Annotated in this window: 221 protein-coding genes, 5 tRNA genes and 3 pseudogenes (2 of these 229 cut by a window edge); 157 read left to right on the forward strand and 72 right to left on the reverse strand. The window is 63.3% G+C overall.

What is annotated here, in order from left to right; genetic code table 11:
- On the reverse strand, positions 1 to 142 hold the 5' portion of the coding sequence (locus tag DYST_RS20770; protein WP_275666883.1) for a methyl-accepting chemotaxis protein. The gene continues 1,166 nt to the left of window position 1, outside the view; 142 of the gene's 1,308 nt are visible here — the first part of the coding sequence; its start codon is at positions 140 to 142; the stop codon falls past the left edge of the window.
- Between the two features lie 164 nt (positions 143 to 306).
- Between DYST_RS20770 and DYST_RS20775 the strand changes: the two genes are divergently transcribed.
- The 45 genes and pseudogenes from DYST_RS20775 to DYST_RS20995 all read left to right on the forward strand — a co-directional run bounded on the left by DYST_RS20775 (position 307) and on the right by DYST_RS20995 (position 46,355).
- Positions 307 to 1,236 carry a chemotaxis protein gene (locus DYST_RS20775; RefSeq protein ID WP_239948074.1) on the forward strand — a complete coding sequence of 310 codons (930 nt, stop codon included), beginning with the start codon at positions 307 to 309 and terminating at the stop codon, positions 1,234 to 1,236.
- A gap of 1,173 nt (positions 1,237 to 2,409) precedes the next feature.
- Positions 2,410 to 2,811 (forward strand): flagellar basal body rod protein FlgB, encoded by a 402-nt coding sequence (flgB, locus tag DYST_RS20780; RefSeq protein WP_102301136.1) that lies wholly within the window; start codon positions 2,410 to 2,412, stop codon positions 2,809 to 2,811.
- Entirely contained in the window at positions 2,811 to 3,239 is a 429-nt protein-coding gene (gene flgC, locus DYST_RS20785; protein ID WP_102301135.1) for a flagellar basal body rod protein FlgC, read from the forward strand. The genes flgB and flgC overlap by 1 nt, the downstream gene beginning before the upstream one ends.
- A 16-nt stretch (positions 3,240 to 3,255) precedes the next feature.
- Positions 3,256 to 3,939 carry a flagellar hook assembly protein FlgD gene (locus tag DYST_RS20790; RefSeq protein WP_239948076.1) on the forward strand — a complete coding sequence of 228 codons (684 nt, stop codon included), beginning with the start codon at positions 3,256 to 3,258 and terminating at the stop codon, positions 3,937 to 3,939.
- Between the two features lie 35 nt (positions 3,940 to 3,974).
- A complete protein-coding gene (gene flgE, locus DYST_RS20795; RefSeq protein ID WP_239948078.1) occupies positions 3,975 to 5,192 on the forward strand; it encodes a flagellar hook protein FlgE in 1,218 nt (405 codons plus the stop codon).
- Positions 5,193 to 5,198: 6 nt separating this feature from the next.
- Positions 5,199 to 5,939 carry a flagellar basal-body rod protein FlgF gene (flgF, locus tag DYST_RS20800; protein WP_239948080.1) on the forward strand — a complete coding sequence of 247 codons (741 nt, stop codon included), beginning with the start codon at positions 5,199 to 5,201 and terminating at the stop codon, positions 5,937 to 5,939.
- Positions 5,940 to 5,966: 27 nt separating this feature from the next.
- Positions 5,967 to 6,752 (forward strand): flagellar basal-body rod protein FlgG, encoded by a 786-nt coding sequence (gene flgG / locus DYST_RS20805; RefSeq protein ID WP_102301131.1) that lies wholly within the window; start codon positions 5,967 to 5,969, stop codon positions 6,750 to 6,752.
- Positions 6,753 to 6,760: 8 nt separating this feature from the next.
- Positions 6,761 to 7,445 (forward strand): annotated as a pseudogene (gene flgH, locus DYST_RS24395) (flagellar basal body L-ring protein FlgH).
- On the forward strand, positions 7,445 to 8,614 hold the full coding sequence (locus tag DYST_RS20815; RefSeq protein WP_239948082.1) for a flagellar basal body P-ring protein FlgI: 1,170 nt from the start codon (positions 7,445 to 7,447) through the stop codon (positions 8,612 to 8,614). The pseudogene flgH and the gene DYST_RS20815 overlap by 1 nt, the downstream one beginning before the upstream one ends.
- Positions 8,615 to 8,783: 169 nt before the next feature.
- A complete protein-coding gene (gene flgJ / locus DYST_RS20820; RefSeq protein WP_239948084.1) occupies positions 8,784 to 9,758 on the forward strand; it encodes a flagellar assembly peptidoglycan hydrolase FlgJ in 975 nt (324 codons plus the stop codon).
- Between the two features lie 18 nt (positions 9,759 to 9,776).
- A complete protein-coding gene (gene flgK / locus DYST_RS20825; protein ID WP_239948086.1) occupies positions 9,777 to 11,651 on the forward strand; it encodes a flagellar hook-associated protein FlgK in 1,875 nt (624 codons plus the stop codon).
- A 20-nt stretch (positions 11,652 to 11,671) separates the two neighbouring features.
- Entirely contained in the window at positions 11,672 to 12,898 is a 1,227-nt protein-coding gene (gene flgL, locus DYST_RS20830; RefSeq protein WP_102301128.1) for a flagellar hook-associated protein FlgL, read from the forward strand.
- 270 nt (positions 12,899 to 13,168) lie between these two features.
- Positions 13,169 to 14,572 (forward strand): flagellin, encoded by a 1,404-nt coding sequence (locus tag DYST_RS20835; RefSeq protein ID WP_239948088.1) that lies wholly within the window; start codon positions 13,169 to 13,171, stop codon positions 14,570 to 14,572.
- Positions 14,573 to 14,767: 195 nt separating this feature from the next.
- Entirely contained in the window at positions 14,768 to 16,291 is a 1,524-nt protein-coding gene (fliD, locus tag DYST_RS20840) for a flagellar filament capping protein FliD (RefSeq protein ID WP_239948090.1), read from the forward strand.
- Between the two features lie 16 nt (positions 16,292 to 16,307).
- Positions 16,308 to 16,739 (forward strand): flagellar export chaperone FliS, encoded by a 432-nt coding sequence (fliS, locus tag DYST_RS20845; protein ID WP_102301124.1) that lies wholly within the window; start codon positions 16,308 to 16,310, stop codon positions 16,737 to 16,739.
- A 2-nt stretch (positions 16,740 to 16,741) separates the two neighbouring features.
- Entirely contained in the window at positions 16,742 to 17,035 is a 294-nt protein-coding gene (locus DYST_RS20850; RefSeq protein WP_239948092.1) for a flagellar protein FliT, read from the forward strand.
- A 71-nt stretch (positions 17,036 to 17,106) separates the two neighbouring features.
- Positions 17,107 to 17,415, forward strand: a complete 309-nt coding sequence (locus tag DYST_RS20855) for a hypothetical protein (RefSeq protein WP_239948094.1) — start codon at positions 17,107 to 17,109, stop codon at positions 17,413 to 17,415.
- A gap of 16 nt (positions 17,416 to 17,431) precedes the next feature.
- Positions 17,432 to 17,665, forward strand: coding sequence for a PilZ domain-containing protein (locus DYST_RS20860; RefSeq protein ID WP_239948097.1), 234 nt, complete (start codon positions 17,432 to 17,434; stop codon positions 17,663 to 17,665).
- A gap of 360 nt (positions 17,666 to 18,025) precedes the next feature.
- A complete protein-coding gene (locus DYST_RS20865) occupies positions 18,026 to 19,447 on the forward strand; it encodes a sigma-54 dependent transcriptional regulator (RefSeq protein WP_102301121.1) in 1,422 nt (473 codons plus the stop codon).
- Positions 19,448 to 19,700: 253 nt separating this feature from the next.
- Positions 19,701 to 20,024: a flagellar hook-basal body complex protein FliE gene (gene fliE / locus DYST_RS20870; protein WP_102301120.1), complete on the forward strand. Its 324-nt coding sequence runs from the start codon at positions 19,701 to 19,703 to the stop codon at positions 20,022 to 20,024.
- Between the two features lie 48 nt (positions 20,025 to 20,072).
- Positions 20,073 to 21,779: a flagellar basal-body MS-ring/collar protein FliF gene (gene fliF / locus DYST_RS20875; protein WP_239948099.1), complete on the forward strand. Its 1,707-nt coding sequence runs from the start codon at positions 20,073 to 20,075 to the stop codon at positions 21,777 to 21,779.
- A 147-nt stretch (positions 21,780 to 21,926) separates the two neighbouring features.
- Positions 21,927 to 22,922: a flagellar motor switch protein FliG gene (gene fliG, locus DYST_RS20880; RefSeq protein WP_199178862.1), complete on the forward strand. Its 996-nt coding sequence runs from the start codon at positions 21,927 to 21,929 to the stop codon at positions 22,920 to 22,922.
- The gene (locus DYST_RS20885; RefSeq protein ID WP_239948101.1) at positions 22,919 to 23,569 is read left to right on the forward strand and encodes a flagellar assembly protein FliH; all 651 of its coding nucleotides are present in this window, start codon (positions 22,919 to 22,921) and stop codon (positions 23,567 to 23,569) included. Before fliG ends, DYST_RS20885 begins: the two co-directional genes overlap by 4 nt.
- Positions 23,566 to 24,930 carry a flagellar protein export ATPase FliI gene (fliI, locus tag DYST_RS20890; protein WP_275666884.1) on the forward strand — a complete coding sequence of 455 codons (1,365 nt, stop codon included), beginning with the start codon at positions 23,566 to 23,568 and terminating at the stop codon, positions 24,928 to 24,930. Before DYST_RS20885 ends, fliI begins: the two co-directional genes overlap by 4 nt.
- On the forward strand, positions 24,927 to 25,364 hold the full coding sequence (gene fliJ / locus DYST_RS20895; protein ID WP_102301115.1) for a flagellar export protein FliJ: 438 nt from the start codon (positions 24,927 to 24,929) through the stop codon (positions 25,362 to 25,364). Before fliI ends, fliJ begins: the two co-directional genes overlap by 4 nt.
- Before the next feature lie 98 nt (positions 25,365 to 25,462).
- Positions 25,463 to 26,578, forward strand: coding sequence for a flagellar hook-length control protein FliK (locus tag DYST_RS20900; RefSeq protein WP_239948102.1), 1,116 nt, complete (start codon positions 25,463 to 25,465; stop codon positions 26,576 to 26,578).
- A gap of 1,415 nt (positions 26,579 to 27,993) precedes the next feature.
- Positions 27,994 to 28,494 (forward strand): flagellar basal body-associated FliL family protein, encoded by a 501-nt coding sequence (locus tag DYST_RS20905; protein WP_102303799.1) that lies wholly within the window; start codon positions 27,994 to 27,996, stop codon positions 28,492 to 28,494.
- 13 nt (positions 28,495 to 28,507) lie between these two features.
- Entirely contained in the window at positions 28,508 to 29,524 is a 1,017-nt protein-coding gene (gene fliM, locus DYST_RS20910) for a flagellar motor switch protein FliM (RefSeq protein WP_102303800.1), read from the forward strand.
- Entirely contained in the window at positions 29,521 to 29,862 is a 342-nt protein-coding gene (fliN, locus tag DYST_RS20915; RefSeq protein WP_102303801.1) for a flagellar motor switch protein FliN, read from the forward strand. The genes fliM and fliN overlap by 4 nt, the downstream gene beginning before the upstream one ends.
- Positions 29,863 to 29,867: 5 nt before the next feature.
- Entirely contained in the window at positions 29,868 to 30,236 is a 369-nt protein-coding gene (fliO, locus tag DYST_RS20920) for a flagellar biosynthetic protein FliO (protein WP_239948104.1), read from the forward strand.
- On the forward strand, positions 30,236 to 31,027 hold the full coding sequence (gene fliP, locus DYST_RS20925; protein ID WP_102303802.1) for a flagellar type III secretion system pore protein FliP: 792 nt from the start codon (positions 30,236 to 30,238) through the stop codon (positions 31,025 to 31,027). The genes fliO and fliP overlap by 1 nt, the downstream gene beginning before the upstream one ends.
- Positions 31,028 to 31,200: 173 nt before the next feature.
- A complete protein-coding gene (gene fliQ, locus DYST_RS20930; RefSeq protein WP_019466569.1) occupies positions 31,201 to 31,470 on the forward strand; it encodes a flagellar biosynthesis protein FliQ in 270 nt (89 codons plus the stop codon).
- Entirely contained in the window at positions 31,467 to 32,237 is a 771-nt protein-coding gene (gene fliR, locus DYST_RS20935) for a flagellar biosynthetic protein FliR (RefSeq protein WP_239948106.1), read from the forward strand. The genes fliQ and fliR overlap by 4 nt, the downstream gene beginning before the upstream one ends.
- 10 nt (positions 32,238 to 32,247) lie before the next feature.
- A complete protein-coding gene (gene flhB / locus DYST_RS20940) occupies positions 32,248 to 33,387 on the forward strand; it encodes a flagellar biosynthesis protein FlhB (protein ID WP_239948108.1) in 1,140 nt (379 codons plus the stop codon).
- Between the two features lie 10 nt (positions 33,388 to 33,397).
- Positions 33,398 to 35,491 (forward strand): flagellar biosynthesis protein FlhA, encoded by a 2,094-nt coding sequence (gene flhA, locus DYST_RS20945; protein WP_239948109.1) that lies wholly within the window; start codon positions 33,398 to 33,400, stop codon positions 35,489 to 35,491.
- Between the two features lie 144 nt (positions 35,492 to 35,635).
- Positions 35,636 to 37,054, forward strand: coding sequence for a flagellar biosynthesis protein FlhF (gene flhF / locus DYST_RS20950; protein ID WP_239948111.1), 1,419 nt, complete (start codon positions 35,636 to 35,638; stop codon positions 37,052 to 37,054).
- Positions 37,051 to 37,992, forward strand: coding sequence for a P-loop NTPase (locus DYST_RS20955; protein ID WP_428993933.1), 942 nt, complete (start codon positions 37,051 to 37,053; stop codon positions 37,990 to 37,992). The genes flhF and DYST_RS20955 overlap by 4 nt, the downstream gene beginning before the upstream one ends.
- 1 nt (position 37,993) lies before the next feature.
- The gene (locus DYST_RS20960; RefSeq protein WP_102303808.1) at positions 37,994 to 38,767 is read left to right on the forward strand and encodes an RNA polymerase sigma factor FliA; all 774 of its coding nucleotides are present in this window, start codon (positions 37,994 to 37,996) and stop codon (positions 38,765 to 38,767) included.
- A 129-nt stretch (positions 38,768 to 38,896) separates the two neighbouring features.
- Positions 38,897 to 39,304, forward strand: coding sequence for a chemotaxis response regulator CheY (gene cheY, locus DYST_RS20965; protein ID WP_102303809.1), 408 nt, complete (start codon positions 38,897 to 38,899; stop codon positions 39,302 to 39,304).
- Positions 39,301 to 39,942, forward strand: a complete 642-nt coding sequence (locus tag DYST_RS20970) for a protein phosphatase CheZ (protein WP_199040834.1) — start codon at positions 39,301 to 39,303, stop codon at positions 39,940 to 39,942. Before cheY ends, DYST_RS20970 begins: the two co-directional genes overlap by 4 nt.
- A gap of 3 nt (positions 39,943 to 39,945) precedes the next feature.
- Positions 39,946 to 41,898 carry a chemotaxis protein CheA gene (locus DYST_RS20975; protein WP_239948113.1) on the forward strand — a complete coding sequence of 651 codons (1,953 nt, stop codon included), beginning with the start codon at positions 39,946 to 39,948 and terminating at the stop codon, positions 41,896 to 41,898.
- Position 41,899: 1 nt separating this feature from the next.
- Positions 41,900 to 42,640, forward strand: coding sequence for a flagellar motor protein (locus DYST_RS20980; protein ID WP_102303812.1), 741 nt, complete (start codon positions 41,900 to 41,902; stop codon positions 42,638 to 42,640).
- A 15-nt stretch (positions 42,641 to 42,655) separates the two neighbouring features.
- Positions 42,656 to 43,819 carry a flagellar motor protein MotD gene (motD, locus tag DYST_RS20985; RefSeq protein ID WP_239948115.1) on the forward strand — a complete coding sequence of 388 codons (1,164 nt, stop codon included), beginning with the start codon at positions 42,656 to 42,658 and terminating at the stop codon, positions 43,817 to 43,819.
- Between the two features lie 52 nt (positions 43,820 to 43,871).
- Positions 43,872 to 44,327 carry a chemotaxis protein CheW gene (locus tag DYST_RS20990; protein WP_102303814.1) on the forward strand — a complete coding sequence of 152 codons (456 nt, stop codon included), beginning with the start codon at positions 43,872 to 43,874 and terminating at the stop codon, positions 44,325 to 44,327.
- Between the two features lie 90 nt (positions 44,328 to 44,417).
- Entirely contained in the window at positions 44,418 to 46,355 is a 1,938-nt protein-coding gene (locus DYST_RS20995; protein WP_239948117.1) for an AI-2E family transporter, read from the forward strand.
- A gap of 13 nt (positions 46,356 to 46,368) precedes the next feature.
- On the opposite strand, the gene DYST_RS21000 is transcribed toward DYST_RS20995, so the two are convergent.
- A complete protein-coding gene (locus tag DYST_RS21000) occupies positions 46,369 to 47,166 on the reverse strand; it encodes a hypothetical protein (protein WP_239948126.1) in 798 nt (265 codons plus the stop codon).
- A gap of 186 nt (positions 47,167 to 47,352) precedes the next feature.
- Here DYST_RS21000 and DYST_RS21005 point away from each other — a divergent pair, with 186 nt between their 5' ends.
- On the forward strand, positions 47,353 to 48,297 hold the full coding sequence (locus DYST_RS21005) for a SphA family protein (RefSeq protein WP_239948128.1): 945 nt from the start codon (positions 47,353 to 47,355) through the stop codon (positions 48,295 to 48,297).
- 58 nt (positions 48,298 to 48,355) lie between these two features.
- Here DYST_RS21005 and DYST_RS21010 read toward each other — a convergent pair whose 3' ends face one another.
- The 3 genes from DYST_RS21010 to DYST_RS21020 all read right to left on the reverse strand — a co-directional run bounded on the left by DYST_RS21010 (position 48,356) and on the right by DYST_RS21020 (position 50,307).
- Entirely contained in the window at positions 48,356 to 49,564 is a 1,209-nt protein-coding gene (locus DYST_RS21010; protein WP_239948130.1) for a DUF2252 family protein, read from the reverse strand.
- A gap of 159 nt (positions 49,565 to 49,723) precedes the next feature.
- Complete coding sequence (locus DYST_RS21015; protein ID WP_102303819.1) at positions 49,724 to 49,996, reverse strand: EscU/YscU/HrcU family type III secretion system export apparatus switch protein; 273 nt, start codon at positions 49,994 to 49,996, stop codon at positions 49,724 to 49,726.
- Positions 49,993 to 50,307, reverse strand: a complete 315-nt coding sequence (locus DYST_RS21020; RefSeq protein WP_343214842.1) for a flagellar hook-length control protein FliK — start codon at positions 50,305 to 50,307, stop codon at positions 49,993 to 49,995. Before DYST_RS21020 ends, DYST_RS21015 begins: the two co-directional genes overlap by 4 nt.
- On the opposite strand from DYST_RS21020, the gene DYST_RS24215 reads away from it, so the two are divergent.
- The 13 genes from DYST_RS24215 to DYST_RS21080 all read left to right on the forward strand — a co-directional run bounded on the left by DYST_RS24215 (position 50,300) and on the right by DYST_RS21080 (position 64,706).
- Positions 50,300 to 50,449, forward strand: a complete 150-nt coding sequence (locus tag DYST_RS24215) for a hypothetical protein (RefSeq protein ID WP_343214843.1) — start codon at positions 50,300 to 50,302, stop codon at positions 50,447 to 50,449. The two genes, DYST_RS21020 and DYST_RS24215, sit on opposite strands and share 8 nt — an antisense overlap.
- A gap of 1,089 nt (positions 50,450 to 51,538) precedes the next feature.
- The gene (locus tag DYST_RS21025) at positions 51,539 to 51,910 is read left to right on the forward strand and encodes an STAS domain-containing protein (protein ID WP_239948134.1); all 372 of its coding nucleotides are present in this window, start codon (positions 51,539 to 51,541) and stop codon (positions 51,908 to 51,910) included.
- 14 nt (positions 51,911 to 51,924) lie between these two features.
- Complete coding sequence (locus DYST_RS21030; RefSeq protein WP_019466590.1) at positions 51,925 to 52,287, forward strand: response regulator; 363 nt, start codon at positions 51,925 to 51,927, stop codon at positions 52,285 to 52,287.
- Between the two features lie 154 nt (positions 52,288 to 52,441).
- Positions 52,442 to 54,430: a chemotaxis protein CheA gene (locus DYST_RS21035; protein WP_239948136.1), complete on the forward strand. Its 1,989-nt coding sequence runs from the start codon at positions 52,442 to 52,444 to the stop codon at positions 54,428 to 54,430.
- A 263-nt stretch (positions 54,431 to 54,693) separates the two neighbouring features.
- Entirely contained in the window at positions 54,694 to 56,364 is a 1,671-nt protein-coding gene (locus DYST_RS21040; protein ID WP_239948138.1) for a methyl-accepting chemotaxis protein, read from the forward strand.
- A gap of 124 nt (positions 56,365 to 56,488) precedes the next feature.
- Entirely contained in the window at positions 56,489 to 56,995 is a 507-nt protein-coding gene (locus DYST_RS21045) for a chemotaxis protein CheW (RefSeq protein ID WP_239948140.1), read from the forward strand.
- Positions 56,996 to 57,022: 27 nt separating this feature from the next.
- Positions 57,023 to 58,732: a methyl-accepting chemotaxis protein gene (locus DYST_RS21050; protein WP_239948142.1), complete on the forward strand. Its 1,710-nt coding sequence runs from the start codon at positions 57,023 to 57,025 to the stop codon at positions 58,730 to 58,732.
- Positions 58,733 to 58,734: 2 nt separating this feature from the next.
- Entirely contained in the window at positions 58,735 to 59,616 is an 882-nt protein-coding gene (locus DYST_RS21055; protein WP_239948144.1) for a CheR family methyltransferase, read from the forward strand.
- Positions 59,613 to 60,272, forward strand: a complete 660-nt coding sequence (cheD, locus tag DYST_RS21060) for a chemoreceptor glutamine deamidase CheD (protein ID WP_239948146.1) — start codon at positions 59,613 to 59,615, stop codon at positions 60,270 to 60,272. Before DYST_RS21055 ends, cheD begins: the two co-directional genes overlap by 4 nt.
- Before the next feature lie 106 nt (positions 60,273 to 60,378).
- Entirely contained in the window at positions 60,379 to 61,476 is a 1,098-nt protein-coding gene (locus DYST_RS21065; protein WP_239948148.1) for a protein-glutamate methylesterase/protein-glutamine glutaminase, read from the forward strand.
- A gap of 15 nt (positions 61,477 to 61,491) precedes the next feature.
- On the forward strand, positions 61,492 to 62,676 hold the full coding sequence (locus DYST_RS21070) for a methyl-accepting chemotaxis protein (RefSeq protein ID WP_102303828.1): 1,185 nt from the start codon (positions 61,492 to 61,494) through the stop codon (positions 62,674 to 62,676).
- Positions 62,677 to 62,687: 11 nt separating this feature from the next.
- Positions 62,688 to 62,990: an STAS domain-containing protein gene (locus DYST_RS21075; RefSeq protein WP_199179008.1), complete on the forward strand. Its 303-nt coding sequence runs from the start codon at positions 62,688 to 62,690 to the stop codon at positions 62,988 to 62,990.
- Positions 62,991 to 63,101: 111 nt separating this feature from the next.
- Positions 63,102 to 64,706: a DUF4034 domain-containing protein gene (locus tag DYST_RS21080; protein WP_239948150.1), complete on the forward strand. Its 1,605-nt coding sequence runs from the start codon at positions 63,102 to 63,104 to the stop codon at positions 64,704 to 64,706.
- 95 nt (positions 64,707 to 64,801) lie between these two features.
- Here the strand turns inward: DYST_RS21080 and DYST_RS21085 are convergent, their stop codons facing one another.
- The 8 genes from DYST_RS21085 to cdd all read right to left on the reverse strand — a co-directional run bounded on the left by DYST_RS21085 (position 64,802) and on the right by cdd (position 71,298).
- Positions 64,802 to 65,998, reverse strand: a complete 1,197-nt coding sequence (locus tag DYST_RS21085) for a GGDEF domain-containing protein (protein WP_239948152.1) — start codon at positions 65,996 to 65,998, stop codon at positions 64,802 to 64,804.
- Positions 65,999 to 66,198: 200 nt separating this feature from the next.
- Positions 66,199 to 66,564: a hypothetical protein gene (locus DYST_RS21090; RefSeq protein WP_102303831.1), complete on the reverse strand. Its 366-nt coding sequence runs from the start codon at positions 66,562 to 66,564 to the stop codon at positions 66,199 to 66,201.
- A gap of 94 nt (positions 66,565 to 66,658) precedes the next feature.
- Positions 66,659 to 67,234, reverse strand: a complete 576-nt coding sequence (locus DYST_RS21095) for an NUDIX hydrolase (RefSeq protein ID WP_102303832.1) — start codon at positions 67,232 to 67,234, stop codon at positions 66,659 to 66,661.
- A gap of 75 nt (positions 67,235 to 67,309) precedes the next feature.
- Complete coding sequence (locus tag DYST_RS21100; protein ID WP_239948154.1) at positions 67,310 to 68,272, reverse strand: DMT family transporter; 963 nt, start codon at positions 68,270 to 68,272, stop codon at positions 67,310 to 67,312.
- A gap of 164 nt (positions 68,273 to 68,436) precedes the next feature.
- Positions 68,437 to 69,261: an AraC family transcriptional regulator gene (locus DYST_RS21105; protein ID WP_239948156.1), complete on the reverse strand. Its 825-nt coding sequence runs from the start codon at positions 69,259 to 69,261 to the stop codon at positions 68,437 to 68,439.
- Between the two features lie 62 nt (positions 69,262 to 69,323).
- Complete coding sequence (locus DYST_RS21110) at positions 69,324 to 70,214, reverse strand: 5'-3' exonuclease (RefSeq protein WP_239948158.1); 891 nt, start codon at positions 70,212 to 70,214, stop codon at positions 69,324 to 69,326.
- Complete coding sequence (locus tag DYST_RS21115; protein WP_239948160.1) at positions 70,211 to 70,780, reverse strand: nitroreductase family protein; 570 nt, start codon at positions 70,778 to 70,780, stop codon at positions 70,211 to 70,213. The genes DYST_RS21110 and DYST_RS21115 overlap by 4 nt, the downstream gene beginning before the upstream one ends.
- Positions 70,781 to 70,890: 110 nt before the next feature.
- The gene (gene cdd, locus DYST_RS21120) at positions 70,891 to 71,298 is read right to left on the reverse strand and encodes a cytidine deaminase (protein WP_239948162.1); all 408 of its coding nucleotides are present in this window, start codon (positions 71,296 to 71,298) and stop codon (positions 70,891 to 70,893) included.
- A 161-nt stretch (positions 71,299 to 71,459) separates the two neighbouring features.
- Between cdd and DYST_RS21125 the strand changes: the two genes are divergently transcribed.
- Complete coding sequence (locus DYST_RS21125; protein WP_239948163.1) at positions 71,460 to 72,560, forward strand: NAD(P) transhydrogenase subunit alpha; 1,101 nt, start codon at positions 71,460 to 71,462, stop codon at positions 72,558 to 72,560.
- 60 nt (positions 72,561 to 72,620) lie between these two features.
- Here the strand turns inward: DYST_RS21125 and DYST_RS21130 are convergent, their stop codons facing one another.
- The 3 genes from DYST_RS21130 to DYST_RS21140 form a co-directional block, all read right to left on the reverse strand.
- A complete protein-coding gene (locus tag DYST_RS21130) occupies positions 72,621 to 72,956 on the reverse strand; it encodes a DUF3106 domain-containing protein (RefSeq protein WP_233202523.1) in 336 nt (111 codons plus the stop codon).
- Between the two features lie 219 nt (positions 72,957 to 73,175).
- Positions 73,176 to 73,556, reverse strand: coding sequence for a hypothetical protein (locus DYST_RS21135; RefSeq protein ID WP_102303840.1), 381 nt, complete (start codon positions 73,554 to 73,556; stop codon positions 73,176 to 73,178).
- Positions 73,553 to 74,137 carry an RNA polymerase sigma factor gene (locus DYST_RS21140; RefSeq protein WP_102304009.1) on the reverse strand — a complete coding sequence of 195 codons (585 nt, stop codon included), beginning with the start codon at positions 74,135 to 74,137 and terminating at the stop codon, positions 73,553 to 73,555. Before DYST_RS21140 ends, DYST_RS21135 begins: the two co-directional genes overlap by 4 nt.
- A 138-nt stretch (positions 74,138 to 74,275) precedes the next feature.
- On the opposite strand from DYST_RS21140, the pseudogene DYST_RS21145 reads away from it, so the two are divergent.
- Together DYST_RS21145 and DYST_RS21150 are read left to right on the forward strand one after the other, a co-directional pair.
- A pseudogene (locus tag DYST_RS21145) lies at positions 74,276 to 74,582 on the forward strand (NAD(P) transhydrogenase subunit alpha).
- A complete protein-coding gene (locus tag DYST_RS21150) occupies positions 74,582 to 76,012 on the forward strand; it encodes an NAD(P)(+) transhydrogenase (Re/Si-specific) subunit beta (RefSeq protein WP_239948165.1) in 1,431 nt (476 codons plus the stop codon). Before DYST_RS21145 ends, DYST_RS21150 begins: the two are co-directional and overlap by 1 nt.
- 59 nt (positions 76,013 to 76,071) lie before the next feature.
- Here the strand turns inward: DYST_RS21150 and DYST_RS21155 are convergent, their stop codons facing one another.
- Entirely contained in the window at positions 76,072 to 76,362 is a 291-nt protein-coding gene (locus DYST_RS21155) for a DUF1330 domain-containing protein (RefSeq protein ID WP_102303843.1), read from the reverse strand.
- A gap of 66 nt (positions 76,363 to 76,428) precedes the next feature.
- Between DYST_RS21155 and DYST_RS21160 the strand changes: the two genes are divergently transcribed.
- Positions 76,429 to 76,914, forward strand: a complete 486-nt coding sequence (locus tag DYST_RS21160; protein WP_239948167.1) for a MarR family winged helix-turn-helix transcriptional regulator — start codon at positions 76,429 to 76,431, stop codon at positions 76,912 to 76,914.
- A gap of 83 nt (positions 76,915 to 76,997) precedes the next feature.
- On the opposite strand, the gene DYST_RS21165 is transcribed toward DYST_RS21160, so the two are convergent.
- Positions 76,998 to 77,438: a hypothetical protein gene (locus tag DYST_RS21165; RefSeq protein WP_239948169.1), complete on the reverse strand. Its 441-nt coding sequence runs from the start codon at positions 77,436 to 77,438 to the stop codon at positions 76,998 to 77,000.
- A 237-nt stretch (positions 77,439 to 77,675) separates the two neighbouring features.
- Here DYST_RS21165 and sufT point away from each other — a divergent pair, with 237 nt between their 5' ends.
- From sufT to DYST_RS21190, 5 genes are all read left to right on the forward strand, one after another.
- Positions 77,676 to 78,233 carry a putative Fe-S cluster assembly protein SufT gene (gene sufT, locus DYST_RS21170; protein ID WP_102303846.1) on the forward strand — a complete coding sequence of 186 codons (558 nt, stop codon included), beginning with the start codon at positions 77,676 to 77,678 and terminating at the stop codon, positions 78,231 to 78,233.
- 173 nt (positions 78,234 to 78,406) lie between these two features.
- Positions 78,407 to 78,562: a YdcH family protein gene (locus tag DYST_RS21175; protein ID WP_275666983.1), complete on the forward strand. Its 156-nt coding sequence runs from the start codon at positions 78,407 to 78,409 to the stop codon at positions 78,560 to 78,562.
- A 297-nt stretch (positions 78,563 to 78,859) separates the two neighbouring features.
- Positions 78,860 to 79,216 (forward strand): hypothetical protein, encoded by a 357-nt coding sequence (locus DYST_RS21180; RefSeq protein ID WP_239948173.1) that lies wholly within the window; start codon positions 78,860 to 78,862, stop codon positions 79,214 to 79,216.
- Between the two features lie 728 nt (positions 79,217 to 79,944).
- Positions 79,945 to 81,444 (forward strand): S53 family peptidase, encoded by a 1,500-nt coding sequence (locus DYST_RS21185; RefSeq protein WP_239948175.1) that lies wholly within the window; start codon positions 79,945 to 79,947, stop codon positions 81,442 to 81,444.
- Positions 81,363 to 82,607: a PKD domain-containing protein gene (locus tag DYST_RS21190; protein WP_239948177.1), complete on the forward strand. Its 1,245-nt coding sequence runs from the start codon at positions 81,363 to 81,365 to the stop codon at positions 82,605 to 82,607. The genes DYST_RS21185 and DYST_RS21190 overlap by 82 nt, the downstream gene beginning before the upstream one ends.
- 80 nt (positions 82,608 to 82,687) lie before the next feature.
- On the opposite strand, the gene DYST_RS21195 is transcribed toward DYST_RS21190, so the two are convergent.
- The 3 genes from DYST_RS21195 to DYST_RS21205 all read right to left on the reverse strand — a co-directional run bounded on the left by DYST_RS21195 (position 82,688) and on the right by DYST_RS21205 (position 86,118).
- Positions 82,688 to 83,179, reverse strand: coding sequence for an asparaginase domain-containing protein (locus DYST_RS21195; RefSeq protein ID WP_102303849.1), 492 nt, complete (start codon positions 83,177 to 83,179; stop codon positions 82,688 to 82,690).
- A gap of 189 nt (positions 83,180 to 83,368) precedes the next feature.
- Complete coding sequence (locus tag DYST_RS21200) at positions 83,369 to 85,015, reverse strand: acyl-CoA dehydrogenase family protein (protein ID WP_239948178.1); 1,647 nt, start codon at positions 85,013 to 85,015, stop codon at positions 83,369 to 83,371.
- A 98-nt stretch (positions 85,016 to 85,113) separates the two neighbouring features.
- Positions 85,114 to 86,118, reverse strand: a complete 1,005-nt coding sequence (locus DYST_RS21205; protein WP_239948199.1) for an aldo/keto reductase — start codon at positions 86,116 to 86,118, stop codon at positions 85,114 to 85,116.
- A 133-nt stretch (positions 86,119 to 86,251) separates the two neighbouring features.
- On the opposite strand from DYST_RS21205, the gene DYST_RS21210 reads away from it, so the two are divergent.
- Positions 86,252 to 87,157: a LysR family transcriptional regulator gene (locus tag DYST_RS21210; RefSeq protein WP_239952171.1), complete on the forward strand. Its 906-nt coding sequence runs from the start codon at positions 86,252 to 86,254 to the stop codon at positions 87,155 to 87,157.
- Here the strand turns inward: DYST_RS21210 and DYST_RS21215 are convergent, their stop codons facing one another.
- The gene (locus tag DYST_RS21215) at positions 87,158 to 87,919 is read right to left on the reverse strand and encodes a class I SAM-dependent methyltransferase (RefSeq protein WP_239948201.1); all 762 of its coding nucleotides are present in this window, start codon (positions 87,917 to 87,919) and stop codon (positions 87,158 to 87,160) included. It lies immediately after the preceding gene.
- A gap of 8 nt (positions 87,920 to 87,927) precedes the next feature.
- Positions 87,928 to 88,923, reverse strand: coding sequence for a transporter (locus DYST_RS21220; protein ID WP_239948203.1), 996 nt, complete (start codon positions 88,921 to 88,923; stop codon positions 87,928 to 87,930).
- Positions 88,924 to 89,023: 100 nt separating this feature from the next.
- Here DYST_RS21220 and DYST_RS21225 point away from each other — a divergent pair, with 100 nt between their 5' ends.
- Positions 89,024 to 90,499 (forward strand): PLP-dependent aminotransferase family protein, encoded by a 1,476-nt coding sequence (locus tag DYST_RS21225; RefSeq protein ID WP_239948205.1) that lies wholly within the window; start codon positions 89,024 to 89,026, stop codon positions 90,497 to 90,499.
- 48 nt (positions 90,500 to 90,547) lie between these two features.
- Here the strand turns inward: DYST_RS21225 and DYST_RS21230 are convergent, their stop codons facing one another.
- The 3 genes from DYST_RS21230 to wrbA all read right to left on the reverse strand — a co-directional run bounded on the left by DYST_RS21230 (position 90,548) and on the right by wrbA (position 94,146).
- Positions 90,548 to 93,046: a S9 family peptidase gene (locus DYST_RS21230; protein ID WP_239948207.1), complete on the reverse strand. Its 2,499-nt coding sequence runs from the start codon at positions 93,044 to 93,046 to the stop codon at positions 90,548 to 90,550.
- 144 nt (positions 93,047 to 93,190) lie between these two features.
- Positions 93,191 to 93,547, reverse strand: coding sequence for a DUF2069 domain-containing protein (locus tag DYST_RS21235; RefSeq protein ID WP_239948214.1), 357 nt, complete (start codon positions 93,545 to 93,547; stop codon positions 93,191 to 93,193).
- Complete coding sequence (wrbA, locus tag DYST_RS21240) at positions 93,544 to 94,146, reverse strand: NAD(P)H:quinone oxidoreductase (protein ID WP_102304011.1); 603 nt, start codon at positions 94,144 to 94,146, stop codon at positions 93,544 to 93,546. The genes DYST_RS21235 and wrbA overlap by 4 nt, the downstream gene beginning before the upstream one ends.
- Before the next feature lie 131 nt (positions 94,147 to 94,277).
- Between wrbA and DYST_RS21245 the strand changes: the two genes are divergently transcribed.
- The 3 genes from DYST_RS21245 to DYST_RS21255 are packed head-to-tail and all read left to right on the forward strand — an operon-like array spanning position 94,278 to position 96,297.
- Positions 94,278 to 95,552, forward strand: a complete 1,275-nt coding sequence (locus tag DYST_RS21245) for a YihY family inner membrane protein (protein WP_239952172.1) — start codon at positions 94,278 to 94,280, stop codon at positions 95,550 to 95,552.
- Entirely contained in the window at positions 95,549 to 96,028 is a 480-nt protein-coding gene (locus tag DYST_RS21250; RefSeq protein WP_239948216.1) for a TlpA family protein disulfide reductase, read from the forward strand. The genes DYST_RS21245 and DYST_RS21250 overlap by 4 nt, the downstream gene beginning before the upstream one ends.
- Before the next feature lie 2 nt (positions 96,029 to 96,030).
- Entirely contained in the window at positions 96,031 to 96,297 is a 267-nt protein-coding gene (locus DYST_RS21255) for an acylphosphatase (RefSeq protein ID WP_239948218.1), read from the forward strand.
- Between the two features lies 1 nt (position 96,298).
- Here DYST_RS21255 and DYST_RS21260 read toward each other — a convergent pair whose 3' ends face one another.
- Complete coding sequence (locus DYST_RS21260; RefSeq protein ID WP_239948219.1) at positions 96,299 to 99,133, reverse strand: EAL domain-containing protein; 2,835 nt, start codon at positions 99,131 to 99,133, stop codon at positions 96,299 to 96,301.
- A gap of 214 nt (positions 99,134 to 99,347) precedes the next feature.
- Between DYST_RS21260 and DYST_RS21265 the strand changes: the two genes are divergently transcribed.
- Positions 99,348 to 99,848 (forward strand): VOC family protein, encoded by a 501-nt coding sequence (locus tag DYST_RS21265; protein ID WP_239948221.1) that lies wholly within the window; start codon positions 99,348 to 99,350, stop codon positions 99,846 to 99,848.
- Between the two features lie 9 nt (positions 99,849 to 99,857).
- Here DYST_RS21265 and ppk2 read toward each other — a convergent pair whose 3' ends face one another.
- From ppk2 to hemA, 5 genes are all read right to left on the reverse strand, one after another.
- Entirely contained in the window at positions 99,858 to 100,652 is a 795-nt protein-coding gene (gene ppk2, locus DYST_RS21270; protein ID WP_239948223.1) for a polyphosphate kinase 2, read from the reverse strand.
- Between the two features lie 15 nt (positions 100,653 to 100,667).
- Complete coding sequence (locus tag DYST_RS21275; RefSeq protein WP_239948225.1) at positions 100,668 to 101,258, reverse strand: hypothetical protein; 591 nt, start codon at positions 101,256 to 101,258, stop codon at positions 100,668 to 100,670.
- Positions 101,224 to 102,774, reverse strand: coding sequence for a tetratricopeptide repeat protein (locus DYST_RS21280; protein WP_239948227.1), 1,551 nt, complete (start codon positions 102,772 to 102,774; stop codon positions 101,224 to 101,226). Before DYST_RS21280 ends, DYST_RS21275 begins: the two co-directional genes overlap by 35 nt.
- 68 nt (positions 102,775 to 102,842) lie before the next feature.
- The gene (prfA, locus tag DYST_RS21285; RefSeq protein WP_239948228.1) at positions 102,843 to 103,922 is read right to left on the reverse strand and encodes a peptide chain release factor 1; all 1,080 of its coding nucleotides are present in this window, start codon (positions 103,920 to 103,922) and stop codon (positions 102,843 to 102,845) included.
- 68 nt (positions 103,923 to 103,990) lie between these two features.
- Entirely contained in the window at positions 103,991 to 105,265 is a 1,275-nt protein-coding gene (gene hemA, locus DYST_RS21290; RefSeq protein ID WP_239948230.1) for a glutamyl-tRNA reductase, read from the reverse strand.
- A gap of 107 nt (positions 105,266 to 105,372) precedes the next feature.
- On the opposite strand from hemA, the gene DYST_RS21295 reads away from it, so the two are divergent.
- From DYST_RS21295 to DYST_RS21590, 60 genes are all read left to right on the forward strand, one after another.
- Positions 105,373 to 107,112 (forward strand): tetratricopeptide repeat protein, encoded by a 1,740-nt coding sequence (locus tag DYST_RS21295; protein WP_239948232.1) that lies wholly within the window; start codon positions 105,373 to 105,375, stop codon positions 107,110 to 107,112.
- Positions 107,109 to 107,738, forward strand: a complete 630-nt coding sequence (gene lolB / locus DYST_RS21300) for a lipoprotein insertase outer membrane protein LolB (RefSeq protein WP_102303867.1) — start codon at positions 107,109 to 107,111, stop codon at positions 107,736 to 107,738. Before DYST_RS21295 ends, lolB begins: the two co-directional genes overlap by 4 nt.
- A 126-nt stretch (positions 107,739 to 107,864) precedes the next feature.
- A complete protein-coding gene (ispE, locus tag DYST_RS21305; RefSeq protein ID WP_239948234.1) occupies positions 107,865 to 109,259 on the forward strand; it encodes a 4-(cytidine 5'-diphospho)-2-C-methyl-D-erythritol kinase in 1,395 nt (464 codons plus the stop codon).
- Between the two features lie 17 nt (positions 109,260 to 109,276).
- Positions 109,277 to 109,353 (forward strand) — tRNA-Gln (locus DYST_RS21310).
- A gap of 53 nt (positions 109,354 to 109,406) precedes the next feature.
- Positions 109,407 to 110,345, forward strand: coding sequence for a ribose-phosphate diphosphokinase (locus DYST_RS21315; RefSeq protein WP_102304013.1), 939 nt, complete (start codon positions 109,407 to 109,409; stop codon positions 110,343 to 110,345).
- A 107-nt stretch (positions 110,346 to 110,452) separates the two neighbouring features.
- Positions 110,453 to 111,097 (forward strand): 50S ribosomal protein L25/general stress protein Ctc, encoded by a 645-nt coding sequence (locus tag DYST_RS21320; protein WP_102303868.1) that lies wholly within the window; start codon positions 110,453 to 110,455, stop codon positions 111,095 to 111,097.
- Between the two features lie 45 nt (positions 111,098 to 111,142).
- Positions 111,143 to 111,739, forward strand: a complete 597-nt coding sequence (pth, locus tag DYST_RS21325; RefSeq protein ID WP_102303869.1) for an aminoacyl-tRNA hydrolase — start codon at positions 111,143 to 111,145, stop codon at positions 111,737 to 111,739.
- A gap of 48 nt (positions 111,740 to 111,787) precedes the next feature.
- Positions 111,788 to 112,879 (forward strand): redox-regulated ATPase YchF, encoded by a 1,092-nt coding sequence (gene ychF / locus DYST_RS21330; protein ID WP_102303870.1) that lies wholly within the window; start codon positions 111,788 to 111,790, stop codon positions 112,877 to 112,879.
- 394 nt (positions 112,880 to 113,273) lie between these two features.
- On the forward strand, positions 113,274 to 114,074 hold the full coding sequence (locus tag DYST_RS21335) for a GNAT family N-acetyltransferase (RefSeq protein ID WP_239948236.1): 801 nt from the start codon (positions 113,274 to 113,276) through the stop codon (positions 114,072 to 114,074).
- Positions 114,055 to 114,543, forward strand: a complete 489-nt coding sequence (locus tag DYST_RS21340; protein ID WP_102303872.1) for an acyl-CoA thioesterase — start codon at positions 114,055 to 114,057, stop codon at positions 114,541 to 114,543. The genes DYST_RS21335 and DYST_RS21340 overlap by 20 nt, the downstream gene beginning before the upstream one ends.
- A 104-nt stretch (positions 114,544 to 114,647) precedes the next feature.
- A tRNA-Tyr gene (locus DYST_RS21345) sits at positions 114,648 to 114,733 on the forward strand.
- Between the two features lie 17 nt (positions 114,734 to 114,750).
- Positions 114,751 to 114,824, forward strand: a tRNA-Gly gene (locus DYST_RS21350).
- Between the two features lie 23 nt (positions 114,825 to 114,847).
- Positions 114,848 to 114,923 (forward strand) — tRNA-Thr (locus DYST_RS21355).
- 68 nt (positions 114,924 to 114,991) lie between these two features.
- Positions 114,992 to 116,182, forward strand: a complete 1,191-nt coding sequence (gene tuf / locus DYST_RS21360; protein ID WP_102303873.1) for an elongation factor Tu — start codon at positions 114,992 to 114,994, stop codon at positions 116,180 to 116,182.
- Positions 116,183 to 116,317: 135 nt separating this feature from the next.
- Positions 116,318 to 116,393 (forward strand) — tRNA-Trp (locus DYST_RS21365).
- An 81-nt stretch (positions 116,394 to 116,474) separates the two neighbouring features.
- Complete coding sequence (secE, locus tag DYST_RS21370) at positions 116,475 to 116,870, forward strand: preprotein translocase subunit SecE (protein WP_239948238.1); 396 nt, start codon at positions 116,475 to 116,477, stop codon at positions 116,868 to 116,870.
- 9 nt (positions 116,871 to 116,879) lie between these two features.
- Positions 116,880 to 117,440, forward strand: a complete 561-nt coding sequence (nusG, locus tag DYST_RS21375; protein WP_102305030.1) for a transcription termination/antitermination protein NusG — start codon at positions 116,880 to 116,882, stop codon at positions 117,438 to 117,440.
- A gap of 194 nt (positions 117,441 to 117,634) precedes the next feature.
- Positions 117,635 to 118,063 (forward strand): 50S ribosomal protein L11, encoded by a 429-nt coding sequence (gene rplK, locus DYST_RS21380; RefSeq protein WP_102305031.1) that lies wholly within the window; start codon positions 117,635 to 117,637, stop codon positions 118,061 to 118,063.
- A gap of 3 nt (positions 118,064 to 118,066) precedes the next feature.
- A complete protein-coding gene (gene rplA, locus DYST_RS21385; RefSeq protein WP_102305032.1) occupies positions 118,067 to 118,774 on the forward strand; it encodes a 50S ribosomal protein L1 in 708 nt (235 codons plus the stop codon).
- Positions 118,775 to 119,126: 352 nt separating this feature from the next.
- Positions 119,127 to 119,660, forward strand: coding sequence for a 50S ribosomal protein L10 (gene rplJ / locus DYST_RS21390; protein WP_102305033.1), 534 nt, complete (start codon positions 119,127 to 119,129; stop codon positions 119,658 to 119,660).
- Between the two features lie 46 nt (positions 119,661 to 119,706).
- A complete protein-coding gene (gene rplL / locus DYST_RS21395; protein WP_102305034.1) occupies positions 119,707 to 120,078 on the forward strand; it encodes a 50S ribosomal protein L7/L12 in 372 nt (123 codons plus the stop codon).
- Between the two features lie 208 nt (positions 120,079 to 120,286).
- Positions 120,287 to 124,444 (forward strand): DNA-directed RNA polymerase subunit beta, encoded by a 4,158-nt coding sequence (gene rpoB / locus DYST_RS21400; RefSeq protein WP_102305035.1) that lies wholly within the window; start codon positions 120,287 to 120,289, stop codon positions 124,442 to 124,444.
- An 89-nt stretch (positions 124,445 to 124,533) separates the two neighbouring features.
- On the forward strand, positions 124,534 to 128,748 hold the full coding sequence (gene rpoC, locus DYST_RS21405; protein ID WP_239948239.1) for a DNA-directed RNA polymerase subunit beta': 4,215 nt from the start codon (positions 124,534 to 124,536) through the stop codon (positions 128,746 to 128,748).
- Between the two features lie 178 nt (positions 128,749 to 128,926).
- Positions 128,927 to 129,301, forward strand: coding sequence for a 30S ribosomal protein S12 (rpsL, locus tag DYST_RS21410; RefSeq protein WP_019464011.1), 375 nt, complete (start codon positions 128,927 to 128,929; stop codon positions 129,299 to 129,301).
- 16 nt (positions 129,302 to 129,317) lie between these two features.
- Positions 129,318 to 129,785 carry a 30S ribosomal protein S7 gene (gene rpsG / locus DYST_RS21415; protein ID WP_102305037.1) on the forward strand — a complete coding sequence of 156 codons (468 nt, stop codon included), beginning with the start codon at positions 129,318 to 129,320 and terminating at the stop codon, positions 129,783 to 129,785.
- A gap of 33 nt (positions 129,786 to 129,818) precedes the next feature.
- Entirely contained in the window at positions 129,819 to 131,936 is a 2,118-nt protein-coding gene (gene fusA / locus DYST_RS21420) for an elongation factor G (RefSeq protein WP_102305038.1), read from the forward strand.
- Between the two features lie 47 nt (positions 131,937 to 131,983).
- Positions 131,984 to 133,174, forward strand: coding sequence for an elongation factor Tu (tuf, locus tag DYST_RS21425; protein ID WP_102303873.1), 1,191 nt, complete (start codon positions 131,984 to 131,986; stop codon positions 133,172 to 133,174).
- 463 nt (positions 133,175 to 133,637) lie between these two features.
- Complete coding sequence (rpsJ, locus tag DYST_RS21430; protein ID WP_017461875.1) at positions 133,638 to 133,949, forward strand: 30S ribosomal protein S10; 312 nt, start codon at positions 133,638 to 133,640, stop codon at positions 133,947 to 133,949.
- A 20-nt stretch (positions 133,950 to 133,969) separates the two neighbouring features.
- Positions 133,970 to 134,611, forward strand: a complete 642-nt coding sequence (gene rplC, locus DYST_RS21435) for a 50S ribosomal protein L3 (RefSeq protein WP_102303874.1) — start codon at positions 133,970 to 133,972, stop codon at positions 134,609 to 134,611.
- An 11-nt stretch (positions 134,612 to 134,622) separates the two neighbouring features.
- On the forward strand, positions 134,623 to 135,225 hold the full coding sequence (gene rplD / locus DYST_RS21440; protein WP_102303875.1) for a 50S ribosomal protein L4: 603 nt from the start codon (positions 134,623 to 134,625) through the stop codon (positions 135,223 to 135,225).
- Positions 135,222 to 135,515, forward strand: a complete 294-nt coding sequence (gene rplW, locus DYST_RS21445) for a 50S ribosomal protein L23 (protein WP_046972911.1) — start codon at positions 135,222 to 135,224, stop codon at positions 135,513 to 135,515. The genes rplD and rplW overlap by 4 nt, the downstream gene beginning before the upstream one ends.
- An 18-nt stretch (positions 135,516 to 135,533) precedes the next feature.
- Positions 135,534 to 136,355: a 50S ribosomal protein L2 gene (gene rplB / locus DYST_RS21450; protein ID WP_102303876.1), complete on the forward strand. Its 822-nt coding sequence runs from the start codon at positions 135,534 to 135,536 to the stop codon at positions 136,353 to 136,355.
- Between the two features lie 12 nt (positions 136,356 to 136,367).
- Positions 136,368 to 136,640 (forward strand): 30S ribosomal protein S19, encoded by a 273-nt coding sequence (rpsS, locus tag DYST_RS21455; protein WP_046972909.1) that lies wholly within the window; start codon positions 136,368 to 136,370, stop codon positions 136,638 to 136,640.
- Positions 136,640 to 136,975 carry a 50S ribosomal protein L22 gene (gene rplV, locus DYST_RS21460; RefSeq protein WP_102303877.1) on the forward strand — a complete coding sequence of 112 codons (336 nt, stop codon included), beginning with the start codon at positions 136,640 to 136,642 and terminating at the stop codon, positions 136,973 to 136,975. Before rpsS ends, rplV begins: the two co-directional genes overlap by 1 nt.
- 14 nt (positions 136,976 to 136,989) lie before the next feature.
- Complete coding sequence (gene rpsC / locus DYST_RS21465) at positions 136,990 to 137,739, forward strand: 30S ribosomal protein S3 (protein WP_102303878.1); 750 nt, start codon at positions 136,990 to 136,992, stop codon at positions 137,737 to 137,739.
- 11 nt (positions 137,740 to 137,750) lie between these two features.
- Complete coding sequence (gene rplP, locus DYST_RS21470) at positions 137,751 to 138,164, forward strand: 50S ribosomal protein L16 (RefSeq protein WP_038620428.1); 414 nt, start codon at positions 137,751 to 137,753, stop codon at positions 138,162 to 138,164.
- Between the two features lies 1 nt (position 138,165).
- The gene (rpmC, locus tag DYST_RS21475) at positions 138,166 to 138,351 is read left to right on the forward strand and encodes a 50S ribosomal protein L29 (RefSeq protein WP_019464891.1); all 186 of its coding nucleotides are present in this window, start codon (positions 138,166 to 138,168) and stop codon (positions 138,349 to 138,351) included.
- 12 nt (positions 138,352 to 138,363) lie between these two features.
- Positions 138,364 to 138,624, forward strand: a complete 261-nt coding sequence (rpsQ, locus tag DYST_RS21480) for a 30S ribosomal protein S17 (RefSeq protein WP_102303879.1) — start codon at positions 138,364 to 138,366, stop codon at positions 138,622 to 138,624.
- 14 nt (positions 138,625 to 138,638) lie between these two features.
- A complete protein-coding gene (gene rplN / locus DYST_RS21485) occupies positions 138,639 to 139,007 on the forward strand; it encodes a 50S ribosomal protein L14 (RefSeq protein ID WP_007513359.1) in 369 nt (122 codons plus the stop codon).
- Positions 139,008 to 139,020: 13 nt separating this feature from the next.
- Complete coding sequence (rplX, locus tag DYST_RS21490) at positions 139,021 to 139,335, forward strand: 50S ribosomal protein L24 (protein WP_102303880.1); 315 nt, start codon at positions 139,021 to 139,023, stop codon at positions 139,333 to 139,335.
- A 12-nt stretch (positions 139,336 to 139,347) separates the two neighbouring features.
- A complete protein-coding gene (rplE, locus tag DYST_RS21495) occupies positions 139,348 to 139,890 on the forward strand; it encodes a 50S ribosomal protein L5 (RefSeq protein ID WP_046972904.1) in 543 nt (180 codons plus the stop codon).
- Positions 139,891 to 139,908: 18 nt separating this feature from the next.
- The gene (gene rpsN, locus DYST_RS21500) at positions 139,909 to 140,214 is read left to right on the forward strand and encodes a 30S ribosomal protein S14 (RefSeq protein ID WP_102303881.1); all 306 of its coding nucleotides are present in this window, start codon (positions 139,909 to 139,911) and stop codon (positions 140,212 to 140,214) included.
- 225 nt (positions 140,215 to 140,439) lie between these two features.
- Entirely contained in the window at positions 140,440 to 140,835 is a 396-nt protein-coding gene (gene rpsH / locus DYST_RS21505) for a 30S ribosomal protein S8 (RefSeq protein ID WP_102303882.1), read from the forward strand.
- A 10-nt stretch (positions 140,836 to 140,845) separates the two neighbouring features.
- Complete coding sequence (rplF, locus tag DYST_RS21510) at positions 140,846 to 141,373, forward strand: 50S ribosomal protein L6 (protein WP_239948241.1); 528 nt, start codon at positions 140,846 to 140,848, stop codon at positions 141,371 to 141,373.
- A gap of 29 nt (positions 141,374 to 141,402) precedes the next feature.
- Positions 141,403 to 141,756: a 50S ribosomal protein L18 gene (gene rplR, locus DYST_RS21515; protein ID WP_102303884.1), complete on the forward strand. Its 354-nt coding sequence runs from the start codon at positions 141,403 to 141,405 to the stop codon at positions 141,754 to 141,756.
- Positions 141,757 to 141,876: 120 nt separating this feature from the next.
- Positions 141,877 to 142,386: a 30S ribosomal protein S5 gene (gene rpsE / locus DYST_RS21520; protein ID WP_046972899.1), complete on the forward strand. Its 510-nt coding sequence runs from the start codon at positions 141,877 to 141,879 to the stop codon at positions 142,384 to 142,386.
- Positions 142,379 to 142,576 carry a 50S ribosomal protein L30 gene (gene rpmD, locus DYST_RS21525; RefSeq protein WP_239948243.1) on the forward strand — a complete coding sequence of 66 codons (198 nt, stop codon included), beginning with the start codon at positions 142,379 to 142,381 and terminating at the stop codon, positions 142,574 to 142,576. Before rpsE ends, rpmD begins: the two co-directional genes overlap by 8 nt.
- Entirely contained in the window at positions 142,576 to 143,013 is a 438-nt protein-coding gene (gene rplO, locus DYST_RS21530) for a 50S ribosomal protein L15 (RefSeq protein ID WP_199045596.1), read from the forward strand. Before rpmD ends, rplO begins: the two co-directional genes overlap by 1 nt.
- A 4-nt stretch (positions 143,014 to 143,017) precedes the next feature.
- Entirely contained in the window at positions 143,018 to 144,343 is a 1,326-nt protein-coding gene (secY, locus tag DYST_RS21535) for a preprotein translocase subunit SecY (RefSeq protein WP_239948245.1), read from the forward strand.
- A gap of 137 nt (positions 144,344 to 144,480) precedes the next feature.
- Positions 144,481 to 144,837, forward strand: coding sequence for a 30S ribosomal protein S13 (gene rpsM / locus DYST_RS21540; RefSeq protein ID WP_019464879.1), 357 nt, complete (start codon positions 144,481 to 144,483; stop codon positions 144,835 to 144,837).
- Between the two features lie 12 nt (positions 144,838 to 144,849).
- Positions 144,850 to 145,236 carry a 30S ribosomal protein S11 gene (gene rpsK, locus DYST_RS21545; RefSeq protein ID WP_007513384.1) on the forward strand — a complete coding sequence of 129 codons (387 nt, stop codon included), beginning with the start codon at positions 144,850 to 144,852 and terminating at the stop codon, positions 145,234 to 145,236.
- A gap of 12 nt (positions 145,237 to 145,248) precedes the next feature.
- Positions 145,249 to 145,875 carry a 30S ribosomal protein S4 gene (gene rpsD / locus DYST_RS21550; RefSeq protein ID WP_102303887.1) on the forward strand — a complete coding sequence of 209 codons (627 nt, stop codon included), beginning with the start codon at positions 145,249 to 145,251 and terminating at the stop codon, positions 145,873 to 145,875.
- Positions 145,876 to 145,891: 16 nt separating this feature from the next.
- On the forward strand, positions 145,892 to 146,890 hold the full coding sequence (locus tag DYST_RS21555; RefSeq protein ID WP_239948247.1) for a DNA-directed RNA polymerase subunit alpha: 999 nt from the start codon (positions 145,892 to 145,894) through the stop codon (positions 146,888 to 146,890).
- Between the two features lie 303 nt (positions 146,891 to 147,193).
- A complete protein-coding gene (rplQ, locus tag DYST_RS21560; RefSeq protein ID WP_102303888.1) occupies positions 147,194 to 147,574 on the forward strand; it encodes a 50S ribosomal protein L17 in 381 nt (126 codons plus the stop codon).
- Positions 147,575 to 147,682: 108 nt separating this feature from the next.
- Complete coding sequence (locus DYST_RS21565) at positions 147,683 to 148,150, forward strand: type II toxin-antitoxin system RatA family toxin (RefSeq protein WP_239948249.1); 468 nt, start codon at positions 147,683 to 147,685, stop codon at positions 148,148 to 148,150.
- A gap of 55 nt (positions 148,151 to 148,205) precedes the next feature.
- Complete coding sequence (locus DYST_RS21570) at positions 148,206 to 148,703, forward strand: disulfide bond formation protein B (protein ID WP_239948258.1); 498 nt, start codon at positions 148,206 to 148,208, stop codon at positions 148,701 to 148,703.
- A 15-nt stretch (positions 148,704 to 148,718) separates the two neighbouring features.
- A complete protein-coding gene (locus tag DYST_RS21575; protein WP_239948260.1) occupies positions 148,719 to 150,104 on the forward strand; it encodes a class II 3-deoxy-7-phosphoheptulonate synthase in 1,386 nt (461 codons plus the stop codon).
- Between the two features lie 285 nt (positions 150,105 to 150,389).
- Complete coding sequence (locus DYST_RS21580) at positions 150,390 to 151,982, forward strand: hypothetical protein (RefSeq protein ID WP_239948262.1); 1,593 nt, start codon at positions 150,390 to 150,392, stop codon at positions 151,980 to 151,982.
- Between the two features lie 167 nt (positions 151,983 to 152,149).
- Positions 152,150 to 152,908 carry a c-type cytochrome gene (locus DYST_RS21585; RefSeq protein ID WP_239948270.1) on the forward strand — a complete coding sequence of 253 codons (759 nt, stop codon included), beginning with the start codon at positions 152,150 to 152,152 and terminating at the stop codon, positions 152,906 to 152,908.
- A complete protein-coding gene (locus DYST_RS21590; RefSeq protein ID WP_239948272.1) occupies positions 152,905 to 154,188 on the forward strand; it encodes a cytochrome c in 1,284 nt (427 codons plus the stop codon). The genes DYST_RS21585 and DYST_RS21590 overlap by 4 nt, the downstream gene beginning before the upstream one ends.
- Before the next feature lie 6 nt (positions 154,189 to 154,194).
- On the opposite strand, the gene DYST_RS21595 is transcribed toward DYST_RS21590, so the two are convergent.
- Positions 154,195 to 155,172: an NAD-dependent epimerase/dehydratase family protein gene (locus DYST_RS21595; RefSeq protein ID WP_239948274.1), complete on the reverse strand. Its 978-nt coding sequence runs from the start codon at positions 155,170 to 155,172 to the stop codon at positions 154,195 to 154,197.
- A 91-nt stretch (positions 155,173 to 155,263) separates the two neighbouring features.
- Between DYST_RS21595 and DYST_RS21600 the strand changes: the two genes are divergently transcribed.
- Positions 155,264 to 156,157, forward strand: a complete 894-nt coding sequence (locus DYST_RS21600; RefSeq protein WP_239948276.1) for a LysR family transcriptional regulator — start codon at positions 155,264 to 155,266, stop codon at positions 156,155 to 156,157.
- Here DYST_RS21600 and DYST_RS21605 read toward each other — a convergent pair.
- Positions 156,142 to 156,651 (reverse strand): mismatch-specific DNA-glycosylase, encoded by a 510-nt coding sequence (locus DYST_RS21605; RefSeq protein ID WP_239948278.1) that lies wholly within the window; start codon positions 156,649 to 156,651, stop codon positions 156,142 to 156,144. The genes DYST_RS21600 and DYST_RS21605 overlap by 16 nt on opposite strands.
- Before the next feature lie 181 nt (positions 156,652 to 156,832).
- On the opposite strand from DYST_RS21605, the gene rng reads away from it, so the two are divergent.
- Together rng and DYST_RS21615 are read left to right on the forward strand one after the other, a co-directional pair.
- A complete protein-coding gene (gene rng, locus DYST_RS21610; RefSeq protein ID WP_239948286.1) occupies positions 156,833 to 158,320 on the forward strand; it encodes a ribonuclease G in 1,488 nt (495 codons plus the stop codon).
- A gap of 38 nt (positions 158,321 to 158,358) precedes the next feature.
- Positions 158,359 to 162,267, forward strand: a complete 3,909-nt coding sequence (locus DYST_RS21615; RefSeq protein WP_239948288.1) for a YhdP family protein — start codon at positions 158,359 to 158,361, stop codon at positions 162,265 to 162,267.
- A gap of 49 nt (positions 162,268 to 162,316) precedes the next feature.
- Here DYST_RS21615 and DYST_RS21620 read toward each other — a convergent pair whose 3' ends face one another.
- A complete protein-coding gene (locus DYST_RS21620; RefSeq protein WP_239948290.1) occupies positions 162,317 to 163,498 on the reverse strand; it encodes a sterol desaturase family protein in 1,182 nt (393 codons plus the stop codon).
- Positions 163,499 to 163,665: 167 nt separating this feature from the next.
- Between DYST_RS21620 and tldD the strand changes: the two genes are divergently transcribed.
- The 3 genes from tldD to DYST_RS21635 all read left to right on the forward strand — a co-directional run bounded on the left by tldD (position 163,666) and on the right by DYST_RS21635 (position 167,912).
- The gene (tldD, locus tag DYST_RS21625) at positions 163,666 to 165,105 is read left to right on the forward strand and encodes a metalloprotease TldD (RefSeq protein WP_239948291.1); all 1,440 of its coding nucleotides are present in this window, start codon (positions 163,666 to 163,668) and stop codon (positions 165,103 to 165,105) included.
- 98 nt (positions 165,106 to 165,203) lie between these two features.
- On the forward strand, positions 165,204 to 166,379 hold the full coding sequence (locus tag DYST_RS21630; protein ID WP_239948300.1) for a DUF4034 domain-containing protein: 1,176 nt from the start codon (positions 165,204 to 165,206) through the stop codon (positions 166,377 to 166,379).
- A gap of 114 nt (positions 166,380 to 166,493) precedes the next feature.
- A complete protein-coding gene (locus tag DYST_RS21635; RefSeq protein WP_239948302.1) occupies positions 166,494 to 167,912 on the forward strand; it encodes a YeiH family protein in 1,419 nt (472 codons plus the stop codon).
- A 246-nt stretch (positions 167,913 to 168,158) separates the two neighbouring features.
- On the opposite strand, the pseudogene yjgA reads toward DYST_RS21635, so the two are convergent.
- Positions 168,159 to 168,744, reverse strand: a pseudogene (gene yjgA / locus DYST_RS21640) (ribosome biogenesis factor YjgA).
- A gap of 28 nt (positions 168,745 to 168,772) precedes the next feature.
- Positions 168,773 to 169,021: a DUF1653 domain-containing protein gene (locus DYST_RS21645; protein ID WP_102303905.1), complete on the reverse strand. Its 249-nt coding sequence runs from the start codon at positions 169,019 to 169,021 to the stop codon at positions 168,773 to 168,775.
- A 371-nt stretch (positions 169,022 to 169,392) separates the two neighbouring features.
- On the opposite strand from DYST_RS21645, the gene pmbA reads away from it, so the two are divergent.
- A complete protein-coding gene (pmbA, locus tag DYST_RS21650; RefSeq protein WP_239948304.1) occupies positions 169,393 to 170,745 on the forward strand; it encodes a metalloprotease PmbA in 1,353 nt (450 codons plus the stop codon).
- Positions 170,746 to 170,844: 99 nt separating this feature from the next.
- Positions 170,845 to 171,282 carry a DUF4870 domain-containing protein gene (locus tag DYST_RS21655; RefSeq protein ID WP_239948305.1) on the forward strand — a complete coding sequence of 146 codons (438 nt, stop codon included), beginning with the start codon at positions 170,845 to 170,847 and terminating at the stop codon, positions 171,280 to 171,282.
- Between the two features lie 43 nt (positions 171,283 to 171,325).
- Here the strand turns inward: DYST_RS21655 and DYST_RS21660 are convergent, their stop codons facing one another.
- The 8 genes from DYST_RS21660 to DYST_RS21695 form a co-directional block, all read right to left on the reverse strand.
- On the reverse strand, positions 171,326 to 172,075 hold the full coding sequence (locus DYST_RS21660) for a hypothetical protein (protein ID WP_199179012.1): 750 nt from the start codon (positions 172,073 to 172,075) through the stop codon (positions 171,326 to 171,328).
- Positions 172,076 to 172,188: 113 nt separating this feature from the next.
- Positions 172,189 to 173,088 (reverse strand): polyprenyl synthetase family protein, encoded by a 900-nt coding sequence (locus DYST_RS21665; RefSeq protein WP_102303909.1) that lies wholly within the window; start codon positions 173,086 to 173,088, stop codon positions 172,189 to 172,191.
- On the reverse strand, positions 173,072 to 173,323 hold the full coding sequence (locus tag DYST_RS21670; protein WP_102303910.1) for an exodeoxyribonuclease VII small subunit: 252 nt from the start codon (positions 173,321 to 173,323) through the stop codon (positions 173,072 to 173,074). The genes DYST_RS21665 and DYST_RS21670 overlap by 17 nt, the downstream gene beginning before the upstream one ends.
- 70 nt (positions 173,324 to 173,393) lie before the next feature.
- Positions 173,394 to 174,677, reverse strand: coding sequence for a tRNA lysidine(34) synthetase TilS (tilS, locus tag DYST_RS21675; RefSeq protein WP_239948307.1), 1,284 nt, complete (start codon positions 174,675 to 174,677; stop codon positions 173,394 to 173,396).
- Entirely contained in the window at positions 174,670 to 175,425 is a 756-nt protein-coding gene (locus DYST_RS21680) for an NYN domain-containing protein (RefSeq protein ID WP_102303911.1), read from the reverse strand. The genes tilS and DYST_RS21680 overlap by 8 nt, the downstream gene beginning before the upstream one ends.
- A gap of 121 nt (positions 175,426 to 175,546) precedes the next feature.
- A complete protein-coding gene (locus DYST_RS21685; RefSeq protein WP_102303912.1) occupies positions 175,547 to 176,503 on the reverse strand; it encodes an acetyl-CoA carboxylase carboxyltransferase subunit alpha in 957 nt (318 codons plus the stop codon).
- A 97-nt stretch (positions 176,504 to 176,600) separates the two neighbouring features.
- A complete protein-coding gene (gene dnaE, locus DYST_RS21690; RefSeq protein WP_239948309.1) occupies positions 176,601 to 180,170 on the reverse strand; it encodes a DNA polymerase III subunit alpha in 3,570 nt (1,189 codons plus the stop codon).
- Between the two features lie 92 nt (positions 180,171 to 180,262).
- A complete protein-coding gene (locus tag DYST_RS21695) occupies positions 180,263 to 180,814 on the reverse strand; it encodes a TlpA disulfide reductase family protein (protein ID WP_239948311.1) in 552 nt (183 codons plus the stop codon).
- A gap of 163 nt (positions 180,815 to 180,977) precedes the next feature.
- Here DYST_RS21695 and DYST_RS21700 point away from each other — a divergent pair, with 163 nt between their 5' ends.
- On the forward strand, positions 180,978 to 182,411 hold the full coding sequence (locus DYST_RS21700) for an amino acid permease (RefSeq protein WP_428993999.1): 1,434 nt from the start codon (positions 180,978 to 180,980) through the stop codon (positions 182,409 to 182,411).
- A gap of 50 nt (positions 182,412 to 182,461) precedes the next feature.
- Here the strand turns inward: DYST_RS21700 and DYST_RS21705 are convergent, their stop codons facing one another.
- The 15 genes from DYST_RS21705 to rpsB all read right to left on the reverse strand — a co-directional run bounded on the left by DYST_RS21705 (position 182,462) and on the right by rpsB (position 197,681).
- Positions 182,462 to 182,671, reverse strand: a complete 210-nt coding sequence (locus DYST_RS21705) for a hypothetical protein (RefSeq protein ID WP_102303915.1) — start codon at positions 182,669 to 182,671, stop codon at positions 182,462 to 182,464.
- 324 nt (positions 182,672 to 182,995) lie between these two features.
- Complete coding sequence (gene rnhB, locus DYST_RS21710) at positions 182,996 to 183,634, reverse strand: ribonuclease HII (RefSeq protein WP_239948319.1); 639 nt, start codon at positions 183,632 to 183,634, stop codon at positions 182,996 to 182,998.
- Complete coding sequence (lpxB, locus tag DYST_RS21715; RefSeq protein ID WP_239948320.1) at positions 183,627 to 184,838, reverse strand: lipid-A-disaccharide synthase; 1,212 nt, start codon at positions 184,836 to 184,838, stop codon at positions 183,627 to 183,629. The genes rnhB and lpxB overlap by 8 nt, the downstream gene beginning before the upstream one ends.
- A gap of 64 nt (positions 184,839 to 184,902) precedes the next feature.
- Positions 184,903 to 185,676 (reverse strand): acyl-ACP--UDP-N-acetylglucosamine O-acyltransferase, encoded by a 774-nt coding sequence (lpxA, locus tag DYST_RS21720; RefSeq protein WP_239948321.1) that lies wholly within the window; start codon positions 185,674 to 185,676, stop codon positions 184,903 to 184,905.
- Entirely contained in the window at positions 185,673 to 186,146 is a 474-nt protein-coding gene (fabZ, locus tag DYST_RS21725) for a 3-hydroxyacyl-ACP dehydratase FabZ (RefSeq protein ID WP_083337560.1), read from the reverse strand. The genes lpxA and fabZ overlap by 4 nt, the downstream gene beginning before the upstream one ends.
- The gene (gene lpxD / locus DYST_RS21730; protein ID WP_102303918.1) at positions 186,139 to 187,167 is read right to left on the reverse strand and encodes a UDP-3-O-(3-hydroxymyristoyl)glucosamine N-acyltransferase; all 1,029 of its coding nucleotides are present in this window, start codon (positions 187,165 to 187,167) and stop codon (positions 186,139 to 186,141) included. Before lpxD ends, fabZ begins: the two co-directional genes overlap by 8 nt.
- Positions 187,168 to 187,319: 152 nt before the next feature.
- Positions 187,320 to 189,791, reverse strand: coding sequence for an outer membrane protein assembly factor BamA (gene bamA, locus DYST_RS21735; protein ID WP_239948322.1), 2,472 nt, complete (start codon positions 189,789 to 189,791; stop codon positions 187,320 to 187,322).
- A 218-nt stretch (positions 189,792 to 190,009) separates the two neighbouring features.
- Complete coding sequence (rseP, locus tag DYST_RS21740) at positions 190,010 to 191,356, reverse strand: RIP metalloprotease RseP (RefSeq protein ID WP_239948338.1); 1,347 nt, start codon at positions 191,354 to 191,356, stop codon at positions 190,010 to 190,012.
- Between the two features lie 22 nt (positions 191,357 to 191,378).
- Complete coding sequence (locus tag DYST_RS21745; protein ID WP_239948340.1) at positions 191,379 to 192,566, reverse strand: 1-deoxy-D-xylulose-5-phosphate reductoisomerase; 1,188 nt, start codon at positions 192,564 to 192,566, stop codon at positions 191,379 to 191,381.
- The gene (locus tag DYST_RS21750; RefSeq protein ID WP_239948347.1) at positions 192,563 to 193,381 is read right to left on the reverse strand and encodes a phosphatidate cytidylyltransferase; all 819 of its coding nucleotides are present in this window, start codon (positions 193,379 to 193,381) and stop codon (positions 192,563 to 192,565) included. Before DYST_RS21750 ends, DYST_RS21745 begins: the two co-directional genes overlap by 4 nt.
- A 31-nt stretch (positions 193,382 to 193,412) precedes the next feature.
- The gene (gene uppS, locus DYST_RS21755; RefSeq protein ID WP_102303923.1) at positions 193,413 to 194,153 is read right to left on the reverse strand and encodes a polyprenyl diphosphate synthase; all 741 of its coding nucleotides are present in this window, start codon (positions 194,151 to 194,153) and stop codon (positions 193,413 to 193,415) included.
- A gap of 23 nt (positions 194,154 to 194,176) precedes the next feature.
- On the reverse strand, positions 194,177 to 194,734 hold the full coding sequence (frr, locus tag DYST_RS21760; protein ID WP_102303924.1) for a ribosome recycling factor: 558 nt from the start codon (positions 194,732 to 194,734) through the stop codon (positions 194,177 to 194,179).
- Positions 194,735 to 194,892: 158 nt separating this feature from the next.
- Positions 194,893 to 195,615: a UMP kinase gene (gene pyrH / locus DYST_RS21765; RefSeq protein WP_102303925.1), complete on the reverse strand. Its 723-nt coding sequence runs from the start codon at positions 195,613 to 195,615 to the stop codon at positions 194,893 to 194,895.
- Between the two features lie 235 nt (positions 195,616 to 195,850).
- Positions 195,851 to 196,729 carry a translation elongation factor Ts gene (tsf, locus tag DYST_RS21770; RefSeq protein WP_239948354.1) on the reverse strand — a complete coding sequence of 293 codons (879 nt, stop codon included), beginning with the start codon at positions 196,727 to 196,729 and terminating at the stop codon, positions 195,851 to 195,853.
- Positions 196,730 to 196,787: 58 nt separating this feature from the next.
- Complete coding sequence (gene rpsB / locus DYST_RS21775) at positions 196,788 to 197,681, reverse strand: 30S ribosomal protein S2 (protein ID WP_102303927.1); 894 nt, start codon at positions 197,679 to 197,681, stop codon at positions 196,788 to 196,790.
- A gap of 346 nt (positions 197,682 to 198,027) precedes the next feature.
- Here rpsB and map point away from each other — a divergent pair, with 346 nt between their 5' ends.
- The 8 genes from map (at position 198,028) to DYST_RS21815 (ending at position 208,104) form a co-directional block, all read left to right on the forward strand.
- Entirely contained in the window at positions 198,028 to 198,792 is a 765-nt protein-coding gene (gene map, locus DYST_RS21780) for a type I methionyl aminopeptidase (RefSeq protein WP_102303928.1), read from the forward strand.
- A gap of 144 nt (positions 198,793 to 198,936) precedes the next feature.
- Complete coding sequence (locus tag DYST_RS21785; RefSeq protein ID WP_239948356.1) at positions 198,937 to 199,254, forward strand: hypothetical protein; 318 nt, start codon at positions 198,937 to 198,939, stop codon at positions 199,252 to 199,254.
- Between the two features lie 124 nt (positions 199,255 to 199,378).
- A complete protein-coding gene (gene glnD / locus DYST_RS21790; RefSeq protein ID WP_239948358.1) occupies positions 199,379 to 202,039 on the forward strand; it encodes a [protein-PII] uridylyltransferase in 2,661 nt (886 codons plus the stop codon).
- On the forward strand, positions 201,973 to 202,956 hold the full coding sequence (gene dapD, locus DYST_RS21795; RefSeq protein ID WP_428994000.1) for a 2,3,4,5-tetrahydropyridine-2,6-dicarboxylate N-succinyltransferase: 984 nt from the start codon (positions 201,973 to 201,975) through the stop codon (positions 202,954 to 202,956). The genes glnD and dapD overlap by 67 nt, the downstream gene beginning before the upstream one ends.
- Positions 202,953 to 203,309, forward strand: a complete 357-nt coding sequence (locus tag DYST_RS21800) for a Spx/MgsR family RNA polymerase-binding regulatory protein (protein WP_239948368.1) — start codon at positions 202,953 to 202,955, stop codon at positions 203,307 to 203,309. Before dapD ends, DYST_RS21800 begins: the two co-directional genes overlap by 4 nt.
- 1 nt (position 203,310) lies before the next feature.
- Positions 203,311 to 204,378 (forward strand): VIT1/CCC1 transporter family protein, encoded by a 1,068-nt coding sequence (locus tag DYST_RS21805; RefSeq protein WP_239948370.1) that lies wholly within the window; start codon positions 203,311 to 203,313, stop codon positions 204,376 to 204,378.
- A gap of 452 nt (positions 204,379 to 204,830) precedes the next feature.
- The gene (dapE, locus tag DYST_RS21810; protein WP_239948372.1) at positions 204,831 to 205,964 is read left to right on the forward strand and encodes a succinyl-diaminopimelate desuccinylase; all 1,134 of its coding nucleotides are present in this window, start codon (positions 204,831 to 204,833) and stop codon (positions 205,962 to 205,964) included.
- 103 nt (positions 205,965 to 206,067) lie between these two features.
- Entirely contained in the window at positions 206,068 to 208,104 is a 2,037-nt protein-coding gene (locus DYST_RS21815; RefSeq protein WP_239948373.1) for a S9 family peptidase, read from the forward strand.
- Between the two features lie 56 nt (positions 208,105 to 208,160).
- Here the strand turns inward: DYST_RS21815 and DYST_RS21820 are convergent, their stop codons facing one another.
- Together DYST_RS21820 and DYST_RS21825 are read right to left on the reverse strand one after the other, a co-directional pair.
- Positions 208,161 to 210,581: a penicillin acylase family protein gene (locus DYST_RS21820; protein ID WP_239948375.1), complete on the reverse strand. Its 2,421-nt coding sequence runs from the start codon at positions 210,579 to 210,581 to the stop codon at positions 208,161 to 208,163.
- 52 nt (positions 210,582 to 210,633) lie between these two features.
- Positions 210,634 to 211,449: a phosphodiester glycosidase family protein gene (locus tag DYST_RS21825; RefSeq protein WP_239948377.1), complete on the reverse strand. Its 816-nt coding sequence runs from the start codon at positions 211,447 to 211,449 to the stop codon at positions 210,634 to 210,636.
- Between the two features lie 113 nt (positions 211,450 to 211,562).
- Here DYST_RS21825 and DYST_RS21830 point away from each other — a divergent pair, with 113 nt between their 5' ends.
- Genes DYST_RS21830 through DYST_RS21840 form a run of 3 tightly spaced genes read left to right on the forward strand, consistent with a single transcriptional unit; the run spans position 211,563 to position 212,864 of the window.
- Complete coding sequence (locus tag DYST_RS21830) at positions 211,563 to 211,928, forward strand: VOC family protein (RefSeq protein ID WP_239948379.1); 366 nt, start codon at positions 211,563 to 211,565, stop codon at positions 211,926 to 211,928.
- A 46-nt stretch (positions 211,929 to 211,974) separates the two neighbouring features.
- Positions 211,975 to 212,463, forward strand: coding sequence for an NUDIX hydrolase (locus DYST_RS21835; RefSeq protein ID WP_102303937.1), 489 nt, complete (start codon positions 211,975 to 211,977; stop codon positions 212,461 to 212,463).
- Complete coding sequence (locus DYST_RS21840; RefSeq protein WP_239948380.1) at positions 212,460 to 212,864, forward strand: NUDIX hydrolase; 405 nt, start codon at positions 212,460 to 212,462, stop codon at positions 212,862 to 212,864. The genes DYST_RS21835 and DYST_RS21840 overlap by 4 nt, the downstream gene beginning before the upstream one ends.
- Positions 212,865 to 213,848: 984 nt before the next feature.
- On the opposite strand, the gene DYST_RS21845 is transcribed toward DYST_RS21840, so the two are convergent.
- Positions 213,849 to 215,063, reverse strand: coding sequence for a beta-ketoacyl-[acyl-carrier-protein] synthase family protein (locus DYST_RS21845; protein WP_102303939.1), 1,215 nt, complete (start codon positions 215,061 to 215,063; stop codon positions 213,849 to 213,851).
- A 3-nt stretch (positions 215,064 to 215,066) separates the two neighbouring features.
- Positions 215,067 to 215,318, reverse strand: coding sequence for an acyl carrier protein (locus tag DYST_RS21850; protein ID WP_239948382.1), 252 nt, complete (start codon positions 215,316 to 215,318; stop codon positions 215,067 to 215,069).
- 234 nt (positions 215,319 to 215,552) lie between these two features.
- On the opposite strand from DYST_RS21850, the gene DYST_RS21855 reads away from it, so the two are divergent.
- The 3 genes from DYST_RS21855 (at position 215,553) to DYST_RS21865 (ending at position 218,405) form a co-directional block, all read left to right on the forward strand.
- Positions 215,553 to 216,611: a GNAT family N-acetyltransferase gene (locus DYST_RS21855; protein WP_239948384.1), complete on the forward strand. Its 1,059-nt coding sequence runs from the start codon at positions 215,553 to 215,555 to the stop codon at positions 216,609 to 216,611.
- A complete protein-coding gene (locus DYST_RS21860) occupies positions 216,598 to 217,473 on the forward strand; it encodes an arginase family protein (RefSeq protein WP_239948386.1) in 876 nt (291 codons plus the stop codon). Before DYST_RS21855 ends, DYST_RS21860 begins: the two co-directional genes overlap by 14 nt.
- A gap of 116 nt (positions 217,474 to 217,589) precedes the next feature.
- Positions 217,590 to 218,405, forward strand: coding sequence for a type II CAAX endopeptidase family protein (locus DYST_RS21865; protein ID WP_239948388.1), 816 nt, complete (start codon positions 217,590 to 217,592; stop codon positions 218,403 to 218,405).
- A 9-nt stretch (positions 218,406 to 218,414) separates the two neighbouring features.
- On the opposite strand, the gene DYST_RS21870 is transcribed toward DYST_RS21865, so the two are convergent.
- The 8 genes from DYST_RS21870 to cfa all read right to left on the reverse strand — a co-directional run.
- Positions 218,415 to 219,665 (reverse strand): DegT/DnrJ/EryC1/StrS family aminotransferase, encoded by a 1,251-nt coding sequence (locus DYST_RS21870; protein WP_239948390.1) that lies wholly within the window; start codon positions 219,663 to 219,665, stop codon positions 218,415 to 218,417.
- A complete protein-coding gene (locus DYST_RS21875; RefSeq protein WP_239948391.1) occupies positions 219,616 to 220,059 on the reverse strand; it encodes a DMT family transporter in 444 nt (147 codons plus the stop codon). Before DYST_RS21875 ends, DYST_RS21870 begins: the two co-directional genes overlap by 50 nt.
- A 1-nt stretch (position 220,060) precedes the next feature.
- Complete coding sequence (locus DYST_RS21880; protein WP_102303946.1) at positions 220,061 to 220,426, reverse strand: EamA family transporter; 366 nt, start codon at positions 220,424 to 220,426, stop codon at positions 220,061 to 220,063.
- 9 nt (positions 220,427 to 220,435) lie between these two features.
- Positions 220,436 to 221,275, reverse strand: coding sequence for an alpha/beta hydrolase (locus DYST_RS21885; RefSeq protein WP_239948393.1), 840 nt, complete (start codon positions 221,273 to 221,275; stop codon positions 220,436 to 220,438).
- Positions 221,276 to 221,568: 293 nt separating this feature from the next.
- The gene (locus DYST_RS21890; RefSeq protein ID WP_239948395.1) at positions 221,569 to 222,078 is read right to left on the reverse strand and encodes a hypothetical protein; all 510 of its coding nucleotides are present in this window, start codon (positions 222,076 to 222,078) and stop codon (positions 221,569 to 221,571) included.
- A gap of 144 nt (positions 222,079 to 222,222) precedes the next feature.
- The gene (gene parC / locus DYST_RS21895) at positions 222,223 to 224,460 is read right to left on the reverse strand and encodes a DNA topoisomerase IV subunit A (protein ID WP_239948397.1); all 2,238 of its coding nucleotides are present in this window, start codon (positions 224,458 to 224,460) and stop codon (positions 222,223 to 222,225) included.
- Positions 224,461 to 224,627: 167 nt separating this feature from the next.
- Entirely contained in the window at positions 224,628 to 225,503 is an 876-nt protein-coding gene (locus tag DYST_RS21900; protein WP_239948399.1) for a TraB/GumN family protein, read from the reverse strand.
- Positions 225,504 to 225,607: 104 nt separating this feature from the next.
- A protein-coding gene (gene cfa / locus DYST_RS21905; protein WP_275666984.1) for a cyclopropane fatty acyl phospholipid synthase crosses the window boundary here: on the reverse strand, positions 225,608 to 226,053 show its 3' portion. Its footprint extends 700 nt past the window's final position; 446 of the gene's 1,146 nt are visible here — the last part of the coding sequence; its start codon lies beyond the right edge, outside the window; the stop codon is at positions 225,608 to 225,610.

Genomic DNA, 226,053 nt, shown 5'->3' on the forward strand with positions numbered 1-226,053 from the left:
TAGTGGACACGGCCGCCAACAGCGGGGCCAGGGCCTGCGCTGTGCGGGGGTGCCGGGCCGATAGCTGTGCGACCTGCGCCCGGTCACCCGCAGCGGCGGCGCGGGCGAGATCGGCGAGATGCTGGCTCCAGATCAGACTCATGGGTGGATCGTTCCTTCCTATAAGGGTCGCCCCAGGCATCGGCGGCGAACGTCGGAACTTGAGAAGCAAGCGACGTGCCATGACGGCCCTCCCGTGCTCAAGCCGTGGCTGACCCGGCCGATACGCGGGGAGTAAAGGCGGCTGGGCCGCGGCGAGGAAACCGCATGAGCGCGTGGATGGACAAGGTGGAGCAGCAGACCCGGCTGGCAGGGCATAACCGCGTGGCCATACTGCTGTTTCGCATGGGCGACGAGCAGCTGTTTGGCATCAACGTATTCAAGGTGCGTGAGGTCATGCGTCGCCCGCCGATGGAGCGCATGCCTGACGCCCATCCCCTGATTGCCGGTAGCTGCGATTACCGCGGCACCACTATCCCCATCATCGACCTGGCCGTTGCGCTGGGGTACCCCTCGCTGCGCGACGTCACTTCTGCGCACCTGATGGTCACCGAGTTCAGCCGCAGCGTGCAGGGCTTTCTGGTGGCGGAGCCACAGCGGTTGGTCCAGTGCGACGGCGAGTCGCTCGCCGCGCCGGCGCCCGCGCTGGGCTTCGGCAGCCGCGTCAACGCGGTAACGCGCGTGGACGGTGCGCTGGTGGCGGTAGTGGACGTGGAGCATGTATTGGCATCACTCAACGCCACGCCCACCGAGCTGTCGGCCCCGATGCAGCGCATCGCCCGGGTCCACGACCTGCAGCCGCGCCGTGTGATGGTGGTGGATGACTCGCTGGTTGCCCGCAATCAGCTGGTGAATCTGTTCCGGCAGATGGACGTGGAATGTGTGGTCGCGACGGATGGGCGCGAAGCGCTGGAGCGGCTGCAGGCCATCGCTGAATCGCCCGGCGAGGAGCGTGTGACGCTGGTGGTGTCGGACATCGAGATGCCGCGGCTGGATGGCTATGCGTTGACCCGCGCAATTCGCGAGACGCCCGCGCTGCGAACGTTGAAGGTGGTGTTGCACAGTTCGATCAGTGGAATTTTCAATGAGGCGATGGTGCGCGAGGTGAACGCGGATCGCTTTGTGGCGAAGTTTCAGCCGGATGTGTTGGCGCAGGCGGTGTTGGATTTGATGCCGGAGAGGTTTGGGGAGTTTTGAGTTTTGGGCGCGGCGCTTGGTTCTTTGCTTTTCTCCCTCGCCCCTTTGGGGAGAGGGTTGGGGTGAGGGGTCAATCTAGCCTTACCGTTTCATCTTTAGCCGTCACCCCTGCGCAGGCAGGGGTCCAGTGACTTTGCTTTCGATTGTCGCGTAGTCGCGATCTGGCTCGCCTGCGGCGGGCTTTCGACCTCCTACCGGAGGCCGAGTCACTTTTCTTTGCTTGCCGAAGAAAAGTAACCCGAAGAAAGGGCCTCCCGGATGAGGCGCCTATCGGGCAGAAGCCCGATAGGTACGCGGTCGGGTTCCGGGCTTTTCGACGGGGCTCCTGCCCCGGCGAAAAGTGGCTGGCATCCTTGCCAGCCACACCTGCGGGGCCTTCTCTCCACCCGCCCGCCGCCTCATACGGGGACCTGGTAGCTCAAGAGCTAGAGCCGACGGCTCGTGCCGCTGCGCTGCACATCGCGTCGCGGAGCGTGGCGATGCGACCCAACGTGTTGTTGACGACGTCGCATGTTGGTGTCGGTTAGAAGTAGGGTTCCGTAAGTCTTCCCGGATTCTCGCTGCGCTTCATCCGGGCTACGTTGCGCGTTCGCCGTGAACGCTCCCGCTTTAAGCCCTCTTGGCGACGGCGCGTTGCGAAGCGCATCGGAGTACCCGCTGTGTAGCGGCGGAGGTTGCCAAACCGCACGATTCCTCATCCGTTCGGGCTTATCCCCACGCCATGCAGAGTTCCTCAGCGTATCGGTGCGTTGCGGTGTAGCCGTATCGTCCAATAAGGAGATCGCCCGGTACCGATTACCTCGGGGGCCAAGGCTTGTATTCAACACGACGCTACCGGAGCTCTGGAGGCCATTTTCTTTCGGTTACTTTTCTTTTGGGCCAGCAAAAGAAAAGTGACTCGAGCGTCGGCAGACGATCGAAACGCCCGCTGCGTAAGCGGCCAGGTCGCGGCAACGTAGGAGGCGACAGCTAACCACCGAGGAAACGCCAAACCTCCGTCAGTAACCCGCTACACCCCGCGTCGACTTTCCGACAGCCCCACGTAAAACCCATCTCGCGACACACGCAAAAAACGCCACAAACCCAACAACCACGCGGCTTCGCAGACACCACTCAAACGGTGGCACGCAATTTGCTCAAGTCATCCCGCGGCCCTCGCCGCAGGAGTGAGCGATGAGTTCCATCAACGACAACCTGTTCGGTTTGCACACGCAGGCGCTCGATACGTGGCAGAAGCGCAGCGAAGTGTTGTCCAGCAATCTGGCTAATGCCGACACGCCCGGCTATCTCGCGCGCGATGTCGACTTCAAGAAGGCGCTGGCCAGTGCGAGTGGCACTAGCAACACGCTGGCGATGACCATCACGCAGCCGGGACAGATTGATCCGCAGGCGCAATCCGCGCAGCAACTCGCTTACCGCATGCCCACGCAGCCGTCGATGGATGGCAATACGGTGGATACGCAGGTCGAGCAGGCCAACTTCGCCGCCAACGGCGTGCATTACCAGGCCAGCCTTTCCTTCATCACGGCGCAGATCCACATGCTGCGCACGGCCATCACCGGAGGCCAGGGCTGATGTCCATGTTCAAGATTTTTGATGTCGCGGGTTCGGGCATGGCAGCGCAGTCGCTGCGCCTGAACACCGTGGCCAGCAACCTCGCCAACGCCGACAGCGTGTCGAGCACGCCGGAAGGTGCGTACCGCGCGAAGGAACCGCTGTTCTCTGCTGTGCAGAAAGCGGTGGGTGGCGCAAAGAACTCGCAGGCCGACAGCGCTGTTGGCGTGCAGGTGCAGGGCGTGACCGAAAGCCAGGCCGATGTGCAGACGCGCTACGAGCCGGGTAATCCCATGGCCGATGCCAACGGCTACGTCTACGGCAGCAACGTCAATCCCATTGATGAGCTAGTGAACATGATCACCGCGTCGCGTTCTTACCAGAACAACGTCGAAGCGATGAACACCACCAAGCAATTGATGATCAAGACCCTCGACCTCGGCAAGTGAGCCGGGAGGAGCCCTCGTGTCTACGATACCCAGCACTACCAACAACACGTCCAGCAACAGTTCGAGTTCGGGCAGCACGTCGAGTGCGAACTCGGCGCTGTCGAGCACAATGACGCAGGCCGATTTCCTCAAGCTGATGACGGCCCAGTTGCAGGCGCAGGATCCGACCAACCCGGTCGACAACTCGCAGTTCGTTTCGCAGATGGCGCAGTTCAGCCAGTTGTCGGCGACGCAGCAGTTGGATACCGACCTGCAGTCGCTTGCCACCAACGTCAACACGGCTATGCAGACCTCGCAGGTGCTCAGCTCGTCGAACCTGGTGAATCGCGAGGTGCTCGTGCCGGGCAGCTCGGCCGCATTCGACGGTACCGATGCGGTGAAGGGTGCGGTGAACGTCACCAGCGCAACGACCGTCAACGTGAAGATCGTCGATGGCAGCGGCAACGTGGTGCGCAATATTCCGTTGGGCGCGCAGAACACTGGCCTTGCGCAGTTCAGTTGGGATGGCAAGGACGATAACGGTAATGCCATCGCCGCAGGCACGTACACCATCCAGGCCGGCAGTGGCAGCACCTCGCTGGACACCTACGTCGCCGGCACGGTGACGGCTGTGGGCTACGGCGGCAGTTCGCTGGGTACGTACCTGCAGGTATCGGGCGTGGGCGGCGTGCCGCTCAGCCAGGTGGCACAGATTCTCTGACGCGCTAAGCGTCATCTCATCACGAGGAACCGAACATGGCACTTAATACGGCGCTCAGCGGCATCAACGCTGCCCAGTCCGATCTCAACGTCATCGCCAACAACATCGCCAATGCCAACACCACCGGCTTCAAGGGTTCGCGCGCGGAGTTCGCAGATGTCTTCGCGGTGACTGGCCTGAACCTCAACTCCACCGCGGTGGGCAGCGGCGTGCGTCTGCAGGACGTGGCCCAGCAGTTCAATCAAGGCGATATCCAGACCACCAACAACAGCCTTGACCTCGCCATCAGCGGCAACGGCTTCTTTGTGGTGAACAACGGCAGCGGTGTGCAGTACACGCGTGCCGGTGATTTCCAGAAAGACCCGAGCGGCTACGTCACCACGCCGGACGGTTCGCGCCTGCAGATGTACGCGGCCAATGGCGCGGGTGGTTTTGATACCAGTACGCTGAAGGACTTCAATTGGGTGACGGCGCAGAGCAACGCTACGGCGACCTCGGCCATCACCATGACGTCTAACTTGCCGGCCAGCGCCACCGTGCCGACCAACGCGTTCAGCACGACGGATTCCACCAGCTACAACGCCGCTTCGCCGGTGACCGTGTATGACTCGCAGGGTGGTTCGCACCAGGCGACGATTTACTACGTGAAGTCCGGCACCAACACCTGGAACGCCAATCTGTACGTGGACGGCCAGAACGCCGGCACGCAGCCGATGACCTTTGATTCCACCGGCAAGCTGGCTACGCCGACCAACGGCACGCTGGCCTTCAACACGGTGAATCTGGGCAACGGTTCGTCGCCGATGACGCTGTCGCTCAACGTGAACAACACCACGCAGTACGGGACGGACTATTCGGCCGGCACCATCCAGCAGAATGGTTTCGAAGCAGGCACGTTGTCGAGCATCGACATCAATAGCAAGGGCGTCATCACGGCGTACTACTCGAACAACCAGAGCACGCAGATCGGTCAGGTGGCGATTGCCAACTTTGCCAACGTGCAGGGCCTGCGCCAGATGGGTAATACCACGTGGGCAGCCAGCACCGATTCCGGTCCGGCCGTGATGGGTACGGCGAGCGTGGGGCAGTTCGGCGCGATCCAGTCGGGTGCGCTGGAAAGCTCCAACACGGCCGATACCACGGCGCAGTTGGTGGACATGATCCAGGCGCAGCGTGACTACCAGGCCAATGCGCAGGTGCTGTCGACCGACAACACGCTCGCATCCGCGCTGTTCAACGCTGTCTCGCGCTGATAAGCCATGGACCGTTCCGTCTACGTAGCGATGACCGGGGCGACGCAGATCATGCGCGCCCAGGAGGCAGTGAGCCACAACCTGGCCAACGCCTCCACGGTCGGTTTCAAGAGCCAGCTCTCCGCGTTCCAGAGCGTGCCGGTGCTGGGCGATGGTCAGCCGGCGCGCATCAACGCGGTGGCGCAGGGCATCGGCCAGAGCAGTGGGCAGGGGTCGCCGATCAATACCGGTCGGGCCCTCGACATCTCGGTGCGCGGCGACGGCTTCATCGCAGTGCAGTCGCCGGACGGTTCAGAGGCATACACCCGCGCGGGTGATCTGCAGCTCACCGCGGATGGTGGGCTGACAGACTCGAAAGGCAATCCGGTGATGGGTGGTTCAGGGCCCATCACCATTCCACCAGCCACAGACATCAGCGTCGGCTCTGACGGCACCATTTCCACGGTACCGCAGGGGCAGGGCCCCAATTCCGTATCGCAGATCGACCGCATCAAGCTGGTCAATCCGGACGTGACGCAGATGACGCAGGGCTCGGATGGCCTGATGCACATGGGCGATGGCAGCACCGCTGCCATCGACGACACGGTCACCATCAACTCAGGCGAACTGGAAGGCAGCAACGTCAATCCGTCGTCCGAGCTGGTGAAGATGATCGCGCTTTCGCGCCAGTACGACATGCAGGTGAAGTCCATCAAAACCTCCGAGGACAACGCCGATTCAAGCCTCAAGCTGTTACAGGCGAGCTAAAGCTGCCGCTTAATCAAGGAGCGACTGATGTTTTCTTCCCTCTGGATTGCCAAGACCGGCCTTGACGCGCAGCAGACGCGTATGGACGTGATCTCCAACAACCTGGCCAACGCCAACACCACCGCGTTCAAGAGTTCGCGTGCGTCGTTCCAGGATCTGATGTACCAGAACAAGGGTCAGCCTGGCGGACAGACCACCGAACAGACCGTATCGCCGTCGGGCTTGATGCTCGGCACCGGTGTGAAAGTGGTAGCCAACGAAAAGCTGTTCACCGAAGGCAGCATCACGCAGACCGGCAACTCGCTGGACGTGGCCATCCAGGGTCGCGGCTTCCTGCAGGTGAGCATGCCCGACGGCACCGTGGCTTATACGCGCGATGGTTCGCTGCATACCGATCCCAACGGTCAGTTGGTCACGGCAGATGGCAACCCGCTGGAGCCGGCCATCACCGTGCCGCCGAATGTGCAGAGCCTGACCATCGGTTCCGATGGCACCGTGTCGGCGACCACCACCGCTTCGGCTACGCCGCAGACGCTGGGCACGTTGCAGCTCGCGGATTTCATCAACCCCGCCGGCCTGCAGCCGATGGGCCAGAACCTGTACGTGGAATCCGTGGCCAGCGGCGCGCCGCAGACCGGCCAGCCGGCACTCAACGGCATGGGTTCGCTGCTGCAGGGTTCGCTCGAATCCTCCAACGTCAACGTGGTGGCCGAGATGGTCAACATGATCGAGACGCAGCGCACCTACGAAATGAATTCCAAGGCGATCAGCAGCACCGATCAGATGCTGCAAGACCTGACCGACAAGATGTGAGAACCGTCATGGCGTCCTTCCGTTCCCTTCCTCGAATCGGTGTCGCGCTGGCCTTGGCCGCGCTGGCCGGCTGCGTCATGCAGCCGCCGCGCGACGATCACCAGTGGGCAGCCACCATGCCGGCGGAGCAGCCGGCGTCGCCGCCGACCGATGGCTCGATCTACCACGCCGAGCAGGGCATGGAACTGTTCAACGATGCGCGCGCCCACCGCGTGGGCGACATCCTCACCATCACCTTGGTGGAGAGCACGCAGGCATCCAAGAAGGCCACGACCAACACCAGCAAGAAGGACGTCAGCACCATCTCCGCGCCGAGCATCCTGGGTCATACGCTCAAGGTCGCCGGCCAGACGGCGGACACCAGCCTAAATGGAAACCGCGCCTTCGACGGCAGCGGCGACAGCAGCCAGAGCAACCAATTGTCGGGTTCGATCACGGTGACCGTGGCGCAGCGCCTGTCCAACGGCAACCTGCTGGTACGTGGCGAAAAGATGGTGACGATCAACCAGGGTCAGGAACAGATCCGCATTGCCGGCATCGTGCGCCCGCAGGACATCCTGCAAGACAACAGCGTGCCGTCCACGCGCGTCGCCGACGCGCAGATTGGCTACACCGGCAAGGGGGGCACTGGCCGATGCGAATACGCAGGGCTGGCTGTCGCGCTTCTTCAGCTCGAAGTGGATGCCGTACTGATGAACATCCGTCACCTTTTTACGCATGCCACGCTCATTCGCGCTGGCGAGCGCGCGGCAGCAGCGTTGCGCACCACTGCCATCGTGCTGTGCGCGTGCTTCTCGGTAAATCAGCCCGTGCACGCCGACAAAATTCGCGACCTGGTGCAGGTGGCGGGCGTGCGCAGCAACCAATTGATTGGCTACGGCTTGGTGGTGGGTTTGGACGGCAGCGGTGACCAGACCACGCAGGCACCGTTCACTACGCAGAGTTTGGAAAACATGCTGGTGCAGTTCGGTATTACTGTGCCGGCCAACGTACGTCCGCAGCTAAAGAACGCGGCGGCCGTGACGGTGACGGCACAATTGCCGCCATTCGCCAAACCGGGTCAGGTCATCGACGTGACCGTGGCGTCCATCGGTAACGCCAAGAGCATTCGCGGCGGTGAGCTGCTGATGACGCCGATGCGCGGCGCTGACGGCAACGTCTACGCCATGGCGCAGGGCAGTGTAGTGGTGGGTGGTATCACCGCGTCGGGCAAGAGTGGCTCCAGCGTGCAGGTGAACATTTCCGCGAGCGGCCGTATTCCCAACGGCGCGTCGGTCGAGCGTGCCGTTGCTTCCTCGTTCTCCAACGGCGGCGACCTCGTACTCAACCTCAATACAGCCGACTTCACCACGGCGACGCGCATCGCTGAGGCGGTGAACCGTACGTACGGCGCCGGTACCGCCAGCGCGATGGATGGTGGCTCGGTGAACGTGCGCGGCCCGCTGGATCCCAGCCAACGTGTGGCATGGCTCGGCGCGATCCAGGCGATCGAAGTCACCCCCGGTGATGCACCGGCGCGCGTAGTGGTCAATTCGCGCACCGGCACGGTGGTGATTGGCGCGGATGTGCGAGTGACGCCGGCCGCGGTGGCGCACGGTTCCATCCAGGTGACTATTTCCGAGAATCCGCAGGTCTCCCAGCCCAATCCCTTCAGCAAGGGCGGCCAGACCGTGGTGGTGCCGCAGAGCGACGTGCAGGTCAGCGAAGACGGCGCCCACATGTTCAAGTTCGGCCCGGGCACCAACCTGGACACCATCGTGCGTGCGGTGAACCAGGTGGGCGCGTCGCCGACGGATCTCATCTCTATCCTGCAGGCGCTCAAGCAGGCGGGTGCGCTCCATGCGGAGCTGGTGGTGATCTGATGGCTATGGAGCGTGCTCATGCTCTCACCGTGGCCCGCGCCGGAAGCTGTTTGCGCGCAGGGCAAGGAAGAACGAGGGCGTGTATGTCGATACACAACCGAGTGATGACGCTGCCCTGCGCCTCACTCCCTGGCGGGCGCATGAACTCAACGCGGGTCACGGTGAGAGCATGAGCACGCTCCCGGGAGATGCCGCCAATAGCCTCAATACCTGGACGAATCTGTCCGGGTTCGCCGCGCTGCGCCAGACGGCGCAAAGCGACGCGAAGGCGGCACTGCCAGCGGTAGCCAAGCAGTTCGAGTCGATCTTCACGCAGATGATGCTGAAGTCGATGCGCGACGCCAGCAGTGGCGATGGCCTGTTCGACAGCGATGCCGGCAATCAATGGCGCGACATGTTCGATCAGCAGCTGTCCGTGCAGCTCTCGCAGGGCGGCAACGGCATCGGTATTGCGCAGATGTTGATGAAGCAGTTGGGCGGCGCGCTCGGCGGCTCGTCCGACGGCAGTGCCACCGGTAGTACTGGTACGGCCAACGGCAGCGACAGCTGGCAGCAGCGCCTGAACTCAGTGGCTAGCGCGGCACGCAACACCGGCGAGAAGGTACTCAAGCTGCTGCCTAAGGACGCCACGGATTTCGTCAAACAGCTGGCGCCGTATGCCCAGCAGGCCGCCGAGAAGCTCGGCGTGTCGGTGCGCGCCGTGCTGGCGCAGGCCGCGCTGGAGACGCAGTGGGGTAAGCACCTGCCCACGCACTCCAACGGCAATACCAGCAACAACCTGTTCGGCATGAAAGCCGGCAGCAGTTGGGGCGGCGACAAGGTCAGCGTGCCAACGCTGGAATTTGAGGACGGCGTGGCGGTGCAGAAGCGCGCCCAGTTCCGTTCGTACGACAACCCGGGCCAGTCGTTCGACGACTACGCCCAACTGCTTGCCAACAACCCGCGTTACGCCAAGGCGCTCAACCATGGCGAGGACGTGGTCGGTTTCGCCAAGGGGCTGGTCAATGGCGGTTACGCCACCGATCCGTCCTATGCGCAAAAAATTATTGCGATCGCCAACAGCCCGCAGATGCGTCAAGCACTCGACGCCATCGGGCAGGGCGACCTCAAGAATGTGGCCGCCCCGCCGAACTCCTCCGAGTGACCTGTCCTGGAATGACCTATGTCCAATCTTCTTAGCATCGGTGCCTCCGGGCTCAACGCCGCACAGGTGGCCTTGACCACCGTGGGCAACAATATCTCCAACGTCAACACGACGGGCTACAGCCGCCAGACGGTGCTGCAGACGGAGGCCATCACCACGGGCGGCGGGAACTACACCACGGGTAGCGGCGTGAACGTGCAAGCGGTGCAGCGCGCCTATAGCGACTTCCTGACCTCGGCGCTGTGGACTGCCAACTCCAGCATGCAGGGCGCGACCACCACCAATAGCCTGGCGACGACGCTCAACGGCGCGTTGAGTGCCAGCGGCAACCTGCAGGGTGCGCTGGACACGTTCTACGGCGCCTTCAGCACGGTGGCCAATACGCCGGGCGTGGCGTCCAGCCGCCAGTCGTTGCTGGGCAATGCGGGCCAGATGGTCAGCGTGTTCAACACGCTGGGCCAGCAGTTCGCTGCGCAGCAGAGCCAGGTGAACGCGCAGATCAAGACCACCGTCAACAGCATCAACAACGTGTCGAGCAACCTGGCGGACGTCAACGCCAAGATCCATGCGGCAGGCAATAACGTGCCCAACGATCTGCTCGACCAGCGCGACAATTTGGTGCAGACACTGTCCGGCTACCTTGGCGTATCTGCCTTTACGCAGACCGACGGCACCATCAGCGTGTACGCCTCCAGCGGTCAGGCACTGGTGAGCGGTAATCAGTCGTACGCCTTGCAGACCGGCAATAATCAGTACGACGCATCGCGCACCGAAGTGCTCGATAGCACCGGGACCGTGGTCAGCAGCAAGCTGAGCGGCGGCACGCTGGGCGCGTTGCTGAACTACCGCAGCAATGTGCTGGATGGCGTGCAGAACCAGTTGGGCCAGGCCGCTGTGGCGCTTTCTACTAGCGTCAACACGCAGCAATCGAAGGGTCTGGATCTCAACGGCAAGCAGGGTGGCGCGATGTTCAGCGTGCCGTCGCCTGCGGTGTTGCCGAGCAATCTCAACAAGGGCACGGGGAGCGTATCCGCGAGCATCAGCAACGCATCGCAGCTCACCGGCTCGGATTACGTGCTGAGCTACAACGGCAGCGCGTGGAGCATGGCGACCACAAGCGGACAGAACGTGGCGATGACGGCGAATCCGGACGGCACCTATTCCGCCGCTGGCATGACGCTCTCCCTCTCGGGCGCCGCTCAGGCGGGCGATACCTTCCAGATTCAACCGACACGCCAGGCCTCGACGGGCCTGACGCTGACCATGACCGATCCCAGTGGCATCGCTGCCGCCGCCGCGCTGAACGCCAAGGCGGCGACCACCAATACCGGCACCGGCAGTATCGGCTCGGTGACGGTGACTGACCCCACCAACGCGGCGCTGCTCAACGGCGCTACCGTCAGCTTTCCAACGGGCACCAGCTATCAGGTGACCGACAGCTCGGGCAATGTGCTGTCCAGCGGCAGCTATGCGCCGGGGCAGACCATCAGCGCGAACGGCTGGAGCGTAACGCCTTCCGGTACGCCGGGCGCCAACGACAAGTTCACCGTCGGTGCGAACACCAATGGCCTCAACGACACCAGCAACGCGCTTGCGCTCGCTGGCTTGGCGAACGCCAAGGTGTTGAACGGCGGCACGCAGTCGATCATCGATGCCTACGGCACGCTCACCACCTCCATTGGTACGGTGGGCAGTCAGGCGACGACCAACCTCACTACGCAGACCAGCCTCTACAACCAGGCCATGTCGGCGCAGCAGAGCGTGTCCGGCGTGAACCTCGATGAGGAGGCTGCCAACATGGTCAAGTACCAGCAGGCTTACCAGGCCTCCGCGCAGGTGATCTCCACCGCGCAAAGCATCTTCAGCAGCCTGATCTCGGCGATCCAGGCTTAAGCAAGGAACGGGCTACGACCATGCGTCTCTCAACCAGTTGGATGTACCAGCAGTCGCTCAACACCATGATCAGCCAGCAGAGCGCGCTGGCGGCGACCCAGAATCAGGTGTCCACGGGCAATCGCATCAACGTGGCATCCGACGATCCGTCGGGCGCTGGCCAGGTGGTCAGCCTTAATCACGTTATCGCGGCGAATACGCAGTATTCGAGCACCATCGATTCGGCGACCACGCGCCTCAATACCGAGGCGAGCACGCTGAGCTCGGTGAACAGCGTGCTCGACAACGCGCGTACGCTGGCCTTGCAGGCAGTGAACGGCACGCTGTCGGCCTCTGACCGCCAGAGCGTCGCCAGCCAGCTCAGCCAGATCCACGACCAGCTCGTGCAGTTGGCCAATACCACCGACAGCAACGGCAATGCGCTGTTCGCCGGCACCAGCACGACGAAGACGCCGTTTCAGGCGGGCGTCAATGGTGCGGTGACCTACGGCGGCAACGATGGCCAGCAACTTTCGGCGGTGGGTTCGGGCATGCAGGTGGCGACTAGCGATCCGGGCTCGGGGCTGTTCATGAACATTCCCAACGGCAACGGCTCGTTCGAAGCCAGCGCGGGTGGCGCCAACACCGGCACGCTGATCGTGGGCACCAATAGCGTCACCGATCAGTCGGCATGGAACAGCACCAAAGCCGCCAGTGGCGGTGGTTACACCATCACCTTCGGCACGGGCGGTACGTGGACGGCGACCAATGCCAACGGCAGCGCCGTGCTCGATAGCAGCGGCAACCCGGTGGGCGGCACCTATACGGATGGTGGCTCGATCAGCTTCAACGGCATGAACATCGCCATGAGCGGTACGCCCGCAGCGGGCGACACGGTGTCGGTGAGCACGGGCGGGCAGCAGGACATCTTCAGCACACTCAACAACATGATCAGCGCGCTGCAGAGCGGTTCGAGCGATACGCAGCTCACCAACGTGATGAGCCGGCAGATCGAATCCATCGACCAGGCACAGTCGGCGATCAGTTCGGTGCAGGTGTCCATCGGCGGCCGCTTGAACACGCTGCAACAGCAGCAGGGCGCGTACCAGGATCTCAACGTCACCTACCAGTCTGCCCTGTCGGACGTGCAGGGTGCGGATGCGTACACCGCGATCAGCAATCTGTCGCTGCAGCAGACGGCGTTGCAGGCGTCGCAGCAGATGTTTGCGCAGGTGAAATCGATGAGCCTGTTCAACTATCTGAAGTAATGGCACGCGGAACACAAGACCGACGCCCCTAAGGCGCGATGACGAGAGGAGGTTCTTACGCAAGGTTGACGGTGGTGATGGGCCGGTCGGGAAGGGGCGAAAACCCTTGTCCAGTGCGCTCCATCACGAATTGGCGGGAGAGGCGGCTCAAGTAATTTCTTGACGGGCCGAAAAGCTCCCTGAGGCGGATGGCATCCCACGTATGGAACCTGGCCGCCGGCAAGAACAACGCCAATCCAAACCGATCATCGGTTACGTAGGAGAAATCCAATGTCTCTCGTTATCAACACCAATATTTCGTCGCTGAACGCGCAGAACAACCTGACCAAGTCGCAGAGCGCCCTGTCCCAGGCCACGCAGCGTCTGTCGTCGGGCATGAAGATCAACAGCGCCGCCGACAACGCCGCCGGCTTCGCGATCTCCCAGCGCTACACCACGCAGATCGGCGGCCTGCAGCAGGCCAGCTCCAACGCCAGCGACGCCATCAACCTGGCGCAGACTGCCGGTTCGGCCCTGGACCAGGTCACCGCCAACCTGCAGGCCATTCGCGACCTGGCCGTGCAGTCGGCCAACGGCACCTACACCTCCGCTGACCGTTCCTCGATCGACCAGGAAGTGCAGCAGCGCCTGGCGGAAATCACCCGTATCGCCAACCAGACCACGTTCAACGGTTCGAACGTGCTGGACGGCTCCATGAAGACCAAGAGCTTCCAGATCGGCGCCAACGTCGGCCAGACCATCAGCGTGAGCCTCGGCACCAGCGTGAAGTCGAGCGCCATGGGTCAGGTTTCCGAAGTGACCTCGGGCGACATCGGCACCATCACGCTGAAGGCCGGTGATCTGACCGTCGGCGCAGGCGCGGTGGCCGCAGGTACCTACAACTCCACCACGTTGGCTGCGGCCATCCAGACCGCCGGCGGCGCCGGTGTGACGGCAACCGTCAGCGCGAGTGGCGAAATCAACATCGCCAACTCCGGTGCAACGGCTCTGGCCGTTGGTGGCGCCCAGGCGAGCGCGCTGGGCATGCCGACCACCGTGGCTGCTGCGGGCAATGCCACCACCACGGGCGTTGTCGGTGGCCTGACCGGCCTGCCGAGCCTGGCTGGCGAAGGCTTCAGCATCAACGGTACGTCGATCGACCTCAGCGGCGCCAAGAGCCTGCAGGACGTGTCCGACGCGATCAATGCGGCTGGCATCACCGGTGTCACCGCAGCGGTGAACGGTGCGGGCAATGGCGTCAACTTCTACTCGGCGGGCGCACTGAAGATCGCTGACACGGGCGGCAACATCATCGGTGCCAATGCCAAGGACGTGAACGCGGGTGCGACCTACACGGTGGGCAGCACGGCCTCCTCCGGTGGTTCGCTGTCCGGTGGCAACGTGCAGTCGGTGGACTCGGCCAACGACCTGATCTCCCGCGTCGACGTGGCGCTGAAGACGGTCAGCGATTTCGCCGCCCAGCTGGGTGCCGTGCAGAACCGTTTCCAGTCGACCATCTCCACGGTGGCGGCGCAGACGACCAACCTGCAGGCTTCTCAGTCGACCATCCGCGACGCTGACTTCGCGGCGGAGACGGCCAACCTCAGCAAGGCGAGTGTGCTGCAGCAGGCGGGCATCTCGGTGTTGGCCCAGGCCAACTCCAACCCGCAGCAGGTGCTGAAGCTGTTGCAGTAACGGACGCAGGCCAGGACGCGACTCTCCCGGGTCGCGTCCGCATGCGGCCAGTTTTATCACTCGGCGGGTTGCCTCTCGCAGCCCGCCCGGTGTTTCGGGAGCTTCCGGCAAAGCCTTCGCGAGCGAAGGTTTTGCCGGGGGCTCGAATCTTCCCGCCACGGCGGGGCAACTTCGGGAAACTGACAGGGCAGCGCGATGACCACCACCAGCAGCACTAGCGGCAGCAGCCTGAGCTCTCTGCTCAACCAGTTGGGCACGAGCACGAATTCGGGCAGCGGCACGTCCGGTACCTCCAGCGGCAGTTCCACTAGCGGCAGTTCCACCAGTGGCACGTCGTCGAGCAGCAGCTCCGGCAGCTCCACCATCAGCTCGGCAGGTCTCGCTTCGGGTCTGGACGTCAACGCGATCGTCACCGCGCTGGTGAATGCGCGCAAGGCGGCCTCGCAGCAGCAGATCACCACGCGCACCACGCAGACCAACAGCCTGCTGACCGGCCTGTCCTCACTGAATTCAGCGCTGGGCGGCATCCAGACGGCGCTGGCCACGCTGACCTCGGTCAACACCTTCAGCAGCTACAACGCCACGCTGACGGCGCAAGGTTCCAGCAGCAGCGTCGGCACCGCGAGCACCATGTCGAGCGCCCACCCGGGCTCCTACACCATCGCGGTGAGCCAGCTTGCCACGGCGCAGAAGCGCGCGAGCAGCGCGGTGGCCTCGGGCACGGCGGTGGGGCAGGGCACGCTGAGCATCACGATCGGTTCCAACACGATGAACGTGGCGGTATCCGCCACCAATACGCTGTCGGATATCGCCACCGCGATCAACGGCTCGTCGACCAATCCGGGCGTGACCGCGACCATCGTCAATGGCGTGAACGGCCAGCAGCTAATGCTGAGCTCAAGCAAGACGGGCGTGGCCAATGGCTTCACCGTTTCCGCCAATGCCACCAGCAGCGCCGGTCTTACCAGTCTCGCGACCACGCTGAACACCGCGGGCAGCAACGAGGCGCAGGACGCCAAGCTCACTGTGGATGGCATTGCCGTCTCCAGTGCGACCAACACCGTCACCGGCATGATGGACGGTGTCACGCTCAACCTCACCGGTACCGGCACCAACACGCTGACGGTGGCGCAGGACAACACGGCGGCGACCAACGCCATCCAGGGCCTGGTCGACGCCTACAACAGCTACGCCAGCACGGTGTCTTCGCTGTCCAGCTACGACACCAGCAGCGGCACAGCGGGTGCGTTGCTGGGCGACACCACGCTCACCTCGGTGCAGCGCGGCATCGCTTCCGTGCTGAGTGGCGCGGTGAAGGGCAACAGCATCGGTACGCTGGCCAACCTGGGCATCACGCGCAACCCCGACGGCACACTGAACTTCGACACCGGCAAGCTCGCCACGGCGTTCCAGAACAACCCGTCGGCGGTGAAGAACCTCTTCGTCGGCGCCAACGGCTACGCAACCAATCTCAGCACCACGATCAGCGCGTACACCGCCACGGGCGGCATCATCAGTACGCGGATGAACAGCCTCAACAACACGCTGACGCAGCTGAGCACGCAGCAGACCGCGCTGAACAATCGCATGGCGACCTATCAGACGCAGTTGCAACAGCAGTACACGGCGTTGGACACGCTGATGTCCTCGCTCAACAACACCAGCTCGTACCTGACCACGGCGTTGGCACAGCTGAACAATTCCAGCTCGAAGAACTGAACGCGGGGAAGCGATCATGACCTACGGCTATATGCGCAACGCCAGTGCGCTCTATCAGGACACCAGTGCGCGCGGCAGCGTGGAAGGCGCCGATCGTCACCAACTGACCGGCATGCTGTTCGACGGCGTGATCGACCGCATCACCCAGGCTCGCGGCGCCATCCGGCGTGGCGACGTGCCGGCCAAAGGCACGCACTTCGGCCGCGCGCACGCCATCATCGGCGAACTGCGCGGCAGCCTCGACCACGAGCAGGGCGGCCCTTTGGCGGGGCGGTTGGATGCGCTTTACGACTATGTCAGCCGTCGCCTGTTGCATGCCCAGCTCAACAATGACGAGCGGGCCATCGACGAAGTAGTGGATCTGCTTACGCCGGTGCGCGATGCCTGGCGCCAGATCCGCGACGATTTTCTGGCAGCGCAAAGCCGCGCGCCCAGCGTGGCGGCCTGATCATGGTGGACGCCGTGCACGCGACCCTGCTGGCTATGAGCGAACGCATGCTGGCCGCCGCCCGTGGGGATGACTGGGAGGCCGTAGCAATCCTCGAAGCCGAACGTAGCCAGCAGATCGCCTTGCTCTCCACCACGGAGTCCGAGGTGTTGCCGTTGTTCAAGACGCTGCTGGCCCACACCGAAGAAGTGCGCGAGCTGGCCCGGGGTCAGCGCGATCGCCTGGGTGCCGATCTTCAGGAACATCAGCATCGCCATCGCGCACTCAGCGCGTACCTGCACGCGGGCCACGAGTAAGCGCGGCAGCGTGGTGGAAGCGCGCATAATCCCGGGCGGCCGCGATCCGGACGGCCAGTGACGAGGGCATCATGCAAGACGCTTCCTGGCAGGCATTCTCCGAACGGGTCACCTACGACGACGGCCTTCACGTCAGCTGCACCGCGCTGGCCGAACTTCCCGGCGACCTGCAGCGCGCTGCCATGCGCGACCGCAATCTCAGCGTGCTGGGCACTCTGGCCGTCTTCAGTGAACGTCGCAGCGAGCCAGCGGACGAAGAGAATCCCCTCGCGCAGGACATGCAGCGGCTCGACAGCAAGCTGAACGTGCTGATGGCCATGCTGGATCAGCTTCTCCAGCAAAAGGCCGAATTGCCCCCCCCGTGCCCGTGTCAGCTTTAACGCGATCGGCGCGTTATTGCCCCTATCGATCTGGCCTGCAGGGCAAGACCGCACGATGGTGCGGCTGCACTTCGATGGATGCCTGGCATTGCCGCTCGAACTGGTGGCCCGACACGCACAAGAGTGTGATGAGCATCACATTTTTGCCGTGTTTGAGGCCATGGACGAGGCCACATGTGACGCGATTGAGCGGCTGGTGTTCCGCCATCATCGACGTAAAGTGGCAGAGCGCCGACAGACGGCCTTCTAGAGCCTCGATCGGGATCACAGATCAAATGTGATCGATATCACGCTACTGAAACCCGACACGAAAGTTCTTTGACGCACATCTCGAACAGGTGCCGCACAGGGTCACCTTCCCGAGTATTGCGTAGCGTCATTTTTCCCTAGTGGATTCAGTGGTCTGTGGCCCATCGCTGGGAAGCTTCCTGGCGATGTTCAGCCAAGGTGACGCTCACCGGCAGTCGCACGTTGCAAGTTCGTGTCGAAAATTCATGCCGACTGGCCCTCTTCTTGCTCCTCCCTCCTCGCGGACGCCGACGGAATGTCGTCACGCACGAAGGTGCAATCCAGGGGGTCACCAATGAAGCAGCACGCACGAGAGCATCACATGGGCAAGTTCGACGTACTGGTGATCGAGTCCGATCACCGCAGGGCGGAGTCGGTCGTTTCGGCGCTGGAATTTCTCGGTTATCGCCCGCAGCGTGGCGAAGATTGCGAGATGGTGGACGAGGCGACGCACGCATGGCGTGCCGTGTATGTGGGCAATGTGCGGGATGAAGTAGAAGCCGAGCGACAGTTTTCGCGATTGGGTGAGGCTTCCCACCAGGCCATGGTGTTGATGGCCGCTGATTCGGAATGGTTGTCCCGCCTTGGCGCAGACAAGGCGGCGAACGCGAGCCGCATCGGCATCATTGAATTTCCGCTGCGCTATGAGCAGCTCTCCGAAGCTATGCGCGGGTCGCAGGCCGCGTCGCCGCGTCGCTCCGAAGTCCGGCTGGTAGGCAGCTCGGGTCCGATGGCCCGCGTCAGCGCACTGGTACGCCAGGTGGCGCCGTTCGATTCCAGCGTGTTGGTGCTGGGCGATTCGGGCACCGGCAAGGAAATGGTGGCGCGCAGCATCCACGAATGCTCGTCGCGTCGCGACAAGCCGTTCGTCGCAATCAATTGCGGCGCTATCCCAGCCGAACTGTTGGAAAGCGAACTGTTCGGTCACGAGAAGGGCGCCTTCACCGGCGCGATCAGTACCCGCAAGGGCCGCTTCGAATTGGCCGAGGGCGGCACGCTGTTCCTCGACGAAATCGGTGACATGAGTTTGCCGATGCAGGTGAAGTTGCTGCGCGTGCTGCAAGAACGCGTGTTCGAGCGCGTGGGCAGCAATCGCACACAGCGCTGCGACGTGCGCATCATCGCCGCCACGCACCGCAACCTTGAAGACGCCATCTCTCACGGGCAGTTCCGTGAAGACCTGTTCTATCGCCTCAGCGTGTTCCCGCTGGAGATGCCCGCGCTGCGCGATCATCTGGACGACCTATCGGAGCTGGTGGGCGAGTTCAACCAGCGCCTGTCACGCCGCGGCCTGGCCAACGTGCGCTTCAGCGCCGGTGCGATGAACGCGCTGCACAGCTATGCATGGCCGGGCAATGTGCGCGAGCTGTACAACCTGGTCGAGCGCCTGGCTATTCTCTATCCGCACAGCGAAGTGCGGGTCAGCGACCTGCCGGAAAAATATCGCGGCCAACAGCCGATCGAGGAAGTTCGCGGCGCGGCGCTGCTGTCGCTGATGACGGGCCAGTCTCCGGTGTTGCCGGAGTCCATGACCGTGGTGTCGAGCGAATCGCTGGCCATGCTGCCGGAAGGCGGGTTGGACCTGAAGGACCATTTGGCCGACATCGAGGTGGGCCTGATCCGTCAAGCGCTTGACGTCACCGGCGGCGTGGTCGCACACGCGGCAAAGCTGCTGCGCATGCAGCGCACCACGTTGGTGGAAAAGCTTCGCAAGTACGGGTTGCAGCCGAGCCTGCAGGCATAAGGATGACGTCGGCTCTCCGTCACGGAGAGCCGCGCGCCGACGTTCGGTCGCGTCGTTTCGATCTATCTGCGCACGTGTATAGCCAGCGTCACGCGATGCGTTTGGCGCGCATCGTCTTGTCTTCGTTGAGCAAGATGCTGGTTCTGCACCTTCGCGGGAACGCGTGCTATCACGCCGGCGAACGGCTTTCACGAAGCTGGCACGGGTTGTGCAGTTACACCCTCGGACACTCTTTACGCGTTGGAATTCCGTCATGAGTCAGATCGACGTCAACAACCTGCTGTCGCAGATGCGCCAGCTCACTTTGCAGACCAAGCCGACCGAGCAGGCATTTACTGCGGCGGCACCGGGGCAGACGGATTTCGCCAGCCTGCTGAAGAAGTCGATCTCGTCGGTAGCCGATGCACAGATGGATGCCGGAAACCAGGCAGCAAGTTTCGAGCGTGGCGACGACGGTGCTGATCTCGCCAAGACCATGGTGGCCATCAACAAGGCCGATCTTTCGTTGAACACGTTGACCCAGGTGCGAAACAAAGTGGTCGACGCCTACAACAACATCATGAACATGCCGGTTTGACCGGTCCGATGACGACGTTACTGCGTCCCTTGAGCAAGAGCAGTCTTCATGGCCGATAACGCCCTAGCGACCACCGACGAGCAGCCCGGTTCTCGCCTGGATCTCAAGCAGCTCGTGCGCACGCCGGCATCGCGGCAATTGCTGCTGCTGGTGGGTGTCGCCGCGGCGGTCGCCCTTGGCGTCGCCGTGGTGCTGTGGTCCCGCGGGCCCAACTACGGCTTGCTGTATGCGGGCCTTGAGCAGAAGGATGCCGCCGCCGTCACGCAGGCGTTGCAGGCGTCGAACACGCCGTACACATTGGGTGCGGATGGCACGTCCATCATGGTGCCCGCGTCCGATCTGGCCGCGATCCGCCTCAAGCTTGCGTCGCAGGGCCTGCCGCAGGGCAGTTCGGCGACGACCGCGGTACCCGGTGGCGACTCTCCGTTCGGCATGAGTGATCTGGCCGAACGCACGCGTTACCAGCAGATGTTGGAAACGGATCTGGGTAGCACTATTGCCGGTTTGCAGTCGGTGCGCGCAGCGCGTGTGCATCTGGCGTTGCCCAAGCCCTCGGCCTTTATTCGCGACAACAAGGAAGCGAGTGCCTCGGTACTGGTGACGCTGTATCCCGGCCGTCAGCTCGACGCGAGCCAGGTGGCAGCGATCGTGCATCTTGTCGCTTCCAGCGTGCCCAACCTCGATCCCAAGCAGGTGTCGGTGGTTGATCAGCAGGGTCAACTGCTCACCACCACGGATGCCGGCAGCGCCAGCGCCATCGGCGACACGCGCCTGCGTCTGGCCACGCGCATCGAAAACACCTACGCGCAGCGCATTGAAGAACTGCTGACGCCACTGGTTGGTCCGGGCAAGGTGCGTGCGCAAGTGTATGCGGACCTGGATTTCAGTGAGACTGAAAAGGCGACCGAAACGTTCGATCACGAACATCCCGCGCTGCGCAGCGAACAGACCAACAGCGAAAGCCACGTGGGTCAGGCGAACGATGCGTCGGTGCCGGGCGCGCTGAGCAACCAGCCACCGAACAACGTGGCGCAGCCGACGGCGGCCAAGCCTGCGGCGGGCAAGGGTGCGAATGGCAAAGCGGCGGCGACCACGGCGCAGAGCAACGCCCCGGGCGACACGTCGAGCAGCGCCACGCGCAACTACGAACTCGATCGCACCATCAGCCATGTCAGTGATCCCGCTGGCCGACTTGCGCGCCTTACGGTGGCGGTGGTGCTCGACAACAAGACTGTGGCCAGTGACAAGGGCGCGCCCAAAAGCGTGCCGTTCACGCCACAGGAACTGGAACACCTCACCACACTCACGCGCAACGCCGTTGGCTACAACGAAACACGCGGTGACAACGTGAGCGTGATCAACCAGCCGTTCCATCAAGACCCCAACGCCGACATGGCTACGCCCACGCAGCCGTTCTGGGAGCGGCCCGGCATGCTCGACCTGATCAAGCAGGCCGCCGGCATTCTGGTAGCGCTACTGGTGGCCTTCGGTCTGCTGCGTCCGCTGTTGCGCGGCTTGTCGCGCGCGCCGACGCCGGGTCGTGAACTGGCCCTGGCGGGCGCCGGTCCCGGTGCGCCCACCATTTCGGTGCGCGTGGACGATGAAGACGTAGGCGACGACCTGGTCAAGCTCGGCGGCGTGCCGCCGCAGCTTGCCTATGAACAACGCATTGGTTTGGCGCGCCGCATGGTGAGCGAGAACCCCAAGCAGGTCGCGCAGGTGGTCAAGAGCTGGGTGGGCGAAGATGGCGGCTGATCCCAAGCTCACGCCCTGTCACGGCAGCCGGCCACATGAGTGGACGAAGGCAGCCCATGGGCATGCCGCGTCGCGGAACGCACTTCTTCTGTCGGCTGTGACAGAACAGCTTAGCGGGCGGAACGAATCATGAAGACAGATATGCCAATCGGCGGCGCACAGCGCGCGGCCATCCTCCTGCTTACTTTGGGCGAGCAGGACGCGGCCGAAGTGCTCAAGCACCTCAGCGCGCGCGACGTGCAAGCGGTGGGCACGGCCATGGCCGGCATGTCCAACGTGACGCGCGAGCACGTGGAGCAAGTGCTCGCACGCCTCAACGAAGATATGGGGCGTCATACCTCCCTTGGCGTGGGCACCGAGGAATACATCCGCAAGATCCTGGTCAACGCGCTGGGCGAGAACAAGGCCGGTGGCTTGATCGACCGCATTCTTCTTGGCCGTAGCAGCAAGGGCCTGGAATCGCTCAAGTGGATGGAAAGCCGCGCCATTGCCGAAATGATCGGCCAGGAGCATCCGCAGATCATTGCGCTGGTATTGGCGCATCTCGAACCGGATCAGGCGGCTGAAGTCATCGGTTACTTGCCGCCGCGCACCCGCAGCGATGCGGTGATGCGTATCGCCACGCTCGACGGCGTGCAGCCGCACGCCCTCAACGAGCTCGACGAGATCATGGAGCGCCAGTTCGCTGGCGGAAACACCAAGAAACTCAAGTCCGCCAGCGTCGGTGGACTGAAGGCGGCGGCCAACATCCTCAATGCGATGGAAACTACGCGCGAGAACGAACTGATGGCGGCCATCCGCACCCACGACGTTAGCCTCAGTGGCCGCATCGAGGAGCTGATGTTTGTGTTCGAAGACTTGGCCGAGCTCGACGACCGCAGCATGCAGACGCTGCTGCGCGAAGTGCCGACAGCCCGCCTGGTCACCGCACTCAAGGGCGCAGAGCCCGGCGTGCGCGAAAAGATCTTCGGCAATATGTCCAAGCGCGCCGCCGACATGCTGCGCGACGACTTGGAAGTGTCTGGTCCCGTTCGACTCAGCGAAGTCGACTCGGCGCAGAAGGAAGTGCTCGCCATCGCGCGCAAGCTGGCCGATTCCGGCGCGATCAATCTTTCCGGTACGGGTGACGAGCTGGTGGCATGAGCGCCGTGATGAACAGGGACGATTGGAAAGCATTCGAGCGTTGGCTTCCACCAGAGGTCGGTGAGACGGCTGCGCCGGAACCGGCTCCCGTGGAGACCGTCCAGCAACCGACCGTGCGCGATCTGGAGGCATTGGAAGAACAAGCGCGCGAGGAAGGCTACGCCGCCGGCCATGCCCAGGGCATGGCGGAGGCGCGCGACGTGCTGCAGGAACGCATGCAGCGTCTTGATGCCTTGCTGGAGTCAGCGGCGCGTCCGCTGCGCAGCATGGACGAGCTGGTAGAACTGGAACTGGCGCGCCTGGCCATGACGGTCGCGCGCCAGGTATTGGCGCACGAGTTGCGCACCGCGCCCGATCTGGTGGTGGAAGCCGTGCGGCAGGCTGCACTGGCGCTGCCGTCTGCAACGGGCAACCTGCGTGTACGCCTGCATCCGGACGATCTGGCGCTGCTGCGCTCGCTGGACATGGTGGAGTCGCATTGGCAGTTGCTGCCGGACAACAGCCTCCAGCGCGGCGACTGCCTGCTGGAGAGCGAACGCTCGCGCCTGGACGCGCGCGTCGAAACGCGGCTCGCCGCCGTGGTCGATGCCGTGCTCGGTGCCGAAGCCGAAGAAACCGATGAAGATGCCGACGAGGTGCGCGGATGAACGCGCAGCCGGGCTCGCCGCGTAGCGCGCTGTGGCAGGAACGGCTTGCTCGTCGCCGCCAGCGCGCGATGGGTGCCCGTACATTGACGGTGGAAGGCCGCTTACGTCGCGTGGTGGGCCTCACGCTGGAGGCCGAGGGCTGTGAAGCGCCGCTCGGCGCCCGCTGCATGGTCACCACCGCCGACGGCACCGAACTGGATACCGAAGTCGTCGGTTTCGCCGACGAACGCCTGCTGTTGATGCCCGTGACCGAGATGCACGGCGTGCTGCCCAATGCCCGCGTGCGTCCGTGCGCGCGTACCGGTGGCCTGCCAGTCGGCGAAGCGTTGCTAGGGCGCGTGGTCGGTGCGGATGGCGTGCCGCTCGACGGCCTGGGCCCGCTCGACGTGGACGAGCACGCGTTGCTGAAGAACGCACCGATCAACCCCATGGCGCGCAAGCCCATCGATACGCCGCTCGACACCGGCGTGCGCGCGATCAACTCCCTGCTTACCGTGGGGCGTGGCCAACGTCTGGGCTTGTTCGCCGGTTCGGGCGTGGGTAAATCGACCCTGCTCGGCATGATGACGCGCTACACCGATGCTGACGTAGTGGTCGTGGGCCTGATCGGCGAACGCGGTCGCGAAGTGAAGGAATTTGTCGAACACACGCTGGGTCCGGAAGGCCGGGCCCGCTCGGTGATCGTCGCCGCGCCGGCCGATGCGCCGCCGCTCAAGCGGCTGCGCGGCGCGCAGTACGCCACCGCCATCGCCGAATGGTTCCGCGATCGCGGCCAACGCGTTCTGCTGCTGATGGATTCGATCACCCGCTACGCACAGGCGCAGCGCGAAATCGCACTGGCTATCGGTGAACCGCCGGCCACCAAGGGTTATCCGCCGTCCGTGTTTGCCATGCTGCCCGCGCTGGTGGAGCGTGCCGGCAACGACGCGGAAGGGCGTGGCTCCATCACCGCGTTTTACACCGTGCTCACCGAAGGCGACGACTACCGCCACGATCCCATCGCGGATGCATCGCGTGCGATTCTGGACGGCCACATCGTGCTCTCGCGCGATCTCGCCGAGGCGGGGCACTATCCGGCCATCGACATTGAAGCGTCGATCAGTCGTGTGATGCCTGCCGTGGTACAGCGCGAACACTTGCGCGCCGCGCAGCGTTTCCGCCAGGTCTATTCGGCGTATCGCCAGCAGCGCGACCTGATCGCCGTGGGCGCGTACCAGAAAGGTTCCGACCCCCAAGTGGACCATGCCATCGCCATGTGGCCGAAACTGCGCGACTTCCTGCAGCAGGAAGTGGACGCGCCGACTACGTTGGCCGACGCCATCGGCGGCCTTGAAAGCCTGACTGCCGGAGGCGCGCCGTGAAATCCCGCGCGAACCGCCTGCAGCCCGCTGCCGACCTGGCACACACACGCCAGGAGGAGGCCATGCAACGCCTGGCCGAGCAGCAGCAAAAGCTCGCGAAGGCGGAACAGCAGCTCGAAGAGCTGGAAAAGTACCGGGCCGAGTACGCAGAGACACAAGGTGGCGTGAGCGTGAGTGCCTTGCTCAACCGCCGCCAGTTTGTCGAGCGCATCAATCAGGTCATCGCCCAGCAGGTCAACGAAGTGGCGCGCCAACGCCGATACCTCGACGGTGTCCGCAACCAATGGCGCGAAGCCCACGCGCGCGAACAGGCGCTTGGCACCGTGATCGATCGCTACCGCGAGCAGGAACGAAAGAGCGAGGAACGTCGCGAACAAGCTGAGGTGGACGAGCGCATGCAGCATCGTCGACCGAACCGGGGCTTGTCGCGATGAAAACCCCCAACGTATGCCAAGAGGCCACCGTATGACGCCCCCCCGTTGCCCTGACGGCGAATACGCCGCCGCCCGCCAACACGCCAGCAAGCACGAGCGTGCAGGGCGATACCAGCCAGGATTTCAGCAGGCCGTTGCAGCAGGCGCAGCGGCAATGGGCACGACAGAACGATCCGTCGCCCGCAGCGCCGGCGAAGCAGCCATCGCCGAAAGCGGCATCGTCTCAGGCGCAGCCGCAGGCAAAAGCCAAGGACAAGGCAGGCGCGAAGGACGACGACAAACCAACGTCACCCACACCCGATGCTGCCGCGGCCATGCTCGCCTTGTTGGGTCAGAGCGTGCCGGCATCGGCAGCGCCTACCGCGGTATCCGCGGATGGGGATGACGCCGTGGATGCCACGACCGGTGGAACGGGCGGCTCGACCCTCGGCGCTCTGCCCACAACTCCGGCCGGGCTGTCGTTGCTCGGTGCGATGCAGGCGAACGCCCAGCCGGCGGCCGCCAACACGAATACGTTCACCAAGGCCATGGATGGCATCCAAGACAAGAGCCTGTCCATGCTCGCGCAGGGCGCGAATGACGGCGACGACAGTGCTGACGCCACGACCACCACGGCCACGCAGGGCGCCAAGAGCGACGCATTCACCGCTGCCCTGCAGACCTTAACCACGTCGTCGAAGCAGGACGATGGCAGTGATTCGCTTGATGCCCTGAAGAACCTCGCCGCCATGGCCGCGCCACCGCAGCCTGCCTTGCAGGCCAATGTGGCCACCACGCCTGCAGCGCATGTGTTGACCATGCAGTCCAGCGTGGGCACACCGGCCTTCGGTCAGGAGTTGAGCCAACAGGTCACCTGGCTTGGCGGTCAGGACGTGAAGGAGGCGCGCATTCGCCTGCATCCCGAAGACCTCGGTGAGCTCGACGTCAAGGTGAGTGTGAAGCAGGACCACGTGGATGTGGCTTTCATCGCGCAACATCCACAAGCGGTACATGCGGTGCAGCAGACGCTCGGCCAGTTGGATTCGATGCTGGCCCATCATGGTTTGTCGTTGGGGCAGGCGCAGGTGGGGCAGGGGAATTCGGGGCAGGGGTCGGGGAGTTCTGGTGGGGCGGCGTCGGGAAGTGGGAGTGGGCTTGCCGAGGATGCGGGTGAGTTGGCTTCTGTGGTGGCGCCGGTGGTGAAGGCGGTGGGGTTGGTGGATATGTTTGCCTGACGGTGCGCGCTTTGCTTCCGTTGCTCTTTCTCCCTCGCCCCTTTGGGGAGAGGGTTGGGGATGAGCCCCGAAAAGGGGGTAAAGGTCGGGTGCTCGCCTTACGGTTTCATCTACGCCGTCACCCCTGCGCAGGCAGGGGTCCAGTGACTTTGCGCTTGGTTGTCGCGTAGTCGCGACCTGGCTCGCCTGCGGCGGGCTTTCGACCTCCTGCCGGAGGCCGAGTCACTTTTCTTTGCTTGCCCGAAGAAAAGTAACCCGAAGAAAGGGCACCCCGGAATCGGCGCCTTCCGGGCCTTTGGCCCTCCAGGTACACGGTCGGGTTCCGGGCTTTTCGACGGGGCTCCTGCCCCGGCGAAAGGAATCGGCATCCATGCCGATTCCCCTGCGGGCCTTTTCTCCACCCGCCCGCCGCCTCATACGGGGACCTGGTAGATCAAAAGCCGCAAGCAGACGGCTCGTGCAGCTTCGCTGCACATCGCATTGCGGTAGGTCGCATTGCTCCGGCTCTAAGGCATAAGGCCAAGGTAGAAGAGCAAAGCCATGTCGCTAGATGGCGAGTTCTCCACAGCATTTGGGAAACGTAGCGCGAGCTCTATCTAGCTCCAGCGATCGGAAAGTGTAGCGAAGCCTGCTTCAAGTCCTCTCCGCATCAGCGCGATGTGCAGCTCTGCTGCACGAGCCGTTTGCTTGCAGCCTTTGATCTGCCGGGCCCCCTGTGCGGCGGTGAGGGGTGGACGACAAGGCCCGCAGGGGAATCGGCAGGGATGCCGATTCCTTTTCGCCAGGGCAGGAGGCCCTGTCGAAAAGCCCGGCCGCCCCTCACGAACTGGCCGGCTTCACCGGCCAGCGCCAAGCGGGGGTGCCCTTTCTTTGGGTTACTTTTCTTTACTCCGGGCATCCTGCCCTCCGCCCTTCGGGCCGGCTTCGCCGTTCGCACGCGCTCCTGCGCGTGCGTGGGCAAGCAAAGAAAAGTGACTCGGCCTCCGGCAGGAGGTCGAAAGCCCGCCGCAGGCGAGCCAGGTCGCGACTACGCGACAACCAAGCGAGAGCCAAAGTCACTGGACCCCTGCCTTCGCAGGGGTGACGGTTTCATCGAAACGATAAGGCGAGCACCCGACCTTTACCCCCTTTTCGGGGCTCACCCCAACCCTCTCCCCGAAAGGGAGAGGGAGCAACACCGCGCGCGACAAACCCCCATTGCGAAACCCCGCGACAACCTCCCGTCAACCGCCATCCCCCCCGTCACGCCCAATCTCCGACAGGCGTCAATAAAGCGCCGCCGCCCCACGTCACCCAGCGCAAACCCAGTCACACCAACGCCTCCCATTGATGGCACGCCGCTTGCTATCAACAGGCCATAGGGCGCCCGCGAGCGGGTAGCCAACGTCTGGACACTGATAGGGAAAGAGATTCGCATGGCTCAGAACGAGCAAGCAGAAAGCACGGCAGCGGCGCCGAAGAAAGGAACGAACAAGGTCGTCATCTTCATGGGCGTGGCCATGCTCGCCATGGCCGGCGTCACCGGTTATCTGGTGATGAATTCACGTAACGGCGGCCACGCCGCTGCGCAGGAAGAACCCAAGGTGGTGCTGTCCAAGCAGGAGCAGTACCTCACGATGGATCCGCCGTTTGTCGTCAACTTCAAGGACGACCAGTCCATGCGCTTCCTGCAGGTGGGTGTGAGCCTGATGTCGCATGACGCTGCTGCGCTGGCCGCTGCCAAGGACGCCGACCCGGTGATCCGCAATGCGCTGGTCATGCTGTTCAGCAGCCAGGACTACACCATCCTCAGCGACGCGGCCGGCAAGCAGAAGTTGCAGGCGCAGGCGTTGGACGCGGTGCGCAAGATTCTCGAGAAGCGCCTGGGTCGTCCGGGCGTGGAAGCGTTGTACTTCACCAGCTTCGTGATGCAGTAACGGAACCACGCCGATGAGCGACCTGCTTTCACAAGAAGAAATCGATGCCCTGCTGGACGGCGTGGAAGGTGGTGCCGTCGAAACGGGTAACGACGAGCCGTTGCCTCCCGATGCGGTGATTACGTACGACTTCACGCAGCAGGATCGCATCGTCCGTGGTCGCCTGCCGACGCTGGAGATGGTCAACGACCGTTTCGCGCGTTTCTTCCGCAGTGCGCTGTTCGGCGTGTTGCGCAAGACCTGTGAGGTATCGGTGCTCGGCGTGAAGATGGTCAAATTCGCTGAGTACGTGCACGCACTCACTGTGCCGAGCAACCTTAATCTGGTGCGCATCAAGCCGCTGCGCGGCACGGCGCTGGTGGTGATGGAGCCGCGTCTGGTCTTCACCGTCATCGACAATTTCTTCGGCGGCGATGGTCGCTTCCATGCGCGTATCGAAGGTCGCGATTTCACGCCGACTGAGAACCGCGTGATCCAGATCGTGCTGACCGAGCTGTTCGCTTCCATGGTGGAAGCCTGGGCGCCCGTGTTGCCGCTGAACTTCGAATACCTCAATTCGGAGATCAACCCGCAGTTCGCCAACATCGTCAGCCCCACCGAAACGGTGGTGGTGTCGAAGTTCCACATCGAACTCGATGGCGGTGGCGGTGAAATTCACCTGACCCTTCCGTACGCGATGGTCGAGCCGATCCGCACGCTGCTTGATGCCGGCGTGCAGAGCGACCGCGTCGATCGTGATCACCGTTGGGCCGAAACGCTGCAGGACGAAGTGATCGATGCCGAGGTGGAGCTGAGTTCGCTCTTGCTTGAAACCCGCCTGAGCATCGGCGAGTTCCTACGCCTTCGTCCGGGCGATGTGATTCCCATCCAACTGCCGGAGTTCAGCACGGTCTTCGCCGAGGACGTGCCGATCTTCCGCGGCATCTATGGCCAGAACAACGGCCGCACTGCTGTTCGCTTCCATGCACAGACCGGCCGCCGCGAAGTGCGCCTGTCGACTGAAACCACCCTGGAGATTGACCCCGCATGATCCCGCCCAATGACGCCGTCTTGGCCACCCAGCGCGTCGAGTTCGACCAGCTCAATGCCCCCGTAGGCGATGGTGCCGAAGTCAATCTCGACATGATCCTCGATGTACCGGTCACGCTTGCCATGGAAGTAGGCCGTACGCGCATCAGCATTCGCAACCTGCTGCAGCTCAACCAGGGCTCGGTGGTGGAACTGGATCGTTCCGCTGGCGAACCGCTGGACGTGTTCGTCAACGGCACGCTGGTGGCACACGGTGAAGTGGTGGTGATCAACGAACGTTTCGGTATCCGCCTCACCGACGTGATCAGCCCGGCCGAACGCGTTCGCAAGCTGCGGTGAGTCCGATGTTCCTTGCCATGGTCGTTCCTGTCGCCGCACCGGAGATCAATGTCGGCGGAGAACTGGCGCGCGTGCTGGTGAGCCTGGTCGGCATCATTGCGCTCATCTTTGTTGCCGGCTGGTTCAGTCGCCGGCTGCAGGCGCGCGCGACGCCGGGTGGCCGCCGCATGCGCTGCGTGGAAACCATGGCGGTGGGCGCACGCGATCGCCTGATGCTGGTCGAAGCGGACGGTAAGCGTTTGCTGATCGGCATGGGTCAGGGCGGCATGCGCACGTTGCACGTGTATGAGGGTGCGGCGCCTGCGCCGGAAGCCAATCCGCAACCGCCGATCACGCCGTTCGGCGATGTGCTGGCCCGTTGGAAGCGCAAGTGATGAAGTCGTTCCGCTGGATTCTCGTGGCCATCCTGCTGATGAGCCCGCTGTTGGCCTGGGCTGCCCCGGCCATGCCCACCATGCCTTCCATGCCGCAGATGCCCGCATCGGGCGCCGGCATTCCGGTGTTGACGGTGCAGAACGCGCCGGGCGGCGCGCAGAACTGGACGTTGTCGCTGCAGCTGCTGGCGCTGATGACGGTGCTCACGTTCTTGCCGGCCGTGTTGCTGATGATGACGTCGTTCACGCGCATCATGATCGTGCTGAGCTTTCTGCGTCAGGCGCTGGGCACACAGTCCACGCCGTCGAACCAGATCCTGCTTGGCCTGTCGCTGTTCCTGACGTTGTTCGTGATGTCGCCGGTGCTCAATCACGCCTATGCCGACGGCGTGAAGCCGTACATGGATGGCCAGATGTCCGCTGAGCAGGCCGTGCCGGCTGCGGCCGCGCCGTTCAAGCGCTTTATGTTGGATCAGACGCGCGAGGCGGATCTGCAGTTGTTCACGCACCTTGCCAATGAACAGCCCTATGCCAGCAAGGACGACGTGCCATTCCGCGTGGCGATGCCCGCGTTCGTCACCAGTGAGCTGAAGACCGCCTTCCAAATGGGCTTTCTGCTGTTTATCCCATTCCTGATCATCGACATGGTGGTGGCCAGCGTGCTGATGTCGATGGGCATGATGATGGTGTCGCCCACCATCATCTCGCTGCCGTTCAAGATCATGTTGTTTGTGTTGGTCGACGGCTGGACGTTGCTGTTGGGCACGTTGGCGGGGAGCTTCTACACATGAGCGCGGCATTGTTTCCGAGCACTCGCATGCCACCTCGCCGTCATCCCCGCGAAGGCGGGGATCCAGCGACTTTCATTTTCTATCGGTACACGGCAGTAAGTCACTGGATTCCCGCCTTCGCGGGAATGACGGATCAGGAAAGGTTTTCGCAAAAGCGCAGTGCGAGGCACGCCATGACGCCTGAATCCGTCATCGAGTTCGGCCAGCACGCGCTCTACGTCGCCATGATGGTGGCTGCGCCGCTGCTGCTTACGGCATTGGCGGTGGGCTTGATCATCGGCGTGGTCCAGGCCGCCACGCAGATCAACGAAATGACGCTCAGCTTCATCCCGAAAGTGATCGCCATGGCGGCGGTCGCGCTGATCGCAGGTCCGTGGATGCTGCGCACGCTGGTGCAGTTCACCCGGCAGTTGATCGAAAGCCTGCCCGGGGCGGTGAAATGACCACGGTGCAACTCGCCGAAATACAGGGGTTGATCGGCTCGCTGCTGTGGGCGATGGCCCGCGTCAGTGGCCTGTTCTTGATGGCCCCCGTGTTTGGCGACGCGGTGCTGCCGCAGCGTATTCGTCTCGCGTTGATGGTGATGCTCGCGTTTGTGCTGGCACCGTTGGCGCCGACCAGCATCAACCCGATGACGGCGGATGGCATCGCCACCTTGGTGAGCCAGCTGCTGATGGGTGCCGCCATCGGCTTTGTATTGAAACTCGCTTTCGAGGGCGTGTCGCTGGGCGGCCAGTTGGTGGGGCAGAGTATGAGCCTGGGTTTCGCCGAAACGGTGGACCCACGCGGCGGCGGCAGCTCGCCGGTGCTCAGCCAGTTCTACCTGCTGATGGTGACGCTGCTGTTCCTGGCCATGAACGGCCACCTGCAACTGATCTCGCTGTTGGCGGACAGCTTTCACACCTTGCCGCCGGGTCAGCCGGTGATCGGCACCAACGGCCTCTATGCGGTGGTGGCGTTCGCCACGCATCTGTTCGGTGGCGCCGTGCGCGTGGCGTTGCCGGCCATGACCGCGCTGCTGATGGTGAATATCGGTTTTGCCGCGATCAGTCGCGCGGCGCCGTCCATGAATCTGTTCGCGGTGGGTTTTCCCATCACGGTGACGCTGGGGTTCGTCGCGTTGTGGTTGTCGATGCACAGCGTGCCGGGCGCGTTCGAGTCGTTGCAGAACAGCGCGTGGACGCTGATGCACGAGCTGGCCGGCGGCTGAGGACGACGCCATGGCCGAGAAGGACGACGATCAGGAACGTACCGAACAACCTTCCGAAAAACGCCTGAAGGAATCGCGGGAGAAGGGCGACGTTCCACGATCGAGGGATCTGTCTGGCGCGGTGGTGGTGCTGGCGGGTGTGGCCGCGCTGATGAACGGCGGCGAGAGTTCGATGCTGCACGTGCGCCGCATCTACAGCCTGGGCCTGAGTTACGGGCGCGACGCGCTGTTCAGTGATCAGTTGCCAGGCCGTGTTCTGTCGATGGCCATGCACGAAGCGCTTTCGCTGTTCGCGCCGGTGGCGGTGGCGACAATGCTCGCCGCGCTGGCCGCGCCGCTGCTGCTGGGTGGCCTGAATTTCAGCGGTGAGGCATTGCAACCGAAGTTCGAGCGGCTTGACCCTATCGCCGGTCTTGGCCGCATTTTCGCCATGCGCGGCCTGGTGGAGCTGGCGAAGTCATTGTTGAAGCTGCTGCTGATCGGCGCCGTGTTGGTGATGGTGCTCAAGGGTTGGCAGACCGACCTGATGTCCACGGGTCGCGGCGAAGTGGGCGCGGGCACGCTGAAGGCGATGAGCCTGCTGGGCCACGGTGCGCTGTTGTTCGGTTCCATCCTGGCGCTGATCGGCGGCGCAGATGCGCTGTACCAGAAGTTCGATCACACCAAGCGCTTGCGCATGACGCGCCAGGAGCTGAAGGACGAGTCGAAGGAAAGCGAGGGCAACCCCGAGCTCAAGGCCCGTGTTCGCCAGATGCAGTTCCAGATGGCGCGCAAGCGCATGATGCAAGAGCTACCCAAGGCGGATGTGCTGGTGACTAACCCCAGCCACTTCGCCGTGGCGTTGCGCTACGACGACAGTCGCATGGGCGCGCCGCGCGTGATCGCCAAGGGCATGGACGAGCTGGCGCTGCAGATCCGCCTGGTCGCCGCCAGCCATCGCATTCCCGTGGTGGAGGCGCCGCCGTTGGCACGCGCTTTGTATGCCACCACTCAGCTCGACCGCGAGATTCCCTCCGCGCTCTACGTCGCCGTGGCGCAGGTGCTCGCGTACGTGTTCCAGCTCAAGCAGGCGATGTCGCGCGGCGAACAGCCGCCGACGGCGCCGCAACCCGATGTCGATCCGGACCTGATGGGTCCCTACAAGCTCTGATGGACTAGTGATGGCAAACGCTACCGCCCTTGGCACTCTCAAGACGCTCGGACGCCGGGGACTCGGCGCGCCGGTGATCATGCTCGCCGCGCTGGCGATGATGATGCTGCCGCTGCCGCCCTTCATCCTCGACATGCTCTTCAGCTTCAACATCGCGTTGTCGCTGGTGATCTTGCTGGCGGTGATCTACGTGATGCGTCCGCTGGAGTTCGCGGCGTTCCCGACCGTGGTGCTGATGGCGACGCTGTTGCGCCTGGCGCTCAATATCGCCTCGACCCGTGTGGTGCTGCTGCATGGCCACGACGGCCCCGGCGCGGCGGGCAAGGTGATCGAGGCGTTTGGTGAGTTCGTGATCGGCGGCAATTTCGCGGTGGGCCTGGTGGTGTTCGCCATCCTCACCATCATCAACTTTGTGGTGGTGACCAAGGGTGCCACGCGTGTGTACGAAGTGACCGCGCGCTTCACCTTGGATGCCATGCCCGGCAAGCAGATGGCCATCGACGCCGATCTCAATGCCGGTTTGCTCAACCAGGAGCAGGCACGCGAGCGTCGCCAGGAAGTGCGCGAGGAAGCGGATTTCTACGGCTCGATGGATGGTGCGTCGAAGTTCGTGCGCGGCGATGCCACCGCCGGCATCCTGATCCTGATCATCAATATCGTGGGCGGCTTCTTCGTCGGCGTGCTGCAGCACGGGTTGTCGGCGGGCGAAGCCGCCAAGACGTACACGCTGCTCACCATCGGTGACGGTCTGGTGGCGCAGGTGCCGTCGCTGATGCTGTCGATCGCGACGGCTGTCATCGTGACGCGCGTATCCAAGTCCACCGACATGGGCAAGCAGCTCGTCGGCCAGTTGTTCGGCCAGCCGCGCGCGCTTGCTGTGGCCGGTGTGGTGCTGGGTGTGATGGGCATGATCCCGGGCATGCCCAACATCGCCTTTCTGTTGCTGGGTGGCACCTGCGGTGGTGCGGCCTGGTTGATGGTGAAGCGCGACCGCGAGGCGCAAGAGCGCGTGACCAAGGCCGCCACGGAAGTGGCTGCGCCCGCCGCCGCGCCGACCGAACGCCTCGAGCTGGGTTGGGAAGACGTGGCCAGCGTCGATCCGCTGGGCCTGGAAGTCGGCTACCGCCTGATTCCACTGGTGGATACGCACCAAGGTGGCGAGCTGATGGGGCGCATCAAATCGGTGCGTCGCAAGCTGTCGCAGGAGCTTGGCTTTCTGGTGCCGGCGGTGCATATCCGCGACAACCTGGACCTGGGCCCCAACACGTATCGCATCACCCTGATGGGCGTGCCGATGGGCGAGTCGGAAGTGCACAACGATCGCCTGCTGGCGATCAACCCGGGCCGTGTGCAGGAAGGCCTGCAGGGCATTGCCACGCGCGATCCGGCATTTGGCCTGGAAGCCTTGTGGATCGAGTCCGGTCAGCGCGAGTTGGCGCAGAGCTTGGGCTACACCGTGGTCGATCCGGCGACGGTGATCGCCACGCATCTGTCGCACATCCTGCAGAGCCACGCGCACGAACTGCTCAGCCACCAGGACGTGCAGCAGCTGTTGGACCGTCTCGCCCAGACCGCGCCGAAGCTGGTGGAAGACCTGGTGCCCAAGCGCCTGTCGCTGGGCGTGGTGGTCAAGGTCATGCAGAACCTGCTGGCCGAGCGGGTGCCGATCCGCAACATGCGCTCCATTGTCGAATCCTTGGCGGAGCACGCGGGCCAGAGTCAGGATCCCGGCGCGCTCAGCGCGGCGGTGCGCGTGGCGCTGGGTCGACAGATCGTGCAGGAGATCTCGGGCCTGGGCACGGAGATCCCGGTTATTACGTTGGCGCCGGAGCTGGAGCAGATCCTGCTGGGATCGCTCGCAAACGGCGGCGTGGCGGGCGCTGCGGTGGAACCGGGCCTTGCCGACCGCTTGCAGCAGGGCGTTGCCGACGCCGCGCGCAAGCAGGAAATGAGCGGCGAACCGGCGGTTTTGCTGGTCGCGCCGCAGCTCCGTCCGTGGCTCGCGCGCTTCACCCGCCATGTGGCACAGAACCTGCACGTACTGGCCTACAACGAGGTGCCCGACAACCGCCGCGTGCGATTGGTGCAGGCACTGGGCCGTTAATTTCGAACAGATGAGCGAGGGACGAAGGATGCGTAGCGAGGGTGCAAAGACCGGGCTTTTGATGAGCGCAGCGAGCGTGACGCAAGGCTTGGCCATGCGGTCCCGTCATGCGCACCTCGCCCGCGTCTCGTGGAGCCAGAAGGCATGAAGATCAAGCGTTTCGTGGCCCCGGATATGCGTCAGGCCATGCGCGAAGTACGCGAAGACCAGGGCCCGGATGCGGTGATCCTGTCTACGCGCCGGATGGACGAGGGTATCGAGATTATCGCCGCCGTCGATTACGACGAGGCGTTGGTGCGCGAGGCCGCACGCCACGGCGCGCCGTTGGAAGTGGAGAACCGTGCGCCTGCCGTTGCGCCGGCGCCTGAAGCCCGTGCCGCTGCTACGCGACGTTCCGACGTCGCGCCGCCGCCGCTGCCGACGGCGAACCGTCGCGACGACGGAGGCGTGACGGTGTCGCTCTCTCGTCGTGCTGCTGCAGCGCGCGTGGAGCCGGTGCTGAGCAGCCGTGTCGCTGATGTTTCCGACTTACCGGTAGTCAAAGCTGTCGCGGAGATGTCCGCGCCCGTGGACGCCGCCGTGCCCGCAGCGGCTACCGATGTGCCGGCCACGCTGCATCCACTGCTCGAACGCGCCATGCAAGACACCGCGCGCGTCCGCGCCGAGCTGGGCAGCCTGCGCGACCTGCTGGAGACGCAGTTGTCCAGCCTGATCTGGAACGATATGGAGCGCCGTCAGCCGATGCGCGCTCGCGTGTTGCGCGAAATGACCCGCCTCGGTATTGAGCCGGACGTGGCGCGCCAATTGGTCGACGAACTGCCGGCGGATATCAATGCCGAACAGGCGCGTTACCTGCCGCTGGGCGTGTTGAGCCGCAGCTTGGCCATTGGTCCGCGGGACCATGCCGAGCGTCGCGGTGTCACCGCGCTGGTCGGCTCGACCGGCGTGGGCAAGACCACCACCATCGCCAAGCTGGCCGCACGCGCGGTGATGCGTCACGGCGCATCGCAAGTCGCGCTGGTCAGCACGGATCACTACCGCATCGGCGCGGCGGCGCAGTTGGAGCATTACGGCCGCCTGCTCGGCGTGCGTGTGTATCCCGCCTACGACGCCGACAGCCTGCGCCACGTGCTGGAACTGTTGCGTGGCCATCACACCGTATTGGTGGATACCGCCGGCCTGGCCGGTGGCGATCCGCGACTGGCCGAACAATTGGACGTGCTGCGCAATGGCGGCGACCTGCGCGCCTGCCTGGTACTCGCGGCGAACGCGCATGCATCGTCACTGGACGAGGCCGTACGCGCCTACCTGCCGGTGCAGCCCAACGCCTGCATCCTGACCAAGCTCGATGAGGCGCCGAGCCTCGGCGGTGCGCTGTCGGTGCTGATCCGGCATCGGCTGGCGCTGGACTATGTAACGGATGGCCAGCGTGTGCCGGAAGACATCGCCACGGCCGACGCGCGCGTGCTGGTGTGCCGTGCCGCGCAATCACTCAAGGGTAACGCTCCCGCGGATGACGCGGTGATGGCGGATCGTTTCGGACTGGCGGTGGCGAGCGCATGAACGGTGTTTTCGCAATGAATCAGGCGATGGGGCTGGAGAGCATGCTGCGTGCGCTGACCGAACGACAAGGACGACAGATGCCGGTGCAGGATCAGGCGTACGGACTCAGTGGCGCCGCGCCGCGCAAGCGCTGCCGCGCTATCGCAGTGGCCGGGGGCAAGGGCGGCGTCGGCAAGACCACGGTGTCAGTGAACTTAGGGATGGCGCTGGCGAAGGAGGGTCACAAGGTGATCCTGCTCGACGCGGACATGAGCCTGGCCAACATTGACGTGTTGCTAGGCCTTACGCCCACGCGCCACGTCGGCCACCTGCTCGATGGCACGTGCAGCATCGAAGACCTGCTGATGAACGCGCCGCATGGCTTGAAGGTGGTGCCGGCCGGTTCGGGCACGCGCCGCCTTGCGCAGTTGGGCTCGGGCGAGCACGCCGCGGTGATCCGCGCCTTCGACGACCTCGTGTCGCCGCCGGACTATCTGCTGGTGGATACGGCGGCGGGGCTTTCCGACAACGTGGCGATGTTCGCCGCCGCGGCGGATGACGTGGTGGTGGTGGTCTGCGACGAGCCGGCCTCACTGACCGATGCGTACGCCTTGCTCAAGGTACTGAGCCGGGACTTTGGCGTACGCCGCTTCCGTATGGTCGCGAACATGGTCCGCAACGTCGGCGAAGCCAAGCAGTTGCATCAGAAACTCGCAAGGGTTTGCGATCGCTTCCTCGACGTGGCGTTGGAGTTCATGGGCCATGTCCCGCACGACGAACGGCTCAAGCAGGCCATCAAGCGCCAGAGCGCGGTGGTGGATCTGTGGCCGTCGAGCCGCTCGGGGCTGGCATTCAAGCAATTGGCGGGTGCGGTCGATACATGGGGTGAACCCGAGCGACTGGGCCTGGATCGCATCGCCTTTTTCAGCAGGCAGGCCGCAGTAGCGACGGGGTGGTGACATGAGTGTGGCTTCCGAATATCTGCAACTGCAAAAGCAGAGTGCCGACGAACTGGTTCGCCAGCACGCTCCCCTGGTGCGAAGGATCGCCTATCACTTGATGGGCCGCCTGCCGCCCAGCGTGGACGTCAGCGACCTGATCCAGGCCGGCATGATCGGTTTGCTGGAGGCCGCGCGTAATTTCACCACCGGCAAAAATGCGAGCTTCGAAACGTTTGCGGGTATCCGCATCCGTGGCGCGATGCTCGATGAGTTGCGGCGTACCGACTGGACCCCACGGTCGGTGCATCGAAAAGTGCGCGAAATGGCGGAGGTCGTACGTCAGATTGAAATTGAAACCGGTGCGGATGCCGAGGACGTCGAAGTGATGCGGCGGCTGGGCATGGGCGCCGAGGAATATCACCAGGTGCTGGCGGACGCGGCGAGTGCGCGCTTGCTCAGCCTTTCCGCACCGGACGATGCGGATGGTGGCGCGGCGTTCGACGTGGCCGATGGCGACAGCCTGAGCCCCGCCGATAGCGTCGAGCACGAAGGTATGCGCGAGGCGTTGGTGGAGGCCATCGGTGGCCTGCCCGAACGCGAGCAGTTGGTGATGTCCCTGTATTACGAGGAAGAGCTGAACCTCAAGGAGATCGGCGCGGTGCTCGGGGTAACCGAGTCACGCGTCTGCCAGATCCACGGCCAGGCCATTGTGCGTCTACGGGCGCGCATGACCGGCTGGCATGAGGGGCAGGAAAGACAGGCAGGAAAACGAAAAGGGGCGAAGGGCGGATAACGAGGACGCACATCCCAACGGTCGCTGCGCCGTGAAGGGTCGAGCAAACGCTCGGTTGTTGCGCCCTCGCAACTTGTCCCTCGTCCCTGTTTCAACTCAAGTCATACACACGCGCAGCGGAGAAAGCGTTTGGACAAGAATATGAAGATCCTCGTGGTGGACGACTTCTCCACCATGCGGCGCATCGTTCGCAACCTGCTGGTCGAGCTGGGTTTCAGCAACGGGCTGATCCAGGAAGCCGACGACGGCGAGAACGCGCTCACCATGTTGCGCAACAACGCCTTCGACATGGTGGTGACCGACTGGAACATGCCCAATATGACGGGCATCGACCTGCTGCGCGCCATTCGCGCCGAGCCCGCGCTGAAGGGCCTGCCGGTGCTGATGGTGACCGCTGAGAACAACCGCGACCAGATCATCGCCGCCGCACAGGCAGGCGTGAACGGCTACATCGTCAAGCCGTTCACCGCCGTCACCCTGCAGGAAAAACTCGGCAAGATCTTCGAACGCCTGGCCGCCAGCGGAGCGAGCGCATGAACGCACAAGTTGCTCTGCTAGCCGGCGAAGCGATGCCGAAAGAACTTCACGACCTGCTGAACAGCCCCAATGGGGCCGCTTTCGAGCAGGCGCTCGATGTGCTGGTGCGCGAGCGCGAACAGCGTGTGTTCCGCGCGCTGGGTTTGCTTGCACGTGACCTGCACGATGCCGTGCGCCGCCTTGGCGGCGACCTGGCGCAGGAAGGCGTGCCGGGCAGCGTCGCCGATGCGCGCAAGCATCTGGAAGACGTGCTGGAAATGAGTTCGCAGGCCGCGCATCGGTCGCTCGATTTTGTCGAGCGTATGCGTCCGCAGGCTGAGTCGCTGGCCGAAAACGCGGGCGCAGTGATCGACGGTACGTCTGAAGGCGACGTGGCGCATGTGCTGGCAAAGCAGTCGCAGTCGTTCGCGAATGCGTGCCGCGACGGTCTTGCTGACTTCGTGGTGGCGCAGTCGTGGCAGGATCTTTCGGGCCAGCGCATCAAGAAGGTCGTGAACTTCATCGGCAGCGTCGAGAACTCGCTGCTGGAACTGGTGAGCCTTACCGGCGCGCTGGCGTCCGGCGAAGCGGCGGCGGGCCCGGTCAAGGTCACCAGCCAGGACGAAGCGGATCGCTTGTTGAGCGAATTCGGGTTCTGATCGATGGACCCTTCGTTTGACAGCGAGCTGCGCAACGATTTCCTGGTGGAAGCCGGGGAGCTCGTGCAGCGCCTGGGTGAGCAGTTGATTGGGCTGGAGGCAGCGCCGCGCGATGCCGATCTGTTGAACGCCGTGTTCCGTGCGTTCCACACGGTGAAGGGCGGCGCGGGCTTTCTTGCCATCGAGCCGATGGTGCAGCTGTGCCATCACGCCGAAGACCTGCTCAATGTGGCGCGCAACGGGCAGTTGCTGCTCGACGCCAACCGTATGGACGCGCTGCTGGAAGCGCTGGACCTGCTCAACGACATGATGGCGGCGCTGGCTGGCGGTAGCGCGATGGCGATGCCGCCGCGGGCGCTGCTGCAACGCTTGATGCCTGGCCCGGCCGCTGCGCCGGCAGCACCGCCGCCGAAGCCGGTGGCGCCGCCTCCGGCCGATGGCAGCATCGACGATTCCGAATTTGAAGCGCTACTCGACAGCCTTTACGGCACGGGTGGTGCGCCGGGCGCGCCAGCGGCGTCGCCGACGGCGTCCGGCAGCATCAGTGACGATGAGTTCGAAGCCCTGTTGGACAACCTGCATGGCTCAGGCTCTGCACCGGGCGCAACAGCAGTCGCGTTGCCGGCTGCCGTATCCGGAGCGATTTCTGACGACGAGTTCGAGTCGTTGCTGGACAATCTTCACGGCAAGGGCGGTATTCCCGGGACGAACGTTTCCGTACCGGTTGCTGCGCCAGTAGCCGCGCCCGCGGCTCCGGCGGCAAAGCACGCGGCGCCCGCACCTGAAAACACCGTTCGTGTGGACACGGCGCGCCTTGATGCGCTGGTTCATCGCGCCGGTGAGTTGGTGTTGGTGCGCAACCGATTGTTGAGCCTGGCGGCAAAGACCGGCGACGAAACGCTGGAGCTGGCTGCCAGCGAACTCGATCGCGTCGCCGATGCCTTGCAGAACGCCGTACTCGGCATGCGTATGCAGCCGGTGAGTCGACTGTTTCAGCGCTTTCCCCGCATCGTGCGCGACCTGTCGCGTCAGTTGGGCAAGGAAGTGGAACTGGTGCAGGAAGGTGAGGGCACCGACCTCGACCGCAGTCTGGTCGAAGCGTTGGCCGATCCCATGGTGCACCTGATCCGCAACGCGCTTGATCATGGCCTGGAAATGCCGGACGAGCGCGAGCGCGCCGGCAAGTCGCGCAAGGGTACGGTAACGCTGGGTGCGAGCCAGCGCGGTGAGCGCATCATCATCACCGTGTCCGACGACGGGCGCGGCATGAACCCCGAGATCCTGCGCCGCAAGGCGGTGGAAAAGGGTGTAATCGACGAGGCGCAGGCATCGCGCCTGTCCGAGAACGAATGCTACGAATTGATTTTCCGCCCCGGCTTCAGCACGGCGGCTACGGTCTCCGACATCTCCGGTCGCGGCGTGGGCATGGACGTGGTGAAGACGCGCGTGGTCGAGCTGGGCGGCACGCTGTCGGTGCGCTCGCAGCTTGGCAAGGGCAGCGCGCTGGAACTGGCCGTGCCGCTGACGCTGGCGATCCAGCGCGTGCTGATGGTGCGCGTGGGCGCGCGCCTGCTGGCGCTGCCGTTGAGCAACGTGGACGAAGTGTTCGAACTCGCCGCGGGTCAGCAACAACAACTCGATGGCCGCGCCGTGGCCTCGCACCGTGGTCGCGCGCTGGCGCTGGCGGATCTCGGCGGCTGGATCGGTGTGGATGGGCCTGCGGGACGCCACGTGGTGGTGCTGCATATCGGCCATATGCGTCTGGGCTGCCTGGTGCATGAGGTGCTGGGCCGTGAAGACGTGATGGTGAAACCGCTTGGCCCCCTGTTCGAAGGCGTGCCTGCTGTAGCAGGTGCGACCGTTACCGGCGATGGCCGTCTGGCGCTGGTGATGGATCTTGCCGGTTTGTCCGGCAGCGACGGCCAACTCCTCCCCAATCTTCGTGTAGCGACCTGACATGGACCTGGTAAGTCTCATCGGTACGATCCTGGCCTTCGTGGTCGTGATCGTCGGCACCATCCTCAAGGGTTCCAGCGTGGAAGCGCTGTGGAATCCCGCCGCGTTCGTCATCGTGTTTCTCGGCACCATCGCGGCGTTGCTGGTGCAGAACTCCGGCAAGGTGCTCAAACACGCCATTGCGATGTTCCCGCTGGTGTACAAGCCACCGCAGCACCAGCCATCGGACCTGATCAGCCGCATTGTCGGCTGGAGCGAAATCTCCCGCCGCCAAGGCTTGCTGGGCCTGGAGCCGCAGATCGATTCGGAAAACGACACCTTTACGCGCAAGGGCCTGCAGTTGCTGGTCGACGGCAGCGAGCCGGACGCCATCCGCGGTGTGCTGGAAGTGGAAGTGGGTGCGCGCGAACACCATGACCTTGTCGCCGCCAAGGTGTTCGAGAGTGCCGGCATCTTCTCGCCCACCATGGGCATCATCGGCGCCGTGATGGGCCTGATGGCGGTGATGCAGAACCTTGCCGACCCCAGCAAGCTCGGTCACGGCATCGCCGCCGCCTTCGTCGCCACCATCTACGGCGTGGCTCTGGCCAACTTGTGGATGTTGCCGATGGCTGCCCGCTTGAAGAGTTTGATCCATAAGCAGACGCAGATGCGCGAAATCCTGATCGAGGGACTGGTGTCGATCGCCGAAGGCGCGAACCCGCGCCAGATCGAAGCCAAGCTTCAGGGCTACCTCGCGTAACCGGGACGACGCATCGTGGCCAGGAAGAAAAAACATCACGAAGACCACGTCAATCATGAGGCATGGGCTATTCCCTACGCCGACCTGATGACGTTGCTGCTCGCCTTTTTCGTGGTGATGTACGCGGTGTCGGTGGTGAACGAAGGCAAGTACCGCGTGATGTCCAACTCCATCATCGAGGCGTTCAACGGCTCCAGCCACGTGATTGCTCCGATGCCGCAGACGCGCGCGCAGCCGCACAACGTCGATCCGGCTATCGCCTCGCCACAAACGCAGCCCGGCGCGGCGACCACGCCGGTGAGCGTGCCGATTCCTGCGCGCCCGCAGCTCGTCCGCGCGAGCGATATGCGTTCGGCGTCGCAGAGCGATGAAAGGCGCAACCTGGAAGTGATCCGAGATCAGGTGCAGCGCGCGTTGCAGCCGCTGATCGACAAGAAGATGGTAATCGTGCGCAAGACCACGTCGTGGTTGGAGATAGAGCTGCGCACCGACATCCTGTTCCAGAGCGGCGCCGCCAAGCTTTCACCGGAGGCGATGGATGCGCTGGACAACATGGCATCCATCCTCAAGCCGTTTCCCAATCCGGTGCGTGTCGAGGGCTACACGGACGATCGTCCGATCAACACCTCGCTGTATCCGTCGAACTGGAAGCTGTCCGCTGCGCGTGCAGCAAGCGTGGCGCGCTTGTTTTCGGAGCAGGGCGTGGAGCCTTCGCGCCTGGGCATCATGGGCTGGGGCGAATTCCGTCCTACTGCCGACAATGGAACCGAAGACGGCCGTAACCACAATCGACGCGTGCTTATCGTGGTGCTGAGCGAAGACAACGCGCCGAAGCGCTTCTACAACGATGCGCAGAACGCGGGTCAGTTGACGGTCGACAATGCCGCCGCACCGGCATCCGCCGCATCGGTTGCTGCGGCGGTGACGGCGCCTGTGCTGACGAGTGCGGCGCCCGCCGCGAACGTCCCTGGGGCGGTGCCAACCATCGAAGTGGTCGCGCCTCGGCCGATCGATGCTGTGCCGGTGAACAAGGTGATCCTGGCCCGACCCACGCACACCGCCCAACAGGACGGCGACGCCAAACCGGACCTGGCGCCGCAGGCCCCCATGCCCGATGTGGCTGCGGGCGCCATCACTGTCGGCGCCGCCCGCGTGACCTCGCCGGAACATGGTCCATGAATTGCATGCTTGAAGTACCGACCGTCAAGGTCACCACAGGGGAGTCGCTGCCATGACCCGGAACACTCAAGACTGGCTGTCTTTCCGCATCGGTGGGCAGATGTATGCCGCGCCCCTGACACAGGTAAGCGAAGTGCTCCGCGATGGCGAGCTGACGCCTGTGCCGGGTTCAGCTTCCGACCTGCTGGGTATCCGGCACCTGCGTGGCCGCATCGTGCCCGTACTGGATGGCCGTCGCCGCCTTGGCTTGTCCGAGGAAGGACGTGCCGATCCGTTCCAGGTGCGCCAGGTGATGCTTTCGTACGGCGTGCATCTGGTGGGCATCCGCGTGGACGCCATCGGGGACCTGTTGTCGGCCGCCGCCAATGACATCGCGCCGCCGCTGCCTGGCGGTTCAGCGCGCGATGACGATCCCGTGAACGGCGTATTGCCCTCGCAGGGCGGCTTTGTGGCACTTCTTGACGTACGCCGTCTATGTCGCCTGCCGCTGGAGCACGAAGCGGCCTGACCTTTCCGGCGCCGGTCGCGGCTATCCTTGCGACACCGGGGGCAACATGGTTGCCCCCGGTCCAGTCCATGGTGGAGAGGAGACCGGCCCATGTCGTCGCAAGACCCTGTATTGCCGGTTGCGTCGGCGAGTCAACGCGCGGTCGTCATCATCGCCGCGGCCTGCGTGCTGGCGCTGTTGTACTTCGGGCGAGAGGTGTTGGTCCCGATCGTTCTCGCACTGTTCCTCAGCCTGCTGATGGCGCCTTGGGTGCGCTTGTACCGGCGCATCGGTTTGGGACACACCACGTCAGTGCTTATCGCCGTGGTGGCGTTGGTCGTCGTGGTCAGCGGCCTGGCCACGATGATGGGTACGCAGGTGGTCCACGTGGCACGCAGCCTGCCGCAGTACGAGGTGACTATCCGCACCAAGGTGCAATCGCTGCGCGAAGAAACGCTTGGCCGATTGGATCTGCTGCAGGGTGAGTTGGGCAAGGTGATGGACAACACGGGGCAGGGCACGGCGCCTGCGCAGGCTGGCACGGCCGCATCGCCTTTCGTTGCGCCGCCTTACCTCACCAATGCCCCAGCCGAATCAAAGGCTGCCCAGTCATCCACCAAGGTTCCATCCACGCCGATCGGACTCGTCACTCGTTTGTTGTCCACTGCGTGGGTGCCGGTGGAAACCGCGGGCATCGTGCTGGTGGTGCTGATTTTTGTGCTGCTGGAGCACGAATCCTTACGTGATCGCTTCATCCGTTTGGCGGGTGGCACCGATCTGCGCGCGACGACGGCCGCTATCAACGATGCGGGTGAGCGATTGTCGCGTTTCTTCATTTCCACCTTCTCGGTCAATTTCAGCGTTGGCGTGGCGATCTGGCTCGGCCTGACGGTGATCGGCGTTCCTAGTGCGCCGCTGTGGGGAGCGCTAACGGCAGCGTTGCGTTTCGTGCCTTACATCGGCGTGTGGATGGTGGCGGCGCTGGTCTGCCTGTTCGCGGCAGCGGTGTCGCCCGGCTGGTCGCTGCTGGTGATGACGGTGGTGCTCTATCTCGTGGTGGAGATCGTGGTATCCCAGCTCATCGAGCCGTTTCTCTACGGACACACGACGGGTCTTTCGCCGCTGGCGGTGGTGGTGGCGGCCATCTTCTGGAGCTGGCTGTGGGGTCCGGTGGGTTTGCTGATGTCCACGCCGCTCACGCTGTGCCTGGTGGTGGCGGGACGCCACGTGAAAGCGCTGGACCTGCTCAACATTCTGCTGGGCGACGCGCCGGCGCTCACCATGCCGCAGCGCGTGTACCAGCGCGCATTGTCTGGCGACGCCGGGGAAATCATCAGCGAGGCACGCGAGTTACTGAAACGCAAAAGCTTCGCCGCTTACTGCGATGCCGTGTTGCTGCCAGCGCTGCAGCTGGCCCGTGTCGACCTTACCGCTGGCGCCATCAACGCCGCGCAGCAGACATCGGTGAAGCGGACCATCGTGACGGTGGTGGAAGCACTCGATAGTCACGAGAGCAAATGGACGCGGTGGCGCCGACGCGCCTCCGTGCTCGACGGCACAAGCATCGGTCGCAGCTTGCGACAGCACCGCGAAGATGCCTTTGGTCGCTGGCAAGGGCCATTGACCGTTCCTGCTGGCTCCGTGGTGTTGTGCCTGGGCCTGGGCTCGGTCGCCGACGATCTTGCCACCGAGCTGCTGACGCGCATTCTGCGCGACCTGCACATCGATGCCCGCCATCTGTCCATCGAGGATTTCACGTCGTTCGATGACGAGCCGCATCCCGATGCCACACCGGATGCCGTCTCGATGGTCTATCTGGTGAGCACCCTTCCCATCGTTGAGCGGGGTGTTTTCGGCGACGCCGTCGGCACGGTGCGCAGCAGCATTCCCGAGGCATGCATCGTCGGTGTGTTGTTCTCGGAGCCGTTGGTGACGACCGAAGCGGAGTTGCCCGTCAACGCTGACGTCAATGAGGTGGTCCGGTCACTGGAGCAGGCTGCGCAACAGGCGATTGCGCGCTTCCCCTCGGGAAGTGCCGCTGCAGCGTGAGCGCCAGGGCCTTTTAACGCTTGATCGGGAACTGCATGTTCAGACCGAAAAAGAGCTGGAAGTGCGGCACCGCGACACCTTCGCGCGCTACGGTGAACTGCGGTTCGGCAAAGAAGTTGTACGTGGTACCGGCGCTGTCGCGCCACACCTTGCCGGTACCGATGCCGATGGGAAGGTAGTGGGTGCCTGCGTGCAGATCCCAGTTCCATGTCGCCGTGCTTCGCAGATACCAGCCGCGCGGCAAGTTGTAGATGAAGAACGGTTGCGCTTGCAGGTTGTTCTGCGTGGGCCGGTTGCTTGAGCCGGCAAAGGAGTGTTGCCATGTCACCAGTCCGCCGACGAGCCCCCACGGCTGCGGTGATATGGCCAGCACCGCAAGTCCCCCCTGCCATTTACCCGTACCGGTGAGATCAGAGCCTGCGGTGGGCGCAGTCAATTGCGGACCTACACCCATCTCGAATGGCCCGGCCTTGAACAAGGCCACGTCGAAGACATTCAGGTCGCCCACGTTGGTGGTGCGGCCATTGGGTTGGATGCTCGGCGTGGTCGCCACCGGCAGGGTGGCGCGCAATAGTTGGGGCAAGCCGAACAGCTTGAGCGGCAGCGCGCCGCGCAGCAGGAACGCGTTGGCATCGGCTCCATTGGTGTTGTAGTAGCTGCCGGTGTAGTCGTCTTGCAGGTTCAGGGCTACGGAGGGTTGCAACGGGTTGTTGGCGGCGTTCATTTCGTCGCTGGACTGGGCATGTGCGAGCGGCGCGCTCAGCAGCATCGGCCATGCAAGGAAGGTCATGGTCTTTCTTGATATACGCATGGTCTCGATCCTTGGTATCCCACTCCATGATGGGTGCCTCGTCGAAGACATGTCATGCGTATTTCTACTTGCCTCTGCTGCGTAGATCTTCGCTTGTCCGTACGGGTACGGGAAGCCACGCTTTACCTCGCCAAAGCGCCCGCGCGGGCGGCTTTAGCCCTTTCCCTCCGTCTTAGCAGCTATCTTATGAAACGACTTCTATCCACATTTCTTTTGTTGGCTGCCACGGCGGCGGTACCTGCCTTCGCCACCGAGGGTGGTGTGGGTAAAGCGATTACCGGGCTTCAGGCAACCTCCTATGCGGGTCTGGTGCCACCAACGCCCGGCTGGAACTGGGAGGTTGGCTACGGCTACTACAGCGGCAGCATCGGTGCGTCGAAGGAAGTCCCGATTGCGGGTGGTGGTTCGGCATTAGGCGTCAAGGCCGAATTCCAGCTGGCGTCGTTCGTTGGCATGTACATCTGGAACACCAAGCCGTCATCGTGGAATTTCGCCTCGATGGTGGACGTGCCTTTCGCTTATGTGAACGTCAATGCCAACGCGCGCCTCGGGCCGTTTTCCGCCAGCAAGACCGACAGCGCGACAGGCCTTTACGACGCAAGCTTCGCACCGGTGATTGCTAGCCACCATTTCAGTCAGACGCAGCACATGTCGCTGGCGCTGTACATCGAAGCGCCCACGGGAAGCTATACCAAGGGTGCGCTCGCCAATGACAGCCTCAACGTTTGGGTGTTCTCCCCCACGATCGGCTATACGCAGTTGTTCGATAAGGGCTCGTTGGAGTGGAGCACGACCAGTGCGGTGGACTTCTACACGAAGGACAACGCGACGAACTATCAGAACGGCGCGGTCTTCCGCATCGACTCACTGTTGGTGAAGCGTTTTCCAACGGGCTGGGGTGTCGGCGCCGTGGGTGGATGGATCTACCAGTTGGAGAAGGATTCCGGCCCGCTGGCCGACCGCTTGGATGGCTTCAAAGGGCATTCACTGGCCATTGGCCCCATGGTGAATTATCTGAAGAAGTGGCAGGGCGGCCAGGTCGAGTTCTCTCTGCGCTGGCTGCACGAGTTCGATGTCCAGAATCGTACTCAGGGCAATCCGGCGATGCTCTCGGCAACCATTTCACTCTAACGTGTCAGATATGAAAGTTGACGAAGGCCGCCTTGGGGCGGCCTTCGTCGTTTTCGGCTCAGGCATGGCCGCCGACGTAGCGTCGGCAATGATCCAGATAGTCGCGCTCGTGCATCGAGAGTAGACCGGTGACGGCTTGCCACAACCATGATGGGGCATCGAGCGTGCGTGAATGATTGCGCTTTAGCTCCTGGCACCACGATTTGCGCGCGGCGGCATCCATTTGCCGTGCATGCGCGCGACCGACAACATGCGCGAGAAAGGCTGCCACGCGTCGCGCCTGCTTCTGTCGCAAGCGCGCGATGTCGATCTTCAGGTCCTGCGGTAGCAGCTCGCGGACGAATACGGGCTTGTCGAGCAGGCGCGCTGGCCGCATGCGATTTCCCAGTGCAGGAGAGAGGTGTTGCGCGGCAAGCACGACGCGCTCGGCGGGATCGCGCGGCATGCGCACATTCGTTGCGCGCGGTGCGATAGATGCCGTCGCCTCCTTGATATCGATCAGGCAAAGGTCGTCGCCTTCCACCACATTACCGTCCACATCAAGTAATACGGCGTAGCGTAGTTTTCCGAGCGAGCTGCAGCCTTTACGCCAGTACGCGGCATCGAGCACGTTCACCTTGCCCTGGGGTTCGCGATGGCGAAGTTGCGTGGCGAGTTCGTCGAGCTGTTGTTCGCGGAAGATCGACTGAATCGCTTTGCGTTCTTTGAGCGTGAGGGGCCAGAACTCCTTGCCCAACGGGAGCTCGAGTTGCATGCCGGCCAGGCGTTCACGCGCCAGCGATTTCCAGTTGCGCTGCACGGCCTGCTTCATCACCAGCTTGATCACGCCGGGCATCGTTGGTTCGTCATCATCCGTTTCCGGGAAGGCTGCCTCATAGCCGTCGAGCATGGCTTCCATCATGTTGGCGGTGATGATGCCCGGCAGGTCCGAGCCGCGTGCGGACATGGCGAGTGAAAGCGCAAGACGCACGAGGTCGTGCGCTGGATTGCCGATCACGCTCTGGTCGAAGTCGCGAATCTGGATCTTCACCTTGCCGCGATCGTCAGCGACGGGGCCGATATTGCCGATATGGCAGTCGCCGCAGATCCAGATGGCGGGTCCCGCGGGAAGATGGGGCGCCGCGCGCGAATCAAGCCATTCGTAGAACTGCGCCGTGTTGCCGCGCACATAGGCGTGGGCGGACCGCGCCATCTTGGTGTTGCGGCGCTCGATCAGCGCGCCTTGTCGTTTCGAGGGCGATACAGCGGCATTCTTTGGACGGGCCATAAGCAGCTCCGTAGGGACGAAAACCACTCTCGCGGATCAAGGATGAAGGACATGTCATGTTCTTCGCGCGGGTAGCGCCGCGAAAAACGGGCGTTCAGCGTCGGTGCTCGATCGCAGGCTGCGCGACGATGCGTTATCCGTGCAGGGATGACAGGCCGATCAGTGCGGGTCCGCCGCGTCGTAGATGCAAGAGAGGACGGCAGCGGCAGCGGCGTAGAGCGTGGCAGGCACCTCCTGCTTTAGTCGCAGTGAGGCCAGCAGTGCGGCCATCTGTGGATCCTGGTGCAACGGGATGCCCAGTGCGCGTGCACGTGCGAGGAGTGTTTCCAGCGACTCGGGCGGAAGGGTCACCGGCGTGGCCGGCGCATCGTTCGGGCCGCCGGAAAGGCGCAGTGTGACGCGTCGCCGTGCGGGAGGCAGGGTGTTGCTCATGCCGTGGTCCTCAGCAGGATGGCACTGTGTTGGCCGCTCAATTGCGGCATGCCTTGCTGGCAGGTGAGCTGGTCAAGGGTCAGGCCACTCGACGACAGCGTCTGACGCAGCGTGCCGAACTGCTGCTCCAGTCGCTGCACGGTGTCGGCGCGTTCCGCCCACAGGCGCACCGACAGGCGAAGTGCCCGCAGTTGCAGCTCGCCTTGGATCGGACCTGAGCGACGGCAAGTCGATAGCGAAGCCGAGCGTCCACGATGAGCCGCTGTCGGCATCGCCCTGCTGCAGGTGTACCTGCAGGATGTCGTGCCCATCCTCACCCTGCAGCGGAATCTCGATCATCCAGGCGGATGTCGTGGTCGCTTCCAACTGTGCGACTTCCACGCGTGCGAGCGCCGCATGCACTTCGCCATGCAGGCGGCTGAGCAGGGCGTCGACGTCGTCGTCCAGCAATGACAGCGGCAGGGGCGCGCGAGGCTGCGCCTGCACACCGCGTTGCTGCAGGGGTGGCGGCGTTTCGCTGGACGTGGGTGCGGGGCGGCGCGCGGGTAGGTAGTCGTCGAGCAGGCTGGCCAGGCGAAGCAGCGCACCCTTCCAGTCTTCCTGGCTCAGCCCAGCCATGTCGAGGTGTGGTTCCGCCAACTCGGATTCCAGGAACAGGCCGCTGCGCTTGATGGCCTCCTCCAGGCCTTCGCCACGGGTGATCTCGGCTGGCGTGCGCACGCCATGTTCCAGCATGGCCAGCGCCGGCCGCAGATAGGCGGGCAACTGGCGCAGCGCGGGGCGCTGGGACAAGGCGTCGAGCGTGGCCAATAGCGGGGCGTAGCCGTTCTGTTGGGGCAAGCGCTCGCGCATGGCCTGTTGCGTGGCGGGCTCGGGCGTCTGCGCGCTGATCACCTCCAGCATCGGCTGCGCGCCCAAAGTGAGTACACGCACCTGGAACTGGGAGGGCAACTGGCCTTTGGGCGCCTCGGTCTCGACGGCGAGGGCGCCAATCTGCAGCACCATCATCCCGTCGGGATTGATCCCCAGCGGGCGCGCGGAAAGCACGGTACCGATGCGCCAGCTCTCGGCGGCGCTGCCAGAGGCGGCGCCGGCCCAGGCAAGGGCTGCGAGGCTGGTGGGTTGAATGATCAATCGTGGCTCCTTGCGCGCATGGCGTCGTGCGCGCGCCCTTCCGTGCCATGAAGATCGGCCGGCCTCGGAAAAACTTGAGGACCATTTTGCCCAGGGCCTGTTAGCGCCATTGGCGTGGCCCGCGCTGGGATCTTTTTGCCCGCCAGACAAGGAAGAACGAGGGAGTGTACGTCCGTACACGACTGAGTGATGACGCGGTATGGCGGGCAAAAAGACCCAGCCCGAAGGGTTGCTTGTCCGTAGCCACTCGGCGGCAGCGCGCGGCTTGACCTGGCAGCCAGCCAGGCCTGCGCCACGCCCCACCGCCCAGCGGCTACGGACAAGCAACGCGGGCTACGCCAATGGCGTTAACAGGCCCTAGCCCAAATCCGGCGGTATGGGGCCGGGATCGCTAAAGCGGATAGGCGTATGGCCGATAAACCACCCGTAGACGCCCGCAGGGTGGGCGAAAGGACCAGCACGATGGGCAGCAAGACGACGGGTGGGGGCAAGGGCGGGGTGCGCGTGATCGCGTTGCCTGCCGACTTCCGGCTCGGCAGCGTGGCCGACGTCAAGGCAGCGCTGATCGAGGCGTTCGACGCGCCCGGCGCGCAGTTGGACGGTGCCGCCGTGGAACGCGTGGACACCGCCGCACTGCAGTTGCTGGTGGCGTTCCGTCGCGAGGCGACGGCACGCGGCCAGTCGCCCGCGTGGCTGGGAGTGAGCGATGTCATGCGCGAGGCCGCCGGTGTGCTCGGCCTGGCGCAGGTTCTGGAATTGCCGGCGGCGATGTCGGCCTGAAACTGAGGTGGAAGATGGCAAAGATTCTTGCGGTGGACGATTCGGCTTCGATGCGCGGCATGGTGGCCTTCACCTTGCGCAATGCGGGTCACGATGTGAGCGAGGCGGAGAACGGCCAGCTGGCACTCGATGCGGCCAAGGGTGGCAGCTTTGATCTGGTGCTGGCCGACGTGAACATGCCGGTGATGGACGGCATCAGCATGGTGCGCGAATTGCGCACGCTGCCGGCCTACAAGGGCGTGCCCATCCTGATGCTGACTACCGAGTCGCATACGGATAAGAAGATGGAAGGCAAGGCTGCCGGTGCTACCGGTTGGCTGGTGAAGCCGTTCGACCCTGAGCAGTTGCTGGCAACCGTCAAGCGCGTGCTGGGTTGATCTTTTGCTCGTCATTCCCGCGAAAGCGGGAATCCAGTGCCTTTTGCCGGCTAAAGCAAAGGCGCTGGATCTCTGCCCTTGCCCCCTTCTCGGGGTTCGCAGGGATGACGGGTAGGCAGGTCACCGCGAAGCTATCCCTAGAGTAGAGATCATCATGAGCAATGCCGGTCTGGCGCAGTTCCAACAGGTATTCATCGAAGAGAGCCTGGAAGGGCTCGATACGATGGAGTCGTCGCTGCTCGCGCTGGATGAAGGCGGCGATGGGGAGCTGGTGCACACCATCTTCCGTGCCGCGCACTCGATCAAAGGTGGCGCGGCTACCTTCGGATTCCCCGAGATGTCCTCGTTCACCCACGAGGCCGAGTCGCTGCTCGATGAAGTGCGCAGCGGCAAGCGTGCGATCGACGGCACCATCATCGAATTGCTGTTGCGCACGGTGGATTGCCTGCGCGGCATGTTCGCCCGCGCCCAGGCCGGCGAACCGCTCAATGATGCCGTGGCCGAAGGGCTGCGCAACGAATTGGCGGCCGCCATGGGTCGCGGTGTTCCCGCAGCCGCTGTGCAGGCGCGTCGCAATGCGGACCAGGCCGACGCCTGGACCATCCAATTCCGTCCGCACGCCAGCATGCTGGCGGGTGGCAACGAGCCGTTGCGCCTCATCCGCGAACTGGCGGGGCTGGGCGAGCTGGAGGTGACGGCATCGTTCGATCGCCTGCCGCCGTTCGCTGCGCTGGAACCCACCGAGTGCCATCTCGGCTGGACCATCGAACTGAAGGGGCCGGCCAAGCGAGCCGACATCACGAGCGTGTTCGATTGGGTGGAAGGCGAGTGCGATCTGGAGATCGAGGCGAAGCATGTCGTGGCGGACGTGGCACCGACGCCCGTCGTTGCTCCGTCCGCGACGCCCGCGCCGAACGTCGCGGACGCCGGCGCCGCACGCTCCCAGCGCGAAGCAAGCGCCGAATCCAGTTCGGTGCGCGTGTCCATCGACAAGATCGACGGGCTGATCAACCTGGTGGGCGAGCTGGTGATTACCCAGTCCATGCTCGACACCTTCCGCGAGGGCGATATCGATGCCTCGCGGCTGGCCATCCTCGAACAAGGGTTGGCTCAGCTGGCGCGTCACACGCGTGAGCTGCAGGAAAGCGTCATGGGCATCCGCATGTTGCCCATTGCTTCGGTGTTCAATCGTTTTCCGCGCATGGTGCGCGACATCAGTCAGAAGCTCGGCAAGCAGGTGAAGCTGGAGCTGATTGGTGAACAGACCGAGCTGGACAAGACCGTGCTCGAGAAGATTGGCGACCCGATGGTGCACCTGGTGCGCAACGCCATCGACCACGGCCTGGAAACGCCAGACAAGCGCCGCGCCTCGGGCAAGGGCGATACCGGCACGCTCACCCTGCAGGCGTCGCATCGCGGCGGCAGCATCGTGGTGGAAGTGTCAGACGATGGCGCTGGCCTCAACCGCGAGGCGATCGTCGCCAAGGCTATCCAGCGCGGCCTGATTGCTACCGGGGAAGGCATGACCGACGAGGCCGTGGCGGACCTGATTTTCCAGCCGGGTTTCTCCACCGCGGCGGTCACCACCGATCTGTCCGGCCGTGGCGTGGGCATGGACGTGGTCCGCCGCAACGTGGGCGACCTCGGCGGCACCGTCACCATCCGCAGCACGCAGGGCAAGGGCAGTGTATTCACCATCACCTTGCCGCTGACGCTGGCGATCATCGACGGCCTCACTGCCGCCGTGGGTGACGAGCGCTACATCGTGCCGCTGGTTTCCATCGTGGAATCCGTGCAGCTCAAGGCTGACGCCGTGCGCAGTGTCGCTGGTGGCGGCGAGCTGTTCCGTTTCCGTGGCGAATACCTGCCGGTGGTGCGCTTGCATGAAGCCTTCCATTGCGAGAACGCCATCCACGCTATCGACGAAGGTTTGATGGTGGTGGTGGAAGGCGATGGTGCGCGCGTGGGCTTGTTCGTCGACGGCCTGATCGGACAGCAGCAGGCCGTGGTGAAGTCATTGGAAGCCAATTACCGGCGCGTGCAGGGCGTATCCGGCGCGACCATCCTCGCGGATGGCTCCGTCGCGCTGATTGTCGACATCTCCGGGTTGGTGCGTATGCAGGGGCGCCGAAAGGCGGCGTGAGGTCGCGGCAAAGGCGCCGCGGAGTAAACAAATAACGGTCAGGCGATGTGCGGGAAGGCGCATCGCCAGCCGACACATCGCCGGTTCCCGGCACAACGGCTCGGCAGCCCCCTTCTCGGGCGGTCGGCGCCGTCCCTCTGAATGTTGTTGAACAACCGCGACAGGAAGCCGCGGTGCGTTGGCCTGCGGCCCGCGTAAGAGCAGTGCAGGGAATGAATCACGGCTATCGCAACTGGCCTATTTTCATTCTGAAGGTCCTTTTTATGAAGTCTCCCCTGACCACCATTGATCGCCTGAGCCTTTCGGCCAAGGTATGGCTCGTCATTGCTTTCGTCGTGGCCGGTCTATTCGCGCTCACCATCATCTCTGCCGTGGACAGTCGACGCTTGCAGATGCAGGCGCGCGTGCATGCGTTGTCGGATGAAGTGAGCACCGCGATCTCCATCCTCGATGCGTTTCACGCGCGCGCCGCAGCGGGTGAGCTCAGCGACGAGGAGGCCCGCAAGCAAGCGCTGGCGGCGCTGACCGCGTTGCGCTGGGGTGATGGAAAGGGCTACGTGTTCGGCTTCGACTCGAACTATGTGTTGCACCTGCACGGCGTCATGCATAACCGCGTGGGTTCGAATATCAAAGAGGACAAAGACGCCAACGGTAAGCGCTTCTATCAGGACATGATGGCCGCCGACCAGCGCGATGGGCACGGCGAGACCGAGTACACCTGGCCCATGCCGGGCTCGAAAGAGCTCAAGCCCAAGATCAGCTACACGGCCTGGTACAAACCGTGGGATCTGCACATCGGTGCCGGCGCTTACTTCGTCGACATCGACGCCCAGTTCCGCCAGATGCTCGAAGGCAGCCTGCTGCGCGCGTTCCTGGTCGGCTTGCTGGTCATCGTGGTGGTGTGGCGCTCTATGCGCAGCATCCGGCAGAGCATCGGCGGTGAGCCGTCCTATGCCTTGGCGATGGCGGGCCGCATTGCCGACGGTGACCTCTCCGGCGGAGACGCCAAGCAGGTGTTTGCGCCCGGCAGCACGCTCGATGCGCTGCAGCGCATGCGCGCCAAGCTGGTGGAGATCGTGCGCGAAGTGCAGCAAGGTTCGCAGGTGGTATCCACCGCCTCGCAGCAGATCTCACGGGGCAACGACGACCTATCGCATCGCACGCAGGAGCAGGCCTCAAGCCTGGAGGAAACCGCCGCGTCGATGGAGGAGATGACCTCCATCGTGCGCCAGAGCGCCGACAACGCCAGCCACGCCGATCAGCTTGCCCGTACGGCGCGCTCCCAGGCGGAGCGTGGTGGCGAGGTGGCCGTGCGCACCAGCGGCGCCATGCGCGAGATCGAAGCAGCCAGCCGCCAGATCACCGACATCGTGCAGTTGATCGATGAGATCGCCTTCCAGACCAACCTGCTCGCGCTCAATGCTGCGGTGGAAGCCGCGCGCGCCGGCGAGCAGGGCCGGGGGTTCGCAGTGGTGGCCGGTGAAGTACGCAACCTCGCCCAGCGCAGCGCAAGCGCCGCGAAGGAGATCAAGGCCTTGATCGGCGACACGGTGGATAAGGTGCAGGCCGGCTCTGCCCTGGTGGAGGAATCCGGCGCCGTGCTGGCGAGCATCGTCGACAGCGTCAAGCGTGTCACCGACATCGTGGCGGAGATGTCGGCCGCGGCGCAGGAGCAGTCGTCGGGTATTGATCAGGTCAACCGCGCCGTGATGCAGATGGACGAGGTGACCCAGCAGAACGCCGCCCTGGTGGAAGAGGCGGCGGCCGCCGCCCGCGCCATGCAGGAACAGGCGGACGAGCTGGCTGTGCAGGTGCGGTTCTTCCGGCTGGATCAGGCGGCCGCGAAGCCCGTGCCGAGAGCCGCACCGGTTGTCAGGCCCGCAGTCGCCAAGCGGCCCGAGCCCGCCGTGGCAGGTGGGTGGAGCGAGTTCTGACCCGTCACGGGGCCTCCCTGCAAGGGCGGTACCGAAAACCCGCGTTTCCCTCAAGTTTCCCGGCCTTCCGCCGATCCAGAACCCGATAGGGGGCCTTGCATGCGGCCCCGACCACGAGGCGAACATGTCCGATAACACCCGGAGCGAGGCGCTCCAGTCGCAGTACCTCACCGTCAACCTTGCCCACGAGGAATACGGCATCGACATCCTGGCGGTCCGCGAGATTCGTGGCTGGACCCCGGTTACACGCATTCCCCAGGCGCCGCACTACGTGCTGGGCGTGCTCAATCTGCGCGGCGCCATCGTGCCGGTGATCGACATGCGCTTGCGCTTCGGTCTGGAGCGCGAGGCCTACGGCGTCACCACTGTCACCGTGATCATCACGGTGGCTGGCCGCAATTTCGGCGTGGTGGTCGATGCGGTATCCGACGTGCTCGACGTAACGCCTGACGCGATCCGCCCGGTGCCGGACATGGGCACCACCGTGGATACCGAATACCTCAAGGGGCTGACGTCCGCTGGCGAGCGCATGGTGCTGCTGCTGGATGTGGACAAGCTGCTGCAGCCCCAGGACGCACAAATGCTTGAGGCGGCGCTGCCAGCCGTCTCCGATGTGAAAGCCGTGGCCTGAACGACATACGCAGGAAGTGTAATCATCATGAAGAAGTTCGCACTGAAAGCCCCGGAACTGAACGTCCGCAACCGTATGCGCGTGGTGTTGGGCCTGCTCGGCCTGATGCTGATCGCCGGTGCGGTGATCGGTATCGGCGGCATGCAACAGCAGAACGATGGCATGGGCAAGATCTATGACGAAGAGATCGTGCCGGCCCAGCTTGTGTCCCAGATCACCGAGCAACACCTGATGTCGTTCATCCTGCTGGGCGAGTCCTCCTCGCTGGTGGGCAAGGCCGATCAGGTGAAGGCCAAGCTGGCCGAATTCCAGAAGCTTCGCGACAGCATGACGGAGCTCAAGAAGGAGCTGTCGGCCGCGCCGATGAGCGCCGCCGTCAAGAAGCAGTACGACGACTGGAAGTCCACCGATGCGGACTACGACGATGCGCTCAATTCGATGGTCGATGCGCTCAATCAGGGCGATACCGGTGCCAACGAGCTGCTGGAAATGCAGGTTCGTCCGCTGATGATCCAGCGCGAAGACGCGCTGAGCAAACTGGTGGAAGCGCAGCGCGCCGATGCCAAGCAGATCTATGACGCGCAGGTCGTCCGTTACCACGTCGTGCGTACGATCAGCATCGTTTCGCTGCTGGTTGGCCTGCTGGTCGCCGCCATCATGGCCACGCTGCTGATTCGCTCCATCCTCAGCACGCTGGGCGTTGCGGTGAAGGTGGCCAATGCCATCGCCGACGGCAAGCTTGGCCACAAGATCGAAACTCGCCGCAAGGACGAATTGGGCGAACTGCTCGAAGCGCTGCGCACGATGGATGAGCGCCTGGGTGCCATCGTCGGCGAAGTACGTCACGGTGCGGGCTCCGTCAGTTCGGCCGCGCAGCAGATTGCGCGCGGCAATGACGACCTGAGCCAGCGCACACAGGAGCAGGCATCAAGCCTGGAGGAAACCGCGTCCTCGATGGAGGAAATGACCTCCACCGTGAAGCAGAACGCCGAGAACGCCAGCCACGCCAACCAGCTCGCCAGCGCCACGCGTCGCCAGGCCGAGCACGGCGGCGAAGTGGCCGCGCAGGCCAGCTCCGCCATGCGTGAGATCAACGACTCCAGCCGCAAGATCTCCGACATCGTCAGCCTCATCGACGAAATCGCCTTCCAGACCAACCTGCTGGCGCTCAATGCCGCGGTGGAAGCAGCTCGCGCCGGTGAGCAGGGCCGTGGCTTTGCGGTGGTGGCGACCGAAGTGCGTAATCTCGCGCAGCGCAGCGCCGGTGCCGCGAAGGAAATCAAGGGCCTCATCAACGACAGCGCGGAGAAAGTGCGCGTGGGTTCGTCGCTGGTGGACCAGTCCGGCAAGGCGCTGGCCGACATTGTCGACAGCGTGAAAAAGGTTACCGATATCGTGGCCGAGATCGCTGCGGCCTCGCAGGAGCAGTCGGCCGGCATCGATCAGGTCAACCACGCCGTGCTGCAGATGGACGAGATGACCCAGCAGAACGCAGCGCTGGTCGAAGAGGCCGCCGCTGCCGCCCGTGCCATGCAAGAGCAGGCCGGTGAGCTGGCTCGTCAGGTTGGCTTCTTCCAGATGGTGGAAGGTGGCGAAGTCGCCACCGAGAAGGCTCGTTCGCAGTCGGTGATGGCCGAAGCCGAAGCCGTCTTCGCCGCCGTGCGCAGTTCGAACGCACCGGCCCAGCGTGCGACACGCACCGAGGCCGCCGATGCCGGCTCCTGGAAGGAGTTCTGAGCATGACCATGGCTGCCACGATGGACAATAGTGCTGGCGTGGCGGCCATGGGCGGCCCGTCACTGGGCACTGCCGAATTCGAGTTCCTGCGCGCCTTTGTCTACGAGCAATGCGGCATCTCGCTGGGCGAGCACAAGCGGCAACTGGTGCAGGGTCGTCTGGTGCGCCGCCTGCGCGCACTGAAACTGCAGGATTTTCAGGCCTATTGCGAGCTGTTGCGGCGCGATCCGCAGCAGGAGCTCGGCGAGCTGGCGAGTGCGATCAGCACCAACGTCACCGCGTTCTTCCGCGAGTCGCATCACTTCGATCTGCTCGCCGACGAACTGTTTCCGCGCTGGATCAACGAAAAGAAGAACGGTGGTCGCCTGCGCATCTGGTCAGCCGGTTGCGCTACGGGCGAAGAGCCTTACACCCTGGCGATGGTGCTGGCGGAAGCGCTGGAAAAGCACGGCGCGACTCAGCTCGATGCCAAGATCCTGGCCACAGATCTCTCGCCGCAGGCGTTGGAAACCGCGCGCAAGGGTGTCTATGCGCTCGAACGTCTTGAAGGCGTGAGTGCGGAGCGGCGCCGCCGCTGGTTCCTGCGCGGCGAAGGCGAATACGCGGACTACGCCTGCGTCAATCCGCGCCTGCGCGAGCTGGTGAGCATCCTGCCGCTCAACCTGTTGCACGACTGGCCCATGCAGGGGCCGTTCGACGCCATCTTCTGCCGCAACGTCGTCATCTATTTCGATAAGCCCACCAAGCAGCGATTGTTCCAACGCTACGCCGGCCTGTTGCCGGACGGCGGCTACCTGTTCCTTGGCCATTCCGAGTCCATGTACGGACTCAACGACAGCTTTGACCTGATCGGACGGACGGTCTACCGGAAACGAAGTGCATGAACGTCGCAGCAGTCAACGTCCCCGTGGGTGCGAGTTACGACCCGGCCCGCATCGTGCCCGGCTTCGAGCACCTGCGTCGCTTCTGGGATCCGACGCATGCCTGCATGACGGTGAAGGTACTGCCGGGCGAGTACTACGTGAGCACGCAGCAGGAAATGATCTCCACCGTGCTCGGCTCCTGCGTGTCGGCCTGCGTCTTCGACCGCGTACGCGCTATTGGTGGCATGAACCATTTCATGTTGCCTGAGCCACTGGGCGGTGAGCGTGGTAGCTGGGCCGATACCGTGGGCCGCGCGGCACGCTACGGCAACGACGCGATGGAACAGCTGATCAACGCCATCCTCAAGGCCGGCGGACAGCGCGCGAACCTGATGGTGAAGGTCTTCGGCGGCGGGCGTGTATTGGCCACCATGACCGACATCGGGCAACGCAACATCGCCTTCGTACGACGCTACCTCGAGGCCGAGCGCCTGGAAGTGGCGGCAGAAGACCTGGGCGACGTGCATCCGCGCCACGTGCAGTTTTTCCCGGCCACCGGCAAGGCCCGCGTGCGTCAGCTGCGTGGCCGCACGGATACCGTGCTGGTGGATGGCGAGCGCCAATATCTCAAGCGTTTGGCAAACGATCCGATAAAGGGAGAGGTGGAACTGTTCTGACGCAGCGCGCGTTACGACGGTTTCCTCAAGGCATCTGGCGCCGACACGGGCCGGCGGACGTAGACGCAAGTACTACGCCGCACCACGAAGGCGAGATGAATTCACGATGGAAAGAGTACGTGTCCTGGTGGTCGATGATTCCGCACTGGTGCGGAAGCTGCTGTCGACCATGCTTTCGTGCGATCCGGGCATCGAGGTGGTGGGAACCGCCGCCGATCCGTTGATCGCGCGTGAAAAGATCAAGCAGCTCAATCCCGACGTGCTCACCCTCGATGTGGAAATGCCGCGTATGGACGGCATCACGTTCCTCGAGAACCTGATGCGCCTGCGGCCGATGCCGGTGGTGATGGTGTCCTCGCTGACTCAGGAAGGCGCTGAGGTCACCTTGCGTGCGCTGGAACTGGGCGCTGTCGACTTCTTCACCAAGCCGAGCAACGACCTGGCCAGCACATTTGCCGAAGGCGCGCAGGAGATCTGCGCCAAGGTGAAGCTGGCGGCGCTAGCACGGCCGCGCCAGCGCACCGCCGTGCGCAAGCTCGACGTGCCGCCGCGCCTCACGGCCGACGCCGTGCTGCCACGCGCGCAGAGCATCGGCACCCGCGGCGGCATGCCGATCATCGCGATTGGCGCGTCGACGGGCGGTACGGAGGCCATCCGCGTCGTGCTGGAAGCGATGCCGCCGGATGCGCCGCCGATCGTCATCACCCAACATATCCCCGCCGCTTTCAGTGGTCCGTTCGCGGCACGTATGGATACCTGCTCGGCCATGCGCGTATGCGAAGCGCGCGATGGTCAGCCGATTCAGCCGGGTCATGCGTACATCGCACCGGGTGGCGAGCACCTGCTGGTGATGTGGGACGGCGCGAAATACGTGTGCCGCCTGCACAACGGCCCGCCAGTCAACCGTCACAAGCCGAGCGTGGACGTGCTGTTCCGCTCCATGGCGGCCAGTGTCGGGAAGTCCGCCATTGCCGCACTACTCACCGGCATGGGTGACGACGGCGCGCGCGGGCTGTTGGAGCTGCAGCAGACCGGTGCTCACACGCTGGTGCAGGACGAAGAATCCTCGGTCGTGTGGGGCATGCCCGGCGCGGCCTGGAAGCTCGGCGCTGCCGGCGAGAAGCTTCCGCTCGACCATATAGCAGCGCGCTTGCTCGCGCTGGCGCATCAACCCGTTTCCCGCGCCGCCGTGTCGGCCTCCTGATCTGCGGACATCTCTATGAATGCTTTTCTCTCCTTCATGCGCGTACGCCCCGTGATCGGGCTGATCGCCAGCGCGGTGGCGCTGGTGCTCACCATGGTGTGGCCATCGGCCTGGTTGGGTCCGGTGCTGATCGTGCTGCTGACGGCGGCGTGGATCGTCGAAACGCGCCGCCACATGCCTGTCGCCGCGCCGGTCATCCAAGCATCGCTGGAACACCACGAGCCCGTGCGCGAAGCGCTGGAAGAAGTGCGCAGCTCGTTGGTCGATGAATTGGGTCACGCGACGCGAGAACTGCATCAGGCGATGGACCTGTTGCGTGATGCAGTGACGGAACTCGGTGGCGGCTTCGACGGCCTATCGCGCAAGACCGGCATGCAGCAGTCGTTGCTTCGTCAGATCATCGACGGGCAGGGCGAGGGTGTTTCCGTGCAGGATTTCGCCGCGCGCACGGGCGACCTGCTGGAGCACTTTGTCGACATGGTGGTGCAGATGTCGCGCGAAAGCCTGCGCATCGTCTATCGCATCGACGGCATGGCCAAGGAAATGGACGCGGTGTTCGGCCTGTTGAAGAACGTCAACACCATCGCCGAGGAAACCAATCTGCTGGCGCTCAATGCTGCCATTGAAGCCGCGCGTGCCGGTGAATCCGGTCGTGGCTTTGCCGTGGTGGCCGGCGAGATTCGCAACCTGGCCAGCCACTCCAACCAGTTCAACGAACAAATCGGTAGCCATGTCGAGCGCGCCCGCGCCGCCATGGGTGAATTGCGCGGCTTGGTCGGCACGATGGCATCGCAGGACCTCAACGTGGCGCTGTCGGCCAAGGGTGGCATCGACGCGATGATGGCGCATGTGACTGAAAGCGATGCGCGCACCAGCAAAGTCGCCGACCAAGTGGTGGAGATCAACCGTGGCCTGGGCACGGATGTGGCGACCACCGTGCGTTCGCTACAGTTCGAGGACATCCTGAGCCAGTTGATCAACCAGACGCGTCAGCGCTTGGTGGAACTGCAGGAAGTCACCACCGAATGTACGCGCGACATCCAGGAGCTGGCGTGCAACCCGATCGATGCCGAACTGCTGGCGCAGCGTGCTGAACGCGTGCGCAGCCGCCTGGCTATCCAGCGCGAGAAGGCCCGCCTCCGTTCGCGTGGCCCCGCGCTGCAGAACTCGATGGACGCCGGCGAGATCGAACTCTTCTAAGGAATGCAGCCATGAGCCTGACCGTTCACCACGACCCCGACCTCGACTGCGTGACCCTGCAACTGGGCGAGCGCTTCGACTTCAGCGTGCACCGCGCTTTCCACGACGCCTGCCTCGGCGAGCGCGCCGCACGCAGCTACGTCATCGACCTAGGCGAAGTGTCCAGCATGGATAGCTCCGCGCTGGGCATGCTGCTCCTGCTGCGCGAACACGCGGGCGCGGACCGCGCCGAAATTCGCATCGTCAACGCAGGCTCAAGCCTGCGTGGCACCCTGCGCGTGGCGGGCTTCGACAAGCTGTTCGTGCTGCATTGAAGGCCTGACGACCGTTCCGATCGTGGGTGGCGCCTCACGATTCCATGATTGCTATTGCGGATATGATCCGTTGCCGAGGCCATAATCCGGCCAGGGAAACGGGGGAATGACATGGCGTCGCGTGTGCTTTGGCTGCTCGCTGCGGGCGGTTTGCTGATCGGTGGGGCAGCGGGTTTGGCGGTCTATTTCGGGCATGTCGATCCGGCACCCGCGCCGGCTACGGCTTTTCAGCCACCCAAAGCTCGACCCATGAAGGTGGCTTTTTCACCGGAGGAGTTTCGGCAGTTCCTCGATGCGGCCCGCAAGGCTGAGGCTATCGCCGACCCGTTGCAGCGTTGCCTCGCGTATCCTGATCCGCCCGGCACCCATTGGTCCGCCAATACGGCAGCGGCTTACTGTCACTATCTGCTCGCCCAGGAGATCACCGAGGACGCTGTGCGGCAGCTCATCGAGCACGGGCAGGTTAGTGAGCTGCAGAGTCGGCTGGCGAGCATCGAAAGTGCTGCATTATCCGATCCGCAGGCGCGGGACAGGTTGGACGGTACCTTCAATATCGTCTTCGCCAATGGCTCAAGCGACATGCGGTCGCTCATGGATGCTTGGAAGCGGCAATCACCAGACAACGCTTTTGCACTTGCTGCCAGCGGTACGGCCTACGTGGCCATGGCACAGGCGCAGCGGGGAAGCGAGTATGCGGACAAGACGCCGCAGGACGCGTTCGATGCCATGCACCGTTTGCTGGAGCAGGCGCGATCGGATCTCGATCGTGCTGCCACGTTGGATCCGAAACTGACAGTGTCGTACGCCCAGATGCTCCATGTGGGCCGAATGGATAGCGATCCCGCATATGCCGGTGCTGCTGCCAAGCGTGCGTTATCGGCGGCTCCGGCCAGCTATGCGATCTATGCGCGACTGATTTCGATGAGTCAGCCTAAATGGGGCGGTAGCGTGGCGCTGATGGACCATTTGATTGATCTGTCGCAGAAGCACGTTGCGCAAAATCCCCTCTTAGGGACACTTCTTTCCGAGCGAGGTGGCGGACAGCAACGAGTGGAGGACTGCCAGTGCGACGAGTTTGCCGAGGCCGAGCTGTATCGACAGGTGCTCGCCGAGGTACCCACGCTTGGTGTGCTCATGAGCGCTGGTTGGGCTGCCCAGGAGCGTAGCCACATGAATTTGTCGGTTGTGTATCGCTCGGAGTTGCTGCGCTTCAATCCACGTGAGCTAGATCATCGCGAGGCAAGAGTTTTCGGTTTGATCGACACCGGCCAAGTCGATTGGGCGCTGGAGGAGGGCAACGCGCTGGTAAAGCTGGCTCCCCGCGATGAGAACGCGTATGACGCCCGCGGGGCGGCCTATCAGGCAACTGGCGACACGGTACACGCTGCCGCAGATTTCGAGGAAGCCTTACGCATAGCTCCCAGTGATGCGTGGACGCTGTCTTCTCTCGGCGATATTTATGTGCAGGTGAACCACGATTGGGCCAAGGGCTGGGACATCGCCAACCGCCTTATCCAAGAGGGTGACTATCGCGGCTGGATGCTGCGCGCGGATATCCAGAAGGCACAGCCACGCGACGGATTGGAGCAGACCATTGACGATTTTGTGCAGCGCTACTCTGCGGATCCGTCGAAGCAGGTGTTCGTCGAGCGCATGCAAGCCATGAGGGGCACCAGCGTGAATCCTGCGGCAGCCAAAGGGCGAAACGGCTCTTGACGGAATTACATGGCGCAAGCGCATGCCGTTCTTGGGACAGTCGGTACGGCAGAGTACTTGCCGGAATCCATTGTGGGCAGTGGGGCTGGCCGGAATCAGCAGCGCGTATCGCCGGCCTCAACCAACCGCTCGTCGTCTTCCTCGGCAAAGCTGACGCCGTTACGGCCGTCGAACTTGGTGCGGTACATGGCCTGATCGGCTTGGCGGACCAAGTGTTCGAAGCGCGTTCCCGGCCGCGCGATGGCGACGCCGATGCTGGCGGTGACGGGAATGCTCTGGCTGCCCACTTTCGCGTGGGAATGTGCAAGCGTGTGGCGCAGGCGTTCGGCGGCGGCCAGCCCTTGTTCCAAGGTGGCGCCCGGCAGGGCGACCACGAATTCCTCGCCGCCGTAGCGGCTGGCCAGATGGCCTTTCCACTGGATTGTTTCGAGCAGCCGCTGCGTGACATGGCGTAATACCGTGTCGCCCGCGTCATGGCCCCAGCGGTCGTTGATCTGCTTGAAGTAGTCGAGATCGAAAATCAGCAACGCGAAGGGTTGCCCGCGTTCCAGGCAGCGCTCTAACGCGGCACGGCCCTCGGCAACGATGGCGCTGCGATTGAGCAGGCCGGTCAGGCCATCGGTACGCGCGGCCTTGCGCAGGTCTACGACCAGCCGCTCGGTAATCAGCTGCAGCAGCGCGAAGTACGAAGCGAGTGTGGTGAGGATGCCGATGGTGTAGGTGGCGGCGACGGGCATGCCTCCCTTCAACAGGTTCTGGCCGGAGCCGGGGGCAAGTGGCATGAAGGCGCGCGCCAGGTAGAACAAGCCGCAGGCGATCAATACCGCAGCGGCAATGCGGCAGCTTTTGCGAATGTCGGGTTCACCATAGCGCAGCAATAGATAGGCGTAGACGAAGTTGAACGACATGGCCTGCAGGCTGCCAGCCAGCAACCTTGCGCTTAGATTGGGCGCGACATACGCGAACCATGCGATGGCTGCGGTGTAGACCACCGCGAGGCTGCATGGCCAGCGCCAACGCATGGTCAGGCCCAGATGCTGGGCAATGCCCTTGAGCGTGAGGATGTTGCCGGTGACCAGCAGTCCGTTGCCGACGACGATGGAAATGACGTCGGGGATGGTATTGCGTAGCCCGATCAGGCAAATGCCCAGCGTGTTGATCCAGATGCTGGCAACCCAGATGCGCAGGACCTTCTGGGTGTTCAGAATCGCCATCAATGACGTGAAGCCAACCGACGCGCCGATACCCATCAGAAGACTGACGAGGGTCAGGGTGGGGATGTCTAGATGCATGGCGCTCCCTGATACCAGCGCACCCTCCTGGCCGGGAGGACGCCCTGGGCCTCCGATGAGGCGGTGGCTGGGTCACACAAGCATATCGGACAAAGTCTCGGAAACTTGAACTGCGTCACATTATGTCGTGGCAGTCATTTGCGGGCGAAAAAAAAGGCCCCGGGAGGGGCCTCAAAAAACGCAAAACAGAGATGCGTGACTTACCAGGTGCGCACGTCGGCAACGCCGACGGTGTACTGCTGCATTTCCGGATCGAAGCGGAACAGGCGGCCCAGATCGAATTCGACCGACTGGCCCGGGGCAATGTTGGTGGTACCTGCCGGCCAGCCCTTCTTGGCGGCCAGGACCTTGCCGGAACCGTCCTTCGCTTCGATGCTCACCTGGGCGGCGGCAGCTTCGGCACAGTGGTTCACCAGCTGACCGCTGAGGCTCAGGCGGGCGGCGGCGCCGGCGCCGACGAGCTTCATCTTGAAGTCTTGCACGGCGAAATCGGTGGGGGCACAGGCGGCGTGGGCGGCGAGCGGTGCCGACAGGAACAGTGCCGCGGCGATCAGGGTCTTCTTCATGGAGGGGGTCCGTGATGTGGTCAGGTCAGAAGTGTTCGACATGACTCACATCGGCGGGGCCACCGGAATCTTTAATAGCTGTGCGGAGAAGCGTTCAGCTTTGGGCTTTCAGTTCCGTGTGTTCGATGAACCACAGGCCTGCGAACAGTTTGGGGTCGATCGAGTAGCCTTCGGCGGCCCGGGCAAACAGCCACTGGCCGGCCTGTGCACGGGGCACTTCGTGCACGACGATGTTTTCGGATTCGTCACCGCCACCGGGCCCGACCTTTTCCAGATCCCAGGCGCGTACGAAAGCGATCATCTCCGTGCTCATCCCCGATGAGGACGGCCCTTCGTGCACGAACTCCAGCCGACCGCAGCGATAACCGGTTTCCTCTTCCAGTTCGCGACCGGCGGCGAGCAGGGCGTCTTCATCGCCGTGTTCGTGCAAATCGCCCACCAGCCCCGCTGGCATTTCGATGGTGTTCTTGAGGATGGAGACGCGGTACTGCTCCACGAACAGCACCTTGTCCTCCGGCGTGACCGCCAGAATGATTACCGCACCACCCGGGTTGTTGCGCTCGGCATACTCCCAGCGCCCGCGCTTGCGCAGGCTCAGCCATTTGCCGACGTAGAGGGTTTCCACCGGGGCGTTGGCGTCGTGGGGAATGCGGCTGTCTGGATGATTCATCGGTGTGATCGCACTGCAGAGTCGAGACCCTGCATGTTGCCGTGCCGATATGTCAGCGACAACCGTCGCACGTACTCATTCCACCGCTAGCTCGACCGGGCGCGGCTTGATCCGCACGGCCCAGGCTACGCCGGCCACCAGCAATGCCACTCCCGTGAGCGTCAGTGCGCCGGGCGGGTGACCGCGCAGAACGAAGGCATAGGTAAGCGCGGCGAGCGTTTCGAACACGATCAGTTGCCCCGCCAGTGCGGTCGGCAGGCGCTGGCTGGCTGCGTTCCAGCACACGCTGCCAAGCCACGAGGCGAACAGGCCGATGGCGGCCATCAGACCCACGAAGCGCCACGGGTTCGGGCCGAACGGCATGGCGAATGGATGGCCGGTGGCCTTCATGAATGACCACAGCAGCGCATAGCCACAGAACGCGAGCGGTAGCGTGGCGAGCCCTTGCGCTGTCGCCCACGTTCGCGCGCTGCGTTCTGGATGACGTCGCAACCAGTCCGCGTTGCGCAAGGGATACCACGTCCAGCACACCACCGCGCAGCTGGCGAGCAGCGCACCGCGCGCGTAGCGCCAAAGATCGACACCTGACGGATGATCCAGCGCGGACAACTCTGCCCGGTTCACGCAGGCGATGCCCGTCGCGATCAGTGCCAGTGACGGTGCCAGCGACAGCCATGGCAGCCGGCCGTCGCGGTGGGCATCGCGCAGGTTGGCCGTAATGGCGATGACTACCGGCAGTGTGCCGATGATCATCGTCGGCAACGGCGCCCCTGCGAGCTGTATCGCGCTGGCGAGGCACAGGTAATAGAGCAAGCCGCCCACAGCGGCGAGCTTGAGCGCTTCTAGCCAATCGGCGCGGGCGAGTACGCGAAGGGCGCGCCGGTCCATCCATGCCAGCGGCAGGGCGATCATGCCGAAGGCGAGATAACGACCGACCGACTGCAATGCAGCGGGATAACCCGGCAGCAACAGCGGGCTGATAAACACCAGACCCCACATGAGGCCGGCAGCGAGTGCGTAGAGAATTCCTGTCCACATAACAACAGCGTGCCGGAATGATGTGACGTGGTCTTGTACCAGATTGCGGCGAGGCGCTAAGAGCCTATTCAAAATCTCGCTTGAGCACTCATATTCCCCGCCGTCATTCCGGCCTACGCCGGAATGACGGCGGAAATGAGTTACGTGGGGATCGTGAAGAAGCGCTAAGAACGTAATGCCCGCTGGTATCGCGCCGGCGTCACGCCATAGCGTCGCGCGAACGCCTTGGTGAGATGCGCCTGATCCGTCAGACCCACCACGGCGGCTACCTGCGCTGGCGCCTCGCCGCGTGACAGCAACCGCTTCGCTTCAGCCAGCCGGAACGCCATCAGCATCTGCTGCGGCGTGGCGTGATGCTGCGCCTGGAACTGGCGCAGGAAATGGAACGGGCTCAGGCCCGCGACGGACGCCAGTTCATCGAGTGTCAGTCGTTGCGAGAGATGGGCATGCAGATAATCGATGACTGGAGCGAACCGTGCCGGTGCGCCGTCTGCCGCTTTGCGCGGCACCTGTGCATGGCGGCGAAACATATCCAGCAGTGCGTGCAGCAGGCTGTCGAATGCCAGCGGTTCGCGTGCCTGCCACAGGGCATCGAGTAGAACGGTAATCTGTCGTGCGCAGGGCAGGTCTTCGCGTACCACGTCGGTGAACCACCAACCCGGTTCGCCGGTGACGTCGGCGACGACGTCAGGCTCGATGTACGCCATGCGGTAGTGCCAGCCGCCCTCTGTCTCAGCGCGGCCGGTATGCAATTCGTCGGGATTCATCATCACCACCGAATCGGCGGGCGCGAGATAGTCGGCACCGCGATAGCGGAAGCGCTCCACGCCCGATTCGATGGCGCCCAAGCCGAAGCCATCGTGCGTATGAGGCTCGAAGGCGTGGCGCACGATGTGTGCGCGATACAGCTCTACGCCTGGCCGGTGACTCGCCAGGCGGAATTCAGCGGCATCGCGTTGCGATGGGAACGTGGAGGGGACGCCTTGCATGGGCTCATGCTACCGCGATGCGCATTCTTGCTGTAGGAGAGGTCGCTGCACGCGACCCGGCGTCAGCTCAACAATGCTTTCAGGCGCGTGCGCGTCAACGGACCGAAACGCAGGCGCTCGCACAGCGCATCCATCACGTCGGCCTCGCCGCGCACACGGCGCAATGCATCGACGTCCGTCGGCACGGGGGCATCCAGCGCAATGCGCGTGAGGCGCCGGTAGAGTCGTGCAGCCTCTGCATGCTCGCGCAGTTTTACCGCGCAACTGGCGGCGCCGCGCAGACGCAGGAAGGGCACTTCATCCACGCGTTCGAGCAAGGCATCCAGGTTGCCGAAGTGGGCGAGCAGGGCAGAGGCTGTCTTTGCGCCGACGCCGGGCACACCCGGGATGTTGTCCACGGCGTCGCCGCAGAGGGCGAGATAGTCCGCCACTTGGTGGGGATGCACGCCCAGCTTTTCGTGCACACCAGCCGGGCCCCAGCGCAGGTTGCGCGCGTAGTCCCATTGTTCATCGTGCTCGCCCAGCAACTGGCCGAAATCCTTGTCCGCCGAGACGATCACGCTACGGAACCCGTGGCCCCGAAAAGTCCACAACGCACTGCCGATAAGATCGTCGGCTTCGTACGTATGGTCGATCAGCATCGGTATGCCCAGCGCCTGCGTCACTTCGCGACAGAGTACGAACTGGCGTTCCAGATCGGGTGGCGGCAGTTCGCGATTGGCTTTGTAGGCAGGATAGATCGCGTTGCGAAAGGACGTGGTCAGCGAGGCGTCGAACGCTACGGCCAAGTGCTCAGGTTTCACGCGTTCCAGTAGTTCGCACAGGAAGCGTGTGAAGCCGTGCACCGCGTTGACCGGGTGCCCATCCACGTCCTGGAATTCATCCGGCATGGAATGCCACGCACGGAAAACATAGAGGCTTCCATCAATCAGATGGACGGCTGGAAGGCTCATGGTGTCCACGCGCTGACAAGGTCGGCGAGCACAGGACGCTCGCGATCGGGTACATCGATCTGCGGCGTGCCAATATGGACGAAGCCGATCACCTGCTCGTTGTCCTTCAAGCCGAGGATGGCTGCCGCCTCGCGGTTGTACGCCGCCCAGCCGGTGAGCCACTGCGCGCCGAAGCCGAGCGCTTCCGCGCCCAACAGCAGGTTGTAGGCCACACAGCCTGCGCTCAGTTGCTGTTCGATGACGGGAACTGTGCTGCTTGCGTCGATGCGCGCGATCACGACGACCACCAGTGGTGGGTAGTCGTAGCGCGTGCGGTCTTTCTCGCGCTTGGCGTCGGCCATGTGCGGGTTCACACGCACCGAAAGCTCGGCGAGGCGTGCACCGAAGGCAAGCTTGGCCTCGCCTTGCAGAAGCATCAGGCGAAAGGGTTCGAGCTTGCCGTGGTCGGGCACGCGAATAGCGGCTTCCAGCAGCGCTGCCAGCGTGGTCGCGTCGGGCCCGGGTTCACCGAGTTGGCGCGACGGGACCGAGTGGCGCTGTTGCAGCAGGGAAAGAGGATGCGACATGGGGTGGTCCGGGGAAGGCAAAGCCACGATGCTAAACCCGATAAAAGGCGGGAGTGAATAGAAGTGAGGCGCGGAGGGGCGGATTCCAACCACCCGTCCACTTGCTCGACTTAGCTGGCCAGGCGGAACGACCCCGGCAGCAACGCCTGCACGGTGGTTTCCTGCACGGCGCCGGTCAGGTTGCCCAGCCATACGGGCGTGGCGTCATCGCACAGTTCCGACATGACCTGTCGGCAGGCGCCGCAAGGGCTGATCGGGCCGGGCGTGTCGCCGATCACGGCGATCGCCGCGATGTCGCCGGGGCGGCAACCCGCCGCTACCGCGGAGAACAGGGCGGTGCGCTCGGCGCAGTTGCACAGGCCGTAAGAGGCGTTCTCCACATTACAGCCGGTGAAATGGCGACCGTCGCGCGTGACCAGCGCGGCACCGACGAGGAAGCGGGAGTAGGGAGCATAGGCGCGTTCGCGCGCCTGGCGCGCCAGGTTCAGCAGGGCATCGGGAACAGTGACAGCAGTCATTGGGATCTCCATAGGGATCCCCTCCCATACGGTCGCCCAAGGCAATTTCCGTACCGGTGGCGCGCCAGTTAACTCCCTTGGGGGAATGAGTGCAAGTGGCCGGTGGTTTGCGCAGCGGACCTTCGGCTACGATGCCAGAACCTTTCCGCAGGGGATGCACGATGCCGATCACCGTGGCTGCATTGCGTGAAACCGCCGACGGTGAACGCCGCGTGGCGATCACACCCGAGGTGGCGAAGAAATTGCGCGGCAAGGATGTCCGCGTGTTGCTGGAGCGTGGCGCCGGAGCGGCGGCGGGCTTTCCTGACAACAGTTATGCCGATGTGGAATTCGCCGACGCGGACAGCGTGCTGGCGCAAGCGGATGTGTTCACCTGTGTGCTGCCTCCCGACGACAGCGTGTGGGCGCGCTTGCGCGAAGGTGCGATAGTGGTCGGCCAGTTGCGTCCTTATGGTGCCACCGCACGCATCGAGGCCATGGGCAGGCGCCGGCTTACCGCATTTGCGCTGGAGCTGTTGCCGCGCACGACGCGCGCGCAAGCGATGGACGTGCTTAGTTCGCAGGCCGCCGTGGCTGGGTATCGCGCGATGTTGATCGCCGCGGAAGCCTCACCGAAATTCTTCCCCATGCTTACCACTGCAGCGGGCACGATTCGCCCGTCGCGCGTACTGGTGATCGGCGCGGGTGTGGCCGGTCTGCAGGCCATCGCCACGGCGCGCCGGCTGGGTGCGCAAACGGAAGGCTACGACGTGCGTCCCGAGACGCGCGAACAAATCGAATCGCTGGGCGCGAAGTTCATCGACCTTGGCGTGAGCGCAGCAGGTAGCGGCGGCTATGCGCGCGAGCTCACCGCTGAGGAGCGCGCGGCACAGCAGCAGGCGCTGGCCGAACATCTGAAAAGCGTGGATGTGGTGGTGACTACGGCGGCCGTTCCTGGTCGTCCCTCACCCAAGATCCTGACCCGCGCCATGGTGGACGGCATGAAGCCGGGGGCGCTGATCGTGGACCTCGCCGCCGAAGGTGGCGGCAATAGCGAGCTGACCCAGCCGGGACAGCGCGTGGAGCACCAGGGCGTGGTGATTCTCGGCCCGCTCAACTTGCCGGCGGGTGCGCCACTGCACGCATCGGAGATGATTGCGCGCAATGTCTACAACTTTCTAGAGTTGCTGATCCAAGGAGGGACACTCGCGCCCGACTTCAACGACGAACTGGTCGCCAAGAGCTGCGTGACGCGTAATGGCGAATCGAGCTTTCAGGGTTGAGATAGCGGTTCGCTGTCTCCTCCATTAAACGAAAAGCCCCGCGAGTGCGGGGCTTTTCGTTTAATGCCTGGGCGGCGGACCGACAGGGCCACTGCGCATGTCGTGATGCCACTGGCGCCTCAGCTGCTCCTGCTGATCGGGCGGCAACTGCTGGAAACGCTGGAAGGCGTTATGCAATTGCGCGCGTTCCTGCGGCGACAGCTCCTGAAAACGCTTGCTGTTCTCGCGGACCTCTTCGCGCTGCTGTGGCGACATCTTTTGCCACTGTTCGAAGTTCTGGCGGGCTTTCTCGCGCTGCGCAGGCGGCAGACTTTCCCACTCCTGCGCGTGCTGCAGCAGACGTGCCTGTTTTTGCGGTGGAAATGTATTCCACTTGTCTGCGACAGGAGACAGCATGTCGCGATCCTGTGCCGATAGGCTTTGCCACGGACGGGGTGACGGCGGCGGCCCTGGCGGCATACCCGATGGCGGAGGGGGAAATGCCCCTAACGGTCCATGCGGAACGCCCCCCCGGCGGTCCCGGCGGGGGATTCTGCTGAGCCATGGCGCTGGTAACGATGCCGCTGAGTCCGAAGACAAAAAGCAGCGACGCGAAAACACGGCATCGACGCATGGTTACCTGCTCGCCTCGCTGTCGCCGTTCTTGGCCAACCATCCGTAGAAGTCCATGTTCTGATACAGCCTTGGGTCGGCGGCAGCCGCATCCGGCGGAAGTTCGCCGTCCACATCCACAGCCTGGGCGGAGTTCGGCGCGATCGAGGTCGGGCGCTGCACTGGCGAAGACATGAACAGAGCGACGAAGGCGATGGCGGCAAACGCGCCTGCCGGCAGCAACAGCTGCAGCAAACGGTGCGCCCACGATGATTCGTTGGCGCTGGCCAGCGCTTCGTTACGGGCTGCGCGCAAACGCGCGGCCATCGCCGGGTCGATCTGGCGCGCGGCCTCGCGATAGAGCGCGCGGGCGCGGAGTTCGAGGTGGTTGTCAGGCGCGTTCATCGCCATTCCTCCAGTTGGTCGCGCAAACGTTGCAACGCGCGCGACAGATGTGTTTTTACACTCCCTTCCGAACAACCCATGGCCTGCGCGGTCTCCGCCACGTCCAGGCCTTCCAGCACCCGCAACATGAAAGCTTCGCGTTGGCGCTGGGGCAGCAGCTTTACGGCCGCGGCCATGTCTGCGTACGACTGTGAATCGGTCAAGCGTTCCAGGGGCCCCGGACCGGTGTCGGCGGGTTCCCAGGCAGGGAGGTCCTCACCGTCATCGTCCCGCCCGCCCAGCCAACCCACCATGATCGAGCGCACCTTGCGGCGGCGCTGCAGATCCACGATGCGCCGGCGCAGGATGCCCCAGAACAGGGGCGTCCATTCCTGCGGCGGCTTGTCGCTGTAATGCTTGACGAGCCGGAGCATGGCGTCCTGGACGGCATCCAGCGCGTCTTCGCGGTGACCCAGGTTCAACTCGGCCATGCGGAAGGCGCGACGTTCCACCTGGGCCAGGAAGGTATTCATGGACCTGGGGACCGCCCGGACGTCTTCGAGCAGCAGATCGCCTTCTAGGGTGGAGACAGCGGCGTTCATGCCGTCATCATCCGGTTCGTCGGATCGGCCATCCTGAGACTCCATCGGTACGTCCTTGCTTATCAACGTCCGAGGCTCGCACGCGTTGACCCGCAACCGTATGATGCGGTGGCATCTGTGTGCTGGCGGGGAGGGGTCATGATCGACGGTTTCCTAGCGCTTTACATCTTTATGTTGGCCGCGTTCACGGGGTACGAGATCATCGCCCGGGTACCGGTGATACTCCATACACCGTTGATGTCTGGCTCGAACTTCATCCACGGCATTGTGCTGGTCGGCGCCATGATAGCGCTCAGGGCATGCCCAGACTCCTTTCGAAATGGTTATCGGGTTCATCGGCGTACTGCTGGGTGCGGGCAATGCCGCCGGCGGCTACGTGGTGACTGAGCGGATGCTGGAGATGTTCAAGGCCAGCAAGCCCAATCCTGGCAAGGAGCTCAAGTAATGGCCTGGCTGCCGGATGTGATCAAGGCCTGTTACTTCCTCGCTGCCCTTCTGTTCATTCTCGGTCTCAAGCGCATGAGCTCTCCGCGTTCAGCGCGGGGCGGCATCGTATGGGCGGGCGTGGGCATGCTGGTGGCGGTGCTGGCCACCTTTGCCCTGCCGGACATGCACAACCGGGGGCTGATCCTGGCGGCGGTGCTGATCGGCGTGACCGCCGCCTGGTGGTCCGGTCGACGGGTCGCCATGACGGCGATGCCCCAGATGGTGGCGCTCTACAACGGTATGGGCGGCGGCGCGGCGGCGGCCATCGGCGCGGCGGAGCTGTTCAGCTACGCGGGCAAGACGGTCACCTTGCTGGATGGAGGCCAGTTCACCGCCAATGGCGTTGATACCCCCGGCACGGCGCAATTGGCACTGGCTGTGCTGGGCGCGCTGATTGGCTCGGTCAGCTTCTCCGGCTCACTGATCGCCTTTGCCAAGCTGCAGGGCTGGTTGGACAAGCGTTTCGTGTTCCCCGGCCAGCGGGTGGTGAACCTGTTGGTACTGGCTGGCGCGGTGGTGCTGGGCGCGATGATCGCCAGCGGGCAACTGACCATGCCCCTGATCGTCACCTTCTTCGTGCTGGCTCTGCTGTTTGGCTTGATGATGACCTTGCCCATCGGCGGCGCGGATATGCCGGTGGTGATTTCCCTCTACAACGCTTTTACGGGTTTGGCGGTGGCATTCGAGGGCTTCGTGCTGCAGAACGAGGCGATGATCATCGCCGGTACCGTGGTGGGCGCCGCCGGCACCCTGCTCACGCAGCTGATGGCCAAGGCGATGAATCGCTCGATCGGCAATGTGCTGTTCGGTAGTTTCGGCGCCAGTGGCGCGGCTGCGCAGGACATTGCGGGCGCCCAGAAGCCGATCGAAGCCAGCGATGCGGCGGTGATGATGGCCTACGCCGAACGCGTGGTGATCGTGCCCGGCTACGGCATGGCCGTGGCGCAGGCGCAGCACAAGGTGTGGGAGTTCGCCAAGCTGCTGATCGAGCGCGGGGTGAAGGTGAAGTTCGCCATCCACCCGGTAGCGGGGCGTATGCCAGGGCACATGAACGTGTTGCTGGCAGAAGCGGGCGTGCCCTACGACCTGATTGCCGACATGGACGACATCAACCCCGAGTTCCCCAATACGGACGTGGTGTTGGTGATCGGTGCCAACGATGTGGTCAATCCGCTGGCCAAGACCGATCCCGCGTCGCCCATTTACGGCATGCCTATTCTCGATGTGTCGGCCGCCAGGCAGGTGATCGTGGTCAAGCGTGGCAAGGGCACAGGTTTCGCCGGTATCGAAAACGCCCTGTTCTACGCCGATAACGCACGCATGCTGTACGGCGACGGCCAAGCAGCGGCCGGCCAGCTGGTGGCCGAGCTCAAGACCGTGGAGAGTTAGTGGATTGATGCCGACGTGAAAGTCCTTGCGCGGCTGGACGGTCGCAGGCTCGGAACGTCTCAGCCTGCGTCGACCACAAACATGCGTGCTTCCTGCGCCGCGTCGCGCTCAACCTTGATAGGCGCGTACTCCGGCGACTGATAAAACGCCAGCGCGTCGGCCAGGGTCGCGAACTCGAAGATGCCCGCCATGGGCAATGGCGCCACATCGCCTTCCAGAATCTGGGCCACCGGCCCGAAATGCAGGATACGGCCGCCCGCTGCCTGTAGCGCCGCCTGAAAGAGCGGCGCCAATGCGGCTTGCCTGGCTGGGTCTTTTATACGCAGATTGACGTGGACATAGGCCGGCATGGTGCTACTCCCCAATAATGATGCATATACATTATTATGCGAGTTGGAGTTAGTCGAGACCTGCAAATGACAGAGGCTTCCGATCTCTATCGCCGCGTTGAAACGGAGTGCCCAGCCTTCCAGGCCCGGGTCACCGCGCGGGCGCTCACGCGCTACTACAACGCCTGCTTTCGACCCGTGGGCATCACCGCAGAGCAATTCAGTCTTCTCGTCGGGATTGGCGGCAGCCATGAGCCAACGCTCGCTGAGCTGGCGGCTCGGGCAGGGGTAGACGCCACCACGCTTAGCCGCAGCGTGAAGAGTCTTGAGCAGAGAAATCTCGTGCGCAGCCACGGCGGGCAGGGCCGAGCCGGCAAACGCCTGATACTTACGGACGAAGGGCGCCGACTGATGGACGACTCCATGGGCATCTGGGAGCGCGCCCGGGGCCAGTTGGCTGAGGCGCTCGGCGAGGAGGCTTCGCGTGTAGCGGGGAGTGTCATGTCCCAGCTTGCAGTTGCTGCGCAGGCTGCGGTCTCGGCCATCTCACCAACCGATTCCTCAGATGCCTAGCTCGGGATCTCGGCTATCCGTCTTAGCGCAGCGGAGTACCGCGCATGGGTACCGCTCGTTCGATTTAATCCGCTAGCAGGGGATCAGCCGCCAGCTTTCGGCCGGCGGCCCGTGCGCAGGGCAGCGATGGCCGCGAAGCTGATGCCGACGATGAACCAGACCTCGTCCATGGGCGAGAGGCTCAGCTTGGCGAGTTGAAGCAGCAGCGGCAATCCGGCGGTGCGTATGGAGTCGACCAGCCCCAGGCCCATCAAGCCGGAAATGCGCGCGGCGGCCATCAACAGGTTGACGTAAAGCACCGCAGTTAACGTGGCGACGACGGCGAGAGCGGCGGCCTGGCGGTCTGCCGAGCGCACCCAGTTCCGTACCGCCTTGCCCAGCAACCAACCTACCGGCAACGCGAGCCAGGGCAGAGCATGCTGGGAATAGAGCGTGGGAACCATCCACACCGCGCCAGCGGCCAGTCCCAGCATCAAGGTGCTCACCAGGGCGAACAGCAGCGAGAAGATGGCCCGGATCTTCATGAATGGCGAGCGGTGGACTGGATGAAGGACACGGTTGTTCCCGAGCGTAAAACTCTGATGATACCGCGCCGGACGGGCTCGCTGCCCCGGGCCTGAAGCGGCAGGGAGGTGGGATATCCCTTGAGATTGGCCGTGTCCGACCTGATGTGAACGGGCAAGACCGGTCGTCAACCGGCATAATAGTTAGCTTGGCGTGGCGGCTTGCCGCGCACATCGACGAGATTCAGCAGGATCGGCATGAGCGGTTTCAGTCTTAGCAGCGAACCTTTCACTCTGGAGCGTGACTGTCAGGCAGTCATGGTGCCGCAGGGCGAAGTGGTGAGCCTGCCCGCCGGCCAGATCGGCTACATCACCCAGGCGCTGGGCGGCAGCTTCACCGTGTATGTGGAAGGCAACCTGTTCCGCATCGCCGGCAATGATGCCGACGCGCTGGGCAAGGAGCCGCCGCCGGCCATCGAACTGGCCAGTGATGCCACGGATGCCGACGTCGAGGCCTTGGTGTGGCAGCAACTGCGCACGGTGTTCGATCCGGAAATCCCGATCAACGTGGTCGAGCTGGGCTTGGTCTACGACGTGAGCATCGAGCATCCCGCGCCGGACCAGCGCAAGGTCTACGTGAAGATGACGCTGACTGCGCCCGGCTGCGGCATGGGCGACATCCTCGTGGATGACGTGCGTACCAAGCTCGAGCTCATTCCCACCGTGACCGAGGCGGACGTGGACCTGGTGTTCGATCCGCCGTGGAACCACTCCATGATGTCGGACGCGGCCAAGCTCGAAACCGGCATGCTTTGAGATCGCCGGGCGTGTCGCCGCACGCCTACACGGCTGATTCAGATCAATACTTCCCGTTCGCTTGAACGTCAGGCTGCATACGCAGCCTGTTTCGTCTCAAGGAGCCAAGGAATGTTTCCCGAACATCGTGATCTCATCACCGCCCTCAAGGGGCGCGATCCGCATTTTCCCGCCTGTTCCAGCGTCACAACGAGCTGGATCAGGTGATCAAGAACATGGAAACCGGGTCCGCGCCGGCCGGTGACATGGCGATCGAGCAGATGAAGAAAGAGAAGCTGCTCCTGAAGGATCAGATCTACGTGATCCTGCGCAAAGCCTCCGTAGCTTGACGCCGCTCCTGCCGCTCCTGCCGCACTGATCAGCGCGGTTATCCATGAACAATGGAAACTAGTTCGCATGGCGAAGCAACGAGCCGGGCGTGCACTTCTGTCGCCGTGTGGTACGGGAGCGAGCGCACTCTACGGCTGAGGTCGTAGATGTTCTCCCGTCCGACCATGCCTGCGTCGGGCGACGCACGCTTCGGTCCTGGCTGGCGCGAGCCAATTTGGATGTGTCTCTGGTCGCCCGTATTTCGGCAAGTTATTGTGTCCCTACCGCTTCCATAGACGCATCACATGAATGTTCGAATGTTCTGTTTGTTGATGGCTATAGCGCCTATAGGCCTATCCGAAGTCATGGCTGCGGGTGCATCGCCGACCACTGTGAAAGAGGCGTCGGGATTGCTGGTGGATGGCGGTGGTATTGACGACAGGTTTGTCATCGTACGCACGCTCGATGGTCGAGAGATACGGGCCTATTGCGTGGCCCGATGTGGTGATTGGTTTGCCGACACCGATCCGGACAGAACGGTTCTGAAAAAAGAGCTCGTCGGTCGCAAAGTGAATTTGCGCTACACCCAAGAAGCTTCGGCTGGGCGTATCGCGGGTCCTGCCGACGACGAGATGCTCGATTTCGTGCAGGAAGTTCGCTTTCTCCCGAAGTAGGTCGCGGCTATTTGCTTGTGCAGTCATGGACTGATCACAGGAGAGCGGCCGACGCTTGGTCGCGTCCTTGCCGTGCGCGGATTTCGCGGCGCAACGCGTAGGAAATTCAACTGAAGTTCATCTTTGTGCAGCTTCCGTAAGCCAGCGTTTCGGAAGCGTGCGCAATATCTTTCGCGTGTTTCCTCGCGATCCGGTTACACGTGCCGTTGCAGGTTGCCTCGTTGAGATCGAGATAACTCGCGCTACGGCGTGGTTGGCGAGGCAACTTTCAATACTGCGATGAGCATCACCACTTTCAGCAACATGCTGAAAGTTAGCAAGTATTCGATTGACCTCACTGAGCGTAGGTCTCGTGAAAGCAAGCGCAAGAATTGACGTTTTTGCCTGTATTTCGCATGTATTTGCTGCTTTCGAGGCGTTTCATACGCCGCGCTGATTTCATTGACGCTTCGAATTTTCTTGATTAGCGTCAATTAATCCGTGAGCGGGAGGGTTGACGGATGGTCCTTTGGCGACGCGGGCACCGACATTCGTCCGGTGTGCGTCGTTTAGCGAGTCTGTGTTCGGGCATGCCGTTCCATGGAGTGGCAGGGGGAAAGCAAGTCCGGACGCCTATCGGATCGCAACACAGTCACCAGACCTGATGCCGCGCGAGCGGCGCATTTTTTATGTGGTGCTACGCACCGCATCGGGTCGATTCGTCCTCAAAAAACGTCAAGGAGAAAAGAATGACTGTTCGTATCGATTTGCGGGGAAAAGCGTTTCGCAAGGCACTGCTGCCGCTGGCGATGTCGTTCGCCATGGCAGGTTCGCTGCACGCGACCACCAATGACGGTTGGGTCGGCGTGCGTACGCAGGCAGCCATGACGCGCAATGCAGCGCCTGGCACGGCAGCAACTGCAGCCGTCGCGACCAACAACAGCTGGACACTGAGCATGCACGGCTCGCCGAAGGTTGATGCCGCCACGGTGTCGCCGCTGGAGGCAAGCAAGCCGATGCACGTGGCGCTCAGCCTCAACATGCGCAACGTGAATGAGCTGGAAACTTTTCTGCATGCGGTGAACGATCCTGCCAGCCCGCAGTTCCACCATTTCCTGACGCCGGCGCAGTTCAAAGCACGCTTTGCGCCGAGCGACGCCCAAGTGGCACAGGTGGTTGCGCACCTGAGCCAGTCCGGTTTCAGCAACGTACGTGTGTCGCCCAACAACATGCTCGTCGAAGCGGACGGCAACGCGAACTCGGTGAACGCGGCATTCCGCACCACCATGCGCACGTTCAAGTTCGGTGGTAAGCAGCGCATCGCGAACGATGCGGCGGTACAAGTGCCGCAGGCGCTGGGCGGCATCGTCGATTCGGTACTCGGCCTGCAGAACCTCAACGTGCCGCACACCATGCACCACATCGTGGGACCGGTGCATGCGGGTACGAACAGTGTGGGTATCCAGGCCACGGGTACGCAGACCTCGCACAGCCCGACGGATTTCCCCAAGGTCTATGACGCAGGCAGCACGCCGACGGCATCCAATACCAAGGTCGGCATCATCACCTGGGGTGACCTGACCCAGACCATCACCGACCTCAACACCTTCACCAGCGGCGCCGGCATGAGCACGGTGAACACGCAGGTGGTGAAGACTGGCACCAGTGCTTACGCAGACGATCCGAACGGTGACGGCGAATGGAATCTGGACAGCCAGACCATCACCGGTACTTCGGGTGGTGTGAACACGCTGATCTTCTACACGGCACCCAACTGCGACGCGAACGACAGCTGCCTGACCGACGCTGCTATCACCGCCTCGTACAACCGCGCGGTGACCGACAACATCGCCAAGGTCATCAACGTCTCGCTGGGCGAGGACGAGTCCGCGGCCAACAGTTCGGGCACACAGGCGGCCGACGACAAGATCTTCGCGCAGGCCGTGGCGCAGGGTCAGACGTTCTCCATCGCTTCGGGCGATGCGGGCGTGTACCAGTGGTCCAGCGATCCGACCGAAGGTGCGCCGGGCTATGTGGCCAACTCGTCGGGCACGGTGGAAATCTCTCTGAGCCATTACTCGGTCAGCGAGCCGGCCAGTTCGCCGAACGTGGTGGCGGTGGGCGGCACCACGCTCAGCACCAGCGGCACCACTTGGGCGGGGAAACGGTGTGGAACGAAGGCCTTGCGGCTGTCGATTCCACCAATGGGGACAACAACGAGCGCCTGTGGGCCACCGGCGGCGGCGTGAGCCTGTTCGAGTCGGCGCCGGCCTGGCAGACCACGGCACTGGGTTCCTCGGTGACCATGCGTCAGGTGCCCGACCTTGCATTCGACGCCGCGCAGTCGACCGGTGCGAACATCGTGATTCAAGGGCAGACCTACCAGATCGGCGGCACCAGCCTGGCCTCGCCGATCTTCGTCGGCATCTGGGCGCGCATTCTCTCGGCCAACAACAACACGTTGGGCCTGCCGACGCAGAACATGTACGCGCACTTCCCGAGCGACGCCTCGCCGCTGCATGACGTCACCTCGGGCAACAACGGCTACAACGGTTACGGCTACACGGCCAAGGCGGGCTTCGACAACACCACTGGCTGGGGTTCGCTCGACATCGCGAAGTTCAGCAGCTACGTGACGCAGTACTGGGGCGGCACGACGGGTGGCGGTGGCACGGGTGGCACGCCGACGGCTAACTTCAGCGTTGTCACCAGCGGTCTGACTGCCAACTTCACCGACAGCTCGACGGATTCGGGTGGCAGCATCACCGGTTATTCGTGGACCTTCGGCGACAACGGCACCGCGACAACGGCCAGCCCGAGCCACACCTATGCAGCGGCCGGCACGTACAACGTGACCGAAACGGTGACGGACGGCGCAAGCGGCAAGACCTCGAGCAAGACCTCATCCGTCACGGTGTCGGGTGGTAGCACGCCCTCGCAGATCATTGTGAACCCGGGCTTCGAGACTGGCACCGCCAGCCCGTGGTCGATGAGCTCCGGCACGCTGTGCAGCAACAGCACCTGCAGTGGCGAGACGGCGCACAGCGGCACCTGGTTCGCATGGCTGGACGGCTATGGCAGCACGCACACCGATACGGTGTCGCAGAAGGTGGCCATTCCCAGCGGCAAGACCTCGGCCAAGCTGACCTTCTACCTGCACGTCGATACTGCCGAGACCAGCACCACCACGGCGTACGACAAGCTGAGCGTGCAGGTGCTCAACAGCAGCGGCACTGTGCTGAAGACGCTGGCGACGTACTCGAACCTCAACGCGGCCTCGGGCTACTCGCAGGCCAGCTTCGACCTGAGCGCGTATATCGGCCAGACCGTGACGCTGAAGTTCACGGGTTCCGAGGATGCCTCGTTGCAGACCTCGTTCGTGCTCGACGACGTCAACCTGACCGTGCAGTAATCGCCATTCGCGTGGCATGAAAAGCAAAGGGCCCGGTCAGTGATGACCGGGCCCTTTGTCTTTGTCGGAAGAGAACGGGATCAGCCGTTGCTTTCCTCAAAGCGGTTGGCATCGCGGTTCTTGCGCACCTTGGACGGATCCCACACGCGGCCGTTCATGGTGATGTAGACGCCATCCGGCAGCGTCTGCACGGCGGCAACGGCGCAGCCAATGTTGAACACGGCGTCCGAGCCCTGGAAGCGCGCGGGGTTCAGCGCGCCGGTGAGCACGATCACCTTGCCCTTGATGTTGGCCAGTTCGCGCGCGGTCTCCACCATGGTGTCGGTGCCGTGGGTTACCAGCACATGGCGATGCGGCTGCGCCTCGATGGTGGAGCGCACCAGGGTGCGATCCTCATCGTTCATGTGCAGGCTGTCCTTGCGCAGGATCGGGATCACGTCGAACTGGAAGGCCACGCCGAGCTGGCTGAGGATGTCGCCGATCTGGGGCGAGCCGATCTTGTAGTCCGACTTGTCGTCGAAGTAGATCTTGTCGATGGTGCCGCCGGTGGTGACGATGGTCAGATGCTGCATGGTCGGGAGTCGCCAGGGTGGGGAGGCGGACATTTTAGCCGTTACGGGCCCCGGGGGCATCCCGAGGAGCCGCCTACAACGTCATTCCCGCGAAAGCGGGAATCCAGCGACGTTCGTAACGCAAGAGCCAAAGGCACTGGATTCCCGCTTTCGCGGGAATGACGGTGAGGAGAGGCCCCTATCGAGGATTCAATGCGGCCCCAGCAGCAGCGCCGTATCGGTGGCATCGGCGGCCGACAGGCGCGATAGGCCGTGCGACACGAAGCGTCGCAGCGCCGCACCAGTGCGGGCATGGCCGTGCGGCGCCGACCAGGTGTCGTGCCGCGCCAGAAGGGCTGCGGCCGTGGTGCGGGCGAGGGTGAGAGCCAGCCCTCGGGCACCGGCCTCCATGGTATCGCGCTGACCGGCGTGGGCCTGCAGAAAGGCGACAGCATCGTGCAGCGCACGATGGATGGCCTGACGTGCCTGCGCATCGATACTGTCGGCCAGCCAGCCCTCGATGGCGATGCACAGGGCGCCGATGTTGTCGCCGGCCAGTGCGCGCAGGCTGTCGAGCGAGAGCACATTGGTCGTGCCTTCCCAGATCGCATAGACCTGCGCATCGCGCAGCAACTGGGGCAGGCCGGTGTCCTCGATGTAGCCGGCGCCACCGAAACATTCCAGCGCCTCTGAGCACAGCTTCACGGCCATCTTGCCGGTCCACAGCTTCGCCAGCGGCGTCAGCAGGCGAAGCAAGGCGGCTTCGTGCGGTTGTGCGGCGCCGTGCTCCACGCGCCCGAGCAGGTGCGCCACTTCGAAGGTGAGGGCGAAGGCACCTTCGAACTCCGCCTGCATGTCGGCCAGCGTCTGCGCGTGCAGCGGCTGGTCGATCAGGCGCTTGCCAAAGGCCTGGCGGCGGCTGGCGTAGTCGCGCGCCAGCGACAGCGCGCGCGCCATGCTGGCGGTGGCGCCGACGGCGTTCCACGTGCGCGTGACGTTGAGCATCGGCGCGACTTGGCGCACGCCGTTCGACAGCTCGCCGAGCGGCCACGCCGGCAAGCCGTCCAGATGGATTTCCGCCGTGGGCAGTTCGTGCGTGCCGAGCTTGTCCTTCAGCCGGTCGATGATCAGCTCAGGCTTGCGGTGCTCGCCATCCATCGTCTCTACGTAGAACAGCGCCAGCGCGCTGGGGCCGGGCCCAGCGCCCTCCGGGCGCGCAAGCCCGAGCGCCATTTCGCCGACCACGGCCGAGCTGAACCACTTGCGGCCGTAGAGGCGCCACTGGCCGGAGGCGTCCAGTCGCGCAACGGTTTCCGTGTTGCCGACATCCGAGCCGCCAGCGTTCTCTGTCATCCATTGGCCGCTCAGCCAGAACGTGGACGCATCGCGACTCAGCAGGTGTGGCAGCGCGCGTTCGATCAGCGCTTTATTGCCTGATGCTTTGAGCGCCGTCGCGGCGCCGTCCGTCATGGCGAGCGGACAGCTGTAGAACTCGCTGGCCACGTGATAGAGATAAACGCGTGCGAATTCTTCCAGTCGCGCGTGCTCGTGCACCTCATGGCCGGCCGCGAGCACGGCGTGTTGCGTGGTGATGTGCGGGCCTTCCAGCCATGCGTCGGTGAGTTCGATGCGATCGACGCGGTTGCCCCATGCATCCCATTGCGTGAGCACAGGCTTACGGCGCGCGCTTCGGCTCGCGCGCAGCCATTCCATGACGGCGTAGTCGCCCAAGGCCCGCAGATCAGGCTCGATGGTGGCGAGTCGCGCCGGCGGCAGCGCGCGGCGAAGCATGGCGCGCAGCAGGGGATCTTCACGATACGGATGAGCGAGCTGCGGCGGATCTTGCAGAAATCCCATGATCGGCTCTCGACGGATCGGTGTCGTCGAGTATAGGCCGTGCATGTGGCACGCGTGTCATGGCCGCATCGACGGTAATCGATGCGGCCATGGGGCCATCAATGGGCGTGCGTGCGCTCGCTGTCCAGGTGCGCCATCTGTGCGGCCGCGTAGCGCGCGCCAGCGGCGGCGTTCTTCGGCACGGCAGCTTCGATGGTGGCGAGGTCATCGGCCGTCAGCGTTACGTCGAGCGAACCCAGCGCTTCATGCAGGCGGTCGCGGCGGCGTGCGCCAACTAGCGGCACGATGTCCTTGCCCTGGGCCGCGACCCAGGCGATGGCGAGCTGGGCGACGGACACGTTCTTCTCTGCGGCGATCTGGCGTAGTGCTTCGACCAGCGTGAGGTTGTGATCGATGTTGTCGCCCTGGAAGCGCGGGCTGTGCGTGCGGAAATCACCGGCGCCCGTTTTGCTCTTGTCCCAGTGGCCGCTGATCAGCCCGCGCGACAGCACGCCGTATGCGGTGATGCCTATGCCCAGTTCGCGGCAGGTCTGCAGGATGCTGTCCTCGATGCCGCGCGAGATCAGCGAGTACTCGATCTGCAGGTCGGCGATGGGATGCACGGCTGCCGCGCGTCGGATGGTTTCCGAACCCACTTCGGACAAGCCGATGTGCCGCACGTAACCGGCTTTCACCAGATCGGCGATTGCGCCGATGGTGTCTTCGATCGGGACATTGGGGTCGAGGCGGGCAGGGCGATAGACGTCGATGTATTCCACGCCGAGGCGTTGCAGCGTGTACGAGAGGAAGTTCTTCACTGCGGCGGGACGGGCGTCGTAGCCCACCCAGTCGCCGGCCGGGCCGCGCAGCGCGCCGAACTTCACACTGATGAGCGTCTTGTCGCGCGGCACCTGTTTCAGCGCCTCGCCGATGAGCATCTCGTTGTGGCCCATGCCGTAGAAGTCACCGGTGTCGAGCAGGTCGATGCCAGCATCGAGCGCGGCATGGATGGTGGCGATGCTTTCGGCGCGATCCGACGGGCCATACATGCCTGACATGCCCATGCAGCCGAGGCCGAGAGCGGAAACGCGGGGGCCGGTGGCGCCAAGCTGACGGTATTGCATGGTGCGATTCTCCGAAGATGGTAGGGATCGGTATGGCGCGCAGTATGGCGCCAGGACCGGTGTACGATAATCCGGCCCTATCATTACAGCCTGTGCCGGAATCAGCACAATGGAAGAGTCTGGCCTCTCCGATATCGAAGCGTTCCTGGCGGTGGCGCGTGCCCGTGGTTTTCGCGGCGCTGCGTTGCAGGGGAGTGTTTCGGCTTCCGCACTGAGTGCGGCCTTGCGGCGGCTCGAAGCGCGCCTGGGTGTACGCCTGCTCAACCGCACCACGCGCAGCGTCACGCCGACGGAGGCCGGCCAGCGGCTGCTCGATCGGCTTGCACCGCTGGTCGGTGAGATAGGCAGTGCGTTGGACAGCATCAATGCTTACCGCGACAGCCCGACAGGCACGTTGCGCCTCAACGTGCCTTCCATCATGGCGCGCGACATCCTTCCTTCCATCGCGGCGCGTTTTCTCTTGGCGCATCCGGGCATCACGCTGGATGTGGTCACCGATGATGCCTTTGTCGACATGCTCGCGGCGGGCTGCGATGCCGGCATCCGTTACGAAGAGCGCGTGGAGCGGGACATGATCGCCATGCCCATCGGGCCGCGCGTGCAGCGTTTTGTGGCAGCCGCATCGCCCGCGTACCTCGAGCGCCGCGGACGTCCCGAGCGGCCGCAGGATCTGGTGAATCACGCGTGCATCCGGCATCGCTTCCCCAGTGGCGGTGTTGCGGTGTGGGAGTTCGAACGCAGGGGCAAAACGGTGCGCATCCGACCGGATGGTCCGCTGCTGGCCTCCACCGTCGAGATGGAATTGGAGGCCGCCGTGGCGGGCCTCGGCATCATCCATACCTTCGAGGAATTCCTGCAGCCGGCACTGGCGACCGGTGCGCTGGTGCCGGTGCTGGAAGACTGGTGCCAAAGCTTCAGTGGACCGCTGCTCTACTACCCAAGCCGAACCCGTATGCCGGCGCCGCTGCGCGCCTTCGTCGATTTCATTAAGGACGAAGGCGCGCAGCGAGGGGACGGTGAAGTGCGCCGGACAAAGTGATCAGGGTTTGTGGAACTTGTAGATGAAGCGATCGGTGTGTCCCTTGAGGGATGCGTCGAAAATCGGCTTGGTATGGTCGTCGGCAGGATTGAGCAGTGCGTCGCTTTCGCCGTCGAACTGAAAGCCTGCGGCGGTGAGTTCGCTCTTTACCGCCGCGGGGTCGATGCGATGCAGGTCATCCGTTTTCGAAATGCCCGTGCCTGCTGCCGCAGCATGGTCGAGCACGATCAGCGTACCGCCGGGCTTGAGTGCATCGAACAACTGCTTGTCGAGCGTCGCCATGTCCGGCTTGCCCATAAAGGGATCGTGCAAGTCGTGGTAGTTCTGCGAGGTCCAGATGACGTCCACCGGTTCAGGCAGTTTCAGTGCACTGTCCGGCTCGACGAGCACGGTGACGTTGGGATACGCCTCTGTTCCCGCAAAACTGCGCACGCTTTCCAATCCTTTTGGCGCCTTCCTGTCCATCTCCGAGGGCTGTAACGCATAGACCTTGCCCTTGGGGCCGACCATGCGACTGAACAGGCGTGTGTAATAGCCCTTGCCCGGCATCAGATCGACCACGACGTCGCCAGGTTTGATGCCGGTGAAGCCAAGCACGGCAGCGGGATGGCGCTGGTCATCGAGTGCGCGATCGTCGGCGGGACGGTTCTTGTCGGCAATGGCGAGCCCGACGAAGCTGGGTAGTGGGTGCGTGGGCGGGGCGGCCGTCGCGGCGGTGACGGCAAGCAGGCTGGAGAGCGCAAGCAGGCAAACGCGTTTCATAGCATTCCTCAGTGCACGTAGTTGAGGGCAATGGCTGGTGTGATGGACGAAGACGTGCGATTGCCCGAGGGAATGACGCGCACGCCCAGCAGCAGGCCGATGTTTGGCGTCCAACTGTATTCCACGGCGGGCGCGAAGCCGATGTAACGATTCGACTTGGCGCCTGGAGTCACATCCGGCGGGAACGGATCGCTGTTCGCATATTCTTGCCCGTTCACTCGCGTGCTGTTGTTGTGGTTGTAGAGCAGGTCCAGCGCCAGTACCCAGCGGCGCGTGAGGCTGTATTCCAGTGATGCGTCAGCGGAAACGTTGTCACCCGGGCGAGCGTTGCCGCGAAAGTTTGCGTCGGTTCCGTAGACGCTTACGCCTTGCACGTCTGTGTTCGATGAAAACGACGCCGACACGTTGAAGCGGATACGCAGGATGCGACCGTTCGGCATCCACAGGTAAGTCTGCGTGTTGAGGCCGATGGTCGTTGTGTAGACGCCGCTACCCAGGCCATTGGCGGGTCGATTGCCAAGGCGATCGTATGCGCCGGTCGGGAAGGTTTCCTGGATCTGGATGGCGACGGTTGGCAGCCAGCTGCCTTCGTGAAATTGCCGCAGGCGATATTGCGCCTGCACGGTGATGTCGCCCACTTGCACGCCGCTGCTGTTCGAGGCGTTGCTGACACGGTTGTAGCCGAACACCGGAATCACACCCATGGTGAAGCGATCGGCGACGCCGTAGTTGAGGTAGGTGCGTGAGCCGAAGCTGTCGGAACCACGGCTGGCGACGTCGTAGAGGTAGGGCTCGGCGAGCAAGTGGCCCGGCGGCAGCGTCTCGGCCGAGTTGGCCATCATGGGGCCGGTCCACCAGGCGTTGTCGCGGGTCTGCGGCAGTTCGGCCGAGGATTCGTCCTGGGCGTACGCTCGTTGGCAAGCACCCGGCAGGCACAGCAGCAGTGCCAGCCACAGCACGAAAAGGCGTGGTTCGATCAGCGGTGTGGGTAGGTGTCGCTTCATGGTTGCGGGCTCGATCGGACGAGCGCAAGCTAAGCCCGCAAGTGGTTGGCGGAAATAGCCACTTTGAAGCAATTTCATATATCCACTTCGGAGCCGCGCCATGCAGCGCATTCCCGCCGGATTTCTGCCGCCCGTTGCCATGGATGTGGGCAGCGACATGCCCATGTACCAACAGCTGTCGGAGTGGTTTCGCCGATCCATCAGCAGTGGCCAATTGCGTCCGGGGCAGCGCGTGCCGTCCACGCGTAGCCTCGCGCATGAACTGGGCATCTCCCGCATTCCGGTTCTGGGCGCGTACGAGCAATTGCAGTCCGAAGGGTTCCTGGAAACCTTCACCGGTGCGGGCACGTGCGTGGCGCGGGCGATCCCTGCCGACATGACGATGGAGCGGGCTAAGCGAGCGAGCTTTCTGTCGGCGTCGCCGCCGGGCGGTTCCCGTCGCACATCCCGGCGAGCGGTGCTGATGCGGTCGCCCGAGGCGACATGGTTGGCCAACATGGGGGCGTTTCGCGTGGGTCTTCCGGCGCTGGATGCCTTCCCCTTTGCGCTGTGGTCCAAGTTGGTCAGTCGCCACGCGCGGCATCTGTCGATGGAGGCGATGGGCTATGGCGATCCCATGGGACATCTGCCGCTGCGCGAAGCCATTGCCGAATATCTGGGCGCCGCGCGCGCCGTGCGCTGCGATGCCTCGCAGGTCTTGATCACCACGGGTGCGCAGCAAGCGCTGCAGATCTGCGCGCACGTGCTGCTCGATCCGGGCGAGCGTGTGTGGATGGAAGACCCAGGGTATCCAGGTGCACATCAGGCCTTGCGCACGGCTGGCGCGGAACTCGTGCCGGTGCCGGTGGACGCGGAGGGCATCGACGTGGCACATGGCGCACGTGTCGGTGCGGATGCGCGCGCGGTGTACATCTCGCCGTCGCATCAGTTTCCGCTAGGTATGGCGATGAGCGCGTCGCGGCGCATGCAACTGTTGCGCTGGGCGGCCAGCAACGATGCGTGGATTATCGAGGACGACTACGACAGCGAGTACCGCTTCGGCAGCCGCCCGTTGTCGTCGTTACAGGGCACCGATACGCATGCACGGGTGATTTACATCGGCACCTTCAGCAAGGTGATGTTTCCCGCGCTGCGGCTCGGCTACATCGTGGTGCCGCCTGACCTGGTGCCCGACTTCCATGCCGGGCGCGACGCGATCGATACGTTCTCGTCGATGCTGTATCAGTCGGCCATGACGGAGTTCATCCGCGAGGGCCATTTCGCGCGCCATATCCGCAGCATGCGCACTTTGTACATGGAACGTCGCGTGGCGGTGCATGACGCCATTCGCCGATACCTTGGCGACCGGTTGGAAGTGATCGGCACCGAAGCAGGCATGCAACTGGCGGGGTTACTGCCGCCGGGCGTGGACGACGTGGCGGTGTCGCGCAGGGCGGCCAGCATGGGTGTGTCAGTGCGACCGCTGACACCGTGTTACATCGTGCCGCCGGAACGTGGCGGGTTGATCCTTGGTTATGGCGGCGCGAGCTTGGCGGACATCGATGATGGCGTGCGCAAGCTCAGCCTGTGTCTGTGAGTGCGGGCGCTGGGCGTCGCAGGCGACGCCCAGCATCATCGTGCAGACTCAGGGCGCAGCCTTGTCCTTCGTTGCCGACTCGGTCTTCGGCGTCGCGTTCTTTACGTAGCGGTCGAACCAGGTGAGCATTTCGTACACCTCTTGTTCGTTCGACTCCATCGCGGTGTACCAGTGCGGCTCATGCGGCAGCATCACCAATCGCGTGGTGCCGCCCAGGCCGCGAATGGCCTGGAACAGCTTCTGCGACTGAATCGGCTCGGTGCCCGGGTTGGCGTCGTCCATGCCGTGCATGATGAGCAGAGGCGTCTTGATTTTGTCGGCCTGGAAGAAGGTGGAAGCCTTCTCGTACACGGTCGGTGCCTGCCAGAGTGATCGGCGTTCGCTCTGAAAGCCGAAGGGCGTCAGCGTCTTGTTGTAGGCGCCGCTGGTGGCTGCTCCGGCGCGGAACAGGTCGGTATACGCCAGCAGGTTGGCCGTCATCAGTGCACCATGGCTGTGGCCGGTGACGCCGACGCGATTGCGGTCAACCACACCGAGCTCAACGGCTTTGTCCACCGCCGCCTGCGCGTCCATCACCAACTGCTCCACATACGTGTCGTAGGCCGTGCGCGGATCACCCACGATGGGGAATGACGCGTTGTCGATCACCGCGTAGCCCGACAACAGCAGCAGGCGATATCCACGCAGCACGTCGAATTTCTGCTGGGAGCCGCTGATCTGGCCGGCCTGGCTGGGATCGGCAAAGTCCTGGGGATAGGCGTACAAGATGGCCGGCAGACGTGTGCCTTCCTTGTAGCCCGGCGGCGTGTACAGCGTGAAGGAGAGCTCCACGCCGTCCTTGCGCTTGTAGGTCACCAGCCGCTTGCCGATACCGCGCACTTGCGGTGTCGGATCGGGGATGTGCGTGATGGCTTCCGCATGAGAGGCGAACGCTGCCTCGCCTGCCTGCGGGTTGCCCGTCGAAGCCCCCAGCGTGTACATGAACAGATTGGGCGGCTCGGTCGGCGACTGCCGAGCGGTGATAAAGCGCTCGCCGCCGGTGAGCACGGTCAGCGGACGCTCGTAAGTGTCCGTGCCGCTGCGGAACAGGCGCTCGGTCTGCCCGCTGGACAGGTTGTAACGATCGAGGAAGGGGCGATCTCCCTTGGGCGTGCCGCCAGGACCGGAGAGGTACACCGCGTCGCCATCCTGACGCACCACGTTCGCGCCGTTGGGCAAGGTCTGGCCCAGCAACGTACCGGGATTCTTGTAGATCTCGTTGGCGGAGTAATCCCAGATAGTGCGTGCCGGCGTGGATGGATGGGCCACATCGATACGGCTGACGTGGATCCACTGGCGGTTAGCGTCTTGCTCGTACACGAATGGCTCGTCGCCCTGGGCCAGCCAGCGCATACCGCTGAAGCGCTGGTCGGTACGGGCCACTTCCTGTGGCTTGCCACTGAAGGGCGCGCTCCACATCAGCACCTTGTCACGCTTGGGTACGTTGACCTTCCAGTCGCCCTGATCGAGCGCTTCGGGCCAGATCAGCGTGGCTGGTGCGTTCGCACGCCATTCGAATTCACGCGGACCAACAGGCACGCCGCGTACCGGCACGCGGTCGGCCACGGGCAACGAGGCAATGGACGAGGATTGCCCGGTTTGCACGTCGAGCACCGTGACATCGCGTGCAAAGCGCTCATAGGTGGTGACGTAGGAGTACGGCCGTTTCAATGTCTCGACCAGTACGTGCTCGCCATCGGGGGCACCCGCGACACCGGCGATCACGCCCGGCTTTCCGACCGGACGCACCTTGCCGCTGGCGGCGTCGACGACAGCGAGCTGGGCCATCGCGTAGTAATCGAACAGCGCTTCGTCGTCCGTGCTGGAGAGTGTGTCGCGCGCCTCGTAGGTGCTGCTCTCACCCTTGCCCTCGATCGATTGCTTGATCTCTGGCCCCGCATCTGCACCCGCCTTGGGTGCTGGCCCGAGGTTGGCTGGCACCTGTTTCACCAGCAACGAGTCGCTGTCGTGCAGCCACTGCACGCTGTCGTCCATCATCGGATTGAGCGAAACACCGTCCACACGACGGGTCTGGCCATTGAGCGCGTCGCCTAGCCACAGTTCAGTGCCCTGGTCGGTGGTGTTGGTGAAGGCGAAACGATGCCCATCGGGCGACCACAGCGGCGCGCCGGGGCACGCGTTGGCTGGCAGTGCCACCGGCGTCTGTTGGTGGCTGGCCACGTCTTCCAGCGTGAAATTCTTCAGGCAGGCGCGTATGCCGTAACCGCTCGAGGCGTCATGCCGACTATGGTTGCGTGGTTCGATGCGAAGGCCGGCGAGCTTCACGTAAGGCTCGGCGACGCGGTCGATCGAGGGATACTGCGATTGCTCGACCAGCAGCATGCGTTCGCGCGTGGGGTCGAGCATGGGAATCGCCGGCAAAGGCGCGTGCATCACGCCAAGCAGCGGCTCGGGCGGCTTGTCATAGCGAGCCAGTGTGATGGAAGGGAGCAGGGCCAGCAGGCCGGCAACCAGGGGCAACCTCTTGCCGAGGGCGGCAGTACGCATCGAACGGTCTCCTTGTGTGAGAGCCTGTTCCATGTCTCCCCGGCCCAGGCTCTTTGCCGCCTGACCTTACCGTCCCGCCCTGTTCTGGCATCCCTGCTGAAAGTCACGCTTCCGAAAAAACTTTCGGTGGCGGGTGGCTCGCTTTCAGGTGCGTGACGCCATGCGCTTGCGGCGCACGCCCAATCCGAGCGTGCCGATGAGCGTCAGTGTGAGAAGGATCTCGATCCACGCCAGCCAGCGCTCACCCGGTGCGCTCCAGGCTTCGCTTACGCCGTGGCAGAAGTAGAACAGGCTGAGAATGCCCACCCACAGCAGTGCGCGTCGCACGTCGCGGATCGCGAGCAGCGGCAACAGCAGCGGCACCACGGTGATGCCGAGAAGCAGCGCCGTCGACATGATCTGCGAGGGAAACAACCAGCCATGCCACAGCAGCTGTAGCACGGTGAGCGCGGCCCACGCCACCAGCCCCACGCGATAGTTGGTGGCGACGGGAGCCGTCATGCGCTGGTGCCCAGCCGTTTTGCGACGTCCGCGAGGCGGCGTCCCAGCGCACGGGCCAGTTCGCGTTCGTGCTCGCTGATGGCGTTGTCGCCCTTGGCGCCTGCGACATGGCTGGCGCCATAAGGCGTGCCGCCGCTTTGCGTGGCGGTAAGCGCAGGTTCGGTGTAGGGCAAGCCCACCAGCAGCATGCCGTGATGGAGCAAGGGCAGGGCCATGGTGAGCAGGGTGGATTCCTGGCCGCCATGCATGGTGCTGGTGGCGGTGAATACGGCGGCAGGCTTGCCGGCGAGTACACCGCTGGCCCATTCCGCGCCGGTGGAATCGAGGAAGTACTTGAGCGGCGCGGCCATGTTGCCGAATCGGGTCGGACTGCCCATGGCCAGCCCAGCGCATTCGGCGAGATCCTCGCGCGTCACGTATGGCGCGCCTTCCTCCGGTTCGGGCGGTTGCGCAAGCTCGGTGACGGGTGCCACGGGCGGCACCTGGCGAAGGCGGGCGCGCATGCCTGGGACTTCCTCCACGCCGCGCGCGATCAGTCGTGCGAGCTGGGCGGTGTGGCCGGTGCGGCTGTAATAGAGGACCAGGATGTCGTGGCTCATGGTTTGGGTATAGGTGTCTGATCGGCTAGTGTAGCGGGCGATCAAGCCCGAGTTGCCGCCATGTTCACGCATCCAGTATGCGGTGCGGCGTCACCATAGGGCGTTTGACGTGGAAAGGAGTCACCATGGCCATGGCCTTGCGTTTCGATCGCGACCGCTTTCACAGCTTCCGCCGGTTTGTCTGGCAGCGGTTCATCGATGACAAGTGCTTCGAGACGGCTGGCGCGTTGTCCTACACCACGCTGGTATCGCTGGTGCCGCTCATCGTGGCCTCGCTGGCGATTTTTGCGGCGTTTCCGGCCTTTGCCGATGCACGCGGCATGCTGATCGATTTCGTGTTCAAGAGCTTTGTGCCAGCGGCCGGCGTGCGCGTGCAGGAGTATCTGGACGGCTTCGCCGACAATGCGAGCAAGCTCACCGGCATCAGCGTGCTGGTGATGTTCTTCAGCGCGCTATCGATGATGGTGAGCATTGAGGACCGCATGAATCGCATCTGGCGCGTGCAGCGCCAGCGCGGTTGGATCTCGCGCCTGTTGCTGTACTGGGCAGCGCTTACGTTGGGGCCGGTGCTGGTTGTGGGTGGCATCGCGCTGGCCTCGTTTGCGACCGCGCTGCCGTTGCTCAACGATGCCGCGAGCACGCTCAACCTGAAAGAGCGGCTGGTGGGCGTGCTGCCGTTCGTCGTGACCTTTCTCACCCTCATGCTGATTTACATGGTGGTGCCCAATCGCCGGGTGTATTGGCGCAATGCCGCCATCGGTGCGTTCATGGGGGCGATCCTGTTTGAAATTGCACGCTGGGGATTCGCGCGCTTCATCCATCACGCGCACACCTACCAGCAGATCTACGGCGCCATCGCGGCGCTGCCGATCTTCCTGTTGTGGATCTACATGTCCTGGGTGATCGTGATTCTCTGCGCGTCGGTGGCGGCATCCCTCTCCGCTTTCGATTACCTGCCGCCGGCCGATTACCTGCCGGAAGATGCCTCACTGCTCGGCCTGCTCGTGGTGCTGGGGCACTTCATCAACGCCCAGCGAGAAGGGGGCAAGGTCACGCCGGACAGCGTGCGCGCGGAAGAGCCGCGGTTGCATCGCGCGGCGATCGTCGACTACTTCGGCGATCTTCAACGCGCCGAGCTGATCCAGGGCGAAGTAGGCAGCGGCTGGATGCTGGCGCGCAGCCTCGACAGCACCGACCTGATGCGCGTATACGCCCATTGCTCTTACCGAGTGCCGTTGCATCCAGCGGAGGAGGCGCGCGTGCACGACCTGCGCCTGCCGACAGCGTTGCTGTCGCTGCTCGATGAAGCCGCAAAATCACTCTGCCACAATCTTCACAAGACGCTGGACGTTGCCTATCCGCTGGGCACGCTGGCATCGATACTGTCCAAGGAAACAACGCAATGAAGTTGCTGAAGCCGCTGGCTGCCCTGGGTTTTGCGCTCGCTTTTGCCGGCGCGGCGCACGCCGCTATGCCCGAGCAGCCGTCGATCAAGCTGACCACGCTCGACGGAAAGCCGTACGACCTGGCGTCGCAGCGTGGCAAGTGGGTGATCGTCAATTACTGGGCCACGTGGTGCGTGCCATGCATCAAGGAGATGCCGGACATCTCGACGTTCGTCACTGCGCACAAGGACAAGGTGAGCGCCATCGGCCTGGCCTACGACGACAGCGATGTCGCCGACATCAAGGCCTTCCTGGTCAAACACCCGGTGAGCTATCCCGTGGCGCAGGTGACACTCGACAAACCCCTGAAGGATTTCGATGAACCCCGTGGTCTGCCGACGACTTGGCTGATTAGCCCAGACGGTAAGGTCGCCAAGCGTTTCGTCGGCACCGTCAATGAGACCTCGCTGGGCGAGGCCATCGGCTTGGGTAAGTAACCATGGCGGCCGCCCGTTTCTTCGTCAGCGGCAGGGTGCAGGGCGTGTTCTATCGCGCCAGCGCCCGTGAGCAGGCGTTGATGCTCGGTCTGTCCGGTTACGCGAAAAACCTGCCCGATGGCCGCGTCGAGGTGCTGGCCGTCGGCACACCATCGTCCATCGATGCGTTGGAGCGCTGGTTGTGGAAAGGCCCGTCGGTAGCTCGCGTCGATCAGGTGCTGCGCGAGGACTGCGATGCGCCCGAGGTCGACGGCTTCCGCACTCGCTGAGTTATTCCGTGCTCGATGGCGCCGGCTCGCGGACTGGGGTGGAAGCCTCATGTTCCTGAAGGAACGGATGCGGAATCGACAGGACAAAGCCTTGCGCGAAGTCGATACCCAGCCGATGTACCGCTGCCAGCAGTTCCGGCGTGCCCACGCATTCGGCGATGGTGCGCTTGCCGGTGACGTGGCCGATGTTGTTGATCGCCTCGACCATGGCGAAATCGATGGGATCGTCGATCATGTCCGTGACGAAGCTGCCTTCGATCTTCACGAAGTCGACGGGCAGATGCTTCAGATACGTGAAGGACGACATGCCGGCGCCAAAGTCGTCCAGCGAAAAGCTGCAGCCCAATGCACGCATGTCGTGGATAAAGGCGGTCGCGCGCGAAAGACTGGAAATGGCCGCGGTCTCGGTGATCTCGAAGCAGATCGACGAGGGTGCGATGGCAAACTCGGCGAACTGCTGGCGCAGGAACACGGCCAGGCCATCCTCGCTGAGTGAGGTGCCGGACAGGTTGATCGTGCACAGAGACGGCACGTTGGCTGCGTTACGGTCAAGCGCATTGCGCAGCGCGGAAAACGCCGATTGCACTACCCAGCGATCGATCGACGGCATGAGGCCGTAGCGCTCGGCCGCTGGGATGAAGGCGCGCGGTGGCACTATCTGGCCATCCTCGCCCACCATCCGCACCAGCAGCTCCACATGATGATGTTGCATCGGTTGGCGCAGGTCGACGATGTCTTGTGCATATATGCGCAACCGGTTGTTCGCGAGCGCCGCCTGGATACGGCTTACCCAACACATCTCGGTTTGACGCACGAGGACTTCGTCGTCGTCGAGGTGGTAGGTCTGTACGCGATTGCGGCCTTTTTCCTTGGCCAGGTGGCAGGCGGCATCCGCCGCGCCGAGGATGTCCTCGCGGGCGAGCCGCTGATCCGTGTTCAGGCTGACCAGCCCAATGCTGGCGCTGGTGGCGAAGCCGCGCTCGCCGAACGCGAAGTGCAGATCACCAATGGCGGCACGCAGATCTTCCGCGACGGTCAAGGCGTCGTCCTGCGCACAGTCCTCCAGCAACACCACAAATTCGTCGCCACCCAGGCGCGCCACCGCATCCGTGGCTCGCACCCGGCGCAGAAACAGGGCACTGATCTGGCGGAGAAGTTCATCGCCCGCCGCATGGCTGCAGGTGTCGTTGACGACCTTGAACTGATCCAGATCGAGATAGAGCACGGTGAATGGGCGGGCATTGTTCTCGGCCGAGGTCATGGCGCGGGCGAGCCGTCGCTCGAACTCGCGGCGGTTGATCAAGCCAGTGAGCACGTCGTGGCTGGCCTGATAGCTCAACTGCGCGGCGTGTTCGCGATCGCTGCTGACGTCGCGCATGACCAGCACCACGCCATCCATGTTGCCGGCGCGGTCGCGGATGGGCGTAGCGGTCAGGTCGATGGCCGTCGAAGGTCCTTCGGAGGACGCCAGCACCAGCTTGTCGTCGTGGTTCCAGTCCGCATGTCCCGCTAGTACCTGCATGACCGGATCGTCGATGGACCGGCCACTGCTCTCGGCTACGAACTGGCAGACGGCGCTGACCGGCAGGCCACGCGCCCGTTCTGTAGTCCAGTGAGTGAGGCGTTCCGCGCTGGGATTGAGATAGTCGATGCGTCCTCGCGCGTCGGTCGTGATCACGGCGTCGCCAATGGATTGCAGCGTAACCTCGGCGCGCTCCTTGGCCGCGAATAGCATGGCGTCGGCCCGGCGCCGTTCGGTGATCTCGGTGACGGAACCGGCCATGCGCCGGGATGTGCCAGCTGCATCGCGGGAAGATGCGCCGCGCGCATGGAACCAGCGCGCGTTGCCGTTCTGGTGGGGGATGCGGAACTCTACGTCCAACGGCGCATCGCGCCACACATGCGCGGTCACTGCGCGCATCACTTGGCGTCGGTCCTGCGGGTGTAAGCATAGAAAGACCGAGGTGTCAGCGCCGTTGCTCGCGAGCCCCAGCATCTGCCGCAGGCGGGGTGAAAGATAAACATGTCCGGTCATGCGGTCCCAGTCCCACAGGCCGTCGTTACTGCCGGCCACGGCAAGCTGGAAGCGGTCTTCGCTGGCGCGGAGCTCGTTAACGGCTCGGGCGCGGTCGTCGAGCAGGCGGCGTGCGCGCTGGGCGGCGATCAACACCATGGTTGCGGCGACCAGGCAGAACCACGCGCGCAGCAGGTTCGCGGTTTCGCGCGAGGCGTTGCCGAGCGCATCGGAGAAAGCGTACTCCAGCGGCGTCAGGCGTTCGTCGATGGTGCGTAAGTGCAGGCTCGTCGCATCGATCCATGTCGGGGTGTGGTCGCCCTGGTGGATGCGCGCGTGCACATCGGCACCCAGTGCAACCAGTTCGTCGATGGAGTGGTCGGCCTCGACCCATACCGCGACGGCGTTGCGGATGCTGCCGACGTTGTGGAAGTAGCGATACAGGCGCGCCATGCCGGGGATGTCCGCCTTATCGATGCCGCCACGACGGAATCCGGCGGTGACGATCGCCATGTCGGGATGGACGCGGTCGAGCTCGACGCGCGCGCGGTGATCACCCAGCGGCACGGCGATGGCATCGAGGAATTGCTGGTAATCGGACTCCTTGCTGCTCATCACGTAGTGCTGCAGGCTGGAGACGGCGATCTTTTGCGCTTTCGACCACCGGCTTTCGCCACCCACAAAGGCACGTGCCGCCGAGAGGATGTCCAGGCTGGCGGCGCACAGCCCGATCATCACCACCACGACCAGCACGAACGGCACCACGATCTCGGCTGCTCGTTCCCTTTTGACCAGCTCGGCCCCCCGGCCTTGCACTGGCATAAACGCACCCCCGCGCGTACCTGGAATTCAGGCCATCGTCTTATCGGCCTATTCCGCTGGAGCTTGAACATGACGGGGCCGGCTGCCCAGTTGTTCACATGGCATAGACCTTTGCCGCATGCATGGGGGAGTAAACGCCGTGTCGAATCCGGCGGCGGAACTTCGTCGTCAGAACAAGGGGGCTGTGCCCCATCACACGAAGGAGGCATGACGCATGAGCACGCGATTCCAGCGCATCACCCCGTTTCTCTGGTTTGATCATCAGGCCGAGGAAGCCGCGCAGTTCTATGTGTCGATCTTCCCGAACTCGCGGATTCTTGCGACGACGCATTACACCGCGTCGAGTGCCAACGCATCTGGGCGGCTCGAAGGGTCGGTGATGACGGTTGATTTCGAACTCGATGGCCAGTCGATGACGGCGTTGAACGGCGGCCCGGTGTTTCGGTTTAGCGAGGCGGTGTCGCTGGTGGTGCATTGCCGCTCGCAGGACGAGATCAACCACTACTGGGAGCGCCTGCTGGAAGGCGCTGCGGATGAGAATGGTCAGTGCGGCTGGCTCAAGGATCGCTTCGGCCTGTCGTGGCAGGTCGTGCCGGACGCGATGATCCAGTGGCTCACCAGCGGCGATGCGGCCAGCGTGGAGCGTGTCCACGCGGCCATCATGCGCATGAAGAAGCTGGACCTGGACGAGCTGAAGCGGGCAGCGGCAGGTTGATCGTTACGCTCAGTCGTCCATGGTGTCAGGCACCCATTCTGCCTTGCGGGTGACGTGCTCTGTTCGAGCTTTGACCTTGAGCTTGGGCAGCTTGGGCTCGGGGATGCTTTCGTCGTGACGCGGCACTTGTTCGAGCAGGTGTCGGATCAGATTCACGCGTCCGCGCTTCTGGTCGTTGTAGTCGACTACGAACCATGGCGCGCTGGGGCGATGCGTGCGTTCGATCATCAGGTCGCGCAGGTGCCCGATCTCTTCGTACTTGTCGCGTGAGGCGAGGTCGGTGGGAGAGAGCTTCCAGCGTTTGAGCGGATCCTTCGCTCGGTCTTCGAAACGGTCTTCCTGTTCTTCCTGGTCCACGGCAAGCCAATACTTGAGCAGGATGATGCCGTCGTCAGTCAGCAATTTCTCGAAGGCAGGCACGGCTGACATGAAAGCTTTGTACTGCACCTTGCTGCAGAAGCCCATGGCCGGCTCGATCACGGCGCGGTTGTACCAGCTGCGATCGAACAGCACGATCTCGCCAGCGTTCGGGAGATGCTCAACGTAACGTTGGAAGTACCACTGCGAGGATTCGGCTTCGCTGGGTTTGCCCAACGCCGCGATGCGGTAACCACGCGTGTCCATCGATTCGGTGATGGCTTTGATCGTGCCGCCTTTGCCAGCCGCATCGCGCCCTTCAAAGATCACCACCAGCCGGTGCCCGCTGCGTCGCAGCCAGCGATGCAGGCCGGCCAACTCCAACTGGAGTTCGGCCATGGCATGGCGGTAGGTCTTTTTCCGCTTGCTGGTGTTCTTCTTGCCCATGACGCGCCTCCTTGTTTACAGATCGACATCCGCCGGCCTGCGGCCGATGCGGTGGCGTGCGCTCATGGCCTGCACGGCCCGGCGGAAATCGGCGGCGAAACCCTGCATGTCGAACAGTGAGCTTTGCGTACGCTGCTGCGACAGGTGCTGGCGCAGCGTGCGCAAGGCTTCACGGTCGTCGCCCAATTGCGTCGCCATGGCAATGAACGCTTCCTCGTCCTCGCAGACTAGCTCCGGCAGACCGAGCTGCAGCAGCAGGCTGGTGGCGACACGCCCTGCGAACGTGCGGCCAGCGCAGGTGAGTACGGGGCAGCCTGCCCACAGCGCATCCGATGCCGTGGTGTGCGCGTTGTAGGGCAGGGTGTCGAGGAACAGGTCGGCATGGACGTAGCGCGACAGGTAGTCGGAGTGGGGCAGGCGAGGCAGGAACACCAGGCGCTCCGGTTCGATGCCTGCCGCACCTGCGGCGGCGCGCAGGCGGTCGTCGGTGCCGTCAGGTCCGCTCAGCAGCCACAGCACACTGTCGGGGACCTGCTGCAGGACGAACATCAGGCGCGCGAAAGCCGCCGGATTAATCTTGTAGCTGTTGTTGAAGCAGGCGAACACCGTGCCTTCTTCGGGCAGCCCGCATTCGGTTCGTGAGGGGGGGCGTTGCCACTGCGCGCGTGTTGTCGTTGGGCTGGTAACAGCGCGGCAGGCGCACCAGCTTCTCGCTCACCTGCGAACGCTGGTCGTCTGGAATGATCACCTTGTCGGCCAGCAGGTAATCCAGCCACGGCGCCCCCATGCTGCCCGGGAAGGCGAGCCAGTTGACCTGCACGGGAGCGGGACGCAGCGCGAAGAGCTCCGCGTTGTCGCGGCCGGAATAGCCGTTGAGGTCGAACAGGATCTCCACACCGGTCGCGTGGATACGCTGGGCCGCCTGGGTGTGGTTGAGTGCGGAGACGTCGTGCATGGTGCTCGCGGTGGCCAGCCGGGAGCGGATCGAGCCGCCGTCGTCGGGCGTGGTGGCGAACAGGTGTACATCGAGATCATTGTCGTTGGCGAGCGCCTCGAACATCGCCACCACCAGCAATCCGGTGGCGTGATCGTTGAAGCCATCTGCCACAAAACCGATGCGGATCGGGTCATCCGGGGCGGGTTTGGCCTGACTGAGGGCCAGCTGTTTGCGTAGCGGCGCCACACGTTGCTCGACAGCTGCGGCGTAGTCCTGTGCGCAACGCAACTGCAGCGCGGCGTCGACGTCCTCGGCGAGCATGATGAACGGGCTGATCGTGCCGGCCCCGGCGACGACGGCGTCTTGCACATGCTGGCTGAGCTCGTCCAGGTCGTGCCAATCGCACAGACGGCGGCGCAGGAACAGCAGCTGGCTCAGCACCCGGCCGTCGTTCGGATTCAGTCGCAGGGCGCGCTCATAGGCCGTCGCCGCGGTGGCGAGCTGCCCGTCGTGCTCCAGCGCTTGGCCCACGGCAAACGGATACTGCGGGTTTTGCGGCGACACGCGTTCGGCGAGTAGCCAGGATTCGGTAGCTTCGGCGCCTTTCCCTAGGCTCTGCAAGATGCGCCCGCGTAGCGCATAAGCGGCATCGAAGCGCGGGTGCAGTTGCAGGGCTTCGTCTGTGTGCAACTGGGCCTGGTCGACGTTGCCCAGCTCCAGCTCGGCTGCTGCCAGGTTTAGGCGCAGGCCGGGATGCGTGGGCGCGCCGTGCGTCGCCATCGCGTAGGACTCGCGCGCGTGTTGATAGCGGGCGGCGGCCATCAGGGCGTTGCCTAGCGTCAGCAGGATGGCAGGGTGGCCGGGCGACTGGCGCAGGGCGGCGCGCAGGTACTCGATAGCCCCATCGGCATCGCCACTCGCCAGCCGGGCGGCGCCGAGGTTGCATTGCACTTCGACGCTTTGCGGGGCCAGCCGGGCGGCGTGCTCCAGCACTTCCAGCGCATCGGCGGGGCGCTGCAGTTGCATCAGGGTGATGCCATGCAGGCGCGCCAGCTCGGCATCGTCGGGGTGGTGCCCGCGTGCCTCGATGGCGGCCCGTTCGGCGTCGTCGTATGCACCGCGCTCGATCGTTTCGACGATTTGCTGCGCAAGTACCTGGGAGGAGGGGGTAAAGAGGTCAGTCATCCCGCCAAACTAGCGCAGGGCGGCGTGGCTGCCAATCCGCCGGTGCCGTCCCGGGTGTCTGCGCGCACTCAGCCGGCGGTGAGGGCCTTCAGTTCGTCGGCCTGGTTTTCGCGGGTCAGGGTGTCGACCAGTTCGTCGAGATCGCCCTGCAGCACCTCGGGAAGGCGGTAGAGCGTCAGGTTCACGCGATGGTCGGTAATGCGTCCCTGCGGGAAGTTGTAGGTGCGGATGCGCTGGCTGCGATCGCCCGAGCCCACCTGCAGGCGACGCGACTCTGCCTGGACAGCGGCCTGCCTGCTGCGCTCGTCGTCCAGCAGTCGTGCCTTCAGGAGGCTCATGGCGCGGGCGCGGTTCTTGTGCTGGCTGCGCTCATCCTGGCACTCGACCACGATACCGCTGGGGAGATGGGTGATGCGGATGGCCGAATCGGTCTTGTTGACGTGCTGGCCGCCCGCGCCGGATGCACGGAACGTATCGGTCTTGATGTCCGAGGGATTGATCTCGATCTCGTCGATCTCATCCATCTCCGGCAGGATCGCCACCGTCGCCGCCGAGGTATGGATGCGGCCCTGCGATTCGGTTGCCGGGACGCGCTGCACGCGGTGCGTCCCGGATTCGAACTTCAACCGTGAGTACGCGCCTTTGCCTTCGATGCGCGCCACGATTTCCTTGTAACCGCCGTGTTCGCCGGCGTTCTCGCTCAACACTTCCACGTGCCAGCGACGGCGTTCGGCGTAGCGCGCATACATGCGGAACAGGTCGCCGGCGAAGATGGCGGCTTCGTCACCGCCGGTGCCGGCGCGCACTTCGAGGAACAGGTTGGCCTCGTCGCGCGGGTCCTTCGGCAGCAGCAGGATCTGTAGTTCGTCGTCGAGCTCGGCGAGGCGGTGCTCGAGACGACCGATGTCGTCCTGCGCCATGTCGCGCAGCTCGGGGTCGTCCAGCATGGCGCGTGTTTCGCCCAGTTGGCGTTCGGCCTGGTCGTGCTCGCGCAGCGAGTTCGTCACGGGTTCCAGTTGTGCGTATTCGCGCGACAACTCGCGGAAACGGTTGGTATCGGTGAGTACGTCGGGCTGCGCGAGTAGCAGTCCAATTTCTTCGTGGCGTTCGGCGAGGGATTCGAGCTTGCGGCGAATGGAAGGCGTCATGGCGAGTGTGCGAAGTGAGGGGAGGGAGAGGTTGCGCACCGGGCGCAAGGGGACGTCTCGTTCTCCCGCTACTCTTCGCTCACTTCCGGTTTCTCCGTGATGCCATACAGGCGACCCGCTGCGTGTAGCAGATCCATGTCGCCGCTCATCGCCGCTTCGCGCAGGCGCGCGCTCGGGTGATGCAGCAGCTTGTTGGTGAGGGTGTTGGCGAGGAAGGCCAGGGCCTCCTCCGGCGACTTGCCTCGCGCAAGCATGGCGCGGGCCTTATCCAGCACTTCGTCGCGATAGGCTTCCGCGTGCTGGCGCAGGTCCACCGCAGGGTTACGCAGCGAAAGCGCGCGGCGCCAGGCCATGTAACGCTCGACCTGCAGGTCGATGATGGCATCGGCCTCATGTGCCGCAGCCTCGCGGGAGCGGCGGTTGTCGTCGATCACCTGGCGCAGGTCGTCGATGCCGTAGAGAAACACGTCGTCCAGCTCGCCGATGGATGGCTCGATGTCGCGCGGCACGGCGATGTCCACCATGAACATCGGCTTGCGTCGGCGGGCGGAGACGGCTTTCTCGACCATGCTGCGCGTCACGATGGGCTGGCGCGCGGCGGTGGAGCTGATCACGATGTCCGCGTCGGCCAGATGCTGCGGCAAATCGTGGAGCGAAATGGCATAGCCGCCGTAGCGGCTGGCAAGCTCCTGCGCGTTCTCCAGCGTGCGGTTCGCCACGATCAATCGGCGCACCTGCTTGTCCATCAGATGCCGTGCGGCCAACTCGATGGTGTCGCCGGCGCCGATCAGCAGCACGCAAGCCTGGCGCAAATCCGCGAACACCTGCTCGGCCAGCCGTACGGCGGTAAAGGCGACGGATACCGTGTGTGCGCCGATGCGGGTGTCAGTGCGCACGCGCTTGGCCACGGCAAAGGTGTGCTGGAGTAAACGCTCCATCGGCGCGCGCAGTGCCTGGGCATCGCGCGCCTGCTGGTAGGCGTCCTTCACCTGGCCGAGGATCTGCGGTTCGCCCAGCACCATGGAGTCGAGGCCCGTCGCGACGCGGAACATGTGACGCACGGCCGCATCTTCGTCATGCCGGTAGAGGAACTCGTCCAGCTTGCCCGGAGTCAGTTGATGATGACGGCTGAGCCACGCCTGCGGAACGTCTTCGGCCCCTGCCGAGACACTCACATATAGTTCGGTACGGTTGCATGTGGAGAGGATCATGGCCTCTTCCACGCCGGGCTCGCGGGCGAGCGCCTGCAGGGCCAGTCCGGCGGACTCCGCATCGAATGCCACTTGTTCGCGCAAATTGACTGGCGCGGTGAGGTGGTTGAGCCCTAGGGCGATCAGCTTCATGGTTCGATTCGGAGCGAGAGGCATCCGGCGGCGTAAACTAGAAATGAGCAGCGACCGTTCTACAGTGTGGATACGGCCGTGTCACGGACGGATGAGCGGAGAATAGTGTGCTGAGCAGGTGGTCCAAGTTCAAGCAACTGCGGCATTTTGCGGCTGGCGGCATGGTGGCCCTGGTATTGGCCGGATGCGCCACCGTCTCGGGCACCGGGGGGCGCACGTTGCCCAACGACAAACAGCCGCTGGGCCGGCTGGTGGTGGCGGTTCCCGATCAGGATCACGACCTGATGGCCCAACTGCTTGCTGGCGAGATGGCGCTCACCCGCACCGATCTCAAGACGGCGTCCCAGGCCTACGGCCGCGCGGCACAGCTTTCCCCCGATCCGAAGGTGGCCGAGCAGGCCGCTGCCCTGGCCATTGCGATACGGGATACCGACGCCGCCCAGGCGGCGATCGCCCGGTGGCAGGCGCTGGGGGCCAAGCCGGCACCGCTCGCGCAAGCTCGTGCGCAATTGGCGCTCAGCCAAGGCAACACCGAGGAGGCGCGCCGCCAGCTCGAGATCCTCGTAGGCACCGGTGACCCGGATGCCTGGCGCCAGTTTGGCCGCGTGCTGGTCAGCAGCCGGGATGCCGCTCAGGCGACCCAGTTGCTGGAAGCCATCGCCACGCCGCAGCGCTTGCCCAACGATCCGCAGGCCTGGCTCGCCATGAGCGAACTGGGTGACAAGCTCGGCCGCCATGCGTATGCGTTGCAGATCGCGGACGCCGCTGCGAAGCGTTTCGGCACGGCGGAGACCTACGCTTGGCTGGGTCAGATGAAGTATCACGATGGCGACCGGGTTGGCGCCAAAGCCTTGTTCGACAAGGCCATGGCCAAGGATCCGAAGAACACGCAGATGCGCCTGGCCTATGCGACCTTGCTGGGGCAGGGCGGCGATTACACCACGGCCGCCAAACTGCTCGATAACGGCCCGCAAGACTCGGACACCTATGCCATGCGGGCTGCGCTGGCTGCCCGAGCCAAAGACACCAAAACGATCAGTCGCCTCTACAACCAGTTGCAACATTCGCCCGAAGACGTGCGCCAGAGCAGTGCCTACCTGCTCGGCCAGATGGCGGAGATGCTGGACAAGAAGGAAGAAGCCCTGAAGTGGTACGACCAGGTCGCCGACGATGACGACCACGCCTTCGACGCCGATCTGCGCAGCGCGATCTTGCTGCAGGATCTCGGCCGTAGTGCCGAGGCTCACGAACAACTGGCGCAGATGCAGACGGACTATCTCGACCAGCCCGCCATGCTCCGTCGCGCCTATGAAGTGGATGCCGAGCTCTACATGGACGAGCAGCAGTACGCCCAGGCTGAGCGCGCGTTCAGCCGTGCCCTGCAGGTGACGCCCGACGATCTGGCCCTGCTCTATGGGCGCGGTTTGGCTTATGCGGAAGCGGGCCAGACCGATCAGGCCGTCAACGATTTCCGTCACTTGCTTCAGCTTAAGCCCGACGACACCGATGCCTCCAATGCGCTGGGCTACACGCTGGCCGACGCCAATCGAGATCTCCCTGAGGCACAGCGGCTGATCGAACAGGCGCGCTCGGAACGCCCGGATGATCCGGCCATCCAAGATTCCTGGGGCTGGCTGCAGTACCGCCTGGGGCACTTGGATCAGGCTGAGAAGTCCCTTCGCGGTGCCTGGACGGCGCACAAGGATGCGGACGTCGGCGTGCACCTGGGCGAAGTGCTGTGGAAGCAAGGGCGCCAGGAAGACGCTCGCCGTGTGTTCGACGAAGTCCGTAAGATGGACCCGCAAAGCGTCAACCTCCACAACACCCTCAAGCGTCTCAATCCATGAAGCTTCCTATTCGTCTCCTCGCGGCAGCCTTGCCGCTGCTGTTAGCCGCCTGCGCCCATAAGGAAGCCGTCCGTCCGCAACCCAGGGCCGATTACTCGACATTGCTCAACGAGCAGCGCGCCCGCGAACACCTGCTGGTCAAGACCGATCATTGGGTGCTGCAGGGCAAGATCGGCGTGGTAGGTGAGGTCAACGGCAAGAAAGACGGCGGCAGCGGCACGCTCACGTGGACCCAGAACGGCACCAGTTACGACTTCGTCGTGCGTGGGCCGGTGGGTGCCAAGAGCTTCAAGCTCAGTGTGACGCCGGAATGGGCGGTGCTCGAAGGGCTGGATGGCGGTCCGCAGCGCAGCACGGATCCGGAGACGGTCGTGCAGAACGCGCTGGGCTGGCACGTCCCTCTGCGTGACTTGCGCGCTTGGGTGCTGGGCGTCCGCGCCGATAGCGGCCCCGCCGACATCACGTTCGGCGACGATGGGCTGCCGGCGACGCTGACGCAGGATGGCTGGACCATCTCGTACCCCGCCTGGGACACCACGCGGGAGCCGGCCGTGCCGACCAAGATCTTCGCCAGCAACCCGCCGTATTCGGTGCGCTTGTCGGTGGAGTCCTGGAATATCCAGTAAGTGGCCGCTTTTTAAGACGAGGGGCCCATTTCGCGGCAACGCCACTTCGAGCATCCGCCCTTGATCCTTTTTTGAGGCTCACCTCAATCCCCTCTCCGGAGGGGAGAGGAAGTTGAGAGCATTTCCATGACCTTCCACATCGAACGCGCCCGCCCCGATCAGGTCGACGCCCTGTGCGCCATTGAGCGCGCAGCGGTCGAACTGTTTCGTGGCCATCCCGCGTGGCGGTCCTATCGCGAGGTATCGGTACCGCCCGAAGTGATGCGTGAAGCCATCGCCCGCGGTCTCGTCTGGGTGGCTGTCATTGGCTCGGGCGAGCCTGTTGGTTTCGTCTGGCTGGATGCGGAGGAGGGCGGTGACGCCATCGGGGTGGCTGAGATGGACGTGCTGCCCTCGCATGGACAGCGCGGCATCGGCGCTGCCCTGCTCGAACACGCGTGTGGCTGGGCGCGCATGGCCGGCTATCACCGTGTCGATCTCGGTACCCTGGCCGACGTGCCGTGGAATGCCCCGTTCTATGCGAAGCATGGCTTCCAGGTCGTGGACAAGAATCGTCCGGAATTTGCCTTCGCCCGCGAGCGTGACCGCGAAAACGGCTTCCCGGACGACCTGCGCGTCTTTATGAGCCGGCCGTTGCCGCCGCCTGATCTCGCCGACTGGACCGTCTGGCCGGCGCCGGCCAAGGTGAACCTATTCCTGCGCATCGTCGGTCGCCGGCCGGACGGTTACCACGAGCTGCAGACGGTGTTCCGCCTGCTGGATTGGGGCGACGAGATCCGCCTGCGTATCCGGTATGGCGGGGAAATTCATCGTCTGACCGACGTTCCTGAGGTACCCGCCGAGAGCGACCTGGTGGTGCGGGCGGCCCGTCTACTGCAGCCCCACGCGCCGGCGGGCTCGGGCGCCGATATTGAGGTGGAGAAGCGCGTCCCTATGGGCGGCGGCTTGGGCGGCGGGAGCTCGGACGCCGCGACCGTGCTGGTGGCGTTGAATCGCCTCTGGGACGCCGGGCTGGACGAGGATGCCCTGGCTGAACTGGGGCGCCAACTGGGCGCGGATGTGCCGGTCTTTGTGCGCGGACGGTCGGCCTGGGCCGAGGGAATAGGTGAAAAACTCACGCCTTTAAGCCTGCCAGAGCGTTGGTACGTGGTGTTGGACCCCCACGAACACGTGCCGACCGGAGCACTTTTTCAAGCTTCTGAATTGACACGAAATGCCCCGCCCGCCACAATTTCATCCTTTGCTTCGGGCGAAACGGTCGAGAACGCGTTCGCGCCCGTGGTCCGCGCGCGACATCCGCGTGTGGCTGCGGCGCTGGACTGGCTCGACGGCTTCGGCCGGGCAAGGCTTTCCGGCAGCGGTGCGTGCGTTTTCCTGGAAACGGACTCCGTGGAACGTGCCGAAGCCATTGCGGAGCGGTGTCCCACCGGTTTCACGGCCCATGTGGCCAAGGGTGAGGATGTTTCTCCGTTGCATGTCGCCCTGGCGCGCTTTCGCGGCATCGACAGGAACGGCAAGTAAGTAAGACCAGTTATTACTGGGGCGTCGCCAAGCTGGTTAAGGCACAGGATTTTGATTCCTGCATGCGAAGGTTCGAATCCTTCCGCCCCAGCCATTTCCACATGGCTCAAACAGGCTCTAAAGATGACCGTCGACCTTTCCGGCCCGATGCTCTTCACCGGTAACGCCCATCGCGCACTTGCCGAAGACGTGGCTCAGCGTCTTGGTGTGCCGCTTGGCAAAGCCCTCGTCAGCACGTTCAGTGACGGCGAAGCGCAGGTGGAGATCGAGGAAAACGTCCGCCGCCAGGAAGTGTTCGTGCTGCAGCCCACGGGTGCGCCGAGCGCGGAGAACCTGTTCGAGCTGCTGGTGCTGGTGGACGCGCTCAAGCGCGCCTCGGCGGCCAGCGTGACGGCGGTCATCCCGTACTTTGGCTACGCCCGCCAGGATCGTCGCCCGCGTTCGGCGCGCGTGCCGATCACGGCGAAGATGGTGGCTAAGATGATCGGCACCTCGGGCGTGGATCGTGTGCTCACGGTTGATCTGCACGCGGATCAGATCCAGGGCTTCTTCGACATCCCGGTAGACAACGTCTATGCCTCGCCGGTGCTGCTGGCAGACATCTGGCGCAACTACAGCATGGACGACCTGATCGTGGTCAGTCCGGACGTCGGTGGTGTGGTTCGTGCGCGTGCCATGGCCAAGCGCCTGGATGACGCCGATCTCGCCATCATCGACAAACGTCGTCCGAAGGCGAACGTCGCCACCGTGATGAACATCATCGGTGAAGTCGACGGCAAGACCTGCGTGCTGGTCGACGACATCGTCGACACCGCCGGCACCTTGTGTGCGGCGGCTGCGGCTCTGAAGGAGCGCGGCGCCCGCAAGGTAGTGGCGTACTGCGTGCATCCGGTGCTGTCGGGTGCGGCGTTGAAGAACATCGAGGGCTCCCAGCTCGACCAACTGGTGGTCACCAACACCTTGCCGCTGCGCGCCGATATCGCCGCATGCAGCAAGATCCGCCAGCTTTCGGTTGCCGAGCTGTTGGCGGAAACGATCCGCCGCATCGCCTTCGGCGAGTCGGTGAGCTCGTTGTACATCGACTGAGTTTTCCTGCGACAGGCATAAGTCTGTCGCGGCTTTACGGCTCCTCTGGTCGCGGGGGAGTCGCCTGACTGCCGCAAGGCAGCTCACTTTTGATAGGCAATACCAACATGGCTACGACTCACGAAATCAAGGCTACGATCCGTAATGACGAGGGGAAGGGTGCGAGCCGCCGCCTGCGTCACACCGGCGTCGTGCCTGCTGTTGTCTACGGCGCCGGCCAGGCCCCGCAGAGCATCCAGATCGAACACAACACCATCCTGCTCGCTGCCAAGCACGAGTGGTTCTTCTCCTCGGTGCTCGACCTGAACGTCGACGGCAAGGTGCAGAAGGTGCTGGTGCGTGACTGGCAGAAGCATCCGTACAAGCTGCAGATGCTGCACATGGACTTCCTGCGCGTTGACGAAAACGCCGCCCTGCGCGTGAAGGTGCCGGTGCACTTCCTGAATCAGGACAAGTCGCCCGCTGCCAAGACCTCGGGCGTGGTGATCTCGCACAACCTGACGGAAGTGGAAGTGTCCTGCTTGCCGAAGGATCTGCCGGAGTTCATCGAACTCGACCTGACCGACCTCAAGCCGGGCGACATCGTCCACCTGTCGCAGCTCAAGCTGCCGAAGGGCGTGGAAATCGTCGCTCTGCACCTGGGTGCGGATCACGACACGGCCGTCGTCACCGCCAATACGGTGAAGGAAGAAGTCGACGCGGCTCCGGCCGAGGGCGAAGCCGCCCCGGCTCCGGAAGCGCCGAAGAAGTAAGTCGCTGCGGCCCATGTCCTCTCGGGGCGTGGGCCGTTCGATCTTATGGCGGGTCTTCGACTCATCGTCGGACTGGGCAATCCCGGTGCCGAATATCTCCGAACCCGGCACAACGCCGGGTTCTGGTTTGTTGATGCCCTGGCGTCAGGGCAGGGCGAGCGCTTCGGTTTCGACGGCAAGCTGCATGGCGAGACCTGCAAGGTACGCATCGGCGGCCAGTCGGTGTGGCTGCTCAAGCCCGCCACCTTCATGAATAAAAGCGGCATCGCCGTGGCTTCGGCGTTGCGCTACTACAAGATCGAGCCGGACGAGTGCCTGGTGGCGCACGACGAACTCGATCTCGATGCTGGCACCGTGCGGATGAAATTCGACGGCGGTCACGGTGGCCAGAACGGTCTGCGCGACATCGTTGCGCATCTTGGGCACGCCAAATTTCATCGCCTGCGCATTGGCATCGGCCATCCAGGCCACAAAGATAGAGTTACGCCGTGGGTGCTCGGTCGCCCATCGGCGCAGGACGAAGACGCCATCGTCGACGGCATGGCGCGCGCGCTCGACGTGCTGCCGCTGGCGGTCGATGGCCAGTTCGACAAGGCCATGCAACAACTACATACCCCGGCGGCGGATAAGAAGACGGACTGATTGTCCGGGCTTTTGTTCGTCGCCAGATCACAGCTTCGCGGAGTTCCCATGGGCATCAAATGCGGCATTGTCGGCCTGCCTAACGTCGGCAAATCCACCCTGTTCAACGCGTTGACCAAGGCGGGCATCGCTGCGGCCAACTTCCCGTTCTGCACCATCGAGCCGAACGTGGGCGTGGTGCCCGTGCCCGATCCGCGCCTGAACGCGTTGTCGGACATCGTCAATCCGCAGAAAGTCATTCCGACCGCGGTCGAGTTCGTCGACATCGCGGGCCTCGTTGCCGGCGCATCGAAGGGTGAAGGTCTGGGCAACAAGTTCCTCGCGCACATCCGCGAAGTGGATGCGATCACGCATGTCGTGCGTTGCTTCGAGCACACCGACATCATCCATGTCGCCGGTAAGGTCGATCCGATCGCCGATATCGAGACCATCGATACCGAACTGGCGTTGGCCGACCTGGACTCCGTCGAGAAGGCGCTGAACCGCGCCGAGCGCGCCGCCAAGGCCAACGACAAAGAGGCCGTGGCGAAAAAGCCGGTGCTCCAGAAGCTTGCCGCTGGCCTCAACGAAGGCAAATCTGCGCGCAGCCTCGGCTTGGACGACGATGAAAAGGCGCTCGTGCGCGACTTGTTCCTGCTCACGCTGAAGCCGCTGATGTATATCGCCAACGTGCGCGAAGACGGCTTCGAGAATAATCCGCACCTGGACGCCGTGCGCGCCCGTGCCGTCACCGAAGGCGCCGAAGTGGTGCCGGTGTGCGCCGCTATTGAAGAAGAGCTCTCTCAGCTCGACGACGCCGACCGCGACGAATTTCTCAAGGACCTGGGTCTTGACGAGCCGGGCCTCAACCGCGTGATCCGCGCGGGCTACAAATTGCTCAATCTGCAGACCTACTTCACCGCTGGCGTGAAGGAAGTGCGCGCCTGGACGATCAAGCGTGGTTTCACCGCGCCGCAGGCGGCGGGCGTGATTCACACCGACTTCGAGCGCGGTTTTATCCGCGCCGAAACAGTGAGCTACGACGATTTCATCCAGTACAAGGGCGAGGCTGGCGCTGCCTCGGCGGGCCGCCTGCGCAAGGAAGGTAAGGATTACATCGTGAAGGATGGCGACGTGCTGCACTTCCTGTTCAACGTCTAAACGGACGGTTCGGGGAAAAAAGGCCGCGCATTGCGCGGCCTTTTTTTGTGTCCGTCTTCTTCTGCGTGAGTGGGAGGCGGCGATCTGCAGCGTGGTGCAGGAATTCTCAACGGCGTGATCCTCCTTGGATTGATCGTGTTCGTTTGGAGTACCAGGCCACCATTCGGGGGCTGGCTGGATCGGATGCTCACTGAGTTTCTTGTACGGCGCGCGGCGCGCGTGCTGTGATGCGGCCATGGTTAATTTCCGCATACGACGGGCTTGCGTTGACGATGCGCCGGCCGTGTCACGACTGGTGCGTCGCGTTGCGCGCCGTTGGATCATGCCTGGCCAGCCGCCCGAGGCCGTAGAGGCACTGGAGCAGTCACTGCGGGCGCCAGTCGTCCGGCAACGCATGGAGTTCGATCTGCGCTTCCATCTCGCCTTCTTGGCTGGCGTGCTGGTTGGCGTCGCCGCGGTGCGCAACGATAGTCACGTGGTCTATCTGTTTGTCAGTACGCGATACCAGGGTCAGGGCATCGCTAGAAAACTGTGGGATCGCTTGCGCAACGATTGTGAGCGCCGCGCAGGCACGCGTGTGTTCACGCTCAATGCGGCTGAGGGGGCCGTCCCGGTCTACCAGCGCTTCGGTTTCGTGGTCGATCGCGATCCAGCGCGCCTGCGTGGCAAGGTGGTGGCAGTGCCCATGATCTGTTACGGCGCGAGTTCGTCGCAGCGTAAGGGGCGGCCTGACAAGGCATCGCGAACCGACGTAAGTGTGGCGGGAGAGTCCGTCAGAACCGTATCTGAGACCGAGGCAGGCGGCAGCGCGATAGTCCTGGGCATTGTTGACGCCAATCGGATCGCTTCGAGGGTGTTTTCCGGGGCGTCGGCCTTCCCGGCGCGATGGGCGATGATTATGGGCAAGCGCGGCTCCGTCGCGTTAGGGTGCGTGGCCTGGCAGGACGTCAGTGCGGCGCAGGCGAGCAGTGCGACGGACTGTCGGCGGCTGGAGGCTTCATGGCGGCGGTGTCGAAGCGGGTCGCTGCATGATGCGCCTTGTTCGCCCATGCGTCATGTCCTGCCATGGCTCGCTGGGTTGCGCGCGGCGAGAGCCCGGCCAGGAATACGGGCGGTGTGCGTGGCGTGGGCGAGGGCGCATAATCTCGCTACTGTTCCCCTCGAGTCTCTCCTCCATGCCCGGCAAGCAACATGAAGTGAATTTCCGTTTCCTGGCTCAGCCGACTGATGTCAATTTCGGCGGCAAGGTGCACGGCGGCATGGTGATGAAGTGGATCGATCAGGCGGGTTACGCCTGCGCTGTCGCATGGAGCGGGGCCTACTGCGTTACCGCGTCGGTCAGTGGTATCCAGTTCGTGAAGCCCATTCTCATCGGTGACATGGTCACTGTGCGGGCGCGCCTGATCCATACGGGGCGCTCCAGCATGCACATGGCCGTGGATGTGCTGGCGCGCGATCTGCGCAGCGACGAGCATCGCTTGGCGACCAGTTGCGTGATGGTGTTTGTGGCGCTGGATGCACCTGAGGGCAAGCCTACGCCGGTGCCGACATGGCAGCCGCGCGATGACCATGAGCGCCTGCTGCAGGAGCAGGCCATGAAGCTCATGAATCTTTCCAAGGAGATGGAGCAGCTTGTTGACGCGCACGTCGCGGAAGGTGTCTGAGAGACACCTCTGAGTTGGTGAAAAAAAACGCGGAAAAACGTCAATTTTTTCGCAGAAGGTGTTGACAGCCCCCGGGCTGATCCACACAATAGCCGTTCTTTGTTGGAGGGATACCCAAGCGGCCAACGGGGGCAGACTGTAAATCTGCTGGCTTACGCCTTCGGTGGTTCGAATCCACCTCCCTCCACCAGACGAGTTCCGCGCAGGGCGGGAGTAGTTCAATGGTAGAACATCAGTTTTCCAAACTGATTACGCGGGTTCGATTCCCGCCTTCCGCTCCATTGGCTCTCGCTGGTTTTGCAGTGCTCATGTAGCTCAGTCGGTAGAGCACTTCCTTGGTAAGGAAGAGGTCGCTGGTTCGATTCCAGTCATGAGCACCATCTCACCGCGGTCCGCGGGTATTGATTCCACTCCTCATTATTTTTGACTCCATCGGGGTTTTAGGCGTATGGCAAAGGGTAAATTCGAGCGCACCAAGCCGCACGTCAACGTCGGCACGATTGGTCACGTGGACCACGGCAAGACGACGCTGACGGCCGCACTGACCAAGGTCGGCGCAGAGCGCTTCGGTGGCGAATTCAAGGCGTATGACGCGATTGACGCGGCGCCGGAAGAAAAGGCACGTGGTATCACGATTTCGACGGCTCACGTCGAATACGAATCGCCGAACCGCCACTACGCCCACGTGGACTGCCCGGGCCACGCCGACTACGTGAAGAACATGATCACGGGTGCCGCGCAGATGGACGGCGCGATCCTGGTGTGCTCGGCCGCTGACGGCCCGATGCCGCAGACCCGCGAACACATTCTGCTGTCCCGTCAGGTGGGCGTGCCCTACATCGTCGTGTTCCTGAACAAGGCCGACATGGTGGACGACGCCGAGCTGCTCGAGCTGGTCGAGATGGAAGTGCGTGAACTGCTGTCGAAGTACGAGTTCCCGGGCGACGACACCCCGATCATCAAGGGTTCGGCCAAGCTGGCGCTGGAAGGCGACCAGTCGGAAATCGGCGTGCCGGCGATCATCGCCCTCGTGGAGGCGCTGGATACCTATATTCCGGAGCCGCAGCGTGCGATCGACCAGCCGTTCCTGATGCCGGTGGAAGACGTGTTCTCGATCTCCGGCCGCGGCACCGTGGTGACCGGTCGTATCGAGCGCGGCATCATCAAGGTCGGTGACGAAGTCGAAGTGGTGGGCATCCGCCCGACCCAGAAGACCACCGTCACGGGCGTGGAAATGTTCCGCAAGCTGCTGGACCAGGGTCAGGCAGGCGACAACGCCGGTCTGCTGCTCCGCGGCCTGAAGCGCGACGACGTCGAGCGTGGTCAGGTGCTGGCCAAGCCGGGCACGATCACCCCGCACACCGACTTCGAGGCTGAGGTGTATGTGCTGTCGAAGGACGAAGGTGGTCGTCACACCCCGTTCTTCAAGGGCTACCGTCCGCAGTTCTACTTCCGCACGACCGACGTGACCGGCGCGATTGAGCTGCCGGAAGGCGTGGAAATGGTCATGCCGGGCGACAACATCAAGGTGGTTGTCAGCCTGATCCACCCGATCGCCATGGACCAGGGTCTGCGCTTCGCCATTCGCGAAGGCGGCCGTACCGTTGGTGCCGGCGTGGTGGCCAAGGTCATCAAGTAAGCTGTACACTGGGGAGTCGCCCGCTCTGCGGGCTGCAAGGAAATCCCGGGGCGGACCTAGGTCCGCCCTTGGAATAGGTGCCCAAGGGCGCCACCTTGTGGCAGCAAGGCGAGCGACTTCACCCATTTTCTGAATACGCCAGTAGCTCAATTGGCAGAGCAGCGGTCTCCAAAACCGCAGGTTGGGGGTTCGAGTCCCTCCTGGCGTGCCATCTTCCCGAGGATCCACGACGGATGGCGGATGGCATGCAGACCGTAGCCCGGTCGATGCCTTTCTCATCCGATCACGTCGCATGAATACGAAGGCAGAATCAACTAAGGGCGCTACTGGCGCCGATATTGCCAAGCTGGTGCTGGCCGTAATCGTGCTGGCAGCCGGCATTTTTGCGTATTCTTGGTTCGGCAGTGACGGCGCAGTTCCACAGTCGGTACGACTGCTGGGCGTGCTGGCGGCGCTGATCCTTTCGCTGGCCATCGGTGCGTTCACTGCCCCTGGCCGGCGTGTGCGCGCCTTCCTCGGCGAGTCGCAGTTCGAATTGCGCAAGGTGGTCTGGCCTGCCCGCGACGAAACGCTCAAGACGACCGGCATTATCATTGTCGTGGTCATTGTGCTTTCGCTGCTGCTGGGCCTGATTGATCTGATCCTGAAGTCGGTCGTGCTCGACTGGCTGCTCAAGCTCGGTACATGAGGTGATGGCATGAGCAAGCGTTGGTATGTGGTGCACGCCTATTCGGGCTTCGAAAACCAGGTAAAGCGGTCGCTTGATGAGCGAATCCGTCGCGCTGGTATGGAGGAGAGGTTCGGCGAAGTGTTGGTTCCGACCGAAGAGGTCATCGAGATGCGTAGCGGCCAGAAGCGCCGCAGCGAGCGCAAGTTCTTTCCTGGTTACGTTCTCGTGCAGATCGAGACGGATACCGAGGGTAAGGCGCCGCGCATCGACGACGAGTGCTGGCACTTGGTCAAGGAAACCCCGAAAGTCATGGGTTTCATTGGTGGCACGGCGGACCGACCGCTCCCGATCCGTGACTCTGAGGCCGATGCCATTCTGAGTCGCGTTCGTGAGGGTGTCGAGAAGCCTAAGCCCAAGGTCCTGTTTGAGCCTGGCGAAATGGTTCGCGTCACCGATGGTCCGTTCAATGACTTCAACGGCGTGGTCGAAGAGGTCAACTACGAGAAGAGCCGGCTACGCGTCGCGGTGCTCATTTTCGGTCGATCGACCCCGGTTGAGCTGGAATTCGGTCAGGTCGAGAAAGCCTGACTTGGCTCTATGGCTGGCCTCGGCATGGGGCTTGCTTAAAACTTGATCAATCTCTATACTGCGCGGTTCACGCTGGGGTGTTTTGCCCGGCGTGCCCGTGTTTCTGGGGTTCGCGGGACGGCGAGCCTTCCTCTCTCAGGGAATGACAACGTTTCGAGGAGCCGCAAGGCGCTTGAACTCGCGAGGAAAATGCAATGGCAAAGAAAGTAACTGGTTATATCAAGCTGCAGGTCAAGGCCGGTCAGGCCAATCCGTCGCCGCCGGTGGGTCCGGCCCTCGGTCAGCGCGGCCTGAACATCATGGAGTTCTGCAAGGCGTTCAATGCCGCTACGCAGAAGCTGGAGCCAGGTCTCCCGATCCCCGTGATCATCACGGCCTATTCGGACCGTAGCTTCACCTTTATCACCAAGACCCCGCCGGCGTCGATCCTGATCAAGAAGGCCACGGGCATCGCCAAGGGCTCGTCCAAGCCGAACACCGACAAGGTCGGCAAGATCACCCGCAAGCAGCTGGAAGACGTTGCAAAGCAGAAGGAGCCGGATCTCACGGCTGCTGATCTGGACGCTGCAGTGCGCACCATCGCTGGTAGCGCGCGCAGCATGGGCTTTGTGGTGGAGGGCTAAGACATGGCAAAGATCACGAAGCGTTTGAAGGCGGCCCAGGCCGCAGTGCAGCCGGGCAAGCTCTATGGCCTGGAAGAAGCCCTGACCATCGTCAAGAACAACGCCAAGGCGAAGTTCGCTGAGTCCGTGGACGTCGCCGTCCGCCTCGGCATTGACGCCAAGAAGTCCGACCAGGGTGTGCGTGGTTCGTCGCTGCTGCCGCACGGCACCGGTAAGACCGTCAAGGTCGCCGTGTTCGTGCCGGCGGGCGAGAAGGCCGAGGCCGCCAAGGCTGCCGGTGCTGATGCTGTCGGTATGGACGACCTGGCTGAGCGCATGCAGGCTGGTGATCTCGACTTCGGTCGCGTGATCGCTACGCCGGACGCGATGCGTGTGGTCGGTAAGCTTGGTCAGCTGCTCGGCCCCCGTGGCCTGATGCCGAACCCGAAGGACGGCTCGGTCACGGCCGACGTCGCCACGGCTGTCAAGAATGCCAAGGCCGGCCAGGTGAAGTTCCGCAACGACAAGGCGGGCATCATCCACGCCACCATCGGCAAGGCTAGCTTCGACGCTGCCCAGCTCGCGGACAACCTGAACGCTCTGGTCAACGACTTGCTGAAGGCCAAGCCGTCGACCGCCAAGGGTCAGTATCTGCAGAAGGTCGCTCTGTCGTCCACCATGGGCGTGGGCGTGCCGGTCGAAGTGTCGACTCTGTCGGTGTCGACCAAGTAACAAGTTCAAGTCCCGCACTGGCATGACTAGTGCGGGCACGTTTTTGAAGGCAGCCGCGGCCTAGTGCCAAGGCCGCCGTCAAAGACCGCAGGCGCGATCAACGCGCCACGACGACGAGCAGGGAGCTCGTGTTGGCAAGGAATCGCCGTCGTGGCAAGCGGGTTCGCTTAATCGGATTCCTCGCGGATCTGGCCTGCGTAGATGGTGTCGCCCCTTCTGGAATCCTAATGTTTTAGGAGTGTGTTCTGGAAAGGCCACCACCCGGGATCTCTGATCCCCGACGTCACGGACGGTGTCGCTCAGGACCGCAAGCGGCAGGAGCCGTAAGCGGAATTCATAAGAGGAGTGAAAAATGGCTCTGAATCTCTCTCAGAAGCAAGAAGTAGTCGCCGAACTGGCAGAAGTTGCCGCGAAGGCTCACTCCTTGGTCGCTGCCGAGTATGCGGGCACCACGGTCGAACAGATGACCGCGATGCGCAAGAAGGCTCGCGAATCCGGCGTGTTCTTGAAGGTTGTCAAGAACACGCTTGCATCGCGCGCTGTGGTAGGTACCGAGTTTGAGGTCGTCAAGGACGCCCTGACCGGTCCGCTGCTGTACGCATTCTCGACCGAGGAGCCCGGCGCTGCCGGTCGCCTGATCAAGGAATTCGCCAAGACCAACGACAAGCTGAAGGCGCGCGTCGTCTCGGTGGAAGGCAAGCTGCTTCCGGCCGAGCACGTCGAAGTGCTGGCGTCGCTGCCGACTCGCGAACAGGCACTGGCCATGCTGGCCCGTGTGCTGGCTGAGCCCGCTTCGATGTTCGCCCGCGTGGTCAAGGCTGTGGCCGACAAGCAGGGTGGTGGCGAAGTTGCCGCCGAGGCCCCGGCTGAAGCCGAGCCCGCCTAAGTTCGTTGACTATTCAATTCGAATCAATTTCCAGAGGTAAATGCAAATGTCCCTGACCAACGAACAGATCGTTGAAGCCGTCGCCGCCAAGTCGCTGATGGAAGTGATGGACCTGGTGAAGGCCATCGAAGAAAAGTTTGGCGTCACCGCCGCCGCCCCCGTGATGATGGCCGCTGGTCCGGCCGCTGCTGGCCCGGCTGTTGAAGAACAGACCGAGTTTGACGTCATCCTCAAGAGCGCAGGCGACAAGAAGGTCGACGTGATCAAGGCCGTCCGCGCCATCACGGGCCTGGGCCTGAAGGAAGCGAAGGACCTGACCGAAGCCGGTGGCGTCGTGAAGGAAGCCGCTTCGAAGGACGACGCTGCGAAGTTCAAGAAGGACCTCGAAGCTGCCGGCGCCACGGTCGAACTGAAGTAATTGGCGCTCTTGCGCGCCGTCAGTTTGATCTAGCGTCAAGCCAAGCCTGGGGGCGTAAGCCCCTGGGCTTTGCCTGTTGTCGGCAGGGAATGGGGAATAGGGAATTAGGGAGCAGCCCTTGAAGGTGGGTAGCTTTCGATTCTCTATTCCCGATTCTCTAATTTCCGACTCCCGATTCATCGAATACACAACCGAGGCGGTACCCACCATGACCTACTCGTTTACCGAGAAGAAGCGCATCCGCAAGGATTTCGGCAAGCGTCCCCCTGTTTTGGGCGTTCCGAACCTGCTGACCATCCAGACCGACTCTTATCGCGAATTCCTGCAGGAGCATGTCGCTCCCAAGCAGCGCGATGAGAAGGGTCTCCACGCCGCGCTGAAGTCCGTGTTCCCGATCGTGAGCTATTCGGGCAATGCCGCACTTGAGTATGTCGACTATCGCCTGGGCGAGCCGCCGTTTGATGAGCGCGAGTGCCGCAACCGCGGCATGACCTTCGGTGCGCCGCTGCGCGTGACCGTGCGTCTGGTCATCTATGACAAGGACAGCCCGGCCTCCAAGAAAGCCGTGAAGTACGTGAAGGAGCAAGAAGTCTACATGGGCGAAATTCCGCTCATGACCGACACCGGCACTTTCATCATCAACGGTACTGAGCGCGTCATCGTTTCGCAGCTGCATCGTTCGCCGGGCGTGTTCTTCGATCATGACCGCGGCAAGACGCATAGCTCCGGCAAGCTGCTGTTCTCGGCCCGTGTGATTCCTTACCGCGGCTCGTGGCTCGACTTCGAGTTCGACCCGAAGGATGCACTGTTCACGCGTATCGACCGTCGCCGCAAGCTGCCGGTGACGGTGCTGCTGCGTGCGCTTGGCTACACCAATGTCGAAATGCTCGACGTGTTCTTCGAGCATAACGTGTTCCACCTGGGGAAGAAGGGCGGCACCACGCTGGAGCTCGTCGCCGAGCGCCTGCGCGGCGAAACGTTGACCTTCGATCTGACCATTGGTGACACGGTGCTGGTGGAAGCCGGCAAGCGCATCACGGCGCGTCACGTGCGTCAGCTCGCCGCCGAGAACATCACTGCGCTGGAAGTGCCGGACGACTATCCGGTCGGCCGCATCCTCGCGATTGACGTCATCGACCCCAAGACCGGCGAACTGCTGGCCCAGGCCAACGACGAAATCACCGCCGAGCAGTTGGAAAACTTCCGCAAGGCCGGTATCGAAGTCGTGCCGACGCTCTACGTCAACGACCTGGATCGCGGTGCGTACATCTCGCACACCCTGCGTATCGACAACACCAAGACGCCGCTCGAGGCGCTGGTGGAAATCTATCGCATGATGCGCCCGGGCGAGCCGCCGACCAAGGACGCCGCGCAGAACCTGTTCTACAACCTGTTCTTCACCTTCGATCGCTACGACCTGTCGGCCGTCGGTCGCATGAAGTTCAACCGTCGCGTGGGCCGTCAGGAAATCACGGGTCCGGGCGTGTTGTTCGACAAGAGGTACTTCGCTGACCGCAAGGAAGAGGAAGCTCAGAAGCTCGTTGCCTCACAGGGCGACCGCTCCGACATCCTCGACGTGCTCAAGGTGCTTATCGACATCAAGAACGGTCACGGTACCGTCGACGATATCGATCACCTGGGCAACCGTCGCGTGCGTTCGGTCGGTGAAATGGCCGAGAACACCTTCCGCATTGGTCTGGTGCGCGTCGAGCGCGCGGTGCGTGAGCGCCTGTCGCTGGCGGAGTCCGAAGGTCTGACCCCGCAGGAACTGATCAACGCCAAGCCGGTTGCGGCGGCGGTGAAGGAGTTCTTCGGCTCGTCGCAGCTCAGCCAGTTCATGGATCAGAACAACCCGCTGTCGGAAGTGACGCACAAGCGTCGCGTCTCGGCACTGGGCCCAGGCGGTCTGACGCGTGAACGCGCAGGCTTCGAAGTGCGCGACGTGCATCCGACTCATTACGGCCGCGTCTGCACCATCGAAACGCCGGAAGGTCCCAACATCGGCCTGATCAACTCGCTCGCCGTTTACGCGCGCACCAACCAGTATGGCTTCCTCGAGACGCCGTACCGCAAGGTCGTGGGCGGCAAGGTCACTGACCAGGTGGATTACCTGTCGGCGATCGAAGAGGGCGATCATGTGATCGCGCAGGCGAACTCCCCGTTGAAGGACGGCGCGTTTGTCGAAGACTTCGTGTCTTGCCGTTTCCGTGGCGAGTCCGAGCTGCGTCCGTCTGCTGAAGTGGACTACATGGACGTTTCGCCCATGCAGACCGTGTCGGTGGCGGCAGCACTTGTGCCCTTCCTCGAGCACGACGACGCGAACCGCGCACTCATGGGCGCGAACATGCAGCGTCAGGCTGTGCCGACCCTGCGTTCGCAGACCCCGCTGGTGGGTACGGGTATCGAGCGCGCTGTGGCACGTGACTCGGGCGTCATCGTTACCGCCAAGCGCGGCGGCGTGATCGACCAGGTCGACGCGGGTCGTATCGTGGTACGCGTGAACGAGGAAGAAGTCGGCGACAACGATGCCGGCGTCGATATCTATACGCTGACCAAGTACACCCGCTCCAACCAGAACACCAACCTCAACCAGCGTCCGCTAGTGAACGTGGGTGATGTGGTGGCAAAGGGCGACACGTTGGCCGACGGTTCGTCGACCGACCTGGGCGAGCTCGCGCTCGGCCAGAACATGCTGATCGCCTTCATGCCGTGGAACGGCTACAACTTCGAAGACTCGATCCTGCTCTCCGAGCGCGTCGTGCAAGAAGACCGCTACACCTCGATCCACATCGAGGAGCTGTCGTGCATCGCGCGTGATACCAAGCTGGGCGCCGAGGAAATCACCGCCGACATCCCGAACGTGGGTGAGCAGGCACTGGCTCGCCTCGACGAATCAGGCATCGTGTACATCGGTGCGGAAGTGAAGGCCGGCGATATCATGGTCGGCAAGGTCACGCCGAAGGGCGAGAGCCAGCTTACGCCGGAAGAAAAGCTGCTGCGTGCGATCTTCGGCGAAAAGGCTTCCGACGTTAAGGACAGCTCGCTGCGCGTGCCGCCGGGTATGGACGGCACCGTCATCGACGTGCAGGTCTTCACTCGCGACGGTATCGAGAAGGACAAACGCGCCAAGCAAATCGAGGAAATGGAAGTCAAGCGCATCCGCAAGGATCTTGATGACCAGTTCCGCATTCTCGAGGGCGCGATCTACAACCGTATGCGCACCCAGCTCGTCGGCAAGACCGCGATGAGCGGTCCCGGCGGCCTCAAGCGCGGCGCCGAGATCACTGACGCTTACCTGGACGGTCTGAAGAAGGACGACTGGTTCAAGGTCAACGTCAAGGAAGAGGATGTAACCGAGTTCCTCGAGCGCGCGGCTGACCAGATCAAGCGCCATAAGGAAGAGTTCGACAAGCGCTTCAAGGAAAAGCAGGGCAAGATCACCCAGGGCGACGACCTTGCTCCGGGCGTGCTCAAGATGGTCAAGGTGTTCCTGGCCGTAAAGCGCCGCATCCAGCCGGGCGACAAGATGGCCGGTCGCCACGGTAATAAGGGTGTGGTGTCCAACGTGGTGCCGGTGGAGGACATGCCGTTCTCCGAAGACGGTACCTCGGTCGACATCGTGCTGAACCCGCTGGGCGTGCCGTCGCGTATGAACATCGGTCAGATTCTGGAAGTGCATCTTGGCTGGGCCGCAAAGGGTCTGGGTAAGAAGATCCAGAAGATGCTCGAAGCGCAGGCCAAGGTGGCGCAGATCCGTGAGTTCCTCGACCAGGTGTACAACCACCACGTCGCTGGCGCCGTGCAGCATGTCGACCTGAAGTCGTTGACCGACGAAGAAATCTTCGCCTTGGCCAACAACCTGCAGGAAGGCGTGCCGATGGCGACACCGGTGTTCGACGGTGCCGAGGAAACAGAGATCAAGGCGATGCTCAGGCTCGCTGATCTGCCGGAATCCGGCCAGACGGTGCTGTTCGACGGTCGTACTGGCGAGGCGTTCGATCGCCCGGTCACCGTGGGCTACATGCACTACCTGAAGCTGAACCACCTGGTCGACGACAAAATGCACGCGCGTTCGACCGGTCCGTACTCGCTCGTCACCCAGCAGCCGCTGGGCGGCAAGGCGCAGTTCGGTGGCCAGCGCTTCGGTGAAATGGAAGTCTGGGCGCTGGAAGCCTACGGCGCGGCCTACACCCTGCAGGAAATGCTGACGGTGAAGTCCGATGACGTGCAGGGCCGTAACCAGATGTACAAGAACATTGTCGACGGCAACCACGAGATGGCGGCGGGCATGCCGGAGTCCTTCAACGTGTTGGTGAAGGAAATCCGCTCGCTCGGTATCGATATTGATCTGGAAGAAGTGAAGTGAGTTGAGGACGAGACGAGGAATGAAGCTTCATTCCTCGGTCTCCCGATTGCCGATTCTCCATTCCCTATTTCCGATCTTCGGAGACATCCATGAAAGACCTGCTCAATCTGTTCAACCAGCAGCGCACCGCGCCTGACTTCGATGCGATCAAGATCGCCCTGGCTTCGCCAGAGCTGATCCGCTCGTGGTCGTACGGCGAAGTGAAGAAGCCGGAAACGATCAACTACCGCACCTTCAAGCCGGAGCGTGACGGCCTGTTCTGCGCCGCCATCTTCGGTCCTGTGAAGGATTACGAGTGCCTGTGCGGCAAGTACAAGCGCATGAAGCACCGCGGCGTGGTCTGCGAAAAGTGCGGCACCGAAGTCACCCTGGCCAAGGTGCGCCGCGAGCGCATGGGTCACATCGACCTGGCCTCGCCGGTCGCGCACATCTGGTTCCTCAAGTCGCTGCCGTCGCGCATCGGCCTGATGCTGGACATGACGCTGCGTGATATCGAGCGCATCCTGTACTTCGAAGCCTTCGTGGTGATCGATCCGGGTTTGACCGCGCTTGAGCGCGGCCAGCTGCTCAGCGAAGACCAGTACCTGGAAGCCGTGGAAGAGCATGGCGACGAGTTCGATGCCCGCATGGGTGCCGAGGCCGTCTATGAGCTGCTCAAGTCCCTGGACCTTCCGGGCGAAGTAGTGCGCCTGAAGGAAGAGATTGGCTCGACCAATTCCGAGACCAAGCTCAAGCGTCTCACGAAGCGCGTCAAGCTGATCGAAGCCTTCCTCGAGTCCGGCAACAAGCCGGAGTGGATGGTGCTGACCGTGCTGCCGGTGCTGCCGCCGGATCTGCGTCCGCTGGTGCCGCTCGATGGCGGTCGCTTCGCCACGTCCGATCTGAACGATCTGTACCGTCGCGTCATCAACCGCAACAACCGTCTGCGTCGCCTGCTTGAACTCAATGCGCCCGACATCATCGTGCGCAACGAAAAGCGCATGCTGCAGGAATCGGTCGATGCGTTGCTCGACAACGGCCGTCGCGGTCGTGCCATCACCGGCACGAACAAGCGCGCGCTGAAGTCGCTGGCCGACATGATCAAGGGTAAGCAGGGCCGCTTCCGTCAGAACCTGCTCGGCAAGCGCGTGGACTACTCCGGTCGTTCCGTGATCGTGGTGGGCCCGACCCTGCGTCTGCACCAGTGCGGCCTGCCGAAGAAGATGGCGCTTGAGCTGTTCAAGCCCTTCATCTTTGCCAAGCTTCAGGCTCGCGGCGAAGCGACCACCATTAAGGCCGCCAAGAAGCTCGTCGAGCGCGAAGAAGGCCAGGTGTGGGACATCCTCGAAGAGGTGATCCGCGAGCATCCCGTGATGCTTAACCGCGCACCGACGCTGCACCGTCTCGGCATCCAGGCGTTCGAGCCCAAGCTGATCGAAGGTAAGGCCATCCAGTTGCATCCGCTCGTCTGTACGGCATTCAACGCCGACTTCGACGGTGACCAGATGGCTGTGCACGTGCCGCTCTCGATCGAGGCGCAGCTCGAAGCCCGCGCTCTGATGATGGCGACCAACAACATCCTGTCGCCCGCCAACGGTGAGCCGATCATCGTGCCGACCCAGGACGTGGTGCTGGGGCTGTACTACATGACCCGCGAGCTGGTGAACGCGAAGGGCAATGGCATGGTGTTCTCGGGCATCGGCGAAGTCCGCCGCGCCTACGACAACCGCGCCGTGCAGCTGCACGCCAAGGTCAAGGTTCGCATCAACCAGGTGCAGATCGACGAAGACGGCAACCGCACCGAAGGTACCCAGATCGTCGATACGACCGTGGGTCGCGCGCTGCTGCTCGAAATCATGCCGGAAGGTCTGCCGTTCGCGCTGGCCAACACCGAGCTGACCAAGAAGAACATCTCGCGCCTGATCAACCAGTGCTATCGCCGCCTGGGCCTGAAGGACACCGTGATCTTCGGCGATCAGCTGATGTACACCGGTTTCCGCTTCGCCACGCGCGCGGGTATCTCCATCGGCATCGATGACATGATTATCCCGGATCAGAAGAAGCCGATCCTGGAAGAAGCCGAGAAGGAAGTGGTCGAGATCCAGGAGCAGTACCAGTCCGGTCTCGTGACCGCTGGTGAGCGCTACAACAAGGTCGTCGACATCTGGTCGCGCACTAACGAACTCGTCGCCAAGGCGATGATCGACGGTATCGGTACCGAGAAGGTGACCGATGCCGAAGGCAAGACGGTCAACCAGAAGTCCATGAACTCGCTGTACATCATGGCCGACTCGGGCGCTCGTGGTTCGGTCGCCCAGATTCGTCAGCTGGCCGGCATGCGTGGCCTGATGGCTCGCCCGGACGGTTCGATCATCGAGACGCCCATCAAGGCGAACTTCCGCGAAGGCCTGAACGTTCTGCAGTACTTCAACTCCACCCACGGTGCCCGTAAGGGTCTGGCGGATACGGCGTTGAAGACGGCGAACTCCGGTTACCTGACCCGTCGTCTCGTCGACGTGGCCCAGGACGTAGTGATCACCTCGTACGACTGCGGCACGGACGAAGGCGTCACCATGCAGCCGATCGTCGAAGGCGGCGACGTGGTCGAGCCGCTGCGCGACCGCGTGCTTGGCCGTGTGGCTCTGGAAGACGTCTACGGCCCGGGCGAAGACAACGAGCCGATCGTCACGCGCGACACCCTGCTGGACGAAGCCCTGGTCGAGAAGCTCGACAAGGCTGGCGTGCAGTCGATTAAGGTGCGCTCGCCCATCACCTGCTCTGCCGATCATGGCGTGTGCGCACTGTGCTACGGCCGCGACCTGGCCCGTGGTCACCTGGTGAACATGGGTGAGGCTGTTGGCGTCGTCGCTGCGCAGTCGATCGGTGAGCCGGGTACCCAGCTGACCATGCGTACGTTCCACATCGGTGGTGCGGCGTCTCGTGCGGCTGCCGTAGACAACGTGACGGTGAAGACCACCGGCACGCTGAAATTCAATAACCTCAAGACCGTGCATCACAACCAGGGTCACCTGGTGGCGGTGTCACGTTCGGGCGAAGTCAGCGTCATCGACGTCAACGGCCGTGAGCGTGAGCGCTACAAGGTGCCCTACGGCGCCACGATCACCGTCAAGGACGGCGATCCGGTCAAGGCTGGTCAGGCCGTGGCTAACTGGGATCCGCATACCCATCCGATCGTGTCGGAAGTGGCCGGTACCGTGCGCTTCATCGACTTCATCGATGGCATCACCGTGCAGAGCCAGACCGACGAACTGACCGGTCTGGAATCGGCAGTGGTGACCGATCCGAAGCGCCGTGGTACGGCTGCCAAGGACCTGCGCCCGATCGTGCGCCTGGAAGATGCCAAGGGTCGCGAGCTGAAGCTGCCGGGCACCGACGTGCCGGCGCAGTACATGCTCCCGGCCGGTGCCATCGTGTCAATCCAGAACGGTGCACAGGTGGGCGTGGGTGACGTGGTCGCTCGTATCCCGCAGGAAACCTCCAAGACCCGCGACATCACGGGTGGTCTGCCCCGCGTGGCCGACTTGTTCGAAGCGCGCAAGCCCAAGGAACCGGCGATCCTCGCCGAGCGCTCGGGCGTCATCAGCTTCGGCAAGGACACCAAGGGCAAGCAGCGCCTCATCATCAAGGACGTGGACGGCAACGAGCACGAAGAGCTGATTCCGAAGTGGCGTCAGGTCATCGTGTTCGAAGGCGAGCACGTGGAGAAGGGCGAAACCGTGGTGGACGGCGAGCCCAGCCCGCACGACATCCTGCGCCTGCTGGGTGTCGAGCCGCTGGCTTCCTACCTGGTCAAGGAAATCCAGGACGTCTACCGTCTGCAGGGCGTGAAGATCAACGACAAGCACATCGAAGCGATCATTCGCCAGATGTTGCGCAAGGTGGAGATCACCGATCCGGGTGAGAGTCACTACCTGCGTGGTGAGCAGGTCGAGCGTGTTCGCATCAATGGCGAAAACGCTCGCGCCGTTAAGCGTGGCGAGCGTCCGGCGGAGTTCCAGTCGGTGCTGCTCGGTATCACCAAGGCTTCGTTGGCTACGGAATCCTTCATCTCGGCAGCTTCCTTCCAGGAAACGACCCGAGTCTTGACGGAAGCGGCGGTCCGTGGCACGCGTGACACCTTGCGTGGCCTGAAGGAAAATGTTATTGTCGGCCGTCTTATTCCGGCAGGTACGGGTCTGGCGTATCACGCATCGCGTCATCGTCAGGGTGGTCTGACCGCCTCGGAGCTCGAAACCCTTTCTGGCTCCGCTTCGTCGGCTTCCTTCGCAGAAGCCACCACCGGTAGCGACATTGGTGTGGAGTAAGCCCCTCACGGGCTCTACTCGCTGACATACGAAAAGAGGCGCAAGGAGTGCGCCTCGTGTTCGGGCCAGGGCCGGCAGGGCGTCAGCTTGTCTGTGACAGGCTGCCCATGTTAAATTCCCGCTTCTTGGCAGACCGAGCCGGTTCGGTCTGCCTTTATGTTTCTCAGGAACAGCTTCAATGACGACAGTCAATCAGTTGGTTCGCAAATCCCGTAGCCCGAAGACCTACAAGAGTGCTTCGCCGGCTTTGCAGAACAGCCCGCAGCGTCGCGGCGTGTGCACGCGCGTCTACACCACCACCCCGAAGAAGCCGAACTCGGCGCTGCGTAAGGTTGCCAAGGTGCGCCTGACGAACGGCTACGAAGTCATCAGCTACATCGGTGGCGAAGGTCACAACCTGCAGGAGCACTCCGTGGTCCTGATCCGCGGCGGTCGCGTCAAGGATCTGCCGGGTGTGCGTTACCACACGGTGCGCGGCAGTCTCGACTGCGCCGGCGTCACCAAGCGCCGTCAGTCGCGCTCCAAGTACGGCGCCAAGCGCCCGAAGTCCTGATCTTTAGGAATTAACTATGTCGCGTAAAGGTTCACATCCCGCCCGTCTGATCCTGCCGGATCCCAAGCACGGTAGCCAGCTGATCGCTCGCTTCATCAACATGGTGATGAAGAGCGGCAAGAAGTCGGTTGCAGAAAGCATCGTCTATGGCGCGCTTGCCCACCTCGGCGAAAAGAACGCTGAGCCGGTGCAGCTCGTCGAGAAGGCACTGAACAACATCGCTCCGGCGGTCGAGGTGAAGTCGCGTCGTGTCGGCGGCGCTACCTATCAGGTGCCTGTCGAAGTGCGTCCGGGTCGCCGTATGGCGCTCGCCATGCGCTGGGCCATCGATTCCGCCCGCAAGCGCGGCGAGACCTCGATGCCGCGCAAGCTGGCCGCCGAGTTGCTCGAAGCTTCCGAGAATCGCGGTGGCGCGATCAAGAAGCGCGAAGAGACGCACCGCATGGCAGAGGCCAACAAGGCCTTCTCGCATTACCGCTGGTAAGCAGTACAGCTAGAACTTTCAGAGGTTAAGACCGTGGCACGCACCACTCCTATCGAGCGCTACCGCAACTTCGGCATCATGGCCCACATCGATGCCGGCAAGACCACCACCACGGAGCGCATCCTGTTCTACACCGGCGTCAGTCATAAGATTGGCGAGGTGCATGACGGTGCAGCAACGATGGACTGGATGGAGCAGGAGCAGGAGCGCGGCATCACCATTACGTCGGCGGCAACGACGGCGTTCTGGAAGGGCATGGATCGTTCCTTGCCTGAGCACCGCTTCAACATCATCGACACCCCAGGTCACGTGGACTTCACCATCGAAGTGGAGCGTTCGCTCCGCGTGCTCGACGGTGCGGTGTTCGTGCTCTGCGCCGTGGGTGGTGTGCAGCCGCAGTCGGAAACCGTCTGGCGTCAGGCCAACAAGTACAAGGTGCCGCGCCTTGCGTTCGTCAACAAGATGGATCGTACTGGCGCGAACTTCTACAAGGTGGTTGACCAGCTGAAGGCTCGTCTGGGTGCGAACCCCGTGCCGATGCAGGTGCCGATCGGTGCCGAAGACAACTTCGAAGGCGTGGTCGACCTGCTCAAGATGAAGGCGATCGTGTGGGACATGGAGTCCCAGGGCATGAAGTTCGAGTACGCGGACATTCCGGCCAACCTCGCGGACAAGGCTGCAGAAGCCCATTCGTACATGGTCGAGTCGGCGGCCGAGGCGACCGAAGAGCTGATGAACAAGTACTTGGAAGAGGGTGACCTCACCGAGGAAGAGATCATTGGCGGTCTGCGCGCACGCACGCTGTCCAGCGAGATCATCCCGGTTTTCTGCGGTACCGCGTTCAAGAACAAGGGCGTGCAGGCGATGCTTGACGCCGTGGTCAACCTGTTGCCGTCGCCGATCGACCGCCCGCCGGTGGCCGGTCTGGACGAAGACGACAAGGAGGCCACGCGCAAGGCTGACGATGCCGCGCCATTCTCTGCGCTCGCGTTCAAGATCATGACCGACCCGTTCGTGGGCTCGCTCACGTTCTTCCGCGTCTACTCGGGCACGCTCAATGCGGGTGACCAGGTGTACAACCCGGTCAAGTCCAAGAAGGAGCGCATTGGCCGCATCCTGCAGATGCACGCCAACGAGCGTCAGGAGCTGAAGGAAGTCCGTGCTGGCGATATCGCCGCAGCGGTCGGCCTGAAGGACGTGACAACCGGTGACACGCTGTGCTCGCAGGATCACATCATCACCCTGGAGCGCATGACGTTCCCGGAGCCGGTGATTTCGATGGCGGTGGAGCCGAAGACCAAGTCGGACCAGGAAAAGATGGGTATCGCCCTCGGCCGTCTGGCTGCGGAAGATCCCTCGTTCCGCGTTCGTACGGACGAGGAGTCGGGCCAGACGATCATTTCGGGCATGGGCGAGCTTCACCTGGATATCCTGGTGGACCGCATGAAGCGCGAGTTCAACGTAGAAGCCAACGTCGGTAAACCGCAGGTGGCCTACCGCGAAACGATTCGCTCGTCGGACGTCAAGTCGGACTACAAGCACGCCAAGCAGTCGGGTGGTAAGGGTCAGTACGGTCACGTGGTGATCGAGCTGTCACCGATGACCGAAGAAGATCGTAAGAGCACGGACGTCAAGAATGACTTCCTGTTCATCAACGACATCACGGGCGGCGTGATCCCGAAGGAATTCATCCCTTCGGTGGAGAAGGGCCTGCGCGAAACCATCACCAGCGGTCCGCTGGCTGGATTCCCGGTGGTGAACGTGAAGGTCAAGCTGGTCTTCGGTTCGTACCACGACGTCGACTCGTCCGAAATGGCGTTCAAGCTCGCCGCGTCGATGGCGTTCAAGCAGGGCTTCGCGAAGGCGTCGCCGGTGCTGCTCGAGCCGATCATGAAGGTCGAGGTGGTGACGCCGGAAGATTACGTCGGCGACGTCATGGGCGACCTGAGCCGTCGTCGCGGCCTGCTTCAGGGCCAGGACGACACGCCGTCAGGCAAGACCATCAACGCGATGGTCCCGCTGGGCGAGATGTTCGGTTATGCGACGACCATTCGTTCGCTGACCCAGGGTCGCGCCACCTTCACGATGGAGTTCGACCACTACGCTGAAGCGCCGAACAACATCGCTGAGCAGGTCATGAAGAAGGCCTGATAGGGCCTTCTTCCTCCAACTACCGTTCTTTTTTAGAGGTTTAAGTCATGGCAAAGGGTAAATTCGAGCGCACCAAGCCGCACGTCAACGTCGGCACGATTGGTCACGTGGACCACGGCAAGACGACGCTGACGGCCGCACTGACCAAGGTCGGCGCAGAGCGCTTCGGTGGCGAATTCAAGGCGTATGACGCGATTGACGCGGCGCCGGAAGAAAAGGCACGTGGTATCACGATTTCGACGGCTCACGTCGAATACGAATCGCCGAACCGCCACTACGCCCACGTGGACTGCCCGGGCCACGCCGACTACGTGAAGAACATGATCACGGGTGCCGCGCAGATGGACGGCGCGATCCTGGTGTGCTCGGCCGCTGACGGCCCGATGCCGCAGACCCGCGAACACATTCTGCTGTCCCGTCAGGTGGGCGTGCCCTACATCGTCGTGTTCCTGAACAAGGCCGACATGGTGGACGACGCCGAGCTGCTCGAGCTGGTCGAGATGGAAGTGCGTGAACTGCTGTCGAAGTACGAGTTCCCGGGCGACGACACCCCGATCATCAAGGGTTCGGCCAAGCTGGCGCTGGAAGGCGACCAGTCGGAAATCGGCGTGCCGGCGATCATCGCCCTCGTGGAGGCGCTGGATACCTATATTCCGGAGCCGCAGCGTGCGATCGACCAGCCGTTCCTGATGCCGGTGGAAGACGTGTTCTCGATCTCCGGCCGCGGCACCGTGGTGACCGGTCGTATCGAGCGCGGCATCATCAAGGTCGGTGACGAAGTCGAAGTGGTGGGCATCCGCCCGACCCAGAAGACCACCGTCACGGGCGTGGAAATGTTCCGCAAGCTGCTGGACCAGGGTCAGGCAGGCGACAACGCCGGTCTGCTGCTCCGCGGCCTGAAGCGCGACGACGTCGAGCGTGGTCAGGTGCTGGCCAAGCCGGGCACGATCACCCCGCACACCGACTTCGAGGCTGAGGTGTATGTGCTGTCGAAGGACGAAGGTGGTCGTCACACCCCGTTCTTCAAGGGCTACCGTCCGCAGTTCTACTTCCGCACGACCGACGTGACCGGCGCGATTGAGCTGCCGGAAGGCGTGGAAATGGTCATGCCGGGCGACAACATCAAGGTGGTTGTCAGCCTGATCCACCCGATCGCCATGGACCAGGGTCTGCGCTTCGCTATTCGCGAAGGCGGCCGTACCGTCGGTGCCGGCGTGGTGGCCAAGGTCATCAAGTAAGACTCTCGGATTGCCCCCCCTCGGGTGGTAACCTAGAAAAAACCGGCCTTATGGCCGGTTTTTTTATGGTGTTCAGCAAAAAGAAGTATTTAGGGCTTTTCTTTGGCTAAATTTAACGCTATAGTCGCGGTCTTGCCTGTCATCCGATCTTTGATTTGGGTGGCCTTACAGCGAAATGAGGCACAGGAAGTGCTTCGAGTTCGCTGGCCTGGATGGCCACTACGCAGGAAAGGGCTTAGACAACGAAGCGTGACGCTTTGTTGACCTAGCCATTTCGCGCGTTTTATACTTTTCTGTCTGGGTGGGCCCGTTTTGGGCCTGCCCAGTCTTTTAAGGTCGATTTCGCGGCATTGAAGTCGCTTGCCGTATCGACTGGCAGTAACTAGCGACAACGGGTTGTGCGGATGGGCGAGAAGCTCATCCGATTCACAGAATTTGTTCTTTCGAAAACAGGACACGGTTTATGGCGAACCAAAAAATTCGCATTCGGCTCAAGGCGTACGATCACCGTCTGATCGACCGCTCGGCCAGCGAAATCGTCGAGACGGCCAAGCGCACTGGCGCAACGGTGCTCGGCCCGATTCCGCTCCCGACCAAGATTGAGCGTTATACCATTCTGGTGTCGCCGCACGTCGACAAGGATGCCCGCGACCAGTACGAGACCCGTACTCACAAGCGTGTGCTTGACATCGTCGACCCCAACGACAAAACCGTGGACGCGCTCATGAAGCTGGACCTCGCCGCTGGCGTGGACGTTCAGATCAAGCTTGGTTGAGCGAGAGACAGGATACGAAGATGAGTATCGGACTAGTTGGCCGCAAATGCGGCATGAGCCGACTCTTCACTGAAGATGGCCGTTCGATTCCGGTGACCCTCATTGAGGCCACCCCGAATCGCGTCACGCAGCTGAAGACGGAAGAAAACGATGGTTACAGCGCTGTGCAGGTCGCAGCCGGCGTCAAGCGCGCCAGCCTGCTGACGCAGCCGCTGAAGGGCCATTACGCGAAGGCGAAGGTTGAGCCGGGTCGTGGTCTTTGGGAGTTCCGCGTATCTGCCGACGATCTCGGCAAGTACAGCGTGGGCGCCGAGATCAAGGCCGATGACGTGTTCCAGGCGGGTCAGATCGTTGACGTCGCTGGCGTGTCGAAGGGCAAGGGCTTCCAGGGCACCATCAAGCGTTGGAACTTCACCATGGGTGACGCGACCCACGGTAACTCGCTGTCGCATCGTGCGCCGGGTTCTATCGGTCAGCGTCAGACCCCGGGTCGCGTGTTCCCGGGCAAGAAGATGTCGGGCCACATGGGTGCGGTGAACCGCACGCAGCAGGGTCTCGAAGTGGTCAAGGTCGACGCCGAGCGTCATCTGATTGCGGTGAAGGGCGCGGTGCCGGGTGCTACCGGCGGCGACGTCATCATCCGTCCGACGACCAAGGGCTGAGGAGAGACGCCATGGAACTCAATGTTATTGGCGCCAAGCCGCTCAACGTGTCGGACGAAGTGTTCGGCGGTGAGCTTAAGCAGGCCCTGATCCACCAGGTGGTCGTTGCCTATCAGGCAGGCGGTCGCGCTGGCACGCAGTCGCAGCTTTCGCGCGGCGAAATGTCCGGCACCACCAAGAAGTTCAAGAAGCAGAAGGGCGGCGGCGCCCGTCACGGTGACTACCGTGCACCGATCTTTGTCGGTGGTGGCCGCACGTTCGCTGCCAAGCCGCGCAGCTACGAGCAGAAGGTCAACCGCAAGTCGTATCGCGTTGCCATCCGTTCGATCCTGGCCGAGCTGGTTCGTCAAGACCGTCTGAAGGTGGTCGAGAGCTTCGGCATCGAATCGCCCAAGACTAAGGCGATGGTTGCCAAGCTGGCTGAACTGCAGGTCTCGGGTCGCGTGCTGCTGGTGTCGGAAGACGCCAACGAAGCTACCTTCCTGGCTGCGCGCAACATCCCGTACATCCACGTAGTGGACGTGTTGGCGCTGAATCCGGTCAGTCTGGTCGGTTCGGACCACATCGTCATGACCGTCGATGCGGTGAAGAAGATCGAGGAGTGGCTGGCATGAGCAACGAACGCATTCTGAATACGCTGCGTGCGCCGCACATCTCGGAAAAGGCCGCGCGTCTCGCCGAGAAGAACCAGTACGTATTCGTGGTTGCTCCCGAAGCAACCAAGGCCGATGTCCGCGCAGCGGTGGAGCAGATGTTCGACGTCAAGGTCGAGCAGGTGAACCTCGTCAATGCCAAGGGCAAGGTCAAGTCCTTCCGTTTCCGCACTGGCAATCGCCAGGGCAAGCGTAAGGCCTATGTCCGCCTCGCCGATGGCCAGACCATCGACGTGTCGGCCAAAGCCTGAGCCAGGAGTTGAATTGAGATGGCACTGATCACTCACAAGCCGACCTCCCCCGGTCGTCGCGACGCAGTCAGCGTTCGCACCGAGGGCCTTCACAAGGGCGCGCCGTACGCGGCGTTGACCGAAGCGAAGACCAAGAACGGCGGTCGCAATAACTACGGTCGTATCACTGTTCGCCACCAGGGTGGTGGTCACAAGCAGCGTTATCGCATCATCGATTTCAAGCGCGACAAGGAAGGCATCGCTGCCACGGTCGAGCGTATTGAATACGATCCGAACCGTACCGCGCATATCGCTTTGTTGTGCTATGCCGACGGCGAGCGTCGTTACATCATTGCTCCGAAGGGCGTGCAGGCGGGCGACCGTCTCGTGTCGGGTAGCGATGCACCGATCAAGGTTGGCAACAGCCTGCCGCTGCGCGCGATCCCGGTGGGCTCGACCATTCACTGCATCGAGATGCGTCCGGGCAAGGGTGCGCAGATCGCGCGCTCGGCCGGTGCTTCGGTCCAGCTGGTGGCTCGTGAATCCGGTTACGCCACGCTGCGTCTTCGCTCCGGCGAAATGCGCCGCGTGCCGGTCGATTGCCGCGCCACCATCGGTGAAGTGGGCAATGGCGAGCACAGCCTGAAGAAGCTCGGCAAGGCCGGCGCGAAGCGCTGGTTGGGTATTCGTCCCACCGTTCGCGGTGTGGTGATGAACCCGGTCGACCATCCGCACGGCGGTGGTGAGGGCAAGACCTCTGGCGGTCGTCACCCGGTTTCTCCGTGGGGTACGCCGGCCAAGGGCTACAAGACGCGCTCGAACAAGCGCACCCAGCAGTTCATCGTGCGTCGTCGCAAGTAATAGGAAACGATCATGCCGCGCTCTCTAAAGAAAGGTCCGTTTGTCGACCTGCACCTCGTAAAGAAGGTGGAAGCCGCCGTTTCCGCCAATAACAAGCGCCCGATCAAGACCTGGTCGCGTCGCTCGATGATCCTGCCGGAGATGGTCGGCTTGACCATCGCCATCCACAATGGCCGTCAGCATGTCCCAGTGCTGGTCAACGAGAACATGGTCGGGCACAAGCTCGGCGAGTTCGCGACGACCCGCACCTTCAAGGGCCATGGCGGCGACAAGAAGGGCAAGTGATGAGCACTGAAGCCAAAGCGATCCTGCGCAGCGCCCGCATTTCGGCGCAGAAGGCACGCCTGGTAGCTGACCTGGTCCGCGGTTTGCCCGTGGGCCGTGCCAGCGACGTGCTCCAGTTCACCAACAAGAAGGCCGCAGCCATTGTTCGCAAGGTGCTGCTGTCGGCCGTCGCCAACGCCGAGAACAACCTCGGCGCTGACGTCGATGAGCTGAAGGTCTCGCGTATCTTCGTGGACGAAGGTCCGGCGATGAAACGTATGTACGCCCGCGCCAAGGGCCGCGGTTCCCGCATCCTGAAGCGCACGAGCCACATCACTGTGGTCGTTGGCAACTAAAGAGGACGTAGACGATGGGTCATAAAGTTCATCCCACCGGTATCCGCCTCGGCATTGCCAAGGACTGGAACTCGAAGTGGTACGCCAATAAGGGCGAATACGCCCAGTACCTCGCGGCCGATCTGAAGGTTCGCGAGATGCTGCGCAAGAAGCTGGCTCAGGCCGGCATCTCCAAGATTCTCATCGAACGCCCGGCCAAGACGGCTCGCGTGACGATCCACACCGCTCGTCCGGGCGTGGTGATCGGTAAGAAGGGTGAGGATATCGAGAAGCTGCGCAAGGAAGTCAGTCAGCTGATGGGCGTTCCGGCGCACATCAACGTCAGCGAGGTGCGCAAGCCCGAGATTGACGCGCAGCTGGTTGCCGAATCCATTGCACAGCAGCTTGAGCGTCGCATCATGTTCCGCCGCGCCATGAAGCGTGCGGTCGGTAATGCGATGCGCTTGGGCGCCCTGGGTATCAAGATCAATGTCTCTGGCCGTCTGAACGGCGCTGAGATTGCTCGTTCCGAATGGAGCCGCGAAGGTCGCGTGCCGCTGCATACGCTGCGCGCCGACATCGACTACGGCACCGCCGAGGCTCATACGACCTACGGCGTCATCGGCATCAAGGTGTGGATCTACAAGGGCGAGATCTTCGATCTGTCCCAGATCAACCAGGAGTCGAAGGAAGAGCAGTCCCAGCCGCGCCGCGAGGGTGGTGAGGGTCGTCGTGAATCGCGTCGCGAGGGCGGTGAAGGCCGTCGCGAGCGGACGGCGAAGTAAGGAGAGTTGCCATGCTGCAACCCAAGCGAACCAAATTCCGTAAGCAGTTTAAGGGCCGCAACGATGGTCTGGCTTTCTCCTCGAATCTCGTCAGCTTTGGCGAGTTCGGTCTGAAGGCCACCACGTTCGGCGCGCTGACCGCTCGTCAAATCGAAGCCGGTCGTCGTTGCATCACCCGCTTCGTCAAGCGTGGTGGCAAGCTGTGGATCCGTGTGTACCCGGACAAGCCGATTACCAAGAAGCCCATCGAAGTTCGAATGGGTGCCGGTAAGGGTGGCGTCGAATACTGGGTCGCTCCGATCCAGCCGGGCCGCATGCTCTATGAAATCGAGGGTATCGACGAGGCCACAGCACGCGAGGCGTTTCGCCTGGCCGCTGCCAAGCTCTCGGTCCAGACCCAATTCGTGACCCGGGCGGTGATGTGATATGGCCATCAAAGATCTGACCAACAAGACGGCCGAAGAGCTGAATAAGCACCTGCTGGACCTGCGCAAGGAGCAGTTCAACTTGCGCATGCAGAAGGGCACCGGCCAGCTCAACCAGCCGCACCAGCTGCGCCGCGTTCGGCGCGACATCGCCCGCACGAAGTTCGTGCTCGGCGGCAAGAAGTAAGGGACGGCCGATATGAGCGACAACAAAAAGCAGACGCGCACCCTCGAGGGCCGCGTCATTAGTAACAAGATGGACAAGACCGTGACGGTCCTGATCGAGCGCCAGGAACAGCATCCGCTGATCGGCAAGATCATCCGTCGTTCGACCAAGCTTCACGCCCAGGACGACCTGGGTGCGAACGAGGGCGACCTGGTCCGCATTGCAGAATGCCGTCCCTTGTCCAAGACCAAGCATCACCGCGTGGTCGAAATCGTCACTCGCGCTAACGTCTAAGGGAGGGTGCAGACATGATTCAGATGCAAAGCACGCTTTCCGCGGCCGATAACAGCGGTGCCAAGGAACTGATGTGTATCAAGGTGCTCGGTGGCTCCAAGCGCCGTTACGCCGCGATCGGTGACGTGATCAAAGTCACCGTGAAGGATGCCATTCCCCGCGGCAAGGTGAAGAAGGGCGAGGTGTACAACGCCGTGGTGGTTCGTACCGCCAAGGGTGTGCGTCGTCCCGATGGCTCGCTGATCCGTTTCGACGGTAATGCAGCGGTCCTCCTCAACAACAAGCTCGAGCCGATCGGCACCCGTATTTTCGGGCCGGTTACCCGCGAGCTGCGCAGCGAGAAGTTCATGAAGATCGTCTCGCTCGCGCCCGAAGTGCTCTGAGCGGAGGCCAGACATGAACCGTATCCGCAAGGGTGATCAGGTCCTCGTGATCACCGGCAAAAACAAGGGTCAGCGCGGTGACGTGCTGCGCGTCGATGGCGAGCGTGTGTTCGTCTCCAACGTGAACTTGGTCAAGCGTCACACCAAGCCGAACCCGCAGGCCAACCAGGCTGGCGGCATCGTCGAGCGTGAGGCTTCGATCCACATCTCCAACGTCCAGCTGTTCAACTCCGCCACGGGCAAGGGTGAACGCGTTGGCGCCAAGACGCTCTCTGATGGGCGTAAGGTGCGCGTGTTCCGTTCCTCCGGCGAAGTTGTGGACGCGTAAGGAATCAACGTTATGACGACGCGTCTCGAAACGTTTTACAAAGACCAGGTCATCCAGAAGCTCACCGAGCGCTTTGGTTACCAGAACGTGATGCAGGTTCCCCGCATCACCAAGATCACGCTGAACATGGGCGTGGGCGAAGCTGCGGGCAACAAGAAAGTGCTCGAGAACGCCGTGGCTGACATGGCCAAGATCTCCGGCCAGAAACCGATCCAGACCAAGGCCCGCGTGTCGGTCGCCTCGTTCAAGATCCGTGACGGTTGGCCGATCGGCTGCAAAGTTACGCTGCGCCGTGCCCAGATGTGGGAATTCCTTGATCGCCTGATCAACATCTCGTTGCCGCGTACGCGCGACTTCCGTGGTGTGTCGGGTCGCGCTTTTGACGGCCGCGGTAACTACAACTTCGGCATCAAAGAGCAGATCATCTTCCCGGAAATCGACTTCGATGCCGTCGATGCCATGCGCGGTATGGATATTTCCATCACCACCACGGCAAAGTCTGATGACGAAGCCAAGGCGCTGCTGGAAGCGTTTAGCTTCCCGTTCCGCAACTAAGAGAGCCGCGAGAGACACATGGCCAAGACCTCAATGGTTAACCGCGACCTCAAGCGGACCAAGCTCGTCAAGAAGTACGCCGCCAAGCGCGCCGAACTGAAGGCGATTGTGCTGAGCCCCACCGCCTCCTATGAGGAGAAGATGGAAGCTCAGACGAAGCTGCAGAAGCTGCCGCGCGACGCAAGTCCTGCTCGTCAGCGTACCCGCTGTGCTCTGACCGGCCGCCCGCGCGCCGTGTATCAGAAGTTCGGTCTGGGTCGCAACAAGCTGCGCGAAGCCACCATGCGTGGTGACGTGCCTGGTCTCCGTAAGGCCAGCTGGTAATACCCCAAACTGGGCGGGGTAGGGTGTGAGCCTTACCTCGTTCCGATGCGGCGGCAAGCCTTTGGCTCGCCGCCGTTGGCGTGATTTCGCGCCGTTATTCGCAAAGCCGGAAAAATGCTGCTATAGTCGTCGGTCTGCGTTCCTGCAGGCTGGCTCTATGCCGGCATACAACTCAAAACAGATTTCCGGTTTTTCGGATATCGGTGCACTCTGAAGGATGTTTTCATGAGCATGACTGATCCCATCGCCGATCTGTTTACGCGCATCCGCAATGCCCAGCTCACGGGCAAGCAGGCCGTAAACATGCCGTCGTCGAAGCTGAAGGTGGCTATCGCCAACCTTCTCAAGAATGAGGGCTATATCCTCGACGCCAAGGCCTCCAGCGTGGAAGGCAAGCCGGTGCTCGAGATCAAGCTCAAGTATTTCGAAGGCCGTCCGGCTATCGAATCCATTGCCCGTGTCAGCCGCTCTGGTCTCCGCGTCTACCGCGGTAAGGACGAGCTGCCGAAGGTCCTCGGTGGCCTGGGTATCTCGATCATCTCGACTTCCGCCGGTCTGCTGACCGACGCGCAGGCCCGTTCCAAGGGTCTGGGCGGCGAAGTCATCGGCCAGGTCGCATAAGGAGCCGACGATGTCCCGCGTTGCCAAACAGCCGATTACCCTGCCGAAGGGCGTTGAGATCACCTCGAACGCCAATGGCATCACCGTCAAGGGCCCGAAGGGCACTCTGGCGACCCACGCCCTGCCGGGCGCATCCGTCTCCATCGAAAACGGCGTGGCGAATGTCACCGTGGCCGAAGGTGCCGACGACAAGTTCGGGGGCACCCTGCGCGCACTGCTGGCCAATATGGTCAAGGGCGTTTCCGACGGTTACGAGCGCAAGCTCGAGCTGGTCGGCGTGGGCTACCGTGCCTCGATGGCCGGCAAGTCGCTGAATATCGCCCTGGGCTTCTCGCATCCAGTCGTGTTCGATGCGCCGGAAGGCATCACCATCGAAACCCCGACGCAGACTGAAATCCTCATCAAGGGTTCGGACAAGCAGCGCGTGGGTGAAGTGGCCGCCAAGATCCGTGGCTTCCGTCCGCCGGAACCCTATAAGGGCAAGGGCGTGCGCTACTCCGGCGAGAAGATCACCCTGAAGGAAGCCAAGAAGGCCTAATCGCCTATCCGCTTCCTGGAGAGAACACGATGAACAAGAACGATTCCCGCCTGCGTCGCGCCAAGGCCACTCGCGCCCACATTCGCAAGCTCGCCGTTGCTCGTCTGTCGGTGCATCGCACCGGTCAGCACTTGTACGCGCAGGTGTTCGCGGCCGACGGTCTGAGCGTGGTGGCTGCCGCCTCCACCCTGCAGAAGTCGGTTGCCGAGAGCCTGAAGGGCACGAAGAACCTGACCGCTGCTGCTGCTGTCGGCAAGGCCGTGGCTGAGCGTGCACTGGCTGCTGGTATCCAGTCCGTGGCGTTCGATCGCTCGGGCTTCCGCTTCCACGGTCGCATCAAGGCTCTGGCCGATGCGGCTCGTGAGGCCGGCCTGAAGTTCTAAGCCGGTCCGGTTTCAGGTGCCGGTTTCGGCCGGCACTTGAACGCTTCAGAAGTACCTACAACTCCAAGCGGCATAGCCGCAAGCAAAAGTCCCGGTTCGCTGGGCATACGGAAAAAGAACATGTCTTCTACCGATCGCGAAAATTCGGACGGCCTGCTCGAGAAGTTGATTGCCGTCAACCGCGTGGCCAAGACCGTCAAGGGTGGCCGCCAGATGAGCTTCACTGCGCTGACCGTGGTTGGCGACGGCGAAGGCCGCGTGGGTTTTGGTTATGGCAAGGCGCGTGAAGTGCCGGTCGCTATCTCCAAGGCCATGGAGCGCGCCCGTCGCCAGATGGTGAGCATCGACCTGAACAACGGCACCCTGTGGTACGCCATCAAGGCCAACCACGGCGCAGCCCGCGTGTTCATGCAGCCGGCTTCTGAAGGTACCGGTGTCATCGCCGGCGGCGCCATGCGCGCTGTACTGGAAGTGGTGGGCGTGAAGAACGTGCTGGCCAAGGCTGTCGGCTCGCGTAATCCGATCAACTTGGTCCGCGCGACCATCAAGGGTCTGCAGGCTGTTGCGTCGCCGAAGCAGATCGCTGCCAAGCGTGGCAAGACTCTGGAAGAGGTGCTGGGCAATGGCTAAGAGCAACGAAACCGCCGCCACTGTGCGCGTGCGCCTGGTCAGGGGTCTGCGCGGTGTGCAGAGCCGCCATCGCCTGAGCGTCCAAGCGCTGGGCCTGAGCAAGCTCAACGACGTCCGTGAATTGAAAGACAGCCCGCAGGTTCGCGGTCTGATCAACACGGTCTATTACCTCGTGCGGGTTGAGGAGTAATCACCATGCGTCTTAACGACATCAAGCCGGCCGCCGGTTCCCGCAAGACCCGCCTTCGCGTGGGTCGCGGTATCGGTTCGGGCCTGGGCAAGACCGCCGGTCGCGGTCACAAGGGTCAGCACGCCCGCGCGGGCGGCACCCATAAGTACGGTTTCGAAGGCGGTCAGATGCCGCTGCAGCGCCGCCTGCCGAAGGTCGGCTTCCGTTCGCTCAAGAAGAAAGAGAGCCAGGAAGTGTTCCTTTACCAGCTGGCTACCCTGAAGGCGGACGTGATCGACACGATCGCACTGCACCAGGCTGGCTTGATCGACAGCCATGCCAAGAAGGTCAAGGTTGTTCTCAAGGGCGAGATCGGCCGCGCAGTGAAGCTGTCGGGCGTGCTCGCCACGGCCGGCGCCAAGGCAGCGATCGAAGCTGCCGGCGGCAGCGTGGAGTAATCACGTGGCGTCAGCCCAGGGCACATCGCTCGGATCGCTCGGCAAGCTGACGGAATTGCGTCAGCGCATCTTCTTCGTGATTGGTGCGCTGATCGTTTACCGTCTTGGTTCCTTCATCCCGGTTCCCGGTGTTAACCCGGAAGCCATGACGAACCTGATCGAGCAGGGCGGCGGCCTGATGAACATGTTCAACATGTTCTCGGGTGGCTCGCTGGCACGTTTTTCAGTGTTCGCACTTGGCGTTGTGCCCTACATCTCTGCATCCATTGTGGTGCAGATGATGGGTTCGGTGATCCCGAGCCTGCAGGCACTGCGTAAGGAAGGTGAGGCTGGTCGTCGCAAGATGACTACATACACCCGTTTTGGCACGGTCGGTCTGGCGGCATTCCAGGCGTTCGGCATCGCGGTGGCCCTGCAGAAGCAGGTGGCATCAGGTGGCGCGCCGGTGGTGTACACGCCGGGCATGGGCTTCATCCTGGCATCGATCGTTGGTCTCACCGCCGGCACGATGTTCTTGATGTGGCTGGGTGAGCAGATCACCGAGCGCGGTATCGGCAACGGTATCTCGCTGCTGATTTTCGCCGGTATCGTGGCGGGTTTGCCGGGTGCGGTCGCGCACACGCTTACCATGGCCAGCAACGGAGAGCTGTCGGTGATCAAGATGATCCTGGTAGTGGGCTTGATCCTCGCGGTGACGGCGTTCGTGGTGTTCATGGAGCGCGCTCAACGGCGCATTACGGTGAACTACGCACGTCGTTCGGGTGGTCAGCGAGCCTATATGAACCAGACGTCGCACTTGCCGTTGAAGATCAACATGTCGGGTGTGATCCCGCCGATCTTTGCGTCCAGTCTGCTGATGTTCCCAGCCACGGCCGCCACCTGGTTCGGCCAGGGTCACCAGTCACGTTGGTTGACCGAGTTGACCCAGGCGCTGACCCCGGGTGAGCCGCTGTACGACATCGTCTTTGCGGTGCTGGTGATCACTTTCGCCTTCTTCTATACGGCGATCGTGTTCAACTCCCAAGAGACGGCGGACAACCTGAAGCGCTCCGGCGCATTGATTCCGGGTATCCGTCCCGGCCGTTCGACGGCCGATTACATTGATAACGTGATGACCCGTCTGACCGGTGTTGGTGCCCTTTATCTGGTGCTGGTCTGTCTGGTTCCCTCGTTTATGCAAAAGGCGTGGCACGTCCCCTTCTACTTCGGTGGCACCTCTCTGCTCATCGTGGTCGTCGTGGTGATGGATTTCACTGCTCAGGTGCAAGCGCATTTGGTCAGTCACCAGTACGAAAGCCTGCTCAAGAAGGCCAGCCTCCGCCGCAACTGATGGCTGCTGGGGTGGTAGGAAGTTGGTCTGGATTGGAGGGCGGCGGCACCCCTGGTGCCGCAGGGCTTTCCTGTTGGGTTATTTACAGTTAGAATTGCGCGTTTACCGCGCACGAAACGCATCGGAGAAAGTACATCATGGCGCGCATCGCGGGTGTCAATTTGCCGGTCCAGAAGCATGTCTGGGTTGGCCTGCAGAGCATTTACGGGATCGGCCGCAGCCGGGCCAAGAAGGTCTGCGCGGACGCAGGCGTGGTTCCTACCACGCAGATCAAGTCCCTGAGTGAAGGCGAAGTGGAAAAGCTTCGTCACGAAATCGGTAAGTACGTCGTCGAAGGCGATCTTCGTCGCGAGGTGGGTATCGCCATCAAGCGTCTGATGGATCTGGGTTGCTACCGCGGTCTGCGTCACCGCCGTGGTCTGCCGGTGCGCGGCCAGCGCACGCGTACCAATGCGCGCACCCGTAAGGGCCCGCGTCGCGCCATCAAGAAGTAACGGATCCCGAACATGGCTAAGCCTGTCAAGACCAAGAAGAAGATCAAGCGCGTTGTCACGGATGCCGTGGCCCACGTGCAAGCCTCCTTCAACAACACCATCGTCACGATCACCGATCGCCAGGGCAATGCTCTGTCGTGGGCGACTGCCGGCGGCGCGGGTTTCCGCGGTTCGCGCAAGTCGACCCCGTTTGCAGCTCAGGTTGCCGCCGAAAAGGCCGGTCGCGCTGCTGGTGACTACGGTGTAAAGACCGTGGAAGTGCGCATCAAGGGCCCGGGTCCGGGTCGTGAGTCCGCCGTGCGTTCGCTGAATGCGCTGGGCTACAAGGTGCTCAACATCATTGACGTCACGCCGATTCCGCATAACGGCTGCCGTCCCCCCAAGAAGCGTCGAGTCTAAAGGAGCATACCCATGGCACGTTATCGTGGAGCTACCTGCAAGCTCGCCCGCCGCGAGGGTGCAGATCTCAGTTTGAAGAGTCCGGCTCGCGCCATCGACTCTAAGTGCAAGCTGGAAAACAAGCCCGGCCAGCATGGCGCCAACAAGCGCATGCGTATGTCGGACTACGCCAACCAGCTGCGTGAAAAGCAGAAGGTCAAGCGCATCTATGGTGTGCTTGAGCGTCAGTTCAGCAACTACTACTCCAAGGCATCGACCCTCAAGGGCAACACGGGTGAGAACCTGTTGCGCCTGCTCGAGAGCCGCCTGGACAATGTCGTTTATCGCATGGGTTTTGCGGTCACCCGCGCCCAGGCCCGTCAGCTGGTCAGCCATAAGGCTGTGCTGGTCAATGGCAAGAAGGTGAACATTCCTTCGTACCAGGTTCGTCCGGGCGATGCGATTGCCCTGACTGAGCGCGCCCGCACCCAGCTCCGCGTGCAGGAAGCGGCGACTGTGTTCGATACCATGGACCTGCGTCCGCAGTGGGTCGAAGTCGACAGCAAGAAGTTCGAAGGTACGTTCAAGGCGATGCCGGACCGCGGCGATCTGCCGTCCGATATCAACGAGAGCTTGATCGTCGAGCTTTACTCGAAGTAATCAACCGGAGCCCTGCATGGCAGTTTCGTCAACTAGCGTGCTGCGCCCTCGCGGCCTCAGCGTCGAGGAGCTCGGAGCCAACCGCGCCAAGGTGGTGGTGGAGCCGCTCGAGCGTGGCTTCGGCCACACCCTGGGCAACGCGCTGCGCCGCGTGCTGCTCTCCTCGATCCCTGGCTCTGCCATCGTCGAGGTGGAAATTGATGGCGTGCTGCACGAGTACACCACGCTTGAGGGTCTGCAGGAGGACGTCATTGAAGTCCTGCTTAACCTCAAGGATGTGGCGATTCGCCAGCATTCGGGTGATGAAGTCACCCTGACCTTGTCCAAGAAGGGCAAGGGCGTGGTCACCGCCGGCGATATCGCCGTCGACCACTCGGTGGAAATCATCAACCCCGAGCATGTGATCTGCCACCTGACTAAGGACATTGCCCTCAACATGCGCCTGAAGGTGCGTCGCGGTGTCGGCTACCAGCCGGCCAGCGCGCGCCAGCATCCGGATGATGAGGCTCGTCCGATTGGCCGCCTGCAGCTCGACGCGTCGTTCGCGCCGGTCCTGCGTGTTGCCTACGAAGTTGACGCCGCTCGCGTTGAGCAGCGCACCAACCTCGACAAGCTCGTGTTGGATATCGAAACCAACGGCACCATCGGTGCGGAAGACGCGGTTCGCAAGGCTGCTGAAATCCTCAACGACCAGCTGTCGGTGTTCGGCGACTTCTCGCGTCGCGAGAGCGCTACCGATAAGGCTGAGAAGGGCGGTTTCGATCCGCTGCTGCTGCGCCCGATCGACGATCTGGAGCTCACCGTGCGTTCGGCTAACTGCCTGAAGGCCGAGAGCATCTACTACATCGGCGATCTGGTTCAGAAGACCGAAGTGGAGCTGCTCAAGACCCCGAACCTCGGCAAGAAGTCTCTGACCGAAATCAAGGACGTGTTGGGTGGTCGTGGTCTCGCGCTCGGTATGAAGCTTGAAAACTGGCCGCCGCCGGGTCTGTCCCACGGTATGCAGCTGGGCTAATGATTTGGCGGTCGCTCGCGACCGCCTGCTGTACCGGCAAACCGGCGAGCGTGCTTCGGTACGCTCGCCGGCTGCTTAAGCGGTATCAAAACCGCACGATGTTTTGGGTGACCACCTTTGGTCGCCGGTATTGGTGCTCTGACGAGTGTTCATCCCTCGGATTTTGCAGACGCCTTCAACGGTCACATGAGACCGTTTGCTCAATAAGAGCCCGTTTCAAGAAGGGCTTCATCAGCGGGAAACCGCGGGAAGTCGGACATAACCGCCGACTTTTCATAACAACAGACATAGAGAGTAATAGCCATGCGCCACCAGAAATCCGGTCGCAAGCTCAACCGCACGAGCAGCCACCGCGAAGCCATGTTCAAGAACATGGCCGCGTCGCTGATCAAGCATGAGCTGATCCGTACCACCCTTCCCAAGGCGAAGGAACTCCGTCGCGTCGCCGAGCCGCTCATCACGCTCGCCAAGACGGATGGCGTCGCCAATCGCCGTCTGGCTTTCGCCCGTTTGCGCGATAAGGAAGCCGTGGGCAAGCTGTTCATCGAGCTTGGCCCGCGCTACCGCGAGCGTCCCGGCGGTTACCTGCGTATCTTGAAGGCAGGCTTCCGCGTCGGTGACAACGCTCCGATGGCGTACGTCGAGCTGGTTGATCGCCCGCGCGCCGAACCGTCTGCTGAGTAATCGGTAGCGACACGTGTTTTGCGAAACCCCGGCAGGGCAACCTGCCGGGGTTTTTGTTTGTCCTATGCTTGCCATATGTCCCCGAATCCTGGGCAGGCAAGGTTTGCCGTGAAACTGGTCGTTCATCGCCGCATTGCGGTTCGTCCGGATGAGTTGTTTGCCTTGTCTCAGGACTATGGGCGTCGGCTCGAATGGGACAGCTTTCTGCAGGAAGCCTATTTGCTCCACGGCGCCGTGCAGGCTGCCGTAGGCGTTGAGTCCTACTGCAAGAGCAAGGGCGGAAGCGTCATGGTGTCGCAGTACGTTTCATACCGGCCACCTCACGTGGCGGCGGTCACCATGACGCGTGGGCCAGCCTTGCTGCACTCCTTCAGCGGTACCTGGGAGTTTCGCGCGGCACCTGATGGTGGCACGGACGTGCGCTTCGTCTACAACTTCCGGCTTCGCCCGGCCTGGCTACGGCCTCTGCTGGAGCCGCTGGTGGCCCGCATTTATGGCTCCCAAATGCGACGACGCCTGGCGGCCTTCCAGCGATGGTCGGAAGGCGGCGCTATGCCCGTCAGAGGTCAGGGCTGACAGGGGCCAGGCAAGCGGGTAATGTCCCGTTCTCGCAACGCACCAAAGTCACGCCATGAATCCTTTCCGCTGGTCATATCGCGCCACCTATCTCGCTGGTTTCGCCGTTTGCGTGGCGCTCCTGGGCTATGCGCTTTATGCGGAGCACGTGCTCAACATGATTCCGTGTCCGCTGTGCATCTTCCAGCGCATCGCGTTCATGATAATGGGCGTGTTCTTTCTGCTGGGCGGCCTGCACGCGCCGCGTGGCGGTACTCGCTGGATCTACACGGGTGGCGTGGTGCTGGGCGCGTTAGGCGGCATCGTCACGGCCGGTCGCCACTTGTGGCTGCAGACCTTGCCGGCAGATCAGATTCCCGCCTGCGGTCCGAACCTTGGCTACATGGTGGATGCGTTCCCGTTCGCCAAAGTGCTAAAGATGGTATTCACCGGCTCGGGCGAGTGCGCCAAGATCGAGCCGGTGTTCGGGTTGCCGATGCCGGCGTGGACGCTGCTCTGGTATCTGCTGCTGGTCTTCCTGGCTGTTTATGCCGCCAAGCGCAAGCGCGCCTGAGCGAGACGAAAGCCCATGTCACACGCCACACCTCTGACGCCTTCACCGTCGCACGGCAGCGAAGACTGGTCGCCCCGCAGCTGGCAGGCCCATCAAGCGCTGCAACAGCCGTTGTATGAAGATGCAGTCGAGCTTGCCCGAGCCACCGACCAGTTGGCCACGCTACCGCCGCTGGTGACCTCCTGGGAGGTATTGGCGTTGAAGCAGGCGCTGGGCGAGGCGCAGGAGGGCAAGCGCTTCCTGTTGCAAGGCGGTGATTGCGCAGAGAGCTTTGCAGACTGCACCAGCCCGATCATCTCCAATCGCCTTAAAGTGTTGCTGCAGATGAGCCTGGTGCTAGTGCACGGGCTCAAGAAGCCGGTGTTGCGAGTAGGCCGCTTTGCCGGCCAGTACGCCAAGCCACGTTCGACCGATACCGAAACGCGTGATGGCCTGACCCTGCCGAGCTTCCGCGGGGATCTGGTCAACAGCCCCGAGTTCACGCCCGAGGCGCGCCGCGCGGATCCACAGCGACTGATTCAAGCGCACGCCCATTCGGCGCTTACCATGAACTTTGTGCGCGCGTTGATCGATGGTGGGTTCGCCGATCTGCATCACCCCGAGTACTGGGATCTTGCCTGGGTCGAACATTCGCCGCTGGCTGCCGAGTACCGTCGCATGGTGACGGCCATCGGCGATTCGTTGCGCTTTATGGAGACACTGGCGGGCCCAATCGCGGGGTTCTCACGGGTGGACTTCTTCACCTCCCACGAGGCGCTGCTGCTGCACTACGAGCAAGCGCTGACCCGGCAGGTGCCTCGCCACCATGGCTGGTTTAACTTGTCCACGCATTTCCCGTGGATCGGCATGCGTACCGCCGCTCTGGATGGCGCCCATGTTGAATATTTCCGGGGCATCCGCAACCCGATCGCGGTGAAAGTGGGGCCGTCGGTGACGGCGGAGCAACTGCTGCCACTTATCGACGCATTGAATCCCGAAGAAGAGCCTGGCCGCCTGACGTTGATCCACCGCATGGGCAACGCGTCGATCAGTCGGGCTCTACCGCCCTTGCTCGATGCGGTGAAGCGTGAGGGGCGGCGTGTGCTGTGGGTAGCCGACCCTATGCACGGCAACACCGAGGCGACCTCCAACGGTTACAAGACGCGCCGTTTCGACAACATCCGGGGTGAACTGGACCAGGCCTTCGACATCCATGCGGCCGCCGGTACGCGCCTTGGCGGTGTGCACCTGGAGTTGACGGGTGAGGACGTCACCGAGTGCCTCGGCGGCGCCCGTGACTTGAGCGAGACGGATCTCGACCGTGCCTACAAGTCGATGGTGGATCCGCGGCTCAATTACGAGCAGTCGCTCGAGCTGGCCATGTTGATCGTGCGCAAGTCCGCCGGCTCCCGAGATCGTTAAGCGCCAGAGTATCCCTGTACCGCAAGGCACGGGTCTTGTCGGCCTTCTTTTTGCATGACGTGGCAGTAAGGCGTGCCGGCTGACGCGTCGCAGCAAATTGCTTAGGCAAATTCCTGCGACAATCATCGGCCACTGCTAGTCGGTGCTGCGGCTTCGCCGGGCGGACCCGATTTTCGGTTTTTCTCGAAAGGGGCTTGGCGTTACTCGATGGTCACAGCAGCGAACGGGAGCGGTTTCGCGAGGAGACTCGAAAGAGTTCCCGCGCTCATTCGACAACTGGGTGTCGTGCTCGCCTATGCCGCGGGTTACGCCCTATTGCGGGAAGTTTCCGTCTCGCACTGGAATCTCGTGGCAGGGTTGCGCGTGTTGTGCCTGTTGCTGGTGCCATACCGCTACTGGTTTGCGATGGGCATAGGAGAAAGCATTCCGCTTGCCTGCCTTGGTTGGTCCTACCACGAACGTTTTGGGATGCTTTGGGCAGAATTGGTCACTGTGCCCCCGATTCTCTTGAGTGCCCCTGTGCTTGCCTGGTTCCGCCAGCGCTCGCCAGTGTTCAAGGATGGCGCGGTGAACGTGACCACTCTCATGGGCAGCATCATGGCGGCCGGCGTTGTCAGTGCCTTGGCCAATACCGGCACGTATGCGGTGATGATTTTGCCGACGGGTCCAACGATCAGCGCTCACCTCGTGCTCGAGTATTTTCTTGGCAGCTACCTTGGTGCACTGACCTTGGTGCCGGCGGTGTTCGCTGTGTTGAGTTGGGTCGGTACGACGCCAGCCGGCGCATGGCCGGTCATAAAGCGGGTAGCTATCGATTGCGCTATGGGCGTGGTGCCACCGTTGGCGGTGTTAGTGTGGTTGGCTTCTGCCTCGCACGCCGACGAAGTCGTCGAAGTAGCGCGTATGGCCATGTTCCTTCCGGTCGCCTGGATCACCTTGCGCCGTGGCTGGCAGGGCGCCGCGATAGGTGGTCTGCTGGCGAGTGTGGCCATCGAACTGACCATGACCGTGGTGCGCGACCCGGCCGTTATCCAGGCGCAGGCGCTCATCGCCTTTGCAGTATCCAGCCTGATCATGCTCGGCGCTCGGCTCTCGCCGAAGAGCGAGTTGGCCGTGCCGGAGGAAATCCGTGGCGAGGACGAACTGCGCGGCTTCCTGTTGGCGCAGCAAGGTCTTTATCAGGAAGAACTACGCTTGCGCCATGTGGCCGAATCGCTGGATCGCCTAGGCCAATCCATGCGCGATGGCCAACGTCGCATGATGGATCGCCTGCGCCCAGTACTGCCGGCAAACATGGAACAGAGCTATGCCCGTCACATCGACCTGACTCAATTGGAAATGCAGCGGTTGGCCGACACGCTTCATCCTCGCGCATGGCGCGAACACGGTCTGGTGGCTACCTTCCGGAACGGTCCGTTGTTGCAGGCGTCGTCGCTGGTTGGCGCCAGCTATCAATGCACATTGACGGGCGATGGGCTCAATCAGCTCGCGCCGGATGTCCACATGATGCTTTACCGCCAAGCGTGCGAAGTGCTGGTCTATATGCTGGCGCGCGAGCCGATGAGGCGCATTCGCGTGCATATCCGTGGTGGCAGCACGCACGGTCGGCGTTGGGTGGTACTGCGCATGACCGCCGTGCGAGCGGCCTCAGTCATGAGGGGCAAACCCGTGCCCGAATGGCGGCAATTGGTTTCCCTGTTGGGCACCAACGGTCAGGGTATGGCGACAGTGCGCGAGCGCGTACTCATCTATGGCGGTGTAGTGCACGAGCGAGAGAGCGAACAGCATTTGGGCGTCACGCTGCTGCTGCATGATGCGTTGCGTGCGGAGGTGCATCCGCCGATCGATGCTTCGTCGGCCAATCCGGTGTCTGCCTGATCCCACGACATCGGCGATAGGGATGCGCTCTATCGTGCGACAAGATGTCGCCACGTCCTGCGCTCTCGATTTGACGCCGTAGCCGCAGAGCGCGTGCCTATAATCGACATATCGTTGCGGTGCGCCTAGAACCCTTGGCAGCGCCATCACGCGTAGATTGGGGAATCATGAAAAGTCTCTCAGCGAAGTGGTCGCGGGCCGGGCACGCGTTGGGTGCATGGGTGTTGTTGGTCGGGATGCTGCTGGCCGGTAAAGCGAATGCGCAGGACGCCGCGCATCCTGATATTCCCGACACCTTGCAGCAACGCATTGCCGCATGCACGGCCTGCCATGGCGTACATGGCGAGGGCACGCCTGAAAGCGGCTTCTTTCCCCGCCTTGCTGGCAAACCCGCCGGTTATTTGGCCCGGCAGCTCAAGGACTTTCAGGACGGTCTGCGCAAATACGCGCCGATGGAATACACGGTCAAGCAACTCAGTCCGGCCTACATGCACGAGATCGCCGAGTACTTCGCAGCACAGGAAGTGCCTTACGCACGTTCGCCCGTACCCAATGTTTCGGCGCAGCTGCGCCAGAGGGGTGAAACGCTGGTAGCGCATGGCGACCCCTCGCGACAGATTCCGCCATGCGCTGCCTGTCACGGTAGTCAGCTCACGGGCGTGCAGCCGGACATTCCCGGCCTGGTCGGTTTGCCGTACGACTACATCAGTTCGCAATTGGGCTCGTGGCGTACGAAAACCCGCAGCACCGTCGCACCGGATTGCATGTCAGAGATCGCCAATCGTCTGAGCGATTCCGACATCACCGCCGTCTCGGCATGGCTCGCGAGTCGTGAGCTGCCGGCCGACATGCATGCGCAGGCGCCGGGCACGGTGACGCCACCGTTGCATTGCGGTGTGTTGAGCGACAAGGGAGACGGCGCATGAAGCGCATTGTCATCATCGTCGTTGCACTGCTCCTGATTGCCGGCGGCTGGTGGTTGTTTCGCAGCGAAACGCGGCAACCGGTACCGCCGTCCTCCAGCAAGGTGGGTGCCGCCACGCTGAAGGATCCCGTGCTCATCGCCAAGGGCCACTATCTCGCCATCGTCGGCGACTGCGCGTCATGCCACACGGCGCAGGGCGGCGAGCGCTTCGCGGGCGGTCGCGTGTTGGCCACGCCGTTCGGAAATATTCCGTCGCCCAACATCACGCCCGACGGTGATACCGGCCTCGGGGAATGGAGTTTCGAGGATTTCTGGCAAGCCTTGCACAGCGGTAAGGGACGCCATGGAGAATTCCTCTATCCGGTGTTCTCGTATACCTCCTTCACCAAGGTGACGCGCGACGACGCGCTGGCCATCTTCGCCTACCTGCAATCGCTCGCTCCGGTGCACGCGCCTGCGCAGGCGCCGACGTTGGAGTTCCCCTACAGCGTGCGCAATAGTTTGAAGGCGTGGCGCGCTCTTTATTTTCATGAGGGCGAATTCCAGCGCGACGCGTCGAAGTCCGATGCATGGAATCGCGGCGCCTATCTCGTACAGGGATTGGGCCACTGCAATGAGTGTCATGCGCCCCGCGATTCACTGGGCGGGCAGCAGGGCAGTGCATCCCTGGCGGGTGGACAGATTCCCGCACAGAACTGGTACGCGCCCGATCTGAGCACGCAGGCGAATGGCGGCCTTGCAGGGTGGAGCGAACAGGACATCGTCGACCTGCTCAAGACCGGCCAGTCGGCGCGCGGCACAGCGTTTGGCCCCATGGCTGAAGTAGTAGCGCAGAGCACACAGCACATGCACGAGGATGACCTGCGCGCCATGGCCACGTACCTGCAATCGCTGCCACCGCGCCCCGCGGCTGTCACCACCACGTCCGAGCTCGACACGCGAGCGATCCTGGCGCAAGGAGCCAAGGTGTACACGGAGCGCTGCGCGGATTGCCACGGCAAGGACGGTAATGGCGTGGTGGGTATCTACCCGCCGCTCAACGGCAATTCCTCGGTCAACGAACCGACCGGCATCAACGCCACGCGTGTTGTGCTGCTGGGTGGCTTTGCACCGGTGACGGAAGGCAGCGCCCGTCCGTATTCGATGCCGCCGTTTGCCCAGCAACTCAGCGATGCAGATGTTGCCGCCGTGGTCACCTACATCCGGCAGTCGTGGTCGAACAAGGCATCGATTGTGATGGAGCGTGACGTTGCCCAAAACCGCCATACGCCCATCGATTGATCGGCGTCACGCATGCGCCACAGCGTTGGCTGCTGACGCGGGCATGCAGCCAGCGCCGGTCAGCGCAGCGGATATCGCCTGATCGACCGGCGTGTACAGATCGGTGCCGAGGAATGCCTTGAGTTTCTTGTCGTCCAGTTGGACGGGGCCTCGCCACAGGTAGCGCATCTTGCACAGCTCGCGCAGCGTTTCATTGAAGGGCGAAGCGAGTCGCGCCAACCACCAAGGAAAGCGGCCGGCCTTGAGGCTGGCATTGCCGGTGGCACGGCGCAGAGAGGCGAGCATGGCGTGTCCGTCCAGCCAGTGGCCGCCGAAGTGGAAACGTTCGAAGCGAGACAGTTCGTTCTCGCGGTCTAGCAGGCGCACCATCACTTCGGCCACATCCGGCAGATAGGCCCAGCTGTGGCCAATGCCGTAGTCGCCAGGGTAGGCCATACGCGTGATGGGTTTGCCTGCTTGCATCAGTCCCTGTGCAAACCAGTTGTTGCCGGCGCTCGGGCCAAAGAAATCGCCACAGCGCAATACGAGCACCCGGCCGCCGGCATTCGCCGCTGCCTGCAGGCGATGTTCCATCTCCGCGCGGATCTCGCCCTTGCGCGTGGCCGGATGTTGCGGCGAGTCCTCGCGCAAAAGCGGGAAGGCGTCGGGGCCGTAGTTGTAGACCGTGCCGGGTAGCACGATGCGAGCGCCGCTGGCGCGGGCTGCGGCGATGGTGTTGTCCAGCATGGGTAGCACCAGACGTTCCCAGCCACGGTAGCCCGGCGGATTCACCGCGTGGACAATCACGTCGACGCCGGCTGCGGCCTCAAGCACATCGGCGCGCTGCATGGCGTCACCGATCCGCCAGTCGATGCCTTGCTTCGCATCAGGTGCCTTACGCACGAGTGCGCGCACTTGCCAGCCATGCCGCAGCAGGGCCAGGCAGGTTTCCTGTCCGATGCCGCCATTGGCGCCAATCACCAGAGCCGTACGTTGGGTTTGCATGACGGAATCCTCGTTGGGAACAACACCAGCTTGCGGTTGGTGTGGATAAAAGAAAATTGCCCAATAGCGAAGATCTGCTATACAAATATGCATGGCTAACATCGAACCCGGTTGGGAGCTCTACCGCTCGTTTCTCGCCGTCATGCGGGAGGGCAGCCTGTCCGGTGCTGCCCGCGCATTGGCCATGACCCAGCCCAGTCTTGGCCGTCATATGCGCGAGCTGGAATCCCTGCTCGGCGCTCCGTTGTTTACCCGTACCCCGCAAGGGCTGGTGCCGACCGAGCTGGCACACGAGCTGGAACCCCATGCCCAGGCCATGGCGTCGGCGTCGGCGGTGCTGCGACGTGTCGCTTCGGCAGGGCACGCCGAGCTAAGCGGTACCGTCCGGGTCACCGCAAGCGAGGTGATCGGTGCCGAAGTGCTGCCTCCGATCCTGACGGAGTTCCGCGAACGGCATCCGGGCATCGTGGTTGAGCTGGTGCTGTCGAACCAGTCGGCCGACCTGCTACGGCGCGACGCCGACATCGCGGTCCGCATGGTTCAGCCCACCCAGGAGGCACTGGTTGCCCGGCGCGTGGGAAAGGTCGAACTGGGCATGTTTGCCCACCGCCGCTATCTGGATGCGCACGGATACCCGCAGGCGCTCAATGCGCTCGGCGGCCATGCACTGATCGGCTTCGATACAGAAACGCCCTACATCCGCCGCCTGCGCCCAGCAGGGCTGCCTTATGCGCGCGAACACTTCGCTTTGCGCACGGACAGTGATTTGGCGGCGCTGGCGGCCATACGCGCAGGCTTTGGCATCGGCATCGCCCAGGTGAATCTCGCGCGGCGTGATCCCCTGCTGGTTCGTCTATTTCCGGCTGAGCTCGCGCTGTGGCTGGAGACCTGGATGGTCATGCACGAGGACCTGCGCGCCAGCTTGCGCGTGCGCCGCCTGTTCGATCATCTGGCGACAGCGCTGGAGGCTTACGTGCGCTCTTGAGCCGAACGCATCAGGGCGGCGAGTGCCTGCCAGGGGGCGAGGTCCCAGTGCCCGCGGGCCTGCCCGGATGGCGATGGCAGCACGAACAGCTGTGTCTGCCCGAAGCGTTCCGTTTGTGGGCCGTAGTTGACGGCATGCCCCAGTGCGGCGCGCGCGGCGGCCTTGCTGGTGAACGCCAGCACCCGCGGGGCGTGGTGCTCGATGCGTTGGCGCAGCGCCACGACATCGAAGGCGTCGCGCGGAAGCTCGTCGTCGTTGCCCATGTGATGCTTGGCCAGATCGGTCAGGCCGATGCCCAGGGCGGGCAGCAGGGGGAACTCCGCCGGCGCGAATAGCCGCGGGGTGAGCTCCACGGCATGCAGGGCGCGCCAGAACAGGTTGCCCGGGTGCGCGTAGTAGGCGCCTTCCTCGGCGGAACGACGGCCGGCAGCGGTGCCACAGAAGACCAGGGCGAGGCCGGGTTGGAGCAGGTCGGGCAGGATCGGGGCGGGCATCGTTCCGCAGCATACCGAGCCATCTCGTGCCCACCTAATCAAACACTCGTCGGTACACGAAATCCCCTTATTTGCGGGATAGTTGGCGTCGTTACCGATCTTCTGCAAAACAGATACGCGCGCGCATCGACAGTGTGCGCATCATGCCGCTATAAAGATCGCCCACGCATGGGAGCACCTGGTGAGCGAAGAAATCCTGATCAACGTGACCCCACGCGAAACACGCGTCGGCGTGGTCGAGAATGGCATGTTGCAGGAGGTGCACGTCGAGCGGGCCTCCCGCCGTGGTTACGTGGGCAACGTCTACAAGGGGCGCGTGCAGCGGGTGATGCCGGGCATGCAGGCGGTATTCGTCGACATTGGGCTGGAGCGGGCAGCTTTCCTGCACGCCTCCGACATCGTGCGTCCGACGCTGCCGGCCACCGGGGATGGCGCCGAGGTGAGTGGCGGTGGCAACGGCCATACGCCGTCGATTAGTGAACTGGTCCACGAGGGGCAAGAAATTGTGGTGCAGGTGGTGAAGGACCCGATCGGCACCAAGGGCGCCCGGCTTTCCACCCATCTGTCCATTCCATCGCGCTACCTGGTGCTGCTGCCGCATGCGCGCACACTGGGCATTTCTGCTCGCATCGAGGAAGAAGCCGAGCGGCAGCGTCTGAAAGACGTGCTGAACTCGCTGATCGGAGAGAACCCGTTGGGCTACATCGTCCGCACCAATGCGGAAGGGCAGACCGCCGAATCGTTGGCCTTCGACGTCACTTACCTTGGCAAGGTGTGGCGCGTGGTGCAGGAGAACATCGTCAAGGCCAAGGTGGGCGAGCGCGTCTACGAGGAGCTCTCGCTGCCGTTGCGCAGCCTGCGCGACATGCTCAACGAGGACATCGAGAAGGTGCGCGTGGATTCGCGCGAGACCTTCGAGAAGGTCGTCAAGTTCGTGCACAAGTTCATGCCTCAGCTGGACGACCGCGTCGAGCACTATTCCGGCGAGCGGCCGATCTTCGACCTCTACGGGGTGGAAGACGAAGTCCAGCGCGCGCTGAAGAAGGAAGTGCCGCTCAAGTCGGGTGGCTACCTCATCGTCGACCAGACCGAGGCGATGACCACCATCGACGTCAATACCGGCGGCTATGTCGGTACGCGAAATCTGGAGGAAACCGTTTATCGGACGAACCTGGAGGCTGCGCAGGCGGCGGCACGCCAGCTCCGGCTACGCAACCTGGGCGGCATCATCATCATCGACTTCATCGACATGACGGACGAGGAACACCGGCGGCAGGTGCTGCGCATGCTCGAAAAGGGCTTGCTGCGCGATCACGCCAAGACCACGGTCTATCCCATGTCGGCGCTGGGCCTGGTGGAAATGACGCGCAAGCGAACCACCGAAAGCCTGGAGCGCCAGCTGTGCGAGCCATGCCCGGCGTGCAGCGGGCGGGGCACGCTCAAGACTGCTGAAACGGTGACCTACGAGATCTTCCGCGAGATCACCCGCGCCGTGCGCCAGTTCAATACCGAAAAATTACTGGTGATGGCGAGCCCGAACGTGGTCGGCCGCATCCTGGAGGAAGAGTCCGTCGCGGTGGCCGAATTGGAAGAGTTCATCTCCAAAAGCATACGCTTTCAGGCTGAGGAGCATTATTCGCAGGAACAGTTCGATGTGGTTCTGCTGTAAGGCGCGGTGGATGCCGTGCAGCGCGTCGTGAGCCAGCCGTGACCATCTGGTTGAAACGCACCCATTTCTGCGCCCGGGCCTTGGCCTGGGTCGCTGGCGTGTCCTTGATTTCACTGGCCGTGCTGATGGGACTTGCCCAGATGCTGCTGCCGCTGCTGGCGCGCCACCCTGAATGGGTCGAAGCGCAACTGTCCGCCAAGCTGCATCGCCCGGTGACCTTCCAGTCGATGGACGGGCGCTGGCAGCCGTCGGGTCCGTTGTTCCTGATCCGCGGCATGACGATCGGATCAGGTGATGGCGGCGCCTCGCTCCAGATCCCCGAGGCGGAAATCAAGCTGGACCCAGGCGGTTGGCTACTGCCTTCGCGGCATGTAGTGAACCTGCACGCCCGTGGCCTGCAGTTCGACATCAGCCGTGACGCCGATGGCACCTGGCATATCAACGGTATCGGCCTGGCCGGTGGCGCGGAGCGGCAGAAGCCGGGCTTCAGTCAGTTGTCGGTTGGCCTGTCTCTGAGTGATACGCGCCTGGACATCACCGACAACCGCATCAACCGACACTTCACGCTGCTGGCTGATCAGTTGCAGCTAAGCCGACAGGGCAGCCGCATCCGCGTGGGCGCGCTGCTGCGTCGCGAAGATGCGCCCGGCCAGGTGCGTGGCGCAGGCAATTTCAGCGACGACGGCGCCGATGGCAAGCTGTGGATCAGCGGCAGCAACCTGGATCTGCATGCCATGTCGACGGGCATCGATATGGCCGGCTATACGGCCGATGGCGGTAGCGGTTCTTTCGAGAGCTGGCTCGACTGGCGTGATGCCCGCGTGGTGCGCAGCTTGACGCGCTTCCATCTTCGCGACCTGAAACTGGGCAACCCGGATGGCGCCAGCGCCAGTACGGATGCGCTCGATGGGTTGGCCGAAGTGGCGATTGGCAAAGACAGCTATACCGTGCGCTGGGCGGCGGACGATGGCGGCGCCGCCGTTATCGCGCTGAAATCCTTGGGAACCGACCAGGCCAGCGTCGAGGTGGCCGCACGCCAGTTACAGCTCGCGCCGCTGGTGCCCTGGCTGGCGCTCAAGCCCCAGATGTCACCCGGGCTGTCGCAATGGATCGGTGGTGGTAAGCCCCGCGGTCAGCTCACCCAGGCCAACCTGGCCTGGAGTCATGCCGAAGGGATGCGCTCGCTCTACGCGGCATTCGACAACGTCGCTATCAATCCTGTGGGTAAGCTGCCGGGTATCGATGGCATTCATGGCGAGCTGCGTGGCGATGCACAGGCGGTGGCGGTGTCTCTGCCGGCACAAGCCACCGTCCTACGTTTCCCGCACACATTCCGCGAGCCGTTCGTGATGTCCAATCTGGGTGGCGACGTAGCCTTTTGGCAGGACGACGATGCCTTGCACATCGGCACCGACGCCCTGGATTTCGAAGGCGCAGGCTTCGGTGGGCAGGCACGTGGCGAGGTGGCATTGCCAAATGCCGGTGGCCGCCCCTTCATGGATCTCTACGCCACGCTTTCCCCCACCGACATAGTGGCCGCCAAGATGTTCTGGCCAGTCGATTCGATGTCGCCCGCCGCCGTGCAATGGCTGGACCAGGCCCTGATCGCCGGCAAGATAGATCATGCCGATGTGCTCGTGCGCGGTGACCTGAAAGACTGGCCGTTCCACCAGAACGAAGGCCGCTTCGAGGCTCGCGCCGAGATCAATGGCCTGGAGCTCGACTACGGACGCGACTGGCCGCACGCAGAGAACGTCAACGCCGTCGCCAACTTCATCAACGGCGGTATGTTCGTCGAGGTGAGTCAGGCGGAGTCGCTGGGCAATAAGGTCGATCGTGCAGTCGCGCTAATCCCGGAACTGGGCCATACCGTACTCGACCTCAATGTCAGTGGCAGCGGCACCGGCGCGAGCATGATCGACTTCGTGCAGCGCAGCCCCATCGGCATGCATCACACGGACACCCTATCCAAGCTGAAACTAGGCGGCACGGGCGCTTTCGACTTCCACCTGTCCCTGCCGGTGGCTGACGCAAGCAATCTCATCCTCAATGGCAGGGCGCAGCTGAAAGGCGTGGATTTCAACGCGCCGGAATGGAACCTCAGCCTCGACAAGCTGACGGGTCCCGCAACGTTCGACAAGGCGGGATTCCATGCGGGCCCGCTCGATACCAGTTTTCGAGGACAGCCTGCGAAGCTCGATCTCGCCATCGCGGGTGCAACCGGTCAGCCCAGTGCGGTGCTGTCGGCCAAGCTGGCCGGCCGCTTCAGCATGGCCGAGCTAACGCAGGGCTACAAACAGCTCGATTGGCTCAATCAGGTGGCAACCGGGCGCAGCGATTTCACCGTTGGCTTCAATATCCTCAACACCCCAGGTTCGGCCGCCGTCACGCAACAGCTCAGTGTGGATTCCATGCTCAGCGGCATGGCCTTGGATTTCCCTGCACCGTTGAAAAAGCCAGCAGATGACGCCTTACCGCTTCATCTGGACATGAACCTGCCCATGCAGGGCAGTGACCTGCAGTTGAGCATGGGGCAGGTAGTGCGCGCGCGCATGCGCCTTCCGCAGAACGACAGTCAATCGCTCGCAGCGACCTTCGCCTTCGGCACCAAGGCACCGGACTCCGTGCCCGACAAGGGTATTCGTATCCGCGGGCGGCCCGCCAAGCTGGATGTGACGGGGTGGACCCAGTACGCCGCAGCGGGAGGCAGCAGCAACGGTCCCGGCCTGGAAAGTATCGACGTAAACGCTGAGCAGGCGATGGTGTTTGGCCATCCGTTTGCGAGCATGCATCTGCTCGCCAGCTCGCAGCCCGATGGGCTAGTGGTGGACGTCGACAGCGCCGGGTTGGCCGGCCGCTTCAACGTGCCGCTCGCCGATCTTGGGCGGCGCGGCGTTACCGCGCGCCTGCAGAGGCTGTACTGGCCCAAGGACACCGCGGCGCCCAAGAAGGGCGATGCCGGTGCCGCAGAGGCGGTGACGGGGCAGGGCACGGCCACGCCAACGCCGGCGAATGCCACTGTGCCGGCCGCCAATCCCGCCGCGACGGGCATTACGCCTTCGGCGCTTCCACCGTTCCATCTTTGGGTGAGCGACCTGCGTTTCGGTGATTCCAAGCTCGGCGATGCACGACTGGAAACCTGGCCGACGGATCGCGGCATGCATATCGACCAACTACGCACTTTGTCGCGTGGCGTGCAGATCAACGGGGTTGGCGACTGGAATGGCACGGCGGGCGACAGCCATTCGCACATGCGCATCGATTTCGCTGCCGACAATATGGGCGACATGCTGGGTGCGTTCGGCTATGACGGGCTGCTTGCCGGCGGCAAGGTGCGCGCTCAGCTCGACGCGACCTGGCCCGGTGCGCCGTCCGCCATGGAGCTAGGCACCATGGACGGCAAGCTAAGCATCAACATTACCGACGGCCGCATGCCTGAAGTGGGTCCGGGTGTGGCGCGCCTGTTTGGCCTCGTGTCGGTGCTTGAGTTGCCGCGTCGCCTGTCGTTCGATTTCGGCGACGTGTTTGGCAAGGGGCTCGCCTTCGACGCTATCGCTGGCGACTTCAAGCTGGGTGACGGCAACGCCAACACCGACAATCTGCAGATCCGCAGCCCGGCGGCGGAGATTTCGATCAAGGGCCGCACGGGCGTTCGCGCCAAGGATTACGACCTGCAGGTGCAGGCCATTCCACACGCCGGCAACAGCCTGCCAGTGGTGGGTGCGTTCGTGGGTGGCCCCATCGGTATCGCGGCCGGCTTCGTCGCGCAGGGTCTGTTGGGGCACGGCATCAACCGTGCGGCCAGCGCGCACTACAAGATCAGCGGCAGCTGGGACAAGCCCGTGATCACCGCGCTCGAGAAGAAGGACGAGTCCGTCACGCCGACGTTATTGCCGAATGCGGATCCGTCAGCCGCGCCAGCCCCGGCGAGCAGCAGCGCACGGTGATTTTGTTGCGTCGTAGGAGCGCACACGTGCGCTCTTACGACTACTCGTTTCAGGCGGCCGGATCGCGCGGCTTGGTGCTTCCACGAAACGGGAACAGCTGCTGGCGCACGAAACCATCCGGCATGTAGTCACCCACAACGCCGTAGTGCTCAGGGGATTTCTTGGTCGACTTCACCGCTGTGCCGAACACGTAATCGAGAAAGGCGTAGTGCGCGGCGTAGTTCTTGTCGATGGCTTCGTCGTCGGACGCGTGATGCCAGTGGTGGAAGTTCGGCGTCACGATGAGGAACTTCAGCGGGCCCCACGGCAGGTGCACGTTGGCGTGGTTGAACACCGCCTGGAAGCCCACCACGATGATGTAGGCGTTCATCACGCCCTCGCTGAAACCGAGGATGTAGAGCGGTGCCAGCACGGCCACGCGCGTGAAGATCAGCTCAAGCATGTGCTGGCGCGAACCGGCCAGCCAGTCCATCGTTTTCACCGAATGATGCACGGCGTGGAAGCGCCACAGGAACGGCACCTCGTGATAGGCGCGATGCGTCCAGTACTGCGCCAGGTCGGCGACGAGAATGCACAGCAGCAATTGCGGCACGAACGGAAGATGCTTCACGTATTGCTGGAAATCGCTGCTGACCAGCCATCCAAACAGATGGTGCAGCAGGAAGTTCACCACCAGCAGCGCCAGGCCGACAATGAAGTGGTTCACCGCGAAATGCTTGAGGTCGGTCTGCCATTCCTTGCGGAACAGCGTCTGGCCCTTGTAGAGCGGAAACAGCTTTTCGATCACCACGAAAATCAGCGTCGAGCCGAGCAGATCAAGGATGAACCAGTCGAGGCCGATGTACGGCGTGTGATCCGGGAAATTCCCCACCGGCACGCGTGAGCCGCCTAGCGCCGTCGCCACGATCACCAGCGCGAACGCCACCATGCTCAGTTGCCGCGCACGGCCAAGAATGATGTTCGCCAGCGACATGCCGCCGGAGACGAGCAGGGCGGCCAGGAGCAACTGGCGAAGCAGGTCGACTGAGTACCTGTGGCGCAGGTCCGGCGTGGTCAGGTATTGGGGAAAGTGGAAAGCCAGCACGCCGAGCAGGCACAAGAAGCCCAGCGACAGGGCGATCACGCTGCTGATCTTGCCCATGCCCGGCTTGAGCTCGCCGTCCCTGTGCAGCAGCTCTCGGGTTTCCTCGATCGGGGCCTTGATGGCACGGTCGAGGACCTTGTTGGCCATCGGTTGCCGGGGGGGTATCGCTCATACGTGATCCTTCACATGCTCGTCATAGATACGGCCTGCATCGTACCTGTTGGGGCGGGGCAGCTCCATGCGACGGTCTTTAAACCCCCGTCCGGCGGCCCCAACTTGGTAAAGTCCTCTTTTCTGCAAACGGCACCGACTTCATGGATTCCCTGATCGCGCAGGCAGAACGTCGCCTGCTGTCGCCGGGCGGCTTGGCCGCCACCGACCTCGACCGCGTCTTCAATCAGCTGATGGGTCCCTCCATCGACGCCGCCGACCTGTATTTCCAGCACTCCCGTAGTGAGTCCTGGGTGCTGGAGGAGGGCATCGTCAAGGACGGCAGCCATTCCATCGAGCAGGGCGTGGGCGTACGTGCGATCAGCGGCGAGAAGACTGGTTTCGCCTATTCCGACGAGATCGTGCTGCCCCAGCTGCTGGAGGCCTCCAAGGCGGCCCGCGCCATCGCCCAGGGCGGCAACGGTGCAGGCAAGCCGCTGGCCTTGAACGGTGCGCGCCAGCTGTATCCGGCCATCGACCCGGTCGAGAGCCTGCCCAACCCCGACAAGATCGCCTTGTTGCGCGAAGTGGACGCTTACGCACGCTCCCGCGATCCACGCGTGAAGCAAGTCATCGTGAGCTTGGCTGCCACCATGGATACCGTGCTGGTGGCTGCCTCCGACGGCACGCTGGCCGCCGACGTGCGCCCGCTGGTTCGCCTGAACGTCGCCGTGATCGTGGAGCACAACGGCCGACGCGAGCAGAGCCACGTGGGCGGCGGCGGCCGCTATGGCTACCGCGAGCTGCTCGAGAACGGCCGCGCCATGGCCTTCGCCGATGAAGCGGTGCGCCAAGCCTTGGTAAACCTGGAAGCGGTCGATGCGCCAGCCGGCAGCATGCCAGTGGTCCTTGGCCCCGGCTGGCCGGGTGTGCTGTTGCACGAAGCCATTGGCCACGGCCTGGAAGGTGATTTCAACCGCAAGGGCAGCTCGGCCTTCGCCGGCCGCATCGGTCAGCGCGTGGCCGCGCCGGGCGTCACCGTGGTGGACGATGGCACGCTGCCGGGCCGCCGTGGCTCGCTCAGCGTGGACGACGAGGGCACGCCCACCGAGTGCACCACACTCATTGAGGACGGCATCCTCAAGGGCTACATGCAGGACAAGCTCAATGCTCGTCTGATGGGCATGGCGCCCACCGGCAACGGCCGCCGCGAATCCTTCGCACAGCTGCCGATGCCGCGCATGACCAACACCTACATGCTCGCCGGCCAGCACGACCCGCAAGAAATCATCCGCTCAGTGAAGAAGGGCCTGTACGCCGTGAACTTCGGCGGCGGCCAGGTGGACATCACCAACGGCAAGTTCGTGTTCTCCGCCAGTGAGGCTTACCTGATCGAAGACGGTAAGGTCACCCGCCCCGTGAAGGGTGCCACCTTGATCGGCTCCGGTCCCGATGTGCTCACCCGCGTCTCCATGATCGGCAACGACCTCGCCCTCGACGAAGGCGTGGGCGTCTGCGGCAAGGACGGCCAGAGCGTGCCGGTGGGTGTGGGCCAACCGACGCTGAAGGTGGATGCGATGACGGTGGGTGGCACGGCTTCCTGAACCTGGTCGGCCCACTTTCGTCGCCGGCCAGCTCTGTGTGAAGATCTTGATGGAACCACAGGAATGGTCCGTCACGTCATCTCATGGAAGGAGGAAGGATGCGCTCGCGTATTCGTGGGTTGGTCGCCGTCACGTGCATTGCCCTGGGTTGGTCAGTGGGTGTTGCTGTTGCCACTGAGCAACAGCCACCAATGGATCAAGATTCGCTCAACCCCTTCACTACGGAAGAAGTGGTCGCCTTCCTGCAGGCGGCCGCGAAAGCGGACACGATTGCGGATCCGCTGCAGCGTTGCCTGCAGTTTCCCAATCCGCCTCGTAGTCATTGGAAAGCGCAAAGCGTCGAAGCCTATTGCACGTATCGCTTCCAGCCGACGCTGAGTTTTCACGAGTTCAAATCGCTGATCGAGTCCGGAAAGGCCGCCGAAATCGATCAGCGTTTGAGCGACTGGGCTGGGGACCCGAAGCATCATCCGGAATCGTTCTGGCATTTCCTCAGCGATACGTTCAGGCGGGAAACCGGCGTCTCGCGACGCCTGCTTGAAAGCTGGAAGCAGCAGTGTCCGCAAAGTGCATACGCGCATGCTGCCAGTGGCTATAGCTTTCTCATCGCTGCCTGGAACGCACGCGGCGCTGCGTCCGCCTCGGACACCCAGGATTCGAATTTTGCAGATATGAATCGGATACTGCCGAGGGCAGAAGGTGATCTGCGCATGGCGGCCAGGCTCGATCCAGCGCTGGTTCTCCCTTCCGCCGCGATGATAAAGGCTGGCATGCTCGTATCCGATCAGGCGCTGATGAACGAGGCTGTGCATGATGGGTTGCGCGTCGGCAAAGGCAGCCTGCCGCTATACAGCGCTATGTCGTTGGCGGTCGCGCCGCGCTGGGGTGGGTCCGTCGAGGCACAGGACGAGTTGCTAAAGGCTATCGACGCGGAAATGCCCTCGCATCCGTTGTTGCATACAGTGCGCACCTCGATCCTGGTGGATCAATCGGATCTTTTCGCCTGCGATTGCCGCTCCGTCTTGGAGCAAGCGGCTTATCGCAAGGCCTTCGATGATGTCGGGGCGTATCGAGAACTTTTTTTTGCTGGCAGTAATGCCCTGGACCATGGTCAGAACGAGATAGCGGTGGTCTACCTCACGGAGGCGTTCCGGTTTGATCCCAAGGATCAAGGAGTGCAGGCGGCCAGGAGCAAGGCGTTGGCGTCATTCTCACGGCTCTTGGCGATGCCTCAAGCAGATGGGCAGCCTGGCAAAGAGTCGCCATATCCATAGAACGAAAACTCATTTCGCTTTTGCCCTGGCGTACCAGACATTGTCAGCTAAGGGCCTCTCATTGGCCGCCCGGCCGTCCAGACGTCCGGATCCATCTCGGCGAGGGGCAAGGCGATGAGTGACGCGACACAGGTTTTGCCGGGCAAGGCCCGGGGCCAGGCGGCAGGCGCACGCTCCGTGCGCTGGGGCGTGTTCTCCAACGAAGACTGGTGGTCGGTATGGATCGGCCTGCTGGTGATCGTGGTGGCATGGGCTTTGTTCGCCAACGGCAGCAGTCTTAAATGGCTGGCGGTGGCGCCGGCGAAGTGGAAGACACTCGCTGACGCATGGCAGGGCATTGCGTCGCACTGGCCGAATTACCTCGCTCTCTTCGCTGCGTTTACGCTGCTGTTCGGTACCGGCCTCGCTGTGCTCGGGCATTCGTTGTCGCGTTTCCTGCCGGCATTTCTAGTGCTGTTCGTGGTGTCGTTGCTGATCTTTACGGTGTCGGCGTGGACAGAGGCGTCGCGCTACAACCTCGAAGCGCCATTGCTTGCATTGGCACTGGGGCTGCTGGTGTCGAACACCGTGCAGTTGCCGGAATGGTTCCAGTCGGGATTGCGCGTGGAGTTCTATATCAAAGTGGGCATCGTGCTGCTGGGCGCGACGCTGCCGTTGACCTTGCTGTTCTGGGCGGGACCGGTGGCTGTGGGCCAGGCGACCATCGTGTCGCTTGCCACGTTCTTCAGCATCTTTTTCGTAGGCAAGGCGTTAGGTCTCGATAGGCGCTTCGCGGCCGTACTCGGCGTCGGTGGTGCGGTGTGCGGCGTTTCCGCGGCGATCGCCAGTGGCGGCGCAGTGCGCGCGCGGCGCGAGGATACGTCGGTAGCGATCACGCTGGTGGTGGTGTGGGCCATCGTGATGATCTTCGTGCTGCCGTTTGTGTCGCGGGCATTGGGCCTGTCCACGGCTGTGGCTGGCGCATGGATCGGCACATCCGAGTTCGCGGATGCCGCGGGCGTCGCCGCAGCGCAGGCTTATGGCGATGCGGCACGCAATGCGGGTGGTGCCATTGCAGGCGCCCCCGATGCTGCCGTGCAGGCGTTCACCCTGATGAAGGTGGTGGGGCGTGATATCTGGATCGGCATCTGGGCATTCGTGTTGGCCTGGGTGGCAACCACACGCTGGAATACCTCGGAAACCGGCGTGCAGGCGAAAGCTGACGCGCGCGAGATCTGGGCGCGCTTTCCGAAGTTCGTATTCGGTTTCGTGCTCGCGTCTGCATTGGTGACGTGGATCGCCAGCCACTACTCGCTGGCCGATTACCGCAAGGTAGTGACGCCGGATCTGGTTGCGCCGATCAGTACGTTGCGCACGTGGGCCTTCACGTTTTGCTTCCTGAGCATCGGGCTTACCACGCGCCTACGCTCCTTGGCGGCCACGGGCTGGCGCCCTCTGTTGGCGTTCACGGCGGGCGTGGTGGTGAACGTGATCATCGGCTACGTGCTGTCGGTGCACGTGTTTGCCGATTATTGGAACGGATTAGGCGGGTGACCGCCGTCGCTACGCTGGATGCGCGCTGTGAGCGCTGTCGCTTCCGTCGTGATGATCCGCGGGTGACGGAACAGCGCCTGCCAGGGCTGACGTCATTCGGCTCGGCTTATGGGGCGAGCATCGGGGCAAGTGCGTTGTGCGAGGTGCACGATTGCTTCGTGTCGCCGGGAGATACGTGCGTGCAGTTTCTTCCGAACGACGATTGAGGGGAGTTGGGTCGCGCACGCGTGCGCGACCCACGAGAACTCAGTCTTCGTTCTCTTCCGCGCCGTCGATGTCACCTTCGTCATCGATGATCTCGTCGGTGACGGCGCCGCTCGCCAGATCCTTGAGCAGCTGATAGATCTCGCGATACGCACGCGGTGGCTTGTTGCCATCCTTTTCGATCTTTGCCTGGCGCACCAGGGAGCGCAGGTGCTGGCGATCGACGCCCGGATACTGCGCAATCACGTCGCTCATCGCGTTGTCCGGGTCGGTCAGCAAGCGATCGCGCAGGGCCTCCAGCCGATGCATCGCGGCCGTCTCCTGGCGCTGGAGGTCGCGGTTCTCGCCCAGCGCGGCGCGCACGCCGTCAAATACGCTGGTGTCGTGGCGGCGCATCACCTTGGCTGAGAAAGGCGAGCTGGCGCTTGCGTGCAATGTGCGCGGTGATGCGGCGCGTATTGGCAATTTCGCGCTCCACGTCTTCCGGCAATTCCAGCTTGGCCAGTTTGCTCGGGGGTAGCTCGAGCAATTGAACGGCCAGCGCCAGCACGGCCAGCGCGTCGCGGCGTTGCTGGGTGCGGGTGGGGCCGTAGTCGTGGTCGGGGTCGTCGGTATAGGTGCGTGGCACGGATGTCTTCCAGCAGTGGATACGGTGTTCAGGGCGTTGCGACGACGCCGTCGAGCAGATCGGGTTCGGCTTGTTCCAGCGCGAAGCGGAGGATGGGCTCGCCATCCAGTTCCACGGTTTCGCAGAACATCACGGCGGGGCGCACCCACAGGCCGTACTCGCCATAGAGCGCCTGGTAGACCACGACCTCTTCCATCGTCTCGCTGTGCCGGGCGGTGCCCAGGACGCGGTAACGCTGGCCTTTGTAGTGGCGGTAGATGCCGGCTGTCAGTGCCATAGCTTGGCTCCGTGACGCTCTTTGCTTTCGGGGACGCGCCCCCATTTTGGGATGCTGCGCGGTAGGACCGCGTATTCTACCCGTTCCTGGAGTCTGGTTCGTGCCTTCCTGTGGCCCGCGTTTGCCGCCCAAACCCCTGCGTGAGTGTTCCGTGGCGCAGCGCCTGACTGGCCGTCAGGTCAAGCCGCGGGGCGCTCACGCAGGGGTTTCGGCGGCAAACCCTTCGGGCCGGGTCTGTTTGCCTGCCAGCCTTCGTCATCTCTCAGTCGTGTATTGACATACACTCCCTCGCTCTTCCTTGACTGGCGCGCAAACAGCTCCCGGCGCGGGTCACAGGAAGGCACGAACCAGACTCTAGTGCAGGAATCCTTGTGACCCAGCTGAGCCCGACCCAAGACCGCAGCAATGACGAACTCGAGCGCCTGGCCCAGTTGGCGGAGGACGTGATTCGCCGGGCCCGCGCCGCTGGTGCCAGCCAGGCCGAGGTCGCCGCCAGCATCGACACGGGCCTGAATGTGAACGTGCGTTTGGGCGAAGTGGAGACGGTGGAGCACACGCGGGACCGCGGGTTCGGGCTCACTGTGTATTTCGGCCAGCGCAAGGGCTCGGCCAGCACGGCCGACCTTAACCCTGATTCGATCCAGGCCACGCTGGAACAGGCCTGCGCCATCGCCCGCTTCACCGAGGAGGATCCAGCCGCGGGCCTGGCCGACGCTTCGCGTATGGCCACCCAGTTCCCCGATCTGGACCTGTGGCACCCGTGGCGCATCGAGACCGACGAAGCCATCGAGCTGGGCAAGCAGATCGAGGATGCCGGGCGCGCCCATGCAGGCATCACCAATTCTGATGGCGCCAGCGTGCAGGTGGGCGAGAGTCTGGCCGTGTATGCCAACTCGCACGGTTTCCTGGGTCGCGAGCGCGGCACGCGCCATTCCCTATCGCTTGCGCTTATCGCCGGTGACGACGACGGCATGCAGCGCGATTACTGGTACGACAGCGTGCGTTCGGCGGGCGACTTCATCAGCGCGCAGACGCTGGGTGACAAGGCCGCAGAGCGGACGCTGGCGCGCATGGGTGCACGCAAGCTCACTACACGCCAGTGCCCGGTGCTGTTCACGCCGGATGTGGCGCGCGGGCTCATCGGCCACCTGCTCGGCGCGGTCAGCGGCGGTGCGCTCTACCGGCGCGCCAGCTTCCTGTTGGACCACGCGGGGCAGCAAATCATGCCGTCCTGGATGACCATCGTGGAGCGCCCCTTCATCATGCGCGGACAGGGCTCCGGCTCGTTCGATGCGGAAGGTGTGGCCACCCGGGACAGCGCGCTGATCGAGAACGGTGTGCTCGCCCGCTACGTGCTGGGCAGCTACTCGGCGCGCAAGCTCGGGCTGGAGTCCACCGGTAATGCGGGCGGCATTCACAACCTGATCGTCGAGCCGGGCCAGGATGACTTCCAGGGCTTGCTCAAGCGCATGGGCACCGGGCTGGTGGTAACGGAAGTCATGGGGCAGGGCGTGTCCACCATCACGGGCGACTACTCGCGCGGCGCTGCCGGTTTTTGGGTGGAAAACGGCCAGATCGCCTATCCGGTGGAAGAAATCACCATCGCGGCCAACCTGCGCGACATGTACGCCAACATCGTAGCGGTGGGTTCGGACGTGGATCACCGTTCGCATCTGCTGACCGGCTCCATTCTGCTGGAGCAGATGACCATCGCCGGTGAGTGACTACCTGCACCAGTAAATCGGGCGGACAGTTGCTCAGGATCGGAGCCGTCAGCGGGGGCTGGCACAGAAAAAACAGGCTCACGACCAGGAGAAGTGCGCATGAGCGTCCCACCCGAGTCCGTCGTACCGCCGCCGTCGAACGGTCCTACCGCACCGTCCGATCTCCCTTCTGCCCAGGAACGCCAGTGGGCGATGTTTGCCCACCTGTCCGCCCTGTTGGGTCTCATCCTCACCGGGCACTGGCTCGGCTGGGGCTGTTTCCTGGGGCCGCTGATCATCTGGCTGGTGAAGAAGGATTCCATGCCCTTCGTGGATGATCAGGCGAAGGAGGCGCTGAACTTCAACATCACTGTTGCGATCGTGTTCTTCGCGCTATTCGTGCTCACTCTGATCACGCTAGGGCTGGGTGTGTTGATTGCCGTGCCCGTGGGTGGGATCGTCGGCATCGCCTGGTTGGTGTTCGTCATCATCGCGGCCATTCGCGCGAATGAAGGCGTGCGCTATCGCTACCCGTACACCTTGCGACTGATCGGCTAGATAGCCTCTATGAAAAGGCGGCCCACGGGCCGCCTTTTTCACCTCAGTGGAGCCCCACGTAGGTGCGTTTGAAGGTCACCGGTTGTTCCAGCGAGGGCACCTTCCATGCACCTGTGACGACCATCTGCGCAGCATTGGGCGTCATCGCCCAGGTCTGGTCGAGCTGGGTGCCGTCGGCGTAGCGGATATTCACCGTCAGCTGGCCGTTCTCCACGTGGCCGCGCACCATGGCGTTGCCGTTGAGTGTCTGTCGTGCCACGCCGTCCAGTTTGCCGGTGAGTTGGTCGCCGTTGTCCAGGCGGATCTGGAAGGTCTTCTCGTCCTGCTGCACGAGCAGCACGGAGTCGGCTTTCAGTGTGGGTGGCATCGGATAGGTGGCCGTCGCGATCGGGTCCTTATCGCTGCCGCTGGTCGGCTTGCTGCTGTTGTCGCCATGACGGCCGTGTCCGCCACCGCCCATGCCGCCACCACCGTGGCCGCCCATACCCCCACCTCCCATGCCTCCACCACCGCCCATGCCACCGTGACGGCCACCGTTGCCGCTGGTGGCAGGAGTAGGGCTGGACGACGATGAGGCGGGCGTAGTGGCCTGCTGGCTGGCCAGTTCCTTGCGTGCTTCTAGACGCATTGCGGCGGTCAGGGCATCGGACGTATCGCTGTTGCGATCATCCAGACGCCAGGCGCCAGTGAAGTCGGTGTTCTGGGCAGCGATGGCCGTGCCGGCGAGCAGCAGTGCTGCGATGACGCCGGCGAGGCCAGCACGCGCGTGACGTGCGAAACGAAATAAGGGCATGGCAGTCGGAACGGTGAGGGGCGTGACCCTTTGGAAACGTTCCAGTGCAGTCGTTGTTGACGCGTCGTCAGTGAGGCGTAAGCGTCAAAGGGGAGCAGGCGCCTGCTAGGGCTCTACTTCAGCCGCGCTGCGGCGTAGTGCGCCAGCTCTTCCAGCAGCACGCGACCTTGGCCAAAGGGGGCGATAGCATCCAGGGCCTCCCGCGTGAGGTGTTCAAGATGTTCGCGGGACGCATCCATGCCGATGATGGACGGGAAGGTAGGTTTGTCTGCCGCCGCGTCCTTGCCCGCCGTCTTGCCGAGCACCGCCGATTCGCCTTCGACGTCCAGAATGTCGTCACGCACCTGGAACGCCAGGCCCACGGCGTGGCCGTAGCGGTCCAGCGCCGCGAGCTCCTCGGTGGTCGCGCCGGCGGCGAGGCCACCGAGTTGCACGGCGGCACGGATCAGCGCGCCGGTCTTGCAGGCATGCATGAATTCCAGCTCGGCGAGCGTGAGCTTGCGGCCCACGGCAGCCAAGTCCAGCGCCTGCCCGCCGGCCATGCCATCGGCACCGCAGGCGCGACCCAGTACACGCAGCATTTCCACACAGCGCACGGGCGACACGCCCGCGTCCACGTCGTGGGCCAACAATTCGAACGCCAGGGCCTGTAGCGCATCGCCAGCGAGGATCGCCATGGCTTCGCCAAAGACGATATGGCAGGTGGGTCGGCCGCGACGCATGGCGTCGTCGTCCATGGAGGGCAGGTCGTCATGCACCAGCGAGTAGGCGTGGATCAACTCCACGGCCACGGCAGGAGCGTCCAGACTCGACCCCACTTCCCCGAGCGCATGGCCGGCGGCGTAGACCAGCAGCGGGCGCAAGCGCTTGCCGCCGCCAAGCACCGCGTAACGCATCGCCTGGTGGAGTTCCACGGGGGCGGTGTCGGCGGGGGGGAGCGAGCTGACAAGCGCCTCTTCAGCGCGGGCGATCAGCGACTTGAGCTGAATACCAAGCTCAGAGCTGGGGTTCAAAGGGTTCGGCAGTGTCTGGGGCATCGGGGTCGAGCAGCATTCGTACGCGTAACTCGGCATTTTCCAATGCCTGCTGGCAATGGCGATAGAGGCCGATGCCGCGCTCGAAAGAGGACAGGGATTCGTCCAGGCTCAACTCGCCCCCTTCCATACGCGCAACCAGCTGTTCGAGTTCGTCCAGCGAGTGTTCGAAATCGGCGGCGGGAGCGACGGGAGCGGATGCAGACTTGGCCATGGCCCGCAAAACTAGCGCAGGGGCCGTGCGGAATCAATCCGCGAAGGTGGCTGTTGCAGCAATAAGGTGGTCACCATGCGGCTTGCCAGCGAGGTTTGGCGCCAGCCAGCAGCGCTATGCCCCGCTCGGTAAGCCAGCGATCACCTACGCCGATGAGTTCGTCCCCCACGAACAGCAGGGGGCAAGCCACCCGCCGCCACGGGGGCATGCCGCTTTGCTGGAACAGGTCGCGCAACTCGCGGGTATGTGCGTCCCCTGCAGGGCGCAGGCGTTCGCCTCCTCGGCGCAGGCGCACGGTCAGCGCGCTGTCCAGCCGTGTCGGAGGGTCGAGCAACAGGCTTCCGCCGTCTGGCAGGGCCAACGGTTCACCGTGCCAGTCTGCCTGCCATTGCGGGTCCACCCCATGCTGAGGTGGAAGCGCCCATAGCCGGTTTTTCCAGACATGCACTTCGGCACCGGGCCAGCGGATACAGGGCAACTGGCCATCGCGTGCCACACACTGGCGCTCGATCTGCTCACGTTGTGCGGTGGTGGGCGCGGTGAGTCCGCGTGAGTGCAGCCAGTCGTCGAGCAGGGGGTGACGCAAGGCCGGTGTGAGTGAGAGCCAGCCGACGGCGTCGAGGCTGCCGCTGGATGGGTCGAGCAGGTGGGACTGTGCCGCGCGCCACTGGCGCTCCAGCGCCTCGCTGGCGGAGCGGTGGAGTCGAGCGCTATGGATGATCGAATCCACCGCTTGTGGCCAATGCTGACTCAGGCGCGGCAGAATTTCGTGGCGAAGGAAATTCCGCGAAAGGCGCGCATCACGGTTCGAAGGATCGTCGATACAGGGAAGTGCGTGCTGCTCCACGTAACGGCGCAGGACATCGCGAGGCGTATCCAGCAGGGGGCGCCAGAGCAGCCCGTCACCGAGGCGTCGCGTTGCGCGCATGCCGCCAAGGCCTTCGGGGCCGGCGCCGCGTAGCAGCTTCAGCAGCACGGTTTCCGCCTGATCGTCGCGGTGATGCGCCAGCACCAGTCGCTCGCCTTTCTGCAGCGATGCGGCGAACGCGCGGTAGCGCGCATCGCGCGCCGCGGCCTCCAGGCCGTAGCCGCGCGCATGGTCGACATCCACCCGCAGCACCAGGCACGACACGCCCCATTCGCCAGCGAGCTGCCGGCAGTGCTCAGCCCATGCGTGGCTATCGGTATGCAGCCCATGATCGATGTGCAGCGCTCGCAGTCCCTGTGCCTGCGGCAGCTGCGCCAGTGCATGCAACAACGCGGTGGAATCCGGGCCGCCGCTATAGGCGACGCATAGAGGGCCGGCCGGGTGCGCGTGCAGCGCGTCGCGCAGGATGTGGTTCAGTTCATTCACGGGCGGTGGCTTTCTTGCTCTTGTTGCGCACGTAGATCACCTTGGGGCGACCTTCGCCGGCATTGCGGCGATCCATCTCGAACAGCGTAGTGGCGGTGATCAGTTCGCTGAGCTTGTTGTAGCCATAGCTGCGCGCGTCGAAGTTGGGGCGCTGCTTGGTGACGATGGAGCCGACCCCGCTCAGGGTAGCCCAGCCGTCGTCGTCCGATGCCGCATCTACCGCGTTGCGCAGCAGGTTCACCAGGCTGGAATCCTGCTTGAGTTGTGCGGCAGTGCGCGGCTTGAGCGGCTGCTCCTCGTCAGGCTTGGCGACCAGGATATCGGTGTAGATGAACTTGTCGCAGGCAGCGACGAACGGGTCGGGTGTCTTACGCTCGCCGAAGCCGTAGACGATCAGGCCAGACTCGCGGATGCGCGCAGCCAGTCGGGTGAAGTCGCTGTCGCTGGAGACGATGCAGAAACCATCGAAGCGGCCGGAGTACAGCAGATCCATCGCGTCGATGATCATGGCCGAGTCGGTGGCGTTCTTGCCGCTGGTGTAGCCGAACTGCTGGATGGGCTGGATCGACTGCGTGAGCAGTTGTTCCTTCCAACCCTTGAGGTGATTGGACGTCCAATCACCATAGGCTCGCTTCACGTGCGCCGTACCGTACTTGGCAACTTCGGCGAGCAACGCCTCGGAGATGGTCGGCTGCGCGTTGTCCGCGTCGATAAGAACGGCGAGTTTGGTGGCGTGTTCGCTGGCCATGAACGCATTTCCGGACGATGGTGCCCGGATGGTAGGTCAGGAAGACAGGGCAGTGAGTGAAGAGGGAGCTGCGTCGGGATATGGTCTTCTCGCCGCGCACCCCTCCCGACTCAGGCTGGGCTCACTCGGTGTAGGCACCGTAGCCGCGCAGGCGCTTGTAGCGCAGCTCCAGCAGATCCTTCACCGGCAGGGCTTCCAGTTCGTCGATCTGGTTGAGCAGCACGGCCTTCAGGCGTACGGCCATGGAGTGTGGGTTGCGATGGGCGCCGCCCAGCGGCTCGCGCACCACCTTGTCGATCAGGCCCAGTTCCAGCAGGCGGGGGGCGGTGAGGCCCAGTGCTTCGGCGGCGTCCTTGGCCTTCTCCGCACTCTTCCACAGGATGGAGGCGCAGCCTTCCGGCGAGATCACCGAGTACGTGGAGTACTGCAGCATGACGGTGCGATCGCCCACGCCGATGGCGAGCGCGCCACCGGAGCCGCCTTCACCGATCACGGTGCAGACGATAGGCGTCTTCAAGTCGGCCATTTCCAGCAGGTTGCGGGCAATGGCTTCCGATTGGCCGCGCTCTTCCGCGCCCACGCCCGGGTAGGCGCCTGGCGTATCGATGAGCGTGATCAGCGGCAGGCCGAATCGTTCGGCCATCTTCATCAGGCGAAGCGCCTTGCGGTAACCCTCAGGACGCGGCATGCCAAAGTTGCGGCGCACCTTGCCCTTGGTATCGCGTGCCTTCTGATGGCCGATGATCATCACCGAACGGCCATTGATGCGGCCGAGACCGCCAACGATGGCAGCGTCGTCCGAGTAGGCGCGGTCGCCGGCGAGTTCGTGGAATTCGTCGCAGATCACGCTGATGTAGTCGAGCGTGTACGGCCGGCCAGGGTGACGCGACAACTGCGTCACCTGCCACGGCGTGAGGTTGCGGAAGATCTCGTTGGTCTTGAGCTTCAGCTTTTCGCGCAGACGCCCGACTTCTTCGTCGATGTTGAACGCCTGCCCATGGCTGGCGTGACGAAGCTCTTCAATCTTCGCGTCCAGCTCGGCGATGGGTTGTTCGAAATCGAGGAAGTTAGGATTCATTCGGTGCAGTTCATGACACGGAAGCGCGCAAGTATACCGGTCTAGAAAAGAACGCGGGAACGGATGCGTATGGGAAACGTGAAGGCTGGCGCGGGGTTCAATCGCCGCGCGGACGGTCGTCCGTCTTGACGATGCGTAGCTTGGCCGCCTCGACGCCGGGAATCGCTCGGATGGCACGCAGGAGCTCTGGGATCGCATCTACGCGCCAGTCCTCTCCCAACTCCAGATCCGCCTGGGCAAGGGCGTTGTGGTAGCCATGAAGAATCACGCTGGCGCGTCCACCACGGTAGCCGGCGAGCGTGCGGCGCAGGTCGTCAATGAAGGCGGGGTTCACGCCGTTCAGTTTTAAACGCAGCAGGCGAGCGAAGCGGCGGCAGGCATCACCCAGGGTGTAGGCGCTGCGGGCGCGCACGGCGAAACCGCCGCCGGAGAAATCGTCGATGCGCAGGCCACCTTCGACGATCAGCAATTGGTCGCGCGTAAGCATCGGGGCGATCTGCTGGTAGAGGTCGCCGAAGAAGCTCACCTCGATGATGCCGGTACCGTCCTCGAGTCGGACGAAGGCATCGCTATCACCGCGCTTGCGCACAGCAGTGACCATGCCGGCTACCGTCCACGGCGTATCCGGGCCGCGGCGGAAACGGTTTTCGTCACCGTCGTTCTTGCGCGGCTTGGGCGGTTGATAACGATCGCCGATCTCGCCCAGAGGACAGGTTGAGAGCTGAGCTAGCTCGTCCCGCCATGGATCAGTGGGATGGCCGGAGAGATAGTGGCCGAGCGTGTCGCGTTCGCCTTGCAACAACTGTTCGAGTGGCCACTCGGCCACGATGGGCAGATCCACCTCGACCGTCGGCGCGTTGGCGCTCCCGTTCTCGGATGACATGGACGCGCCGAACATGTCGTTCTGGCCAGACTGCTTGTTTTTCAGATGCTGGTCGGCCGCCTTCATGGCGTTCGGCAACTGCGCCATCAGGCTGGCGCGATTGGGCGCTAGCGCATCGAGCGAACCGGAAAGAATCAATGCTTCGAGCACGCGGCGATTGAGCTTCAGCGAATCCACGCGGCGGCAGAAGTCGGCGAGATCCTTGTACACGCCACCGCGTTTGCGCTCGTCGGCAATCGCTTCGCAGGCACCCTGGCCCACGCCCTTGATGGCGCCGAGACCGTAGCGGATCACCTTCGGCTCGACGGCGACAAACATGAACTCTGACGCGTTGATGTCCGGCGGCAACACCTTCAGGCCGATCGCCTTCGACTCGTCGATGAAGGTCACCGCCTTGTCGGTGTTGTCCATGTCCGACGAGATCGTCGCGGCCATGAACTCCGCGGGGTAGTGCGTCTTCAACCATGCCGTGTGGTACGAAACCACGGCGTACGCAGCGGCGTGCGACTTGTTGAAGCCGTAGCCCGCGAACTTCTCCATCAAGTCGAAGATTTCGTCGGCTTTTTCGCCGGTGAGCCCGTCCTTGGCGGCACCCTCGCGGAACTTGGCGCGCTCCTTCGCCATTTCCTCGAGTTTCTTTTTACCCATCGCGCGGCGCAGCAGGTCGGCGCCGCCGAGCGAATAGCCGCCCACGATCTGCGCCATCTGCATCACCTGCTCCTGATAGACCATGATGCCGTAGGTCTCTTTCAGGATCGGCTCGACGCGCGGATCGGGATACACCACTTCCTCGCGGCCGTGCTTACGGGCGACGAAGCTGGGGATCAGGTCCATCGGGCCGGGGCGGTACAGCGCCACCAGCGCGATGATGTCCTCGAAACGGTCGGGTTTGGCATCCTTGAGCATGCGTTGCATGCCCGAGGATTCGAGCTGGAACACGGCGACGGTCTGCGCCTTCTTCAGCAGCTCGTAGGTGGCCACGTCATCGGTGGCAATCGCCGCGATGTTGAGTTCTTCCTCGCCACTCACTGCGCGACGCGCGTTGATGGCTTTCACCGCCCAATCGATGATGGTGAGCGTGCGCAGGCCGAGGAAGTCGAACTTCACCAGACCAACCGCTTCCACATCGTCTTTGTCGTACTGCGTGACGACGCCGGCGCCGCCCGGTTCGCAATACAGCGGGGCGAACTCGGTCAGCGGCCTGGGGCCGATCACCACGCCACCGGCGTGCTTGCCGACGCCACGCGTCAAGCTTTCCAGGCTCAGCGCCAGGTCGATCAGCGTGTGTGCTTCTTCGTCCTGGTCGTAGAGGTCGCAGAAATCCTTGACGATGCGATCGGGCTCTTTCTTCGCCTTCTCCGAACGACCCAGCGCGCATTGCAGCGTGAGATCCAGCGGGCGGGGCGGAATGAGCTTGGCGATGCGGTCCACCGCGTTGTAGCCCATGCCGAGCACGCGACCGGAGTCTCGCAGCACAGCCTTCGCCGCCATCGAGCCGTAGGTGATGATCTGGCTGACGTGGTCGCGGCCGTATTTGCGTGCGACGTAATCGATCACCTCATCGCGGCGATCCATGCAGAAGTCGATGTCGAAGTCGGGCATCGACACGCGTTCGGGATTCAAGAATCGCTCGAACAGCAGATCGAACTGGATCGGATCGAGATCCGTGATCTTCAGCACCCAGGCGACCAGCGAACCTGCACCCGAACCACGGCCCGGGCCCACGGGAATGCCGTTCTGCTTACCCCAGTTGATGAAGTCCGCCACGATCAGGAAGTAGCCGGGGAAGCCCATCTTGATGATGACGTCCAGCTCGCGTTCCAGCCGCGCTTCGTATTCCTCGCGCGTACGGCCGGGCGCGACGCCAGCGAATTCCAGTCGTTCCTTCAGGCCGTCGCGTGATATCTCGCGGATGTAACTGGCCAGGTCATGGCCTTCCGGCACCGGGAAATCCGGCAGGTAGTACGTACCGAAGTTCAGTTCCAGCGTGCAGCGCTTGGCCAGCTCGATGGTGTTTTCCAGCGCCTCGGGAATATCGGCGAACAACGCCTCCATTTCTTCTGGCGACTTGAGGTACTGCTGGTCGCTGTAATCGCGTGGACGCTTGGGGTCGGCGAGTACGCGCCCCTGATTGATGCACACGCGCGCTTCGTGCGACTCAAAGCCGTCCTGCTTGAGGAAGCGCACATCGTTGCTGGCAATCACCGGCAGGTCGAGCTGTGCGGCAACACCTAGCGCGGCGGCGTTCCAGTTTTCCTCGCCCTCGCGACCGGTGCGGGTCAGTTCAAGGTAGAGGCGATCGGCCATCTGTGTCGCGAAAGCATGGACGCGTGCCACGGCAGTATCCACACCCTGGTTCACGGCGACACGCGCGACTTCGCTGTCGCGGCCGAGCACGGCGATTAGGCCGTGCGTCGCTTCCGGCGTGAGCCAGGTGGCATCGACCATGGCCCGGCCGCTGTGCTGGCCGTCGCGCCATGCGCGCGACACCAACCGGGACAGATTGAGGTAGCCCGCATGGTTCTGGACAAGCAGGGTAAGACGCCAGGGACGCGGGTCATCCGGCGAACTGACCCACACGTCGCTGCCGCCGATCGGTTTGATGCCGGCCGCGCTGCAGGCTTTGTAGAACTTCACCAGCGCGAACATGTTGCTGTCGTCGGTCAGCGCGACTGCCGGAATACCCAGGCGCACGCAAGCCTCGACCAGCCCCTTGATGCGGACAGTCGAGTCGACCAGCGAGTATTCGCTGTGAAGGTGGAGGTGAGCGAAGCGGACGGACATGGCGCACGCGCAGGATGGATCCACAGCCTAACGGCGCGGCCCGGACCGGGCAAGAATTGACATTGCCTCCGGCGTGACTTTTTCGCGCTGGATCAGGAGGATGCCGGAGGGGGGACGGTAGCTGCCGTTGCTCCCGGCGCCGGCTGTGCGAGCAGATCGTCCACGTCCGACATGATGGTGTCGAGCATGTTTTCGTCATAACCCGTGTAGACGTGGGCGATACGCCCATCTCGCCCGATCATCACCATGAAGGGCAACGTCTTAATGTCGTAAGGCTTGCCGATGCGTCCGTCCGGCGGGTCATAGGTCAGGATGATGTCGAGGCTCTTCCAGCGGTTGCGGAGGTCTTTGAATGCCTCGTAGGTGTCGTCATGGTTCACGCCGATGACTTGCAGGTCGGCGGTGCCTTTGAGTTTCTGGAGTGCGGCGAGTACCGGCAGCTCCTTGCGGCAGTAGCCGCACCACGACGCCCAGAACGACACGACGACCACCTTGCCGCGCAGGCCGGACACACGCACGTCGTGTCCGTCGCGATCACGGCCGAGTTCGTCTGAAGGGATGGCGCCTACCTCAGGACGGGCGTGACCCAGGGTGGCCGTTATCAGGGCCAGTACGGCCAGCATGCTTCGAACAGAGCGTCTCATCGGTCCTCTCCTTGACCGGGCCAGCATAGCGAACGCGGCGTCCGTCCCGCCGGCCGAGGGCGGGCGGACGAGCGGTGGTTGCAGGGAGCGGCTGGGGCTGTCATGGTCCGGTGCTTTCACCCTGGACGGCAGCCCTGACGCTGCCCGGAAAACACCGATGTCACTGATCCGCTCGCTGTTCACCGTCAAACCCATCGAGGCCTCGCTTGCCGCCAGCGACAACATGCGGCGCACGCTGGGCCTGAAGGACCTGATCGTCCTGGGCGTGGGAGCGGTGATCGGCGCCGGTATTTTCGTCATTACCGGGCAGGCGGCTGCCGAACATGCCGGTCCGGCCCTGACCATTTCATTCGTGCTGGCCGGCCTGGCTGCCGCGTTGGCGGCACTGAGCTATGCGGAGTTCGCCGCCATGCTGCCGGTCTCGGGCAGTGCCTATGTCTACGCCTACGCCACCTTTGGCGAATTGCTGGCGTGGTTCATCGGCTGGAACGTGGTGGCTGAGTACCTGCTGGCGGTGTCGTCGGTGGCCGTGGGTTGGTCCGGTTACGGAGTGGGCCTGCTGCACAGCATCGGCGTCGATGTACCGGCGGTGCTGGCGAATGCGCCGCTGGCGTTCAAGGATGGTCACTTCGTGGTCACCGGAGCCTGGATGAACTTGCCGGCCCTGCTGGTGGTGGCGGCGATCACCACGTTGCTCTACGCCGGCACGCGTCAGTCGACGCTGTTCGCCAGCGTGGTCGTGGTGCTCAAGGTGCTGGTGGTGATTCTGTTTGTGGTGTTCGGCCTGCAGTACATCGACACCTCGTTGTGGCATCCGTACGTGCCGGCGAGCCAGGGAGGCGACCACTATGGCTGGGCCGGTGTGTTCCGTGCTGCAACCAGCGTGTTCTACGCCTATATCGGTTTCGACGCGGTGGCAACGGCAGCGCAGGAAACGCGCAACCCCCAGCAGAACGTGCCGGCCGGCATCCTGATCTCGTTGGCCATCTGCACGGTGCTCTACATCGTGGTGGCGGCGGTGCTGACCGGACTTGTGCCGTATGCGCAACTGGCCACGGCGGAGCCAGTAGCGACGGCGCTGGCCGCGCATCCAGCGCTGGCATGGCTGAAAGTGCTGACGCAGATAGGCGCAGTGGCGGGCCTGACCTCGGTGATCCTGGTGATGCACATGGGCTTGGCACGCATCCTCTACACGATGGCGGGTGACGGCCTGCTGCCGCGCATGTTCGGCGCTGTGCATGACCGCTTCCGTACGCCACATCGCACGACGGTGCTGGTTGGTGTCATCGGCGGCCTGCTGGCGGCGGTGTTCCCGCTGAGCCTGCTGGGTGACCTGCTGTCGATGGGCACGCTGCTGGCGTTCGCCACGGTGTGCATCGGCGTGCTGGTGCTGCGCCGCACGCGCCCGGATCTGCCGCGCGGTTTCCGTGTGCCCGCCGCATCGGTGGTGTGCCCCTTGGGCGTCGTCGTCTGCCTGTTCCTGCTGGCGCAGATGAACAGGGGTAACTGGATGCTGCTGGCCGGCTGGACCACGGTCGGCATGCTCATCTACATCGGCTACGGCTATCGCAACAGCCGTTTGCGTGTGGGTGGCTGATCGCCAGCATCGCGGCGACGATGGCACGCCACCGTCGCCAGCGCTGCGTCTTACCAGATGTGGAAGCGCTCCGCGCTTTGCGGATGATCGATGTAGTGATCCAGCCCCTGTACCCGGAGCGGATGCCGGTCGTAGTCGACATGCCGGAGTTCGGCATTTGCGGTGTCTGCCATCTCGTCAGGGGTGAGCTGCGATAAAGGCATGACGTCCGGGTGGCTGTTGGGTGTGGACGGGTCGTTCGGGCGGCGGATGGTGCTCATGACGGACTCCCGCGGTCGAATGCGCGCTTGGTTGGAGTCTTCAATCCCATGCGGTGGGGAGACGTGCATGGGGCCTTCGTCCCTGCCTGACGGAAGCGCACCGGACCCGGTGGCTTCGCTTTCCTATCCATTGGGATGCAGCGGCGGCCCGAAAGGTTGCACTAGCCAATGGCGCGGGGCCGAGCGCTGTTCCATGGATTCAAGCTTAGATTAGCGCTGTTGCACGCGGGTGACGCCGGCCATTAGGCATGCCTTTCGGCGTGCGTATTGGCCCTGCGATTGCTTCGCCGATGCGACGCAGCGGCCGTGATCCGGACGTCTATCTCAGAACAGCACGCCCTGGTCCACCAGGATCTTCACCGGCGCAAAACTACGGCGATGGTGCGGGCAGGGACCCAGGCGCTTCAGGGCGGACAAGTGTGCCGGCGTGCCGTAGCCTTTGTGCTCGGCGAAACCGTAGCCGGGGTGTTCACGGTCAAGCTCCACCATCCATCGGTCTCGCGTTACCTTGGCGAGAATCGACGCGGCGCTGATCGCTGGTTCCAGTGCGTCGCCGCCGATGATGGCGCGGCCCGCGCATGGCAGATCGCGAGGCAACGCATTGCCATCGATCCATGCCTCGTGCGCCGCCGGCGTCAGGCCCAACAGCGCGCGGCACATGCCAGTCATGGTGGCTTGGTAGATGTTGATCCGGTCGATCTCGTCGGACATCACCATCACGATACTGTGTGCTAGCGCGCGCTCGACGATCAGCGGATAGAGCGCCTCGCGCTTCTGCTCGGTGAGCTTCTTCGAATCGTTGAGCCCCTCGATAGGGCGTGCAGGATCGAGGATGACCGCGGCGACCGCGACAGGGCCGGCCAGCGGCCCGCGGCCCGCTTCGTCCACGCCGGCGATAAAGCGTGTTTCCAACACCGTGGCGGCCGCGTTCGCGGTGCGTCGATTGACCTTCGCCTCAGCCATGGTGCGCCTCGATCATTTCGGCGATGGCATCGGCCGCGAGATCGCCTGCATGGCCTTCCAGATCACCCCGTAGCGCCAGATGCAATTGTTCGAAAGCGGCGACGATGGCACCGCGCCGCTCGCTGTCGTGGAATAGCGACAACGTTGCCTCGGCGAGCTTGTCGACCGTGAAGTCGTCCTGCATGAGTTCGGGAACCAACACGATGTCGTCGCCCATGCCGCTCGCCCGCGCCAGGATGTTCGGCAACGAATAGACGTCTGTCTTGAGCATGTTGAGCACCTTGGCGATGCGGTAGCTCACCGGAGACACGCGGTAGCCGACCACCATAGGGCGCTTGGCGAGCATGGCTTCGAGCGTCGCCGTGCCGGAGGCGAGCAATACCACGTCGGCCGCGAGCATGGCTTCGTGCGCGTGGCCATCGATGAGTTGCGGCGTGCTCTCATCTTCGCTGGTGCCGACGAGTTCTTTTAATGTCGCATGCACGCGCTCGTTGGCAGCAGGAACGATGATGCGAAGACCTGGCAACTGCGCGGCGACCTTGCGCGCTGCCTGGATGAAGGCCGTGCCCAGCTGTTTGATTTCGGAGCCACGACTGCCCGGCAGTACCGCAAGCACGGGTACGTTCTGTGGAATGCCAAGGAAATCGCGCGCACCGATGCGGTCGGACACCAGCGCGAAGCGGTCGGCCAGCGGATGACCAACGAAGCGCGCATCGATACCGTGCCGGGCATAGATGGCGGGCTCCATCGGGAACAGGCATAGCACGCGGTCAGCGCTGCGTCCGATCTTTTCCGCCCGCTTCTCGCGCCATGCCCAGACCGACGGGCTGACGTAGTGCACGGTACGGATGCCGGCTTCGCGCAGGCGCTTTTCGACACCCAGGTTGAAATCGGGTGCATCGATGCCAACCACCACGTCGGGCTTTGCCGCCGCGAGGCGCGCAAGTAACTCCTTGCGCAGTTTGAGCAGGCGGGGCAGGTGAGACACCACCTCGGCAAAGCCGAACAGCGACAGCTCCTTGATGTCGTACCAGGAGTCGAAGCCCGCGGCCTGCATGCGCGCGCCGCCGATGCCGACGAAATGCGCCAACGGATAGCGGCGTTGCAGCGCCGCTATCAGGTCCGCGCCAAGCTGATCGCCCGAATCTTCGCCGGCGATGATGGCGATGGTCGGCGTTCTGACTGTCGCATCTGTTATGGACATATCGTTACGTCAGCCGTCAGAGCCAGAGCGCGTGCCTGATTCGTTGATATGTGCTGCGCACATATCAACGCGCCAGCGAGCGCTCGCTGCTGTCGATGAACTCGAGCATCGCGCGCACGTCTTCACTGTCGTTGGCCTGCACGCTGAGCTGTTCGCGCGCGTCGGCCAGGGTCAGTCCTGCCATGTACAGCGTGCGATAGGCGCGCTTGATGGCCGAGATGCGCGCCGTGTCGAAACCGCGGCGCTTAAGGCCTTCGCTGTTGATGCCGCGCGGGCGGCCGCGCTGCTCGTTGGCCATTGTCACGAACGGCGGCACGTCGGAACCAAGCAGGCAACCCATGCCGATGAAGGCGTGCGCACCAATCTTGCAGAACTGATGGGCGCCGGAGAATCCCGCCATCACCACCCAGTCACCGATCTCCACATGGCCGGCCAGCGCGGAGTAGTTGGAGAACACCGTGTTGTTGCCGATCTTGCAGTCGTGCGCGATGTGGACGTAGGCAAGAATCAGGTTGTCGTTGCCAACCTGGGTCACGCCGCCGCCGTCGCCGGTGCCGCGATTGATGGTGACGTACTCGCGGATCAGGTTGCGGTCGCCAATCAGCAGTTCGGTGTGCTCACCGCTGAACTTCTTGTCCTGCGGATCGCCACCCAGCGAGGCGAACTGGCTGATGCGGTTGTCACGACCAATGCGCGTGGGGCCCTGGATCACCACATGCGGGCCGATCACCGTACCTTCGCCGATATGCACGTCGGCGCCGATCACGGAGTACGCGCCGATGCTGACGCCGCTGGCGACGACCGCGGTAGGATCGATCTGCGCAGTGGGATGGATCATTTGTCGGACCTCGCGGCGCACATCAGTTCGCAGCTGGCCACGACCTTGCCGTCGACGATGGTGCGTGCCTCGAACAGGCCCATGCTGCGCAGCAGGCGCTTGAGCTCGACTTCCAGGCGCAGCTGATCACCCGGTACCACGGGGGCGTTAAAGCGCGCGTTGTCCACCTTGGCGAGGTAGAACAGCGGGCTACCCGTGGTGCCCTTCAGGCGGCTGGAGATCTGCGTCAGCAGGCCGGCTGCCTGTGCCATCGCTTCCACGATCAACACACCCGGCATCACCGGATGGCCGGGGAAGTGACCCTGGAAGAACGGCTCGTTCATCGTCACGTTCTTGATGGCCACGGCACTCTTGTCCGGCACCAGTTCGATCAGGCGGTCGACCAGCAGGAACGGATAGCGATGCGGCAGCAGCTGCTGGATCGTTTCCACGTTCACGGGCAGATGGAAGGGCACGGTCAGGTCACTCATTATTGCTGTCCTTCTCCAGCGCCGAGAGCCGGCGCACGTATTCATCGAGATGCTTGAATCGGGCTGCGTTGCGCCGCCATTGGCGACTTTCCTGCAGCGGTGCGCCCGAGGAGTATTCACCCGGCTCGCGGATGGAATGCGTGACCAGGCTCTTGGCGGTAATGTTAACGCGGTCCGCCAGCTCCAGATGGCCGAGCACGCCGGCGTTGCCGCCGATCATGCAATAACGGCCGATCTTGGCGCTGCCAGCCACGGCGGAGCAGCCTGCCATGGCCGTGTGGGCGCCGATATACACGTTGTGGGCGATCTGGATCTGGTTGTCGAGGCGGACATCTTCCTCGAGGACGGTGTCGTCCAGCGCGCCGCGGTCGATGGTGGTGTTGGCGCCGATTTCACAATCGTCGCCGATGCGCACGCCGCCCAATTGCGGCAACTTGATCCAGTGGTCGCGATCGAAGGCGAGGCCAAAGCCATCCGAGCCGATCACGGCGCCCGGATGCACCAGCACGCGCTTACCCAGCGTCACGCGGATGACCAGGGTCACGCGCGCCACCAGGCGGCACTGCGCGCCAATCGTGCATTCGGGGCCGATGATGCAGTGCGGGCCGAGAATGGCGCCATCCTCGATGACGGCACCGTCCTCGATCACGCAGCCGGGGCCAATGCTGGCGGTCGGCGCCACTTGGGCGCCCGGTGCCACCACCGCCGTGGGGTGGATGCCCTGCGGCGAAGCGGAATGGCGCTCGAACAAGGCGGCGATTTTGGCGTAGGCCACATAAGGGTCGTGGGCCACCAGGGCGGCCACCGGGCTGTCCGCGACGTTTTCCTCACGCATGACCACTACGCCAGCGCTGGTAGCCGTCAGCTGCGATGCGTATTTGCTGTTGGAAAGGAAGCTCAGCTGGCTCGGGCTGGCGCCGGCCAGCGTGCCCACGCCATCGATGACGCGGGAGCCGTCGCCATGGCTGACGAGACCGAAGCGCTCGGCCAGCTCGGATACGGTGGTTTGAAAAACGCTCATGTCAGCTCCCTGCAATCAGACCATTGTAGGTCGCCTCGGCGGAGGCATCAAAAGATGGCCCTAAGAGTGGCCCCCAGGGATGGTTGCCACCATAAAAGAAGGCGCGGCATGGCCGCGCCTTCTGCTGTGTTACCCCTTGGGTGGTCAGCTCGTCAGAACTGGCTGCCGAAGGTGAACTGGATGCGCTCTTCGTAGTGACCATCGTCCGCCTGGGTGCGCAGCGGCACGGCGAAGTTGATGATCAGCGGGCCGATGGGCGCCTGCCAATGCAACGACAGACCCGTGGAGACGCGCAGCGTCTTGGCGGTGAAGCTCTGGTAGTCGGTATAGGCGTTGCCGACGTCCACAAACCACGACACGCGAGCGGTGTTGATGTCCTTGAGGAACGGCAGCGGCAGATACAGCTCAGCCGTACCTAGCACCTTGAACGCGCCACCCAGCGGCTGTGCATAGCTGTACACGCTGCCTGGGCAGGTGCCGTCGGACAGCGGGGTGATCGGTACCTGTTTGCCCGCAGCATTGGTCGTGGTGCCCACGCAGACGCGAGGACCCAGGGTGTTGTCCTGGAAACCGCGCACGTCGCGCACGCCGCCGGAGTAGAAGTTCTCCCAGAACGGGAAGGTGATCTTCTGGCCCGCCTGGTAGATGCCGTCGTCGCTGCTGTTGTCGAAGGTCTGGCCGTAGGTCTTGCCGTAGCCGACCTGACCGTCCACGTACAGCACGAAGCCCTTGCCGATCGGCCAGTAGTGATTCGCCTCGCCCATGATCTTGTAGTACTGCACGGTCGAACCGGGCAGGGCGATATCGGTAGACAGCGAGATCAGGCCGCCGCGAGTGGGCGCCCAGTAACCGTTACGCGTGTCGTGGTTCCAGCCCAGCGTGGCATCCCAGGTATGGATGGTCTGGTGGCCCAGCGCGTTCTGGTAGTCGATCAGAATCTGCGGCGAGTAGTTGGCCGTCTGCGTGACCGTGTTGCCGTTCGAGTCGGTGGTCAGGTACTGGTAGCTGAGGTTGATCTTGTTGCTGCTGAGGCCCAGGCCCGCGCGGATATTGTCCGTTTCGGAAATCGGGAAGCTCAGGAAGCTGGAGAACGACTTCATCGAACTTTCGTAGTTCACGAAGTCGCTGTTGGTATCGCCGTAGTTGCTCTTGGTGTAACCGGCGTTATAGCCGATACCCACGCCGCTATCGGTGAGATACGGGTTGAAATAGCTCGCGTTGATGCTGGTGGAGTAGTCGCTGCGCGATGCGCCCACGGTGAAGCTGTCACCGGTGCCCATGAAGTTGTTCTGCGACACCGACGCGGACAGGATGATGCCCGAGTACTGCGAATAGCCCACACCGAACATCAGGCTGCCGGCGGACTGCTCTTCCACCTTCGCGGTCAGGTCGACCTGGTCTTCGGTGCCCGGCACCAGCGCCTTGTCGATGTTGACCGTCTTGAAGTAGCCCAGGCGCTGCAGGCGGATCTTGGAGCGGTCGATGGCCGGCTGCGAGAACCAGCTGCCTTCCAGCTGGCGCATTTCGCGGCGCATCACGTCGTCTTCCGTGCGGGTGTTGCCCTGGAAGATCACACGGCGCACATACACGCGCTTGCCCGGCTCGATGTAGAGCGTCAGGTCGACGGTGCGCTTGTCCTTGTCCAGCTTCGGCACTGGCGTCACCTTGGCGAACGCATAGCCGATGCTCGCCAGGATGTTCTTGATCGAGTTGGTGCTCGCCTCAATCGCCTTGCGGTTGAAGGTGTCGCCCTTGTGCACGTACACCAGCTGATGCAGCGAGTCCTCGGGGAGGACCAGCTCGCCGAGCAGGTGAACGTCGGAAATGGTGTAGATATCGCCTTCCTTGACGCTGGCGGCGATGTACATCGAGCGCTTGTCCGGGGCGATCGTCACCTGCGTGGAGTCGACGCCAAAGTCGGCGTAGCCGCGGTCCATGTAATAGGACTGCAGCTTCTCCAGGTCGCCGGAGAGCTTTTCACGCGAGTACTGATCGTCCTTCGAATACCAGGACAGCCAGCCAGGAGTGTTCGATTCAAAACCCGAGCGAATCTCCTTGTCGGTGAACGCCTTGTTGCCGACGATGTTGATTTCCTTGATCTTGGCGACCTTGCCTTCGCGGATCTCGATATCGACGGCGACGCGGTTGCGATCAAGCTGGGTCACGTGCGGGTCGACCGACACGTTGTACTTGCCGCGGTTGTAGTACTGGCGTACCAGTTCCTGCTGCACGCGGTCCAGCGACAGGCGGTCGAAGGTCTCGCCTTCGGACAGGCCGATCTCCTTCAGACCCTTGCGGAGATCTTCTTCTTTGATGTCCTTATTGCCGCGCAGGCTCAGCTTGGCGATGGACGGGCGCTCGACCACCTTGATGACCATGATGTCACCTTCGCGGTCGATCTCCACGTCACTGAAGAACTTGGTTTGGTACAACGCGCGAATGGCACGCTGAGCAGCGTCGTTGGTCAGGCGGTCGCCACGATTCACCGGCAGGTAGTTGAGTACCGTACCGGCTGAAATGCGGCTGAGGCCATCGATACGGATATCGGAAACGACAAACGGCTCGAACGCGAGGACATTGGCGGATAGTGAGGCAAGCAGGATCAGGGCGGCGATACGCTTCATCGTCGATTCCGTTGGTTTGTTCCGATGAGGCGGCCTAGACCGCCCCGATCAATACGTGAAGCCAGGACAAGCCCAGCCTTGAAAGGGTGCTTGCATCGTCCCCAGATGCGCAGGGTGAACCATCGCCACGTTTCTGCCGCAAGCGCATCGAGTGCGCACGCTGCAGATACGCCTGTCCCTCGGACATCGCGCGCGACTTTCGTCAAAGCCGGCACGCGTCACGCAGGCAGGAAGCGGTGGATGTCGTTGTAGAAAGCCAATCCCATCAACGTAAACAGCATGACTAGGCCGACATACTGACCGGCCATCATGGTGCGTTCGCTGACGGGGCTGCCCTTGACCAACTCAATAAGGTAATACAGCAGCCAACCGCCGTCCAAGACGGGGATCGGCATCAGGTTGAGAATCGCAAGACTCAACGAGACCATCGCAAGGAAACTGAAGAACCAACCGACGCCCATGCTGGCCGAGGCATTGGCCACTTGGGCGATGCCGATCACGCCGGAAAGGTTCTTGGTCGAAGCCTGCCCGGTCAGCATCTTGCCGATCATGTTGAAGGTGGAGGCGGCGCTATTCCAAGTCGTTTCCAGCGAGGCGCTCATGGCCTTGAGCGGCCCGTAGCGCAGGATGGCCTGTTCGCGCTCGGCAAACTTCACGCCGATCACCCAATTACTCGGCTGGCCTTCCAGGGACTCCATACGGGCCGTGACGGACAGGGGGATGGTCTTGCCAGCACGTTCCACCGTGATGGCCAGCGTGGGCGACTTGGCGGCTTCCTGCGGCACCAGTCGCTGGAATTCTTCGAAGCTGCCGATGGCAACGCCATTGAGGCTGACGATGCGGTCGCCATCCTGCACGCCGCCCTGCGAAGCAGGTTTGCCCGGCAGGACGTCGTCGATGACGGCTGGCGAGGGCGCGAGCTTCAAGCCGAGCTTGTCCAGGTACTGGCCGATGTCCTGCCCGGCGGGCAGCTGGTTGAGGGGTAGCACAAGATTGCGCGTACCGCCGTCCGTGCCGCGCACCTGCATGGGCAGCGGATCGCGGCCGAGCAGGGCGTTGGCCACCGCGTCCATGGAGTCGCTCCACGTTTCCACGGCGTGGCCATTCACGCTGAGGATGCGGTCACCGGTACGCACGCCGGCTTCGGCGGCCATGGTCTGCGGAACGGCAGAAATGACAGGCGCGACGTCCGGCTTGCCCACCAGAAACATCAGCCAGAAAGCGAAGAGGGTAAAGACCAGGTTGAAGCCGGGGCCCGCCGCCACGATGGCGATGCGCTGCCAGACCGGCTTGCCGGTGAATTCTTGGCCGGCTAGCGCGGGATCGATCTCACCTTCGCGGGCGTCGAGCATCTTCACGTAGCCGCCGAGCGGGATCATGGCGACCTGGTACTCGGTGCCATCCTTGCCGATGCGCTTCCAGATGGCTTTACCGAAGCCCACAGAGAAGCGCAGCACCTTGACGCCGCAGCGCCGTGCTACCCAGTAGTGTCCGAATTCGTGAAAAGTCACCAGCACGCCGAGCGTGACGAGTAACCAAAACACTGAGCCAAATACACTATTCATCGGTGAGAGCTTATCAGGCTTGTCAGCAGGCGTTGCGAAGGATGCGGCGGGCGGCCTCGCGGGCCGTCCGGTCGCGTTCATTCAGGGTCTGGACATCGACCACAGGTTGCGGCGGCAGTTCCGTAAGTACGCTCTCGACGAGATCGGCAATGCCGAGGAAGGGCAGGCTGCCAGCCAGAAATGCCTCTACGGCGACTTCGTTGGCGGCGTTAAGGATGGCGGTGGCGTCACCACCGGCTCGCAGCGCCTGGAAGGCCAGCGCGAGGCAGCGGAATGTATCCAGGTCCGGCTGCTGAAAGGAAAGTGGTGCGTTGGCAGCCAGGTCCAGCGGAGCCACGCCCGCTTCGATGCGTGTGGGCCACGCGAGCGCATGGGCGATGGCCGTGCGCATGTCCGGGTTGCCCAGCTGGGCCAGGACCGATCCGTCGACGTATTCGACCAGCGAATGCACGAGGCTTTGCGGGTGCACCAGCACGTCGATGAGGTCGGGCGCTGCGCCGAACAGGTGGTGCGCCTCAATGACCTCCAGGCCCTTGTTCATCAGCGTGGCCGAGTCCACCGAAATCTTGCGCCCCATCACCCAGTTCGGGTGCTTGCATGCCTGTTCGGGTGTGACGCCGGCCAGTTCCGCGCGGGTGCGGCCGCGGAACGGCCCGCCGGAGGCGGTCAGGATAAGGCGGCGTACGCCGCTGGCTGCGAGTGGCGAGCGGCCACCAGGTAGGCACTGGAAGATGGCGTTGTGTTCCGAATCCACCGGAATCAGCTCGCCGCCACCTACTGCCAACGCGTCGAGTAGCAACGTGCCAGCCATCACGATGGATTCTTTGTTGGCAAGCAGCAGGCGCTTGCCGGTGCGTGCGGCGGCCAGGGTGGAATCCAGCCCGGCGGCGCCTACGATGGCGGCCACCACCGTGTCGCACAGCGTGCCGGATACTGCCTGCGTGACAGCATCGTGCCCGCTGGCGATATCGCAGCGTACGCCCGCTGCGACGAGGCGACGAGACAGCTCGCTTTCCAGTGCCGGATCGGCGATGACGGCGAGGTCAGGCTGGAAGCGGATGCACAAGTCGGCCAGTGCCGCCACGTTGCTGTGCGCCGTGAGTACGGTGGCGCGGAAGCGATCGGGGTGGCGGGCGATGACGTCGAGCGTGCTGCCACCGATCGAGCCGGTGGCGCCTAGCACCGCAACCTTGCGCGGCGGCTGGCTCATAGACCGAGCAGCAGCATGCCGGCGGCAAAGACGGGCATAGCTGCAAAGACGCTGTCGAGGCGATCAAGCAGGCCGCCATGGCCGGGGAAGAGGTTGCCGGAATCCTTCACGGCGGCGTGTCGCTTCATCAGGCTTTCGAGCAGGTCGCCCACGACGGAAGCAATCACGGCAAACACCGACAGCACCAGCAGGCCGACCAGTTTGCCGCCGGAAACGCCGAGCATCATGCCGCCCGCGCCGGCAACGATGGCGCCGGCGACAAAAGCACCGTACACGCCGGCCCAGGTCTTGCCGGGGCTGATGGTGGGCGCCAGCTTGCGGCGACCGAACTGGCGGCCACTGAAATACGCGCCAATATCGGCCGCCCACACGATGAAGAGGGCCAGCAGGGTCCACCAGTTGCCCTGCGCGGCCGAACTGTGGATCGTCACTACAGCGACCCATGCCGGAACGATCACAAGGAAGCCCGCGCCCAGCTTCATCAGGTGATTTTCGCGCGTAGGTGCCGCGCCGAACGCGAAGTGACGCAGCCACTGGCAGACCACGAGCCACCAGCCGACGCCGACGCCAATCAGAATGGGCCATGCGATGCCGCCCTGCGCCAGCCAGCAAAGCGCGAACGCCGCGGCCGTAAGGACTAGAAGTACGACGCGTGGAAGGGTTTGCTTGAGGCCAGAGAGGCGGGTCCACTCCCACATGGCGGCCAGGAACGCGATGGCGATGATCACTGCGAAGACGCTTGTTGGCGCCAGCAGGATCAGTAGGATCACCAGCGGAGCAAGCAGCAGTGCGGTCAGGGTGCGCTGGAGCAGCATGGGTGTCCTTGTGCAGACATGGAGCGAGCCATCAGGCCTTCTTGGCGACTTGTTCGCCGGTCTTGCCGAAACGGCGTTCGCGGCGTGCGTAATCTTCGATGGCGCTCTTCAGGCAAGCCTCGTCGAAATCAGGCCACAGGGTATCGGTAAAGTGCAGTTCCGCGTAAGCAAGCTGCCACAAAAGGAAGTTGCTGACGCGGCACTCGCCGCCGGTCCGGATGAAAAGATCCAGTGGTGGCAAGTCGGCCAGGCACATCCAACGACCAAGCAGTTGCTCGTCGATCTCATCGGCACGCAATTCGCCGCGCGCCACCGCTTCTGCAGCCTTGCGTGCCGCCTGCACGATGTCCCAGCGCCCGCCGTAGCTCACGGCGATGTTGAGGTGCAGTGCATCGTTGCCAGCGGTGCGCGCCATGGCGGCCATCATGCGCTGACGCAGGCCGGGCTCGAAGCTGGCCAAGTCACCGACGAAGCGCAGGCGCACGCCGTTGCCATGCAGCTCGTCCACTTCCTTGTCCAGAGCGCGAACGAATAGCTCCATCAGCGCACCGACTTCTTGTTCCGGGCGCAGCCAGTTCTCGCTCGAGAACGCGAAGAGAGTGAGTACCTTGACGTCCTGGCGCAGGCAGCCCTCGACCACGTTGCGTACGGCCTTGCGTCCGGCGTTATGGCCGAACGTGCGCGGTCGGTGGCGAAGCTTTGCCCAGCGACCGTTGCCATCCATCACGATGGCGACGTGGCGCGGTACCCGCGCGAGGTCGGCGCTGGTCATGGGAGGCTGAGGCCCGATGGCGCTCAAAGCGCCATCAGCTCCTCTTCCTTGTTCTTCACCACGCCGTCTACGTCCTTGACGAAACGGTCGGTGAGCTTCTGGATCTCGTCCTCGGCGCGGCGCTCATCATCCTCGGTGATCGCCTTGTCCTTGAGCAGATCCTTGACCTGCTGCATGGCGTCGCGACGCACGTTGCGGATGGCGATCTTGGCTTCTTCGCCTTCATGCGCTACGTGCTTGGCCAGCTCGCGGCGACGCTCTTCGGTGAGCGGCGGCATGTTCAGGCGGATGGTGGTGCCGGCGGTGTTCGGCGTGATGCCGATGTCCGACGCCATGATGGCTTTCTCGATCGGGGCGACGAGAGTCTTCTCGAACGGGGTAATGATGATAGAGCGCGAATCACCCAGCGCGACGTTGGCCACCTGATTCAGCGGCATGTCCGAGCCGTAGTACGGCACTTTGATGCCATCGACCAGCGCGGTGCTGGCGCGACCTGTGCGCAAGCGCGTCAAGGTGTGCCTGAGCGAGTCGATGCTCTTGCCCATGCGGGTCTGGGCATCGTTCTTGATGTCGTTAAGCATGGGAAACACCCCTCAAACCGTGCAAGCCGCCGAGTATAGCAGGGGGCTATGGGGCGTTGGGGTGGCGTGAAGCGGGCCTTGCGATGGGTATCGCCCGTGCGTGCGCTAGAACGGTGGCGCACGTATCGGCCCCCTCCCTGGAGAGAGGGCCGATCGGATTACTGGTCGCTGACGATGGTGCCGATGTGCTCACCATGCATGATGCGCATGAGGTTGCCAGCAACGGTCATGTCATAAATGCGCAGCGGCATGCCGTGGTCGCGGCATAGGGCGATGGCAGCAGTGTCCATCACGGCGAGCTTCCGCTCGATCACTTCGTCATAGGTGAGCGTGTCATAACGTGTGGCATCAGCATGTCGTGCAGGATCGGCTGTGTAGACGCCATCCACCTTGGTGGCCTTCAGCAGCAGGTCTGCGCCCACTTCCACAGCGCGCAGAGCGGCAGCGGAGTCCGTGGTGAAGAACGGATTGCCGGTACCGGCGGCAAACAGCACGATGCGGCCCTTCTCGATGTGGCGCACGGCGCGGCGGCGGATGAAGTCTTCCGAGACGTCGTGGATCTGGATCGCGCTCATCACGCGGGCATAGCCCCCGCGACGCTCGATGGCGTCCTGCATGGCCAGCGCGTTCATCACGGTGGCCAGCATGCCCATGTGGTCGCCGGTGACGCGGTCCATACCGGCAGCAGCCAGGCCTGCGCCACGGAAAATGTTACCGCCGCCGATGACGACGCCGATCTGGATGCCGGCTTTTTGTACTTCGATGATTTCGTCGGCCAATCGGCCGATGACCTTGGGATCGATGCCGTAATCGGCTTCGCCCATCAAGGCTTCACCGGAGAGTTTGAGCAGGATGCGACGGTACTTAATAGGTTCGCTCATGGGGTCTCCGGATTGTGTGGGGCAAAACGCGCGCATTGTAACGGCAGTGACGCGAGCGGGTAAGAGTTTCGTGCCGCTGGCGGAGGCGAAAACCCTGTTTCATCGCGGGGTTGGCGAAGGAGGCAGCAGTGGGATGGCCGGCTTGGGGTAGGGCGGCGCGGCTGCGGAGGGCTTTCATAAAAAAAGAAGCCGCGGTTGTCCGCGGCTTCTTCGAGACTACAGGTGGTGCGAGGCCTTAGCCCTGCATCGCCTTGGCCACTTCGGCCAGATAGTCTTCCTGCACCTTCTCGATGCCTTCGCCTACGGCCAAGCGGATCACCGCTACAACGTCAGCGCCTTCCTTCTTCAGGACGTCACCCACGGTGGTGTTGGTGTCGAGCACGTACGGCTGGCCGACCAAGGTCACTTCCGAGACGATCTTGTTGATCTTGCCGGAGATGATCTTTTCCAGGATGTCGGCCGGCTTGGCCTTGTCCTTCTCGGTCATCTGGCTCAGCGCGATTTCCTTTTCCTTCGCGATGAACTCGGCCGGGACGTGTTCCGGCTTGATGTGCGGCGGGTTCATGGCCGCCACGTGCATGGCGATGCCCTTGGCCAGCTCTTCCGAGCCGCCCTTGAGCGCCACGATCACACCGATCTTGCCGCCGTGCGAGTAGGTGGCCAAGGGGTCATCGTTCGCGACGTGGGCAATGCGGCGCACTTCGATCTTCTCGCCGATGGTCGCGGTCTGCGCCTTGGCGGCGGCCTCGACGTTGTCGGCGCCCGGGAAGGCGGCAGCCTTGGCGGCGTCGATGTCGGTAGCGCCCGAAGCCAGCACGGCCTCAGCGATTTCGTTGGTGAACTGGATGAAGTTCGGCGCCTTGGCGACGAAGTCCGTCTCGCTGTTCACTTCGACCAGCACGGCCTTGCCGTTGGCCTGGGCCGTGGCAATACGACCTTCAGCGGCGACGCGGTCGGCCTTCTTGTCGGCCTTGGCCAGGCCGGTCTTGCGCAGGTATTCCACAGCGGCGTCAATGTCGCCGTTGTTTTCGACCAGCGCCTTTTTGCAATCCATCATGCCGGCGCCGGAGCGCTCGCGCAGTTCGCTAACCAGTTTTGCGGAAATGGCGGTCATCTGGGTTCCTCAAAAGCTTTGATGCGCCCCGACCCTTGCGGGTCGGGGCAGGGAAGGCTTACTCGCCGTCCGACGAGGGTTCGTCACTGCGGCCGCTGCGGCCACCGCGACCACCGTCACGACGCGGTGCGCCGGCACCCTTCTTGGCCGGGCCGCGATTGTTGCGGTCGTCACGGCGCGGGGCAGCCTTGCGCTCTTCCTTGGCAACCGGGTTGCCTTCTTCGTCGAGTTCAACGAACTCGTTGGCGTCGCCCTGGGCGGCAGCCGGCGCAGCGGCCTTGCCTTCCAGGATGGCGTCAGCGGCAGCGCGGGCGTACAGCTGGATGGCGCGGATGGCGTCGTCGTTGCCCGGGATGGCGTAGTCGACCAGTTCCGGGTTGTAGTTGGTGTCGACCACGGCGATGACCGGGATGCCGAGCTTCTTGGCTTCCTGCACGGCGATGTCTTCATGACCGATGTCGATGATGAAGAGGGCGTCCGGCAGACGGTTCATGTCCTTGATGCCGCCCAGCGAATTCATGAGCTTGTCGCGCTCGCGGCGGCGGGCCAGCACTTCGTGCTTGACCAGGCGGTCGAAAGAACCGTCGGTCTCGGCGGCTTCCAATTCCTTGAGGCGGGCAACCGACTGCTTCACGGTGCGGAAGTTGGTCAGCATGCCACCCAGCCAGCGGGCGGTGACGAACGGCATGCCGGCGCGTGCGGCTTCTTCAGCCAACGGCTCGCGGGCCGAGCGCTTGGTGCCAACGAACAGCACGGTGCCGCGCTTCTGCGCAATCGCCGAGAGGAAGTGCATCGCATCGGTGAAGAGCGGCAGCGTCTTCTCGAGGTTGATGATGTGGATCTTGCCGCGGGCGCCAAAGATGTACGGGGCCATCTTCGGGTTCCAGTAACGGGTCTGGTGACCGAAATGCACGCCTGCTTCAAGCATCTGGCGCATGGTGACTTGTGCCATGGGTAAAACTCCGATTGTTGGGCCGCCCTGGTTCAAAGGGGGATTGGCCCGGGGGTTGGGACCTCCACGCATCCCCGGCTTCGACCCCGTCAGCCCAATTCATGGAAGGCTGGTCAGGGCACCCCGAAGGCGGTGTCGACGCGTGTGTGGCGTTTTAGGTGTCCAATCAAGGACTTGTAGGGGTTGTACCGCAAGACGGTTACAATCTCCCTCCGCTTTGCAAAGACAGCCGAGGCCGTAGAAACGGATATCTCGGGTCAGCAAAACTTCGAAATTATAGCCGGCGTGCCGGCGGTGCGGCAAGTCGCTGGATTTTCAGCCGGTTAGTCGCCATGTGAGTGGAACTATGGCAGTCACCCTTAAAACTCCCCAAGACATCCAGGCCATGCGTGAGGCCGGCAAGCTGGCGGCCGAAGTGCTCGCCATGCTCAAGGAGCACGTAAAACCGGGCGTGACCACGGAAGACCTCGACCGGCTGGCCTACGAGCACATTGTGAACGTGCAGAAGGCGATTCCGGCGAATGTGGGCTACAACGGCTTCCCCAAGACGTTGTGCACCTCGGTCAATCACGTGATTTGCCACGGTATCCCCACCCCGGGCAAGGTGCTGAAGGACGGCGACATCATCAATCTCGACGTGACCGTCATCAAGGATGGCTGGCACGGCGACACCAGTCGCATGTACTTCGTGGGTACGCCCTCAGTACTGGCCAAGCGGCTGGTGGACACCACGTATGAAGCCATGATGCACGGCATTCAGGCGGTACGTCCGGGTGCGACGCTGGGCGACATCGGCGCGGCCATCCAGAAGCACGCGGAAGCCGCCGGTTTCTCGGTGGTGCGTGAGTACTGTGGCCACGGTATCGGCAAGGTCTATCACGACGAGCCGCAGGTGCTGCATTACGGTCGGTCGGGTACCGGGTTGGAACTCAAGAAAGGCATGACCTTCACGGTCGAGCCGATGGTTAATGCGGGCAAGCCGCAGACCAAGCAACTGCCGGACGGTTGGACGGTAGTGACCAAGGATCATTCGCTGTCGGCGCAATGGGAGCACACCATTGCAGTGACGGACGACGGGTTCGAAATCCTGACGTCCTGGCCGGACCAGTAAAACGCAAAAAGCTTCGCCTTCACGTCATCTGGACACCCCGAATCGCAAGTGCATGCGACGATCGCAGCTCGGGGTGAGATAACTGAGATGGAGGAAGGGGAAGTGCGCAAACTATTCAGCGTTTTCGCAGTCGGGGCGTTTCTGATGGCCAGTCTGGCCATAGTGCCAACGTCGGCACGGGCCCAGACCAGCGGCGTGTCGCTGCTTTGCGGCGGTAGTGATATTTGCGAGGTGAGCGTGGCAAACACCACGTCGCCTCAGCCGCTCCACTACGCATGGTCTTTCAACAGCAACGGACTGAATGTCATCTATCCGGCCAACTGTACGGACAAGGACACCTGCATGTTCTATTGCCCGAGCAAGCAGGGTCGTATCCAGGCCAGCGTGACGGTCACGGACGCTAACTACCAGTTCATCGGTTCGGCCTCGTCCATGGCCATGTGTACGGCACAGCCGCTCTAAACGCAGTGCCCGAAGGCCCACCGTCAAACGGTGGGCCTTCCCTGGTGGATGCATCCGCCTTTTCCCGTACCGCGCTTGCTATCGTTGACGCCTGCTTTCTTTCAGCTTCGATGGCATCGCGCACGTGACCGATTCCCTTCTGCCGATCCGCCTTCCGCCGCTACCGCGGCTGCCGGTGGCCGTGCCTCGCTCTGGCGTGTCGACCGAGGCGAGACGGGCGTTGCGCCAGTTGTTGGGTGACGTGGATCGCGCGCTCGCCACCTCGTTTCGCGACGGGGCCGATGCCACCGCATTGGCCCGCCGACGTGGCGATTCGGTGCAGCGCATCGTGGTGCATGTGTGGACGGCCTGCCTGGGCGAAGTCACCGATGCTGCGTTGTTTGCCGTTGGGGGATTCGGACGTGGGCTGCTGTTTCCCCATTCGGACGTTGATCTGCTTGCGCTGGTCGGCCCGTCGGAGCCAGCTCGCCTGCGTGCGCTCGAGCAATGCTTTGCCACACTGTGGGACATCGGACTGAAGGTCGGTCACGCCGTACGTGACCTTCCGCAATGTCGAGCGTTGGCGAAGCAGGACGCCAGCGTGTTCACCAGCTTGCTCGATGCGCGACGGCTAGTGGGTGATCCGGTGATGGAGGCCGGGCTGAAGGCCATTGTCGACGATCCGTCGATGTGGCCGCCAGCGGAGTATCTGGCAGTGCGCCTGGCTGAGCGGGACGCACGCCACGCGCGTTACAACGACACGGCATACAACCTCGAGCCCAATCTCAAGGATGGTCCTGGCGGTTTGCGCACGCTCGATGCGTTGCGTTGGCTGGGGCGCCGCCTTGCGCATGCGGACGACTTTGACGACATGGTTGTAGAAGGCCTGCTCGATCCGGCCGAGAAGGATTCGCTCGAACAATCCGAAGCCACACTTCGTCGCTATCGGTATGCGCTTCATCTGGAAGCGGGGCGTGCGGAAGAGCGTCTGCTGTTCGACTACCAGCGAGCGCTCGCCGCGCGACTGGGCTTCCAGGACGAGCACGAGAAAAACCTCGGCGTGGAGCAATTCATGCAGGGCTATTATCGCGCCGCCAGCCAGGTCGAGCGATTGGGCGTGCAGATTGCCGAGCGATTCGAGGAAATGTTGGAGCCACCGGCGACGCCGCAGCCGGTAGGCGAGGATTTCGTACGCTGTGGCAAGCGCTTGGCGCTGCGCGATTCCGATCTCTTCATGCGTCGGCCGGCCACGCTGGTCGAAGCGTTCATTGCGCGGCTCGGCGAGCGAGGCATCACCGGCTTTACAGCAGATACCATGCGACGCATGCACCAAGCGTCGGCGGTGTTGGAACGTACGTTGGGTGATGATCCGGACGTACTGGCAGCCTTCCTGCGTTTGCTGCGACTGGGCGCACCGGCGGTGGAGGCGATGTGGCGCATGAATCGCCACGGTCTGCTCGCCGCGATCCTGCCTGCGTTCGGCAAGGTATTCGGCCGCATGCAGTACGACCTGTTCCATGTCTACACGGTCGACGAACATACGCTGCGCGTATTGCGCAACGTCGCGCGCTTTGCGGACGCAGAAGCCGCGAACGACTTTCCCATTGCCTGCAAGATCTGGCCGACGCTGCCGAAGCCGGAATTGCTCTTGCTGGCGGCGCTGTTCCACGACATTGCCAAGGGGCGTGGCGGCGATCATTCCGTGCTCGGCGAGGAGGACGCACTCGCGTTCGGCCGCCGGCTTGGGTTATCGGAAGAAGATATTCAACTGGTCGCCTGGCTGGTCCGCTGGCACTTGCTGATGAGCACGACGGCGCAGCGGCAGGACATTACCGATCCCGATGTGGTGCATCGCTTCGCTGACACGGTGGGCACGACGGAGCGGTTGGATTATCTGTATCTGCTGACCATTGCCGACATCATCGGCACGAGTCCCAAACTATGGAACGGCTGGAAGGACAGGCTGCTCGCCGACCTCTACACGTCCACCCGTTATGCGTTGCGCAGCGAGGACGAACTGCCTTCCGATGCGGATGCGCGGGTGCGTAGCTGCTGCGATCAGGCGCTGGCGTTGCTGCAGGAGGAAGGGTTCGGCGCCGATATCTGTCAGCGCGTTTGGCGTGGATTTCCCGAGTCGAGTTTCTTGCGCCACCGGCCGGAACAGATCGCCTGGCAAACGGCGGCCATCGTGCGCGCCAAGGGCGAGACGCCGCTGATCGAAGTTCATCCGAAGTCGGTGCGCGGTACCACCGAATTGTTTGTCTACGTGCCTGATCGCGACGGTTTGTTCGCCGCTGTGACGGCCATGTTGGACCGCCTGCATTTCTCCGTCATGGAAGCGCGCGTCCTCAGTTCACCGACGGGCATGGCGCTGGATACCTTCCTGCTGCTGGAATCGGATACACAGCAGCCCGCCACGCCCGAGCGTGCGGACGAGTTGAAACAACGCCTGCATCGTGCGTTGTCGCAGCCGGGTCATGTGCACCAGCCATCGCGTCGGAGCATGTCGCGCCATCTCAAGCATTTCCAGGCCACGCCGAAGATTTCCTTCAGTACGGTCCAGGGCCGCACGCGCTTGGCACTGGTGTGTAGCGATCGTCCTGGCCTGCTCGCTGCCGTAGCGCAGGGCATGACGGATGCCGGTGTTCGCGTGCACGATGCACGCATCGCGACCTTCGGCGAGCGCGTGGAGGATTTCTTCCTCATCACCGACCGCCACGATGCACCCCTCAGCGTCGAATTGCAGGATCGCCTGTTGCACGCATTGCTCGAGCGGCTGGGGCCGGCAAAGGAAAGGCGGGCCTGACTCGCGATAGACGGCTTTTCTTGTCAGAATCACGTGTCCCCGCGGCCTTCGCATGGCCGCTTCTTCCGATATTCATAGCTGTGAGCGCCATGCAAACCATCGAAACTCTTATCAACGATGCCTTTGACCGTCGCAATGACCTGACCCAGGCTGAGATCGACACGCATTTGCGTCCGGCCGTGGAGCAGGTGATCGACCTGCTGGAATCCGGCGAGCGCCGCGTCGCCGAACCCGACGGCAAGGGCGGTTGGACGGTGAACCAGTGGATCAAGAAGGCGGTGCTGCTTTACTTCCGCCTCAACGGCAACCGCGTGGTGGATGGCGGCCCGGCGCTGGCCTTCGACAAGGTGCCGCTGCGTTTTGCACATGGCAACGATGTGGAGCTGGAAGGTTTGGGTGCGCGCGTGGTGCCAGGCGCGCTGGTGCGCCGTGGCGCCCACATCGCGAAAGATGCGGTGCTGATGCCAAGCTACGTCAACATTGGTGCTTATGTTGGCGCGGGCACCATGGTCGACACTTGGGCCACCGTGGGCTCGTGCGCGCAGATTGGCGCAGGCGTGCATCTTTCCGGTGGCGTGGGCATTGGTGGTGTGCTGGAGCCGCTGCAGGCCAACCCGACCATCATCGAAGACAACTGCTTCATCGGCGCGCGCTCGGAAGTGGTTGAGGGCGTGATTGTGGAGAAGGGCAGCGTGATCGGCATGGGTGTGTTCCTCGGCCAGTCCACGCGCATCTACAACCGCGCCACCGGCGAGATCAGCTACGGCCGCGTGCCTGCGGGCAGTGTGGTGGTAGCGGGCAGCCTGCCGGCGAAGGATGGCTCGCACAGCTTGTATGCCGCCATCATCGTCAAGCAGGTGGACGAAAAGACGCGCAGCAAGACCGGCATCAACGAGCTGCTGCGGAGCGCTGAATGAGCGTGACCCTGTACGGCCTCACCACCTGTGACACCTGCCGCAAGGCGCGTAAATGGCTCGATCGCTTCGAGGTGGCTTATACCTTCGTTGACTACCGGGCGAATCCTGTGCCGGCAACCACGCTCAAGGCGTGGGCGCAGCAGTTGGGTGGCTGGGAAAAGCTGGTGAATAAGTCGTCCACCACGTGGCGCAACCTGCTTCCGCAGCGCAAGGACCCAGGCAGCGATCCGGAGTGGACCTTGCTGCTCAAGGAGTATCCCGCGCTCGTGCGCCGTCCGGTAGTCGTTCAAGACGATGGCTCGGTCAGCGTGGGCTTCACGGACAACGGCTTCAAGAAGCTGTTTGGCCAGTGACATGACGAAACCGCGCTCGGCACGGCACTACCGCACCAACCTGCGTATCGAGCGCGACAATGCTGTGCTTTACGACAACCTCGCCGAGCTCGCCTCGGACGAGCCGTTGCGTCGTGCTTATCGTCGTATTGCCGACGGCGAGCGTGCGAATGCAACGTTCTGGGAAGAGCGCCTGAAGCAGATGGGGGAGGCGGTGCCTGCTGCCCGCGTGGGTCGGCGCGTGCATGTGCTGACCTGGTTCGCGCGTCGCTTTGGCACCGAGTTCGTGATGCCAACCGTCGTGCGCCTGGAACATGCGGATCATTTGCCGACACCGGTGGATCGCAGCAGTCATCGGGATCATTTCCAGGAACCCGCTGCGCCTGTCACGCGAAGCGGCCGCCATCGCACGCAGAGCGGCAATACGTTGCGTGCCGCTGTTCTTGGCGCCAACGACGGCCTGGTCTCCAACGCCAGCCTGGTGATGGGCATGGCCGGTGCCGCATCGGGCGACCACGCCATCCTGCTGGCGGGTTTCGCTGGTCTGGTGGCGGGTGCGTGCTCCATGGCGCTGGGTGAGTGGCTGTCGGTCAACAGCTCGCGCGAGTTCTATCAGGCGCAGATTGCGGCACGTGCGGAACGGCTGGCGGTGTCACCGGAAGATGGTGCCCTGAGTCTTGCGGGTATCTACCGCGACAAGGGTTTGGAGCCGAAGACGGCGGATGCACTGGCGGAGCAGATCTCCGAGCGGCCGCGTACGGCGCTCGACACACTGGTTCGCGAGGATCTGGGCATTGACCCGGAAGAGCTTGGCGGATCGGCCTGGGGTGCCGCGATCTCTTCGTTCTGCCTGTTTGCGTTGGGTGCACTGTTTCCTGTCGCGCCGTATCTCTTTCTCAAGGGTGGTGCCGCGTTCACCGGCAGCATCGTGTCGGCGGTTGTGGGATTGGTGTTGATCGGCATGGGCACCGCCTTGTTCACAGGGCGCAGCATGGTGTTCTCGATCGCACGCCAGTTGGCCATTACCGTGGCTGCCGCCAGCGTCACTTATGTCGTGGGACATGTGCTGGGCGTCGCGCTGGCGGCTTGATCGCTGGCTGTTTGCCGATGGGTCCAAAAAAAGCCCGCCGGAAGGCGGGTTTTTTTCGCTCAACGCAAACGTCTGACAGGCTTTTTCATCGTTGCCGTTGGGATTCGCGTTCGGTGTCTTCGTCTTCGGCAACGGAAAATCCTTGGATTTCCAATTTTGCTGGAACAACAGCCCACCCTGATGGCTTGCCTGATTCGCATCGTGCTGCGGTGACTCCGATGTCGAAGCATGCGAGCCGGCGCCAATGTCCTGCCTCATGCTGTTCACGAGGCCGGCCAGGCTGTCGGACACAGCCGTTCTCCTTGATGAAAGCTATGTGTTCGTATGTATACGATGGCTTACCAACGAATGCTGCGCCGCTCAAGGGGGGGGGGGCCAGTGTCTTCCGGCCAAGGCCCCCCGGGGGCAGCCTTGCTATTCTCCATAGACCTCACTGATCTCCCGCAGGCCCTATGTCGGACGTTCTCGATCTCGCTTCTGAATTGATTCGCCGCCGTTCGGTGACGCCCGACGATGCCGGTTGCCAGGCACTGATCGGCGAGCGCCTGAAAGCGGTGGGCTTTCGGGTGGAGCATTTGCGTTTCGGGGAGGTCGACAACCTGTGGGCGACCCACGGCAGTGGCGGTCCGTTGCTCGTGTTCCTGGGGCACACCGACGTGGTGCCGTCTGGGCCGGTCGAGAACTGGAAGAGTGACCCGTTCGAGCCGACGATCCGCGATGGCTATCTGTATGGCCGCGGCGCGGCCGACATGAAGGGCGGCGTGGCGGCGATGGTGGTGGCGCTGGAGGCCTTCGTGAAGGCGCATCCCGATCACCGCGGGCGAGTCGGTCTGCTGCTGACCAGCGACGAGGAAGGGCCGGACAATCTCGATGGCGTGCGTCGCGTGGCCGAGCACTTTCGCGCCACCGGCGAGCGCATCGACTGGTGTGTGGTGGGCGAGCCTTCGTCGAAGGAGAAACTGGGTGACCTGATCCGCGTCGGGCGACGCGGTTCGTTGTCGGGCACGTTGCTGGTGCGGGGTATCCAGGGGCATGTGGCGTATCCCGAGAAAGCGCGCAATCCGATCCACGCGTTCGCGCCCGCGTTGGCTGAGTTGGCAGCGGAGCGCTGGGACGAGGGCAACCAGGATTTCCCGCCGACGTCTTTGCAGGTGTCCAACCTCAACGCAGGCACCGGTGCCAACAATGTGATTCCCGGCACGCTGACGGCGCTGATCAATTTTCGCTACAGCACAGCGAGCCGCGCGGAAGACCTGCGCAAGCGCGCCGAGACCATCCTCGACAAGCATGGCGTGGATTGGCAGATCGAGTGGACGCTATCGGGCGAACCGTTCCTCACGCCACCCGGTGGCGCGGTGCGTAACGCGGTCGTGTCGGTGTGCAAAGAGCTTTGCGGCATCTCGCCGGAAGAGAGCACTGGTGGTGGTACCTCCGACGGTCGCTTCATTGCACCGCTGGGTGCGGAAGTCGTGGAGCTGGGGCCGGTGAATGCCACCATTCACAAGGTGGACGAATGCGTGTCGGTGGCTGATCTGGAAAAGCTGCCGGCGCTGTATGAGGCTGTCTGCAGGCGTCTGCTCGATTAGCGAACGGCGATGCGCATGCATCGTCGCTCTGGTTCGTGTTTGTTCGAGGTCATTGCTTCACCGGCAAGTAACTTTCCCTCACGCACGTGTAAAGGAGATATGCATGCGCAAGCTATTGCTCGTGGCGGCCATCGCGGCCGCTTGTGTGGCCATCCCCTCGTGGGCTGATGTCCCTGCTGCATCGACGAATGCTCCACTGATCGAACGTACCGCGTTGTTCGGCAACCCCAGCCGAGTGGCGGGGCGGCTGAGTCCCGATGGACAGTGGCTCGCGTGGATCGCGCCACGCGATGGTGTGCTGAATGTGTGGGTGGCGCCTGTGGATCATCTGGATCAGGCGCGTGCGTTGACCGACGACAAGGCACGCCCCGTTCGCCAGTATTTCTGGGCGCCAGACTCCTCCTCCATCCTCTACGTCAACGACAAGGGCGGCGACGAAAACTTCCTGCTCTACAAGGTGGGCGTGAAGGATGGCAAGGCGCAGTTGCTAACGCCTTTCCAGAAAACGCGCGTGGAGGTTGTCGGCACTAGCACGCACATCAAGGACCGCATCCTGATTGGTGTGAACAATCGTGATCCGCGCTGGCACGACGTGTACAGCGTCGATCTGAAGGACGGCAAGCTCACCAAGGTGTTCGAGAACACCGGCGACTATGCTGCTTTCACCGCCGACGATTCGCTCACGCTAAGGTTGGCCTCGAAGGCGCGTCCCGATGGCGGCACCGACTTCTATCGATTTGAGCAGGGCAAGGTGGAAGCCAAGCCATTCGCCAGCGTGGGGTTGGATGATTCGCTCACCACCGCTCCGCTGAGCTTCACCGCCGACGGCAAGACGCTGTACTGGATCGACTCGCGCGATCGCGACACGGCGGCATTGGTTGCGCAAGACGTAGCGAGTGGCAAGACCACCGTGCTTGCGGAGAACCCCAAGGCCGATATCGACGACGTACTGACCGATCCGAAGACAGGCAAAGCGCAAGCCTATGCCTCGCAGTACCTGAAAACGGAATGGACGGCCATCGATCCGGCGGTGAAGGGTGACCTCGATTTCATCAAGTCGGAGCTCAAGGGCAATATCGGCATTAGCTCGCGCACCGATGCGGACGATGAGTGGACGGTGACCATCGACCCGGTGACGGCGCCGGCCACCACCTATCTCTATGACCGCAAGGCGAAGAAGCTCGACAAGCTGTTCGTGAATCGCCCGGAGCTAGAGAAGGTGACGCTGTCGCCCATGTATCCGGAAGAGATCCGCACGCGTGACGGCCTCACCGAGGTGTCGTACCTGACGCTGCCCGCTGGCAGCGACAAGGCGCATGCCGGTCGTCCGGACAAGCCACTGCCCTTGGTGCTGTTTGTGCACGGTGGTCCCTGGGCGCGTGACACCTACGGTTACAACAGCTACCACCAGTGGTTGGCTAATCGCGGCTACGCGGTGTTGTCGGTGAACTATCGCGGCTCGACCGGCTTCGGCAAGAAGTACATCACTGCCGGCAACCTGGAGTGGGCCGGCAAGATGCATGACGACCTGATCGATGCCGTGCAGTGGGCGGTGAAAAACCACATCACCGAGCCGGACAAGGTAGCGATCATGGGTGGCTCATATGGCGGCTACGCCACGCTGGTCGGCCTGACCTATACACCCGATACCTTCGCCTGCGGCGTCGATATCGTGGGCCCGTCGAACCTCAATACGCTGCTCAAGACTGTTCCGCCGTACTGGGAAGCGCTCAAGGTGCAGTTCTACAACCGCATGGGCGATCCCTCCACGGCCGACGGCCAGAAACTGCTGCATGATCGCTCGCCGTTGTTCAAGGCCGACGACATCAAGCGCCCGTTGCTGATCGGACAGGGCGCCAACGATCCCCGTGTGAACCAAGCGGAGTCGGATCAGATCGTGAAGGCCATGGACGCAAAGAAGATCCCCGTGACCTACGTGCTGTTCCCTGATGAAGGCCATGGCTTTGCGCGTCCGGAGAACAGCATTGCCTTTAACGCCGTAGCCGAGCAGTTCCTGGGCAAGTGCCTGGCGGGCCGGGTCGAGCCGATCGGCAACGCGCTGAAAGCATCGACGGCAACGGTCCCGCACGGCAAGGAGTTCGTGCCGGGATTGTCCGAGGCTATTCAGTCGACCAAGTGACGCGGGTCTTGGTGCGGTAAAGAAAAGAGCCGCCCTTGGGCGGCTCTTTTCTTCGCTTATCCCTTGGCGGGAAGTAGTGTCAACGTGTGTTGGTCCGGCCCCGGCAGCAGCGGCGTCGGTCGTCCGTTTACCCAGTCTTCTTCGCCCGCGCCGTGGTACGGCGACAGCGGGTTGTCGCTCTGGCCACCGGGCATGTGCAGGATGCTCTGTGCATCGTGACCGGGCATGGCGTCCAGGCGTTCGGAGGCGCCGAAGCCGGGCGAGACCACGCGGGGCATGTTGTGATCGCCTGCCACGGGCTCGTCGGGCATGTCGAGGAAGCGGCCGATGAAGCCGGGCAGGGCACGCGACAATGGATGGCGGATGTCCGTGCGGTTGTGTTCACCCCACGTGTGGGCGGCGAGGCCGCCCGGCTGCTTTCCAAGTTCATCCGCTACATCGTGCGCGGCTGCGTTGAGCAACGCATTCCAGTTGTCGTATTTCGGATCCAGCAGATTCATGGGGCGATCGCGCACCATCGTCCACACCGCGGCTTCGGCATCGACCAAGCCTGGCCAGGCGAAATCATCGTGCTTGGCTTTCACTTCAGCAACGAAGGGAGCAAGCGCTTTCTCTTTCACCTTGTCGCGGAAGGCGCGTACCAATCGATAGTCCACGCTGTCGATCGATGCGCGGCCAATCCATGTCGCTGTGAGCTGGCGCAGTTGTTCCAGGTCTGGATCGTGCGTGCCCGCCAACGTGTCCTGCAGCAGGCGCTGCCAGCGCGTGAGCAGCACGGCGCGGTTGTCGAGCTGCACATCGAGCATGTTGCCAGGGGTGAAACTGTTGCGGGCGCGTAGATCGTCGCGAATCTGCTGTGCTCGCGCGCCCAGGTCGTGGCCGCCGTTGCCGAGCAGCTCCAGCTCCGCGCCATCGATGGTGCGGTTGTTGGCAGTCCACAGGCGGCCGTCGGCGGGATCTTCGATGCGTGGGTATTGCGATGCCTCGGCGCACCCCGTCCAGCCAGTGTCAGCAGCGGACCAGTCGGCCGGCAGCTGCGGGTCAAAGCCTTTTCGCAGTGGAATGCAGGTGCCGGTGACAGTCCAGCCGATATGGCCGGCACTATCGCCGGCGAGCAGATTTTGCGGTGGCATACCCATGCCGGGTGCTAGATCGAGCGCGGCGTGCGCGCTGTCGGCATGCTCCAGCTGCATCATGCCAAGGTTGTAACCACGCGGTCGGTCGCCGATCCAGGCCAGCGCCAGCGGCGTGCCGTCCAGGTCCTTGCCCATGATCGGGCCCCAGCGTGTGCCTTCCACTTTCAGGGTGTGGCTGGGAGCGTCCTTAATGCGGATGACTTCGTCGTGCGTCTCGATGGTGGCCCAACCTTCGGGCACCTTGTAGCGGGAGGTGTCATTCGGGTCGCGCTGCACGCGCACCCAGTCGGCCCAGTCGCCGTAGCTGTTGGTGAAGCCCCAGGCAACCTGGCCGTTCGAGCCGACCACCAGCGCAGGCGTGCCGGGCAGCGACACGCCGTTGGCGTCGCGTTGGCCGCCGGGTGCGGTGGTATCGGGATAGCGCAGGCGCACGCGGAACCAGATGTTGGGCACGCGCAGGCTCAGGTGCATGTCGTTCGAGACGATGGCAGCGCCGGTTTCGGTCAGGCTACCGGCAACGGCAAAGTTGTTGCTGCCCGGTCGCGCCGCATCCAGCGCGGGAAGCAGGGCAGCAGTCACCGCGCTGCTATCACCGCTGGTAGTGGGAGCTGCCTTCCGCAGGTCGAACACATCGGCGCCTGGGATCACCGGTGGATGCGAGAGATCGCCCTGCAGCGGCGCCTCCCAGTCCGGGTCGGGCGAGAGCAGGAAGTCCGCGACCGGCGCAGGCAGTACGTTGCGCAACTGGGCCATGTGCAATTCGCGCTCGTCGCGGCCGTCGCCATTGAGGTCCAGGTACATCGCTGCGATGACGAGGAAACTGTCCTCGGGGCGCCACGCCTGCGGCTTGGTGCTGAGCAACAGGTATTCCCATGGCTTCACATGCAGGTGCGCGAGACCGGCGTTCACGCCCGCGGCGTACAGGTCCAGCGTGTGCTTCTGGTCCGGGGGCAAGGCTGCATAGGCAGCTTCCGCCACGCTGCGCAGGCGATGACGGCGATGGTTGAGGTCGGTATCCAACGCCTTCGCACCCACGAGTTCGGACAGTTCGCCCGCCGGTAGGCGGCGCATCAGGTCCATCGCGAAGAAACGCTCCTGCCCATGCACGTAGCCCATGGCGTAAGTGACGTCGTCGCGGCTCTTGCCCTGGAAGGTGGTCGTGCCCAGTGCGTCGCGGGTGACCGCGACCGCATCGCCAAGGCCAGGGAGCTTCACATCGCCATCGAGCTGCGCGCGGCTGCCCGCCAGCAAGAACCACCCGGTGGCGATCGTGCCCAGCACCAGGATCAGCAAAGTCCCAAGAAAGTAACGAAGCCAGCGGAAACGTCGGGGTCGGGTCATGGCGCGAGTGGCTTGGTCCGGAAGAAGGAGGAAAGACCGCCGACGTGCGCGGTCATGGCGTGGATTGCGAAAACACCGCGAAGATCCCGGCGTAGGGCTTCACCATGAACGTGGGCGCGCCGGCGTAGCCTTCACCCTCCACATAGAACTGCGAAATGGTGCCATCCAGGTACAACGCGTCGCGGCAGCCGATTTCTTCCTTGAACAGTCGCGCGAAGGTGTGGAAATTCACCGGCGCCTCGCTCACGGCGAACACGACGTGGTGTGGGGTTTTCGCACACACGCCGCTGCGCCACTTGAGGCTGTTGGAGTCGTCGATGAACTGATCGTTGAGCTTGCCATCGATTACCAGCATGGGGCCGGACTGGCTGGCCCATTGGGCCGTTTTCCCCGCCGCCTTGAACGCGGCGCTGGTCTGCACGGCGGCGTGGCCGTCGGGATAGATGGCAAATACGCCGTTGGGTAGCAGCGAAAAATTGCCCGAAGCGGGATTGCCGTGGGCAAGGTTGAGTGGCACCGAGGTCTTGCCGTTCTCCACGTACAGGCCCAGTGGCGCGAACTGGCGGTCGTAGATGCCTGCATTGGCGGCGAACAGCATGCGGCGGTTATGCGACATACCCCATTGGCGCAACGCATTGATGGTGCCGAAAGGCTCGCCGCTTTCCGGGTCCTTCCAATGCAGGCTGAGCGTTTCACGCTTCAGGTCGATGCTGACTAAGCGGAAGTTCTGGCCCTCGAAAATCTCTTCCTTGCTGGTTACCGGTTGCGCCTGGTGGTCACAGCCCGCTGCCAGCACAACGGCACAGGGCAGCAACCAGCGCAGCGAACGGCGCAGACAGGGCAAGAGGTGGCCTGAGACGATGGACATGCCACGATGGTCGCCGCCCAGACCGGGCGGATGCAAGTCCGGCGAGACGCATGATTGAAGAAAGGAAGCCAGCTAGCATGTCTGGCCATCCCCATAGAGCTAGGGAGCGGCGCATGCGTGATCTGGATACGGTGGAGATCAAGGCCTTCGTCCCAGCGCGGGACTACGCGCTCAGCCAGGCGTTCTACCGCGACTTGGGCTTCGAGGAGGGCTGGTCCGATAGCAACCTCACCTACTTCCGGCGCGGCCACACCAGCTTCCTGCTGCAGAACTTCTACGAGGAGGCGTTGGCGGGAAACTTCATGATGCACTTGCTCGTGGCGAACGTGGATGCATGGTGGGCGCACGTACAGGACTGCGCCGTCATTGACCGCTATGGCGTGCGGTTTGTGCAGCCGCAGGATCAGCCTTGGCGCATGCGCGACTTCGTGCTGACCGATCCTAGCGGGGTACTGTGGCGGATCGCGCAGAACCTCTGACACCCTGCCTGACTATACTGGCCGCTTTCCCCACCGTAGCGTATCGATGCCATACACACCCATCGTCGCGACTCTCGGCTATGTGTTGTCGCCGGATCGTCGGCAAGTCCTCATGATCCACCGCAACTCGCGGCCCGATGACATGCATCTGGGCAAGTACAACGGGCTGGGTGGCAAGATGGAGCCCGAGGAAGACATTGCCGCCTGCATGCGCCGCGAGATTCTCGAGGAGGCTGGCATCATTTGCGAGTCGATGTCGCTGCGCGGCACGCTCAACTGGCCTGGTTTCGGCAAGCAAGGCGAAGACTGGCTGGGTTTCATCTTCGTGATCGACCGCTACAGCGGCACGCCCCTCACTTCCAACCCGGAGGGCACACTGGAGTGGGTGCCCGTCGACCGGTTGATGGAGCTGCCGATGTGGGAGGGCGACCGCCACTTTTTGCCGCTGGTGTTCGACGGTGACCCGCGGCCGTTCCATGGGGTGATGCCGTACAAAGACGGTCGCATGCAGTCCTGGGCGTTTTCGCGGCTGTGAGCGGACAGATCATCCGCATCGTTGCTGCGGTGATCCGCGATGAACAGGGCAGGGTGTTGATGGTGCGTAAGCGTGGCGCGGCCGTATGGCAGCAGCCGGGTGGCAAGCGCGACGCGGATGATCACGATGACTTGCACACGTTGGCGCGTGAGCTGCACGAGGAACTGGGGTGCGTCATGCGGCGTGAGGGTGCGCGATGGTTGGGGCGGTTCAGCGCACCGGCGGCTAATGAGCTTGGGCATGTCGTTGAGGCCGAGGTTTACGAGGTCGCAGCGGACGGGCTTTTCGTTGCTCGGGCGGAGATTGAGGCGGTGTGCTGGGTCGACCCGGTGACGCCGGGTGATTTGTTGATTGCCCAGTTGAGTCGGGAGTCGATTTTGCCGTTGGTGGCGGGGGCGTAGGGTTGGGGTGAGGGGTCAATCTGACCTCGCGGCTTCATAAGAGCCGTCATCCCTGCGAAGGCAGGGATCCAGTGACGTTGCTTTCGGTTGTCGCGAGACGGCGACCTGGCTCGCCTGCGGCGGGCGTTTCGCCCTCCTACCGGAGGCCGAGTCACTTTTCTTTGCATGCCCACGCACGCGCAGGAGCGCGTGCGAACGGCGAAGCCGGCCCGAAGGGCGGAGGGCAGGATGCCCGGAGTAAAGAAAGTAACCCGAAGAAAGGGCACCCCCACTTGGCGCTGGCCGGTGAAGCCGGCCAGTTCGTGAGGGGTGGCCGGGCTTTTCGATGGGGCTCCTGCCCCGGCGAAAAGGGATCGGCATCCCTGCCGATCCCCCCTGCGGGCCTTCTCGTCCACCCCTCACCGCCGCACAGGGGGCCCGACGGTCAAAGGCGAAGGCGGACGGCTCGTGCAGCTGCGCTGCACATCGCGGCAGGTCGCGTTGCTCCTGCTTTAGTGCAGAAAGGCAAGGCAGACGGACACCGCAGTTACGTGGCGAGCTCTCCACAGGGGTAGGGAAGCGTAGCGCTCTCTTTCCCTAGCCTCAGCGATCGGGAAGCGTAGCGAAGCCTGCTTTAAGTCCTCTCCGCGACGGCACGTTGCGAAGCGCATTGAAGTACCCGCTGTGTAGAGGCGGAGGTTGCCAAGCAACGAACTGCCTCAACCGTTCGGGCTTATCCCATCGACATGCTGCGAGCGTTGGCCTATCAGGCCATTTCTTTGGGTTACTTTTCTTTGGACCAACAAAGAAAAGTGACCCGCCCTCCGGCAGGAGGTCGAAACGCCCGCTGCGTAAGCGGCCAGATTGCGGGAACGTACGAGGCGACAACCGAACCCACGGCTACTGGATCCCTGCCTACGCAGGGATGACGGTTTCATCGAAACGCTGAGGCGAGCACCCACCCCTCACCCAAACCCTCTCCCCGGAGGTGAGAGGGAGCAAACCTCACCCCATGCGCCTAACTGCGACCACCGCATTCAACCCGCCAAAAGCAAACGAGTTACTGATCGCCACATCCACCTTCCGCTCCCGCGCCACATTCGGCACATAGTCGAGGTCGCAGGCTGGATCGGGTTCGAGGTAATTGATCGTGGGCGGCACGATACCGTCATGAATCGCGCCAATGGCCGCCACCAGTTCCAGTGCACCACCAGCGCCGAGCGCGTGGCCGTGCATCGCCTTGGTGGAGGACACCAGCAGCTCCCGCGCGTGTGCGCCGAACACGCGATGGATGGCACGCGTCTCGGTGCTGTCGTTGGCTACGGTGCCGGTGCCGTGGGCGTTGATGTAGTCCACGTCTTCCGGTGACAGGGCGCCATCGCGCAGGGCCATGTTCATCGCGGCGGCTGCGCCGACGTCGGATGGCGCGGCGATATCACCTGCGTCCGAACTCATGCCGGTGCCGACCAGTTCGCAGATGATTTCCGCACCGCGCTTCTGCGCCGATTCGAGTGTTTCGATGACGTACATGGCTGCACCTTCGCCCAGCACCAAGCCGCGACGGCCCTTGCTGAAGGGGCGGCAGGTGTCGGGTGCGAGCACACGCATGGCTTCCCATGCGCGCAGCGTACCTAGCGTGATGCAGGCTTCGGTACCGCCGACCACCGCGGCATCGACCATGCCGGAGCGGATCATCATCGCGGCTTGTGCGAATGCGTGATTGGAGGACGCACAGGCACTCGCCACCACGAAGGCAGGGCCGGTGATGCCGTAAACCATGCTCACCTGGCTGGCCGGTGCGTTCATCATCATGCGCACGATGCCAAGCGGGTGGAATCGGCCCTGATGTTCACCGTAAAGACGCTCGTAGAGATCGTCGCGTGTCGTTTCGCCACCAACGCCCGTGCCGATGACCACCGCTGTGCGCGTTCCGGCCTCGCCCTGAAAGCTGATTCCCGATTGGCGAATGGCCTCGTTGGCCGCGATCAGGGCGTACTCGCTGAACGGGTCCAATAGCGTGCGGCGTGCTTCATCGAAGAAGTTGGCGGGATCGTAATCCGCGACTTCCGCCGCGATGCCGCCGTTACGCAGCTGTCCGGGCTGGATGTGGTGGATCGGGCCGATGCCGGCCCGGCCTTCGGTCATCGCTTTCCATACGGAAGGCGCGTCGTGGCCGAGCGCGCAGATCGCGCCCATGCCGGTGATCACGATGCGGCGCATGAGTTATTCGCTGGCCTTCTGGGCAACCTGACGCTCGATGGCTTCGACGAGCTGGCCGACGGTACCGTTATCGAAGTCGGTGTCTTCGTTGGGCAGGTTGATGTTGAAGTGCTCTTCGATGTCGAAGATCACTTCGATGGCGTCCAGGGAAGCGATGCCCAGATCCTTCAGGGTGGACTCCGGCTTGATCGTGTCGAGCTCGATCTTGGCCTGCTTGGCGATGATGTCGAAGGTTTCCTGCTGAACATTGCTCATGTTTGCTTTCCTGATTCCCATAGCGCCGGGTCACGTGGCATCCCCCCCGGATACCATTACCCAAGCCTGACGAACCGTCAGGACAAAGTCCAGAACGCTACCTCACAAAGCAGCACGTTCCATGCTCCCCCTGGTGCCTTTCACCAGTCTTTTCGGTGGCAAAAGCCTCGCTGACCGTGCTTGGGTGGGGTGGGGCGTCGTATCCTATGGCCTTGTGACTCGTGGGACTGTCGCGTGCGGTACCTCAATCAGCTCGAGCCGGACGCACTGGTGGCCCGGTTCGACGAACATCCACCTATCGATTTCAGTGTCATGCGGGTCGCGGATACGCCGGCCTTCGTCGCGCCGTTTGATCTCTTGACTACCGCCGACGATGACGTACGGAAAAAGCTGACGGGGGCTCCAGGCTATCGCTGGTGGGGTCGCTTGTTGCGCTGGCGTACGGCGTTTGTGGGGACTACGGTGTCCGAGTACGCGCTGTTTCCCCGCGATGCGCAGCCTGACGTATTGGCCAAAGCCTTGCGCGAGCAACTGGGCCGCCGCCAGCGGCTGATGATCGTGAAAGACGTTCCGCAGGCATCCCCTCTGTTTGACCGTGCCACCAACGATTGGTGCGCACAGTTCATGGAGGCCTGTGATTCGAACGGTTTTGTGCTGCTCGAAGGACAGGCACTGGCCTATGTCCCGATCGATTTTCAGAGCGAAGACGAATACCTCGCGCGCCTGTCGTCCGGCCGGCGCAAGGACATTCGCCGCAAGTTGCGCAAGCGTGACGACGTGGCAGTGGAAGCCATCCGTTGTGGCGACGCTGTATTCGATGACGATGCCGTCATTGATGCCTACTACGCGCTTTATGAGAACGTCTTCGCACAAAGCGAGATCCACTTCGACAAACTCAGTCGCGACTTTTTCGCCGCCGTGCTGCGCGACGTGTCGAACGGCGGCGTGGTGTTCGTGTATCGCCACGAGGGCGTGATGATCGGCTGGAACCTCTGCTTTGTGGTGGAAGGCAAGTTGATCGATAAATACGTGGGCTTTGCCTATCCGCAGGCACGCGAGCAAAACCTCTACTTCACCAGCTGGTTCCACAACCTGGCATTCGCGCGTGAACAAGGGCTGACGCATTACGTGGCGGGCTGGACCGATCCGCAGATCAAGTCGTATCTGGGCGCACAATTCACCCTGACGCGGCACGCGATCTATCTGCGCAATCCGCTGTTGCGAGCAGCCGCGCGCAAGTTGGGCAAATTCTTCGAGAGCGACAGCCAATGGGCAGCGAATGAACAGGCGTGAACCGCTGATTCTGGATTTCGACGGCTCGGTCGGCCCGATCCCGGGTGCGACGGAGATCGCGTTGTCCGACTGGCAAGAGGCCATCCGCTTCGGCTGCACGGTGCGCACGTTCAATCGTCTGCGTGACTACCTCGATCGGACGCTGCCGGAAAACTACGGCACGGTGTTGATGGGGTCGGGTGATTACCACCACCTGACATGGCCGTTGGTGCAGCGTCAGCGTGCTCGTGGCCCATTCCAATTGGTGGTGTTCGACAACCATCCCGACAACATGCGTTTTCCGTGGGGCATCCACTGTGGATCGTGGGTTCGCCGCGTGGCCATGTTGCCGTTCGTGACCCACGTGCACGTGGTGGGCATCACTTCGGGCGACATCAGCGCTAAGCACGCGTGGGAGAACTACCTGCGTCCACTTCAAGCGGGCAAGCTCACCTACTGGTGCATGGATGTGGACGTGGATTGGGCGGCGAAGCTGGGGCTGAGTGATGCTTTCCGTCGTTTCGACGATCCTGACGCGCTCACCTGCGCGTTTGTGCAGCAATTGAAACAAGCGCCGCAGCCGACGTACCTATCTATCGACAAGGATGCTTTCAGCGTCGATACCGCGCGCACCAATTGGGATCAAGGGCGCCTGGAAGAGTCGCATGCCATGGCCATCATCGATGCTCTGCGAGGCCGCATTGTGGCGAGTGACATCAACGGCGAGGTGTCGGCGTACCGGTACCGCGCTTGGTGGAAGCGTCTGCTGAGTGGCATGGACGGGCAGGAGCCTGTGCCACAGAGCGAACTGGATGCATGGCAGGCGCAGCAGCGATCATTCAACACGCGCCTGCTGGCGGCCATTGCCGAAAGCAGCGTGTAACCGAGGGCGTTGACCATCGTCCCTGCCGGTAGTCGCGTGGTTGCCGGCCAGGACAGGTGATTTGCAGGCGTGTCGAGAGCCGGCTTGTTCCGGCGTTATCCGAAGCGATGCCACCCATGACCGAACACTTTCCCGCCAGTCGCCGTGCACTCGTGTATCTCGCCATGGCCTTCGGCATTACCTGGGTGGCATGGGGCATCCTGGTCGTGCTCGCCCAGCGGCAGTTCACGAGCTATGGCGCATGGCCCTACATGACGTTGTACGTGTTGGGTGGATTGGGGCCGACCATCGCCGCCTACCTGGCCGTGTGGCGCACGCCGGAACAGGCGCCGGTGCGTGAGTTCAATCAGCGCCTGTTGCGCTGGCGCGTGCGTCCCGTGTGGTATCTGCTGGCGCTGGGCCTGCCCCTTGCATTGGGCTTCATCGCCATCGGCGTCGCGGTGGCGCTGAAGCCTGCGCTGGGAGCCTCGGTCGATATCAAGTCGTGGTATCTGTTTCCGCAGTACCTGCTGATGACCATCATTGGTGGTGGACTCGAAGAATTCGGCTGGCGTGGTGTCACGCAAGAGGAATGGGGGCGAGTCATCGGCCCTACGCGTGCAGCGCTGCTGATTGGACCGATTTGGGCGCTATGGCATCTGCCATTGTTCTTCCTGCCCGGTGTGGTTCAGTACCACGCGAGCTTCGAGCTGTTCCTGGTGGGCATCATGGGTAATGCGCTGCTGTTGGGCTGGCTCTACAGCCGCACGCGCAGCATTCTGCTGTGCGTGCTCATGCACGCGGCAATCAATGCGGTGCTGATGATGGGCATAAACGTGCCGACGGGCATGGGTATGGGCCTGGTGGGGCCGTGCCTGAGCCTTTGCGTTGGCGCCCTGTTGTTCCTGTCGATGGGACGGCGATCGGAGCAGCAAGAGACCGCCGCGCGCTGAGCGTGGTCGTCAGGTTGCTGCGGCGCGCTCCAGCGTCGTGCAGATCGACTCGAACGTCGTCTCATCCAGCCACGGGCTGTTGGTGATAGTGAGGGACCGCGCAGCGAAGCTGCGCGCATTCGGCAGTGGCGTATCGGCGACGATCTCGCGCAGATAGCCGTAGTCGGGCAGGGCATGGATAAACAGGCGGCTGACGCCGAGTCCGGCTGTCCACAGCGTTTCCAGCGCGGCATCGCGCCTTGCCTCGTCCCGCAGCGTAAGCAGCAGGAATGGCCACACACCCTGCAGGCCGGGCCTGTCGTCGAACACGGTGATGCCGGGAATCCGGCGCAGGCGTTCCACGCGGCGTAGCGCCTGCGCCCGTGTTGCGTCGAGGAAGGCTGGCAAACGCGGCAACGCACGTGCGCCGACGGCCTGTCGCCATCCACTCACCGTATGCAGCGGAATATCCGGGCCGAAATCATCGCCGACGGCAGCGACAGGATCGTTCTCTGCCAGCGCCTTACGCAGTGGGCGTCCATAGGCGAGCGACAGCAGCGATGGGCGATAGGCCAGCGTGTAGCCGATCAGCTCCAGCGCGCGTTGCCAGTCCATCTTCGCATCAGAGTGGATAGTGGCGTCATGGCTGGCGGCGAACGCATCGCGCAACACCGGGTCGCGCGTCAGCAGCAGGCCGCCCTCGAACAGCGTGAGGCCTTTGCCCACGGCGAGACTGAAGAAACCGGCGTCCCCGAGCAGGCCGACGGTGTGTTCGCCGTGCTTAGCACCAAGCGCCTGGGCGGCGTCTTCCAGTACGTAGGCGCCCATGCGATGTGCAACGTCGAGCGCTGCGTTTACGTCGGCCACCCGGCCCGCGAGATGCGTCGGTACGATGGCCAGCGTGCGTGGCCCTGCCAGGGTGCAGAGCTGGACGAAGTCCATGTCGAAATGATCGGTAGCGAGATCGCACAAGCGAAGCTTGAGTCCCGCGCGATGGATGGCAAGTGCCACCAGCGGACAGGTCCACGCGGGAACGATCACTTCGTCGCGTTGCGGTCGCAGGCGATGCATCGCGCGCAACGCCACCACCATGGCGGCGGTGCCGGAGCATTCGAGTTGCAGATGATCCACACCGAGCCAGTCGGCGACACGTTCGGCGAACGGCGCGCGGCCGGGCCAGAGGTCGGTCAGGCGCAGCGGCAGTCCGGCAGTGGGCGGCAGCTCGCGCACGTCATTTCCCGGCAGCGACGCCCAGCGCACCCTTGGCTTCGGTCGGTGCATCGCCTTCCGGATGCGCACCGCTCTCCGCGAAGGCCAGGCAGATGATGCCCGCCACGATGGTGGCCGCCCCGAGTACACGCGGCAAGGTCAGCGGCTCATGGAACAGCCACACGGAGAACAGCATTACGCTCACCACTTCCAGATGGGTCACGGCGAATGCGGGACCGATCGGCGCGTGCTTGAGCAGCGTCATCCAAGTGAAGAAGTTGCCGACGTAGCCGATCACCGCGACGTAGATCCACGGATGGCCGAACACGCGCACGATCCACGCCCAGTTTGCTTCGGGCGGAAAGGCATGGTCGCCGGCGTACTTAAAGCTGAGCTGCACGAGCGTGTCGAACAGCACCAGGATGGTGAAGCCGATGGCGTAGAAACGGACAAGACTCTTCGTCATTTCAGCCGCCCCCCGCCACGCCGACAATGCATACACCCGCTGTCACCAACAGGATGCCGGTCACGCGCAACGGCGTCAGCTTCTCTTTGAACAGGATGCGTCCTGCGATCATGACCACCACGATGTTGATCGAGCCCAGCAGCACGCCTTCCGACAGATCGACCAGCGACAGGAAGGCGATCCACACCAGGAACTCGGCGACGTACGAGAACACGCCGATCCAGATCCACGGCCGTGCGGCCATGTACTTCCAGCGGGCGAGACCGTCACCGGCACGCGGATCGCCGGCCGCTGCCTTGAAAGACAGCTGGCCGACGGTGTCGAGCGTGACGTTGAGCAGCCACAACGCAATCACCAAAGGACTCATGGCGAGTCCTCAGGCCGCAGCGCGGGCGGCGGGTTCGTAGGTGGCGGCAATCTGGCGGAAGAATTCCGCCGAACGATCAGTCAGTAGGCGACGTTCCCGATCCACCGTGATCATGTGGTAGCTGTCCTTCAGCCACAGTGTTTCCACCGGGCCAGACACCGATCGCTGCACGAGGTAAGCGTTCTCGATGCTGGCGATATCGTCCTCGGTCGCATGGGCGATCAGGCAGGGCGCGGTCACCTTGGGCAGCTCGCGCTTCACCACGGCGGCCATGTTGTACATCTCAGCCAGCGACGGCCACGGGTTGCCGGGCAGGCCGGCTGCGGCGCTGTCGCCGCTCAGCATGGCGCCGCTGATCTGCGCGCGCAGGCGCTCGTCGCGGATGCCGTACGGTTCCTCCTCGTGCACCATGCGGTGCTTGCCGATGCCGAGCTTGTGCAGCATCGGCAGCAGGAACGAGAACTTGCCGAACCACGGAATCGCCCAGCCGTCATAGCGGAAGGTGGCGCCATACACGCCCACGCCCTTCACCCATTCCGGGCGCTCGGCGGCGAGCTTGAGCGCCAGCACGGCACCCATGGACAGGCCGGCCACGAACAGGTGGTCCACCTCGTGGCGGTACTTCTCCGCCGCGGCTTCCACGCTGGCGTACCAGTCTTCCCAGCCTGTTTTCAGCAGATCGTCGACGTCGCCGCAGTGACCCGCGAGCTGCATGCCGTAGACCGAATAGCCGGCACGGTTAAGCCCCTTGCCGAGGAGACGCATCTCCGTCGGGGTGCCCGTCAGGCCGTGAATGAGCAGCACGCCGCTGCGACCGCCTTCGTAGCGGAACTCAACATTCTGAATCACAGGAGAGCTCCGGTGCCGCAGGCGATGGGGATGGGGCGGCGCGATGCGCGCAGGGAAAAGGGACCGTAAACCATGAAGCTAGTCTGAGGGTCCACCCTTTCCAAGAACTTTCGGCTTTCCGGACCGGGGGTTAGGAGGCGTCTGATAGGCGCCGTATCACCATGGGTTCAGGCGCGGCCGTTGCCTGCACCACTTCGTCGAAAATGGTCATGTTCGCAGCACGATGGCCGACAGTTACGGACAGATGGTGACCGGAAGCGAACAGATGGCGTTGAGTCACCACATCACGGAGCTCAGCGGCCAAAGTGCCCCTGGCTGCCGCTGACCGAAATGCTCATGCCGCCGCTTGGATGCTCGCAGCTGCCAAAAGCCTGGCTGACCGTGACGCCTGCCCCGCCGTAGCTGCCGCTCATATGGTTACCGGCCACGACGCCGGTGGTCACGGCACCATGAACCTGCGGCTGGTTGTAGGTGGCGTCGTCGCAGGGGACGGTGCCCGGGGCAGGGCCGGCGGCGGCCTGGGTGTCGCCCAGCGCGCCGCTGGTGTCGCCGTAGTAGGTGCCCGGCGGGTCCTTGGTGTAGGCGCCGGTCTGGGCATTGGCCTGTGCGGTGGCATTAGCGTTACCAGACACCGCCTTGCTGGCGTCGGTGGGCGCCGCGGTATTGGAGGCGGCCGCGCTAGCGCTGGAGGCGGGCAGATTGGCCGGCAGCTTGAGGTTGAGCGGCGTCTCGCTGTTCTGGGCCCAAGCCGTTGCGGCGAGCAGGCTCGCGGCAACGAAAGCGGTGGTGCGGACGATCTTCATGGGGAAAAACTCCGGGAGCTTAGGGCCTATAACGCATCACCGTCGCCGATGTGCACACATTGTCGTTGGATTCCCGAGCAAGCGGTGAAGTTCCCGCATCCGTGTAGGAGTGCACCTGTGCGCTCCTACACGGATGAAGCGGCGTCAGCCGGTCGTCTCGATGCGCTCCACGCGGCGCAGGCCCTGCGGCAGCAGACCGCCGCGGGTGGCGCGGCTGCCGCCGTACTCGACCAAGTTCGACCATTTCAGTGTGAGATTGCGCTGGCCGGCGTAGAGCGTGACTTCGCCCTTGCCCTCGGCGACTACCGCAACGCCGACAACCCTTACGCCTGCGGTGAGTTTGGCCTTGGGCACGTCGATCAGCTTGTTGCCCTTGCCCTTGTCCAGCTCCGGCAGTTCGGCCACCGAGAACATCAGCAAATGGCCTTCGGTAGTGACCACCACAATGCGATCGCGCGCGGGGTCAGCGCTGACCTGCGGCGTCAGTACCTTGGCACCGTCACCCAGCGTGATGATTTGCTTGCCGGCCTTGTTGCGGCCAGTGAGTGCCTCGAAGCGGGTTACGAAGCCGTAGCCGTGGTCGGTGGCCAGGATCAGGCGCGTATCGTTGTCACCGGCGGTGAGTGCGTCGAAGCTGGCGCCCGACGGCGGGCTGAAGCGGCCGGTAAGCGGGTCGCCGTTGCCGCGCGCGGAGGGCAGGGTGTGCGCAGGCGTTGAGTAGCTGCGGCCGGTGGAGTCGATCACGGCAATCTGCTGCGTGGTGCGCGCCTTTACCGTGGCGAGCAGGCTGTCGCCTTCGCGGTAGTTCAGTCCATCGGCGTCCACGTCGTGGCCCTTGGCGGCGCGGATCCAGCCCTTCTGGCTCAGCACCACGGTGACCGGTTCGCTGGCGACCAGTGCGCTTTCGTCCAGTGCCTGCGCGGCGACGCGCTGCACCAGCGGTGAGCGGCGGTCGTCGCCGAACTTGGCGGCGTCGGCGCGCAGCTCTTCCTTGATCAAACCCTTGAGCTTGGCTGGTGACTTGAGCAGCACGTTGATGCGCGCGCGCTCTTCTTCCAACTGGTCGCGTTCGCCATTGATCTTCATTTCCTCAAGGCGTGCCAGCTGGCGCAGCTTGGTCTCGAGGATGTAGTCGGTCTGCTCTTCGCTCAGGCCGAAGCGTGCCATCAGCACGCCCTTGGGCTCGTCCTCGGTACGGACGATGCGGATCACTTCGTCCAGGTTGAGGTAGGCAATGCGCAAGCCTTCCAACAGGTGCAGGCGACGCTCGACCTTGGCCAGGCGATGCTCAAGGCGGCGCGTGACGGTGGTGGTACGGAAGCTGAGCCACTCGGTGAGGATGCGCTTGAGATCCTTCACCTGCGGGCGGCCATCCAGGCCGATCATGTTGAGGTTGATGCGGAAGCTCTTCTCCATATCCGTCGTGGCAAAGAGGTGCTGCATGACCTCGGCCGCATCGATACGGTTGGAGCGTGGCACCACGACAAGGCGGATCGGGTTTTCGTGATCGGACTCGTCGCGCAGGTCTTCCACCATCGGCAGCTTCTTCGCGCGCATCTGCGCGGCGATCTGCTCGAGGATCTTGGACGGGCTCACCTGGTGCGGTAGCGCCGTGATGACGATGTTGCCTTCGTCCACGTGATACACGGCGCGCGCGCGCACCGAGCCCGTGCCGTTCTGGTACATCGCCAGAAGGTCGTTGCGCGGCGTGATGATTTCCGCCTCGGTCGGATAATCCGGGCCCTGGATGTGCTCACACAGGTCCACGATGGTGGCGTCCGGATCATCCAGCAGGCGGATGCACGCACTTACCACTTCGCGCAGGTTGTGCGGCGGGATATCGGTGGCCATGCCCACAGCGATACCCATCGAGCCGTTGAGCAGCACGTGCGGTATGCGCGCCGGCAGCCAGCTGGGTTCTTCCAGCGTTCCGTCGAAGTTGGCTACCCAATCCACCGTGCCGTGGCCTAGTTCACCCAGCAGCGCTTCGGCGATGGGGCTCAGGCGCGACTCGGTGTAGCGCATCGCGGCGAAGCTTTTCGGGTCATCCGGCGAGCCGAAGTTGCCCTGGCCATCCACCAGCGGGTAGCGGTACGAGAACGGCTGGGCCATCAGCACCATCGCCTCGTAGCACGAGGTGTCGCCGTGCGGATGGAACTTGCCGATGACGTCGCCGATGGTGCGCGCGGACTTCTTGGGCTTGGCCGAGGCAGCCAGGCCAAGCTCGCTCATGGCATAGACGATGCGACGCTGCACCGGCTTCAGGCCATCGCCCACGAAGGGCAGGGCGCGATCCAGCACCACGTACATCGAGTAGTCGAGGTAAGCCCGCTCAGCGTACTCCTTGAGCGGGATCTGTTCGAAATTGGCTTGCAAATTCATTGGGTTGCATCGTTGGCGTGCGCGCGGGCGGCGCGCTTAACCGGACGATGTTGCCAGAAAGGGGGACCGGGGGGCGAGGGGCAGGGGCCAATCCCCGGTGGCAGCGCCCTTGGGCGCGACCGGGTATCACGATGGTGCAAGAAGCCGGAAGCCGCCGGGGCTCGCGGTTATTCCTGAATGCGGGAGGTCTTGATGCCCAGCTTGCGCAACTGCTCCTGCAGGCTGTCGGGCCCCGCGAGATGGCCCGCACCCACGGCGACGAAGCTCACGCCGGGCTGCTGCATGCGTTCGGCAATGGTTTTCGCCCAGGCCTGATTACGCTCGACGATCAGGCGCTGGTAGAGCAGCGGGCTGTCCTTGCGCAGATCTTCGTCTTCAATGTGGGCGATGGCAGCGGTATTGCCACTGCGCCAGGCGTCGATCAGTTCGCGCAGCTTCGCTGGGCCGTCGGCCACTTCCTTGAAGGACTGACGCAGGAAATCCAGCTGCATGGACTCGGGCAGGTCGGCCAGCATGACGATCTGCTGTTCGGCCGTTTCCAGTCCGTCGACCGGCTTGCCGGCCTGTTGCATGCGGGCCTTGAGCAGCTTGTCCACGCCCTGGTTCGGATCCAGGCCCGCCTGCATCAGCGGCGCCATGGTCAGCGTGAGGGCCGCCAGCCAGGGACGCATGGGTTGGAGCGACGCTACGCCGCCGGGAAGCTTGGCGGTTTCCGCCGCCTGTTCCAGCTGCGTGCGCTCCTTCTCGTCGAGCTTGCTGGACAACGGTTGGCTGAGATCCAAGCCGTGCTGCATGACCAACGTCTGCATGGAGGCCGCGTCGTCGTCGACGATTTCGATGCTCAGGCGCTGACTTTCGTCCAGCGCCTTGTCCAGCGCGGCTGATTTCCAGTTCGTGTCCGCGGGGAGCAAGTGCACCGTGCCGAACAGGTAGACCGTGGCGTGGTCGTTCTTGGCCACCCACAGGCCGGGCAGAGCCGCCGCTGCCGTGACGAGCAGGAAGTTCAGAGCCAGCGCGGCGGCCAATCGTCGAAACAGTTTCAATGCAAATCCCGGAGCAAAGGCGGACAACGTGTTATGGCGGGCATGGGCCTTCAGCCTGCAGATAAGGGCACTATCGTGCGCTGCGTGGCCTGCTGCAAGCGAAATCAGCGGGGAACGCGATAGCCGCCGGGAACGCCGTGGGGGCTTAGCGTCAGCTGCCAGAGCTGGTCGCGTCGGCTGCGGAACACCGCAGCGGATACGGCGAGGTAGAAACGCCACATGCGGCGGAAGCGGTCGTCGTAATGCGCCGAAAGCTGCGTCCAAGCCGCGTCGAAATTGGCGCGCCATGCGGTGAGCGTCAGGTCGTAATCGGCGCCGAAGTTGTGCCAGTCCTCCACCACGAACAGGTTCTGCAGCGCCTCGGTGACCTGGCTGGCCGCTGGGATCATCGAGTTGGGGAAGATGTACTTCTCGATCCACGGATCGGGGCGGCCGGGTGTGCCGTTGCTGCCGATGCAGTGGAGTACCAACAGGCCATCGTCGCGCAGGCAGCGGCGCGCCACCTCGAAAAAGGAACGGTAGTTGAGCGCGCCCACGTGCTCGAACATGC

The sequence above is a fragment of the Dyella terrae genome (genome assembly GCF_022394535.1).
GTDB lineage: Bacteria > Pseudomonadota > Gammaproteobacteria > Xanthomonadales > Rhodanobacteraceae > Dyella.

Excerpts from the sequence above, each read along its gene's own strand:
- DYST_RS21205 (WP_239948199.1), bottom strand. The coding sequence starts at position 86,118 with ATGCAATACCGTCAGCTTGGCGCCACCGGCCCCCGCGTTTCCGCTCTC.
- rplC (WP_102303874.1), top strand. The coding sequence starts at position 133,970 with ATGAGTATCGGACTAGTTGGCCGCAAATGCGGCATGAGCCGACTCTTC.
- bamA (WP_239948322.1), bottom strand. The coding sequence starts at position 189,791 with ATGAAGCGTATCGCCGCCCTGATCCTGCTTGCCTCACTATCCGCCAAT.
- DYST_RS21000 (WP_239948126.1), bottom strand. The coding sequence starts at position 47,166 with ATGCGTATATCAAGAAAGACCATGACCTTCCTTGCATGGCCGATGCTG.
- DYST_RS21805 (WP_239948370.1), top strand. The coding sequence starts at position 203,311 with ATGACGAAACCGCGCTCGGCACGGCACTACCGCACCAACCTGCGTATC.
- DYST_RS21160 (WP_239948167.1), top strand. The coding sequence starts at position 76,429 with ATGACAGAGGCTTCCGATCTCTATCGCCGCGTTGAAACGGAGTGCCCA.
- DYST_RS21860 (WP_239948386.1), top strand. The coding sequence starts at position 216,598 with ATGAACAGGCGTGAACCGCTGATTCTGGATTTCGACGGCTCGGTCGGC.
- flgC (WP_102301135.1), top strand. The coding sequence starts at position 2,811 with ATGTCCATGTTCAAGATTTTTGATGTCGCGGGTTCGGGCATGGCAGCG.
- lolB (WP_102303867.1), top strand. The coding sequence starts at position 107,109 with ATGAAGCTTCCTATTCGTCTCCTCGCGGCAGCCTTGCCGCTGCTGTTA.
- DYST_RS21065 (WP_239948148.1), top strand. The coding sequence starts at position 60,379 with ATGGAAAGAGTACGTGTCCTGGTGGTCGATGATTCCGCACTGGTGCGG.
- DYST_RS21335 (WP_239948236.1), top strand. The coding sequence starts at position 113,274 with ATGGAGTTCGATCTGCGCTTCCATCTCGCCTTCTTGGCTGGCGTGCTG.
- rplE (WP_046972904.1), top strand. The coding sequence starts at position 139,348 with ATGACGACGCGTCTCGAAACGTTTTACAAAGACCAGGTCATCCAGAAG.
- DYST_RS20975 (WP_239948113.1), top strand. The coding sequence starts at position 39,946 with ATGGACCCTTCGTTTGACAGCGAGCTGCGCAACGATTTCCTGGTGGAA.
- DYST_RS21670 (WP_102303910.1), bottom strand. The coding sequence starts at position 173,323 with ATGGCCAAGTCTGCATCCGCTCCCGTCGCTCCCGCCGCCGATTTCGAA.
- DYST_RS21695 (WP_239948311.1), bottom strand. The coding sequence starts at position 180,814 with ATGAGACGCTCTGTTCGAAGCATGCTGGCCGTACTGGCCCTGATAACG.
- DYST_RS21880 (WP_102303946.1), bottom strand. The coding sequence starts at position 220,426 with ATGAGTCCTTTGGTGATTGCGTTGTGGCTGCTCAACGTCACGCTCGAC.
- DYST_RS20905 (WP_102303799.1), top strand. The coding sequence starts at position 27,994 with ATGGCTCAGAACGAGCAAGCAGAAAGCACGGCAGCGGCGCCGAAGAAA.
- map (WP_102303928.1), top strand. The coding sequence starts at position 198,028 with ATGGCAGTCACCCTTAAAACTCCCCAAGACATCCAGGCCATGCGTGAG.
- DYST_RS21655 (WP_239948305.1), top strand. The coding sequence starts at position 170,845 with ATGAGCGTCCCACCCGAGTCCGTCGTACCGCCGCCGTCGAACGGTCCT.
- DYST_RS21570 (WP_239948258.1), top strand. The coding sequence starts at position 148,206 with ATGAATCCTTTCCGCTGGTCATATCGCGCCACCTATCTCGCTGGTTTC.
- rpsK (WP_007513384.1), top strand. The coding sequence starts at position 144,850 with ATGGCTAAGCCTGTCAAGACCAAGAAGAAGATCAAGCGCGTTGTCACG.
- fliN (WP_102303801.1), top strand. The coding sequence starts at position 29,521 with ATGATCCCGCCCAATGACGCCGTCTTGGCCACCCAGCGCGTCGAGTTC.
- DYST_RS20865 (WP_102301121.1), top strand. The coding sequence starts at position 18,026 with ATGGGCAAGTTCGACGTACTGGTGATCGAGTCCGATCACCGCAGGGCG.
- fliF (WP_239948099.1), top strand. The coding sequence starts at position 20,073 with ATGGCCGATAACGCCCTAGCGACCACCGACGAGCAGCCCGGTTCTCGC.
- flhF (WP_239948111.1), top strand. The coding sequence starts at position 35,636 with ATGAAGATCAAGCGTTTCGTGGCCCCGGATATGCGTCAGGCCATGCGC.
- DYST_RS21165 (WP_239948169.1), bottom strand. The coding sequence starts at position 77,438 with ATGAAGATCCGGGCCATCTTCTCGCTGCTGTTCGCCCTGGTGAGCACC.
- DYST_RS21155 (WP_102303843.1), bottom strand. The coding sequence starts at position 76,362 with ATGCCGGCCTATGTCCACGTCAATCTGCGTATAAAAGACCCAGCCAGG.
- DYST_RS21075 (WP_199179008.1), top strand. The coding sequence starts at position 62,688 with ATGAGCCTGACCGTTCACCACGACCCCGACCTCGACTGCGTGACCCTG.
- DYST_RS21685 (WP_102303912.1), bottom strand. The coding sequence starts at position 176,503 with ATGAATCCTAACTTCCTCGATTTCGAACAACCCATCGCCGAGCTGGAC.
- DYST_RS21745 (WP_239948340.1), bottom strand. The coding sequence starts at position 192,566 with ATGAGCCAGCCGCCGCGCAAGGTTGCGGTGCTAGGCGCCACCGGCTCG.
- hemA (WP_239948230.1), bottom strand. The coding sequence starts at position 105,265 with ATGAAGCTGATCGCCCTAGGGCTCAACCACCTCACCGCGCCAGTCAAT.
- DYST_RS21265 (WP_239948221.1), top strand. The coding sequence starts at position 99,348 with ATGAGCACGCGATTCCAGCGCATCACCCCGTTTCTCTGGTTTGATCAT.
- DYST_RS21815 (WP_239948373.1), top strand. The coding sequence starts at position 206,068 with ATGCGCAAGCTATTGCTCGTGGCGGCCATCGCGGCCGCTTGTGTGGCC.
- DYST_RS20970 (WP_199040834.1), top strand. The coding sequence starts at position 39,301 with ATGAACGCACAAGTTGCTCTGCTAGCCGGCGAAGCGATGCCGAAAGAA.
- rpsB (WP_102303927.1), bottom strand. The coding sequence starts at position 197,681 with ATGGCACAAGTCACCATGCGCCAGATGCTTGAAGCAGGCGTGCATTTC.
- DYST_RS21320 (WP_102303868.1), top strand. The coding sequence starts at position 110,453 with ATGGCTACGACTCACGAAATCAAGGCTACGATCCGTAATGACGAGGGG.
- DYST_RS20960 (WP_102303808.1), top strand. The coding sequence starts at position 37,994 with ATGAGTGTGGCTTCCGAATATCTGCAACTGCAAAAGCAGAGTGCCGAC.
- DYST_RS21015 (WP_102303819.1), bottom strand. The coding sequence starts at position 49,996 with ATGAGCAACACCCTGCCTCCCGCACGGCGACGCGTCACACTGCGCCTT.
- secE (WP_239948238.1), top strand. The coding sequence starts at position 116,475 with ATGAATACGAAGGCAGAATCAACTAAGGGCGCTACTGGCGCCGATATT.
- DYST_RS21590 (WP_239948272.1), top strand. The coding sequence starts at position 152,905 with ATGAAGCGCATTGTCATCATCGTCGTTGCACTGCTCCTGATTGCCGGC.
- tldD (WP_239948291.1), top strand. The coding sequence starts at position 163,666 with ATGGATTCCCTGATCGCGCAGGCAGAACGTCGCCTGCTGTCGCCGGGC.
- DYST_RS20815 (WP_239948082.1), top strand. The coding sequence starts at position 7,445 with ATGAACATCCGTCACCTTTTTACGCATGCCACGCTCATTCGCGCTGGC.
- DYST_RS21180 (WP_239948173.1), top strand. The coding sequence starts at position 78,860 with ATGTTCTGTTTGTTGATGGCTATAGCGCCTATAGGCCTATCCGAAGTC.
- DYST_RS21680 (WP_102303911.1), bottom strand. The coding sequence starts at position 175,425 with ATGGCCAGCGAACACGCCACCAAACTCGCCGTTCTTATCGACGCGGAC.
- rpsL (WP_019464011.1), top strand. The coding sequence starts at position 128,927 with ATGACGACAGTCAATCAGTTGGTTCGCAAATCCCGTAGCCCGAAGACC.
- DYST_RS21030 (WP_019466590.1), top strand. The coding sequence starts at position 51,925 with ATGGCAAAGATTCTTGCGGTGGACGATTCGGCTTCGATGCGCGGCATG.
- DYST_RS21130 (WP_233202523.1), bottom strand. The coding sequence starts at position 72,956 with ATGCTGTCTCCTGTCGCAGACAAGTGGAATACATTTCCACCGCAAAAA.
- DYST_RS21255 (WP_239948218.1), top strand. The coding sequence starts at position 96,031 with ATGGCGGCCGCCCGTTTCTTCGTCAGCGGCAGGGTGCAGGGCGTGTTC.
- DYST_RS21850 (WP_239948382.1), bottom strand. The coding sequence starts at position 215,318 with ATGAGCAATGTTCAGCAGGAAACCTTCGACATCATCGCCAAGCAGGCC.
- DYST_RS21050 (WP_239948142.1), top strand. The coding sequence starts at position 57,023 with ATGAAGAAGTTCGCACTGAAAGCCCCGGAACTGAACGTCCGCAACCGT.
- DYST_RS21195 (WP_102303849.1), bottom strand. The coding sequence starts at position 83,179 with ATGCAGCATCTGACCATCGTCACCACCGGCGGCACCATCGACAAGATC.
- rplK (WP_102305031.1), top strand. The coding sequence starts at position 117,635 with ATGGCAAAGAAAGTAACTGGTTATATCAAGCTGCAGGTCAAGGCCGGT.
- rpsG (WP_102305037.1), top strand. The coding sequence starts at position 129,318 with ATGTCGCGTAAAGGTTCACATCCCGCCCGTCTGATCCTGCCGGATCCC.
- DYST_RS21820 (WP_239948375.1), bottom strand. The coding sequence starts at position 210,581 with ATGACCCGACCCCGACGTTTCCGCTGGCTTCGTTACTTTCTTGGGACT.
- DYST_RS21835 (WP_102303937.1), top strand. The coding sequence starts at position 211,975 with ATGCCATACACACCCATCGTCGCGACTCTCGGCTATGTGTTGTCGCCG.
- DYST_RS21220 (WP_239948203.1), bottom strand. The coding sequence starts at position 88,923 with ATGAAGCGACACCTACCCACACCGCTGATCGAACCACGCCTTTTCGTG.
- rplB (WP_102303876.1), top strand. The coding sequence starts at position 135,534 with ATGGCACTGATCACTCACAAGCCGACCTCCCCCGGTCGTCGCGACGCA.
- DYST_RS20995 (WP_239948117.1), top strand. The coding sequence starts at position 44,418 with ATGTCGTCGCAAGACCCTGTATTGCCGGTTGCGTCGGCGAGTCAACGC.
- rplD (WP_102303875.1), top strand. The coding sequence starts at position 134,623 with ATGGAACTCAATGTTATTGGCGCCAAGCCGCTCAACGTGTCGGACGAA.
- lpxB (WP_239948320.1), bottom strand. The coding sequence starts at position 184,838 with ATGTCCATAACAGATGCGACAGTCAGAACGCCGACCATCGCCATCATC.
- DYST_RS20955 (WP_428993933.1), top strand. The coding sequence starts at position 37,051 with ATGAACGGTGTTTTCGCAATGAATCAGGCGATGGGGCTGGAGAGCATG.
- DYST_RS20980 (WP_102303812.1), top strand. The coding sequence starts at position 41,900 with ATGGACCTGGTAAGTCTCATCGGTACGATCCTGGCCTTCGTGGTCGTG.
- fliQ (WP_019466569.1), top strand. The coding sequence starts at position 31,201 with ATGACGCCTGAATCCGTCATCGAGTTCGGCCAGCACGCGCTCTACGTC.
- DYST_RS20775 (WP_239948074.1), top strand. The coding sequence starts at position 307 with ATGAGCGCGTGGATGGACAAGGTGGAGCAGCAGACCCGGCTGGCAGGG.
- rplA (WP_102305032.1), top strand. The coding sequence starts at position 118,067 with ATGGCAAAGATCACGAAGCGTTTGAAGGCGGCCCAGGCCGCAGTGCAG.
- DYST_RS21125 (WP_239948163.1), top strand. The coding sequence starts at position 71,460 with ATGCCGATCACCGTGGCTGCATTGCGTGAAACCGCCGACGGTGAACGC.
- DYST_RS21825 (WP_239948377.1), bottom strand. The coding sequence starts at position 211,449 with ATGTCCATCGTCTCAGGCCACCTCTTGCCCTGTCTGCGCCGTTCGCTG.
- DYST_RS21315 (WP_102304013.1), top strand. The coding sequence starts at position 109,407 with ATGCTCTTCACCGGTAACGCCCATCGCGCACTTGCCGAAGACGTGGCT.
- DYST_RS21605 (WP_239948278.1), bottom strand. The coding sequence starts at position 156,651 with ATGCCCGCCCCGATCCTGCCCGACCTGCTCCAACCCGGCCTCGCCCTG.
- rseP (WP_239948338.1), bottom strand. The coding sequence starts at position 191,356 with ATGAATAGTGTATTTGGCTCAGTGTTTTGGTTACTCGTCACGCTCGGC.
- lpxD (WP_102303918.1), bottom strand. The coding sequence starts at position 187,167 with ATGAGCGTTTTTCAAACCACCGTATCCGAGCTGGCCGAGCGCTTCGGT.
- frr (WP_102303924.1), bottom strand. The coding sequence starts at position 194,734 with ATGCTTAACGACATCAAGAACGATGCCCAGACCCGCATGGGCAAGAGC.
- rplL (WP_102305034.1), top strand. The coding sequence starts at position 119,707 with ATGTCCCTGACCAACGAACAGATCGTTGAAGCCGTCGCCGCCAAGTCG.
- rpsJ (WP_017461875.1), top strand. The coding sequence starts at position 133,638 with ATGGCGAACCAAAAAATTCGCATTCGGCTCAAGGCGTACGATCACCGT.
- sufT (WP_102303846.1), top strand. The coding sequence starts at position 77,676 with ATGAGCGGTTTCAGTCTTAGCAGCGAACCTTTCACTCTGGAGCGTGAC.
- fabZ (WP_083337560.1), bottom strand. The coding sequence starts at position 186,146 with ATGAGTGACCTGACCGTGCCCTTCCATCTGCCCGTGAACGTGGAAACG.
- DYST_RS21235 (WP_239948214.1), bottom strand. The coding sequence starts at position 93,547 with ATGACGGCTCCCGTCGCCACCAACTATCGCGTGGGGCTGGTGGCGTGG.
- rplF (WP_239948241.1), top strand. The coding sequence starts at position 140,846 with ATGTCCCGCGTTGCCAAACAGCCGATTACCCTGCCGAAGGGCGTTGAG.
- DYST_RS21010 (WP_239948130.1), bottom strand. The coding sequence starts at position 49,564 with ATGGCCCGTCCAAAGAATGCCGCTGTATCGCCCTCGAAACGACAAGGC.
- DYST_RS21245 (WP_239952172.1), top strand. The coding sequence starts at position 94,278 with ATGGCCTTGCGTTTCGATCGCGACCGCTTTCACAGCTTCCGCCGGTTT.
- DYST_RS21800 (WP_239948368.1), top strand. The coding sequence starts at position 202,953 with ATGAGCGTGACCCTGTACGGCCTCACCACCTGTGACACCTGCCGCAAG.
- DYST_RS21105 (WP_239948156.1), bottom strand. The coding sequence starts at position 69,261 with ATGCAAGGCGTCCCCTCCACGTTCCCATCGCAACGCGATGCCGCTGAA.
- DYST_RS21595 (WP_239948274.1), bottom strand. The coding sequence starts at position 155,172 with ATGCAAACCCAACGTACGGCTCTGGTGATTGGCGCCAATGGCGGCATC.
- DYST_RS21185 (WP_239948175.1), top strand. The coding sequence starts at position 79,945 with ATGACTGTTCGTATCGATTTGCGGGGAAAAGCGTTTCGCAAGGCACTG.
- DYST_RS20885 (WP_239948101.1), top strand. The coding sequence starts at position 22,919 with ATGAGCGCCGTGATGAACAGGGACGATTGGAAAGCATTCGAGCGTTGG.
- fliO (WP_239948104.1), top strand. The coding sequence starts at position 29,868 with ATGTTCCTTGCCATGGTCGTTCCTGTCGCCGCACCGGAGATCAATGTC.
- flgG (WP_102301131.1), top strand. The coding sequence starts at position 5,967 with ATGTTTTCTTCCCTCTGGATTGCCAAGACCGGCCTTGACGCGCAGCAG.
- rpsC (WP_102303878.1), top strand. The coding sequence starts at position 136,990 with ATGGGTCATAAAGTTCATCCCACCGGTATCCGCCTCGGCATTGCCAAG.
- DYST_RS21005 (WP_239948128.1), top strand. The coding sequence starts at position 47,353 with ATGAAACGACTTCTATCCACATTTCTTTTGTTGGCTGCCACGGCGGCG.
- DYST_RS21025 (WP_239948134.1), top strand. The coding sequence starts at position 51,539 with ATGGCCGATAAACCACCCGTAGACGCCCGCAGGGTGGGCGAAAGGACC.
- fliM (WP_102303800.1), top strand. The coding sequence starts at position 28,508 with ATGAGCGACCTGCTTTCACAAGAAGAAATCGATGCCCTGCTGGACGGC.
- tsf (WP_239948354.1), bottom strand. The coding sequence starts at position 196,729 with ATGACCGCCATTTCCGCAAAACTGGTTAGCGAACTGCGCGAGCGCTCC.
- DYST_RS21600 (WP_239948276.1), top strand. The coding sequence starts at position 155,264 with ATGGCTAACATCGAACCCGGTTGGGAGCTCTACCGCTCGTTTCTCGCC.
- DYST_RS21620 (WP_239948290.1), bottom strand. The coding sequence starts at position 163,498 with ATGGCCAACAAGGTCCTCGACCGTGCCATCAAGGCCCCGATCGAGGAA.
- pyrH (WP_102303925.1), bottom strand. The coding sequence starts at position 195,615 with ATGAGCGAACCTATTAAGTACCGTCGCATCCTGCTCAAACTCTCCGGT.
- rpsS (WP_046972909.1), top strand. The coding sequence starts at position 136,368 with ATGCCGCGCTCTCTAAAGAAAGGTCCGTTTGTCGACCTGCACCTCGTA.
- cheD (WP_239948146.1), top strand. The coding sequence starts at position 59,613 with ATGAACGTCGCAGCAGTCAACGTCCCCGTGGGTGCGAGTTACGACCCG.
- DYST_RS21750 (WP_239948347.1), bottom strand. The coding sequence starts at position 193,381 with ATGCTGCTCCAGCGCACCCTGACCGCACTGCTGCTTGCTCCGCTGGTG.
- DYST_RS21340 (WP_102303872.1), top strand. The coding sequence starts at position 114,055 with ATGCCCGGCAAGCAACATGAAGTGAATTTCCGTTTCCTGGCTCAGCCG.
- fliD (WP_239948090.1), top strand. The coding sequence starts at position 14,768 with ATGACCACCACCAGCAGCACTAGCGGCAGCAGCCTGAGCTCTCTGCTC.
- DYST_RS21870 (WP_239948390.1), bottom strand. The coding sequence starts at position 219,665 with ATGCACCGACCGAAGCCAAGGGTGCGCTGGGCGTCGCTGCCGGGAAAT.
- lpxA (WP_239948321.1), bottom strand. The coding sequence starts at position 185,676 with ATGATCCATCCCACTGCGCAGATCGATCCTACCGCGGTCGTCGCCAGC.
- rplN (WP_007513359.1), top strand. The coding sequence starts at position 138,639 with ATGATTCAGATGCAAAGCACGCTTTCCGCGGCCGATAACAGCGGTGCC.
- pth (WP_102303869.1), top strand. The coding sequence starts at position 111,143 with ATGGCGGGTCTTCGACTCATCGTCGGACTGGGCAATCCCGGTGCCGAA.
- DYST_RS21865 (WP_239948388.1), top strand. The coding sequence starts at position 217,590 with ATGACCGAACACTTTCCCGCCAGTCGCCGTGCACTCGTGTATCTCGCC.
- DYST_RS21260 (WP_239948219.1), bottom strand. The coding sequence starts at position 99,133 with ATGCCAGTGCAAGGCCGGGGGGCCGAGCTGGTCAAAAGGGAACGAGCA.
- DYST_RS21070 (WP_102303828.1), top strand. The coding sequence starts at position 61,492 with ATGAATGCTTTTCTCTCCTTCATGCGCGTACGCCCCGTGATCGGGCTG.
- rpmD (WP_239948243.1), top strand. The coding sequence starts at position 142,379 with ATGGCTAAGAGCAACGAAACCGCCGCCACTGTGCGCGTGCGCCTGGTC.
- flgL (WP_102301128.1), top strand. The coding sequence starts at position 11,672 with ATGCGTCTCTCAACCAGTTGGATGTACCAGCAGTCGCTCAACACCATG.
- DYST_RS21200 (WP_239948178.1), bottom strand. The coding sequence starts at position 85,015 with ATGGGATTTCTGCAAGATCCGCCGCAGCTCGCTCATCCGTATCGTGAA.
- DYST_RS21280 (WP_239948227.1), bottom strand. The coding sequence starts at position 102,774 with ATGACTGACCTCTTTACCCCCTCCTCCCAGGTACTTGCGCAGCAAATC.
- flgE (WP_239948078.1), top strand. The coding sequence starts at position 3,975 with ATGGCACTTAATACGGCGCTCAGCGGCATCAACGCTGCCCAGTCCGAT.
- fliI (WP_275666884.1), top strand. The coding sequence starts at position 23,566 with ATGAACGCGCAGCCGGGCTCGCCGCGTAGCGCGCTGTGGCAGGAACGG.
- DYST_RS20855 (WP_239948094.1), top strand. The coding sequence starts at position 17,107 with ATGCAAGACGCTTCCTGGCAGGCATTCTCCGAACGGGTCACCTACGAC.
- DYST_RS21115 (WP_239948160.1), bottom strand. The coding sequence starts at position 70,780 with ATGTCGCATCCTCTTTCCCTGCTGCAACAGCGCCACTCGGTCCCGTCG.
- DYST_RS21630 (WP_239948300.1), top strand. The coding sequence starts at position 165,204 with ATGCGCTCGCGTATTCGTGGGTTGGTCGCCGTCACGTGCATTGCCCTG.
- rnhB (WP_239948319.1), bottom strand. The coding sequence starts at position 183,634 with ATGGCTGAGGCGAAGGTCAATCGACGCACCGCGAACGCGGCCGCCACG.
- rplX (WP_102303880.1), top strand. The coding sequence starts at position 139,021 with ATGAACCGTATCCGCAAGGGTGATCAGGTCCTCGTGATCACCGGCAAA.
- tuf (WP_102303873.1), top strand. The coding sequence starts at position 131,984 with ATGGCAAAGGGTAAATTCGAGCGCACCAAGCCGCACGTCAACGTCGGC.
- rpoC (WP_239948239.1), top strand. The coding sequence starts at position 124,534 with ATGAAAGACCTGCTCAATCTGTTCAACCAGCAGCGCACCGCGCCTGAC.
- prfA (WP_239948228.1), bottom strand. The coding sequence starts at position 103,922 with ATGACGCCTTCCATTCGCCGCAAGCTCGAATCCCTCGCCGAACGCCAC.
- rpsN (WP_102303881.1), top strand. The coding sequence starts at position 139,909 with ATGGCCAAGACCTCAATGGTTAACCGCGACCTCAAGCGGACCAAGCTC.
- DYST_RS21095 (WP_102303832.1), bottom strand. The coding sequence starts at position 67,234 with ATGAATCATCCAGACAGCCGCATTCCCCACGACGCCAACGCCCCGGTG.
- rplW (WP_046972911.1), top strand. The coding sequence starts at position 135,222 with ATGAGCAACGAACGCATTCTGAATACGCTGCGTGCGCCGCACATCTCG.
- DYST_RS21575 (WP_239948260.1), top strand. The coding sequence starts at position 148,719 with ATGTCACACGCCACACCTCTGACGCCTTCACCGTCGCACGGCAGCGAA.
- rplP (WP_038620428.1), top strand. The coding sequence starts at position 137,751 with ATGCTGCAACCCAAGCGAACCAAATTCCGTAAGCAGTTTAAGGGCCGC.
- rplV (WP_102303877.1), top strand. The coding sequence starts at position 136,640 with ATGAGCACTGAAGCCAAAGCGATCCTGCGCAGCGCCCGCATTTCGGCG.
- DYST_RS21875 (WP_239948391.1), bottom strand. The coding sequence starts at position 220,059 with ATGACGAAGAGTCTTGTCCGTTTCTACGCCATCGGCTTCACCATCCTG.
- DYST_RS21660 (WP_199179012.1), bottom strand. The coding sequence starts at position 172,075 with ATGCCCTTATTTCGTTTCGCACGTCACGCGCGTGCTGGCCTCGCCGGC.
- rpsD (WP_102303887.1), top strand. The coding sequence starts at position 145,249 with ATGGCACGTTATCGTGGAGCTACCTGCAAGCTCGCCCGCCGCGAGGGT.
- flgK (WP_239948086.1), top strand. The coding sequence starts at position 9,777 with ATGTCCAATCTTCTTAGCATCGGTGCCTCCGGGCTCAACGCCGCACAG.
- DYST_RS21555 (WP_239948247.1), top strand. The coding sequence starts at position 145,892 with ATGGCAGTTTCGTCAACTAGCGTGCTGCGCCCTCGCGGCCTCAGCGTC.
- DYST_RS21100 (WP_239948154.1), bottom strand. The coding sequence starts at position 68,272 with ATGTGGACAGGAATTCTCTACGCACTCGCTGCCGGCCTCATGTGGGGT.
- DYST_RS21250 (WP_239948216.1), top strand. The coding sequence starts at position 95,549 with ATGAAGTTGCTGAAGCCGCTGGCTGCCCTGGGTTTTGCGCTCGCTTTT.
- rplJ (WP_102305033.1), top strand. The coding sequence starts at position 119,127 with ATGGCTCTGAATCTCTCTCAGAAGCAAGAAGTAGTCGCCGAACTGGCA.
- rplR (WP_102303884.1), top strand. The coding sequence starts at position 141,403 with ATGAACAAGAACGATTCCCGCCTGCGTCGCGCCAAGGCCACTCGCGCC.
- tuf (WP_102303873.1), top strand. The coding sequence starts at position 114,992 with ATGGCAAAGGGTAAATTCGAGCGCACCAAGCCGCACGTCAACGTCGGC.
- parC (WP_239948397.1), bottom strand. The coding sequence starts at position 224,460 with ATGAATTTGCAAGCCAATTTCGAACAGATCCCGCTCAAGGAGTACGCT.
- rpsH (WP_102303882.1), top strand. The coding sequence starts at position 140,440 with ATGAGCATGACTGATCCCATCGCCGATCTGTTTACGCGCATCCGCAAT.
- cdd (WP_239948162.1), bottom strand. The coding sequence starts at position 71,298 with ATGACTGCTGTCACTGTTCCCGATGCCCTGCTGAACCTGGCGCGCCAG.
- flhB (WP_239948108.1), top strand. The coding sequence starts at position 32,248 with ATGGCCGAGAAGGACGACGATCAGGAACGTACCGAACAACCTTCCGAA.
- DYST_RS21085 (WP_239948152.1), bottom strand. The coding sequence starts at position 65,998 with ATGCATCTAGACATCCCCACCCTGACCCTCGTCAGTCTTCTGATGGGT.
- rpsE (WP_046972899.1), top strand. The coding sequence starts at position 141,877 with ATGTCTTCTACCGATCGCGAAAATTCGGACGGCCTGCTCGAGAAGTTG.
- rplQ (WP_102303888.1), top strand. The coding sequence starts at position 147,194 with ATGCGCCACCAGAAATCCGGTCGCAAGCTCAACCGCACGAGCAGCCAC.
- rpsQ (WP_102303879.1), top strand. The coding sequence starts at position 138,364 with ATGAGCGACAACAAAAAGCAGACGCGCACCCTCGAGGGCCGCGTCATT.
- fliR (WP_239948106.1), top strand. The coding sequence starts at position 31,467 with ATGACCACGGTGCAACTCGCCGAAATACAGGGGTTGATCGGCTCGCTG.
- DYST_RS21150 (WP_239948165.1), top strand. The coding sequence starts at position 74,582 with ATGGCCTGGCTGCCGGATGTGATCAAGGCCTGTTACTTCCTCGCTGCC.
- DYST_RS21140 (WP_102304009.1), bottom strand. The coding sequence starts at position 74,137 with ATGAACGCCGCTGTCTCCACCCTAGAAGGCGATCTGCTGCTCGAAGAC.
- DYST_RS21890 (WP_239948395.1), bottom strand. The coding sequence starts at position 222,078 with ATGAAGATCGTCCGCACCACCGCTTTCGTTGCCGCGAGCCTGCTCGCC.
- DYST_RS21040 (WP_239948138.1), top strand. The coding sequence starts at position 54,694 with ATGAAGTCTCCCCTGACCACCATTGATCGCCTGAGCCTTTCGGCCAAG.
- flgF (WP_239948080.1), top strand. The coding sequence starts at position 5,199 with ATGGACCGTTCCGTCTACGTAGCGATGACCGGGGCGACGCAGATCATG.
- dapE (WP_239948372.1), top strand. The coding sequence starts at position 204,831 with ATGTCGGACGTTCTCGATCTCGCTTCTGAATTGATTCGCCGCCGTTCG.
- DYST_RS21135 (WP_102303840.1), bottom strand. The coding sequence starts at position 73,556 with ATGAACGCGCCTGACAACCACCTCGAACTCCGCGCCCGCGCGCTCTAT.
- DYST_RS21045 (WP_239948140.1), top strand. The coding sequence starts at position 56,489 with ATGTCCGATAACACCCGGAGCGAGGCGCTCCAGTCGCAGTACCTCACC.
- DYST_RS21080 (WP_239948150.1), top strand. The coding sequence starts at position 63,102 with ATGGCGTCGCGTGTGCTTTGGCTGCTCGCTGCGGGCGGTTTGCTGATC.
- rpsM (WP_019464879.1), top strand. The coding sequence starts at position 144,481 with ATGGCGCGCATCGCGGGTGTCAATTTGCCGGTCCAGAAGCATGTCTGG.
- DYST_RS21055 (WP_239948144.1), top strand. The coding sequence starts at position 58,735 with ATGACCATGGCTGCCACGATGGACAATAGTGCTGGCGTGGCGGCCATG.
- DYST_RS21215 (WP_239948201.1), bottom strand. The coding sequence starts at position 87,919 with ATGAAACGCGTTTGCCTGCTTGCGCTCTCCAGCCTGCTTGCCGTCACC.
- DYST_RS21635 (WP_239948302.1), top strand. The coding sequence starts at position 166,494 with ATGAGTGACGCGACACAGGTTTTGCCGGGCAAGGCCCGGGGCCAGGCG.
- ychF (WP_102303870.1), top strand. The coding sequence starts at position 111,788 with ATGGGCATCAAATGCGGCATTGTCGGCCTGCCTAACGTCGGCAAATCC.
- DYST_RS21585 (WP_239948270.1), top strand. The coding sequence starts at position 152,150 with ATGAAAAGTCTCTCAGCGAAGTGGTCGCGGGCCGGGCACGCGTTGGGT.
- DYST_RS20835 (WP_239948088.1), top strand. The coding sequence starts at position 13,169 with ATGTCTCTCGTTATCAACACCAATATTTCGTCGCTGAACGCGCAGAAC.
- DYST_RS20850 (WP_239948092.1), top strand. The coding sequence starts at position 16,742 with ATGGTGGACGCCGTGCACGCGACCCTGCTGGCTATGAGCGAACGCATG.
- DYST_RS21020 (WP_343214842.1), bottom strand. The coding sequence starts at position 50,307 with ATGGGCACGACATCCTGCAGGTACACCTGCAGCAGGGCGATGCCGACA.
- DYST_RS21705 (WP_102303915.1), bottom strand. The coding sequence starts at position 182,671 with ATGAGCACCATCCGCCGCCCGAACGACCCGTCCACACCCAACAGCCAC.
- uppS (WP_102303923.1), bottom strand. The coding sequence starts at position 194,153 with ATGACCAGCGCCGACCTCGCGCGGGTACCGCGCCACGTCGCCATCGTG.
- fliP (WP_102303802.1), top strand. The coding sequence starts at position 30,236 with ATGAAGTCGTTCCGCTGGATTCTCGTGGCCATCCTGCTGATGAGCCCG.
- DYST_RS21830 (WP_239948379.1), top strand. The coding sequence starts at position 211,563 with ATGCGTGATCTGGATACGGTGGAGATCAAGGCCTTCGTCCCAGCGCGG.
- DYST_RS21225 (WP_239948205.1), top strand. The coding sequence starts at position 89,024 with ATGCAGCGCATTCCCGCCGGATTTCTGCCGCCCGTTGCCATGGATGTG.
- flhA (WP_239948109.1), top strand. The coding sequence starts at position 33,398 with ATGGCAAACGCTACCGCCCTTGGCACTCTCAAGACGCTCGGACGCCGG.
- DYST_RS21090 (WP_102303831.1), bottom strand. The coding sequence starts at position 66,564 with ATGAAGAAGACCCTGATCGCCGCGGCACTGTTCCTGTCGGCACCGCTC.
- DYST_RS21230 (WP_239948207.1), bottom strand. The coding sequence starts at position 93,046 with ATGCGTACTGCCGCCCTCGGCAAGAGGTTGCCCCTGGTTGCCGGCCTG.
- wrbA (WP_102304011.1), bottom strand. The coding sequence starts at position 94,146 with ATGAGCCACGACATCCTGGTCCTCTATTACAGCCGCACCGGCCACACC.
- DYST_RS21785 (WP_239948356.1), top strand. The coding sequence starts at position 198,937 with ATGGCCAGTCTGGCCATAGTGCCAACGTCGGCACGGGCCCAGACCAGC.
- DYST_RS21035 (WP_239948136.1), top strand. The coding sequence starts at position 52,442 with ATGAGCAATGCCGGTCTGGCGCAGTTCCAACAGGTATTCATCGAAGAG.
- dnaE (WP_239948309.1), bottom strand. The coding sequence starts at position 180,170 with ATGTCCGTCCGCTTCGCTCACCTCCACCTTCACAGCGAATACTCGCTG.
- rpoB (WP_102305035.1), top strand. The coding sequence starts at position 120,287 with ATGACCTACTCGTTTACCGAGAAGAAGCGCATCCGCAAGGATTTCGGC.
- ppk2 (WP_239948223.1), bottom strand. The coding sequence starts at position 100,652 with ATGGGCAAGAAGAACACCAGCAAGCGGAAAAAGACCTACCGCCATGCC.
- fliS (WP_102301124.1), top strand. The coding sequence starts at position 16,308 with ATGACCTACGGCTATATGCGCAACGCCAGTGCGCTCTATCAGGACACC.
- fliE (WP_102301120.1), top strand. The coding sequence starts at position 19,701 with ATGAGTCAGATCGACGTCAACAACCTGCTGTCGCAGATGCGCCAGCTC.
- flgB (WP_102301136.1), top strand. The coding sequence starts at position 2,410 with ATGAGTTCCATCAACGACAACCTGTTCGGTTTGCACACGCAGGCGCTC.
- nusG (WP_102305030.1), top strand. The coding sequence starts at position 116,880 with ATGAGCAAGCGTTGGTATGTGGTGCACGCCTATTCGGGCTTCGAAAAC.
- DYST_RS21110 (WP_239948158.1), bottom strand. The coding sequence starts at position 70,214 with ATGAGCCTTCCAGCCGTCCATCTGATTGATGGAAGCCTCTATGTTTTC.
- ispE (WP_239948234.1), top strand. The coding sequence starts at position 107,865 with ATGACCTTCCACATCGAACGCGCCCGCCCCGATCAGGTCGACGCCCTG.
- DYST_RS21645 (WP_102303905.1), bottom strand. The coding sequence starts at position 169,021 with ATGGCACTGACAGCCGGCATCTACCGCCACTACAAAGGCCAGCGTTAC.
- DYST_RS21845 (WP_102303939.1), bottom strand. The coding sequence starts at position 215,063 with ATGCGCCGCATCGTGATCACCGGCATGGGCGCGATCTGCGCGCTCGGC.
- flgJ (WP_239948084.1), top strand. The coding sequence starts at position 8,784 with ATGAGCACGCTCCCGGGAGATGCCGCCAATAGCCTCAATACCTGGACG.
- rpmC (WP_019464891.1), top strand. The coding sequence starts at position 138,166 with ATGGCCATCAAAGATCTGACCAACAAGACGGCCGAAGAGCTGAATAAG.
- DYST_RS20990 (WP_102303814.1), top strand. The coding sequence starts at position 43,872 with ATGACCCGGAACACTCAAGACTGGCTGTCTTTCCGCATCGGTGGGCAG.